Raw genomic sequence first — 230,686 nt, 5'->3', positions numbered from 1 at the left:
AACGCCCTCCGGACGGAGCTGCAAGGCCGGGGTGTCCAGGTAATCGGCCTTCTCGTAGGCATGGTCGACACTCCCATGTCGCAACGATGGGACGTGCCGAAGGTCAGCGCCAAGAGCGTGGTCGCCCAGGCCTACGAAGGCGTCACAAGTGGTGCGATCGAAGTGCTAGCCGATGAGTCGACAAGGGAGCTCAAATCTCGGCTCAGCAATCCGGCCGACCAGTTTTACCCCTGGCTCGACGAACTCCTTGGATCGTTCGTGGCCTGAGCCGACCGCAAGCGGTTTTCGCAGCATCCAGCCCAGCCTTCTTCTCTGACAGCATCTTGGCGGAGATCGAAGCGTTGTATCCCATCTTCGACAGTTGTCGGAACTCCTGAACCAGCTCCAGTTCCAGTTTCTCGATCTGCACGCTCATCGCCTTGATCTGCTCCATGCCGTCGACCCCACTGCCAACGCTGCTCGTCGCCACCACGTTCGCCAGCATCTCCGGGGTGGTGAGACTGTCGCGGACGGTCTTCCAGACGGCGGCCTCGATCTCAGCAGCAACGATGTTGGCGTCCACGCACTTCCGGTCAGCGGCCAGGACATTGCGGTTCGTCCGCTCCTGACACTCGTAGTGCGTCGTCCGGTCTTCGACCATGCCGTAGCGCCCACGGAACTTGACGCCGCAGGTCGGGTACAGCCGCCCGGCGAGGAGGTAGTCACCGGCAGGTCTTCTCTCGACTCGGGTTCTCTCGATGACGGCTCGCCACATCTCGAACTGGGCCTGGGTGAAGCGCCCCAGGTTTCCTGCCGCATCCTTGTGAGTTGTAGGGATGAGCAGCATGCCGAAGCAATTCGATCCGGAGCTGTGTGCTCGTGCGGTGCGTCTGGTGACAGAGCACCGAGGGCAGTACCCGTCGTTGACGGCCGCGTCAGCGGCCGTGGCGAAGCAGTTGGGCGTCGGGCAGGAATCCGTGCGCCGGTGGGTGATTCAGGCAGATGTCGATGCTGCTGGCCGCGAAGGTGTTACGACCCAGGAGTTGGAAGAGATCCGGAAGCTCAAGGCTGAGAACCGGCGGCTGCGCGAGGACGTGGCGATCCTGAAACAGGAACCCAGCCGGGGCGAGCCGGCGGTACCGACCATCAGTCAGTCGCCGGTAAGAACTACGTAAGCCGCCTGTTCTGTGATCGACGGTTCGTCGGTGCCACGGTTAATCGTGAAGAGCCACTGGATTTCCGGGCAGGACGGATCTTTTCGTCGTGTCGGCTCTACCGACATGACATCCGCCATCGCGGCGAATGTGTTTCCGCCCTGGACATGTCGATCCCTAGGGAAGGCAAACACCATGCGCAAATCTCAGTTGGCTGGCCGCGCCCGATCGCGGCTGATCACCCTGGCCGTCGCGGCTTCGGTCACCATGACAGGGGGGCTGCTGACCGCCTCACAGGCCACGGCGGGATCCGCCAGCGCTGGCGCCAGCGCGGGCGGCGACGCCGGGCTCGGCCAGCTCGACGGGCAGCTTCCGCGAGACCATCTCACCCTGGAAAGCGCTCTGCAGGTGGATCTGTCCCGGGAAACGGTGCGGCTACCGCTGTACAAGGGCAAGGCACACGGCAAGACTGCATGGTTCGTGCTGCTCGACGCATCGGACAGCGGGCTGGCAGCGGATCTCGGCATCAATTACGCGCCGAAGCTGGCCAACCTGGCCATCGGCTGCCATAGCTGCGTGCAGACCGTCAAGCTGGAATCCCCTACGCCGCAACAGAACCGGTTCGGGCAGGCCGTTGTCGACTTCCAGGATGCGCCGGACTTCTCGCCGACTCGGATGGCCGTTCCCGGCCCTACCGGTTTCCCACTGACCAGCTTCCAGCCCGGTGCCGTCGGTGGCCCGCACTACAGTCCGTTCATCAAGATCGCTGGGTCAGAAGTGGTGTACAGCGCACCGATCGTCGCCACCGGCGACGGCATGTTCGACGTCGACCACCACACCAACACCGCCGACCGGGTCCTCGGCGTACACATCGCGCCGCCGGCCCCGCCCGGAAAGTACTACGAGTCGTGGGTGGACATGCTGTTCATCAAGGGCTTCGACGCCGGCCAACCCATCATCTACCTGAGTACCGACGCCGGCCAACCGTTGACCGCGGTGCTCGAACGAGCCACCTATGCCCCGGCGCTGGACCGGGCCGCCTACAACGGCGGCGACGATTTCCTTGGCTCCGCGCGGGAACGGCTGTTCGGCTTCATCAACGGGCAAACCGGCCGCAACAATCCGCAGGCGCAGGGGTTTGGGCATCTGGCAACTGACGGGCTCATCGGGCGTGACGCATCGGCTCACGACATCCTGCTGATCCAAGCTCTGCGCAACGGTGGAGATCTGCTCAACGTGTTCGGGGACTTCCCGACCCTCACCGATGCCCGCCACTCCAAGGCCTACAGCCCGCTGTGGGACGCCCAACTAGGTCTGTGGACACCGAAGGCCGTCGAGCAGGGGCTGAACACCCGACAGATCGACGAGAACCAGGTATTCAACCTGGCGGCCAGCCGACCAGACCTGCTGACCGGAGTCGACCCGGCGACGGGCAAGCCCGCACCTTACGGTTCAGTGGGCGTCAACATCAATTGCGCCGTCATCGGTTTCACCGCGAAGGCACCGACGGCGAACCTCGCCCAACCGTTGCCGGACTCGCAGTTCCCCCCGCGCTGACCATCGGTCGGCCGGGCCGCCATCAACCGCGGTCCGGCCGACGGGCCGGCCTGCGATGACCATGGCCTGTCGCTCCAGCAGGTCGAGTTCGTCCAGTGCCCCGAAGCTGGACTGTTGGCCGCCGACGCCTTCCCCAACGGCGCGGGCGCCGGCGTCACCGGCGCGGAAGACGACCAGCACGGTGCCGATGGCTGCCGCCAGCGCCAGCATCGCGCCCCGGATCAACAGCTCGCGACGGCCACCTGCTGGTCCGGCCGGTGATCCGGATGCGGATTCGGCTTCTGATCCAGCCGCCGGTGCCGCGGACCGTGCGGCGCCGGGTGGCGATCCTGGTGGCCGCGGCGGTGGTGGCTGCCGCGGCGATCGTGGTGCCGATCGTGCTGACCAACCGCGACAGCCCGACCGTCAGCTCCGAGCTGACCCAGACCTCGGCGAACCCGTTGACGGCCGACGTCCAGTTGTACGGCGAGTCCTGGGGCACCCGGATCACCATGACCTGTGGCTTTTGTGCGGCAGGCACTACCGGATCGGTGACCTCGGACCGTCCTCGGGAGACGCCACGATCCCGCTCATCGAGGACTGAACCGGGCTTCGCGCGGGCGGGACACGTTTCCGGCCGAGGTGCTCGACGGGCACGCTCACGCACCGATCGTCATCGCCACGGACTTCGACTAGACTGGGGTGTCCCCCGATGTGCCCGTGTCCTGGTGCCGTTGCACCGGGGGCGGAAGAATCCCTGGCGACGCAGCGTTGTCATGGGTGCTCGATCACTGCTCCACAATCCGCGCCGATCCATCCGGCGCACAGAAGGGAAGACCATGGCTGACCGCGTCCTTCGAGGATCACGGCTCGGGGCAACGAGCTACGAGGCTGACCGCAACCACGATCTGGCCCCCCGTCGCACCGCGACCTATGCCTGCCCCCGCGACCACAAGTTCACCGTGCCGCTGGCCGACGACGCCGACCTGCCCGGTGTCTGGGACTGCCGCATGCATGGTCTGGAGTCCACCCTTGTGGACGGATCCGCGCCCGAGGGCAAGGCTGTCAAACCACCCCGCACGCACTGGGACATGTTGCTGGAGCGTCGTTCGGTCGAGGAACTCGACGAGATCCTCACCGAGAAGCTGGACGAGCTGAAGGCCCGTCGCACCCTGCAGTGACCCTGTTCCGGCGACGAGCCGGCGACACGTGATGACACGGGACCGGTCGATGCGACCGGTCTCGTTCTCATGCCCGTCAGCTGCTGCGGACCGACTCCGGATTCCTGGTTCCCGACCGGGATCCGAGGTGCCGCAACTGGTTCCAGCGGCGACCGATGCCCCACTTGGTGACGTTGACGTACGCCTCCTGCACGATGTCGCCGCTCATCTTCGACTCACCGATCTCGCGTTCGGTGAACGTGATCGGCACCTCGGCGACGGCGAACCCGGCATCGACCGTGCGCATCGTCATCTCGACCTGGAAGCAGTACCCGCGGGACGACACCGTAGGAAGATCCAACGTGCGCAGCACCTGCGACCGGTACGCGCGGTACCCGGCGGTGACGTCCTTGACGCCGAGCCCCAGGGCTGCCCGCACGTAGAGATTGCCGCCTCGGGAGATCAGATGCCGCGAGACCGGCCAGTTCATGATCTTGCCGCCGGGGACGTAGCGGGACCCGATCACCAGGTCGGCGTGCGCGGAGGCGGAGAGCAGGCGCGGCAAGTGCTCCGGTGGGTGCGAGCCGTCGGCATCCATCTCGACCAGGATGTCGTAGCCGCGATCGAGCCCCCAGCCGAATCCGGCGATGTAGGCGGCGCCGAGACCGTTCTTCTCGGTGCGGTGCATCACGGAGATGCGATCGTCGGCTGCTGCCCGCTGGTCGGCGATCTCGCCGGTACCGTCGGGTGAACCGTCGTCGACGACGAGCACGTCCGCGTCCGGCACGGCAACACGCAGCCTGTCCAGGACCAACGGCAGGTTCTCCCGCTCGTTGTAGGTCGGCACGATCACCAGTACCCGCTCGTCGGCCGGTTGCTGCGATGTCACGTTCGGGGTTCCTCCTGCTCGGTTGCTCTGTCGTCGGCCGGGGCGACGGCTGCGCCCACCGACGGTAGCGGACCGGTGGGCGACTCGTCGGCCGCCGGCGGATCGTGCCGGACGGAGTCACCCGTCGCGGTGGGCGCCCCCGGCGGTTGTCGATGCCGCCGGAGCCGCCACCAGGTCCAGCCGAGGGCCAGCAGCACCAGCACGGTGACGGTCCACTCGAAATACGGCCCCAGCACACCGCCGAGGGTCGTCCCGGAGAGCAGCGGGACGGTCGGGACGAGGAATCCGGGAGTGAACAGCGGCACCGTCGCCGCCACCGACCCGTCGGGTCGGATGACGGCAGAGACCCCGCTCGTCGCGGTGATGAGCACCTCACGGCCGTACTCGACAGCTCGGACCCGACTCATCGCCTGCTGCTGGTAGGTCTCGTCGGTGTAGCCGAAAGTTGCATTGTTGGTCTGTACCACCAGCACCCGGGCGCCGCCGCGGACGATGTCGGCAGTCAGATCGTTCTCCACGATCTCGAAACAGATCAGATCGCCGATCGGGATGCCGTTGATGACGAAATTCCCGGGTCGCTGACCCGGCAGGAACTCCGAGCGCAGCAGATCGACCTGGGCGGAGAAGGTCCGGAAGAACGACCGGTAGGGCATGTACTCGGCGAAGGGCACCGGATGCCGTTTGGTGTACGTCTCCCCCGTCGGTCCCGTCCCCGGGTTCCAGACGATGCCCATGTTGTAGTTGCGGCCGGGCTGGTCCGCCGCGACGACCGCTCCGACCAGGATCGGGACCCCGATGTCGTCGGCCGCCGACTGGATCACCTGGGCCGCGTCGGGATTGGCGAACGGATCGATGTCCGAGGAGTTCTCCGGCCAGAGCACCACCGACGGCCGCGGTTGGGCGCCGGCGCGTACCGCGGCCGCCAACTCGTGGGTCCGCGCCGCATGGTTGTCGAGCACCGCCCTGCGTTGGGCGTTGAACTCGAGCCCGGCCCTCGGCACGTTGCCCTGGATGACGGCGATCGGAGCGGTCGGGGCGGCATCGAGTACGTCGGAGTGCACGGTCGTGAGGTTCGAGCAGGCCACAACGACGACGACGCCGGCGATCACGCCGAGCGGGCGCCAGGAGAGTCGGCGCACTCCTCCCGGCTCCGGGTGCTGCGGTGTCGGTCCGGGTCGCTCGGCGCACGCCAGGGCGACTCTGGCCATCGCGGACCGCAGCAGCACGGTCAGCGAGAAGCCGATGGCAGCCACGGCGAAGCTGATCGCCGTCGACCCGAACAACGAGGCCAGTGGCAGCAGCGGGCCGTCCGGCTGACCGAAGGCCAGCGATCCCCAGCCGAACCCACCGAACGGCCAACGGGCGCGCAGCGCCTCCCCCGCCACCCAGGCCCCCGCGGCCCACAGCGGCCATGCAGGAAGCCTGCGCAGCCACACCAGAGCCAGCCCGACGGGCGCAGTCAGCAGGGACACGACGATCGCCAGGGCCAGCCAGGGCACGGCTCCGACGTAGACCCCGGTCCAGGACAGCAGTGGGACGTAGAACGAGGCGCCGGCCAGGCCGAACATCCAGAACGCGGATCGGCCGCGCAACCCCGTCACGGACAGACCCGCCAGCGCAATGCCGATGGGCGCCAGCCACCACAGGGTCGACGGGGCGAAGGAACCGTAGACCGCGAGGCCACCGGCGACCGCGCTGACCAGCCGCAGCAGCACCCTGATCGGACGGCTTCCCGGCAGGCCGGTCAGTACGGGGCGCGGCAGCGATCGGGACACCACACCAGTGAAGCATCCGTCGACGGAGACCTGTCGCCGTGCCGGTGGTGATCGGCCCGGGGGGCCGCGCTCTCCGAGTCCATGCAGCCACGGGTCGGCAGCCGGTCTGGGAGAATGTCCGGTGTGACGACTCAAGGGGCCGCCGAGCACGCGCCGACCACAGCTTCGTCGACCGCCGGCCCGATCAGCTCTGGTGCCGACACCCCCGACACCGGCCTGACTGCTGACCAGGTGGCCGAACGCACGGCCGCCGGACGGACCAACGCCGTCGACACCCGCTCCTCACGCAGCGTCTGGGAGATCATCAAGGCGAACGTCCTGACCCGCTTCAACGCGATCCTGGGCGCGCTGTTCGTGCTCATCCTCATCACCGGCTCGATCGCCGACGGTCTGTTCGGGCTGATCCTGGTGGCGAACTCACTGATCGGCATCGTCCAGGAGGTCCTGGCGAAGCGGAAACTCGATCGGCTCGCGCTGCTCAACGCGCCGATCACCCGGGTGGTGCGGGACGGCGTCGTCGTCGAGGTCCCCACCGCCGAGGTCGTGCAGGACGACCTGGTCGAGCTGCGCAGCGGCGACCAGGTACCCGCCGACGGCTTCGTCCGCTCCGGCGACGGGCTGGAACTCGACGAGTCGAACCTCACCGGAGAGTCGGATGCCGTCGGGAAACGTCCGGGCGACGAGGTGCGTTCCGGTACGTCGGTGGTGGCCGGGATCGGACGGTTCGAGGCAGCGCAGGTCGGACCGGACGCCTACGCCAACAAGATCGCCGCCGAGGCCAGGAAGTTCACCCGCGCCCACTCCGAGATCCAGTCGTCGGTCAACACCCTGCTCAAATACATCACCTGGGTGATCGTGATCGCCCTCCCGCTGCAGATCTTCTCCCAGGCCAGGGTGGTCGGTGACCAGGGCTGGCGACAGGTGGTGATCCGCTCCACCGGTGGACTCGTCGGGCTGGTCCCGGAGGGTCTGGTGCTGCTCACCTCGGTCGCCTTCCTGCTCGCCGCCGTCCAGCTGACCCGTAAACAGGTGCTGGTGCAAGAACTCCCGGCTGTCGAGGGGCTGGCCAGGGTCGACGTGGTGTGCCTGGACAAGACCGGCACCCTGACGGTCGGCGACATCGCCTTCGAGGACATCCACGTGATCGGCGATCCACGCGGCAACGACGACGGCGTCGGTGAGGACGAACTGCGCTGCGCCCTCGGTGCGCTCGCCGACGATGCCAACGCCAACGGCACGCTCAAGGCGGTCGCGGCGTCCATCGACCCGCCGGACGGCTGGGACCGGATCGCGACCATCGCCTTCAACTCGGCCCGCAAGTGGAGCGCCGCCTGCTTCACCGGCCGCGGGACCTGGATCCTCGGCGCTCCCGACGTGCTGCTGGTCGAGCACGACCCGCTGCGCGAACGGGTCAGCGAGCTGGCCAGGACCGGTCGGCGGGTCATCCTGCTGGCCAGTAGTGCGCGGGCCAGCCTGGACGGTCCGACCCTGCCGGAGGACCTCGTCCCCGAGGCGCTGGTGACGCTCACCGAACAAGTGCGACCCGACGCCGCCGAGACCCTCAAGTACTTCGCCGACCAGGGTGTGGCGATCAAGGTGATCTCCGGCGACAACCCCCAGACCGTTGCCGCGATCGCCCAACGGGTGGGCCTGCCGATCGACACCTCGACCCGCTCCGAGACGGGACTGCCGATCGGTGTGGTGGACGCCCGCACCCTCGGCACCGACCCGCAGGAGCTGCGGGAGGTGGCGAAGGAGACGATCGTCTTCGGCCGGGTCTCGCCGGAGCAGAAGCGCGCGCTGGTGCGGGCGCTGCAGGCGCAGGGCCACGTCGTCGCGATGACCGGTGACGGCGTCAACGACGCGCTGGCACTCAAGGACGCCGACATCGGTGTCGCCATGGGCAACGGCGCCCAGGCGACGAAGTCCGTCGCGCAGTTGGTGCTGCTGGACGGCAAGTTCTCCCACCTGCCCGACGTGCTCGCCGAGGGCCGCCGGGTGATCGGCAACGTCGAACGCGTCGCCAACCTGTTCCTGGCGAAGAACGTCATGAGCCTGATCGCGATCATCACCGCGGCCGCGTTCGCACTGCCGTTCCCGTTCCTGCCCCGCCACCTGACGCTGGTGTCGGCGGTCACCATCGGCATCCCGGCGTTCTTCCTCGCGCTTGGTCCCAACAAGCGCCGCTACATCCCCGGTTTCCTGCGTCGGGTGCTGCGTTTCGCCGTCCCGGCAGGCGTGATCGCCGGGGTGGTGGTGATCGTGTCGTACCTGCTGGCGAACCTGCACTACGGCGTCCCGAAGGGACAGTTCAGCTCCCGTTGCGCCGTCCCGGAGGGCCTGAAGACCGTGGCCGACCATGCTTGCTGGCAGCCCGGCGCCGGCGCCACCGTTGCCCTGCTGACGACGTTCTTCTGGATCCTGTTGGTCCTGGCCAGGCCTCTGCGACCGTGGAAGCTGGGCCTGATCGGCGCGATGATCCTGATCGCGGTGCTGGCCTTCGCCGTCCCGATCGGACGTGAGTTCTTCAACTTCGATCTGCCCAGCGGCCTGTTCTGGCAGTCGTTCGCGGTCGGGGTCGGTGGCGCGCTGCTGGTGGAGCTGGTCTATCGCACGTCCAAGGAGATCCGCGAGACCCACCACGTGGCGGACTGATCGTGGCTCGTCGCAAGAACGACTTCGACGAGGCGCCGGCCGGTTCAGAGATCCTGCTGGACCGGGCCACCGACCACGGTTGGCTGCGGATCGAGCAGGACCCCTCCGCGCCGTCCGGTCGGATCGTGTACCTGGACGGTGTCGCCTGCTCCTACATCGACCTGGACGATCCGCAGCACCTCGAGTTCACCTACATCCAACGCTTCGCCGGCATCATCGAGGCGTTCTGGCCGGCCCCGTTCCCGCTGCGGGTGACGCACGTGGGTGGGGGCGCCGTGAGCCTGCCGCGCTACCTGGCCGACACCCGCCCGCGGTCGGCGCAACTGGTCTACGAGTACGACGGCGCGTTGATCGAGCTGTCCCGGGAACACCTGGGGCTCACCACGTTCCAAGGGTTCAAGGTCAAGATCGGGGATGCGCGGCCGCGCATCGACCGCCGCTCCCCCGGCTCTGCCGACGTCGTGGTGGGCGACGCGTTCGTCGGCCGGACCGTTCCGCCACAACTTGCCTCCCAGGAATACCTCGAGGCCGTGCACGACGTCCTGGACGAGGGCGGCATCTACCTGCTGAACGTCATCGCCGGACCGGACCTGCACCTCGCGCGTCGGCACGCCGCAACGCTGCGGTCCGTCTTCAGCACGGTGCTGGTGTCGGCCGATCCGGATGTGTTGGCCGGCAAGGTGAGCGGGAACCTGGTCTACCTGGCCACGGATCGCCCCGTCCGTTCGTTGCCGATCGGCCCGATCCTGGCCGCGTGCACCTCCGGCAGCTATCCGGACCGGGTGATCCGTCCCGACGAGATCTCCCGCTTCGCGGCCGGCGCGCCGGTGCTCACCGACTGAGCGCGCGTCAAGGCTGCAGGCCGGTGTGGGCGGCGGCGAAGGCGAGCTGGTCGGCGTACTCGGCGGCGAGGGCCTTCACCGGCTTCCCGGCGCCGTGGCCGGCGCGGGTGTCCACCCGCAGCAGGATCGGTGCGGTGGATCCCTGGGCGCGCTGCAGTTCGGCGGCGAACTTGAGGGAGTGCGCCGGGACGACGCGGTCGTCGTGGTCGCCGGTGCAGATCAGGGTGGCCGGATAGCTGCGCCCCTGCTCGAGGTTGTGCAGCGGCGAATAGGCCAGCAGCACCGGGAAATCGGCCGGATCGTCCGGGTTCCCGTACTCGGTGGTCCAGGCGGCGCCGATGGTGAAGCGGTGGAACCGCAGCATGTCCAGCACGCCCACCGTCGGCAGCGCTGCAGCCCACAGTTCGGGTCGCTGGGTCAGCGCGGCGCCGGCGAGCAGGCCGCCGTTGGAGCGGCCGTGGACGACCAACTCACCGGACGTGGTGAGGCCGGCGGCGATCAGCTTCTCGGCGCAGGCGTACAGGTCGTCGAAGACCTGCTGTTTGTGGTGCAGCATGCCGGCCCGGTGCCAGTCCTGACCGAACTCACCGCCACCCCGCAGGTTCGCCACGGCCACTACCCCGCCGGCGGCGACCCAGGCCGCCAACATCGCGGAGAAGGACGGGTTCAGCGGGATGTCGAATCCGCCGTAGCCGTACAGCAGTGTCGGGCGTGGTCCGTCGTGGGCGAGGTCGGTACGCCGGATGACCGTCATCGGCACTGCCGCGCCGTCGGAGGACTCCGCCGTCAGGCGCTCCGTGCTGATCGGCGGCGCGGCGATGTCCTCGGTCGCTTCCTGCGGAAGGATCCGCACCCGGTCGGTCGCCACCGACAGATCGACGCGTCGCTGCGTCTCGCGGCTGGTGAAGGACGTGGTGCCGACGAAGAACTCCTGGGAGGAGAACCTGCCGTTCACTGCCGTCACGGTGGCTGGGTGTTCGATCTCGACGGAGAACACCGACTCTCCCCGCAGCGTCATCACCTGCAGTCGATGGGCGGTGTCGAGTGAGGACACCACGGCCCAGTGCCCGCCGACCGGGGTCACCGCTTCCAGTTGCACCACAGGATCTTCCGCCACCACTTCGATGAGGCCAGCAGCGGAGGTGTTGTCCTGCAGGGGGATCCGCACGATGCGGCGGCGTGGAGCGCCGTCGTCGGTGAGCAGATACAGCTCGTCGTCGACGACGTCGATCGGATGCCAGGCCGCTGCCAGTTCGCCGACGACGACCGTGGTGTGTCCGAAGCTGCCGTCCGCGCCCACCGGGCGCACTTCGACCCGGGTCCGCGAATCGGTACCGGGCGACGAGGTGAGGATCAGCCAGCTGTCGTCCGAGGAAAACTCCGGGTCGACCATCCACTGTGCCGTGTGGGATTCGGCGTCGTCGGCCTGCGCCCACACCTGCTCGTCCGCATCCTGCGGCGTACCCAGGCGGTGCAGCACCAGTTCGCCTGGCGGCATCTCGTCGCTGTGCGCCTGACCTGACGGTGCCGGATAGCGCCAGTAGAGCACTCCCCCGGCATCCGGCAGCCACGTCGGTCGGGAGAACTTGCTCCACTGCAGCTCGTCGTCCAGGAATGCTCCGGCGTCCGCACCCCGGGTGTGCAGGAACCGGATCGTCTGCCAATCGGATCCCGCCTCCGACAGACCGACGGCGAGCAGCGCACCATCGGGGCTGGTGGACAGCGTGTTGAGCGCGACTGTGCCGTCGGCGGCCAAGGCGTTCGGGTCCAGCAACACCCTGGGCACGTCCAGCAGTTGCTGCAGATCGTCGGCGGCGACCACCACGTCCTGGTCGAGGTCACCGGGATTCTGCAGGCGGAACCAGGTCCCGCCGCGCTCCCACGGCGTTCCGGCGCGCGGAGTGGTCAGCAGTCCCAGCACCGACTCGGTGAACCAGCGCTGCGCAGGCAGCGCGGCCAGGGCCGGCTCGCTCACCCGGTTCTGCTGCGCGATGAAGTCCGTCGTCCGCGGATCGTCCGGGTCCTCCAGGTAGCGATAGGGGTCGGCGACCCGTACCCCGTGCAGGTCGTCAACGACGTCCGTCCGCTCCGGGGCCGGGATGGTCGATGGTCTGGCCGTGGCATCGGTGCTCATCACCCGATCCCATCACAGCACCCCGGAGCGGTGCAGTTCAGCCTCGGTCGAGGAATCCCGGGTACTCGGCCAGTTGCAGGTCCTGCAGCATGAACTCGGTGCTGGTCGTCCCGGCGAGCGTGGTCACCACCGTCGGACCCAGCTGCCGGGTGACGGCGCCGGTGTACTTGCTGGTGCCCAACTCTGCCCAGACAGCGGTGAGGATCGAGGTGGCCGTCGCCGCTTCCTGGTCGGAACCGTAGAGCGTGACGAACACCGACGTACCGACGAGACGGTCGCCGGGAATCCAGCCGAAGCCACCGAACTCAGGTACCGGCGGCTGCCCGAAGCCGTTGCGCGCCACCACGGTGGCGAGAGCAGCGGACACCGCCGGCGGCGCGAGACCACGCGGAACCTGCACCATGTCGGTACCCAGCACCGTCACGGCGGCACCCGGCAGCTGGGACAGCACGGCGACCACATCGGGGTCCTGCCACAGCGACCCCTGCACTGCTGTGCCGCCGACGACCTGGCTGACGACGGCGCTCCGCGGTTCGCCGTCCCGGATGAGGGTGGCGCCGGCTGCGGTGTCGATGCCGACGAAGCTGTCCCCTCCGAGCAGACCTCCGACGCCGTCGACCGTGGTCGGCTCGCCGTCACCGCCGGCAAAGTTCTTGCGCAGCAACGACAGGTCCGCGGCGCCGGTACACCTGGAGACGGTGCCGTCCTTGCCGTCGGTGCGACTGCCGACGGTGATGGACGGTCCGGCGGCCGCGGTCCGCAGCGGGGCGGAGGACTCATCGAGGGTGCGGCACGGCTCCCGGACCGGGTTCAGATCCAGGTAGGCGTTCTCCGCTCGGGAGCGGCCCTCCGGTGTGCCACCGCTGTCGTCGTCCTGGGCGGGATAGCCCTGGCGCGCGGCGATCGCGTTGAGCACCGGTGTCTCAACGACCACGATCGACTGCTTCGTGTCCGCTGAGGCAGGGATTGCCTGCAGCACGAGGGTTGCCACCTGGGGCACTGCAGGAGTACCAGCGACCACCCCCGTGACGACTCCGCTGACACCGGCTCCTGGCACCGGATCGCTGCATCCCGCGAGCAGCAGAACCGCGGACAGCAGCCCGACCGGCAGGGCCGGTGATCGCGGAGTGGCCGGCGACCGCCGGATCGACGCGCGCATCACGGTGTACGCGGCGCCCGGTCCGCCGCGGTCCCCGGAACCCCGTCGAGGTAGTTGCGCTTCTCGAACGGCGTCGACAGCACGACAGTGGTGTGCGTGGAGACCCCGGCGCGCATCCTGATCTGGGCCAGCAGCGCCTCCAGCGCCGCCGGCGAGGTGACGCGTACCTGGATGATGTACGACTCGGTGCCCGCCACCGAGTAGCACGATTCGATGGCCGACAGATCGGCCAACCGCTGCGGATAGTCGTCGGGGGCGGCCGGGTCGATCGGCGTCAACGAGACGAAGGCGGTGAGCGGCAGACCCACGAGTTCCGGATCGAGTCTGGCACCGTACCCGAGGATCACACCCCGCTCCTCCAGCCGTCGAACCCGTTGGTGCACAGCGGAAACGGACAGCCCGATCCGCTCGGCGAGATCGGTGAAGGAGCACCGGCCGTCATCGGCGAGGATCCCGACGATCCTGGCATCCACTTCTTCCAACACTAGGCGTCCCCGAGCCGGAGGAGCTGGCGGGGAGAATTGTTCAGGCGCACGGGCCGGCCGTCGGCGCCGACGGCGACGATGTCCTCGATCCGGACGCCGAATCGGCCGGGCAGGTAGATGCCGGGCTCCACCGAGAACGTCATCCCCGGCTCCAGCCGGCGGTCGTTGCCACTGACCAGGTACGGGTGCTCGTGCACCTCGAGCCCGATCCCGTGCCCGGTCCTGGTGATGAAGTACTCGCCGTAGCCGGCCTCGACGATCACCGACCGGCTGGCCGCGTCGACGTCCGCACACGAAGCCCCGGCGACCGCGGCCTCGACCCCGGCGTGCTGGGCCCGCCGGACGATCTCGTGGACCTCTGCGAAGTCAGGATCTGACGGGGTTCCCACGACATACGTCCTGGTGGAGTCGGAGCAGTAGCCGGAGGCCGCCGGCCCGCCGATGTCGACGACCACCGCGTCGCCGTCCTGGATGACGGTGTCCGACCCGCGATGGTGCGGGCTGGCGCCGTGCGGTCCGGCAGCGACGATGACGAATTCGGCGGTGGTGTGCCCCTCCTGCACGATCGCGGCGCCGATGTCTGCGGCGACCTCGTCCTCGGTGCGCCCGACACGCAGCCATTCCGCCATCCGCAGGTGCACCCGGTCGATCGCGGCGCCGACCGCTGCCAGCGCCGCGAGCTCGGCGTCGTCCTTGCGCATCCGCAGCTCGGCGATCGCTTCGCCGGCCAGCCTGAGTTCGGAACCCGGCACCGCTGCCTGGATGCCGAGGGCGTGCATCGCCGGCAGGTAGTAGTCGACGGCCAGCACCCGGGCGGTTTCGGGGAGCAGCGCAGCCAGCGCAGCGTGCTGGTCCTCGCCGTCGGTCCAGGTGACGATCTGCAGGTCCAACTCCTGGGTGGGCGTGCCGTTCCAGCCGGGCCGCTCCAGGATCGGGACCAGCAGAGCAGCGGTGCCGTCCGCAGTGACCGCCAGGGCGGTGAGCCGCTCGTGGGAGGCGATCGAGTGTCCGACCAGGTACTGCAGGTCGGCGCCGGATCCGATCACCGCGGCGTCCAGACCGCTCCGTGCGAGTACGGCGGCGAAGCGGGCAATCCGGTCGTCGTGGACCGCCGCAGACGGCACCGCGCTCAGCGCCGGGTCGGCGGCCGAACCACGATCGGCGCCGCTGCCGTCGACATTGCCGTCGACGCGGTCGTGAAGTGTGGGTGTCTCGTTCGCCATGGGCGCAGCGTAGCCCGGTAGCGTCACGACCCATGCTGCAGCTGTTCGATCTCGCCGGGATCTACTTCCGCGCCTTCCATGCCGTGCCGACGTCGACCGTCGGGCCGCACGGCAAGCCCGTCAACTCCGTCCGCGGGACGCTCGACATCCTGGCCAGGGTGATCGCGGACGCCGGACCCACCCGCGCCGTCGCCTGCCTCGACCTGGACTGGCGGCCGGCCTGGCGGGTGGAGCTGATCCCGACCTACAAATCCCACCGGGTCGCCTCCGCGACCGCCGACCCGGACGTCCCCGACGTCGAGGAGGCGCCGGACGAGCTGTCGGAGCAGGTGCCGATCCTGCTGGACATCCTGGGCGCCATCGGCATCGCCACCGGAGGTGCGGAACACTGCGAGGCCGACGACGTGATCGGCGTGCTGGCTGCGACCGAGCGGACGGATCCGGTTGAGATCGTGAGCGGCGACCGTGATCTGTTCCAGCTGGTCGCGGACGGGCCACCACCCATCGTCGTGCGGTACATCGGTGCGGGGATGAGCAAGGCCATGGTCTACGACACCGCCGCCGTGCAGGCGAGGTTCGGCGTGCCGGCATCCGGCTACGTCGACTACGCGACCTTGCGCGGTGACGCCTCGGACGGGCTGCCCGGCGTTGCCGGGATCGGGGAGAAGACAGCGGCGTCGTTGATCTCCCGGTTCGGCAGCATCGACGGGATCCTGGCGGCCCTGGACGACCAGGATTCTCCGCTCGCGTCCGGACCTCGGGCCAAGCTCGCCCCCGCTCGGGCGTATCTGCAGGTGGCCCCCGCGGTGACCGCCGTGCGGCGGGACGGCGACATCACGATGTCCCGCTCGGACGTCCTTCCCAGCGAGCCGGACGACGGCGGCCGGTTGACCGCGCTCGCCGCAGAACACGGCGTCGGCAACTCCGTCCGCCGGCTGACCACGGTGCTCGGTTTCTCCGAGGACAGTTGGTGAGTGGCCCGGAGGACACCCAGTCCGGGTCCCCCGGCCCGACGGTCGGGCTGTGCGACCTGCGGGTGGTGGTCGACCGGATCGAGGGTCGCTCGGTGTGCGGTCTACGACCCGGGGACGCCTTCGTCGTCACCGGATCGAGCCGACTCTCCATCCAGGGCGGCGGCCACTTCTGCCTGTATGCGCTGGCCGCGGTGCTGCCGATGCTGCCGGCGAACCAGCGTCCGCTGCCGGCGGGTGACTGGATGCGCGGCGACGTCGAGGTCGCCTGCCCGGACCCGGAGGAACGGCTCATCATGCGGATCGAGCGCGGCGACGTGCGGGAGTTGGCGCGTGACGAGCTCACCTGAACCCCGTCGGGGGGTGCACCGACCGGAGGTGAGCATTGCGCTGCAGACCGACAAGACACCTGCCGCGTATGCGGAGCTCGCCGCCGCCGCGGAGCATGCCGGGTTCGATGGCGTCAGCGTCTTCGCCGACCTGGGCTTCCAGCCGCCCGGACCGGCGCTGACCACCATTGCGGCGCACACTCACGCCGTTCGACTGGGAGTGGCCTGTCACAGCCCCGCCTACACGCATCCGGTCGACATCGCCGCCCAGGTGGCCACCCTCGATCTGTTCTCCGGGGGTCGGGCGTACTGCGGCCTGGCGCGCGGCGCCTGGTTGGACGGTCTCGGCATCCCCGACGCCGGCGGGCTGGACCGGTTGGCCGAATCGGTCACCGTCATCCGGGCCCTGCTCGACGGCGACGACCGGGGATTCACCGGCCGACACCTGCAGCTGCCACGAGGTTTCCGGTTGAACGGCACCCTGCCGGAGCAGCGGCCACCGATGCTGATCGGCACCTGGGGTCGCCGTACCGCCCGGATGGCCGGCGAGCTCGGTGTCGAGGAGGTCAAGATCGGCGGCAGCGCGAACCCGGCGATGACCGCCCTGATGCGGAGCTGGTTGCCCCCCGAGGTCCGCCTGGTGGTCGGTGCCGTCACGGTCTGCGATTCCGACCCGGATGTCGCCAGAACCTTGGCGCGCCAGCAGGTCTGCTTGTATCTGGACGTCGTGGGCGCCCTCGACCCGACGGTCGGGATCGCGCCGCCGCTGCTGGCTGACCTGCGGTCGTTCGTGAAGTCCGGGGACACCGAAGCGGCCGCCGAGCTGGTGTCCGAGGAGTTGTTGGACGCGTTCACCTTCGCCGGCACCGCCGACCAGATCGCTGTGCACGCCCGAGCCTGTCTCGCCGCCGGGGCCGACCGCATCGAGTTCGGCACCCCGCACGGACCCGACCCGGTGCGCGGTGTCGAGCTGCTCGGATCAGTACTCCCGCAGATCCGCAGCGCCGCAGCAGCTGCGGGCACGGGTGCAGCTGCCACCCGGGCGGGATGAAGACGGTGACGTCGACGACCACCACGACGGACACCGCACCCCCTGGGGTGCGCTCCATCGCCGACCGGTTGTTGCTGGACCTCTCTCCCACCGATCCGGTGGCGGCGCGAGCCGCGCGGGCGGCCGGGCTATCGGTGGACGTCCCGCTGCTGAGCGCGTCCGGGCCCGCCGCGGTGGACGACAGGCTCGCAGCCCATCAGCGCGTGCTGAGCGCCCTGCGTTCCGCCGTCCCGAACGACGCCGCCGGTCTCGACCTGGCCGCGGCCCTCGCCGACCGCGCACAGGCCGAGCTGGCCCTGCACGCAGTGGGATTCGGCGCCGAACAGCTGGCCCCGCTGGCCTGTGTGCCGCAGCGGTTGCGGTCCGAGATCGGACAGGCCCTGGACAGTGCGGCCCTGTTGAGCATCGCCGGCAGCGGACCGGCAGCGGTGGATGCCGGCTGGAGCCGCGCCGCGGAATCGTTGCGTGAGCTCCCTTCCGCACTGCGGGGTCACCGGGACACCGTGCAGCGGGCGATCGCCGAGGGTCGGGTCCCGGCCCGGCGGCAGGTGCTCGCCGTCGCCGGCCAGTGCGGCGACTGGATCGATCCCGCGGGCAGCGACTGGTTCCGCGCCCAGCTCACCCGCGCACCGCAGGCGCAGCGAGCCCGTCTGGCACCGGCGATCGACTCAGCAGTCGGCGGCGTCCGGGAGTACCGCGCCTTCCTGCTGGACCTCGCACCGCACGCCCGGACGAGGGATGCGGTCGGACCGGAGATCTACACGGTCACTGCCGGCGCATATCTGGGCGACGACGTCGATCCCCACGAGCTGGCCGCCTGGGGTCAGCACGAGCTGCACCGCATCAGCGCCGAGATCGACGCCCTGGCCCGCACCATCCACCCCGACGGGCCGGCCGCCGCGGCCGCGCAGCTGGACGCCGACCCCGCACGGCTGTTGCACACCGGCCCGCAGGTCGAGCGGTGGCTCGAGCAGACCCTCCAGCGCACCTGTGCGGTGCTCGACAGTCGCTTCGTCACCCTGCCGGAGCACCCACTGCCGCGATGCCGGATCTCGGACTCCGGGGCCGGCGTCATGTACTACGAGCCGGCCGAGGTCGACGGAAGTGCACCCGGAACGGTCTGGTGGGCCAGGGAGCCCGGCGTGCCGGTCCACACCTGGCGGGAGCACAGCACCGCCCACCACGAGGGCGTTCCCGGACACCACCTGCAGATCGCCCTGGCTGCCGAGAACCCGGAACTGCATTCCTGGCAACGCTTCTGCTGCCATGTGCACGGTCACGCCGAGGGTTGGGCCCACCATGCGGAGTCGTGGGCCGGTGAGATCGGCCTGCTGGACGACCCTGCGGATCGGCTGGGGATGCTGATGGCGCAGGCCTGGCGGGCTGCGAGGATCGTCATCGACACCGGCCTGCACCTCGGGCTGCGGCCGCCGCGCGGTGTGGTCGACGGCGATCCCGAACACTGGACGATTCCCGCCGCCGAGCAGTCCTTGCGGCGGATCAGTGGTCTGGGCGCCGCCGCCGCCCACTTCGAGGTGGAGCGCTATCTGGGTTGGCCGGGCCAGGCCCTCGCGTTCCGGGTGGGGGCCCGGCTGTTCGACGAGATCCTCGCCGGCGCCCGGCGGCTTCCCGGATTCGGCGAACGGACCTACCGGACCTCGCTGCTGCGGCGCGGTCCGATGGGGCTGGGAGCGTTGCGGGATCGGGTGCTGTCGACCGGTCACTGACCCGAATTAGATCCGAACCTGTTGCGGTGTACCACTTCGGAGACTTCTCGACGCTTCCGCACCCTGGTACTGCCGCTGGGCACCGACTCCGCCGGCCAGCCGAGGGCGATCACCCCGACGAGCCGGCGATCCGTCGGGATGTCGAACGCGTCGAGCACGGCGGTGATCCGTTCGCCGGGTACGCCGAAGAACAGTGACCCCAGACCCACATCGGTCGCCGCCAACAACATGATCATCGCTGCCATGCCGGTGTCGACGTCCCAGTACGGCGTCGGCCAGTGCTCGTCGCTGCCGTCCTGCCAGGGTTTGTCGGGCTCGGCGTAGCGGTGCAGATAGCGCTGCTTGTCCGAGCAGCACAGGATCAGCACCGGCGCTGCTCCGACCCCGCGCAACCAGCTGTCCGGTTCGGTGTCGGCGTCACTGGTGGCGGCCCAGAACCGTTGCCGGGCAACAGCATCGTCCAGCACGACGAAGTCCCAGCCCTGGGAGAACCCGGCACTGGGGGCGCGTAGACCGAGCCGGACGATCCCCTCGACGAGATCCGTCGGGACCGGCCCCTCGGTGAACCGGCGGACCATCCGCCGCGAGCGGACCAGCGCCGTGAAGCCCGAGTCGGGCGGCGCCGCGTCGTCGGTCACGATCGAGTCGCCTCCGGCTCCTCGTGGTGGTGCAGGATCCGCCACCGGTCGGTGAACTGCAGCACCGAGCTGACCCTCAGCCGCTCGGGCGGCAGTGCGGCGGCAGCCGGGAAGCGCCCGGTGACGACATGCGTCAGCACCACCAGCCGGCCGTCACCCGGGAGCTCACGGACCCGCACGTCAGAGACGTCCAGCGCCTCCGGTCGCGCACCGCTCGGCGGATGGTCCCGGCGCAACTGGTGCAGTTCCGCCTTGGTGATCAGCCCGGGTTGGCCGGCATCCCACAACGTGCAGGTGTCGTCCAGATTGGCCTCCAGCCGGTCCCGGTCCCCCACCAGGTAGGCCGCGTACATGTCCTCGATGGCGCTCACCGGATCAGCTGTCTCGCTCATGGGACCCAGTGTCGTCCCTGGACGGACCCGTCAGGTCACCAGGTGCCCGCCGTTGATCACCAGGTGGACCCGCGCGAGGGCCGCCGCGTCGGCGGTCGGATCGGCGTCCAGCAGCACCAGGTCTGCCGCGTACCCCGGCTGGATCGCACCGATGCTGTCCTGCAAACCGACCAGTCGGGCGCCATTGGTCGTCGCCGCCTGCAGCACCTGCAACGGGCTCAGACCAGCGCTCTGCAGCAGCATCGCCTCGGTCGCAACGGCGCTGACGCCCTCCACTTGTTGGCCGGGCGGATAGTCGGTGCCGTGGGTGATGCAGACCCCGGCCGCCACCAGGCGGCGGATGCTCCGCAGGTGGGCCGGCGCTGCGCGTCGGGCGTTGTCGCGGGAGTGCTGCTCGAAGCCGAGAGCCCGCATGGTGGCCTGCGAACTGCTCACGATCAACGTCGGCGAGACGAAGATTCCCGGCTGCGCCAACAGGTCTGCTGTCTGCTCGTCGACCTCGTAGGCGTGCTCGAAGCTGGTGACCCCGGCATCGAGGGCCTCGCGGATCGCCGTGTGGTGCCCGGCGTGGGCCACCACGTAGGTGCCGTGCTCCGCCGCGGCCCGCACGACGGCGGCCATCTCGGCGCGGCTCATCTCCGGCTCGGCCGGACTCTCCCCCGCATGCGCCAGGCCGCCGGTGATGAAGATCTTGACGTGGTCCGCGCCGGCGTCGAGCTCGTCCATCGCCGCGGCGTAGAACTGCTCGGGCCCGGAGCAGTACACCGACCCGGTGCCCTGGCCGTGGCCACCGGGGACCGAGAGCGCGCGGCCGCCGGCAACGATCCGAGGAACGGTGCGATCCGCGGTCTCGGCGGCGAGCGCCCGCACCGTCAGGTCGACCCGGTGCTGCTCGTGGATGCAGCGCACGGTGGTGGCACCGACCCGCAACGCCTCCTGCGCGCGGGTGCGAGCCCTGGCCAGCGTCGTGTCCGGGTCCTCGTGCTCGTCGGTGTCCGAGAAGGGAAACACGATGGACAGGTGCGTGTGCACCGTGACCAGGCCGGGAATCACGTACTTCCCCGCAGCGTCCACGTGCTGCTCACCGGGCCGGGGAGCAACCGCCGGACCGACTTCCGCGATGCGGCCGTCCACGATGCGCACGGCACCGGGAGCGACGACCCCGGAACCGACATCGACGATGCGGGCCTGGGTCAGCACGAGCGAGCTCATGCTGCCAGCGTGCACCACGCGTTCCCGGTCGCGGTTCGCGGGACACAGGTCCTGACAGGGTCCGACTCAGCCGACGAGATAGGACCCACGATCGTCGCCCAACACGGTGATCGTGACGGTCTGCCTGCTCGTCGACAGCGTGCAGGTGAAGGTGTGCGCCTCGGTGGCGCTCTCACCGTCCGGACAACTGACCGTGCCGGGGTCGACGCCGACGATCCTGGCCACCTGCTGCTCGACGGCATCGGCGTCGAGCACGTAGCGGGCCAGCCAGCCGGGCCACCAGAACAGCGCGACGACGACGAGCACCAGCACCGCACCGACAGCGATGCCCACCCCGATCGCACGACGACCCCGCGGTGGCGGCGTATCGCCGTCCGCGGGGTCAGAAGTGAACTCGTACGGACTTCCGTACTGGGGTCCGTACTCGGAAGAGGTCAACCGACCTACTTGGGATCGGTGTTCTCGAACAGCGCGTTGCCGCTCGCATCCTTCTCGCCGGTCATCGTCACGTCGATCTTCCGGCCGTCCGCCAGCGTGCAGGTGAAGGTGTGCTTGCTGAACGCCTTCTCGCCGTCCGGGCACTTGATGTCCGAGGCCGGAACACCGGATTTGATCGCGAGCTGCTTCTGGATCGAATCCGCGGTCACCTTGGTCAGCGAGAAACCGGGCCACAGGAACAGCAGCACTGCGACGATCGCGAGGACCACGACCAGCCCGACGCCGCCGAAGATCAACGGCTTGTTGGACTTCTTCGCCGGGGTCTGTGAGCCGTACTGGTTGTACGGCTGCTGGCCGTACCCGGCTTGGCCGTATCCACCCTGCTGTCCGTACTGCGGTTGCTGGGGTTGGCCGTACTGCGGCTGGCCGTACTGCGGCTGCTGCGGCGGCTGACCGTACTGCGGCTGGCCGTACTGCGGCTGCTGCTGCGGCTGACCGTACTGCGGCTGCTGCTGCGGCTGGCCGTACTGCGGCTGCTGGGGCTGGCCGTACTGGTCGCCGCCCTGCTGCCCGTACTGGCCCTGGTCACCGGTGTATCCGGACCACTGCGGGGAACCTGAGTCCCCACCCTGTCCATACGGCGTGCTCATCGAGTGCCTCCTGAGATGCCCGGCCGCCGAGCCGGTTCGGTGTCTGGATGTCGGGTCCCACCCGATCCACTGCTGCGATCCAACCATGCTGGTGGACCGTCGTCGCCGAGCACCGCTCGTGTTCCGCCGATCGGTATCCGATCCATGGGCAGACGCTACGCGAGCACGCCGTCGTCAGTGGGCCGAAACGTCAAGAAATGACGCCGGCGGCGCCACGATCAGACGGGCCACGCATCAAGCGGCGCCACGGATCAGACCGAGCCGAGAGAGACGACTCCGCGCCGGATGGCGTCGACCGCGGCGCGTGCGGTGGCCGCGAGCTCCGGAGCGGCGACCACCCTGATCTGGTCGAGCAGATCGACCACCTGACGACACCAGCGGACGAAGTCGCCCGCCAGCAGCTCGATCCCCCGTGCGCCGGCGATCTCCAGTGCATCACTGAGGGTCTCGCCGCCTGCCCAGGCCTGCACCGCCTCGGCGAAGCCGGTGTCGAGATCCCTGGTCAGCGGTAGTCCGCGTTCCCGCTCGCCGGAGTTCAGCTCGCGGCGCAGCCGGCTGGTCTCCTTGACGGCGAAGCCGGCCGGTCCGGGGATGGGTGGGGGCGACCCCGACTGGTCGCGACGAGCCGAGTACACCAGGGCGGAGACTGCTGCAGCCAGCTGCGGAGGCGTCAGACCGTCCCAGACTCCGATGCGCAGACATTCTGCGACGAGCAGGTCCGATTCCGACCAGATCCGCGAGAGCATCCGTCCGGTGTCGGTCAGCTCGTCACCGCGGACGTAACCGAGATCCTCGAGCAGGGCCAGGATCCGGTCGAGGTGGTCGCCCAGCGAGTGCTTGGCGCCGTCCACCCTGCCCCGCATCGAGTCGGCCTCCTGCAACGTCTGCTGTCGCCGACGCCACCACTGCAGGTGGTCGTGCCGATCAGCGCAACCGTGCACCGGGTGCCGGCGGACAGCGGCACGCAGGCTCGTCATCTCGGCTTCGGACACCGGGTCGGCGGCCGCCCGCCGTGGCCGTTCGGGGACCGTGATGTCCGCCGACCGGATCGTCGCGGCCAGGTCCTTGCGGACCTGGGGGGACCGATGGTTGACCTGTTTGGCGAGCCTGATCCTGCCGAGCGCCGGCAGCGGTCCGCGGATGTCGGCCTGGCCCAGACGTCCCGACCACCGGTCGACCGTCACCACCAGCGGCCGCCCCTCCCCGTCGTCATCGAGGCCAGGATCGAGCACCACGGCCAGGCCGGCCCGACGACCGCTCGGGATCGCGATGACGTCCCCGCGCCGCAACTGGGCCAGGTCGGTGGCGATGTCCTCCCGCCGCCTGGCGGCACCGCTGCGGGCACCGTCCTTCTCCGCCGCCGACAGCTGCGCCAGCAGCGTCCCGTACTCCTGCACGTCGCCGAGGTGACACTGCATCTTCTTCGCCGCGTCGGCGGCCGCCTGGGCGCTGCGGTTGACCTGTCGTGCGAGTCCTGACACCCCGGCGTCCGACTGGAACTGGGCGAACGACTGCTGCAGCAACTCCTTCGCCGCCACCCGCCCCAGCCGGTCGGTCAGGTTCACCGCCATGTTGTAGGACGGCGCAAAGGAGGATCGCAGCGGATACGTCCGGCGGGAGGCGAGGCCACCCACCTGGCGCGGGTCGGTGCCAGGACCCCAGAGCACCACCGCATGGCCCTCGACGTCGATGCCCCGGCGTCCGGCTCGCCCGGTGAGCTGGGTGTACTCCCCCGGTGTCAGATCGACGTGGCCTTCGCCGTTGTACTTGACCAGCCGCTCCAGGACCACGGTCCTGGCCGGCATGTTGATGCCGAGCGCCAGCGTCTCGGTGGCGAAGACGGCCTTCACCAGACCCTCGACGAACAGTTCCTCGACCGTCTCCTTGAAGGCCGGCAGCATGCCGGCGTGGTGGGCCGCGATGCCCAGCTCGAGGGCCTCGCGCCATTCCCAGTAGCCCAGCACCGCGAGGTCGGCCTCCGGCAACGACGCGACCCGGCGGTCCACCACGGCGCGGATCCGCTGCCGCTCGGAGCTCGTCACCAACTGCAGCCGGGACCGGACACATTGCGCCACCGCAGCTTCGCAGCCCGCGCGGGAGAAGATGAAGGTGATCGCCGGCAGCAGGCCGGCCCCGTCGAGCTTCTCGATCACGTCGGCCCGGGACGGCGGCTTGTACCCTGAGAAGCGTTGCGGCCCACCGCGTCCGTTGTTGCCGCGACTGTTCCCGCCGTCGCGTGGCCCTCGGCCGAGGCGGGCCTCGGCGTCGGACACGGCGCGGGACAGGGCCGGGTCGATCCGGATCTGACCCCCCGAACCGGGCGGTGCACCGACGGCCAGCTCGGCGTCGTGGCCGGTGGCGAACAGGTCGAACATCCTGCGACCGACCAGCATGTGCTGCCACAGGGGCACCGGGCGGTGCTCGTCGACGATGACGGCCGTGTCGCCGCGCACCTGCTGCAGCCACGCGCCGAACTCCTCGGCGTTGGACACCGTCGCCGACAGCCCGACGATCTGGACGTCCTGCGCGAGATGCAGGATGACCTCTTCCCAGACCGGGCCGCGAAACTTGTCGGCGAGGTAGTGCACCTCGTCCATCACGACCGCGGAGAGCCCGACCAGGTCCTGGGAACCGGCGTAGAGCATGTTGCGCAGCACCTCGGTGGTCATCACGACGACCGGTGCGTGCGAGTTGATCGAAGTGTCGCCGGTGAGCAGCCCGACGGTCTCGGCGCCGTGTTCGGCGACCAGGTCGGCGTACTTCTGGTTGGACAGCGCCTTGATCGGGGTGGTGTAGAAACACTTCCCGCCGATCGCCAGAGCGCGCGCCACCGCGAACTCGCCGACGATCGTCTTGCCGGCCCCGGTCGGGGCACAGACCAGCACTCCCCTGCCCTCCTCGAGGGCCTTGCAGCCGGCGATCTGGAAGGGGTCGAGGCGGAACGCGCGGGTCTGCTCGAACTCCGTGAACAGCGGATACCGGTTCCGGTCCCCAGCCCGAGCGAACCGCTCCGAGGGTGAGAGTGCCTCGGACTCGTCGTCGTGCTGGACGCTCATCTCAGGTGGCGTCGTCGTCGAACCAGCTGCGGAGGCTGCTGCGCGGTCCGGACGCCGAGGGTTCCAGCTCCGACCGGGTGATCGGTTCGGGCGCAGGGATCGAGTCAGTGGGGCTAGCACTTGGGCTGTCGGAGGCGTTCAACGCACCGGCGGCCACGGGAGTCGGCGAGGCGGTGTCGTCGTCCAGGTCCGTGAAGCTCTCGGCCGCCAGTCGCTTGTCCTTGCGCTTGTCGTGGATCTTGCTGAACTGCACGGCGATCTCGTAGAGGAAGCACAGCGCGACCGCGAGCGCCAGCATCGTCAGTGGGTCGTTGCCCGGCACCACCAGGCCGGTGAACACCACCAGCCCGAAATAGGCGAATCGGCGGATCTCGGCGAGCTTCTTTCCCTTCACCACCCCGATCAGGTTCAGCATGATCAGCAGCAGCGGCAGCAGGAACGAGATGCCGAAGATCAGCAGCATGCCGATCAGGAAGCTGTAGTAGGCGTTGGGATCCAGCGCGGTGTCCGCGACACTACCGGCGAAGCCGAGCAGCACCTTCAACGCCTCGTGGATCACCCAGTACGCCAACACAGCGCCGGTGACCATCAGCACCGCGGCGGACCCGACGAAGATCCGCGTGTAGCGCTTCTCCTTCGAGTACAGCGCCGGGGTGACGAAGCCCCACAGCTGCAGCAGCCAGACCGGCGAGGAGATCACGGCACCCACCATCAGCGCCGACTTGAGGCGGATCTGCAGCCCTGAGAACACGGTGTTCTGCAGGAAGGTGCAAGGATCGCGGCCGGCCGCGGTGCTCAGGATGGCACGAGGGGGACTCGGGACCGCGCAGTACGGCGCCTTGAGGATCTCGCCGAGCGTGGGCAGACCGATCGAAGGAATCCCGTTTGCGAACCAGATGAAGCCGATGACGACGCCCACCAGCAGGCCGACCACCGCGATGAACAGCCGGCGGCGCAGCTCGTGCAGGTGGTCCATCAGGCTCATCGCGCCGTCAGCATTCTTCGGCAGCTTCTCGCCTGCCTTGGCGGTACGAGGCCACAACGCCATGGTCAGCTCCTCGTCATCCAGTCGTCATCGGAGCCCCGGGAGGAGTTCGATCACGAATCGGGCGGCTTCGGACCGGATACGGCCTTCATCCCGACATCGCCTGCAGTTCGATCCTACTGAGCGGACGGATGGGGCGTGCGCCGCCCGCCCACCGAGCTCCGCCTGTTCACGAACCGGTGTCGTCGGCCTCGAGGTCGCTCTGGTCGCGGTAGCGCTGCAAGGCCGCCGACGCCCGACGCGCGACCTCGGCCGTCAGGTCCGGCCGTCCCTGCAGCGTTGCGGTGCCGCCGAGTGAGATGACCAACCGCACCAGCCAGTCGTCGTTCGGCACCGGCAGCTCGACCAGCAGCTCACCGCTGCCACCGGCGACCAGTTCCGACCGGGTCACCAGGTAGTAGTCGGCGACCCAGCGGGCGGACGGCGCCAGCCGCAGCGAGACGATCGGCGTCTGGGTGTCGGGCTGGAACATCCGCTCGGGGACGGAGGTCTCGTTCCACAACGCCTGCTGGGCCGGTTCGGCCAGCACCCGCGCCTCGTCGATCCGATCGACCCGGAAGTTCCGAACACCGCCCGCGGTGTGACAGAACGCCTCGAGGTAGGAGTGTCCGTCGGTGATCAGCAGGCGGATCGGATCCACCACGCGTTCGCTGACGGCATCCCGGGAGGCGGTGTAGTACCGCATCCACAGTCGGCGTTGGGTCTGCAGCGCTGCTCGCACGATGCCCAGCGACGGGGAACTGTCACCGGCGTCGACCCGCACGCTGTCGGAGACGGCTCCGCCGCCGGCCTGTTCGATCTTCGCCAGTGCCGAGTCGACCGCGTCCGTCTCGACCAGGCCGGGCAGATCACGTAGAGCGCGCAGCGCAGCCACCAGAGCGACGGCCTCGTCGCCGGTCAGGCGGACCGGTCGGTCCAGGCCGGCCTGGAAGCCCATCGAGACGGTGCCGCCGTCCTCGTCGAGCACCACGTCGATCAGGTCGTCCGGGTAGTAGCCCGGGATGCCGCACACCATCAACAGGTAGAGGTCGGCCTGCACCTGCTCCGCGGTGATGCCGTACTCACTGGCCAGGGCGGTCATCGTCACGCCCGGCCGGTGCGCGATGTACGGCACCATCGACATCACCCGCGAGAGCTGCTGGGTCGCGGTCTCAGCCATGTCCGTTGACCTCCGCGAGCTCCGGATCGAGTCGGCTCGCCGCCGTCAGGATCCTGATCACCGCGTCGCGCAGATCGGCGGGTTCCAGCACCAGCACGTCGTCGCCCGCCCCGGCGATCCGGCGTGCGGTGTCCCACAGGCCGACGATCGGCACGAGCAGTTCGTCCGACGCATCGGGTACGCCGACCGGTGCGGCGGCGACCAGGGTCGCCTCCCGGCGCAGACCGACGGCGCGGCCCGGACGGATGAGCAGACGTCCCTGCCGCTCGTCGTTGGGTTCGGCGACCCGGCGCACCTGCTCCAACAGATCCATGTCGGCCGGAACCTCGTAGGCGCCCTGCCTGCCGGTCGCCGATACCGCGCCGACGATCCTGGACAACCGGAAGGTGCGCTGCCCACCGCGGTCCAGATCGTTGCCGATCACGTACCACTTGCCCCGGAAGGAGACCAGCCCCCATGGCTGCAACCGGCGCTTGACGGGGGGATCGTCCGGCTGTTTGCGGTAGTCGAATCCGACCTGCCGTCGCGAGACCGTCGCCGCCTGCAGCGGCGCGAATGCCGGGTCGGCGGTGCGGACCTGCGGCTGCAGCACCGAGTCGACGAACTGCCAGTCCCGGTCGCCGGCCGCCGGATCCTGTGATCCGTCGAGGGTTGCCTCACGCAGCTTGCGGACGGCCTGCTCCCCCGCCGACTGCAGCGTCGTCGTCGACCACAACCGGGCGGCGAGGCCGACGGCAGCGGTCTCCGCTGGGGTGAACGCCAGCGGTGGCAGCGAGAACTCGGTCGGCGGGATCCGGTACCCGTCGTTGCCGTCCGACTGCAGCGGGAGTCCGATCTCGCGGAGCTCGTTCTTGTCGCGCTCGAACATCCGGTTGAAGGCTTCATCGGACGGAGTGTCGAAGTAACCGGCCACGTTCCGCCGGATCCAGGCGGCGGAGCGGAACTGGGTGGTGTTGACCAGAGCGATCACCAGGTTGAGCAGCCGCTCGGCCTTGGCGGCCGTGGTGGTCGGAGGAGGCATGCATCGACTCTAGGGGGTCGGCCGCGCTGTTCGCGGTCGGCCACCCGGCCGCGCCGGGCCACTCACATGGTGGCGATCAGCCGTGCCACCCGCTCGTCCTGGCTGGCGAAGGGATCCTTCAGCAGGACCGTGCGCTGCGCCTGGTCGTTGAGCTTGAGGTGCACCCAGTCGACCGTGTAGTCGCGGCCGGCCTGCTGGGCGGCAGTGACGAACTCTCCGCGCAGCCGGGCCCTGGTGGTCTGCGGCGGGACGTTCTCGGCCTCGATGATCTGCTCGTCGGTGACGACCCGCGCCGCCATCCCCTTGCGCTGCAACAGACTGAACACCCCCCGTCCCGGACGGACGTCGTGGTAGGTCAGGTCGAGCTGGGCGATCCGCGGATGCGTCAGGTCCATCCCGTGCTTGCCGGCGTACGAGTCGATCAGCTTCTTCTTGATCACCCAGTCGATCTCGGTGTCGACCGCGGAGAAGTCGTCCGTCTCCACCGCGCGGAGCGTCCGACCCCACAGGTCCAGGATCCGATCGGTGATCGGATCGCTCCCGCGGGTCTCGACGAAGTCGACGGCGCGCTGGAAGTAGTCCAACTGGGCGTCCAGCGCGGACACCTGATCGCCGTTCGCCAGCCGGACGGGTCGACGGCCGGTGATGTCGTGCGAGATCTCCCGGATGGCCCGGATCGGGTTCTCGAAGGTGAAGTCCCGCAACGGGACGCCCGCCTCGATCATCTCCAGCACCAGGGCGGCGCTCCCCACCTTGAGCAGCGTCGTGGTCTCGCTCATGTTGGAATCGCCGACGATCACGTGCAGCCGCCGGAACCGTTCCGCGTCGGCGTGCGGTTCGTCGCGGGTGTTGATGATGGGCCGGGAGCGGGTGGTGGCGCTCGAGACGCCCTCCCAGATGTGATCGGCACGCTGGGACAGGCAGTAGGTGGCCCCGCGCGTCGACTGCAGCACCTTCCCGGCGCCGACGATCAGCTGCCGGGTCACCAGGAACGGGATCAGCCCGTCGGAGATCTTCGAGAATTCCCCGGCCCGGGAGATCAGGAAGTTCTCGTGGCAGCCGTAGGAGTTGCCGGCGGAGTCGGTGTTGTTCTTGAACAGGTAGATGTCGCCGCCGATTCCCTCCTCGGCGAGCCGGGCCTCGGCGTCGACGACGAGGTCCTGCAGGATCAGCTCCCCCGCCTTGTCGTGCGCGATCAGGGTCGGCAGGTCGTCGCACTCGGCGGTCGCGTACTCGGGGTGCGAGCCGACATCAAGGTACAGCCGGGATCCGTTGCGCAGGAACACGTTCGACGATCGTCCCCAGGCCACCACCCGCCGGAACAGGTACCTGGCCACCTCGTCCGGCGACAACCGTCGCTGGCCGTGGAAGGTACAGGTGATGCCGAACTCGGTCTCCAGACCCATGATCCGCCGCTGCATGGACTCGAACCTAGTCCGCGATCTCGGGGCGCCGTCGGGTGGCGTCGCCGATGTGGCCGATCAGCTGTTCGATGACGTCCTCCAACGCCACCAGACCACGACGACGGTCCGGCATCGGGACGGCGATCGCGCGGCCGGCCAGCCGGGTCGCCTGGGTCCCGCGCGGATCGACGGCCACCTGCGCCAGGTGGGCGCCGGCGCGCCGCATCCGGTCGAGCGCCGCCCGCAGCTCGGTGCTCTCCGAGAACGCCGGCAGCGGCCGGATCAGCTCCGGCGGCAACGGCTCGTCGCGCTGCTCCGCCGGGATCCCCACCACGTCCCTGATGTGCACGTACCCGGCATAGCGGCCCTGTTCGTCCAGCACCGGGAACCGGGAGAACCCGGTGCGGGCGCAGGTCCGCTCGACCTCGGCGGCGCTCGCACCGACCGGCAGTGGCACCACCTGTGCGTCGTCCAGCAGCACACTGCGCAAAGTGTCCGACTCGAAGTCCAACGCCGAGGTAATGAGCTGGTGCTCCTCGTCGTCGATGAGGCCCTCGGCGCGCGACTCGGCCACCAGCCCGGCGACCTCCTCGCGGGTGAAGGACGAGGCGACCTCGTCCTTCGGCTCGTGCCCGGTGATGCGCACGACCCAGTTCGCGAACCGGTTCAGGCCGCGGATCAGCGGCCCGAGGAACCTCGCGATCGTCATCAGGAACGGCGCCAACATGATCGCCGTCTTCTCCGGGCCGGCCAGCGCGATGTTCTTGGGCACCATCTCGCCGAGCGCGACGTGCGCCGAGACGACCAGCAGCAGCGCCACCACCAGAGCGACCGGGTGCAGCGCCTGTTCGGGGACGCCGAGCGAATTGAAGACCGGCTCCAGCAGCTTCGCCACGGCCGGTTCGCCGAGTGCTCCCAGCAGCACACCGCAGAGGGTGATGCCGAACTGGGCGGTCGCCATCATCAGCGACACGTCCTCCATCGCGCGCAGGGTGGTCCTGGCGCGGCGGCTGTGCACGGCCAACGGCTCGACGACGGTGCGTCGGGCGGATACCAGCGCGAACTCGGCACCGACGAAGAAGGCGCTGGCGATCAGCAGCAGGATCACCGCACACAGCAGCAGCCATTCGGTGGTCACAGGCGTCTCCCCGGGTCGACGCTGGACAGATGGGCCTGGGTGATCCGGCGCCGCTCTACCTCGAGCACGGTCAGCCGGACGGTCACCACCCGCGGCAGGTCCTCCTCGGTGTCGGCCTCCAACCGGATGCCGTCCTCCAGGGCACCGAGCACGGCATCCGCGGCAGCGATGGCCTCCAGCTCGACCGAATCGCCGGTCACCGGCATCCGGCCCAGACGCGAGATGACCAGGCCCGCAACGGTTTCGTACGGTCCGGCCTCGGGCAGCTCGACGCCGGAGAACTCCTCGATCTCGTCGGGTCGCAGCGTGCCGACGAAGGTCCAGGTGCCGTCCCGACGACGCTCGGCCCGACCGGCCACCGGATCGTGTTCGTCGGTGATCTCACCGACCAGCTCCTCGACCACGTCCTCGAGGGTGAGGATGCCGGCGGTGCCGCCGTACTCGTCGGCCACCACCGCCATCTGCAGGCCGACGGCGCGCAGCTGGTCGAGCAGGTCGTCCAGCGGGATGGTTTCCGGTACCACCGGCACGTCGACCATCAGCTGGCCCGCGGTGACACCCTCGCGCTCGTCCGGCGGGATCGCCACCGCTCGCTTCAGGTGGACCAGACCGACGATGTCGTCGTGGTCCTCGCCGAACACCGGGAAGCGGGAATGGCCGGTCTCGACCGCAGCCGCGATGATCTCGGTGGCCGGATCGCTGCGGCGGACGAACCGGACCGCCGTGCGCGGCGTCATCACGTCGTCGGCGGCCTTGTCGGAGAAGGAGATCGAGCGGGCCAGCAGGCCGGCCGTCGGCTGCTCCAGGGTGCCCTGCGCGCCGGACCTGCGGACCAGCGACTCGAGCTCCTCGGCGGAGCGGGCGCTGCGCAGCTCCTCCTGGGGTTCGATACCGATCATCCGGAGCACCCCGTTGGCCGTGCCGTTGAGCACATAGATGAGCGGCCGGAACAGCATGGTGGCCATCCGCATCGGCCCGATGACGGCCTTGGCCGTCGGCAGCGGCGAAGAGATCGCGATGTTCTTGGGCACCAACTCGCCGAACACCATCGACAGCAGGGTGGCCACCACCAGCGCGATCAGGACGCTGACCGTGCCGGCTGCCCCGTCGGACAGCCCGAGCGCGTCCAACGGTCCGGCCAGCAGTGAAGCGAGCGAAGGCTCCATCACGAACCCCAGGGCCAGCGTGGTCACGGTGATGCCGACCTGGGCGCCGGAGAGCTGGGTGGACAGCGACTTCAGACCGGCCTGCAGCGACCGCGCACCTGCATCGCCCGCCGCGGCCTGCCGGTTGACGGTCGCCCGGTCGACGGTGACCAGTGCGAATTCGGCGGCGACGAACAGGGCGGTACCGGCGATGAGCAGCAGACCGACGAACAGCAGGATCCATTCGATGATCATGTGGTGCCCGCGGGGGGCGTTTCCCCTTCCTGGGGTGCCTCGTGCTGGGCGTGTTCGACGGTCAGGTCGGGCGCGGGGTCCGGCGCGTTGTCGAGCACCGGGGCGCCGGGGTCGACCGGCTGCTCGATGACTGCGGTGTCTGCTGTGCCGGCCTGCTGCGGGTCGGCGAGCAGCGCGTCCAGTGCTGCACCGTGCACGCGCCGGAAGGTCCGTCCGCTCAACCGGCGGTCGAGGACGGCGACCTCGAGCAGGTCCGCCGGGATCTCCCGGCTGGAGCCGTCCGCGGCGCTGCCGAGTGCGGCGACACAGGCTCGGAGCGCCGTGGTCAGGTCCCAGCCCTGCGTCCAGGAGGCGGTGAGCGAGGTGGCCACCGGCTCGGTGACGCCGCCCATGACGGCGAACTTCGGTTCGTCGAAGATCGAGCCGTCGTAGGTGATGCGGTACAGCTGGTCGGCGCTGCCGTCCGCCGGGTCACCGGGTCGGCCGACCTCGGCAACGCAGAGCTCGACCTCCAGGGGCTTGGAGTGCTCGGAGAAGATCGATCCGAGGGTCTGTGCGTAGGCGTTCGCGAGCCATCGCGCGTTGACGTCCTTGCGGTCGTACGAGTACCCGCGGACGTCGGCCAGCCTGATCCCGGCGGTGCGGAGGTTCTCGAACTCGTTGTACCGACCGGTGGCGGCGAACCCGATCCGGTCGTAGATCTCCGAGACCTTGTGCAGGGTCGCCGACGGACTCTCCGCCACGAACAGCACCCCGCCGGAGAAGATCGTCACGACGACGCTGCGGCCCCGGGCGATCCCCTTGCGGGCGTAGTCCGAGCGGTCGCGCATGTACTGCTCGGGTGAGGCGTACATCGGCATCGTCACAGCAGGCGTGCTCCTCGGTTGCGGCCGCCCACCGGCGGGCCGGGTCTTCGTACCTTCATCGCTGCTCAGCCACCCGGCCGGAGCAGTCGGTCGGCGACGACCTGCTCGGCGATCGCGCCCACGGCGTCGTCCGTCCAGCGGATCGCCCCGTCCGTCCCGATCGCCACCACGACCGGGAAGATCCGGCGGGTCAGGTCGGGACCGGCGGTGGCACTGTCGTCGTCGGCCGCGTCGTAGAGCGCCTCGACGGCCAGGCGAACGGCCTCGTCGGTGGCGACGCCCGGTCGGAACCGCTTCTTGAGGGCGGACTTCGCGAACACCGAACCGGAACCGACGGCGTGGAAGTCGTGCTCGCAGTACCGTCCGCCGGTCACGTCGTACGAGTAGATCCGACCGGCACGTGACGGGTCGGCGATGTCGGTGTCGTAGCCGGCGAACAGTGGGACGACGGCCAGGCCCTGCAGCGCAGCGCCGAGGTTGCCGCGGACCATCGCGGCGAGGCGATTCGCCTTGCCGTCCAACGACAGTCGGACACTCTCGATCTTCTCGTAGTGTTCGAGCTCGAGCTGGAACATCCGGACGATCTCGACCGCCAGGCCGGCGGTACCGGCGATGCCGACGGCGGAGTACAGGTCGGTGACGAACACCTTCTCGATGTCGCGCTGGGCGATCATCGATCCCATGGTCGCGCGCCGGTCACCGGCGATCACCACTCCGTCGCGGGTGGCGAGGGCGACGATGGTGGTGCCGTGCGGCAGATCCGGCAGAGCAGCGGGGCGACCGTCGAAACGGCTACCGGGCAGCAGTTGCGGTTCGGTGCGCGCGACGAACTCGGTGAACGACCCGGCGCCGGGGGTCAGGTACGCAGCCGGAATGGCCTGGGCGGGCCAGGATCCGCTCATCGCGGCCGCACCGACCGTGGGGCCGACAGCTTCACTGTCCGCCCTTCTGGACGTAGGCGCGCACGAAGTCCTCGGCGTTGGTCTCCAGGACGTCGTCGATCTCACCCAGGATGTCGTCGGTGTCGGAGGCCAGCTTCTCGCGCCGCTCCTGACCGCCACCGGAACCGGCGTCGGGGGTGTCGTCCTCGCCCCCGCCGCCCTGACGGGTGGTCTGCTCCTGCGCCATCTGCGCTCCTTGCGTCCTCGTGACCGGCCGACGGGAACACGCCTTGCGTGTGGCCCCGCCCAGTGCGGCGGCCCTCCCGGCAGGGAATGACTCGCTACTACGAGCTTACCGAGGTCCACGGACAGCGCGCGGGTCGACCGGCCCGCCCGCTGGTTGCGATCGGATCACCGTCGCTCGGCCGGTGCGACGGGGCTGACGCCCGGCCGGGTCTCCGCGCCGGCTCAGCGGGCCAGCGAGTCGACCAGTTCTGCTGCGTCCTGCGCCTGGTCGAAGAGCTCACCGACGTGCGCCTTCGTGCCGCGGGAGGGTTCCATGGTGGGAATGCGCACCAGCGTCTCCCGGCCGACGTCGAAGATCACCGAGTCCCACGACGCAGCGGCCAGCGCCTCCGGGAACCGGGAGACGCACCGCCCGCGGAAGTAGGCCCTGGTGTCCTCCGGAGGCGCCAGGATCGCGGCCCGCACCTGCTCCTCGGTCAGCAGCCGCTTCATCGAGCCCCGGGAGACGAGCCGGTTGTAGAGCCCCTTGTCGAGCCGGACGTCGGAGTACTGCAAGTCGACCAGAGCGAGCCGCGGTGCGCCCCACGACAGGCCGTCACGCTGCCGGAACCCCTCGAGCAGCCGCAGTTTCGCGGGCCAGTCGAGCTCGTCGGCGAGGTCCATCGGGTCGTCGGCGAGGGTGTCGAGCACGCGCGCCCAGGTGTCCAGCACCTGGCGGGTCTGCGGGTCGACGTCAGTGCCCTGGGTGCGCTCGACGAATGCTGCAGCCCGCTCGTGGTACGCGCGTTGCAGGTCGATCCCCGTCATCCGCCTGCCGTCCGCCAGCGGCACGGTGACCTGCAGGGTCACATCGTGCGAGATGGTGTGCACGGCTTCGACCGGCCCTTCGAGCGCGAGGTCGCCCAACGGCACACCCGCCTCGATCATCGCCAGCACCAACGCCGTGCAGCCGACCTTGAGGAACGTGGTGGTCTCCGACAGGGTCGCGTCACCGATGATGACGTGCAGCCGCCGGTACTTCTCCGGGTCTGCGTGCGGTTCGTCGCGGGTGTTGATGATGCCGCGCTTCAGCGTGGTCTCCAGGCCGACCTCGACCTCGATGTAGTCGGCGCGCTGCGAGAGTTGGTAGCCCTCGGTCTGCCCGCTGCGGCCGATACCGACCCGGCCGGAGCCCACCACGACCTGGCGTGAGGCGAAGAAGGGCAGCAGCCCGGTGATGATGTCGGGGAACGCGACATCCCGCCTGCACAGGTAGTTCTCGTGGGTGCCGTAGCTGGCGCCCTTGCCGTCGACGTTGTTCTTGTACATCTGGATCGGCGGAGTCCCCGGCACGGACGAGGCCAGCCGGGCGGCCTCCTCCATCACCCGCTCGCCCGCCTTGTCGTACAGCACGGCGTCCAGTGGGTTGGTGACCTCGGGCGCGGAGAACTCGGGGTGTGCATGGTCGACGTACAGCCGGGCGCCGTTGCTGAGAATGACGTTGGCCGCTCCGAGATCGTCGACGTCCGGATCGACCATGGCCCCGAACATGGCAGACAGGTCGTAACCGCGAGCGTCGCGGAGTGGGGACTCGACCTCGTAGTCCCAGCGGGCTCGACGGGCCCGCGGCGCGGCGACCGACGCGGCGTAGGCCAGCACGACCTGGGTCGAGGTCATCACCGGGTTGGCCGTCACATCACCGGGGACCGAGATGCCGTACTCGACCTCGGTGCCCATGATTCGCTGCACGCTCATGGCGTCAACGCTAGCCGTAGCCGGGAACCGACCCGGCCGCTGCCGTGCGCTTCCCGGCCGGACCGATCTCGCAGGCGAAGCCGGTCACGCGCTGAGCCTCAGCTCCAGCGCTGGATCTGCAGCGCGGCGGAGCTCTGGGTGACCGGCATCAGCTCGATGGTGTTCACGTTGACGTGCCGCGGCAACGACGTCACCCAGGCGACACTCTCGGCGATGTCGTCCGCGGTGATCGGTTCGGCGCCGTCGTAGAGCGCTGCGACCTTCTCCTCGTCGCCGTCGAAGCGGACGGTGGAGAACTCGGTGCCACCGCACATTCCCGGCTCGATGCATGACACCCGGACGCGGCTGCCCTTGAGGTCGGAGCGCAGGTTCAGGCTGAACTGGTGGACGAAGGCCTTCGTCGCGCCGTACACGTTGCCACCCGGGTAGGGGTACGTACCGGCGATCGACCCCAGGTTGACGACGTGCCCGCGATCACGGTCCACCATGCCGGGCAGGAACGCGCGGGTCACGTGCACCAGACCGGAGACATTGGTGGCGATCATGGTGTCCCAGTCCGAGAGGGCAGCCGCGGCGGCCGGCGCGAGGCCCTTGGCCAGGCCGGCGTTGTTGACCAGGACGTCGATCTCCGCGAACGCCGCCGGGAGTCGATCGGGCAACGCGGCAACCGAAGCGGCGTCGGTGACGTCGAGTTCGATCGGCAGCAGCGCGTCACCGAGTTCGTCGTGCAGTTCCTGGAGTTTGGTTGCCCGACGCGCGGTGGCGACGACCCGATGCCCGTCGGCGACGAACCGGCGGGCGATGGCCGCACCGAATCCGGCGCTGGCACCGGTGATGAGGACGGTGTTGGTCACGATGTTCACCTTCAGTGGATACGCCGCACGATGCGACGGGTTCGGAGGGATCCGGTCAGTGCCACGGCAGCTGCGACCGCCGGTCCCAGTACACAGCAGGCTCGTCCGGGGTCGCGGTCAGGGAGGCCAGTTCGTCCGCCGTGAGTTCCAGGTCGACGGCCGTCAGGTTGCTGCGCAGCTGATCAACGGTGGACGCCCCGATCAGCACCCGGCTCACGAACGGCTGCGCCGCGACCGCGGCCAGAGCGACCGCGTCCGGGGTGCTCCCGTGTGCGGCGGCAACTCCGGCGAGCGCCGCTGGTGGATCGGTGGCCAGCAGGCCGTTGGCGAGCGCCTCCTTCACCAGCACGGTCATCCCGCTGTCGGCTGCTTCCTGCAGCGCTGGTCCGACCGAGGTCTCCCGTACGGTCCACGTGCTCTGCACGGCGGAGAACAGCGGCGTGCCGTCGACGCTGATCCGGCTCGCCGCCCTGACGGTTTCCGCCTGCTGCGGGCCGGACGTGGAGAACCCCACCGCCACTCCGACCTCACGTAGCGCAGCCAGCTCCGCCAGCAGGGCAGTGTCAGCCAACAACGGCGAGTCCGGAGTCAACGAATGCACCTGGTACAGCCCGATCCGCTCACCCAACAGCTCGCGCGAGTGCTGCCACTGCTGACGGAACCGTGGCAGGGTGTGCTCCTTCACCTCGTGCACGTCCGCGTCGGTGCGCCATCCGCCGACGTAGCGGTATCCCCATTTGCTGGAGACGGTGGGGGCCACGAAGCCCGGGCGGTGCGCGCGTAGTGCGAGCCAGTGCGCGAGGAAGGCCTCGGCGTCACCGTAGGAGCGAGCGGTGTCCACCCAGTCGACACCGGCCGAGGTGGCTGCATCGAGCACGGCGGACGTGTTGTCCTGCAATGCTTGCCGAGTGCGCTCCGCAGGAAGGCTGCTGCCGGTGTTGAGGTACGCAGGACGGCCGAGGACCGCGGTCCCGATGGCCCAACGTGCCGCGCTCATCCCAGATCTGCGCTGCGCCAGCGGACCGGACGCAATACGAACCGGCCCTCGATCGGCACGTTCGCGAGGAACTGCTCGATCTGGTCCTGCGGGAGGTAGCGCGAGGCCATCGCACGAGTGTGGGCAGGATCCGGTGGCAGCTCGTCGGCGAGCTCGCACTCCACCGAGACGTAGCGGATCCGCGGCACACTCTCCTCGACGAGGAGGGTTGCCCGCCCCGCGGCGCGCAACACCGTGGCCTTGAACGAATCCACCGGGGTGACGATCGACAGGTCGCCGCCGGGCGCGTACTCGTACCAGATGGGGATCGACAGCGGTGCCGTGCGCTGTTCGAGATCGACGCGCGCGATGGACAGCACCCCGATCCGCGGAGCGGCGAGGAACTCCTGTGCTTGGTCGTCGGTCATCGTCGGCATGGCGCCGACGCTACCGAACCGCTCCGACAGCGTCACCGGTCGGCGGCAGACCCACCGGGGCGGCGCCGCTCAGAGGTACTGCCCGGTGCTGGGAGCGGTGTCGATCGACCGTGACCCTTCCGACTGCTTGCCCGACACGAGCGTCCGGATGTAGACGATCCGTTCACCCTTCTTGCCGGAGATGCGCGCCCAGTCGTCCGGGTTGGTGGTGTTCGGCAGATCCTCGTTCTCGGCGAACTCATCGAGGATCGCCTCCTGCAGATGACTCACCCGCAGGCCGGGGACACCGAACTCGATCAGCGACTTGATGGCCGCCTTCTTGGCGCGGTCGACGATGTTCTGGATCATGGCGCCGGAGTTGAAGTCCTTGAAGTAGAGGACCTCCTTGTCGCCGTTGGCATAGGTCACCTCGAGGAAGCGGTTGTCATCCTCCTCGGAGTACATTCGCGCGACGGTCGACTGGATCATCGCGTCGATGGTCGCGGCCCGGTCGCCACCGAACTCGGCCAGATCCTCCTCGTTGATCGGCAAGTCGGTCGTCAGGTACTTCGCGAAGATGTCGCTCGCAGACTCGGCGTCCGGGCGTTCGATCTTGATCTTCACGTCCAGCCGACCCGGTCGCAGAATGGCCGGGTCGATCATGTCCTCACGATTGGAGGCGCCGATCACGATGACGTTCTCCAGACCTTCGACGCCGTCGATCTCGCTCAGCAGCTGCGGGACGATGGTCGTCTCGACGTCGGAGGACACCCCCGTCCCCCTGGTGCGGAACACCGAGTCCATCTCGTCGAAGAAGACGATCACCGGGGTGCCGTCGGACGCTTTCTCCCTGGCCCGTTGGAAGATCAGCCGGATGGTCCGCTCGGTCTCGCCGACGTACTTGTTGAGCAGCTCGGGACCCTTGATGTTGAGGAAGTAGCTGGTGACCTTCTCCTCGCCGCGCGCCTCGGCGACCTTCTTGGCCAACGAGTTCGCGACCGCTTTCGCGATCAGGGTCTTACCGCAGCCGGGCGGCCCGTACAACAGCACACCCTTCGGCGGGCGCAGCTTGTACTCGAGGAACAGCTCCTTGTGCAGGAACGGTAGCTCGACGGCGTCACGGATCTGTTCGATCTGACGGCCGAGGCCGCCGATGTCGTGGTAGCTGACGTCCGGGACCTCCTCCAGCACGAGATCTTCGACCTCGGACTTCGGGACCTTCTCGTACGCGTAGCCCGCCTTGGTGTCCACCAGCAGGGAATCGCCCGGTTTGAGCGGACCGTCCAGCAGCGGAGCGGCCAGGTGCACGACCCGTTCTTCGTCGGCATGACCGACGACCAACGCGCGGTCGCCGTCCAGCACCTCGCGGAGCGAGCAGACCTCGCCGACCGGGTCGAACCCGCCTGCCTCGACGACCGTGAGCGCTTCGTTCAATCGCAGCTGCTGGCCGCGGTGCAGGTCTTCGACGGTGACGTTGGGCGACACCGTGAGGCGCATCCGTCGGCCGGAGGTGAAGACCTCAACGGTCGACTCGGGGCCTGCACCCAGGAAGACGCCGTAGCCGCTGGGTGGCTGAGCCAGCCGGTCGACCTCCTCCTTGAGCTGCAGCAGCTGCGTCCGGGCGTCCCGCAGCGTGGTGATCAGCTTCTCGTTCCGCTCCGCCAACGCCGCGACCCTGGCGTCCGCCTCGATCACCTGGCGCTGCAGCGGACGGGAATCCGCGGGCGAAGCGGCCAGCCGACGACGGAGCACCGCAATGTCGTCGGTGAGCAACCGGATCTTGCTGTGCAGCTGGGCTTCCTGCGCACTCATCTCGGCGTGCGGCTGTCCAGCAGCTGTCTGGCGTGCATCGTCCGGCTCTGTCACCCTGTGCTCCCATCGCCGCGTGGATCGGCTGTCGATGACTTTACGCGGGGAGTCGGACAGTCCTGCGACGGCACGGGCCCGGCTGATCCGCCGGTTGCCGCTCCCCACTGCTGCCGGTTCGACATACTGATCGCCACCCACCCGCCCGCGGTCCGGGGTGCGCGATGCCGTCGTCCTCCGGCCCGTCCACCCCGGGGACCGCGGGACGGCAGCACCCCGCGGGCGAACGGAAGGCATGCGATGACCGACACCCCTGGCACTCCGCCGGCTGCGGATCGGCCCGTGCCCGAAGATGGTGCGCCGGCGCCGGCGCCGGCCCCGCCCTCGAACGCGGACAGCCCGACCGGCAGGCACCATGCCGCCGATCCCGCCGGCCGGCCACGACCCTCCGCGGGACAGATGGAGCGTCCGGCAGGACCGGTTCTCCCGACTCGGCCAAGCCTCGGCGGGCCGCCGCCGAACCATCCGATCCCACCCCAGCCGCCGGCCAGAGCCTGGTCGCAGCAACCGCCGACCGCGCTGCAGCCAGGCGTCGGGGGGCCGACACCCACTCGCTGGGGACCTCCGGTCGCCGGGCCCGCGTCCGGCCCGCCGTCCTACGGCCGACCGGCGGTCCCGCCGCCCGGATCGCCCTGGCCAGGCGGACCGGCACCCCGAGCGCCGTCGGGGTTCCCGCCCCGCGGGCCCCAGACACCCGCACCCGGCTACGGTCAACGCCCACCCCCATCCGGACCGGGCCCATATCCCGGGGCACGGCCGACGGGGCCGGCGTTCGGCGGGCAGGCAGCCGGCGGACCGCAGGGGCAGCCCACCTACGGCCCACCCCTGGTCGGGTCCTCCGGGCCGGCGTTCGGACAGCCGATCATGGCTTCGCCACTCGCCCCGTCCGCCCCGTCCCGGCGCGGGCCGTGGATCGCAGCCGTCCTCGCGGTGCTGGTGATCGCTGCGGTCACCGTCGGCATCATCGTGTTCACCGCGAAGGACGCCGCCCCACCACAGCAGAGCGTGCCCCCGCCGTCCTTCGCGCTGACCAGGACCTACCCGTCTCTGGTGGTCTCCACCGACCCGGCCAAGGCGCACGAGCAGGCTGCGGCGAAGGAGGTGGCCGACGACTGGGCGAAGGCGATCAACGACCGCGACGAGGACGGTCTCCGCTCGACGATGTGCTCGGCCAACGCGTCGATGAACCTGTCGGCGCTGGCGGAGCAGATCGACGCGGGGACCATGGAGGTCACCTCGGTGGCGGTGTCGGGCGCCGACGGACTGGCCAACATCGCCTTCGCCACCGACGGCAAGGACTCGGAAGGTGGCGTCCCGCTGGCCCAGGAGTCGGGCGACTGGAAGATCTGCCTCCAGACCTGACCGGGCGGCCTGCACCCGCCCGTGGTCAGCAGCTCGAGGTCAGCAGCTCGTGGTCAGCAGCTCGTGGCCAGCTGCTCGTGGCCAGCTGCTCGTGGTCAGCAGCTCGTCGCCAGCTGCTCGTGGTCAGCTGCTCGTGGTCACTTGCCGGTGGTCTCGCGTGCGGAGGCGTTGGGGCGGCGCTGCGGCCGCGGCGCGACCACTCCCGGGGCCAGTCGGCGTGCGCTGAGCAGGAACGCCGTATGGCCCTGCATCCGGTGTTCGGGCCGGACCGCCAGGCCGACCAGGTGCCACGGTCGGTGCAGCGTCTCCCAGGCGGCGGGTTCGGTCCAGCCGCCCTGCTCCCTGATCGCCTCGGCCACCTTGGAGAGCTGGGTGGTCGTCGCGACGTAGACGATCATCACGCCGCCGGGCACCAACGACCTGCTCACCATCGGCAGCATCTCCCACGGCTCGAGCATGTCGAGGATCACCCGGTCGACCTCACCCTCGTGGTCGGCCATGTCGCCGATCACCATGGTCCAGTTGTCCGGGGTGGAGGCGAAGAACTGGTCGACGTTGCGCTGGGCGTGCACCGCATGGTCGTCCCGGATCTCGTACGAGAGCACGGAACCGGTCGTGCCGACCGCCCGCAGCAGCGAGCAGGTGAGTGCACCCGATCCGGCACCACCCTCCATCACCCTGGCGCCCGGGAAGATGTCACCCCAGTGCACGATCTGGGCCGCGTCCTTGGGGTAGATCACCGCGGCGCCACGCGGCATCGACAGCACGTAGTCGCTGAGCAGCGGTCGCAGCGCCAGGTACGGCGTGCCGACGACGGACTGCACCACGCTCCCTTCGGGGGCACCGATCAGGTCGTCGTGGTTCAACCCGCCGCGATGGGTGTGGTACACCGCTCCTGCCTCCAGGATCACGGTGTACTTGCGGCCCTTGGAATCGGTCAGCTGGACCCGGTCCCCGACTTCGAATTCGCGGCTCATGCTGTCCTGTCGTCGTTGCTGGGTGGGTGTGCGGGCAGCGTGCGGACGGACGTGCGCCTGTCTGCACTGCGGTCGCCGAGTATCCGGGTCAACTCCTCCCGCGACCAAACCGAGACGACGTCACCTTCGTCGTCGATGAGTACCCAGCGTTGGGCGGGGTCCGTGGCCAGCGCCGCCGAGACAGCTCCGAACGAGTCGGTGGTCAGCACGATCGCAGGTCGGCCGGTACCGGACGCGCCGACCTCGTCCACCGCGCCGGTCGCCGGACGGCGGGGGGTGGGACCGGCGTCGTCCGCGACCGACGACCGCTCGTGTCGGGCGGCCGACAGCGCGATCGCACCGAGGTGGACCCCGATACCGACCAGCACGACGGCGGTCGGCAGATCCCCCCGCGATCCGACCAGCAGCGCCGCGGCGAGCAGGCCGGCCCCCACCAGCAACGAGCCGCCGAGCACCGCACGGGCCGCGACGGATCGCCGCACCCCGATCGCGAGCAACAGCGAACGCAGGATCTCGCCGCCGTCCAACGGCAGTGCGGGAAGCAGGTTGAACACCGCGAGCAGGCCGTTGATCAGCGCGATCGCCATCGACAACAACCACGGCAGGCTCTGCGGGGTGAATGCGGTCGCCACCGCGGCGGCCAGCGCGGCCAGCAGCACCGACACCAGCGGGCCCGCGGCGGCCACCAGCGCATCGCGACCGTGCCCGCGCGACTCGCCGACGATGTCCGTCCGGCCACCGAGGATGTCGAACCGGATGCCCAGCACCCGCTGACCGGCCCACCGCGCGGCGATCAAGTGCCCGAACTCGTGCAGCAGAACACCGACGATGAGCAGGGCGACCAGACCGACCGAGAACAGTGCGACCACCGGGCCCGAGCGATCCCGCAGCACCCGGCCGGCGACGAACGCCACCACGATGATCGCGATGGCAGCGGAGAGCGGCCAGCCACGACTGGGTCGGACGACCGCACCCAGCACCACCCACCGGGGTCCCCGGGCCGATCGGGGCCCGGTGCTGCCTGACGCATTCACTCCTGCAGCCTACGAACCCGATGGAACCGCCGGTCACCGACAGCTCCCCTCACGGCCCTGGACGAACCGTCCGAACAGATCGATACCCTGCTGGGCGTGAGTATCTCCTCCCCGGACGCCCCGTCGGGTTCTGGTCCGTCGCATGCCTCGGACGGTTCCGGTCCCGTCCCCGCCTTCTACTACGAACCACTCGGCGAGGGACGCTTCCGCGCCACCGAACACACCGAGGGGGCCTGGCAGAGCACCGAACAGCACATGGCGCCGGTGTCGGGTCTGCTCACCCACGCACTCGAGGCGGCGTCCGGACGGTCGGACCTGATCACCTCACGGATCGCGTTCGACATCCTCGGAATGATCCAACGCACCGAGGTGCAGGTGACGGCCGAGGTCATCCGTCCGGGCCGCACCATCGAGCTCGTCCAGGCGGAGATGAGCGCAGGCGGGCGCGCGATGGTGCGGGCGACCGGCTGGCGACTCACCGCCTCCGACACCAGCTCGGTCGCCGGCCACGAGTTCGAGTCGATGCCCGGTCCCGACGAGGCGGAGCCGTGGGCGGGCGATGACACGTGGGGTGGGCGGTTCATCGCCGGCCTCGAGTTCAGAGTGTTGCCAGGATGGCGCCCCGGCCGAGGGCGCTGCTGGATCCGTACGCCGGTCGGGCTCATCGACGGGGAACCGACGTCGCGACTGGCCGGCTGTCTGGGGTTGGTCGACAGCGCCAACGGCATCGCCGTTCGCCGGTCACCCAGCGAGATGCTGTTCCCCAACACCGATCTGACCGTCCATCTGCTGCGGGAGCCGCAGGGCGACTGGGTCGGGCTGGACACCTCGGTCAACTTCGGGTCCGGCGGGATCGGCATCACCTCCAGCGTGCTGCACGACGTGACCGGCCCGCTCGGGGTGGCCGCCCAGACCCTGACGCTCCGGGTCCGCTGAACCCGGCGGACTTCGACGATCGAGCGAACGAAGTGAGTCGAGATCACAGCCTGATCGACCGGTTGGACTTCGACGATCGAGCGAACGAAGTGAGTCGAGATCAGTGCGAGGAGATCACAGCCTGATCGAGCGGATGTCGGAGGCCAGGATCGCCCTGGCACCCAGCTCGGCCAGCTCGTCCATGATCGGGTTGGCCTTGCTGCGCAACACCATTGCGCGGACGGCCACCCAGTCGGGGTCGGCCATCGGCGCGACGGTCGGCGACTCCAGACCTGGGGTGATGGCGGTGGCCCGCTCCAGCAGCGAGCGCGGGCAGTCGTAGTCGAGCATCAGGTACTGCTGGGCGAAGACCACCCCCTGCAGCCGCTTGGACAGCTGGTTCATGGCCGGAGTGGTCTCGACGCCCTGCCGGGCGATCAGCACCGCCTCGGAGGCGAGGATGACGTCACCGAACACCGCAAGTCCGTTCTGCCGCAGGGTGCGACCTGAGTCGACGACGTCGGCGATCGCATCGGCGACACCGAGCTGCAGGGAGATCTCGACGGCGCCGTCCAGCTTGATCACCTCTGCCTGCACCCCGTGCCCCGCGAGGTCGGCGCGCACCAGGTTCGCGTAGGCGGTGGCGACCCGCTTGCCGGCGAGCGCGGCGACGCTCCAGTCGGTCCCGACGGGAGCGGCGTACCGGAACGAGGAGTGCCCGAACCCGAGCGGGATGAGCTCGGCCACCGGCGCCTGGGCGTCCCCGGCCAGGTCTCGGCCGGTGATGCCGAGGTCGAGTTCCCCCGAACCGACGTAGACGGCGATGTCCTTGGGGCGCAGGAAGTAGAACTCCACGTCGTTGGCGGTGTCGATGACGGTCAGGTCGCGGCTCTCGGTGCGACGGCGGTAACCGGCTTCGGCCAGCATCGCGCTGGCCGGCTCGGAGAGGGTGCCCTTGTTGGGGACGGCAACTTTCAGCATGGGGAATCAGGTCCTGGGGGTGGGAGGAAGGCGTGCATCGGGTCGGGTGACGACCTGGCCTGACCGCGTGGTCCGCCAGGTCTACAGATGCCGGTAGACCTGCTCCAGGCTGATCCCCCGGCCGAGCATGATCACCTGGGTGCGGTACAGCAACTGGGAGATCTCCAGCGCGAGCGCGTCGTCACCTTCGTGCTCGGCGGCGATCCACACCTCGCCCGCTTCCTCGATGAGCTTCTTGCCCTGGGCGTGCACGCCGGCATCGAGCGCTTCGACGGTGCCCGAACCCTCGGGACGGGACACCGCCTTCGCCGAGAGTTCGGCGAACAGGCCATCGAATGTCTTCACGATGGCCCATTGTCGCAGCTGCGGGCGATCCCGGGTACGCCGGGTTCCGGTCCGCCGGTGCTCAGCGGGCGGTGCGGCGGGTCTTCGTCGCCGATCCCCCGGCGGACCCGGAGAGCTTCTTCGCCGTTGCCGCCTTCGTGTTCGCGGGAACCGTCTTGCTCGGTGCGGCCGTCTTGCTCGGGGTGGCCGTCCTGGTCGGTGCCGCTGCCTTGGTCGGTGTGGCTGCCTTGGTCGGTGTGGCCGTCCTGCTCGGTGTGGCCGTCTTGCTCGGTGCGGCCGGCCTGGCTGGGGCGGCCTTGGTTGTCGTCGACTTCTTGGCCGCAGGCTTCTTCCCGGCGGCTTTCGCCGCGGACCCGTTCGTCGCCGGGCTGCCGGCCCGACCGGTGGTCCTGATGGCCGGCCGGGCGGCTCGCCCGTCGAGGATCTTGGCGAGGAACGCGCCGGTGTACGACTCCGGATTGGCGGCGACGTGCTCGGGGGTTCCTTCTGCGATCACCAGACCGCCTCCGGAACCACCCTCGGGGCCCATGTCGATGAGGTGGTCGGCGGTCTTGATCACGTCGAGGTTGTGCTCGATGACGATCACCGTGTTGCCCTTGTCCACCAGACCGTTGACCACCAGCAGCAGCTTCTCCACGTCGGCGAAGTGCAGACCGGTGGTCGGCTCGTCCAGCACGTAGACGGTGCGGCCCGTTGATCGCTTCTGCAGCTCGGCGGCCAACTTGACGCGTTGCGCCTCGCCGCCGGACAGCGTGGGCGCCGGCTGACCGAGCCGCACGTAGCCGAGCCCGACGTCGACCAAAGTCTTGAGATACCGGTGGATCGAGGTGATCGGCTCGAAGAACTCGGCAGCCTCCTCGATCGGGGTGTCCAGCACCTCGGCGATCGACTTGCCCTTGTAGTGCACCTCGAGGGTCTCGCGGTTGTACCGCGCACCCTTGCAGACCTCGCACGGCACGTAGATGTCCGGCAGGAAGTTCATCTCGATCTTGAGCGTGCCGTCGCCGGTGCACGCCTCGCAGCGCCCGCCCTTGACGTTGAAGGAGAACCGCCCCTGCTGGTAGCCGCGCACCTTCGCCTCGGTGGTCTGCGCGAACAACTTCCGGATGTTGTCGAAGACACCGGTGTAGGTGGCCGGGTTGGACCGCGGGGTGCGCCCGATCGGCGACTGGTCGACACCGACCACCTTGTCGATCTGGTCGACACCCGTCACCCGGGTGTGCCGCCCGGGGATCATCCGGGCACCGTTGATCCGGTTGGCCAGCACTGCATGCAGGATGTCGTTCACCAGCGTCGACTTGCCGGATCCGGACACTCCGGTGACGGCGATCAGCTGGCCGAGCGGGAAGTCGACCGTGACATCCCGCAGGTTGTTCTCCCGGGCGCCGACGACCGTCAGGATCCGGTCGGGGTCGATCGCTCGACGGGTGAGCGGGACCGGGATCTCCCGGCGACCCGACAGGAACGCGCCGGTGACCGACTCCTGCGAGGAGACGAGGTCGTCGACGGTGCCGCACACGACGACCTTGCCGCCGTGCTCCCCGGCACCCGGACCGATGTCGACCACCCAGTCGGCGGTCCGGATCGTGTCCTCGTCGTGCTCGACCACGATGAGCGTGTTGCCCAGGTCGCGGAGCCTGGTGAGGGTCTTGATCAGCCGGTGGTTGTCGCGCTGGTGCAGACCGATCGAGGGCTCGTCGAGCACGTAGAGCACGCCGACCAGGCCGGAGCCGATCTGGGTGGCGAGCCGGATCCGTTGGGCCTCCCCGCCGGACAGGGTGGCCGCCGGCCGGTCGAGCGAGAGGTAGTCGAGGCCCACGTCCAGCAGGAACCCGAGCCGGGCGTCGACCTCCTTGAGCACCCGCTCGGCGATCATCCGATCACGCTCGCTGAGGGTCAGGCCGGCGAAGAACGCTGCGGCGTCCTTGATCGCCATGCCCGCGAGCTGGGCGATGTTGACCGCACCGAACTCGGCATGCTGCACGGTGACGCTGAGGATCTCCGGCTTGAGCCTGGTGCCGTTGCACTCCGGGCACGGGACGTCCCGCATGTAACCCTCGTACCGCTCCTTGGCCCATTCCGAATCGGTCTGGGCTGCGCGTCGTTCGAGGAACGGGATCGCCCCCTCGAAGTCGGCGTAGTAGGAGCGTTGCCGTCCGTACCGGTTGCGGTAGGAGACATGCACCTGCTCGGTGGACCCGTACAGCACCGCCTTGCGCACCGCCGCCGGCAGCTCGCCCCAGGGCGTGTCGACGGAGAACCCCATCGCCGCACCGAGACCGGTCAGCAGGCGGACGAAGTACTCGCTGGTCTGGCCGCCGCTCCACGGATGGATGGCGCCCGCCGCGAGGGACGCATCGGGATCGGGGACGACCAGTTCGGCATCGACCTCCTTCTTGACGCCGAGGCCGGTACAGACCGGGCAGGCACCGAAGGGCGAGTTGAACGAGAACGAGCGCGGCTCCAGCTCGTCGATCGAGAGCGGGTGGTCGTTGGGGCAGGCCAGTCGTTCGGAGAAGCGACGCTCGCGATCCGGATCGTTCTCCTCCAGGTCGACGAACTCGAGGATGACGACCCCGTCGGCCAGCCGCAGGCCGGTCTCCACCGAGTCGGTGATCCGCTGTTTGGCGGTGTCGCGGGCGACCAGACGGTCGACGACGACCTCGATCGAGTGCTTCTCCTGCTTCTTGAGCTTGGGCGGATCGGTCAGCTGATGCACGACGCCGTCGATCCTGGCCCGGGCGAACCCCTTGGACTGCAGCTCTTCCAATAGGTCGACGTACTCCCCCTTGCGCTCCCGGATGACCGGCGCGAGCACCTGGAAACGGGTGCCCTCCGGCATGGTCAGCACCCGGTCGACGATCTGCTGCGGGGTCTGCTTGGCGATCGGCTCACCGCAGATCGGACAGTGCGGCCTGCCGATGCGGGCGAACAGCAACCGCAGGTAGTCGTAGATCTCGGTGATGGTGCCCACCGTCGACCGCGGGTTGCGCGAGGTGGACTTCTGGTCGATCGAGACGGCCGGGGACAGGCCCTCGATGAAGTCGACGTCCGGCTTGTCCATCTGACCCAGGAACTGACGAGCATAGGACGACAGCGACTCCACGTAGCGGCGCTGGCCCTCGGCGAAGATCGTGTCGAACGCGAGTGACGACTTCCCGGAACCGGACAGACCGGTGAACACCACGAGGGCATCCCGGGGCAGGGAGACGTCGACGTTGCGCAGGTTGTGTTCGCGGGCACCCCGCACGATGAGCTGATCTGTCACGGTGCCCAATGTTAGGCCTGACCTCCGACAGCGGTCCCCACCGGCGGTTTCGTCCCTCGTCATCCGATTCTCACGTCGCCCCGCCACCGCGTCCGCTGCCCGGATCTGGGAATCTGGACCGGAACACAGTTGCCCATCTCGGACGCACGCGCTGCATGCCCGGTCGTCCCGAACGGAAGAGGTGCCATGCCCGATCCCTCCCCCACCGATGGCCGGACCGCCTACACCGGGCACGTCGATGCCGGTGGCCCTGCGGCCCTGCGCACCCTGTCGGCGATCACCATCACCAAGTTGTCTGTCGGGCCGATGGACAACAACGCCTACCTGTTGGTCTGCCGGACCACCGGTGATGCGCTGCTGATCGATGCGGCTGCCGAGTCGGAGCGGATCCTGGAGCTGTTGGGGGTGGGGCCCGATCGACCGCGGCTGCGCAGCATCGTCACCACCCACCGACATGCCGACCACTGGGAAGCGCTGCCCGCCGTCGCAGGGGTGACGGGCGCCAACCTGTACGCCGGCGCCGAGGATGCCTCCGAGCTCCCCGTCCCGACCGACGTGGCACTCGAGCAGGGGATGACGGTGCCGCTGGGCGACAGCACCCTCGAGGTGATCGCGCTGCGCGGGCACACGCCGGGATCCATCGCCCTGCTCTACCGGGACCCGACGGGCAACGGCCACCTGTTCACCGGTGACTCGCTGTTCCCCGGCGGCCCGGGCCGGACGACCTCACCGGAGGACTTCGCTGCCCTGATCGCCGACCTGCAGGAGAGGGTCTTCGACATCCTGCCGGACGACACCTGGGTGTACCCGGGGCACGGCGACGACACCACGCTCGGCACGGAGCGGCCGCAGCTGCCGGAATGGCGCTCGCGCGGGTGGTGAGGGTCTCGACAACCGCACCAGGAACATCTCCGACGCGGCTGTCGAAATCCTTCGGCTTGCCGCGACGTATCACTGACAACCCAGTCGTGGGCATCGATGTCATGGCATCGGTGCCGCCGAGATCACCAGGAGAGCCGTCATGAAGTTCGTCATTCTGATCCACTCGAACCCCCAGCCGTGGGGGCACCCGACCGTCGACTTCCTGCCGGAGTACCAGGATCTCCCGGCCGATCAACGTCAGCAGATCAACACCGAGTTCGATGCCCTCCTGGAGCACATGTCCGCAGCCGGGGAGCTCGTGGGCGGAGAGGCGCTGGCCGACCCGTCGTCATCGACGCTCTATCGGCAGCACGAGGGCAAGCCGGTGGTCACGGACGGCCCCTACTCCGAGACCAAGGAGCATTTCGCAGGCTTCTTCCTGATCGACGTCGAGAGCAGGGAGCGGGCACAGGAGATCGCCGCGCAGTTCTCCGGTCCCGGCGAGACCGTCGAGCTGCGACCGGCGATGTGACGCCGATGACGGATCCGCTTGCCCGGCCCGGTCAGCGCGGGGATCCCGCGCTGACCGGGCCGTCCGACCTCGCGGAGCTGTTGCGTCCGTTGGTGCCGCGGGTGCTGTCCGCGTTGGCCCGTAGGCACTCCGACTTCGCTGCGTGTGAGGACGCAGTGCAGGAGGCGTTGCTGGCGGCCACGACGCAATGGCCGCAGACCGGCGTGCCGGTGGAGCCGGCGGCGTGGCTGATCACTGTGGCCCACCGCAGGTACCTCGACGGCATCCGCGCTGCCACGGCGCAGCTGCGACGCGAGGTGCGGCACCGTCAGGACCGCAGCATCTCCGTGGCCGGGGTGGTCGATCCGCCCGCGCTGCCGGCGCCGGCTGCCTCGCATCCACTCGGCGACGACCACGATGTCGGCGCGCTGCTGGTGCTCTGCTGTGACCCTGCGCTGCCGCGTCCCGCGCAGGTCGCCCTGACCCTGCGCGCGGTGTGCGGGTTGACCACCGACCAGATCGCCGCTCTGCACCTGGTACCCAGCGCCACCGTCGGCCAGCGGATCAGCCGGGCCAAGACGTTGCTGCGCACCCACCACGTGCACTTCGACGGCGTTCCGGCCGAGCTCCTCCCGCAGCGTCTCAACGCCGTCCTCGACGTGCTGTACCTGCTGTTCACCGAGGGCCACACCAGCAGCGCCGGCAGCGATCTGCACGACGTGTCGCTGACCCGTGAAGCCATCAGGGTCACCCGGATGCTGGCCGCGGCGGTCCCCGAGCACGACGAGGCCACCGGCCTGCTCGCGTTGATGCTGCTGACCGATGCCCGGGCGGGCGCCAGGGTCGACCCGGCCGGGGATCTCGTTCCCCTGGGCGAACAGGACCGCACCCGCTGGGACCGCCGGATGATCCGCGAAGGAACCGACATCGTCGAGCAACTGCTGCCCAGCGGTGAGGTAGGACGCTTCCAACTGCTCGCAGCCGTCGCCGCCGTGCACGCCGACGCCCCGTCGGCAGATCGGACAGACTGGCTGCAGATCGTGGTCCTGTACCGGATGCTGGATCGGATTGCCCCAGGCCCGATGACCACCCTCGCCCTCGCCGTCGCCGTCGGTGAAGCACACGGCGCTGAGGCAGGACTGGCGGTCGTGGCCGAACTGGGCGAGCCTTCGACCGCCCGCTTGCGGCACCGCCTGCATGCGGTGCGAGGTCACCTCCTCGAAGCCGCCGGCGACCACGACGGGGCGATCGCCGACTACCGCCTGGCCGCCGCCCTCACCTCCAGCGCACCCGAACAACGCCACTTGAACGCGCGGGCGGTGAGTGTCGAGCAGGGGGCCGGCGCAGCGGCCGCACCGCCTGACCCTGAACGGACCCTGAACAGACCCTGATCTTCTCCGCTTCCAGCAAATCTCACTTCCGTGCTCCACACGGGTCCCCTACTCTGGTGCCGCACCTGCCGGCCCCTACGTCTTGGCAGGTCAGCGACAGTGTCGGTGCCCGGATCCAGAATGACAGCAGTCCGCCGAGCAATGCGCTCTCCACGACGATGCCGTCGCCCTCGTTCATTTCGTCCGCCCAGAAAGTCGGTCCCCATGACCACAGATGCCTCGCCACCCGGCGTGAACACGACCAAGGATGGATCCGCCCCGGCCGCGGACAGCCAGAAACTCGACGCGGCGGTCCTGAAGATCGCCGGTGTGGTGGTGATCGGCTCGATCATGGCGATCCTCGACATCACCGTCGTCGGTGTCGCCCAGAACACCTTCCAGTCGCTGTGGAAGATCTCCCCTGCTTCGGCCGCGTGGACCATGACCGCCTACACGCTGGCGCTGGCCGCTGTCATCCCGGTCACCGGGTGGGCCGCAGACCGGTTCGGCACCAAGCGGTTGTACCTGACGTCCATCGCTCTGTTCGTCGGCGGATCGGTGCTCTGTGCCACCGCCTGGGACATCGTCCCACTGGTCGCGTTCCGCGCCATCCAGGGTCTGGGCGGCGGAATGTTGATGCCGCTGGGCATGACCATCCTGACCCGCGCCGCCGGCCCGGAGCGGATCGGCCGCGTGATGGCGGTCCTCGGTATCCCGATGCTGCTCGGTCCCATCGGCGGTCCGATCCTCGGCGGATGGCTGATCGACGCCGTCAGCTGGCACTGGATCTTCCTGATCAACCTGCCCATCGGCGTCATCGGATTCGTCTACGCCTTCATGGCCCTGCCGAAGGACAAGCCGAGCCCGTCCGAGTCGTTCGACCGGCTGGGTTTCGTCCTGCTGTCGCCCGGGCTGGCCGCGTTCCTCTACGGGATCTCCAGCATTCCGGGAGAAGGCAGGATCGGCTCCGCCAAGGTGCTCCTCCCGGCGCTGATCGGGCTCGTGCTGATCGTGGCATTCGTCAGGCACGCCCTCAAGAAGAAGAACGCGCTGATCGATCTGCACCTGTTCCAGAACCGCGACCTGACCTTCGCGATCCTGACCCTGGTGATCTTCTCGATCGCCTTCTTCGGCGCGATGCTGCTGTTCCCGCAGTACTTCATCGGGATCCGCGGCGAGACCCCGCTCAAGGCAGGTCTGCTCGGTGCACCGATGGGTATCGGCGCGATGCTCACCATGCCGATCGCCGGTGCCCTCACCGACAAGTACGGCCCCGGCAAGTTCGTGATGACCGGCTTGGTCCTGATCCTGCTCGGCCTCGTCCCGATGACGATGTTGGAGTCCGACACTTCGTACTGGGTGACTTCCGGTGCGTTCCTGGTGATGGGTCTCGGCATGGGCATGACGATGATGCCGACCATGACTGCGGCGTTGAAAACCCTGACAGCGCACCAGGTGGCCAGGGGTTCGACGATGACGAACATCACCCAGCAGGTCGCGGCGTCGATCGGCACCGCCGTCATCTCGGTGCTGCTGACCAACTTCCTGACGAAGGACAACGGGGGAATCGGTGGCGTCGCCTTCTCGCTGAACCCGGTCCTGAGCCACCCGGCAACGGCGAACCCGGAGATGTTCGCCGCGGTCCAGGGACAACTGGGCCAGATCGCCCAGTCCGCCGGTACGACTCCCGAGCAGTTCATGACTCTCGGCCTGAACGACGCTGCCGATTCGTTCACCAAGACGATTCTCATCGCGCTGATCATGGTGGCGTTCACTCTGATCCCGGCGCACTTCCTGCCGCGCAAGCCGGCCGCGAAGTCCGACACGGCCGCTCCGGCCGCCGCGATGATGCACTGACCTCGTGACACCCTGATCTGTGCCTGACGACGAAGGCCCCCGACCAGCTGGTCGGGGGCCTTCGTCGTGACGGCGCGGTTTCGCCGGCCGGCGTGATCAGCCGATCGGCAGGTACTGCTGCCACCACTGGAGGATGGCCTCGAAACGTTGCACCCGGTGCTGCGGCCGCCCCGAACGGGAGAGCTCATGGCCCTCACCCGGGAAGATCAGCATCTCGGCCTCGGCGCCGCGCAGCTTCAGGGCCGCGTACAGCCGCTGGCCCTGCTCGATCGGGCAGCGCCAGTCCTGTTCGGAATGGATGATCAACAGCGGGATCGAGATGTCGTCGGCATGCGCCAGCGGCGACGTCGCCCACTGGGTCTCTCGATCGGCCGCCACGTACGACTCCGAGAAGAAGTACCCGATGTCGCTGCTGCCGACGAAGGAATCCCAGGCGTTGACGGCCCGCTCGGAGATACCCGCGACGAACCGGTCACCGTGGTGCGACGCCAACCACGACGTCATGAAGCCACCGTAGGAGCCGCCCATCACCCCCACCCTTGCTGGATCGAGTGCTCCGCCGAACTCGGGGTGCGCGAGCGCCGTGTCGAGCAGCCCGATCACATCGTCGACGTCCACCGTGCCCATGGCCTTGACCACCGCGCGTCCGTGGTCCAACCCGTAGCTCGCCGATCCGCGCGGATTGCCCAGTAGAACGGCATAGCCGGCCGCGGCGTACACCTGCGCCTCGTCAAAAACGGCCGGGCCGTACGCCGAGTACGGCCCGCCGTGCACCACCAGGACCACCGGGTGCGGGCCCTCAGCGGCCGGCAGGAACGCCCAGCCGTGCACCGGGTAGCCGCCGGACGGGTTCCCGGTGAACTCGACCGGTTGAATCAGCCCACTGCCCTGCAGATCCGCTCCGAACTGTGTGCGGCACACCAGGTCCGAGCCGTCGAGCTGCGCGCGGAACAACTCGCCATGGGTGTCCGTACCACGCCTCGTCACGTGCACCTGCTCGCCCTGCACCTGCACGCCCGTCACGGAACCCGGGCTCGGTACGACGACCGGCAGCTCGTCCAGCGGCACGTCCCTGGCGTCCATGGACACGCTGCGGAGTTCATCCGACCCGCGGTTCTCCACTACCACCAGCAGACGATCGCCGGCGAGGACCAGCGGCAAGCCCCCGACTCCGACGGTGGACACGTCCGTCAACCTGACCGGATCACCGCCGGCCAGCGGAACCGCGAACACCCCGCCGGTGCGGCCGACCCCGTCCACCCCGGTGAACTGCACGCCCAGGAAGTACACCGTGTCGCCGACGACCAGCGGTTCGAAGGCTCCACCCAGCTCTGGAGCCAGCACGCGGTCCGGCGCCGGGAAGTCGTCGTCGGCGCCGTCTGCAGCCTTCGCCCGGTCTTTCTTCGCGGCATCGTCGGTCTTCTTCGCAGCCAGGAAACCGGTCGGGGTCTCAGGGATCGGCAGCACCACCAGTTCGCTGGAGAGCGCATCGATCGCGGTCTGACGCTCGTAGACCAGCTGGGTCCCGTCCGGGGTGAAGGCGGGTACCCCGGCCCCCAGTGCTTCATCGGTGAGCCGACGTACCTGCGGCAGCGCGTCAGCGGGAGCTCCCGGCCCCGGCACCCGCAGCGCGAACAACTGCTCCGCCTGGTCGAGCAGGAATCCGGCGCCATCGCGCCGGTAGGTGAGGGTGCTGATCCGTCGTGGGGCTTCGGCGTCCGCGCCGATCTTGTCGTCCGATCCGTATCGTCCCGGCTCGACGACCCGGACGCGATACGCCAACAGCGAACCGTCCGGCGAGAACACCGGTGACCCGGCGCCGCCCTGGTGGTCGGTGAGCTGACGGGCTTCACCTCCGTCGACCGGGATCGAGAACAGCTGCGCTGCGGACTTCTCACCGGCGCGGACGAACACCACACTGCCGCCGTCCGGCGACAGCACGGGTCCGGAATCCCGGGTGCCCGTGGTGAAAGGTCTTACGGTGCCGTCGTTCTCGACGATCACCAATGAGGAGACATTTCTGTTCTCGTCGAGATCGGGGCGGGACAGGCTCAGCAGCACCCGCCCGTCGGGCAGCGGTACCGGGCGACCCGGATTCTTCAGATGGACGATGTCTGTCGGTTTCACCCGCGTCAGCCTAATCTTCGGGCCGGTAGCGCGCGGGCGCACGTCACACCGAGTGGTGTCGGCCGTCTGGCAGGCTGGAACGATGCGTGCAGCCCTCAGGACCCCCGCCCGCCGCTGGGCCGCGCTGGCCGTGGTGGTCGCGATCGCTGTCACTCTCGTCGCGGTGTGGCCACGCTCCGCGGCAGCCCCGGTGGCGGAACGCGAGGTGTCTGTCCCCGGAGCACAGGCACCCTGGGACCCGGCGCCCGTGACCCTCGATGCGACCCTCTACCTGCCGGCCACAACCCCGGCGCCGGCAGTGATCCTGGCGCACGGTTTCGGCGGATCCAAGACCTCGGTCAGGGCCCAGGCACAGCAACTCGCCCGCTCGGGTTTCGTCGTGCTCGCCTACTCGGCGCGCGGCTTCGGCAACTCGACCGGCCAGATCGCCCTGGACTCACTCGATGCAGAGGTGCCGGATGCCCGCAAGGTGGTGGACTACCTCGCCACGCTGCCCGAGGTGGTCCAGGACGGCTCGGGGGATCCGCGGGTCGGCGTCACCGGCGGTTCCTACGGCGGGGCGCTGTCGCTGATGCTGGCGGGCACCGACCCCCGGGTCGACACCGCCGTCCCGGTCATCACCTGGAACAACCTCGAGCACGCGCTCTTTCCCAACTATGTCGTCGACCCGACGCAGGCCGAGCAGACCGCGAACACGCCGGCCGACGCCGGGGGCAGCTCCGACGGTGTCTTCAAGAAGTACTGGGCAGCCACCATGATCGCGTCGGTGGTGTCCGGAGCGGGACTGGGGGCCACCGGCCAGGTCGACACCGGACCCGCCGGCGGCGGAGTGGGTCGACAGAGCGACGAACAGTCCGGATCGACCGCTGCTCCGGCAAGCTCAGCAGCGCCGGCTGCCGGCGCCGGTGCAACCGGAGGCACCGATGGGGCCCCGGCCGATCCCGGTTGCGGTCGCCTGCGGCTCGAGATCTGCGCTGCCTACGCCGGTGCCGCCGGTACCGGCCGCATCACCCCCGAGCTGCAGACCCTGCTCGAGAAGTCCTCACCCTCGCAGGTGGTGGGCAAGATCAAGGCGCCCACCCTGCTGGTCCAGGGCGAGCAGGACACCCTCTTCCCCCTCGACCAGGCCGACGCGAACGCGCGGGCCATCGCCGCCAACGGCACCGAGGTCGCGCTCGACTGGTATCGCGGCGGACACGACGGCGGTAGCCCCGACCAGGTCACCGAAGACCGGATCACCGGCTGGTTGGTGACCCACCTGCGCGGCGGCACGATGCCCGCGAACGCCGTCACGGGCAACGGTTTCCGGTACTCCGTGGACGGTGGACTCACCGGCAGTGGACGCGCGCGCACCCGGATCCTGCTGGCCGACAGCTACCCGGGACTCACCGCCTCATCGACGACTCCCCGTCACGACATCCCGCTCACCGGGGCCGCCCAGATCGTGCTGAACCCGGCCGGCGGCATTCCCGCGGGGATCTCCTCGTTGCCCGGACTCGGAAGTCAGTCGTCGCTGTTGAGCACCTTCCTGGGTTCGGGGTTCCCCGGCCAGACCGCGACGTTCACCTCGGCCGCTGCCACCGAACTGCAGGTCATCACCGGCAGCAGCCGAGTGCAGGTGACGGTCACCGCCCTGGGATCAGTCACCAACGGAGCAGGCAGTGCCGGCGGCGCCGACACCGACTCGGTGCTGTTCGCCTCGATCGGCACCCGCAGTTCCGGCGGCGTCAGCACCCTCGCCGGGAGCGCGGTCGCCCCGCTCCGGCTTCCGCCGCTGAAGGCCGGCGAGTCGGCAACGCTGACGGTTGATCTGCCGGCCGCCGCCCTCCAGGTCTCCGCCGGAGACCAGCTGTTCGTCCGGTTCGCCACCACGGACCAGGCATACGCCACGCCCACTTCGGCTGCGGCATACCGAATCTCGGCCGTCGACTCGGCCTCCGTTCCGGTCGCCGGTGGCGTGCGGGTGTCTGCCGGCGAGGTGTCGACAGCTGCGCTGATCGGCCTGATCGTCCTGACACTGCTCGGGATCGGCGGCCTGATCGCCGCAGGCCGGGTCCGGCGTCGTCCTGAGGAGACCCAGCACGATGCGGCCGGCGAGCACCGTGCGGTCGGCACCGCCGCTGGGTCCGCCGGCCCGGACGCCTCCGGTACTGCCGAACCCGTTCTGCCGCTGGAGATCCGCGGCTTGAGCAAGAGCTATCCCGGCGGTGTGATGGCCGTCAAGGACGTCTCGTTCGTCGTCCGGCCGGGCCGCGTCGTCGGTCTGCTGGGGCCCAACGGTGCCGGCAAGACCACCACCCTGCGCATGGTGATGGGCCTCATCCAACCGACCGCAGGCGACATCCTCGTCTTCGGACGACCGGTGCGGTCGGGCGCCGAGATCCTTTCCCGAATCGGCAGTTTCGTCGAAGGGTCCGGCTTCCTGCCGCACCTGTCCGGCAAGGTCAACCTCGAGCTGTACTGGGGGGCAACCGGTCGGCCGCGAGAGGATGCCCATCTGGACGAGATCCTGGAGATCGCCGGGCTCGGCAAGGCCATCCATCGCCGGGTCAAGACCTACTCGCAGGGCATGCGGCAGCGGCTGGCGATCGCCCAGTCGATGCTGGGCCTGCCCGACCTGTTGATCCTCGACGAACCGACCAACGGTCTCGACCCGCCCCAGATCCACGCGATGCGGGAGGTACTGCGCGGGTACGCCGACACCGGCCGCACCGTGTTGGTCTCCTCGCATCTGCTGTCCGAGGTGGAGCAGACCTGCCAGGACGTCGTCGTGATCAACCACGGCACGTCGATCGCTGCCGGCCGGGTGGTCGATCTGGTCGCCTCGTCCGGCGAGATGACTTTCGTGGTCGACGATCCGGACGCTGCTGCGCGGTTGCTGCGCGAGCAGAGCGGAATCGGTGACGTACACGTCGACGACAGCGATCGCGCTGAGTCCGGCACCGTCGTCCAGGTCGATCTGGGGGACGTGCCGGCAGCTCAGGCCATCAGCATGCTGGTCGGGGCCGGGGTCGCGGTCACGTCGGCCGCTCCCCGCAACCGCCTGGAAGACGTCTTTCTCGACATGGTCGGCGCCACCGGCCCCGCAGCCGGAGGTACCTCGTGAGCCCCGTCCATCGCGACCAATCGGCGGACGTCGCCGTCCGGATCATGCGCGGGCTGCCCAGGGCAGGTTCCGCTGCGGGCCGTGGAAGCGCTGTGCCGCCGGGGTTCTCGGCCGGTCGAACGCTGCCGATCCGGGTGGAGTTGGCCCGTCAACTGCGCCGCCGCCGCACCCAGGTGGCGCTCGGGCTGATGGTGCTGCTGCCGATCATCCTGGCGGTCGCCTTCGCCTTCGACACCCCGTCCGGCGGCGGGACATCGTTCGTGGACCTGGCCCAGTCCAGCGCGGTGAACTTCGCGATCGTCGCCCTCTTCTTCTCCGCCACGTTCCTGCTGGTGGTGGTGATCTCGCTGTTCTTCGGCGACACGATCGCCAGCGAAGCGTCGTGGTCGTCGCTGCGCTACCTGCTCGCGATGCCGGTCCCCCGCCGTCGGTTGCTGCGGCAGAAGTTCGTCGTGGCGGGCCTGATGTCGCTGATGGCGCTGATTCTGCTGCCGCTCACTGCCTGGATCCTCGGTGCGGTGCTCTACGGCGCCGGACCGGTGTCGACGCCCGTCGGTGAGTCGTTCTCCGGCTGGACCTCGGTGGTCCGACTGGCGTTGGTGGTGGGATACATCGCCGTCTACCTGCTGTGGGTTGCCGGGCTTGCATTCCTGCTCAGCGTGTCGACCGATGCCCCGCTCGGCGCTGTCGGCGGCGCGGTGATGATCGCGATCCTGTCCCAGATCCTCGACCAGATCGAGGCTCTGGGCGGTTTCCGCGATTGGCTGCCAACGCACTACGCATTCTCCTGGACCGGGGCACTGGTGGACCCGATCCAGTGGGACGACATGGTGCGCGGCGCCTTCACCTCCGTGGCCTACGCGGTGGTGCTCGTCGGGTTCGCCTTCCTGCGCTTCCGCCGCAAGGACATCACCAGCTGACCCGCCTGCAGAACCGTTCCAGTGGTTCGCCACCTGCAGGACGGTGGCGCACCACTGGAACTGTTCTGTCCGTCGGGCGACGGCTCGGTCGCAGACCGTGGCCGGCGCGGTGCGCGATCAGCTGCGCGGGAAGTCGAACTCCGTCCAGGTCCGGCCACCGTCAACGGAGCGCAGCAGCGCCGAGCCCAACGACCAGGGCACCACCATCTCCTCACCCACCATCAACGCCGACGCCTGCACTCCGCGGGCCGCCGCCTCGGTGGTGGACAGCATGGGCGAGTCCCAGGTGCGTCCGCCGTCGGACGTGGTGATCCAGGCCTGCCCACCTCCGGCGATGGATTCGAATCCGCTGACCGCCACGGCGATCTCCCGGTCGCTCACGGCGCCGGCGAGGGAGTAGGAGATCTCCGCGCCCCGCTCGCCTGACAGAATGGGCGGGCGCAGGATCGTTCGCCAGGTCGTGCCACCGACGGGCAACACCTGCGCGACCGCGTCGCTGTCCGACACATCGGACACCAGCGACCCGTCCCCGGCGGCGAACGTGGTGAAGGCTCGCGGCAACGCCTTCGGCAGGTCGGACCACGTCATTCCGCTGGTGGTGGCCTGCACGCGTGGCGACTGTCCGCCCGCGTTCAGCCACCGGTACACGATCCCCGGACCCTGGATCAGCTCTGCGGGTCCGAACGCTGCTCCGCCGGATGCCGTGCTGGCGGTGAGCGCTGTCTCGCCGAGACCGACCTCCTTGAGCGTTGTCGACCCCCAGTCGAGGTTTCCCTGGGGCACGGCGCTGACGAAAGCTCGTCCCTGCACGGAGACGAGCTGCGCGATGTCGGTGGTGCCGACCTCCAGCTCCTGCCAGCTGGCTCCCCCGTCCGTGGTCCGATAGATCTGCTGCGGTCCCCACAGATACCCGGCGGCCACGTCCATAAAATTCAGTCGCGCGGTGCACTGTGAGGCGACGGTGTAGCTCGGACAGCCGCCCGTGCCAGGGACGTCTGCGCCGACCGGAAGCTCCAGCGAACTCCAGGACAGACCTCCGTCGGTGGTGGTCACCAGCACGCCGCAGCGCGTCGTGTCCGAGCTGTCGGTGGTGCAGCGAGCGGTGCCCAGCGCCATTCCTTGATCGGCGGTCCGGAAGGAGACCGAACCCAGAGTGAGGCCGGCCGGGGTCCCGGTGCTGGTGATCCGCGAGGTGATGAACGACTCCGCCGGGGCCTGGTTCCCGAGGGCGGACGGCGACGGTGCGCTCGAGGGCGCGGATGTCGGTGATCCCCCCGGGGAGCTGACCAGCGTCGGGCTCGGAGCAGGGGTCACCGGAGGGGTGATCGGATGCGGTCGCTGGGAGGCGAACCGGCTGCCGATCAGCACCCCGCCGATGACCATCACCGCAACCGCTGCAGCCATCAGCAGCGTGGTGGTCCGGCGCCGCGGCACGGGCAGCCGCCGGGGCGCGATCACGTCGTCCCGGACCGAGGTCAGCAGCCGATCGACCAACCCGTCGTCCGGTGCGTGCCGATCGGCGGCCTCGTTCAGTGCCCGGACGAGTGCGTACTCGAGCGTGTTCATCGTCCGAACTCCTGATCGGTGAGTGGGACAGCAGGATCGGTGCGCGGTTCCGCGTCGGATCCATCGGTTGTCAGGGTCGATCTCAGTGCTTCCAGTCCCCTACTGATGAGGCTCCGCGCCGTCCCGCGCCGGCAGTCCAGTGCGGCGGCGATCTCGACGTCGGTCCAGCCGTGGAAGTAGCGGAGCACCACGGCAGCGCGCTGGCGCGGCGGCAACTCACGCAGCATCGGCCACAGCGTCACGGACGACGCGACAGCGTCCGCGTGGTCCGGCATCGGATCGACCTCGGGAACCTCACCCAGCAGCAGCACCTGCGTATCGCGCCGGCGGTTCGCACTGATGAACTGGTTCGCCAGCGAACGCCGGACGTAGGCGACGGGTCGTTCCGCCTCCGCCACCCGATGCCATTTCGGCAGCAGCATGGTGAGCACGTCCTGCACGAGGTCCTCGGCCCGGTGCCGGTCACCCGTCAGCAGCAGCGCGGTCCGGAACAGCGATGCAGCGTGCTCGGTGACGAAGGCAGCGACCAGTCCGTCGCGCGCCGTCGCGGAGCCCGGCGGCGAGGTCGCACCACCGGTAGCTCCGGCCATCCTCGGGTTCCCCATGCCTTCCTGACGTCATCTCGAGGGCAAGTGTTGCGTGGAGCCATGGCATGGGTGTCGGGATCTCGACTCGTTCGTTCCTCTCTCGCTCGATCACCGTGCGGTAGCGGGTCGAGCATTCAGAGGACAATCGGGCCCGGGGAGGACGGCGGTGTGCCGGGTCAGGGAGTGGCTCGGGCATGGGCGGGACACCGCGGGTGAGCCTGCGAACCCGCGGAGCCCGCCGGGCGGGACCCGGCACACCGCCGGCCGTGGCAACCGGGATCTCTACTGGCGGGCTATTGCACGCAGAACTCGTTGCCTTCCGGGTCGAGCAGGGTGATCCAGTGGCCGCCCCAGTTGTCCCGGCGCTCCTCCACCTCGGTGGCGCCGGCCGCGAGCAGCGCGTCTGCGTGGGCGCGGGCCTTCGCGAAGCGCGCTTCGCCGTCGGCGATGCCCTTGCCGACGCTCACGTCGAGGTGCACCCGGTTCTTGGCGGTCTTGCCCTCGGGCACTTTCAGGAAGAACAGTCGTGGTCCGACCCCGTCGGGGTCGATCACCGCGTTGGCGTCGTTGCGATGTTCTTCCGGGACGCCGGCGAGTGCTTCGTCCCAGTCAGCAAAGCCGGGAGGCGGATCGTCGGACCGGTAACCGAGAGCCAGCTTCCAGAACTCTGCCTGGGCACCCGGATCGGCAGCGTCCATGGTCACCTGGAACGAGATGCTCATGTCGGTTCCCCTCTTCGTCACGCATCGGCCGGACGGGAGCCCGACCGCCCGGCATCAGACCTTGGCAGAGACCCCGGAGGCGTCCATGTCGCGGATCTCCCGCTTCAGTTCCTGGATCTCGTCCCGCAGTCGACCTGCGAGTTCGAACTGCAGATCCCGCGCGGCCGCCATCATCTGGTCCGTCAGCTGCTGGACGAGATCAGCCATCTCGGACCGCGCCATGCCGGCGGTCGAGTGTCCGGCGTACACCCCGGAGCTGCCACCGGGTTCGCCCTGCGCCCGGCGGCCACGTGAGGCGTTGCGACCGGACCCGCTCGGACGGACCTTGCCGTTGCTCGCAGCGTCCTCGACGGCGTCCTCGGCCTCGGCGTAGACGCGCTCCAGGATGTCGTTGATCTTCTTGCGCAACGGCTGTGGATCGACGCCCCGCTCCTTGTTGTAGGCGACCTGCTTCTCGCGGCGGCGGTCGGTCTCCTCGATGGCCAACGCCATCGACGGCGTCAACTTGTCGGCATACATGTGCACCTGGCCGTTGACGTTGCGCGCCGCGCGGCCGATGGTCTGGATCAGTGAGGTCCCGGATCTGAGGAACCCTTCCTTGTCCGCATCGAGGATCGCCACCAGCGACACCTCGGGGAGGTCGAGGCCCTCCCGCAGCAGGTTGATGCCGACCAGCACGTCGTAGTCGCCCGACCGCAACTCCCGCAGCAGCTCCACCCGGCGCAGGGTGTCGACCTCCGAGTGCAGGTACCGCACCCGGATCCCCTGCTCCAGCAGGTAGTCGGTGAGGTCCTCGGCCATCTTCTTGGTGAGGGTGGTGACCAGCACCCGTTCGTCCTTGTCGGCCCGTTCCCGGATCTCGCCGAGCAGGTCGTCGATCTGACCTTTCGTGGGCTTGATGATCACCTGCGGGTCGACCAGACCCGTCGGCCGGATCACCTGCTCGACGAACTCGCCTCCCGTGCGACCCAGCTCGTACTTGCCGGGTGTGGCCGAGAGGTAGACCGTCTGGCCGATCCGGGAGTCGAACTCCTCCCAGGTGAGGGGCCGGTTGTCCATCGCGGACGGCAGCCGGAACCCGTGTTCGACCAGGGTTCGCTTGCGGGACGCGTCACCCTCGTACATGGCGCCGATCTGCGGGACAGTCGCGTGGGACTCGTCCAGCACGATCATGAAGTCGTCGGGGAAGTAGTCGAGCAGGGTCGCCGGTGCCGTCCCGGCCCCACGGCCGTCGATGTGCCGGGAGTAGTTCTCGATGCCGTTGCAGAAGCCGACCTGCCGCATCATCTCCACGTCGTACTGGGTGCGCATGCGCAAACGCTGCGCCTCCAACAACTTTCCCTGCTTCTCGAACTCCGACAGCCGCATTTCGAGCTCCTGCTCGATGGCGGAGATCGCCTTCTCCATCCGTCCCGGCCCGGCAACGTAGTGGGTCGCCGGGAAGATCCGCAGACCCGGCACCTCCCGCACGATGTCGCCGGTGAGCGGATGCAGGTAGTAGAGCTTCTCGATCTCCTCGCCGAAGAACTCGATCCGGATGGCCAGCTCCTCGTAGGCCGGGATGATCTCCACGGTGTCGCCACGCACCCGGAAGCTGCCGCGGGTGAACGCGAGATCGTTGCGGCTGTACTGGATGTCGACCAGCGCGCGCAGCAAGGTGTCCCGGTCGACCTGGTCGCCGACCGCCATCGGGACCGACCGGTCCAGGTACGACTGCGGGGTGCCCAGGCCGTAGATGCAGGACACCGAGGCCACCACGATGACGTCCCGCCGGGACAGCAGCGACATGGTCGCCGAGTGCCGCAGCCGCTCGACGTCGGCGTTGACCGACGAGTCCTTCTCGATGTAGGTGTCCGTCTGCGGGACGTAGGCCTCCGGCTGGTAGTAGTCGTAGTACGAGACGAAGTACTCGACCGCATTGTTCGGGAACATCTCCCGCAGTTCGTTCGCCAACTGTGCTGCCAGCGTCTTGTTGTGCGCCATCACCAAAGTCGGTCGTTGCATCTTCTCGATCAGCCAGGCCGTGGTGGCCGACTTGCCGGTACCGGTGGCACCCAGCAGCACGACGTCCCGTTCCCCCTCGCGGAGGCGCTTCTCGAGTTCGGCGATCGCCTGCGGCTGGTCGCCCGACGGCTCGAAATCGCTGACCACCTCGAACCGCGCAGAGGCGCGCTCGATCTCGCTGACCGGTCGGTGCTCGGAGACGGCCAGGACGGGGTGCTCGGTTGCGAATGCCACGACTCCAATCTACGACCGACCACCGACAGACCTGGTGAGCAGGCACTTCCGTCTGCACGCCGGGACGATGGCCGGCGGGTGGCCGGTGCATGTTCACCCGTCCGGGATGTATCCGGCGGCAGCACACCACGACTCGCCCTGTCGACCGGTCATCCCCGTCCGAGCCCCGCAGAGGCACGCCACATGTCACCGCCTTCCACCGCGCACCGCCGCACCCACCCACTGCCCCGTTGGGCGCCCGCAGCCATTGGCTGGGTGCTGCTGTGCTCCGCCGGCTGTTCGACCGGAGGGCCTGCCGCCGACGCCCCCGCGACGGTCACGGTCGAGCGCACCGTCACCGTCACTATGACCGCCCCTGGCGCTGCCGCCGCGCGACGAGCTCCGCCGGTGCAGCCCCCTCGGACGGCATTCCCGAACACGCCGACGCCTGTGCGGTGCTGACGCGACCGGAGGCGCAGGCCGTCGTCGCCCGCCGCTTGATGGAGGCTGCACCAGCCGGTGTCGAGTTCGGCAAGGCGACCTACTGCACCTACGCCGGGTATCCGGAGGATCCCGGTGTCGGGCAGGTCGAGGTGTTCATCGGCGACGGTGCGAAGAAGGCGCTGGACATCGACAAGGACACGCTGAAGCACGAGTTCAGGCAGCTGGACGATCTGGGCGACGAGTGCTGGGCCGAGGACGGGCAGATCTATTTCAACAAGGGCTCCACCTGGGCGTCGATCCGGGTCGTGCTGCTCGACGAGGATCAGCAGAAGGCCGGCCGGCTCGAAGCCGCCGCCCGAATCGTGCTGGGCAGGTTGCCATGAGACGCCGCCGCCGGAGAACCGTGCTGCTCACGGTGGGCTGCGTGCTGGCGCTGACGAGCTGCACCACGGCCGGGTCGGCCGCGCCCGGTACGACAGGGACGACAGGGACGACACCGCGTACCCCGGCGCCGGCGACGCCGGGCATCACCGGCACGACCCCACCCGATCTGGTGGCCACGTACGGCTACCCGCCCGACCCGCATCGGGGCGGCTACCGGCCCGACGTCGTACTCATCGGAGGTGGGCCGGCAGCGATCCGGTCGGCCGGCGACGACGGGTTGTCGTTCACGCTCGATCACTCCGCGGCCGGCGTCGACGAACTCCGGGAGGGTTCGATCATGTTCGCCGCGGCCGAAGCGGTGGGCCGGGTCGTCCACATCACCCCCGCCGGCGCCGACCGCATCGTCACCATCGCCCCGGTGCTCCCGACCGAACTCGTGGATCAGCTCGATTTCGCCCAGACCGGTCCGCTCGATCTCGACACCGCGACCGCGGTCCTCCGACCGGGGATGTCCGGCGCGCTGGTGCAACAGAGCACCGCCCCGTCGACGCCCGGTCTCCGGGGCGGTTCACGGTTCCTCGCCCCCAGCGGCCCGAGCACCCCCAAAGACCCCCAGCCGGGACCCGTCGCCGGTGAACAATCGATCGGCGGGTGGCAGGTGAAGCTGCTGCGCACTCCCGGCACTCTGGGGGTGAACCTGATCCGCACCCAGGACGACCTGATCGGCGACATCTCCGTCTCCGTGCTGACGAACCATCCCCGGGTCCAGTTCAGCGGCAACCCAGGGACGAAGGCCTTCACCGCGAAGATCTCGGGAATCACCGGCGTCGCGCTCGACGCGAAGGCGGGATTCGGCCCCGGCGATCCGTCCAGGGCGAGCGCCAAGGTGGGCGGAGAACTGGAGCACGCGTTCACGTTCCCGATCCCGCCGTCACCCGCCACCGGGGGGCTGCCGATGGTGCTGACGGTGACCTTCGCGTTCAGCATCAGCCTGGGCTTCGGGGCCAAGAACTCCACCCTCTCGGCATCGGCCGAGTACGGGCTCGACGGTGACCTGGGGATCGACGGGACCACCTCCGTCGTCCCCACGCTGACGGTCAGACGGAGCCTGATGGACTCGATCGACGGGATCTCGCTGGCTCCGTCCGCGATGGTCGCGGCGGTCAAGGTCAAGTTCATGCTCGGAGTCGGGGTGCCCTTCGGCAACGCAGGCCCGTACGTCTCGATGTCCTTCGCCTCGGGGGTGGCGAAGGGCTCACCGTTGGCCATCAATCCCGGCTGCCACTACGGGAGTCTGGACATCACCGGAAAGGCAGGCCTCGGCTTCGACATCGACTCCGGCCTGGCGGCCCTGATCCTCGGCAAGCTGGGCAAGGCGCTGAAGTTCCCGGACTCGATCGAGACGAAGCTTGCGGTCGTCCACCGCGAGCAGACACTGCCCGACGTCGCAGCGTGCAAGATCGCCTGAGCCGAATGCCCCGGCCGAATGCCCCGGCCGAACGCCCCGGCCGAACGCCCCGGCCGAGCGCCTGGATCGAGGGCGGCCGCCGCTGCAGCAACGGGGACGGCGGGTGACCGCCCCGTACCGTTGGACCCAGGACCGGCCGAGGTTCGCGTGGAGGAGGACGACGGAGCATGTTCGACTGGCTGCACGATGCCGTCGAAGCGTTCGTCGACTCCCCGTGGTTGTTGCTGGTGGTGTTCGCGGTGCTGGTCGGTGGTGCGTTCCTGCCGGGTCTGCCGGGAGCCACCACCCTGCTCGCGGCGATCGCCGCAGTCGCCGACGATCCCGCTCGGGTCGCAGCGGTGGCTGGTTCGGCGCTCGCCGGCGCGATCATCGGCGATGCGGTGGGTCATCGGATCGGACGCCGTTGGGGGACGCGGGTGCTGGCGGCACGGTGGTTGCGCAGAACCCGTCGGCCGGTGCTGCGGGCTCGCAACGCCATGCGAGCGCACCCGATGGTGGTCCTGGTCGGCGGACGCTTCCTGCCGGCGGGCCGGCTCGCCGGGGTGCTGGCGGCCGGGATCAGCCTGGTCCCCCTCGCCCGAATGCTCAGGATCACCGTCCCCGTCGCGATCGGCTGGACCGGTTGGATGACGTTCCTCGGTGTGCTCGGCGGAAGGCTCGCCGGCGAGCATGCGCTGGCCGGACCGGCCGCCGCCTGGATCATCTCGTCGATCATCACGACGGTCGTGGTCTGCGGCACCGCCGTGATCGCCCGGCGGCGCCACCTGGTCGCCCGCTCGGCCGGGTCCGGGTCCGGGGTCGGGATCGCGGCCGGCAGATCGTGAGCCGTCAGCGCCTGCGGACCGCCGGCAGGCTGAACGGTCGACCGGGGTCACAGTTGCCGATCCGCTCACCCACTGCACCCCGGGAACCGCGGTCGTGCCAGGCGAATCCGTTGTCCTGCAGCGACTTCGCGAGCTGGTCAGCATCACCGGTAATCACCAGCCGTCCGTTCGCATCCAGTTCGCCACCGGGCGCCGCGGCCAGGATCCGGTGCCGCAGCGGTCCGTTCGGGACGGCGCTGCCGGAGTGCGGGTTCGGCACGGCCGTCCGCGCCGATCGATTCCGGGCGAAGGTGACCAGCCGCCTGTTGAGCTCGTCGATGCCGGTCTGCAGGGCCGCAGGCGTGCCCGAGTTGTCGATCCACACATCGCTCAGCGCGCGCCGGGCGTCGTCGTCGATCTGGGCCGCAATCCGGACCCTGGCATCGGTCTCGGTGTGCCCGCGGGCGACCAGGCGCCCGATCCGCGCGTCCTCGTCCGCCATCCCCACGGTGATCACCAGGTGGTAGCGGACCGCGTCCTGCATCGTCCTGAGCAGCGGGATGTCGTTGACCACCAACGTGTCCGGTCCGGCCTCTGCGACCCGTCGGGTGAACAGCGCCCGGACCAACGGATGGGTGATGGCTTCCAGTCGTCGACGCGCCTCCGGGTCACCGAAGACGATCGAGCCCAGCGTGGGGCGGTCGAGCGCCCCGTCGGCGTCGAGCACCTCGATGCCGAACGCCTCGACGACGGCAGCGAGGCCATCGGTCCCCGGCGCCACCACCTCGCGGGCCAGCCGGTCCGAATCGATGACCACCGCTCCGAGATCGCCGAGCCCGCGGGACACCGTCGACTTCCCCGCTCCGATCCCGCCGGTGACGGCAACGGTGAGCGGCCGCCGCTGCACCGCCGAAGAACTCACTCGTCACTCCCGTCCGTCGAGTCCCATCTGACACGCCGTCCAGGATCCCCGACGCACCCTGCGGCGTGCCATACCCTCCGCACCATACGGCCGTTCTCCCTTGTCGCCGTTCCGTTCCCGGACCACTCCCGGTCCGCATCGCCAGGAGGCACCGTGGTCACCACTGTCGTCGACAGCATCGCCACCTCGGGCCGTCACCGGTACGGCGCTGCCGGGCTGGTGCACGTCCGTCTCTTCGCCACCGTCACCGAGCGCTCGATCATCGCTCGCTTGTTGGGACTCGGCCGGAAGTGGGGACGTCATCACGAGCAGGCCGTCGCCGTCGCACCGTCCGGCCGCGAATCCGCTGTCCGCCTGGTGCCCGCCGGTCTCGTCTGAGACCCCGCGGCCGCCGTCAGGCGGTGGCGAGGATCCGCTTCAGCACCAGATCACCGAGCGCTGCCATCTGTGCTGCCTGGTCGCCGCTGAGCGTGCCGTCCGCAGCCGCCACCGCCAGCACCCAGGTGCCGTAGCGGACGTTCACCAGACCGCCGGCGCGCAGCATGACGTTGGCCTGCTGGCCGCCGACGGTGGCCGTGGAGACCTTGGCGCCGAGCCCGGTCTCGGATTCCAACGTCACCCTCACCTGGGCGTCAGCGGCCGCGACCGTCTTGTACTGGGTGACGCGCAGGCTCGCTTTCTGCTGACCCGACACGATCCCGTAAGCACATCGCACGGCGCCGCTGGAGCTGATGTTGGCCTGGGCGCCGAACTTGGTCCGCGCGGAGCTGTTGTTGATCGTCTTGTTCAGCACCCGCTTGACGTCGGCCGGCGTGAGGACGCGCGCGCAGTCGATGCCCAGCGGGTTGACCTTGACGACCGGCGCTGCACCGGTGCTGGATGGGCCGCTGGTGGTCGAGGGGGTGTCGGAGGACGACGAGGTGGGCGAGGACGAGGTGGGTGAGGACGACCTCGAGGAAGACGATGCGCTGGACGACGATGGGCTGGACGACGGCCCGGAGGAACCGGACGTGGTCGACGGCGCAGGTGCGCTGCTGGACGACCCGGACGTAAGGCTGCCGCCGCCACCCGGCACCGTCACGGCGGTACCGGGTGCACTGCTCGACCCCGTGCTCGCCGGCGGTGAACTGGCGGTCACCGTCTCGAGTACTGTTTTGCGCGCTTCGTTGCCGGAGCTGCAGCCGGTCGCCAACAGCGCCGCTGCTGCGGTCAGCGCGACGGGGGCGAGGAAGCGACGGACGGCGGGGCCGGGGGCGATGTGATGACGACGCATGGTCTCCACCGTACTGATTCCGCTGCGCCAGACCCGGCAACCCGCCGAGGATTCCCCGATCTGAGCTCACTCCTGCCGAAGCTGTTCCCGCACAACGACGACGACCACCACTCCCGCAGGAGTGGTGGTCGTCGTCGTGCTGGTCCGGGTCGTCGATCACGCCCCGGTCAGGAGCTGGATCAGGCCTCTTCGGTCCCGGACAGCTTCTCGCGCAGGGCGTTCAGCTGCTCGTCGTCGATGAGCGAACCCGACGTGTCCGAGGTGGACGAGCTGTAGTTCCCGGCATCACCGGAAGCCGCAGCCTCGGCATCCGCGGCGATGGCGGCCGCGATCTGCTTGAGGTGCTTCTCGTACACCGAGTGCGCATCGGAATACTGCTTCTCCCACGACTCACGCTGGGTGTCGTAGCCGTCGAGCCACTCGCCCGTCGTGACGTCGAAGCCTTCCGGCGGCACGAAGTTGCCGGCATCGTCGTAGTGGTCGACGACGCCGTACTGCGCGCGCACCTCGTCGAACTCGGTCTCCGGGGTGATGCCCTCGTTGGCCTGCTTCAGCGACAGCGAGATCCGGCGACGCTCGAGGTCGATGTCGATGACGCGGACGAAGATCTCCTCGTCGACCGTGACGACCTGCTCCGGGATCTCCACGTGGCGACCGGCCAGCTCGGAGATGTGCACCAGACCCTCGATGCCGTCGTAGACGCGGACGAACGCGCCGAACGGAACCAGCTTGGTGACCTTGCCGGGGACGACCTGCCCGATGGCGTGGGTCCGGGCGAAGTGCCGCCACGGATCTTCCTGGGTGGCCTTGAGCGACAGCGAGACACGCTCGCGGTCCATGTCGACGTCGAGAACCTCGACGGTGACCTCCTGGCCCACCTCGACGACCTCGGACGGGTGGTCGATGTGCTTCCAGGACAGTTCGGAGACGTGCACCAGACCGTCGACGCCGCCGAGATCGACGAACGCACCGAAGTTGACGATCGAGGAGACGACACCCTTGCGGACCTGGCCGCGGCCGAGCTGGTTGAGGAACTCGCTGCGGACCTCGGACTGGGTCTGCTCGAGCCACTGCCGACGCGACAGGACGACGTTGTTGCGGTTCTTGTCGAGCTCGATGATCTTGGCGTCCAGCTGACGGCCGACGTACGGCTGCAGGTCGCGGACGCGACGCATCTCGACGAGGGAGGCGGGCAGGAAGCCGCGGAGGCCGATGTCCAGGATGAGGCCGCCCTTGACGACCTCGATGACGGTGCCGGTGACGACGCCGTCCGCTTCCTTGATCTCCTCGATCGTGCCCCACGCGCGCTCGTACTGGGCGCGCTTCTTGGACAGGATCAGACGGCCTTCCTTGTCCTCCTTCTGGAGGACGAGGGCTTCGACCTGCTCGCCGATCTCGACGACCTCGTTGGGGTCGACGTCGTGCTTGATGGACAGCTCACGCGAGGGGATGACGCCCTCGGTCTTGTAGCCGATGTCCAGCAGGACCTCGTCGCGATCGACCTTGACGATCGTTCCGGACACGATGTCGCCATCGTTGAAGTACTTGATGGTGGCATCGATGGCGGCGAGGAAGTCCTCCGCCGAGCCGATGTCGTTGATCGCGACGACCGGTGCGGTGTGTCCTGCAGTGGGGACTGAAGTGACAGTCATGTGGTGGGTGACTCCGGGGTGGACAGTTGTCGTAGGGACAAGGTGTCGGTACTACCGATCTTGGCCTGCCGGGTGTCGGAAGCCCTGGTCGGAGTAGGTGACAGGTGGCCGGCGATCGAGCGATCGACGGGCGCGCGGGAACGGTTCGCTCGACAACCGATGAGGTCCCGCGGTCGCTGCCGCCACTGCCGCTCGAGATCCGAACGGGGTGCTGCGACAGGTCTCGCCCTGGACCCATGACCGACAAGCAAGTGCCACCTGCTCCATACCGAGGCAGCGCGCACCCACAACGCGTTGCTCAGAGTACTCCGCCGCAGAGGCCCGGGCCAATTCGGGGCCACCCGGCCGGCGGGGTCTCAGCCGGCTGCCGCGGGTGGCACGAGCAGGTCGGCGAACTCGGGGCGCGCAGCCACGAAATCCCGGCTGAACGGGCACTGCAGCACCACTGTCCCGGTCCCCCGATCTTCGCGGATCCGGCCCAGCGCGAACCGGGTCAACGCCGAGGCGATCCCGCGTCCGCCCATCGGTGGGTACGTCTGGGAGTGGGCGATGACGACATGCCCCGACACCTCCTCGACCCGGTAGTCGATGATCCCGACGGGTTCGTCGTTGAGATGGGCCTCGAACCGGGACCGAGCCGGATCGTCGAACACCAGGATCGTCGTCCCGTCCTCCGTCACCACGTGCGTCGATCCGACCTGCTGCTGCTCGTTGCCGTGGCTCATACGCTGAGCGTGCCACTCTGGGAGCCCGGATGGGGAGGCCCCCGGATGAGCAATTCATTACCAGCAGCCGTCATGAGCGGTTCGTCGTGAGCAACATCGAAGCGGATCCGGCGTTCCAGGTCTGCGAGCCCGACGTCCACGATCCAGCGGACGTGCTGGTGCTGCAGCCGCGCGAGGTGCCGCTGGGTGGCCCCCGGGCGATGACGGTGCGGCGCACCCTGCCCCACCGCGACCGCTCGTTCGTCGGCGCGTGGTGCTTCGTCGACCACTACGGCCCCGACGAGGTCGCCGCCTCCGGCGGGATGGACGTGCCGCCTCATCCGCACACCGGACTGCAGACTGTGAGCTGGCTGTTCACCGGCGAGATCGAGCATCGGGACACGGCGGGCAACCATGCGGTCGTTCGGCCGGGCGAACTCAACCTGATGACGGCCGGCCACGGCATCGCCCACGCCGAGGTCTCGACATCTGACACCTCGACACTGCACGGAGTGCAGCTGTGGGTGGTGCTGCCCGAGCGGGATGCGCACTGCGCCAGGGCTTTCGAGCACTTCGTCCCCGAACCGGTGAGCGCCGGATCGGCCACCGTGCGGGTCTTCCTCGGCTCCTTCGCCGGCGCTGACTCCCCTGTCGCCACGTCGACACCGCTGCTGGGCGCCGAGGTGCTGCTGCCGGGGAACACCACCTGGCACGTCCCCGTGGACGACACGTTCGAGCATGCCGTGCTCGTCGACGAGGGTGTCGTCCGGTTCTGCGGTCGGGTTGCCGGACGCGGGGCACTCGCCATCCGCGAACCCGGGGCGACGTCGTTGACCGTCCAGTCGGGCCCGCAGGACGTCCGCCTGCTCCTGCTGGGCGGAGAACCGTTCCCGGAGGAGGTCATCATGTGGTGGAACTTCATCGGACGCTCCACGAACGAGATCCGCGACCAGCGCGCCGAGTGGATGGCGCACAGCGATCGATTCGGCGCCGTCGCAGGGTACGAGCCCGCCTCCCCGGGCGGCGCCACCCGGCTGCCCGCCCCGGACCTGCCGGAGATCACCCTGCGGCCGCGTCGCCGATGAGCGCCCTGCGACCGGTCGGGAAGGGCCCGTTCCCGGCCGCGAGCCAGGAGTTCGTCCGGCACTGCCGTCGGCGCAGCTGGCAGCCGGGCATGCCGGAGACCGCCTTCCCGATGCGCGTGGTGCGCGACGACGAGCGCGGGCTGGTCAGCTGGGCGCGCCGAACAGTCGTTCCGAGACGCCGACTGGCCCTTCGACGACGAATGGACGCACTGGTCGCCGCCGGCAGAGTGGAGTGTTCCTGTTCTGCCGCAGCGGTTCTCGATCTGATTTCGGGAAGGGGCAGGCCCCGGGATTGACTTATTCGGTTGTGCTCATACAATCATTGTATGCGAACAACCAAATCGTCTCCGGTCGCTGTCTGGATGGGTCTGATGTCCCTGGTGATGGACAACAAGACCCTCGCCCAGGCCCTGTTGCAGGACGCCACCGGGATGCCGTGGAGCCGCTACCGAGCACTGCGCCGGTTGGAGGATCATCCATTCCCCCAACGCATGCTGGCCGAGCAACTGCACATCGATGCGCCCGCGGCGTCGGTGATCGTGGGCGATCTGGTGGCCAGGGGCTACGCGGACCGGATCGCCGCCCCCGATGACGGACGGGTCAAGCTGGTCCGGATCACCGACCGTGGCGCGGATCTGATGGAGCGGCTGCGAGACCTCCCCGGTGTGGTGCCACCCCCCGTCGCCGCCCTCACAGCTGGGGAGCGGCGTGAGCTCGCGCGGCTGATCGACAAGATGCGCGCCGGGATGCCGACATGATCGGAGACCGACAACCCGGACACCGCTACCTGGTGCTGGGGATCTGCTGCCTGAGCCTGTTCATCGTCGGCATCGACAGCACCGCGGTGAACCTGGCGCTGCCGTCCATCGCCGACGACCTGCACGCGAGCCCGCCCCAGTTGCAGTGGGTCATCGACGCCTACACGCTGGTGCTGGCGAGCCTGCTGATGCTCGCCGGATCGACAGGAGACCGGTTCGGCCGGCGCAAGGTGTTCCAGATCGGCCTCGTGCTGTTCGGCATCGGCTCGCTGCTGTGCTCGGCAGCACCGACACCGGAGCTGCTGATCGGCGCCCGCATGCTGCAGGCCATCGGTGGCTCCATGCTCAATCCGGTGGCCATGTCGATCATCACCAACACGTTCCGGGCTCCGCGCGAGCGTGCACAGGCGATCGGGGTGTGGGGCGGGGTGGTCGGCCTGAGCATGGCGCTCGGCCCGGTGATCGGTGGAGCGCTGGTGGACATTGTCGGCTGGCGATCGATCTTCTGGCTCAACATTCCCGTCGTCATCGCCGCCGTGGTGCTGACCACGCGGTACGTTCCCGAGTCCCGCGCCGAGCGGTCCCGCCGCCTGGACCCCCTCGCCCAGCTGCTGGTCATCCTGCTGCTCGCCTCGGTCATCTTCGCGATCATCGAGGGCCGGTCACTGGGGTGGACGTCAACGACGGTGATCGGCTGTTTCGCCGCCGCCGCGACGGCGACGGTCGTGCTGGTGATCCACGAGTCGCGACGGGACGAACCACTGCTGGATCCGCGGTTCTTCCGGAGTGTGCCGTTCACCAGCGCTGCGCTCAGTGCGATCCTCGGGTTCTCCGCCCTGGCCGGCTTCCTGTTCCTGAACACCCTGTACCTGCAGGACGTCCGCGGGCTGACGCCGCTGCACGCCGGCCTGATGACGCTCCCGATGGCAGTCGCCACCGCGGTCTTCGCGCCCCTGTCCGGACGCATCGTCGGCACCCGGGGCCCGCGGCTGCCGATGATGCTCGCCGGGGGCGGGATCGGACTCAGCGCTGCGCTGCTGATGCAGGTCGACACCGACACGTCGCTGGTGTACCTGGGCTTCGCCTACCTGGCGTTCGGTATCGGTTTCGGGCTGCTCAACGCGCCGATCACCAACGCTGCTGTCTCCGGAATGCCCCGGGAGCAGGCGGGCGTGGCGGCCGCCATCGCCTCCACGTCTCGTCAGGTGGGTTCGTCGTTGGGCGTCGCAGTGCTGCCGGCGATCGCACTGGCCAACCTGGACGGGCCGTTGGCCGCCGGTCTGCCGGCCGCCTCGCATGCCGCGTGGGCGGTGATGCTGGGCTGTGGGATCGGGCTGCTCGTGCTGGCAGTGGCGGCAACCAGCACTCCGGCCCTGCGATCCCGCGAGCGGGTGGCTGCGGAACTGGGCGCGGCGTGAACCGGCCCGCGGCCTCTGGTCGGCCGACGATCAGGTTGGGCGCTGTGCTCTGGCGTAGGCAGCCGGTGAGATCCCGAGTGTCGAGGTGAAGTCGCGGGTCAGGTGCGCCTGGTCCGCGTAGCCGAGCTCGGTGGAGACCGCCGACCACTCGACGTCCTGGCCGCCGGCCACCAGCTCGGCGGCATCGATCAACCGGAAGCGGCGGATCACCCAGGTCGGTGAGACACCGGCGCACGTGGCAAACATCCGTTGCAACGTGCGGATCGTCACCCCCGCGGTGGCCGCGAGTTGCTCGACCCGCCGGATCGTGTGATCGCCCTCCGCGGATCTCGCGACCGCAGCCGTTTCCCGGGCGAGCCGGATGCGTGCCTCGGGTCGCGAGTCGAGGACCCGCACCAGAGCCGAGCCCAGGACCGCCGCCCCTGCTTCCAGTGAGCCGGCCCCGAATGCCGCCTCGACCGCGCACTCGTCGACCGCGAACAGACCGGTGGGCGGGACAACTTGATCCGTCAGTGCACCGACGTCGTCGCACCAGGCACCGAAGCCACCGGTGGTCGACTTGGCTGCCAGATTCCAGCCGCGCCCGCTGAGCATCCGGGTACTCACCGCTGTCGACACCCCGGTCACGGTGCACAGCAACGGGAACGGACCCGGCGCGGGGTCCGGACCGGCCGCCGGCGCGACCCCGACGCTGACGTTCACCCCGGGCTGGGACACGACGTCCTGACGATGGCTGAAGCCCATCCGCAGGTTCCACCGCACGGACCAGAACCAGTCGACGAGCCCCTCGAGTTCGGGGGGTGGCGCGCACCGCTGCAGATCGACGTGCCGGAACATCTCTGCGGGCGACACGATGCCCCTGGTGTCCGCCGGCGGTGGTTGCACCTCTCCACGGTAGCCGCGGTGGCTCGACCGGTCTCACACTGTCGCAGATCTTCAAGCCGAGTCACCCGGTGCGCGTCTAGAGTCGAGCCATGACCAACCACGAGAGCGACACCACTGCAACGGATCTCGCCGCTGTACTGCAGCAGCTCGCCGAGGTGCTCGACGCCATCCCGGCCGACCAGGAGCATGCCCCGACACCGTGCACCGAGCACGACGTCAGCGAGCTGCGCAGCCATGTGCTCGGCTGGCTGACAGCGTTCACCGACGGCTTCGCCGATCCCGGTGGGCGGTGCTCCGATCCCGACAAGGTGACCGTGCACGACACCGGCGCCGACCAGGTGCGGGCACTCGCCGACCGACTGGAGACCGCACTGCAGGGCACCCGGCCGGAACAGCTGATGATCGGCGACTCCGGGATGCCCACCGGGATGGCCCTGGACATGATCCTCTGGGAATACCAGATGCACGGCTGGGATCTCGCCGCGGCGACCGGACACCCGTGGTCACCCGATGCGCGGGGACTGGATGCGTCCCTGGAGTTCGCTCCGACGATGCTCACCGACGACTACCAGGGCGAGGGCAAGACGTTCGGTCCGCGGGTCGACGTCGCCGCGGACGCCCCGCCGCTGGACCGCCTTCTGGGGCTCTCCGGTCGCGATCCCGCCTGGTCGGCGGGCTGAGGCGTCACCAGTTGCCCAGCACCCGATCGACCTCGATGACGATGACCACCCGCTCCGGGTTCGGACGGGGCTCGCGGTAGCGCTCGGCATACCGACGCACCGCATCCGCGACGGTCGCCGCATCGGTCGCCACGCGGCTCGGTCCTTCGAGGGTGATCCAGTGCCGGCCGTCCACCTGACTGACCGCGGCCCGACCTCCGCGCGCGGCGTTGCGCACCTTCTGCGAGGCCCGGTTCGTGATGACCCGGACGAGAAGCGCTTCGGGATCCCAGGAGAAACCGACGGGCACGACGTGCGGAGAGCCGTCCGACCTCAGGGTGGTCAGCGTTGCCAGGTGTCGAGCGCGCAACATGTCGAGCGCGGCAGGGGGCAGTGCCGCGGGGTCGGTGGCCATCCCTGGACGGTAGCGCCGGCCGGCTGCGGGGTGCGGCACACTGACACCTCGTGAGCGAGCATCCCCTGGGTGACACCCGACCGCGGATCATGCCGGCCGACCAACCGACCTCCCGCCGGGCCAACCTGCGGTGGTGGAACGCCGATGCCGACACCTACCACGAGGAGCACGGCAGCTTCCTGGGCGACGCGGAGTTCGTGTGGTGCCCGGAGAACCTCCACGAGGACGACGCTGCGCTGCTCGGACCCGCTGCGGAGCTGGCCGGGATGCACGTGCTGGAGGTCGGGTGCGGCTCGGCGCCGTGCGCGCGTTGGCTGGCGGCGCGCGGGGCCCTGGTGGTGGCGTTCGACCTGTCGGACGGGATGCTCCGGCACGGCCAGGCGGCTGCCGATCGCACCGGGATCACGGTCCCCCTCGTCCAGGCCGACGTCTGTGAAATGCCCTTCGCTGCAGCATCTTTCGACGTGGCGTTCTCGGCATTCGGTGGCATCCCGTTCGTCGCCGATTCGGCCGGGGCGATGCGTGAGGTGGCCCGCGTCCTCCGTCCGGGTGGTCGGTGGGTGTTCTCGGTGAACCACCCGATGCGATGGATCTTTCCGGACATCCCCGGCGAGGTGGGGATGACCGCGATCCAGTCGTACTTCGACCGCGCTCCCTACGTCGAGGTCGACGCCGACGGTGTCCCGGCGTACGCAGAGCATCACCGCACGATGGGCGATCGGATCCGCGAGCTGGTCGCCGCCGGGTTCGTACTGGAGGACGTCGTTGAGCCGCCCTGGCCGGAGGGCTTCGAGGGGACCTGGGGTCAGTGGAGTCCGGAGCGCGGCGAGATCTTCCCCGGGACGGCGATCTTCGTGGCGCACAAGGCCTGAGCGTTCCCAACCCGGCCCTTCCCGCTGGTGACGAGCGCGCCGCCGGCCTCCTCGCTGGTGACGAGCGCTGTTGCTGGTGTCCGGGACGCCCTTGTTGCAAGCAGCTGCCCGTTTCACCAGCGGAAGGTACTGAGCGGGTGCGGGTTCCTCGAGTTCACCGGCTGTTCGGCTGGGGGTCCTACACTCCGACGCATGTCAGCCAGGACGATCTCCGACGAGGTGATGATCGACCGTTCGAGCGCCGTCCCGCTGTACCAACAACTGGCAACGCAACTGACCGACGCGATCTCCGACGGGCGCCTGCAACCGGGGGACGCGATCGAGAACGAGATCGATCTCGCCGAGCGTCTCACCCTCTCCCGGCCGACGGTGCGGCAGGCGATCGCCGAACTGGTGCAGCAGGGTCTGCTGATCCGGCGACGGGGCATCGGGACGACGGTGGCCAACCGCGTCATCCATCGCAGGGCCGAGCTGACGAGCCTGCACGAGGACCTGGTGCGGGAGAACCGTGCTCCGACGACATCGGTCCTGACCCACCGCACCGTGACCGACCAGGACGCGGCCGCCGCACTGGGGCTGCCGCCGGACACGCCGCTGCTGCACCTGGTGCGGCTCCGGTTCGCCGAAGCCAGTCCGTTGGCGGTGCTGCAGAACTGGCTGCCGGCCGCGCTGGTCGCCGACCCGACACCGAGTTCCCGGGATCTGGAATCCGTCGGGCTGTACACGCTGCTGCGCGAGCGCGGCATCCGCCCGACTGTTGCCCGGCAGAGCATCGGCGCCCGGGTGCCGACGGTGCGGGAGCGCCGGCTGCTCGAGCTGCGCGGCAACGCACCGGTGCTCACCATGACCCGCTCCGCCTATGCCGCCGACGGCACGCCGGTCGAGTTCGGCTCACACTCCTACCGCGCAGACCAGTACACGATCGACGTCCTGGTGCACGAACGCTGACGCCCGACGGGCGTTCATCCCGACACGCCGGAGGCGTCCAGCCGCGCATGGTCATGTCAGGACAAAGTGTTGACAGCGGTACCGAGCGTCCGGTTCGGTGGACGACAGTGGGCCATCGTGGTCCCGCACGAGTGAAGAGGATCAGCATGCGCATCGGATTGGCCGGAGCCGGACGGATCGGCGCCTTCCACGCAGCCACCCTGCAGCACCTTCCCGCGGTCGAGCAGGTGCTCATCACCGATGCCGTGGCCGACCACGGTGCTCGGGTCGCCGCAGGTCTGGGCGCCGAGTACGTCGACAGCTTCGAGGCCCTGCTCGCTGCCGCACCCGACGCGCTGGTGATCACCACCCCCACGGCGACCCATGCCGACCTGATCATCGCCGCGGTGGACGCCGGCATTCCGACGTTCTGCGAGAAGCCGGTCGCCGCGTCCCTGGAGCGGACCGTCGAGGTGGTCCGGCACGTTGAGGCGGGCGGGGTCACCGTGCAGATCGGATTCCAGCGTCGCTTCGACGTCGGATTTCGGGCCGCCGCTGCCGCCGTGGCGTCGGGCGAGCTCGGGTTCGTCCACCACCTCCATGCGTTGACCGGGGACGCCGCTCCCCCGCCCGCCGCGTACATCCCGATGTCCGGTGGGTTCTTCCGGGACTGCAACGTGCACGACTTCGACGCCGTCCGCTTCGTCACCGGGCACGAGGTCATCAGCGTGCACGCCGTCGGAGCGAACCGCGGCGAGCAGTTCTTCCGCGACGCCGACGACATCGACTCAGCGGCGGCGATCCTCACCCTGGACGACGGCACGTTGGCCACGGTCATCGGAACCCGGTACAACGCCGCCGGGTACGACGTGCGGATGGAAGTACTGGGCAGCGCAGGGTCGGTCGCCGTCGGACTCGACCAGCACACCGCACTGCGCTCCGCCGAGCCCGGCACGGACTTCCCCGTCGGCCCCTCACACCCCACTTTCATGGAGCGCTTCCTGCCCGCCTACGTCAGTGAGCTGACCGCCTTCACCCGGGTCGTCGCGGGCCTGGAAGCCAACCCGTGCACCGCCCGCGACGGCCTGCAGGCCTTCCGGATCGCCGAAGCTGCCGACAGGTCCCGGCGCTCCGGCCGGACCGTCCTGCTGTCCGACGTCCCGGACGCCTGAGGCCCGTCATCCACCACACCACCCACCACACCGTCGCCCACCACGCTGCCTCCCACACCGAATCGAGCACCACATGACATCGAGCACCGCATGACATCGAGCACCGCATGACCCAGGCCGCTCCCGGCATTCTCGACCGGGCCGCCGCCGCGCCCATTTCCTGGGGCGTATGCGAGGTGCCGGACTGGGGGTGGCAGTACGAACCCGACGCCGTGCTGCGCCAGATGCGGGACGTGGGCGTCAAGGCGACCGAGTTCGGTCCGGACGGATTCCTGCCCACCGAACCCGCTGCCAAGGCAGAGGTGCTGCGCGCCAACGCTCTGGCAGCGGTCGGCGGCTTCGTGCCGGCGATCCTGCACGACCCGGACCACGATCCGCTCCCCCAGATCCGGCGTGAGCTCGAAGGGTTCCTCGCCGCAGGCGCCGGCACCATGGTGCTCGCCGCGGCCACCGGCCGGGAGGGGTACGACGAGCGACCGACGCTCGATGCCGCCGGATGGGTGCGACTGGTCACCTCGCTGGACGCGATCGCCGCTGTCACCGCCGAGGCGGGCGTGTTGTCGACACTGCACCCGCACGTCGGCACCATGGTCGAGACCCACGACGACGTGCAGCGGGTGCTCGACGGCGCCGCGATCGGTCTGTGCCTGGACACCGGGCACCTGATGATCGGTGGGACCGACCCCGCCGAACTGGTGCGCGAGCACGCCGATCGGATCGCGCACACCCACCTCAAGGACGTCGACGCCACCTGGGCCACGCGGGTCCGGGCAGGCGAGGTCAGCTACACGGACGCCGTTCGCAACGGCATGTACCGGCCGCTCGGTGACGGAGACGTCGGGATCGCCGGGATCGTCTCCGCGCTGGAGTCCCGCGGCTACACCGGCTGGTATGTGCTGGAGCAGGACACCATCCTGGCGGGCGATCCCGGGTCCGGCGGTCCGGTCGAGGACGTCCGCCGCAGCCTCGCGCACCTCGCGCAGATCGCCGACGACCTGACTGCCGCGAGCAGTCGATGACCGCTGTCGACAGTGCCGCACCACCTTTCGACGTCCTGACGATCGGGCGGGTCGGAGTGGACCTCTACCCGATGGACATCGGAGTTCCCCTGCCGCAGGTGCAGACGTTCGGGAAGTTCCTGGGCGGCAGCGCGACCAACGTCGCAGTCGCCGCCGCGCGACACGGGCTGCGGACCGCGGTCATCACCAGGACCGGCGCCGATCCGTTCGGTGAGTACGTCCACCAGGCGCTGCGGGGGTTCGGGGTCGACGACCGGTTCGTCAGTCCCGTCGAGGGTCTGCCGACCCCGGTGACGTTCTGCGAGATCTTCCCGCCGGACGATTTCCCGCTGTACTTCTACCGCAAGCCGACCGCGCCCGACCTGCAGATCCACCCGGACGAACTCGATGCGGCCGCGATCAGGCACGCCCGGATCTACTGGTCGACCGTCACCGGCTTGTCCGAGGAACCCAGTCGCGCAGCGCATTTCGCTGCCTGGGAGCACCGTGGTCGGCGGCCACTCACTGTGCTCGATCTGGACTACCGGCCGATGTTCTGGGCCGAGCCCGAGCAAGCCCGCGTCCAGGTGGCAGCAGCCCTGGGCCATGTCACCGTTGCGATCGGCAATCAGCAGGAGTGCGAGATCGCCGTCGGTGAGACCGATCCGGACCGGGCTGCCGACGCGCTGCTCGAGCGCGGGGTGGAGCTGGCCATCGTCAAACGCGGTCCGGACGGGGTGTTGGGCGCGACCGCCGACGGACGCGTCACGGTGCCGCCGTTCCCGGTCGAGGTGGTCAACGGCCTCGGGGCCGGCGACGCCTTCGGCGGTGCCATCTGTGCCGGGCTGCTGCAGGGCTGGGAGCTGGAGCCGATGCTCCGGTTCGCGAACGTGGCCGGCGCCATCGTCGCGGCTCGCCTCGAGTGTTCGTCCGCGATGCCCACCACCGACGAGGTCGAGCAATGTCTGACCGCGGGATCCATGGTGGTGAGCCGGTGAGTGCTCCGCGATCGATCCCGACACTGGACGTCACCGCGCTGACCCGCACCCGGCTGCGCACCCCGGGAGCGATCCGGGAGACCTGGGGGGCGCGCACCGCCGGCTCGCTACCGGCGGACGATCGGCTGCTGATCGTCGCCGCCGACCACGGTGCGCGCAACGCACTCGGCGTCGGCGGCGACCCGATGGCGATGGCCGACCGCGGAGATCTGTTGCAGCGCTTGATGATCGCCCTCACGCGACCTGGTGTCGACGGAGTGCTGGGTACCGCCGACATCCTGGACGATCTGCTGATGGCCGGTGCCCTCGACGGCAAGATCGTGCTCGGATCGATGAACCGCGGCGGCTTGCAGGGAGCGTCCTTCGAGCTGGACGACCGGATGACCGGGTACACCGCCGCCGCGATCGAGGCAGCCGGACTCGACGGCGGCAAGATGCTGCTGCGCATCGACCCCGCTGATGTCGGCACCCTGTCGACGCTGCAGAGCTGTGCGGTCGCGGTTGGTGACCTGGCAGCACGCGACAAGATGGCCATGCTGGAGCCGTTCTGGAGTACCCGCCGGGATGGCGCGGTGGTCAACCTGCTGGACGCCGACCACGTGATCCGCTCCGTGCAGATCGCCTCCGGGCTGGGCGACACCAGCGCGCACACCTGGCTGAAGTTGCCGGTGGTGCCGGAGCTGGAGCGGGTGATGGCGTCCACGACCCTGCCGACCCTGCTGCTCGGCGGCGATCCGACCACCTCCCCGGAGCAGACCTACGCCGCGTGGGGCGCCGCACTGGCGATCGATCCGGTCCGCGGCCTGATCGTCGGACGGGCACTGCTCTATCCACCAGACGGCGATGTCGGCGCAGCCGTCGACGTCGCCGCCGGGCTGGTCCACGGAACCACCAACGGGAGGACGGCATGACGACACAGAGCCAGGGCCGGTGGGTCCGACCGGCCGGCAGCACCGCGGGCGACGGCTGGCAGACCAGGATCGAGCCCGACGGCGCCGACTGGCACCACACGGGTCTGCTGGTGGCAGACCTGGCCGCCGGTGAATCCAGGGAACTCGACACCGACGATCGGGAGTACCTGGTGGTGCCGCTCAGCGGGGGCTGCACCGTCTCCGTCGACGCGTTGGAGTGGACCCTGCAGGGCCGCGCCGACGTGTTCGCCGGAGCGACCGACATCGTCTACGCCCCACCGGGATCCCGGGTCCGGATGACCGCCGACAAACCCGCCCGGATCGCTGTACCGTTCGCGGTCGTCCCGGCCGGCCGGGCCGTCCCCGAGCCGCATCGGATCGACGCCGACGACGTTCCGGTCGAGATGCGCGGCACCGGTGTCGCCTCCCGCGAGGTGCGCAACTTCGGCACGCCGGCGACCCTGCAGGCGGCGTCCATCATCGCCTGTGAGGTGCTCACCCCCGCCGGCAACTGGTCGTCCTGGCCACCGCACAAGCACGACGAACACCTCCCGGGTGTCGAGAGCGAGCTCGAGGAGATCTACTACTACGAACTCGCCGCCGTCGACGGAGCGCCGCAGAGCGCCGCAGCGATCGGCTACCAGCGGGTCTACGGCACAGACGACCGACCGTTCGACGTGCTCGCCGAGATCCGCACCGGCGACGTGGTGTTGATCCCGCACGGTTGGCACGGACCGTCGACCGCGCCCCCCGGGTACGACCTGTACTACCTGAACGTGATGGCCGGACCCGGACCGGAGCGCGCCTGGCTGATCACCGACGACCCGGCGCACGGCTGGGTACGCAGTCGCTGGGAGCACGAGACGGTCGATCCGCGACTGCCCTTCGGAGGGACCCGATGACCGCCACCCCGGCCGCTACCGCGACGGAGCGGCTGACCGTCGCGCAGGCCATCGTGAAGTTCCTCGGCGTCCAGTACTCCGAACGTGACGGTGAGCGGCAGCGGCTGATCACCTCGGTGTTCGGGATCTTCGGGCACGGCAACATCGCCGGTCTCGGTCAGGCGCTCTGGCAGGACGAGCAGCTGCACCCGGGAGTGCTGCCCTACCGCCAGTGCCGCAACGAGCAGTCGATGGTGCACACCGCGGTCGCCTACGCCCGCACCCGCCGGCGCACCCAGATGATGGCGTGCACCACGTCAGTCGGACCGGGGGCGACGAACCTGGTGACGGGAGCCGCCCTGGCCACCGTCAACCGGCTGCCGGTGCTGCTGCTGCCGGGTGATGTCTTCGCCACCCGCGCCTCGGGAACGGTGCTGCAACAGCTTGAATCCCAGCGTGGGCACGACATCTCGGTGAACGACTGTCTGCGCCCGGTGTCGGTCTTCTTCGACCGGGTCTGGCGTGCGGAGCAGCTGCCGTCCATCCTGCTCGGCGCGATGCGGGCGCTCACCGATCCGGCCGACACCGGGGCCGTGACCATCGCCCTGCCGCAGGACGTCCAGGCCGAGGCGCACGACTGGCCGGTGGAGCTGTTCGCCGAGCGCACCTGGCACCTCGACCGCCGACCGCCCGAACACCGGGCGATCGTCGCTGCGGCGCAGGCGATCCGCGCGGCGCGGCGGCCGTTGCTCGTCGCGGGCGGCGGGGTGCACCACTCCGCTGCCGAGGATGCTCTGCGAGCGTTCGCGGACGCCACCGGGATCCCCGTCGCGGAGACGCAGGCGGGCAAGGGCTCGCTGCCCTACGACCATCCGCGGGCGTTGGGAGCGCTCGGCGCCACCGGGACCACCGCAGCCAACTCCGTTGCTGCTGCCGCAGATCTGGTGATCGGCGTCGGCACCCGGTGGAGTGACTTCACCACAGCGTCGCAGACCGTGTTCGCCGCGGACGACGTCGCCTTCGTCAACATCAACACCTGCGTCCCGGATGCGCACAAGCTGTCCGGACTCGCGGTGACGGCCGATGCGCGCGAGGCGGTGCTCGCCCTGTCCGCTGCGCTGCAGGGGTTCTCGGTCGACGCAGCGCTCAGCGGCGAGGACCGGGCCCTGGCCGCGGACTGGGACGCGACGGTGGCCGCGGCCTACGCCGTCGCGGATCCGTCGGCCCCGCTCGGCCAGTCCCAGGTGATCGGGCTGGTCAACGAGCTCACCGGTCCGGCCGACGTGGTGGTGTGCGCTGCCGGCTCGATGCCGGGCGATCTGCACAAGATGTGGCGCACCCGGGACAGCCTGGGCTACCACGTGGAGTACGGCTTCTCGTGCATGGGATACGAGATCGCCGGCGGCCTCGGCGTCAAGATGGCCGAACCCGACCGTCAAGTGGTGGTGATGGTCGGCGACGGGTCGTACCTGATGCTGTCGACGGAGATCGTGACTGCCGTTCAGGAGGGCATCAAACTGGTGATCGTCCTGGTGCAGAACCATGGCTACGCCTCGATCGGGGCACTGTCGGAAACCGTTGGTGCGCCGCGGTTCGGCACGAACTACCGCTTCCGGGACGAGGCCACCGGAACGCTGTCGGGCGGGACCCTGCCGGTCGATCTGGCCGCCAATGCAGCCAGCCTCGGAGCCGACGTGCTGCGGGCCTCCACCGCGGCCGAGTTCGGCCCGGCGCTCCAGCAGGCGTTGGCCTCCGAACGGACCACCGTGGTGTACGTCGAGTGCGGGCTCGCCACCGGCAGCCCGTCCAGCGAAGCCTGGTGGGACGTCCCGGTGGCCGCGACATCAACCCTGCCGGAGACAGCAACTGCCCGACGTGACTACGATCACGCTCGGTGTGCACAGCGGCAGTTCGTTGCCCCCTTCGTCAGCGCTCCCTCGATCGACGACCGCTCTGACACCACGCCGTCCTGACCAGACCGTCACCCACCCATCCACCCCGTGCACCACCCCAGGAGGAACGATGAAGTTCCGTAGGTTCGGCATCCTCGCCGCAGCAGTCGCTGTCACCCTCGTCGCCGGCTGCAGCAACGGCGCGCCCGCGGCATCCAGCACCACCGCCCCCGCCGGGAGTTCCGGCTCGGGCAACCCCGCCCCTGCAGCCTCGGCCATCACCGTCGCCGTCATCACCCACGCCGCTCCCGGTGACAGTTTCTGGGACGTGGTGAAGTCCGGAGCCGAGGCGGCCGGCAAGCAGGAGAACGTCACCGTCACCTACGCCGGTGACCCCGACCCGGCCAAGCAGAGCCAGCTGATCGACAACGCGATCGCCCAGGGCGTGCAAGGGATCGCGGTGTCGATGGCCAACCCGGACGGCGTCAAGGACGCCATCGCGCGGGCCACGGCCAAGAACATTCCGGTGATCACCATCAACTCCGGTCTCGAGCAGTCCAAGGCATTCGGCGCCATCACCCACGTCGGGCAGAGCGAGGAGCTCGCCGGCGAGGGTGCCGGCAGCAAGTTCAAGGAACTCGGCGGGACGAAGATGCTCTGCGTGATCCACGAGGCCGGCAACGTCGGGCTCGAGCAGCGCTGCGCGGGCGCTGCCAAGACCTTCGGGTCGGTCGAGAACCTCCAGGTCGATGTCAGCAACGCCGCCGACGCGCAGAACACGATCAAGTCGAAGCTGCTGGCCGACAAGAGCATCGACGCCGTGCTGACGCTCAATCCGGTGATCGGCAAGGCCGCGGTCGCCGCCGTCGGCGAGGCCAAGAGCACCGCCAAGATCGCCACTTTCGACGTCTCCACCGACGTGCTGGACGCGGTGATCGGCGGCCAGATCCTGTTCGCTGTCGACCAGCAGCCCTATCTGCAGGGCTATCTGCCGGTGGTCTTCTTCGCGCTGAAGGTCCGCAACGGCAACGACGTCGGTGGCGGGCAGCCGGTCTACTCCGGGCCCGGCTTCGTGACCAAGGACAATGCCGCGCAGGTCAAGCAGTTCGCTGCAGCCGGAACCCGGTAGCAACCGTGCCTTCCTCACGCACCGATTCCGCTCTCGGCAGGTCGGATCCGCCGGCGACGGGCCGGACGGTCGATGACGACCGCACCGGCCGTGACGCCGTCGGAGTGCGGATGCTGCGCCGGCCTGAGGTGGGTGCGGCGGTCGCGGCCTTGATCATCTTCGGGTTCTTCAGCATCCGCACCGATGCGTTCCTGTCTCCCGCCGGGGCGTCGACCTGGCTGGAGTCGTCGGCTCAGTTCGGCATCATGGCGGTTGCCGTCTCACTGTTGATGATCGGCGGCGAGTTCGACCTGTCGGCGGGCACCATGGTCGGCACCTCCGGACTTGTCGTCGGTGTGTTGACCACCCAGTGGCAGCTCAACATCTGGCTGTCGGTGGTCGTCGCGCTGGTGATCGCGCTCGGTATCGGCGCCCTGAACGGATGGCTGGTGGTGCGCACCAAGCTGCCGAGCTTCATCGTGACCCTGGGGACGTTCTTCGTCCTGCAGGGGGTGAACCTGGCCGGCACGAAGGCGATCACCGGCCAGGTGTCCGTCCAGGGATTCGCCGACGTCCCAGGCTTCTACGACCTGCGGTGGCCCTTCGGCTCGTCGACCGCGTTCGGCGACTTCACCCTGCAGATCTCGGTGATCTGGTGGGTGGTGGTGACAGCGGTCGCCACCTGGGTGCTGTTGCGCACCCGGGCGGGCAACTGGATCTTCGCCGTCGGCGGCGATGAGAACTCCGCCCGGCAGGTCGGTGTCCCGGTGCTCCGGACGAAGGTCGGGTTGTTCATGACGACCGCGGCGGCGGGTTGGCTGGTCGGCATGCTGCAGCTGTTCAAGACCAGCACCGTGCAGGCATCCACCGGTGTCGGCCAGGAGTTCATCTACATCATCTGCGCGGTGGTCGGCGGCTGCCTGCTGACCGGCGGGTTCGGGTCGGCGATCGGCGCCGCGCTCGGTGCGCTGATCTATGGCATGACCTACCAGGGCATCGTGTTCGCGCAGTGGGACAACGACTGGCTCAAGGCCTTTCTCGGCGTGATGCTGCTGGGCGCAGTGCTGGTCAACAACTGGTTGCGACGACGGGTGGAGGCTCGAAAATGACCATCCCGGAAGGAGAACGTGAGCTGACCGAGGACGTCGGCGCGCCGGAGCTCGATCCGACCGTGACCGGTCCTGCGGCGAACGCCCCGGCCCTGCCGGCTGCGCATCAGGTGATCCTCGAGGCTGTTGGGCTCGGCAAGACCTACGGCACGGTGCTCGCGCTGCAGGACGTCTCGACCACCGTCAGGGCAGCCGAGGTCACCTGCGTGCTCGGCGACAACGGAGCCGGCAAGTCGACGCTGATCAAGATCTTCGCGGGCGTCCACCAGCACTCCCAGGGCACGTTGCGCATCGACGGCGACGTCCGCACACTGAGCAGTCCACGGGAGGCGCTGAGCGCCGGCATCGCCACGGTGTACCAGGATCTGGCGGTGGTCCCGCTGATGCCGATCTGGCGGAACTTCTTCCTCGGCTCCGAACCGCGCCGCGGGGTAGCGCCGATCCGGCGGCTCGACGTCGCGTTCATGAAGCACACCACCCGGTCCGAGCTGGCCAAGATGGGCATCGATCTGCGCAGCGTCGATCAGCCGATCGGCACGCTCTCCGGTGGTGAGCGGCAGTCGGTGGCCATCGCCAGGGCGGTCTACTTCGGGGCGAGGGTGTTGATCCTCGACGAGCCGACCGCCGCTCTCGGCGTGAAGCAGGCCGGAGTGGTGTTGCGCTACATCGCGCAGGCCAGGGACCGCGGCCTGGGCGTCGTGTTCATCACCCACAATCCGCACCACGCGTTCCCGATCGGCGATCGCTTCCTGCTGCTGTCCCGCGGCCGCAGCCTCGGCGAGTACGCCAAGCAGGACACCACCATCGACGAGCTGACCCGGCAGATGGCCGGCGGCGCCGAGCTCGACGCACTGGCCCACGAACTGCAGCGCCGCTGACAATCTCCAGCGCCGTCAGCCGAGCCGGTCAGACCTCAGGGGGTCGAGCACGGGAGGAACGACCGCGTCGAGACCCCGACAGATCCACAACGGGATCTCGACTCCCTCGTTCCTCGGTCGCTCGATCACCGTGAATCAGGTGGTCGAGCAAGGCAGGAACGACCGCGTCGAGACCCCTACATATCCCCGACGAACCGCGGCACCAGGGGATCTCGACAGCTCGTCAGTCGCTGTCCCGCAGTCGACGGCGCTTGGCCGTCGAACGCGAGAGGCGTTGGAGTTCATCAAAATCACCATTGATGAGTGCCTGCCGTTTTGCCCTGCTCCAGTTCTGTATGCGCTTCTCCATCGCGAACGCGTCGGCGACGTTCTCGTAGTCCTCCCGCCAGAGCAGGGTGACGGGTCGGCGGCTGCGCGTGTACACAGCACCCGTCCCGTCGTTGTGCTGGGCGAGCCGCAGGTCCATCGACGTCGTGCTGCCCACATAGAGGCTGCCGTCCGAGCACTGCAGGATGTAGACGCAAGGCATTGCAGGAGAGTGCCAGATCCGGTCGCTCCGGCGTCTTGGTCGTCCACAACGAGATCTGGACTCCCTCGTCCCTCGGTCGCACGATCAACAAGGTTTCCGCCGGTGGACCAAGTCAGACCTCAGGTGGTCGAGCAAGGGAGGAACGACCGCGTCGAGACCCCGACAGATCCACAACGAGATCTCGACACGCTCGTTCCTCGCTGCTCGATCACCTTCGGTCAGAACATCTGCGACACCACGAGATCTCGACTCCCTCGTCCCTCGGTTGCACGATCAACCAGGTTTCCGCCGGTGGACCCGGTCAGACCTCAGGTGGTCGAGCAAGGGAGGAACGACCGCGTCGAGACCCCGACAGATCCACAACGAGATCTCGACACGCTCGTTCCTCGCTGCTCGATCACCTTCGGTCAGAACATCTGCGACACCACGGGATCTCGACTCCCCCGTCCCTCGGTCGCACGATCAACCAGGTTTCCGCCGGTGGACCCGGTCAGACCTCAGGTGGTCGAGCAAGGGAGGAACGACTGCGTCGAGACCCCGACAGATCCACAACGAGATCTCGACACGCTCGTTCCTCGCTGCTCGATCACCTTCGGTGAGAACATCTGCGGCACAACGGGATCTCGTCACGCTCGTTCGTCGCTGCTCGATCACCGAGGGGTCGCTCGATCACCGTGGCTCAGGTGCGGCGGAGGTAGGACTCGCCGCGGGGCGAGAGTCGGTAGCCGACGGTCAGGCTCTCGGTCAGGCCGAGTGCTTTGAGCTTGCGGATGTCGGCCTTCATCGGCAGCAGCTCCCGCTGCAGCAGGGCGGCGAGCTCGGTCGACACCACGCCCGGGTTGTCCCGGATCCAGAGCAGGATCCGGTGCATCCACGGCCCGGTACGCTTCCCCGCGTCCAGGGACGCAACCGCCCGCTGCAGCTCGGCCAGCGCGGCACCACGCGGGATCTTCTGCCGCAGGGCGACTCTCGGATCCTCGCCCGCCAACGACAGGCCGATGCGGTAGACGTGGGCTCCGCCGGCGCTCCCCCGCGGGCTGCGAGGTGCGGCCCCGTCGCGTGGTTCCAGACGGCGCAGCAACTCAGCCAAATCCTTGATCCCGGCGGCCGTCGCGTCGTCCTCGGTGAGCACGGCCGGGTCGTCGACCCGATCAACGGTGTCGAACCGGACCAGCCCGACGGCTGTCAGCTGGGTGCCGCCGACCCGGACCCGCGGCAGGTCCCATCGCCGGAAAGCCAGACTGACCCGGCCGTCCCGCACACCCTCCTGGATCGCCTTCGGAATCTGCATCGCTCGCTCGCGTCAGTGGGCGGCGGCGTCCCAGTCGGCACCCACGCCGACCGAGACGTCCATCGCCACATCCAGGGCGTAGGCCCCGGCCATCTCCTCCCGGAGCACCGCGGTCACCGCGCCGATCTCCGCTGTCGGCACCTCGCAGACCAGTTCGTCGTGCACCTGCAGCAGCAACCGGGACTTCAGCCCCTCGTCGGCGAGCCGCCGCTGGACCCGGATCATGGCCACCTTGATGATGTCGGCGGCCGTGCCCTGGATCGGCGAGTTGAGCGCCACCCGCTCGGCCAGCTCACGGCGTTGACGGATGTCGCTGGTCAGATCGGGCAGATACCGGCGGCGGCCGAACAGCGTCTCGGTGTAACCGTCGATGCGGGCCTGGTCGACAGACCTGCGCAGGTAGTCGCGGACCCCACCGAATCGGGTGAAGTAGGCATCCATCTGCTCCTTCGCCTCCTCGACCGGGATCTTCAACTGCCCGGACAGACCGAACGCCGACAAGCCGTAGGCCAGACCGTACGTCATCGCCTTGATCCGGCGACGCATCTCCCCGGTGACCTCCTCGAGCGGCACACCGAGCGCGCGGGAGGCGACGAACGTGTGCAGATCCTCGCCCGAGCGGAACGCCTCGATCAGCCCGGCGTCGTGGGACAGGTGCGCCATGATGCGCATCTCGATCTGCGAGTAGTCGGCGGTGAGCAGCACGTCGAAACCCTGACCAGGCACGAACACCCGGCGGATCTGCCGGCCCTCGTCCGTACGGACCGGGATGTTCTGCAGGTTGGGTTCGGTGGACGACAGTCGACCGGTGGCGGCGATGTTCTGCAGGTAGGTGGTGTGGATCCGACCGTCGGCGGACACCGACTTCTGCAGCCCCTCGATCGTCGTCCGGAGCTTCATCACGTCCCGGTGCCGCAGCAGGTGCTCCAGGAACGGATGCCCGGTGCGTTCGTGCAGGGACTGCAGCGCATCGGCATCAGTGGTGTACCCGGTCTTGGTGCGCTTGGTCTTCGGCATCTCGAGCTCGTCGAAGAGGATCACCTGCAGTTGCTTCGGTGACCCGAGGTTGACCTCCTTGCCGATCACCTCGTAGGCCCGGAGTGCCGCGGCGTTGACCTCGGCGGAGAACTGGGAGTGCAACTCCGCCAACAGCTCTGCGTCCACGGCGATGCCGCTGCGCTCCATCTGCCCGAGGATCGTCATGACCGGCAGCTCGATGTCGTTCAGCAGCTCCAGCTGACTCCCGGCGGCCAGCTGTGAGGCCAGCACCTCGGCAAGGTCGAGCACCGCTCGGGCCTCGATCATCACCGCAAGATGCGAGGTGTCCTCCACCTCGACGTCCAGCATCAGCTGACCGGATTCGTCGCCCGACCCGGCCTGCAACGTCCGGTGCAGGTAGCGCTGGACCAGGTCACCGAGGTCGAACGAGCGCTGACCTGGCAGGGCCAGGTAGGCCGCGAGGGCCGTGTCGCAGGCGATCCCGTCGACGCTCCAGCCGCGGGCGAGGAGGGCGTTGATCGCCGGCTTGAGGTCGTGGCCGACCTTCGGCCGCTCCGGATCGGCCAGGAACTCGGCGATCGCCGCGTCGTCGTCCGGATCGATCTCGGTGACGTCGACAATGCAGGCCTCGCCGTCGGGCGCAGCGAAGGCGAGCAGGTGGACGTCGCCCGCACCGGCACCGAACGCGCCGCGGACAACCATCCCGATCCGCCCGGTGGCACCGTGGGTGTCCAACCAGGACCGGACCTCACCGGGGGCCAGCTTGCCGCCCTCGACGTCGAACCCGCCCTCGACCGAGGTCTCGTCGGCCTGCTCGAAGATGTCCAGCAGTCGTTCGCGGAGCACCCGGAACTGCAGGTTGTCGAAGATCGCGTGCACAGCCTCGCGGTCGTAGGGCTGTGCCACCAGGTCCTCGCGAGGATCGGCCTCGAGCGCGACGTCCTTGACGAGCTCGGTGAGCCTGCGGTTCTGCAGCACGCCGGCCAGGTTGTCCCGCAACGCATCCCCGACCTTGCCGCCCACCTGATCGACCCGGTCGACGAGGTCGGCCAGCGAGCCGAACTCCCGGATCCACTTGGCGGCGGTCTTCTCGCCGACGCCGGGGATTCCCGGCAGGTTGTCGGAGGGATCGCCGCGCAGCGCCGCGAAGTCGGGGTACTGGGCCGGGGTGAGGTCGTACTTCGCCTGGACCTCTTCCGGGGTGAACCGGGTGAGCTCGGAGACACCCTTCTTGGGGTAGAGCACGGTGACCTGGTCGTTGACCAACTGCAGGGCGTCGCGGTCGCCGGTACAGATGCGTACCGCCATGCCCTCCTCCACTGCCCGCACCGTCAGTGTGGCGATGACGTCGTCCGCCTCGTAGTTCTCGGCCTGCAGCGTCGGGATCCGCATCGCGGCCAGCACCTCACGGATCAGGTCGACCTGACCGCGGAAATCGTCCGGGGACGCCGACCGGTTCGCCTTGTAGGCGGCGAACTCCTCGCTGCGCCAGGTCTTCCGCGACAGATCGAACGCGACGGCCACATGGGTCGGTCGCTCATCCCGCAGCAGGTTGATCAACATGGAGGTGAAGCCGTACACCGCGTTGGTCGGCTGGCCGGTGGTGGTGGAGAAGTTCTGCACCGGCAGCGCGTAGAAGGCGCGGTAGGCCAGCGAGTGGCCGTCCATCAGCAGCAGGGTGGGCCGTTCTCCGTCCGCGGTGACTGGAGGGGTGGTGGGCGCGCTGGTCTGCTCGGTGCTTACGGTCACCCCGCGAGTCTAGATTCAGAGTCCGACAGCCCTGACCGACGAGAAGAGAGACCCGGACCATGAAGGACACCGCATGACCCGGCCTGGGACGACGGAACCGACAGGGTCGGCCGACCCCTGGAGCCTGGCGACCACGATCTCGGCGATGGCTCAGCTGCGGACCGCCCAGCAGGCAGGGGACACCGAGGCGGTGCTCGCGGCGGTCAACCGGATGGGCGGCGAACTGGCGACGTCGATGGGCATCCGCATCACCGAGTACACACCCGAGCGGGTCGTCGGCACGATGCCGGTCGTCGGGAACCGGCAACCGTTCGGGCTGCTGCACGGTGGGGCCAACGGTGCACTGGCGGAGTCCCTGGGGTCCTTCCACGCCGCGCTGCTGGTGCCTGACGACACGATCGCCGTCGGCACCGAACTGAGCTGCACGCACCATCGCTCGGCCACCGAGGGCGTGGTCACCGGGGTCAGTGTCCCGCTGCACGTGGGCCGGTCGATGGGCACTTTCGAGATCGTCATCAGCGACGAGCAGGGCAGACGGATCTGCACCGCTCGACTGACCGGGTTCTTCCGGCCTGCACCGGTGGCGCGTTGAGCATGCCGATTGCGCACGTCAGCGGGGTCACACCAGCGCTGCGCCGTTCGAGCGTGTGGGAGCTCCCGGACCGGGTACGGGCTCAGGTATGGACCCAGCGATGACGGAGCCGACGGGCGAGACCCGCGCCGTCCCGCGCCCGACCACCCGCCAGGTGACCATCGTGATCGCGACGCTGATCGTCGGGGCCGGCATCCTGGCCTGGTTGATCACGATCGAACCGGGCGACCGCACCTTCCTGCTCGCCACCGTGCTGCTCGCCGCGGTGTGGACGATCGGGGCGTTTCTGACGGGCCGCCCGAAGATGGGGCATCCAGCATCCCGGGTCCCCGGCCGGATCGCGCTGCCGGCGGTGCTGGGAGTGGTTGCAGGACTGTCGGTGATCGTCGTGTTCGTCGTCGGAGCACTGATCGTCACCACCATTCCGTCACTGCGCGAGCTGGTGCGCTCCGTGCTCGATCACCGCAATGCCGGTCTGTTCGGGGTGGTCACCCTGACCCTGGTGGCCGGCGCCAGCGAAGAGCTCTTCTTCCGCGGCGCGCTGTACGACGTCCTGCGAGGGCGGCACCCGATCGTCTTCAGCACGCTGATCTACACGCTGACGACGGTCGCCACCGGCAACTGGATGCTCGTCTTCGCGGCCCTGGTCCTGGGCGCGCTGACGGGCACGCTGCGGTACCTCACCGACGGCATCCTCGCCTCGGTGCTCACCCACTGCATCTGGTCCGCCGGGATGCTGCTGGCCCTCCCGGCCGTCCTCGGATGACCGGACCGACAGCGCCCACTCCTACAGAACGGAACCCCATGGACACACCATCACTCATGTTGGTGACCGGCGCGACCGGCTACATCGGTACCCGCCTGGTGCCCGAGCTGCTCGAGGCGGGCCACCGCGTCCGGGTGTTGAGCCGCTCGGCCGACAAGCTGAAGGACCGCCCGTGGCTGGCCGACGTCGAGGTCATCGAGGGTGACGCCACCGATCACGGAGACCTGCTCCGGGCACTCGACGGCGTGCGGGTGGCCTACTACCTGCTGCACTCGATGGACGGAAAGGGCGACTTCCAACAGCGGGATCGCGAACTGGCGCAACGCTTCTCCGATGCTGCGGCCGCGCAGGACGTCGCCCGAATCGTCTATCTCGGTGGGTTGCACCCTGCCGGGGAGAAGCTCTCGGACCATCTCGCCTCCCGCGTCGAGGTCGGCCAGATCCTGCTCGACGGCGCGGTCCCCGCGGCGGTCCTGCAGGCGGCAGTGATCGTCGGCACGGGGTCGGCGTCCTTCGAGATGCTGCGGCACCTCACCGAGCGCCTGCCGGCCATGGTCGCCCCGCGCTGGCTGCGCAACAGGATCCAGCCGATCGCCGTCCGCGACGTGCTGCACTACCTGGTCGGCGCGGCAGGTCTGCCGGCAGACCTCAACCGCACCCTGGACATCGGCGGCCCGGAGGTGCTCACCTACGACGAGATGATCCAACGTTTCGCGAAGCTCGCCGGACTGCGCCGCCGGCTGATCGTCACGGTGCCGGTGCTGACGCCGAAGCTGGCGGGACACTGGGTCGGCCTGGTCACTCCGGTACCGGCAGGTCTGGCGAAACCGTTGGTGGACAGCCTCGTCCACGAGGTCGTGTGCCGGGAGGACGACATCCGGGAGCTGGTTCCCGAAGTGGAGCCGCTGCTGGACTTCGAGCAGTCGGTGCAGGCCGCACTCGCCGATGTCGGCACCATGGACGACCCGGACTCCCCCTCCCCCGACCAGCTCGACCCGGCGCGTGCGGTGGCCGGCGATCCGGACTGGGTCGGTGAGCCGCACTACACCGACCGCCGGTCGTCGATCACCACCCGCAGCCCCGCAGATGTGTGGGGATCCGTCGCTGCCATCGGCGGCGACACCGGTTGGTACGGAACGGATGCGCTCTGGCAGATGCGCGGGGCGTTGGACAAGGTGATCGGCGGGCCAGGGATGGATCGCGGTCGGCCGAACCGTGAGCTGCAGGTCGGCGACGATGTCGACAACTGGGTGGTCGAGGCCGTGGATGCGCCGCACTCGCTCACCCTCCGCGCCCGCACCAAGCTGCCCGGCACTGCATGGCTGCGGTTCGAGGTCTCCACCGATGCACCCGACGCCGCCGATCCCGAGAACGCCGATGCGGCAGGCACCACTCGGCTGACCCAGATCTCCACGTTCCGGCCCAGCGGTCTCAGCGGCCACCTCTACTGGAACGTGATCGCGCCGGCCCACCGGGTGGTGTTCGGCCGGCTGCACCGCGGCATGCTCACGGACAGCACGGACCGCTGAGGGCCCCGCGCATCCGACTCCGAGCTCCGGCCGGAGGTTCGGAACCGAAGGCGAAGAACTGAGTACGACTGCGTCGCTCGGCCTGGTTACGCTCCCGGCATGACCACGCAGACCCGGGCGCGCCGCGGCCTGCTGCTCATCACCCTCGCCGGAGTGCTGTGGGGCACCACTGGGATCGTCGTGCACTGGGTCAACGCCGCCACCGGGATGGACGCGCTGACGATCGGCTTCTGGCGGTTGCTCGTCTCCGCGGTCGTGATGGTGCTGTTCTCCGTCCGCACCCTGCCGGTGCTGCTGGGCGCGGTGCGTCGGTTCCCGGTGAAGGTGCCGCTCGCCGGCGTAGGACTCGCCGCCTACCAGGGCCTGTACTTCCTGTCCGTGCTGTGGACCGGCGTCACCGTTGCCACCATGGTGAGCCTCGGCATCGCCCCCGTACTCACGGCGATCTGGGAGTCGGTCCGCGATCGACGCCGGCCAACCATCCGGAAATCGGTGGTCGTCGTGCTGGCACTGGCCGGTCTCGGGCTGATCGGCACCAGCGGAACGAGCGCCGTGGGGACGGCACCCGGTTGGGGACTGCTCGCCGCCATCGGATCCGGCACGGTCTACGCAGCGGTCACGCTGCTCTGCGAATCGATGGCGGACGCCGTCCCGGCCAGAGCCATGACGACCGCCATGTCGATCTCCGGGGCGATGACGTTGGCGCCCTGGGCCTTCAGCCACCACCTGTTCCCGGGAACATCGGCCGGTCTCAGTGGGATCTCCGTCGTCGGCCTGGTGTACATCGGGGTCATCACGACCGCCGCGGCCTATGCCGCATTCAACGCCGGGCTGCGAACGGTACCCAGCAGTACGGCAGCGGTGTTGACGCTGTGGGAACCCATCACTGCTGCGGCCCTGGCCGTTGCGCTGCTGCACGAGGCGGTCACCGCAGGCACGGCTGTCGGCAGCGGCCTGCTGATCCTCGCGGTGACGTTGCTCTATCTCCGCCCACCGCGTCGACGGTCGAGTAGCGTTGCACCGACATCGGCTGGGACACCGCCGCCGGAAGCCCAGCTCGGTCCCCTGCCGGGTCCGGCTCAGATCGGACCGGCGGCGGTCCGGTCCCGGGGCAGCAGCGGTGTCGACCGGGAGGGAGATCCGTCCTGAGTGCGTTGCTGACCACCGCGCCGCTCGCCCTCGGAGGGCTGCGCTTCCGCGCGGCCCTGTGGTTGCTGCTCGCCCTCGGGCTGGTTCCGGCCACCGCGCTCACCGTGTTGGCCGCGGGGATGCAGCTGGAGACCAGGATCGCCGGTGTGCAGCAAGCCGTGGACGGACTCGACACCGCCCAGCGGACCGCGCTCGCAGTCACCTCGGTCCCGATCGACACGGGTCACATCGCCGGCGCAGATGCAGTGGTGCGCGGCGGTTTCGAGGCCGCCGGATTCGAATCCGTCAAGCGCACTCTCACCTTCCGGCTGCTCTCGGTGTCCGGTACCGACGTCACCCTCGGCGCGGTGGAGCCGCTGCCGGACACCGTGCGGCTGCTGACCGGCCGGCTGCCGACGTCGTGCAGCTCGACCCGGTGTGAGGTGCTGGCCGTACAGGCTGCCGGCGGTGTCGCACTCGGTCCGGCGGAGATCGCCGCTGCGCCAAGGGCATTCGGCGTCGTCGTCACCGGGACCGCCGCGCTGACGGACCGCCGGCTCGTCGAGGGCGGCCTGGTGACGCCGTCGGTCCCGTTGCTGCTGGGTGCAGACCCGACCGCGATCACCGAGCTCGCCGCCCTGACCGGCTACGGCAGGACCGCCGGCTGGATCGCGACCGTCTCCGGAGCCGCGGTCGCGGACCGTGGCGCCTCGGCCACCCAGGACGCCCTCGACCGGATGGTCGGCGACTTCGGATCGGCGTACGGGCCGGTGGTCCTTCGCTGGCCGGCCGACGTCGCCGATGCTGCCGTCGCCCGCAGCGCGGGCGCCGGCGCGCGCTTCGCGGCCCTCGGCTCCGGAGTGGGCGCCCTGCAACTCGCGTTCTGCGCGGTGGTGGCGGTGGGGGTCCGGCGACGGACGAGGTGGGTGTGCGGGGTGCTGCGAGCGCGCGGTGCTCCGTCCTGGTGCTGCGTCGTTCTTGCTGTGCTGCAGCCGATCCCGGCGATCCTGCTGGGCGCCCTCGTCGGTGTCGCCAGCGGTGTCCTCGTCGTCGCCGGTCGGCTCCACGGAGTGCTCGGTGGCACCTTCGCCCCGGCGCTCGGGAGGGCTCTGGAGGTGACGGGACCGGCCCTCGGGACGGTGGCAGCACTGTCGCTCGCCGCGCTCGGGCTGACGGCGCTGGTCAGCGCGCTGCCCGACCGGGTGGCGCGCAGCAGTCAGCTGGTGATCGACACGGTGACGGTGCTGCTGCTCGGCATCGTGCTGGCAGATCTGACCGACGTCATCACGCTGACCGGCAGTACCCCGTTCCTGGCGGTCGTCCTGCTCGCCGGCCTGCTGGCATCCCGGGTCGTTCCGTTGCTCCCCAGGATCGCTTCCGGGCTGCACCGCCTCCGGCCCCGGCGAGCACGCCCCGTCGGGATCGCCGCCCTGTCCCGCAGGGCGAGCGCCAGGCGCCCGCTGATCCCGGCGGTCCTGGCCGGCTTCCTGGCCGCCGCCTGCGCTCTGGGCGTCTTCGCCGTGAGCTACCGCGCGAGCCTCGGGCAGTCGGCGGCCGACCGGGCCGCAGCCCAGGTGCCGCTCGACCTCCGGGTCAGCCCGAGCACCCAGATCAGCACCCCCGGTGACGTGATCGACGTCGGAGCCCTGCGCGCGGCCGCACCGGACGTGACCATCGGCCCCCTGACGAGCACGGCCATCTCGGTCGCGGCCGGCACCCCGCGGGCCCGTTCGACGAACCTGGTCGGGATCGACGCCGGCACCGTCCTGGCGATGAACGACTTCCCGGTCACGACCGGTACCGGACTGGGCGCCGCCGAGCTCGCCGGCCGGCTCCGGACCTCGACGACCACGGACCAGCGGCCGAGGCTCGCCGCCGGAACCGTGCGCTTCACGGCATCCGGGGTGAGCAGCGACGTTGACGTCGCCCTGTGGATCGAACTGGCAGGAGGCGCGCAGCGGGCGGTCCGACTCCAGCCCGCCAACGCCGCGTCGGTGACCGAACTGGTCGCCAGGATCCCCTCCCCTGCCACGGTCATCGCAGTCGAGGTCATCGAATCCGCCGCCCACCTGATGCACCGCCAGCACGGGATCGGCGAAGGCGACACCGACCGGGCGCAGGCCGCCGGCACCCTTGTCCTGAGTGCCACCGCCCCCGCGTCGGGCGGCGCCGCGGACACCGGTTGGACCTGGACCGGATGGACCGCAGCGCATGCCGAGATCACCGATACGGCAGACCGGATCTCCGTGCGCTACCGGATCGGCGACCAGCGGGTGGTCGTCGTCCCGCCGGCCGCGCCCGGCGAGTTTGTGGGCTCCGAACAGCAACCGCTGCCGATGGTGGTCGACCTCGGTACCGCCTCCGCCGCGGTCGACGGAACGCTGAGCGTCGCGGTCGGCGGCGCCAGGATCGTCGGCAGGATCGTTGCCGTCGCGCCGTTCTGGCCGGGTCTGAGCGGTCCGTTCGCCGTCGTCGACCGGGCCGCGATCAGCCGGATCGTCAGCAGCGAGGCGCCGGGAACCCAGCCGGTGACCCAGGTCTGGCTCGCTGCCCCGGCAGCTCAGCTCCCTGCCCTGCGCGCCGCGCTGGCCGACTCCGGCGCCTCGGCGGCGACCATCACCGCCCGATCGACCGTCGAGGACGCGCTGCGCGCCGACCCGGCGTCGGTCCGCACCATCCTGATGGTGGTGATCGCCGCGATCGTGGCGCTCCTGCTGGCCGCCGTCGCTGCAGCGATCGCGGTGCGCGCCGACCACGACGGCTCGGCCCCCGAGCAGCTGGTGCTCGAGCTGGACGGGCTGAGACCGAACCGGTTGCAGAGCCTGCTGCTCGGTCGATCCCTCGGTGCGGGAGTGCTGGGGATCGCGGTGGGCTGCGCTGCCGGACTCTGGGCGGCGCAGCTGGGCGTCCCGGCCCTCGCCGGCAGCGCGGCGACCGTTCCCCCGCTGCGCATCGTCGGCCAGGTGGGGGCGTCGTTCATCGCGGTGGTGGCGCTCACCGGAGCGGCGCTCGCAGCCGTGGTCGCGGCCAGGACCCTGTTCCGGGGAGATCGTCCCGCGCTGCTGGACGGGGACGTGCGATGACCGGGGTCGCTACCGGAGAGCCGACGCAGCGCGCGGTGGGAGCCGCGGGCGCCCAAGCAGTTCGGCTGACGGACGTCTTCGTCCTGCACCGGGGGGCGGGCGAGCCGGTGATGGCGCTCAGGGGTGTCGACCTGCGCGTCGAGCCCGGCGAGCGGCTGCTGGTCGAAGGTCCCAACGGGTCCGGCAAGTCGACCCTGCTCCGCACGCTCACCGGCGATCAGCAGGTCTCCGCCGGCCGGGTCGTCATCGGGGGCGTCGACATCACCGATCTGCCCCCACGCACCCGCGACCGCTGGCGAGCCGGGGCGATCGGCTACGTCGACCAGCACGCCGGACGAGCGTTGTTGCCGGAGCTGACCGTGCTGGACAACGTGGCCCTGCAACTGCGGGTGTCCGGAGGCTCGCTCATCTCGGCTCGGACACAGGCCATGACGACCCTGGAAGCCGTCGGCATGCAAGGGGTTGCTTCGCGTCGCATCCCGAGCCTGTCCGGTGGCGAGGCCCAACGGGTGGCCATCTGCGCCGCCGTCGCCCACCGACCGGCGCTGCTGCTGGCCGACGAGCCCACCGGCGAACTCGACGAGGACGCAGCCCGCGCGGTGATCGACCTGATCGGCACGGTGGCCGACCGGGGCAGCGCTGTGCTGCTGGTGACCCACGATCCACGATCGCGACGGTTCAGCCCCCGCCGGATCGTCATCCGGGACGGACGCATCGCCGAGGATCTGCACGCACCCGGCCAGTCCGACGCCGCTCGCGGAAGCACCCCGCGGGTCGGCACCGACGGAGCGCACCCGGTCGACAGTCGTGGCTGGATGCACATCCCGCCGTCCACCACCGGGCTCGACGTTCCCAGCCCGGATCGGACGCGGCCGCTCGACGACTCTCCACTGGTGGTGCTCGATGCCGTCAGCACCACTTTCCCAGGGCGCGCGCCCCTCCCTGCACTCACCCTGACCCTCACGAGAGGTCGTTGGTGGGCAGTGACCGGGCCATCCGGGAGTGGGAAAACGACGCTGCTGCACCAGATCTGCGGTCTGGCGGACCCGACCTCCGGGTCCGTGAGCGTCGACGGCACCGCCTGGTCCGGGCTCGACCGTCGACGGCGTGCGGACCATCGAAGGGTCGCCTGTGCCGTGTCCACCCAGCGCACCCTGTTGGTCGAAAGCCTCACTGCCACCGAGAACCTGATCCAGGAGTGCGCGATCCGCGGTGTCTCCCCCGCCGGTGTGGGGCGCCTGCTCGCCGACATCTCGCTCGCCGCCGTGGCCGACCGGGAGGCCGCGGTGCTGTCCGGTGGTGAGCGGCAACGGCTGGCACTGGCCAGGGCGCTGGTCTCCGCGGCTCCGGTCCTGGTGCTCGACGAGCCGACCTCCCAGCAGGACGAGCTGTCGGCCAGGCGGATCGCAGCATTGCTGCGCACTGCGGTGCGCGCCGGGCGGAGCGTGATCAGCTCCTCGCACGATCCCCTGCTGTTGGCCGCGGCCGACGAGGTCCTTGACATCACCTCGGGCACCGTCACGCACTGAGCCCACAGACAACGTCCACCCAAAACGTCCACCGAAAACATCCACAGACATCGGCGTCGCCGGACCCCTGGGGTTCCGACGACGCCGTCCGACGGCCTGCGGCGACCGGTCGCTCAGCCGCCGAGGTAGGCGGCTGCCACCGAATCGTCGTCGAGCAGGTCCGCGGCGAGCCCCTCGGTGGCCAGATGGCCGGACTCCAGCACGTACGCGTAGTCGGCGATCTCCAATGCTGCCAGCGCGTTCTGCTCGACGACCAGCACGGTGGTGCCCTGCTCACGGATCGTCTGGATCGTCTCGAAGATCAGATCCACCAGCACCGGCGCCAGACCCATCGACGGCTCGTCCAGCAGCAGCAGCTTGGGATTGCCCAACAGCGCCCGACCGACGGCCAGCATCTGCTGCTCGCCGCCGGACATCGTGCCGGCCTTCTGGTTGATGCGCTCCCGCAGGCGCGGGAACAGGTCGAGCACCCGCTCCCGGTCCTCGGCGATCTTCGCGGTGTCGTTGCGGGTGAAAGCCCCGAGTTCCAGGTTCTCCGAGACCGACATCCGCTGGAAGATCTTGCGACCCTCGGGCGACTGGCAGATCCCCAGCTTGACCACCTCGTGGCCGGGGATGCCGTTGATCTTGCGGCCGTTGAAGACCACCTCACCAGACTTCGGACGCAGCAGCCCGGAGATCGTCCGCAGCGTGGTGGACTTCCCGGCACCGTTGGAGCCGATCAGGGTGACGATCTCGCCGGGGTACACGGTGGCGCTCAGACCTTGGACCGCCGCGATGCTGCCGTAGCTGACGTGCAGATCCCTGAGTTCCAGGATCGGCTCCCTACCGGCGCCCCGCGCCGTCGGACTCTGCTTCTCGAGCGAGGTCATGCCTTCCGCCGTCCTTCCCGGGTTCCGGTCTTGCCGAGATAGGCCTCGATGACCCGTTCGTTGGAACGGATCTCGTCCGGTGTTCCCTCGGCGATGAGATTGCCGCCGTCGAGCACCGTGATCCGTTCGCTGATCTTCATGATGACGCTCATGTCGTGCTCGATCAGCAACACGGACAGACCCACCTCGTCCCTGACCCGGTGCACGAACTCGTTGAACCGACCGGATTCCTGCGGGTTCATCCCGGCCGTCGGCTCGTCGAGCAGCAACACCTTGGGCTGCAGTGCCATCGCCCTGGCGATCTCCAACCTGCGCTGGTCGCCATAGGAGAGGTTGCGGGCGAGTTCACCCTCCGCCTTGCCGATGCCGACGTACTCCAGCAGCGAGCGGGCGATGTCCCTGGCCTCCCGCTCCTCCTTGCGCTGGGCCGGCGTCCGCAGGATGGTGCTGACGATCCCGGCGCGCAGGTGCGGATGCATCGCGACGAGGACATTCTCCTCGGCCGTCATCAGACCGAACAGCCGGATGTTCTGGAACGTCCGCGCGAGCCCCATCGCCGCCCTGGCGTGCGGCTTGGCGCCGGTGATGTCCTTGCCCTGCAGGAACACCGTGCCTTCGGTCGGCTCGTAGAGACCGGTGATGACGTTGAAGAACGTGGTCTTCCCGGCACCGTTCGGACCGATCAACGAGATGATCGAACGTGGCGGGATCGCGAACGACACGTCGTTCACCGCCACCAGACCGCCGAACTTGATCGTGATGTGGTCGGCGTACAGCACGTTGTCGACAGCAGCGTCGCCGGTGGGCACCGGGGTAGCCGGGTCATCGAGAAGCGTCATCGGGCCATCTCCTCGTCCTGTGCGGGTGCTGTCTTCGAGGGTGCCGTCGCTGTCCTGATCATCCGTCCGGTGCGCATCCGCAACAGCACGGCAGCGGCGATGAACAGCAGCCCGATGACCAGCACGATGACGAAGCCGGGCACCTCATAGCTGAAGTACCCGATCAACGAGAACTTCAGCACCGCAACGAGAACCAGGATCAGACCGAATCCGCCGAGCACGTTGGACGCGGAGTTGCGACCGTTGAGGTCCGGCGGCAACGCCCGCTGGTCGACCTGTGGGTAACCCGTCCGCAGCGACGACACCGGTGCGTCGTCGGCAACCACCATCTGGGCCTCGAGCTCGGCCAGCGAGGGTGAGATGTCGGCAGCGCTGGCGGCGATCTTCGCATCCTCGCCGGCGGTGCTGGCCTCGTAGGTCTCCTCGATCGCCTCGGCCTCGGTGATGTCCGCGCCGACGGATTCCATCTCCGTCCGGCTGGGTTGAGTCATCAACGCCTTGGTGCGTTTCTCCGGGATCAGGCCCTCTCGTCTGAACAGCATCATCAGCACCAACAGCACGCCGAGGATGATGTAGTTGTAGCGCGGCAGCTCCTCCTGCAGACCGGTGTTGAACCAGGAGTCCAACTGCGTGCCGATCTGCGCGAGACCGTTGCTGTTGAGCCAGGACAACAGGAATGCGCCGACCGCCACACCCCACACGTTGCCCATACCGCCCAGCACGACCATCAGCAGCACCAGCACCGACTTGCCGAAGTCGAACCCGGAGGGCGACACCGCACCGGTGATGGCCGAAGCGTTGGCCACACCGCCGATGCCGCCGAAGAAGGCTCCGACCGCGTAGGCCGACAGCTTCGCCTTGACCAGCGGGACGCCCATCATGCTGGCCGCCAACTCGTCCTCACGGATCGCGAGCCAGGCCCGCCCGAGCCGACCCTCGCGGATGCGCAGGGAGATGAACAGGCACACACCCACCAGCAGGCCGAGGACGATGATCTTGTAGACGTTGTCCTCGGTGTTGTTGAGCAGCTTCTGTGGGACCCCGAGGGAGGTGAACGGCCCGGTACCGACCGGGTCGACGATCGAGATCCCACCGTCGCCGCCGGCGAGGTTGAAGCCGGCGATGTCGTTGGAGTTCTTGAAGAACTGGGTGATCATCTCGCCGAAGCCGAGGGTCACCAGCGCCAGGTAGTCACCCCGCAGCCGCAGGGTCGGGGCGCCGATGATCACACCGAGCAGTGCACACAGCACCCCGGCGATGATGATCACGAACCAGAAGTTGATGTGGGTGCCCTTGGTGGCCACCGCCGACATGATGTTGACGTCCCAGGTCCAGTTGAACGGAGCGGCCATCAACCAACCGGCGGTGTATCCGCCCAGGGCCCAGAACGCCACATATCCGAGGTCCAGCAGGCCGGCATAGCCGACCACCACGTTCAGGCCGAGGGCCATGATGACCCACATCAGTGACTCGTTGACCACCGAGACCGGCAGCCAGCTGGTGATCGAGCCGGCGGCACCGGCGCCCAGATTGGGCACCAGCGAGTGGTACAGCAGGAACAGCCCGAGGATGAACACCACATAGCCGATGGGCCAGCCGTGCCGGGACAGGGTCCGACGGACGTTGGGCAGGTGGGAGGAGACCTGGGGTGCGGTCTTGGACGTCGTCATCTCCGGCTACACCTTCTCTGTCGTGCGTTTACCGAAGATGCCTTCGGGTTTGAAGACCATCAGGACGATGAGGATGACGAAGATGACCACCTGGGTCCACTGCTGCCCGAGGCCGTACACGCCACCCTCGTTGATCGCCTGGACGACACCGATCAGCACCCCGCCGACGACGGCGCCGGTCAGATTGCCGATCCCGCCCAGCACCGCCGCGGTGAAGGCGATCAGGCCCAGCTGGGTCCCGGTGTCGTAATAGGTGTTGGTGCGCACCAAGAAGTAGAGGACGCCGGCAGCTCCGGCCAGCGCGCCACCGAGGGCAAAGGTGAAGGAGATGGTGCCGTTGACGTTGATCCCCATCAAGCGGGCGCCGTCCTGGTCCTGCGCGACGGCCCGCATCGCCTTGCCGCGGCGGGTCTTCGACACGATGTACGTCATCACCAGCAGCAGCAACACGGTGGTACCGATCACCATGAGCAGTTGGTACAGGTAGAGGTTGCCGACGACCGGACCACCCCACACGATGGTCGGCCAGTTCTTCGGAGCCGAGCCGTTGACGTAGTCGCTCTGGCCGATGCCGCGGAAGATGAAGCTCAGTCCGACCGCCGTCATCAGCGGCGCCAGCTTGGGCGCGGTCCGCAGCCTGCGGTAGGCGAAGAACTCGGCGCCGACGTTGACCACGGCGCCGAACGCCATGGTGATCACCAGGACGAGCAGGATCGGCAGGATGGCCGCGATGGTCAGGTTGCCGATGCCCAGTGCGTTGACTGCCAGGTTGGCCGCCACCACGGTCGAGAGCATGAACAGGTCGCCGTGGGCGAAGTTGATGAGCTCGATGATGCCGTACACCATCGTGTAGCCGAGGGCGATCAGCGCGTAGATGGCGCCGTTGTTCAGCCCGGTGATGAAGCTGTCCTTGAACCCGTCAGGATCCTCGATGAGGTTCATGACGACCCAGAACAGACCCAGCAGCAGGACCGCGATCCCGATGTACCGCTCGATGATCGGTCCGAGACGGACCTTGGCCTTCCGCGTGGTACCCGCTGTCGCGAGTGTTGTCATGGTGACGCCCTTCTCCGGGCGTGCCTACACCTGCCGGCCCGGAATGGAATTCGGTGTCAGGTGATCGTGCCGTACGGGGACGACCACCGGAAGAGCACGAGCTGCAGACGCACGGATGCCTGGGCCCGGGAAGGCAACGGGTGCCTCCCCGGGCCCAGGCATCATGGTCGTGCGGGACGATCAGCCTTCGACGGACTGTGCCTTGACGAATGTCTCCTTGCCGCCCTTGACCTCTTCGACGGTGATGTCGCGCGCGGTGGTGTCACCGGTCTTCGGGTCGATCTGGATCTCCTTGCCGGTGACCGACTCGGACTCCGGGATGGTGACGGGGTCGCCACCGAACACCGCGTCGGTGACGCCCTTGCGGGTGCCGTCCGACTTGGCGATCGCAGCCAGGATGACCTGGGTCGCGGCCACCCCGTAGAGCGGGTAGCTACCGGTCGGCGCGGAGCCGTACTTGGCGGTGTAGGCCTCGATCAGCTTCTTGCCGGGGCCGTCCTTGGCGATCAGCTGGTCGACCGACAGGCCGGCGAAGGTGAGGAACATGCCCTCGGCCTGCGGCAGCGCGAGCAGGTCGGGGTAGCCGGTGAACCCGTCGGGGCCCATCAGCTTGACGGTCTTGTTGTCGCCGAGCACTGCGACCTTGTCCTTGACCAGCTGGCCACCGTTGTTGTCGTAGATGCCGCCGAGGTACACGCAATCGGCGCCGGCGGTCTTGGCCTTCTGGAACAGCGAGGTGTAGCTGGTCTGCTTGGCATCCCAGGACGCCTCGCCGACGATCTCGATACCCTGCTTCTTTGCGGCATCGGTGAACGCCTTGGCAACGCCCAGACCGTAGGTCTGGTTGTCGTTGAGGACGTAGCACTTGGTGAGCTTGGCGTCGTTCTTGGCGTAGGCCGCGGCCGCGGTGCCCTGGTAGTCGTCGGTGGTGACGACACGGGCGTAGGTGCGCGCGCCGCCCGGGTAGTACTTGTCCGGCTCGCCGGTGTCCCAGGTCTTGGTCAGGCCCGGGTTGGTGTTGGCGTGCGAGACCATCAGCATGTCGGCCTGGTTGAGCGTGGGCAGTTCGACCTTGGCGCATCCGGAGTTGAAGGTGCCCATCACGGCGACCTCATCGGCGTTGGCCACGTGATCGGTGGCGTTCTTCGCGCAGGCGGCGTCGTCCCAGGCGCCCTTGGCGGCGGTCGAGTCGTCGTAGGGCTGCAGCTTGATGGTGTAATCGCCGGCCTTGCTGCCGATCTGGTCCAGGTAGAGCTGGATGAGCTTGTTGGTGGAGTCCGACTGGGTGGCCGAGCTGCCCTGCAACGGGAGGTCGGTCGAGATGATGAGGGTCTTGCCCGAGCCGCCGCCGGCGGAGCTGGTTCCTGCAGCGGGGCTGGAACCGCCTGCCGCGGGTGTGGAGCCGCCTGCCGCGGGTGTGGAGCCGCCTGCGGCCGGCGCCGAACTGGATCCGACGCCGTCCTTGCTCGCGCAGGCGGACAGTGCCAGTGCGGCGATCGCGCCGACGGCGACCATCCGGGTCATGGAACGAGTGCGCAAAGGGTCCTCCTCGTAAGTCCGGCGGATGCGAGAACCGCACCCCCGGGAGCTGCACACGGCGGTGAGCCGCTGTCGGCGATACCGACTCGCGGACACTAACCCCGATCCGCCCATATCCGAAGGAGGTGACGGGCTCCGTGACCAAACTGCGACCCAATCGGGTGTGACGAAACCTCGACGAAACGTCGAACGCCTGGTCATGACGTGGTTTACCTACGGAAAGACGCACCCGGATGGGTGGTTTCAGCCTTTCTTGGCCAGCCCGTCGACCACTGCCTGTGCAACGGCCTGCATCGAGGTCCGGCGATCCATGGCGGTGCGCTGGATCCAGCGGAAGGCCTCCGGCTCGCTCATCTTCTGGGCCGTCATCAACAGACCCTTGGCCCGGTCGATGATCTTGCGCGCCTCGAGCCGCTGGGTGACATCGGCGATCTCCTCGCGCAGCACCTTCATCTCCTGGTGACGGGCGACGGCCAGCTCGATCGCCGGGACCAGGTCGGACTGCGAGAACGGCTTCACCAGGTACGCCATCGCCCCGGCGTCGCGAGCCCGGTCGATCAACTCGCGCTGGGAGAACGCGGTGAGCATGACGACCGGCGCGATCTGCTCGCTGACGATCTCCGCGGCCGCCTCGATGCCGTCCTTGTTGGGCATCTTGACGTCCATGATGACCAGGTCCGGCTTGAGCTCGGTGGCCATGGCGACAGCCTGTTCTCCGTCAGCGGCTTCACCGACCACCTCGAAGCCCTCGTCGATCAGCATCTCCTTCAGATCGAGACGGATGAGCGCCTCGTCCTCGGCGATGAGGACACGCCTGGTGGTGGTCATCGCTGGCAACCCCTTCGGGTTCGGTCGAACACGCACGCATGATCGACTACAGATCGGAGCTTGCAGCTTAGTGCCCCCGTGGGCTCCGAGCCGATCGAGAAGGAGCGCGGACGACGTGAGGAGTGACTCACTCCGCCATGGGCACTTTCGATCCGCACAGCTCCCGATCCGTGCTGCCTCCGTGCGTCGCCGGCCCCGCCAGTGCCGGGAGCGACGACCCGGTAACATCGACGACGGTCCTGGAGCGCTGCGCGTCTTCATGATCAGGAGCCCCCGTAGCCCAACTGGCAGAGGCAACGGATTCAAAATCCGTCCAGTGTCGGTTCGAATCCGACCGGGGGCACCAACACCGTCGACCGCTCGCACGAGTCGCCCCTGAGCCAGCGGGATCTCGACTCCTTCGTCGCTCGATCAGCGGCACAGTCACTCCGGATCCGAACGGGGGCACCAACACCGTCGACCGCTCGCACGAGTCGCCCCTGAGCCAGCGGGATCTCGACTCCTTCGTCGCTCGATCAGCGGCACAGTCACTCCGGATCCGACCGGGGGCACCAGTGCCTTCAGCGTCCGCGCCGGTCGTGGTCGGATGCAGCGCGCAGGGCCGTGCCCGCCAGCCGAGCAACCACCCCGATCACCGCGAGCGCCAGGATTCGTTGCGCCAGACCGACTGTCGAGGTCGGCAGATCCTCGACCCGGGCGGAGGTGCTCGCGACGAAGCCGGCCAGGAACCAGGTACCGGATCCGGCCGCGCACACCAGCAGGACGGTCAGTACGGCATCGCCGTGCCCGATTCGGCGCTGCCGGGCGACGGCGAGCACTCCGGCGAGCAGCGGCGTGAGCAGCAGCAGCAGTGAACCTGTCCGATGGACCTCACCCACCCAGGTCGGCTGCAGCTGATCGGCCGGGAACAGGGCGGCAGCGCCGGCGCCGGCGCCGGCCAGGGCGAGCAGCGTCCCGATGGTCCGACCGACACGTCCGCCGCCGCCGACGGCGGTCGCCGCCGCGAGCGCTCCCACGCCGAACAGTGCGACGGCGATCGGGAACCACCAGCCCTCCCGCGTCCAGTACAGGGACGACAGCGGATCGACGACAGAGTCATACCCCGAGCCGGCCGTCACCTGCGCCGCGACCACGGCCGGCACGGCCGCAGTGACCATCAGCGTGGCGACCGTGGCCGCCCGGCGGGTGCGGAGGTCCGGGTCCGAGACCGGCAGGGACGGGAGCATGATCGCCATCCGCCCAGCCTGGTGCGACCACCGGGTACGGGATATCCGGCTGACCCCCCAACCGACCCTGACCTTTCCCCCCGAGCCGGGGGATGCAGGTCGGCTTCGCCGGCACGCGCCGCGGCATCCGAGAATTCGGCACCGCAACCAGTTGCAATGTGCAATCAGTAGCGCTACGGTCTCTCCGGAGACAGACGACATCAGTCCAGCAACGGGGAGTCGACGATGGAACAACAGGTTCGTGTGCACAACCTCGGCGTCACCGAGGACGGCTACGGCGCAGGGGTCGGCCAGAGCCTGGAACAGCCGTTCGGGCATCTGGACCCGGGAACGCTGTTCAGCTGGATCTTCCCCACCGCGCACTGGGTCGGTCGCAGCACTCCTGGCGGCAGTCGGGGTCTTGACGACCGGTTCAGTCGGGAGTTCACCCGCAACATCGGGGCGGAAATCATGGGGCGCAACAAGTTCGGCCCGCAGCGGGGGCCGTGGCAGGACGAGGACTGGCAGGGGTGGTGGGGTGACGAACCGCCGTTCCACACACCGGTCTTCGTCCTGACCCACCACCCACGGCCGTCGTTCGCGTTGTCCGACACGACGTTCCACTTCCGCGATGGTTCCCCTGCCGAAGTCCTGGCCGAGGCGAAGGCCGCGGCGGACGGTCAGGACGTCCGGATCGGCGGTGGGGTCGCCACCATCCGGGAGTTCCTGGACGCCAACCTGATCGACGAGCTGCACGTCGCCGTCTCCCCGATCACCGCCGGCAACGGCGAGAGGTTGTGGGAGCGCCCGGAGGAGCTCACCGATCGGTTCCATCTCGAGCGTGTGCCCAGCCCGAGCGGCGTGACCCACCTGCTGTTCTGGCGGCGCTGACCACCACCGACGTTCGCGGACCCCACGGTCGCCAGGACCCCAGGCCCGCGGACCCCACGGTCGCCAGGACCCCAGGCCCGCGGAACCCACGGTCGCCGAGACCCCAGGCCCGCGGAACCCACAGTCGGATGGTCAGCGGCGGAGCCGGACCAGCCCCTCCTGCACGACGGTGGCGAGCATCGGACCGTCCACCGAGAAGAAGGTCCCGATCGCCAAGCCTCGCGCGCCGGACGCGCTGGGGGAACCCGTGTCGTACAGCACCCAGTCATCCATCCGGATCGGGCGGTGGAACCAGACGGCATGGTCCAGCGACGCCATCTGCAGTCCGCGGGCCGATGAGTTGATGCCGTGCGCGGCGAGGGCCGAGTCGAGCAGGAACAGGTCGGACACATACGTCAGCAGGCACTGGTGCAGGACAGGGTCGTCAGGCATGGCGCCGTCTGCCTTGAACCACACCTGGTTCCGCGCGCCGCGCTGCGGCGAACCGGACCTGCGGGACCACGGCGGCGCAGTCACGTACCGGATGTCGACCGGGCGCGGCAGCGTGTCCCAAGGCGCGGCATCGGGGGCCCCGGCGACCAGCTCGGCAAACGTCGGCAGGCTGTCCGGATCGGGCACGTCCGGCATGTCGAGCTGGTGGTCCAGGCCGGGCTCGTCGATCTGGAAGGAGGCCGAGAGCGTGAAGATCACCTGATCCCCCTGCTGCGCAACCACTCTGCGGGTGGTGAAGGAACGTCCGTCACGCGTGCGATCGACCCGGAAGTCGATCGGCTGACGCGGATCCCCCGGCCGCACGAAGTAGGAGTGCAGCGAGTGCACTGTCCGATCGGCAGGGACCGTGCGGCAGGCTGCGACCATCGCCTGTGCGGCGACCTGTCCGCCGAAGACCCTGACCATCGCGTTCTTCGGCGAATATCCGCGGTAGAGGTCCACCTCCAGCTGGTGGACGTCCAACAGGCCGAGCGTGGCATCCAGCACCTTCTGGCCACGCGGAACCCCGTCGCTGTCCCGCTCGAGATCGCTACCCGGGCGGTCGGCGGGCGTTTCCGGATCGGAGTGGTTGCTCACCGCTCACACGCTAGCGGCGCGCCGTCGTCCTGAGCGACCCGGGCCGCGGAGCAGCCCTTCAGCTGAGGTCTTCCTCGCCGATCCGGTGGACCCGGATCAGGTTGGTGGAACCGGGGGTGTTGGGCGGCGATCCCGCCACGATCACGACGATGTCGCCGACGTGATAACCGGGAATCTTCAGCATGGCCTCGTCGACGAGCCGGACCATCGCGTCGGTGGTCTCGACGGTAGGGGTGAGGAACGTCTCCACCCCCCAGGTCAGCGCCAGCTCGTTGCGGGTGGACTCCAGTGGGGTGAAGGCCAGCAACGGCAGCGGGGTGTGCAGGCGGGAGAGCCTGCGGACGGTGTCGCCGGACTGGGTGAAGGCGACCAGCGCCTTGGCCTCGAGCCGCTCGCCGATGTCGCGAGCCGCGTACGACAGCACGCCGCGCTTGGTCCGCGGGGTGTGCGTCAGCGGCGGCGCGGCGACGGAGTCGTTCTCGACCGCACTGATGATCCTGGCCATCGTCCGGACCGTCACGATCGGATACTTGCCGACCGAGGTCTCGCCGGAGAGCATGACGGCGTCGGCACCGTCCAGCACGGCGTTGGCGACGTCGGAAGCCTCTGCGCGGGTGGGCCGCGAGTGCTCGATCATCGACTCCAGCATCTGCGTCGCGACGATGACGGGCTTCGCGTTCTCCCGGGCGATCTGCACGGCGCGCTTCTGAACCAGCGGGACCTGCTCGAGCGGCAGCTCGACGCCGAGGTCGCCGCGAGCGACCATCACCGCGTCGAAGGCCAGCACGATGGCCTCGAGGTTGGCGACGGCCTCCGGCTTCTCCAACTTGGCGATCACCGGGACGCGGGGGGCGCCGACCCTGTCCATCACCTGGTGGACCAGGTCGATGTCCGACGGTGAGCGGACGAAGGACAGTGCGATCAGGTCGACACCCAGCGACAGCGCGAACTCGAGGTCCGCGATGTCCTTCTCGCTCATCGCCGGCACGGACACGTTCATGCCCGGCAGCGAGATGCCCTTGTTGTTGGAGACCGGGCCACCCTCGGTGACCTTGCAGCGCACGTCGTTGCCACTGACCTCGGTGACGACCAGCCCGACCTTGCCGTCGTCGATCAGCAGCCGGTCGCCGGGACGTGCGTCGTTGGCCAGGCCTTTGTAGGTGGTGGAGACACGGGTCTCGGAACCGGTGATGTCGTCGATGGTGATGACGACATCCGAGCCGGTGGCCCAGTACGGGGAGAGCCCGTCCTCGAACCGACCGAGGCGGATCTTCGGGCCCTGCAGATCCGCGAGGATGCCGACCGCGCGACCGGTCCGCTTCGCAGCAGCGCGCACGTGGTGGTGGACCGAGGCGTGATCCTCGTGCCGTCCGTGCGAGAAGTTCATCCGGGCCACGTCCATCCCGGCATCGACGAGAGCGTCGATCTGTTCCTGGGAGGAAGTGGCGGGGCCAAGGGTGCAGACGATCTTCGCGCGGCGATCCATGACACCCAGCGTAGCGGTACGTGGTGGCCGTCTCTGAATCGGTTCACCTCCGCGTCGGTCTGGGCGGTTCCGTCGTGGGTTGCGGGGCTCGGTGTGGGTGGGGCGCATTCCGATGCGTCGCAAGAGAGCCCTCCGAGGGCCACAGCCGACACGCGAGCATGCGCCGCGCGATTGGGCATGCGCCGCACCGCTTGCGCATGCGCGGGGGGCCTCGACCGGCTCGTCCGCGACCACCCCAGCCGCTGCGCATTCCGGTGTGCCGCGAGAGAGCCTTCCGAGGGTCACAGAAGACACGCGAGCATGCGCCGCACCAATCCCGCATGCGCCGAGAACAGGCGAACCAGCTCAGCGCAGGGCTGCGGCAGACGGCTCGACGGGATCCGGTAGCGCGGTCCGGCCGGTCAGGTAGCGGTCGATCCCGGCCGCGGCCGAGCGCCCCTCGGCGATCGCCCAGACGATCAGCGACTGCCCGCGTCCGGCGTCGCCCGCGACGAACACGCCCGGCACGTTGGTGGAGTACTCCTCGTCCCGGTCGATGGCACCCCGCCCCGTGACGCCGAGCCCGAGTTCGGCGACGAAACCGTCCGTCTCCGGTCCGGTGAAGCCCAGCGCCAGCAGCACCAGATCGGTCTGCAGGTGCTTGTCGGTGCCGTCCGAGGTCAGGAACCCACCAGGAACCCGCTGTCCGGCAACGAGGTTCAGCCCGCTGACCCGTCCGTCGACACCCTCGAACGAGGTCGAGTTGACGCCGAACACCCGCTCGCCGCCCTCCTCGTGCGCCGCCGCCACCCGGAGCATCAGCGGGTACACCGGCCACGGGGTCGATTCGTGCCGGATCTCCGGCGGCCTGCCGTGGATGTCGAGCTGGGTCACCGACGCGGCGCCCTGGCGCAGCGCGGTGCCGTAGCAGTCGGCGCCGGTGTCGCCGCCGCCGATGATCACGACATTCCGGCCGGCCGCGTCGATCTGCAGCGAGTCGGCCGTCCCCTCGACGAACTTGTTGGCTCCCACCAGGTATTCCATCGCCAAATGGATGCCCTCCAGGTGGCGTCCTTCGATCTCCAGTTCGCGACCGACGGTTGCGCCGGTGGCGATCAGGACCGCGTCGTGCTGCTCGCGCAGCTCGTCGATGCTCGCGTCGATGCCGATCTTGCAGTTCGTCACGAACCGCACTCCTTCTGCGACCAGCTGCTCGAGCCGGGCGTCCAACACCGAGGAGTCCATCTTGAACTCGGGGATGCCGTACCGCATGAGCCCGCCGATCCGGCCGTCCCGCTCGTACACCGTGGCAGCGTGACCGGCGCGGACCAGCTGTTGCGCAGCGGCGAGACCGGCCGGGCCCGAGCCGATGACGGCCACCGAGAAGCCGGTGCTCCCGACCGCGGGATGCGGCGCCAGCCCGCCGCTGCGGACTGCATGGTCGGCGATCTGCTGTTCGACGACCTTGATGGACACCGGGTCGTCGCCGATGCCCAGCACGCACGAGCCCTCGCAGGGCGCCGGACAGAGCCGCCCGGTGAACTCGGGGAAGTTGTTGGTCGCGTGCAACCGGTCGGAGGCCTCGTCCCAGCGCCCGAGGCGGACCAGCTCGTTCCACTCCGGGATCAGGTTGCCGAGCGGACATCCGTTGTGGCAGAACGGGATCCCGCAGTCCATGCAGCGAGCCGCCTGCTGCTGGGTGTCTGTCTCACCGAACGGCTGGTAGACCTCGCGCCAGTCCTTCAGGCGCAGCGGGATCGGCCGCCGGGTGGGGGTCCGCCGGGGGTGCTTGAGGAAACCACTGGGATCAACCACGCACGTCCTCCATGATCAGCGCATCGGCATCGCGGCCGGACGAGGCCGCGTCGGCGGTGATCCGCAGGACGCGCTTGTAGTCCCGCGGCATCACCCGCAGGAAACGGTCAGCGGACGGTGGCCAGTCGGACAACAACCCGCGGGCGATCGGCGAACCGGTGCGCTCCGCGTAGGTGTGGATGACGTCGCCGAGCCACACCAACTCGTCCTCGGCCAGTGGCTCCAGCTCGACCAACTCGTTGTTGATCAGTGCGGGATCCGGGTCGAGCAGGTAGGAGATCCCGCCGCTCATCCCGGCGGCGACGTTGCGCCCGGTCGGACCGAGCACCACGACCCGTCCGCCCGTCATGTACTCGCAGGCGTGGTCGCCCGCGCCCTCGCAGATCAGCAGCGCTCCGGAGTTCCGGATCGCGAACCGCTCCCCCACGATCCCGCGCAGGAACAGCTCACCCGAGGTGGCTCCGTAGCCGATGGTGTTGCCTGCGATGACGGTCGGTTCGAGCCGCAGATCCGTCGGGCTACCCGGCGCGGGACGGACCGTGATCCGGCCGCCGGACAGACCCTTGCCGACGTAGTCGTTCGCATCGCCGCGCAGATCGAGCGAGATGCCGCGCGGCAGGAACGCGCCGAACGACTGACCGGCGGTGCCGGTCAACCGGACGTCGATGGTGCCGTCCGGCAACCCGTCCGGCCCGAACCGCCTCGTCACCTCGGAGCCGAGCATGGTGCCGACCGTCCGGTCGACGTTGCGCACACCGTGCTCGATGCGCGACGGGGTCGCGTGCTCGAGCGTGGCGCTCGCCTGCTCGATCAGCCAGTGGTCCAACGACTTCGAAAGATCGTGCGGTCGCGGCGTGAGGTTGTGCAGCGGCGAGTCGACGTCGGCGACCTCGAGCAACGGCGCGAGGTCGAGTCCGCCGGCCCGCGCATGGTCGAGCACCGGCGAGGTGCGCAGCAGCTCGGCGTGACCCACCGCCTCCTCGATGGTCCGCAGGCCCAGCTCCGCGAGGAACCGACGCACCTGCTCCGCCAGGTAGAGGAAGAACGTCTCGACGAACTCCGGCGTGCCGGTGTACCGCTCGCGCAGGACGGGATTCTGGGTGGCGATCCCGACCGGACAGGTGTCCAGGTGACAGACCCGCATCATCACGCAGCCGGCCACCACCAGCGGCGCGGTCGAGAAGCCGAACTCCTCGGCGCCGAGCAGCGCGGCCACGATCACGTCGCGGCCGGTCTTCAGACCGCCGTCCACCTGGACGCGCACCTGTTCGCGCAACCCGTTGAGCCGCAACGTCTGCTGGGTCTCCGCGAGACCCAGTTCCCACGGCTGACCGGTGTGTTTGATCGAGGTGAGTGCTGCCGCACCGGTGCCGCCGTCGTAGCCGGCGACGATCACCGTGTCGGCGTGCGCCTTCGCCACACCGGCCGCAACCGTACCGACACCCGGCTCGCTGACCAGCTTCACCGAGATCCGGGCGCGGGGGTTCGCGTTGCGCAGGTCGTGGATCAGCTGCTTGAGATCTTCGATGGAGTAGATGTCGTGGTGCGGCGGCGGGGAGATGAGGCCGACACCGGTGGTGGCGTGCCGGGTGGAGGCGATCCAGGGATACACCTTGTGGCCGGGAAGTTGGCCGCCCTCACCGGGTTTCGCTCCCTGGGCCATCTTGATCTGGATCTCGTCGGCGTTCACCAGGTACGCACTGGTGACGCCGAAGCGACCCGACGCGACCTGCTTGATCGCCGACCTCCTGGTCGGATCGAGCAGCCGCTCGACGTCCTCGCCGCCCTCACCGGTGTTCGACTTGCCGCCGAGCCTGTTCATCGCGATGGCCAGTGTCTGGTGCGCCTCGATCGAGATCGAGCCGTAGCTCATCGCGCCGGTGACGAACCGCTTGACGATCTCGGTGGCCGGCTCGACCTCGGCCAGTGGGATCGCCGTGACCTCGTCGGTCCGGAGCTCGAACAGACCGCGGAGGGTGGCGCCGTCCCTGGCCAGCCCGTCCACCGCGTCGGTGTAGCGCTGGAAGACGTCCTCCTGCTTGGACCGGGTGGCGTGTTGGAGCAGGTAGACCGTCTCCGGGTTGAACAGGTGGATCTCGCCCTCACGGCGCCACTGGTAGTTGCCACCGACCTCCAGCCCGCGGTGCTCCCTGGCGGTCTTGACCGGCAGGTGCGCCAGGGCGTGCCGGGCCGCGACGTCCGCGGCGATCACGTCGAGATCGGAGCCGCCGTCGAGCCTGGCGGTGCCGGAGAAGTACTCGCTGATCACGGATTCGGCCAGACCGAGCGAGGCGAACACCTGCGCGCCGGTGTACGAGGCGATGGTGGAGATGCCCATCTTGCTCATCACCTTGAGCACGCCCTTGCCGAGCGCGTAGACGATGTTGCCGATCGCGGTGCGCGCCGACGTGGTGCCCAACAGCCCGCTGTGGGCCATGTCCTCGACGGTCTCCAGCACCAGGTACGGGTTCACCGCGGCCGCGCCGAAACCGAGCAGCAACGCCACATGGTGGACCTCGCGGGCGTCACCGGACTCGATCACCAGCCCGACCTGGGTGCGGGTCTTGACCCGGACCAGGTGCTGGTGGATCGCAGAGGTGAGCAGCAGTGACGGGATCGGCGCCCGGGTCGCGTCGGAATCACGATCGGACAGGATCAGGATCCTGGCGCCGGCGGCGATGGCGGCGTCGGCATCGCGCCTGCACTGCTCGATCGCTTCACGCAGCCCCTCCCCGCCGCGGGCCACCTCGTAGAGGCCGGCGATCGTCGCGGAGGCGAACCCCGGCATGTCACCGTCGATGTTGATGCCGATCAGCTTCGCCAGGTCGTCGTTGTCGATCACCGGGAACGGCAGCGTGACGTGCCGACACGATGCAGGAGTCGGATCCAGCAGGTTCTTCTCCGGTCCGATGACGCCGCCGAGGGACGTGACGACCGCCTCCCGGATCGCGTCCAGCGGCGGGTTGGTGACCTGCGCGAACAGCTGGGTGAAGTAGTCGAACAGCAGTCGATCCCGGCCGGACAGCACGGGTTCGGGGGTGTCGGTCCCCATCGAACCGTTCGCCTCGGCGCCGGTGGTGGCCATCGGGGTCACCAGGACCCGCAGGTCCTCCTCCGTGTAGCCGAACACCTGCTGACGGCGCAGCACCGCATCGTGCGCGGCAACGACGTGCTCACGGGCAGGCAGGTCGGCCAGGTCGATCACGCCGGCGTGCACCCACTCGCCGTACGGCTGTTCGCCGGCGAGTCCGGCCTTGACCTCGTTGTCGTCCAGCACCCGTCCGGCTCGGGTGTCGACCAGGAACATCCGGCCCGGCTGCAGCCGACCCTTCTCGACCACCCTGCTCTCCGGGATCGGCAGCACGCCGGCCTCGGAGGCGAGCACGATGACGCCGTCGTCGGTCCGCCACCAGCGCCCCGGGCGCAGGCCGTTGCGATCCAGCACCGCTCCGAGCAGCCGGCCGTCGGTGAAGGTCACACAGGCCGGACCGTCCCACGGCTCCATCAGGGAGGAGTGGAACTCGGCGAAGGCCCGCACCTCGGGGTCCATCGTCGCGTTGTTCTCCCACGCCTGCGGGATCATCATCATCATCGCGTGCGGCAGCGACCGGCCGGTGAGGTGCAGCAGCTCGAGCACCTCGTCGAAGGACGCAGAATCAGACCCGCCGTCGGTGATCACGGGGTACAGCCTGGTCAGGTCGCCGGGGATCAGATCGGTGGCCAGCAGCGCTTCCCGGGCGCGCATCCAGTTGCGGTTGCCGCGAACGGTGTTGATCTCGCCGTTGTGGGCGATGAAGCGGTACGGATGGGCCAGTGGCCAGGCCGGGAAGGTGTTGGTCGAGAAGCGTGAGTGGACGATGGCGATCGCGCTGATGACCCGCTTGTCCCGGATGTCCGGGAAGAACGCGGGCAGCTGCTCGGTGGTCAGCATGCCCTTGTAGACGAGGGTGCGGCTGGACAGCGAAGGGAAGTAGACACCGACGCCCGCCTTCTCGGTCTCGTGCTCGATCCGCTTGCGGGCAGCGAACACCAGTCGGTCCAGGGCGATGCCGAACGGACGGCGACCGCGGTCGTCCGCGGGTGCGGCGACGAAGAGGTGCTCGAAGACCGGCATGACGTCCAGCGCCATCTGCCCGACGCCGGAGGAGATCGGCTCTGTCGGGACACCGCGCCAGCCCAGCAGCTCGATGCTCTCCTCGGCGAGGATGCGGGTGATGATCGTCTTCGCTTCGGCGCGGGCCGCGTCGTCGGTCGGCAGGAAGGCGATCCCGACGGCGAAGGACTCGCCATCGGGATCTGCGTCCGCGGCCGGATCAGGGTTCGCGGTCGGGAGTTCGAAGTCGCAGACGGCTCGCAGGAAGTCGACGGGGACCTGGATCAGGATGCCGGCGCCGTCACCGACTGCCGGGTCGGCGCCGGCAGCGCCGCGGTGGTCGAGGTTGATCAGCGCGGTGACGCCGTCGGCGACGATGCGGTGGCTCCGTCGTCCTGCAATGTCCACGACCGCTGCGACACCACAGGCGTCACGCTCGAAGCCGGGGTCGTACAGACCCTGGCGGCCGGGGAGAGCCGAATACTGCACGGCGGACCTCCGCATCATCTCGTCAGCTACCGGGCAGCACTGCCCGGGCTGTGACGTCGTCGCAACTGTCGGGCGCGACGACGAGTTCGGTGGTGACCGGCAGGCTGGCACCGCTGGGTGCGAAACGCCCGGACCGGCCTCAGGGGTACGGACGCGGTGCGGGTTCTCCGCTCCGCCCCTCGTCACCCGTGGGTCGACCAGGACGGCGATGACCTGATGTCCAGGAGATTACAGGAGAAGCACAGGCTGACCCGCCATGCCGGACTCAGCTGCCCACGATGTGGGAACTCAGTCCCTGCTGGGGCCACCGGGCGCTGCAGCTCCTGAATCGTCGCCGGCGCCGCGTTCGACCACATCCTTGCTGATCACGACGGTGGTACCGGCGTCCTGGCGAGGCGGTCCGGCGGTGTCGACAGTGGTTGCTGCGGGTTCCGGATCGACCTCGGATGCGTAGTCCACATCCTGGGAACCGGGCTCCGTCGGCAGGTCGCCGTCAGGATCCGGGAGGGCTCCCTGCTCACCGGCGTGCGGGGCACCGTCGGTGTTCGTTGCATCGATCTGGACGTCATCCGCACCCCCTGTCCCGGCCACCAGTACCGGGTCCTCGCGTTTCACGCCTCGCCGGGCAATCAGGAAGATGACGGCGAGTACGAACACCACGATCGAGACGACGATGTTCACCCGCAGACCGAAGACCATGGTCCGTGCCGGATCGATCCGGAGGGCCTCGATCCAGACCCGACCGGCGGTGTAGCCGGCGACGTACAGCGCGAACACCCGGCCCCCACCGAGTCGGAACCGCTTGTCCGCCCAGACGATCAGCGCGGCGACCAGCAGGTTCCACAGCAACTCGTAGAGGAATGTCGGCTGGTAGGTGCCACACAACACCTCGGGGGTGGCCTTGATGTAGGTGGTGCTGAACTCCGGGGCTCCCCCACCGGGAAAGATGCAGGCGTCGACCGCGGCAGGCACTCCATCCGGTGTGCGGGCGAAGACCTCCAGACCCCAGGGCAGGGTGGTCAGCGAACCGAACAGCTCCTGGTTGAAGTAGTTGCCGAGCCGGCCGATGGCCTGCGCCACGATCAGCGGTGCAGCGAGCGCGTCGGCGACCGGCGCCATCGGGATCTTGTAGTGCCTGCACCCCAGCCAGAGACCGACCGCGCCGAGGGCCACCGCGCCCCAGATGCCCAGCCCGCCCTCCCAGATGGCGAACGCCTTCCACGGGTTCCGACCGGCCCCGAAGTACAGCTCGTGATCGGTGATGACGTGGTACAGCCGGCCACCGACCAGTCCGAAGGGGACGCACCAGACCGCCAGGTCGCCGATCCGGCCGGGGGCTCCGCCGCGTGCCACGTAACGCTTGCCGCCCCAGATCACCGCGATCACGATCCCGGCGATGATGAACAAGGCGTAAGCACGCAGGGCGAGCGGCCCGACGTACCAGACACCTCGGGACGGTGACGGGAACGACGCCAGCAGCGGTGTGGTGACCAGGGAGCGGAGCTCGAGCACGCGGGAACATCCTCACGGGGCCCCGGTTCGGCCCCCTCGTCGAACAGGGTCAGCGTCAGGCGGACGGTGCGTGACGGCGCCGCACGCCGATGGCGAGCTCGCCGGCCAAGCCTGCCACAGCTTCGACCCCACCACGCTCCGCGGCACTGACGAATGCGGACCCGACGATCACGGCATCCGCGAACTCGGCGATCTCCGCCGCCTGTTCGGCAGTCCGGACACCCAGCCCGACGCCCACGGGGATGTCGGAGACCTGGCGGCAGCGGGCAACCAGGGCGGGTGCGTCGGAGGAGACGTGGTCGCGGGCACCGGTCACGCCCATCACCGATGCGGCGTAGAGGAAGCCCCGGCTTGCCGCGCTGGTCAGCGCGATCCGCTCCAGTCCCGACGACGGGGCGACGAGGAAGATCGGCGCGACACCGGCGCTCTCGCAGGCGGCCCGCCAGCCATCGGCCTCGTCGACGATGAGGTCGGGGGTGATGACGCCGGCGCCGCCCGCTGCGGCCAGACCGTCAGCGAATCGCTGGAGCCCGTAGGCCATGATCGGGTTGAAGTACGTCATCACGACGGCCCGGCCACCGACGGCGGTGACCGACTCGACGATGGAGAACAGGTCGGCGATCCTGGTGCCGTTCGCGAGCGCCTGCTGCTGGGCTGCCTGGATCACCGGGCCGTCCAGTACCGGGTCGGAGAAGGGCATGCCGACCTCGACCAGGTCGCACCCGCCCGCGATCATCCCACCCAACAGGGCCTTGGAGCCTGCGACGTCCGGATACCCGGCGGGCAGATAGCCGACGAGCGCCGCCCGGCCCTCCGAGCGGGTCTGCGAGAACAGCGCCTCCAGGGTGTCGACCCCCGAGATCGCGGCTGGTGCACTCACAACTGCTCCCCTACGCCGCTCCCCGGCTCGTCCGGGGTCGGCTCCGCCGGGTCGTGGTAAGGAACCGCGTCCGGTTCGCCGAGGTGGAACCACTCCATCGCGGTCTCCATGTCCTTGTCGCCGCGGCCGGACACGTTGATCAGCACGATCCCGCCCGGTCCGATCTCGCGTGCGACATCCAGCGCGCCGGCGACCGCGTGGGCCGACTCGATCGCCGGGATGATCCCCTCGGTGCGGGCCAGCAGCGCGAGCGCGTCCATCGCGCGGGTGTCGGTGATCGGGACGAACTCGGCCCGACCGATCGAGGCCAGGTGCGCGTGCTCGGGCCCGACGCCCGGATAGTCCAGACCAGCCGAGATCGAGTGCGACTCGATGATCTGACCCTCGTCGTCCTGCAGCAGGTAGCTGCGGGCGCCGTGCAGCACGCCGACCGAACCGCCGGAGATGGTCGCCGCGTGGCGACCGGTCTCGATGCCGTCACCGGCTGCTTCACAGCCGACCAGCCGGACTCCCGGGTCGTCGAGGAAGGCGTGGAAGGCGCCGATCGCGTTGGATCCGCCGCCGACGCAGGCGACCACAGCATCGGGCAGACGTCCGGTGAGCTTCTGCACCTGGACCCGCGCCTCGAGGCCGATGATCCGCTGCAGGTCGCGGACGATCATCGGGAACGGATGCGGGCCGGCTGCCGTGCCGAAGATGTAGGACGTGCCGGCGACGTTGGTGACCCAGTCGCGGAATGCCTCGTTGATCGCGTCCTTCAGGGTGGCCGAACCGGTGTCGACCGGGATCACCTTCGCCCCGAGCAACTTCATCCGGGCGACGTTGAGTGCCTGCCGCTCGGTGTCGACGCGGCCCATGTAGATCGTGCAGTCGAGGCCGAGCAGCGCCGCGGCGGTCGCGGTGGCGACACCGTGCTGACCGGCGCCGGTCTCGGCGATGACCCGCTTCTTTCCCATCCGACGGGTGAGCAGGGCCTGGCCGAGCACGTTGTTGATCTTGTGGCTGCCGGTGTGGTTCAGATCCTCGCGCTTGAGCAGGATCCGCGCACCGCCGACGTACTCCGTCAACCGCTGCGCGTCGGTGACCGGGGAGGGGCGTCCGGCGTAGGACTCGGCGAGGTTGTCGAGCTCGGCGAGGTACTCCGGATCGGCGCGGGCCTTGTCGTAGGCGTCGGCGACCTCGTCGAGTGCGGCGACCAGGGCCTCCGGCAGCCAGCGACCGCCCATCTCGCCGAAATAGCCACGGGCGTCGGGATCGTGCGGGGTCCCGGTCAGTGCCTCGGACATCCGCGGCAGACCGTCGGTCCGCGGAACTCGTCCGGTGATCGATGACGTCATGGTCAGCGGCCGGGCCGGGGGCAGGACGGATGGGACCCGGCTGTCACCAGGTCGGCGACGGCTGCTCGCGGATCTCCGCTGGTCACCAGACCTTCGCCGACGAGCACTGCGTCTGCGCCGGCGCCGGCATAGGTGAGCAGGTCGGCGGTATCGCGGACGCCGGATTCCGCGATCGTGATGACGTTGCTGGGCAGCCCTGGCGCGATCCTGGCGAAGACGTCGCGGTCGATCTCGAGCGTCTTGAGGTTGCGCGCGTTGACGCCGATCACGGTGGCTCCCGCTTCCAGCGCGCGATCGGCCTCCTCCTCGGTGTGCACCTCGACCAGAGCGGTCATCCCGAGGGATTCCACCCGCTCGAGCAGACCGTGCAGCACGGGCTGCTCCAGCGCGGCGACGATCAACAGTACGAGGTCGGCGCCGTGTGCCCGCGCCTCGTGGATCTGGTACGGCGTGACGATGAAGTCCTTGCGCAGGACAGGGATGTCGACGGCGGCGCGGACGGCGTCCAGGTCGGCGAGGGAGCCGCCGAACCGGCGTTGCTCGGTGAGCACCGAGATCGCCCTGGCCCCACCGTCCTCGTAGAGCGCGGCGAGCTTCGCGGGATTCTCGATCGTGGCCAGGGATCCCTTGCTGGGGCTGGCGCGCTTGACCTCGGCGATGACGCCGACGCCTGGTTCACGAAGGATCTGCAGGACCGGGAGCGGTGCGGGAGCGGACCGTGCCCGTTCCTTGATCCGGTCGAACGGAACGGCTGCCTCACGCTCGGCCAGGTCTTCGCGCACACCGGCGATCAGGGCGTCGAGAACGCTCACGAATCTCCTCCCGCCTGCTCTGGTGCGCTCGATCGACGAAAGGTCAGCTTGGCAGTCATCGGCTCGAGCACGGGCTCATCGGTGGGCTCAGCGTACCGGCCCGGTGAGGTGCGAAATGCCATCCGGTGGCCCCCGCCACGGTGCTCGCAGGCACGGCCGAAGGATCATCGCGTGGCACGCTCCGGGCCGTCGGGCCCGGTCGGATCGCGGCCTGCGTCGAGCCCCTTCCACAGCAGCGCCGCGTCGTCCTCCGGATGCGACTGCCGGGGGCGATCAGCGGCGTCGGAGCCGGTCGCGGTCGGAGCCGCCGACCCGGAGCCGGCCGACGCACCGGGTCGTTCGAACCGGGCGCCCATCCCGCCGGCTCCCCTGCGCAGCAGGATCACCACTCCGGCCGCCACCAGCAGAACACCGCCGAACACCGCCAGCGCAGGTCCCCACCCGATCAGTCCTGCCGCCTGAACCCCGGCGGCCTCCGGATGTCGCGCCAGGATCACCGACTGCGGGCCGTCGGCGGCCGTGGCAACGGCGACCCAGCCGATGGCCACGCCGATCACGCAGATCGACCCTCCGATCACCCGGCGCACGACCGTCGAGCGGGTTCCGGCGGCGGCCGCCCAGCCGGCGATGGCCGCCAGGGCGAACACCATCAGTGCCGGCGCAGCCGCCGACCCGGTGACGGTGTCGCGCTGCTCGCCCAACAGGGGTCGGGTCCAGGTCACCGACCACCAGCGCACCAGGGCGCCGGCAGCGACCAGCAGCACACCCAGCGGTAGCAGCAAGCCTCGGATCCGGCGCACGACCCTCACCCGGCCGGTGTGGGGCGGGCGGTCGCACTCGGTGTACTCGGCGAACCCTGCCTACTCGGCGGCCGGAACGTGCCGGCTGCAGCCACCGCGTTCAGGGCAGCAGCGGCCTTGTGGCGACACTCCGCGTCCTCCGATGCCGGGACGGAATCCGCCACGATCCCGGCGCCCGCCTGGACGTACGCCGTCCCGTCGGCGATCAACGCAGTGCGGATCGCGATCGCCGTGTCCGCGTCGCCCGCGAAGTCCAGGTAGCCGACGACCCCGCCGTACACCCCCCGCCGGGCAGGCTCCAGCGTCTCGATGATCTGCATCGCCCGCGGTTTGGGGGCACCGGACAACGTCCCTGCCGGGAAGCAGGCCGTCAGGGCGTCTACCGCGGTGTGCTGTTCGTCCAGGGTGCCGGTGACGGTCGAGACGATGTGCATCACGTGGCTGTAGCGCTGAAGAGTGAAGAACTCGGTGACGTTGACGGTCCCGGCGGCACACACCCGGCCGAGGTCGTTGCGTCCGAGGTCGACCAGCATCACGTGCTCACTGCGTTCCTTCTCGTCCGCGAGCAGATCCTTGGCCAGCAGGGCGTCGTCCTCGGCGTCGACACCGCGCGGCCGAGTGCCGGCGATCGGGTGCATGGTGACGTGCCTGTCCCGCACGGTCACCAACGCCTCCGGGGACGAGCCGACGATCGAGATCGCCTCGCCGCCCCGGGCGCCGTCCGCTGGGGTCGGCACGGTGAGCAGGTACATGTACGGACTCGGGTTCGTCGCGCGCAGGACCCGGTAGATGTCCAGCGGCGCGGCGTCGGTCGGGGTGTCGAAGCGCTGCGAGACGACGATCTGGAACGCGTCACCCGCGCGGATGTGTTCCTGCGCAGCGGAAACAGCCGCGTGGTAGTCCTCGGCCGAAGTGCGGCGGACGACTTCGGGGACCGCCGGCCGGAACGTGGCCGCCGGCAGGGATGCCGGCCGCTGGAGGGTCGCCGTCATCCGCTCGACCCTGGCCACCGCATCGGCATAGGCATCGTCCTCCCGATCGGTGGAGTCGTCCCAGTTGATCGCGTTGGCGATCAACGTGACGGTGCCCTCGTGGTGGTCGAGTGCCGCCAGGTCCGCGGTCAGCAGCATCACCAGTTCGGGGACGCGCAGTTCGTCCGGGTTGGGCACCGCGTCACCGGTGGTGATGCGCTCCAACCGCCGGACGATGTCGTATCCCAGATAGCCGACCAGGCCGCCGGTCAGCGGCGGGAGGCCGGCGAGCGGCTCGGTCTGCAGTCCGGCGAGCGTCTCCCGCAACACCTGGAGCGGGTCGCCCTCCAGCGGCACACCGGCCGGCGGATCACCGATCCAGCTGGCCGCACCGTCGACCTCGGACAGCGCTCCGGCACTGGCCACACCGACGAAGGAGAACCGCGACCAGGAGCGGCCGTGCTCGGCCGATTCGAACAGGAACGTCCCCGCTCTCCCCTGCGCCAGTGACGCGTACAGCCCGACCGGCGTGAGGGTGTCGGCCAGCAACCGGCGCGTCACCGGGATCACCCGCCGGCCCCCGGCGGCCAGCGCCGCGAACTCCTCGCGGGTCGGGTGGATCTCGCCGAGGGGTGCAGGTGCGCCGGACATGGTTCCCCATTCTGCCCGTGGTCGGAGGGTCCGGATGACGGCCCCGCCGGCGATCGAGCGCAGCGGGTGAGCCGAACGCACTGTCCGTCACTGCCGGCTCTACGGTGATCGGGTGCCTACCGAGCAGCTGACCGTTGACGTGCTGATCCTGGAGCGGATCTGCGCCAGGGGCTGGCCGGGCATCGAGCAGTGGTGGCACGGCGACTGGTTGCTGCGTGCCGGCCACGGCTTCACCGGTCGGGCGAATTCGGTGCTGGTGCTCGGGCATCCCGGGGCCGCGTTGCCGACGGCGATCCAGGCCGTCCGTGCCTGGTACGCAGCCCGGAAGCTGCCCCCGCGGTTCCAGCTGCCGACCGGAGCGGTCGGCCCCGCGCTGGAGGAGATCGATGCGGAACTGTTCGATCGCGGATGGCAGCAGTTCGACGACGTGGTGGTCCTGGTGGCGGACGTGCGCTCGGTACACGACCAGCTCCCCCCACCGGCGGCCGGCCTGCGGGTGACGATCGACGAGCTCCCCGACCCGACCTGGTTGTCGTTGTACGAGTACCGCGGGAAGTCGTTGCCACCCACCGCGATCGAGGTGTTGCGCGCCGGAACCTCGCCGTTCTTCGTCACCCTCCACGAGGGCGCCGACCCGGTGGCCGTCGCCAGAGGATGTGTCACCGACGGTTGGGTCGGGATCACCGCCGTTACCGTCCCCTCCCGGTTCCGGCGACGTGGCTTCGGCACCGAGGTGCTCCGGGCCGCGATCAACCGGTCGGAGGTGCTCGGAGCCCAGCGGGTCTACCTGCAGGTGTCCCGGGACAACTCGGGTGCGCTCGCCCTGTACGGCGGTCTCGGGTTCGTCGAGCACCACGGCTATCACTACCAGGACCTGCCGTGATCGCGACGGCTACGGTGAGCCGATGACCAACCCGCTCGACGCCTGGATGGCAGCACTGACCCCTGAGTCGTTGCGCGCCAGGGGATCCATGAAATGGACCACCGTCGAGCCTGGTGAGATCGGCGCGTTCATCGCCGAACTCGACACCCCGATGGCGACCTGTATCCGCGTAGCGCTCGCCGACGCGCTGGACAGTGCGCACACCGGGTACCTGGGACCGGCGCTGAGTTCCGGCGTGAGCTCGGCCTGTGCGCAGTTCCAGCACCGCCGATACGCCTGGGACGTCGATCCCGCTCACATCGTGGTCGTCCCGGACGTGCTGGGCGCGCTGCAGCTCACCATCCGCGAGCTCGTCGACGAGACCACGACGATCGTGGTGCCGACGCCCGCCTACATGCCGTTCCTGGATCCGGTGGTCACCGGACAGAACCTCGTCACGGTGCCCATGAGCCTCGTCGACGGTCGGTGGCGGATGGATCCCACCGAGCTGCAGCTCGCCCTCACCGGCGGCGGTCTGCTGGTCCTGGTGAATCTGCACAACCCGACCGGCCAGGTGGCCACTGCCGCCGAGCTGGCGGAAATCGCAGACATCGTCGAGCGAACCCGCTCGACCGTGTTCGTCGACGAGATCCACGCGCCGCTGGTCTACGAGGGCGCCGTCCACGTGCCCTATGCCTCGCTCTCCCCCGCCACGGCGCAGCACTCGGTCACCGCGGTGTCCGCCTCCAAGGGCTGGAACCTGCCCGGTCTGCCCTGTGCCCAACTGATCCTGACATCGGAACGTCATCGCGGAACCGCCTCATGGTGGACCCCGATCCAGCTGCACGGCGCCACCCCGCTGGGCGCGATCGCCACCACTGCGGCCTACACCGACGGCATCGAACACCTGGACGCGATCGTCGAGTATCTGGATCGCGGGCGCGCGCTGTTCGCCGCGGGCCTCGCCCACGCGCTTCCGCTGGTGCCCCACCATCCCCCGGAAGCGACCTACCTGCAGTGGCTCGACCTGCGGCCGATGGGCATCGAGCCGGCCGCGGTGCGCGAACGAACCGGAGTCTGGGGCACTCCCGGGCAGGAGTGCGGCACAGCGGGGTTCCTGCGGCTCAGCCTGGGCACCCCGCACCACATCATCGAGGACGTCCTCGCACGGCTGGCCCTCCTCGAGTACCAGACGTGACCGACCGACTCTGGCAACGCGAACCCGAAGTGGTGGATGCCCGCCGTTCCACGCTGGCCATCCTGGCGGCCTCGCAGATCTTCGGCGGGATCGGCTTCGGCGCCGGGCTGAGTGTCGGGATCCTGCTCGCCGAGGAGGTCACCAGTTCCGAAGGGTGGGCGGGCCTGGCGCGCACCAGCACCACCATCGGCGCTGCACTGCTGGCGATCCCGCTCGCCGCGGTGGCGATCCGCGCCGGACGTCGGGCCGCCCTCGGCGGCGGTTGGGTACTGGCGGCGCTCGGATCCGCTCTGCTGGTCCTTGCGGCACAACCGGTCGGCCACCAGGTCGCGACCGTCGCACTCGTGGCCGGGATGACGTTGGCCGGCGCAGGCAGCGCGGTCAGCCTGCAGAGTCGTTTTGCCGCAACGGATCTCGCCGAGCCGACGCGTCGCTCACGGGACCTGTCGCTGATCGTCTGGGCGACCACCGTCGGTTCGGTCCTCGGACCGAACCTCGGGACCCCGGGGGAGGCACTGTCCCGGGCGCTCGGGATCGCACCGTTCGCCGGCCCGTTCGTGATCGCGACCGTCATGCAGCTCGTCGCGGCCGGTCTGCTGTTCTCGCTCCGGGTCGACCCGCTCACGCTGGCCCGCCGGTTCACCACGATCGTCGGTGCGGTGCCGACCCGACCACGGTTGCGCCAGACGTTGCACACCGCCTGGTCGGTACCGTCGTCGCGGCTCGCGCTGATCGCGATCTGCGCGGCCCACACCGTGATGGTGAGCGTGATGACGATGACGCCGGTGCATCTGGAACACCACGGTTTCGGCGTCACCGTCGTCGGGGTCACGATCTCGCTGCACGTGCTCGGGATGTACGGACTTTCCCCGGTGTGGGGCGCTGCGGCCGATCGGTTCGGCCGGGCAACGTTGCTGACGACGGGGGCGGTCGTCCTGCTGTGCGCCGCTGCGGTCGCCGGCTGGTCCGGCGGGGCCGCCGTCCCGGTGACCATCGGCCTCGTGCTGATCGGCCTGGGCTGGTCGATCGTGATGATCGCGGCGTCGACGTTGCTGACCGAGGCTCATGCCGAGGCGGACCGGGCTCGGGTGCAAGGGCTTTCCGACGCGGCGATGAATGCCTGCGCAGCCATCGGGGCCGCAGGATCCGGGCCGCTGCTCGGGCTGATCGGCTTCGGCGGCCTGAACCTGATCGCCGCATTCGTGGTGGTGGCGGCGGTGGTCCTGGCAGCTTCGACCGGATCGCTGCGGGCTGTGCGTCGGGCGCCGCTGCTCGGGTGAGCGTGGCTCGGCCGAGGGTGCGTGCCATCGCGCTTCGGCGGGCGGTCGATACAGTGCCCGGCTGGCCGGGTTCAGGATTCGCGGTGCCCGCAGGCCCGAACCACCAACCCGGCTGCACTGATGAGTGACCGTGCGGGTGTGTCCTCCACGACCCGATGCACCAGAAGTGCGCGCATTCCGACTGTCCTGGCTCCCTCGACATCGACGTTGGGGTTGTCACCCACCATCCAGCTGTCGGGGGAGGCTGCACAGATGCGCTGGGCCAATCGGAAGATCTCCGGATCCGGCTTCTCGACCCCGAGTGCCGCGCTGGTGAGGGTCCGCCAGAGGTACGGCTCAAGGCCGAGATCGGCGACCAGTTGCGGAAGCTCGGGTGCGTGATTGCTCAGCACGACATTGTGCAGACCTGCTCGGACCGTTGCCCGCAGCGCTGCGACCGCGCCGGGCAGCACGGACCAACTCCGGGGCCGGTAGTAGATCTGTGGGACTGCATCCGCAGCGCGAGCCGCGGTCGAATCACTGATCCCGGCGTGCCGACATGCATCGCGAAGGACGGTCGACGTGGCGCTCCACCACGCTGATGCACTGGGGTAGAACCGAAGCCCGCTCGGACCGTGGTCGGGAAACCCCTTGTCGACAACGGCGGCCAACTCATCGACAGAGGTCCCACCGGTCGGGTCGACCTCGTGCACTGCTTCGAGAAGAATGCTCGCCCAGGTGCCCTCACGAGAGGCAAGGGTGCCGTCGAAGTCCCAGAACACCGTGCAACTGCTCATCTCCGGACCCTGATGCGTCGCAGAAGAACCTCGATGCCCTCCGGAGAGCCGAATGCCACCCGGATTGCATCCTCGTCAAGCTCCGGCGGCTCGAATCCGTCGAGGTGATCTCGCAGAACCCGGTCGGCAACATCAGGTCTCACCGGGTCCGACCGATTCACCGCGTGTCTGGCTGCGGACACCTCGATCGGAGTGTCCAGATACACCAGCGTCACCGGGACAGCCGCTTCGCGACCCACATCCCGCCACCGGTCACGCAAGAACCGCGGCGAGCTGGTGTCATCGACGACCACCGATCTGCCGGCCAGCAATTCGGTCCGGGTCCTGTCGTGCGCGATCTCGTGGGTGCGCCCCCATTCCGTCAGCGGGATCCCTGCCCCACTGCTCAGACCGCGCTCCGCATTGAGGTGGTCCAACGCGATCACCGTTGCCGGCAGGGCATCGGCCAACTGACGAGCGAGGGTGCTCTTTCCGGAGAGTGACCGTCCGCACAGCACCACGATTTCCTGGTCTCTGCTGTTGGACGGGCGCTGCTGTTGGACGGGCGCTGCTGTCGGACGGGCGCTGCTGCATGCGACGTAGTCTGCCGCAGAGCGATGTGTTGAGCATCGGCAATTCGAGCCGAGGCGCAGCTCGCCGGCATCCGACAGATGCCCGCCACCCTCCAGAGGCCCCAGCGGCATCATCGTGATGCTCGCGGAGGAGCTCCCAGCAAGTGACGGGTGTCGGCAACGATCACCCCGAACTCGGTACTCCTCGCCCCAACGCCAACGCAGATCCGTTCCACCGCAACAGATCACGAGCCTCAGAGAACCGCGTCGACCGCCCGCGCCAGCACGCGCCGCAGAGTGCCCGCGTCCAGCGGGACCGCGGAACTCACCTGCTGCAGCGCCAAGCCGTCGACGAGAGCCAGCAGCAGGGTCGCGCGCTCGACGGCCGCGCGTCCGCCCAACACGGCGGCCAACTCGGCGCGCAACTCGGACAGCAACGCGGACTGGACGGCCGCCAGCGTCGGGGTGCTGGCCGCTCGGGCCGCGAAGGCCAGATAGACCCTGGCTTCGCGGTCCCGCTGGTCGTCGAGCGGCAGCAGCTGACCCAGCACCCGCGCGATCCGCGCGGCCTGGGTACCGGCCGTCGACACCGCCGCCACCCGGTCACGGGTTGACTGCACCATCCGCTCGAACGCTGCGAGCAGCAATGCGTCCTTGGTGCCGAAATGGTGCTGAACCGTACCGATCGAGACCCCGGCAGCAGTTGCCACCTCACGTACCGAGACGGCGTCGAGGCCCCTCGCAGCCGTCAGATCCAGGACGACGTCGGCCAGTTCGTCCCGTCGATCCACGGCGCGCCGTGCGGGCCGAGGTGATGGCGCTGTAGCACTTGTCATGGTCGGCACAGTGTGTACCATACAGCCGTATGACGCAATCATACGATCGTATGGCTCGCCCACTGCGACGCAAGGCCATTCCACTCCTCGTTGCATCCCTGATCCTGCTCCTACCGGCCTGGATCGACTGGTTCGTGAACGGCGGCACGATCGCCGGAGCGCCCTATCCCGTCTGGTTCGCCCTGGTGCTGCTGGGCAACGTGGCACTCACCATGGCCGGCCCCCACTGGAAGCGGCGTCTCGTGCTGGTGGTGCAGCGAGCGCTGATCAACCCGCTGGTGCGATTGTCCCTGCACTGTCGGGTGCCCATGGGCTGGGCCTTGCTGCGCACCACAGGCCGGCGCACCGGGCGGGTCCGCTCCGTCCCGGTCGGGAACGGGCGGGTCGGTGATGTGCTGTGGGTGATCGCCGAGCATGGCAACCGGGCCGGCTACGTGCACAACATCCGGGCGGAACCGCGGGTCGAGGTGCTGATCCGTACCCGGGGCCTGCGGATGGAGTGGATCGCGGGTCACGCGACGGTGCTCGACGCCGACGATCCCCATGCGCGACAACGACTCTTCGCCGGCTGGCAGCACCCGGTCCGGCTGCTCAATGCGATGATCGTCCGGGTCCTGGGAACCGACCCGCTGACGGTCCGGGTCGACCTCGAGCCATCCGACACCGACACCGACACCGACACCGACACTCACGTTCTGGTGGGCGCGGACGGGTTCGAACCGCCGACCGCCCGGGTGTAAACCGGGTGCTCTTCCGCTGAGCTACGCGCCCCTGATGTCCTGCAGCCGGCAGTACCGGCGGTGTCGAACGGGCTACAGGGTAACGGCCCGGCGTCCGATCCCGCGAACGCCCGAACCGGTCCGGATCAGACGGGCAGGATCAGACAGGCAGGGCGTCGATCGCGCGCTTCCAAGCAGCCTGGTCCCGCGGTTCGCCGGGTCCGTTGACCTCGGCGAAGGCGATCCGGCCGTCGACACCGACCAGGAACGTGCCGCGGACCGCCATCCCGGCCTGCTCGTGGAAGCTGCCGTAGGCCTTCGACACGGCGCCGTGCGGCCAGAAGTCGCTCAGCAGCGGGAAGTCGAACCCCTGCGCCTCGGCCCAGGCCTTGAGGGCGTAGGTCGGATCGGTCGAGATGGCGAGCACCTGGACGCGGCCGTTCTGGAAGGTCTGCAGCTCGTCGCGCACTGCACACAGCTCGCCGGTGCAGATGCCGGAGAAGGCGAACGGGTAGAAGACCAGCAGCACCGCCTTCTCGCCGACGAACGACGAGAGGGTGACCGGCGTTTTGGCGGGATCGGGCAGGGTGAAATCGGGCGCGATGTCGCCCACGGAGAGGGTGATGACGGGCTCCTCGGTCGATGGACGCAACTCAGTGCGGCAGATCGGTACCCCAGATCAGTGAGGCAGCTCAGTGCCGCAGATCGGTACCGCAGCTCAGTGCCGCGGCCGAGTGCCGCAGCTCAGTGCCGCGGCTGACGCGGTGCGCGCGGGCGGGACAACCGGGTGATCATCCAGTCCTGGGTGCCGCCGACGCTGGTGGTCTGGGACATCCCAGCGGTCTGCGCCGCCTCCGAGATGTCGCTGGACTCGACGTAGCCGTCCCGACCGGTCTTCGGGCTGATCAACAGGATCGCCCCGTCGTCGGCCAGCAGCGTCAGGCTGTCCACCAGCGCGTCGGTGAGGTCTCCGTCGGCGTCGCGCCACCAGAGCAGCCCAGCATCCACGACCTGGTCGATCGACTGGTCATCGAGATCGATGAGTTCTTCGCCGGTGAAGTCGGCGACCGCGTCACGCAGATCGTGATCGACGTCCTCGTCGTATCCCATCTCCCCCACGATGTCGCCCTGGGTCAGTCCCAGTCGGCCGACGATCGCTTCCACCTCGGTGGAGCCTGCGCCCACGTCTATCCAGTCCCTTCGATCCCGCAACCCCGGACGGGCGGCGGACGGTTGACCGGGGCACGGCGCCCGGGGCTCCGCGGTTCCGGCTCTCGCACACCCTAAGCGTGCAGGGTGCCCCGACGGAAGTCGGCCCGGCGTCGCGGCGGTGCCGGGATGGGGGACAATGGACACCGAGAGCAGTTCGGCGCGAACGACCCCGTTGGTTACCCACCAGTAGGGCACCGCCGCCACGGGTTGCCTCTCGTACTGTCCGCCATCACGCCCGCCGCCACGATCGCAACCCTGATCGACGTGCCGGAGCCGACACAGTTCGGCTCCGACCTGGCAGCCGGGTCACGATCCAGGGGCCACCGGCGATCACCGGGTCCGGCCCCGGGGTGACGAGGAGATCCCTTGGCCGAGTCCGTGCCTTCCGTGTCCGTAGCTTCCATCTCGCAGAACGGCAGTCCCCGCGTCGGGGGAGCCACCGTCGGCGACGGCCCCGAGCTGCACACCAGCCTGATCGACGGCCTGGCCGCGCAGCTGCCCGATCTGGATCCGGAGGAGACCGAGGAATGGTTGGACTCCTTCGACTCCCTGGTGTCCACCGGTGGTCGGCAGCGCGCCAGGTACCTGATGCAGCGATTGCTGGCCAGAGCCCGTGAGCAGCACGTCGGCCTGCCTGCGCTGATCACCACCGACTACCTCAACACCATCCCGACCTCGGCGGAGCCGGTCTTCCCGGGCGACGAGGAGATCGAGCGGCGCTACCGGGCCTGGATCCGCTGGAACGCGGCCGTCATGGTGCACCGTGCGCAGCGGCCCGGGATCGGGGTCGGCGGGCACATCTCCACCTACGCCAGCTCCGCGAGCCTGTACGAGGTCGGCTTCAACCACTTCTTCCGCGGCAAGGACCATCCGGGAGGCGGCGACCACATCTTCTTCCAGGGTCATGCCTCCCCCGGCATGTACGCCCGCGCCTTCCTGGAAGGCCGACTGTCCGGCAATGATCTGGACGGTTTCCGTCAGGAGGCCAGCCATCCGGGCGGCGGCATCCCCAGCTACCCGCACCCGCGCCTGATGCCGGACTTCTGGGAGTTCCCCACCGTGTCGATGGGGCTCGGCCCGATGAACGCCATCGCCCAGGCCAGGGTCAACCGATACCTGCACCACCGCGGGATCAAGGACACCAGCCAGCAACACGTCTGGGCGTTCCTGGGTGACGGCGAGCTGGACGAACCGGAATCCCGCGGCCTGATCCACGTCGCCGCCGTCGACGGTCTGGACAACCTGACCTACGTCATCAACTGCAACCTGCAGCGGTTGGACGGTCCGGTGCGCGGAAACGGCAAGATCATCCAGGAGCTCGAGGCATTCTTCCGCGGTGCCGGCTGGAACGTCATCAAGGTCATCTGGGGCCGTGAATGGGACTCCCTGCTGCGCGCCGATCGTGACGGCGCCCTGGTGAACCTGATGAACTCCACCGCCGACGGTGACTACCAGACGTACAAGGCCAACGACGGTGCCTACGTCCGAGAGCACTTCTTCGGACGGGATCCCCGCACCAAGTCGATGGTGGCCCAGATGTCGGATGCCGACATCTGGAACCTCAAGCGCGGTGGTCACGACTACCGCAAGGTCTATGCCGCGTACCAGGCTGCCACCGAGCACGTCGGTCAGCCGACGGTCATCCTGGCCAAGACCATCAAGGGCTACCACCTGGGCTCCTCCTTCGAGGGTCGCAATGCGACCCATCAGATGAAGAAGCTGACCCTCGACAACCTGAAGTCCTTCCGCGACGAGCTGCACATCCCGGTGACGGACGCCCAGCTGGACGAAGATCCCTACCAGCCGCCCTACTACCACCCGGGTGATGCTGCCGCCGAGATCGCCTACCTCAAACAGCGTCGTTCCAAGCTGGGTGGCTTCATACCCTCGCGTCGGGTCACCGCACCCGCGCTGGCCGATCCGGACGCCAAGGCGTTCGAGGGTGTCCGCAGGGGCTCCGGCAAGCAGGAGGTCGCCACCACGATGGCGTTCGTCCGCCTGGTCCGCGACCTGTTCAAGGACAAGGCGATCGGCGACCGGATCGTGCCGATCATCCCGGACGAGGCCCGCACCTTCGGCATGGACGGGTTCTTCCCGACGCAGAAGATCTACAACCCCTCCGGCCAGCTCTACACCGCCGTCGACGCCAATCTCATGCTGGCGTACAAGGAATCCGAGCAGGGCGTCATCCTGCACGAGGGCATCAACGAGGCCGGTTCGGTGGCGACGTTCACCGCAGTGTCGACGGCGTACGCGACGCACGGCAAGCCGATGATCCCGATGTACATCTTCTACTCGATGTTCGGGTTCCAGCGGACCGGCGACGGCCTGTGGGCCGCGGGCGACCAGATGGGTCGCGGCTTCGTCCTCGGCGCGACGGCCGGCCGCACCACTCTCACCGGTGAGGGCCTGCAGCACGCCGACGGTCACTCGCACCTGCTGGCCGCGACCATGCCGCACGTGGTGGCATACGACCCGGCCTACGGCTACGAGATCGCCCACATCGTGAAGGACGGCCTGCGCCGGATGTACGGCGAGGGCGGGCGCGACGAGCAGCACCCGCACGGCGAGGACGTCTTCTACTACATCACCATGTACAACGAGCCCTACCAGCAGCCGGCGGAGCCCGAGGGTCTGGACACCGCCGGGCTTCTCAAGGGCATGTACCGGCTCGCTCCGGCCGCCGAGACCGACGGGCGGGCGCGGTCCCAGTTGCTCGCCTCCGGTGTCGGGGTGCGCTGGGCCCTGGAGGCCCAGGAACTTCTCGCGACGGACTGGAACGTCGCGGCCGACGTCTGGTCCGTCACCAGCTGGACCGAGCTGCGCCGGGACGCCGAGGTCATCGAACGGGCCCGGCTGCTGGATCCGGCCGGCGACCACGGCACCCCGTACGTGACCAGCGCGCTGCAGGACGCGCCCGGTCCGGTGGTCGCCTCGAGCGACTACCAGCGCGCGGTGCAGAACCAGATCGCACCCTGGGTGCCCGGCGACTACGTGGCATTGGGAGCGGACGGCTTCGGCTTCTCCGACACCAGGGCCGCAGCCCGCAGGCACTTCCTCATCGATGGGCCGTCGATGGTCGTGGCGACGCTGTCGGCGCTGGAACGACGCGGCGAATACCGCGCGGGGGCGGCGGCGGAGGCTGCCGAGAAGTACCAGCTGTCCGACGTGACCGCCGGTACCTCCGGCAATGCCGGCGGCGAGTCCTGAGCCGTCGGTGATCGCACCGCGGTGGACGTGGCGGGTGGCTCCCGAGAGGGAGCTGCCCACCACGACCCTTCTCCGGCCGGACGTGTGCCGTCCATCCATTGGTGACGATGTGGTCACGGTCTGCCTCCGGGAGGCCCCGAGACCTCCCCAAACGTCCTGCGCGAGTTGTACCTTCACGCGTGTTGTCCCCCCACGTCTCCGGTCTTCGTGCCGGTCGGGAGACAGCCGTCCGGATGGGCAGGTCATCAGGACGTTGATCGTTGCGGGGCCGTAGGCCCTGCACAGCACGCTCCGGGAGCACGCATGGCACAGGGTTCGGTCAAATGGTTCAACGCTGAAAAGGGCTACGGCTTCATCTCGCCCGAGGACGGATCGCCGGACGTCTTCGTCCACTACAGCTCCATCGACGGTGGCGGTTACCGGTCCCTCGAGGAGGGTCAGGCGGTCTCCTACGAGGTCGAGCAGTCCCCCAAGGGTCCGCAGGCGGCGAACGTCACGCTGTCCTGAGCCCCGAGCAGCGCTCACCACACGCCACGAGAGCCGGTCCCCCGCACGGGGACCGGCTCTCGTGCTGCGTGGCAGGCTGACGGGGTGGAACCCTCGTTCGTCGATGCGCCGGATGCCCCCGGCGTGAGCGCTGAGACGTTGCGCAAGGTCGACCGCGCAGCTTCGGCGCTGTCGACCCGGGCGGTGGCGCTGATGGACGACCGGCTGCCCTGGTTCCGGAGCCTGCCCGCCGACCAACGATCCTGGGTCACCCTGGTGGCGCAGGCCGGCATCTCCGGGTACGTGACCTGGGCCACCGGAGCCTCCACCAGCGCCCGGCTCACCGAGCAGGTGTTCGGCACCGCACCCCGCGACCTCACCAGGGCCGTCTCGCTGCGACGCACCGTCGAGCTCGTGCGGGTGGCGATCACCGTCGCCGACGAACAGCTCCCGGCCCTCGCCTCGACCCCGCAGGAACACCAGGCACTGTCGGTGTCGCTGCTGCGGTACAGCCGTGAGGTCGCGTTCGCGGCGGCCAGTGTGTACGCGGCCGCAGCCGAGACCCGGTCGTCCTGGGACGCGAGGGTCGAAGCCGCGGTCGTGGACGGCATCGTCCGGGGTCAGCGGCTGGACGAGCTCACCTCGCAGGCTGCGACCCTGGACTGGGACACGACGGCGCCGACGGCGGCCGTGGTCGGGTCGGTCCCGCCCGGCGACAACCGGGGGGCGGTGGAGGCAGCAGGCGACTGGGCGCGCCGACGACGACGTGCGCTGATGGCCGGCATCCACGGCACCCGGTTGGTCCTGTTGATGGCCGGTCAGCCGCACAGCTCCGACCACGCCGTGTCCGAGTTGTTCGGCGATGGCACCATCGTGCGCGGCCCGATCGGCCAGGGTCTGGCGGGGGCGGTGGATTCCGCCGCCGACGCGATCGCCGGGCACGACGTGGCCGCCGCCTGGCCCGATGCACCGAGGCTCGTGGACGCCACCGCACTGGTCTCCGAGCGGGTGATCAACGGGGATGCCCGGGCGGCGCAGTGGTTGCGCCGCACCGTTTTCGCCCCGCTGCATGGCTCCGCCTCGCCGTTGGTGGAGACACTGGATGCCTACCTCGGCCACGGCGGCTCCCTGGAGCCGGCAGCGCGGGCCCTGTTCGTCCATCCGAACACCGTGCGGTATCGCCTCCGCCGGGTCGCCGAACTCACCGGCCTGGATCCCTGGGTCGCCCGCGACCAGTTGGCGCTGCGCATCGCGTTGGTGCTCGGCCGCCTGGACAGCTGAGCCCCACCCTCGCGGACCCTACGGTCGCCAACGGCCGACGTTCGCGGACCCTACGGTCGCAATGATCCCGGCGGCCCGCCGACCAAACGACCGCCACTACCGCGAACCCCACGCCCTGGCGACCACCACTACCGCGATCACGTATGGACGATGCCGACCAAGTGACTTGTGGGGTTCCCACAGTGTCTTGGTAACGAAATGGTAGCGACCCGGACGCTCGACGCTGTCCGATTGCTGATTGACTGACGGAGTGCTCGCCATCGTCGCGCCCGGACAGGGCGCCCAGAAACCCGGAATGCTCGCGCCGTGGCTGGAACTCGACGGGGTCGATGCCCTGCTCGCAGAGTTCTCCCAGTCCACCGAGCTCAACCTGACCCAGCTGGGCACCGAGGCCGACGCCGAGGAGATCAAGGACACCGCGGTGACGCAACCGTTGGTCGTCGCCACCGCGCTGATCGCCGCCACCCAGCTGGAGATTCCCGCGTCCGCTGTCGCAGCCGGGCACTCGGTCGGCGAGCTCGCTGCCGCAGCGATCGCCGGCGTGTTGGACGCCGCGACCGCCACCGCGCTGGCCGCCCGGCGCGGACGCGCGATGGCTGCAGCCTGCATGCTGTCCCCCAGCTCGATGGCGGCCTGTATGAACCCCGACACGGAACGGGTGCTGGAGCTGCTCGCTGAGCGGGACCTGGTGGGGGCCAACGTCAACGGCGGTGGCCAGATCGTCGCGGCCGGCGCCGCCGACGCCATCGCACTGCTCGCCGCCGACCCTCCGGACGGCATCCGGGTCATCCAGCTGCCGGTCGCCGGCGCATTTCACACCCACTTCATGCAGCCGGCCCAGGCCGAGCTGACGCCCATCGTCGGACGCCTCGCCCCGGGTCGCCCGGTGCGCCCGCTGCTGACGAACTCCGACGGCAGCGTTGTCGACGACGGCGCCCGGTACGTCGAGCTGCTGCTGGCCCAGATCACCTCCCCGGTCCGCTGGGACCTGTGCATGAAGACCTTCGCCGAGCTCGGGGTCACCGGGGTGTTGGAGCTGCCGCCCGCCGGCACGCTGGTCGGCCTGGCCAAGCGGGAACTCAAGGGAGTGGCGACGTTGGCGTGCAAGACCCCCGACGATCTGGACGCGGCCGCCGCGTTCATCGCCCAGCACGGCGGCGCCGCATGAGCGCCGACACCGTCATCGGGCAGCTCACCGGTCCGCAGTTCACCCGGATCACCGGGCTGGGCAGCTACCGCCCGGAACGGGTGGTCACCAACGCCGATCTCGAGCAGATCCTGGACACCAACGACGAGTGGATCCGCTCCCGGGTCGGCATCGCCGAACGCCACTTCGCCGGCGATCACGAATCGGTCGCCATGATGGGCGCCGAAGCGGGACGTCTCGCCATCGCGGACGCCGGTCTGCAGCCCTCGGACATCGACACCGTGCTGGTGGCGACCTGCACGCTGCCATCACAGATGCCGCACGCCTCCACCCAGGTCGCCGCCCGCCTGGGCATCGTCGCGCCCGGATCCTTCGACATCAACGCTGCCTGCGCGGGCTTCTGTTACGGCCTGGCCGTCGCGTCGTCGCTGATCAGGGCAGGCGACGCGCAGCACGTGCTGCTGGTCGGCGCCGAGAAGCTCACCGACTGGATCGATCCGACGGACCGGGCCAACGCAATCATCTTCGGCGACGGGGCAGGCGCGGTCGTCGTCAGCGGGTCGGAGACCCCGGAGATCGGCCCGGTCTCCTGGGGTTGTTCGATCGACAACACCGAGACGATCCACATCAAGGACCGCAACTCCTTCGTCTACCAGGAGGGCCAGACGGTCTTCCGCTGGGCCACCAGCGCGATCGCTCCGGTCGCCATCGACGCCGCTGCGAAGGCCGGTGTCTCGCTGGCCGACATCGACGTGTTGGCGCCGCACCAGGCGAACTTGCGGATCGTGGATTCGATCGCCAAGAAGGTGATCGCCGCCGGGGCGCACCCGGACCTCGTCGTCATCCGGGACATCGTCACCACCGGCAACACGTCCTCGGGGTCCATCCCGATCGGGCTCGACCGGGCCCGCGCAGCCGGCGAGGTGAAGTCCGGCGATCTGGTGCTGGCCGTGGGCTACGGCGCCGGGCTGACGTACGGGTCGCAGGTCTTCCGCCTGCCCTGATCGCGGACGGGGCCAGCCGTCCCACCGCAGTGCACCACCGTCGGGCAGAATCGCGCCCGACACCCGCACCGGATCCACCGGTGCGGGACCACCCCGAGAGGACAAGCAACGTGAGCAGCTCAGAAGAGATCCTGGCCGGCCTGGGCGAGATCGTCGAAGAGGTCGCCGGCGTTCCGGCCGCCGATGTCAGTGCCGACAAGTCCTTCACCGACGACCTGGACATCGACTCGCTGTCCATGGTCGAGATCGCCGTCCAGGCCGAGGACAAGTTCGGCGTCAAGATCCCGGACGACGAGCTGGCCAACCTCAAGACCGTCCAGGACGCCGTCAGCTACATCGATCGCAACCAGGCCTGATCGGCCGGGGCTCCCCGTGAGTCCCCGCACCCGCTCCCGGGTGCATTCACCGCAGCAGATCCACACCCGCCGCCGGGTCGTCGTGAATCCCACGCACGACCCGGTGGATCCGGGTGAACCGAAGGAGCACAGCGCATGTCCGACACAGACGTCGTCGTCACCGGTATCGGGGCAACCACCCCGCTCGGCGGCACGGCACCCGAGACCTGGCAGGCGCTGCTCGACGGCGACATCGGAGTGACGGCGAACGACGCCGACTGGGTCGACAAGTACGAGCTGCCCTCCCGCATCAAGGCTGCCCTCAAGGTGGAGCCGACCGAGGTGCTCTCCCGGGTCGAGGCCCGGCGACTGGACCGCTGCCAGCAGGTGGCGCTGGTCGCCGCCCGCGAGGCGTGGGCCGACGCCGGCTCCCCCGAGGTCGACCTGGAGCGCCTGGGCGCCTTCGTCGGCACCGGGATCGGCGGCGCGATGACACTGCTCGGTCAGGACGATCTGCTGGAGACCGAGGGTTTGCGCAAGGTCGCGGTGATGACGGTCCCGATGCTGATGCCCAACGGACCGGCCGCGGCCGTCGGACTGTGGGTCAAGGCCCGCGGCGGCGTGCACGCCCCGGTTTCCGCCTGTGCGGCCGGCGCCGAGGGCATCGCCTGGGCACACCGGATGATCGTGGACGGCGACGTCGACATCGCGATCGCCGGTGGCGCCGAGGCCTGCATCACGGCCATCCCGGTCGCCGGGTTCTGCCAGATGCGCGCGATGAGCACCCGCAACGACGATCCGCGCACGGCTTCCCGACCGTTCGATCTCAATCGTGAGGGCTTCGTCCTCGGCGAGGGCGCCGGGATGATGGTGCTCGAGCGGCGCGACCACGCAGTCGCCCGCGGCGCGAAGATCTACGGTCGGTTGGCCGGCGTCGGGATGTCCAACGACGCCTACCACATCACCGCCCCCGAGCCCGACGGCGAAGGCTCCAGCCGGGCCATCGCCAAGGCGCTGCGCACCGCGGGACTCACCCGACAGGACGTCGTGCACGTCAATGCCCACGCGACCTCCACCCCGGTCGGCGACCTGGCGGAGTCCAAGACGATCCTGCGCTCGATCGGCGAGCATGCCGTCGTCACCGCGAACAAGTCGATGACCGGCCACCTGCTCGGTGCCTCCGGCGCCGTCGAGGGCATTGCGACCCTGCTGGCCGTCAAGAACGACATCATCCCCGGCACCCGCAACGTGTTCGACCTCGACCCGGCCATCGGCGTCGACGTGGCGACCGAGAACCGCTCGATGAAGGTCGACGCGGCCATCAACGATTCGTTCGGCTTCGGCGGTCACAACGTCGCCCTGCTGTTCACCAAGGACTGATCGTGACCGCCACCGAATCCCCCGCGTCCACCGCTGCTCTCGGGCCGCGTCAGCTCGACCCACGGGAGCCGGAGGTCCGGCTGGTCAAGCTGCTCGATCCCGACACCCTGATCGGCCTGCACCCGACCGACACCTCCGGTGTGTGGGCCGTCCGCGGCCGGATCGACGGGGCCAAGGTGATCGCCTACTGCACCGACGGCACGCGGATGGGCGGAGCGATGGGCTTCGAGGGATGCAAGCACATCGTGGACGCCATCGACATGGCCGTCCGTGAACGTATCCCCGTCATCGGGCTGTGGCACTCCGGCGGAGCCCGCCTGCCCGAGGGAGTGGCCTCGCTGGACGGCGTCGGCAGCGTGTTCGCCGCCATGGTGCGCGCCTCCGGCCGGGTCCCACAGATCTCCGTCGTGCTCGGAGCTGCCGCCGGCGGCGCCGCCTACGGCCCGGCACTGACGGACATCGTGATCATGGCCCCGGAGGGCCGGGTGTTCGTCACCGGCCCTGACGTGGTCAAGTCCGTGACCGGCGAGCAGGTCGACATGGAGGCGCTCGGCGGACCGTCTGCCCACGGCCGCAAGTCGGGTGTGGTGCACATCGTCGCCACCTCCGAGGACGACGCCTTCGCCCGCGCTCGCAAGGTCACCTCGCTGTTCTCCCGGCCGGGGATCTCCGGCGTCGCCGGCATCGCCGACGACCCCGACCTGGAGGCGGTGCTGCCCGAGCAGCGCAACCGCGCCTATGCCGTGCGGCCGTTGGTCGACAAGATCCTGGACGAGCCGATCGAGGAACTGCAGCCCAAGTGGGCGCCGAACATCCTGATCGGTCTCGGCCGGCTGGGTGGCCGAACGGTCGGGGTGGTCGCCAACAACCCGTTGCGACTCGGCGGCTGTCTCGACTCGATGTCGGCAGAGAAGGCGTCCAGGTTCGTCCGGATGTGCGACGCGTTCGGCATCCCACTGCTGGTGATCGTCGACGTCCCCGGCTACCTGCCGGGAGTCGGCCAGGAGTGGGACGGCGTGGTGCGCCGCGGCGCAAAGCTGTTGCACGCCTTCGCCGAAGCAGTGGTGCCGCGGGTGACCCTGGTGACCCGCAAGGCTTTCGGAGGTGCCTACATCGCGATGAACTCGAAGTCGTTGGGTGCCACCGCGGTCTTCGCCTGGCCCGGTGCCGAGATCGCCGTCATGGGGTCCAAGGCTGCCGTCGGCATCCTGCACCGCCGCAAGATCGCCGCCGCTCCGGAGGACGAGCGTGACGCGGTGATCGCGCAGCTCGCCGAGGAACACGACCGGCTCTCCGGCGGCGTCCAGCGCGCCATCGACATCGGCGTGGTCGACGAGGTCATCCAGCCTTCGGAGACCCGCCGCCGGGTGGCCGAGGCGCTCGCGTCGGCCCCTGCCGGCCGCGGAGCGCACGGCAACATCCCGCTGTAGCACCGCCGACTCGAGCAGGCGGACCCGAGCAGGCGGACCCGAGCAGGCGGACTCGAGCAGGCGGACTCGAGCAGGCGGACTCGAGCAGGCGGACCTGGCCGAACGACGTGATCAGACCTTTCGGGCGATCAAGGGATGGATCCCGCCGCTCGACCGGGATCGCTCCCCCGGGCGGCGAATATTCTGCGGCGCCGCACATTGTGCGGTATGGTCGGAGCATGTCCCGCGAAGACCGGTCCCCCTGGGACGCGATCCGATCCGATCTGGATGCCGCCCAGCGTCTCGAACCGCTGGTGGCTCTGCCACATCTGCGATCGGCCGCACAACAGCTGGCCGGTCTGATCGACGACACGATGGCGGCAGCCGTGCTGTCCGAGGGAGCCACCCTGCGATCCGCCGGGGCCTCCGCCGGACTCTCGGAGAATGCCGTCGGACCCCGACTGGCACGCACGCGCACACTCGGGGCGTATGCGAACGACGCCGGTCGGGTGACCGCCGACGGAGTCCGCCGCGCCCAGTACGACCGTGCGGCCGGGCAAGCCGAACCCGCTGCGACGCAACGAGAACCACTACGGTTCAAGCTGCGCCGCCCCACCTGAGGAGCCCCGCATGCCCGATGCGACCCTGACCCACCTGTATTTCCTGCTCGACCGCAGCGGCTCGATGCAGAGCATCAAGGCCGACACCGAAGGCGGGTTCGACGCCTTCATCGGAGAGCAGCGCGCCGCCGCGGGCGAGTGTCGGGTGACGCTCGCCCAGTTCGACAACACCTACGACATCGTCTATCGGGACATGCCGATCGCCGATGTTCCGCCGCTGGAGTTGGCACCTCGGGGTTCGACGGCGTTGCTGGACTCGATGGGCACGCTCATCACGACGGCGGGGGAAGCGCTGACTGCGTTGTCCGAGGACGATCGGCCCGGCACGGTGATCGTCGCGATCATGACGGACGGCCACGAGAACGCCAGCCACGAGTGGACGCATCCGGCGATCAAGAAGCTGGTCGAGCAGCAGACCAGTCAGTACGAGTGGCAGTTCCTCTATCTCGGTGCCGACCAGGATGCGATCGAGGTCGGCACTTCACTCGGAGTCGCTGCGGGACAGTCGATCTCCTACAGTCGCGGCAGGGTGGCCGAGACCTTGTCGGCCACTTCGGCGAACGTCCGGGACTACCGCGCCGCGCGTCTGGCGAGCAGCTCCGCCCCGATGCCGACGTTCAGCCAGGATCAACGCAACCGGTCCCGCTGACCGGGGCGGTGGGGGCCGGCGCCCGGTCCGGCGTGGGATCCTGCGGCAACGGCAGCGTCAGGACGAACTCGCTGCCCATGTCCGCGAGCTGCGGCACCTGCACCCGCACGTCCCCGCCCAGCCGCCGGCTGATTCGCCGGATGAGGGCCAGACCGATCCCGCGCTCACGGCCGCTGGGGTCGATCCTGGTGGAGAACCCGAACTCGAAGAGCTCCTCCGCCAGGTCCTCGGGCACTCCGGCGCCGGTGTCGCGGACCCGTATCTGCACCACGTCGTCGCTGAGGTCGAGTTGCATGTGCACCGTCCGCAGGCCGTCGGGAACGGCAAGCACCGCTTCGACGGCGTTGTCGACGAGGTTGCCGACCAGGGACACGAGGTCGTCGGGGGCGAAGGGCAGCAGGCCATCGCCCAGCGCGTCGAGCCGATCGGTGACGGTCACCCGCACGCCGATCTCGGCCGCTTGCGCGGCCTTGTCCGCGAGCAGTGCAGCCAACACGGGGTCGCGCACCTCGGCGGCGATCGCCATTTCCGGTCCGCGGGTCCGGTGCAGGGCGGCCCGTCCGGTGCGGATCGCCTCGGCCGAGTCGCCGAGGTGCACCAACGCCAGGACGGTCTGCATACGGTTGCCGAACTCGTGCGTGCGGATGGCCAGGGTGCGAGCCCGGTCGACGGCATCGTCGCGGGCCCGGATGGCCTCGGTCAGTTCGGTGCGGTCGCGGAAGGAGAAGATCCGCACCCCCGGACCTGCTTCACGCTCGGCAGCCCGGACGGTCACCAGCAGCACCCGCTCGCCCGACGGCACCGGCTCGTCGACCAGGTCGTCGGTCCGGCCGCGCTGCAGCACCGCGCGCACCGCCGGATCCAGTCCCGGCAGCTCGCTCACTGCCGGATCGAAGGCCCGGGCACCCTTGGCCTGGAACACCCGCCGGGAGCGATGAACCGGTTGTGGCGCAGAGTCGGGCAGGTCGAGCAATCGCCGCGCCTCCTCGTTCACCACCACGGCCCGACCCGCGCCGTCGAGCACCAGCAGACCCTCGCCGACGTCGTGCAGCACGGCATCGTGGTGCAGGTAGGCGGCGGCAATCTCCTCCGGCTCCAGACCCAGGGTCTGTCGGCGCAGCCACCGCGCCAGGCCGAGTGCGATCAGCCCGCCCAGCAGCATGCCGAGTGCGGCGGCAGCCAGGATGAGCGGCAGGTACCGCGCGGCGAGCTCACGGATGGTGGTCTGCAGCACGCCGACGGACACGAGCCCGACCACGGACCCGTCCCGTACCACCGGGACCACGGTGCGGACGGACGGGCCGAGCGTGCCGACGAACTCCTCCGTCAAGGTGCCGCCAGCTGCTGCGGCGGCGATCGAGCCCTGGTACGGCAGGCCTATCCTGCTCCGATCGGGGTGGCTGTAGCGGATGCCCAGGGGCGACATCACCACGATGAACGACGATCCGGTGGCGATCCTGATCCGCTCGGCCAGCGGCTGCAGCACTGCCGACCTCGACCGCACGTTCGTCGGCCCGGCGAAGGCCGTCACGACCTGCGGATCGACCGCCACGGACGAGGCGATCGACGCCGTCAACCTCCCGGCGGCGGCCAGCTCGAGCTGTGCGGCCCCCCAGGTGCCGAGCGCGGCCAGCCCGCCGACGGTGATCAGCACCGACAGCACCTGTACCAGCAGCAGCTGGCGTACGAGCGAGGACCGTCGACGGGCAGGTCTCCTGGGGGACTCCTGCTGCGTGCCGGTGACAGACCGGGTCACGGTGAGCCTCTGTCGCCGTCGAGCAGGGTCATGGTGAGACTGTGTCACCAGAAACTGTGTCACCAGAAACTGTCTCACCTGAAACTGTCGCCCCGAACACTGCGCTCCGCGGCGGGCTCGTGCCATTGACGGTCGGCCGCACGTCAGACCAGCGCCCGCTTGGCCTCCCGGTCGTCCTTGTCCAACGCCACCCGCGGCGCCGGCAGTGCTTCGGACTGCCCGATCTCCTCCTGCTGCGCACCGTGCTCGCGCTCCATCGCCTCGTCCACCAACGACGGATCATCCAGCACGGCGGCCAGTCGCGCACGGTCCAGTTCGCCGTTCCAACGGGCGATCACCAGGGTGGCGACGACGTTGCCGATGCAGTTGGTGAGCGCGCGTCCCTCGCTCATCACCCGGTCGATGCCGATGATCAGCGCGATCCCGACCGCGATCGCCTCGGCGCTGAAGAACTCGCCGCCGAAAGCCTGCAACGAGGCGGCCAGGGTGACCAGGCCGGCCCCCGTGACGCCTGCAGCGCCCTTGGAGGTCAGCAGCATCAGCAGGGCCAAGCCGATCTGGACGCCGATCGGCAGGCTCTCGTTGCCCGCCTGGATGATGAACAGCGCACCCAACGTCAGGTAGATGCAGGTGCCGTCGAGATTGAAGGAATACCCGGTGGGAATGACGAGACCCACCGTCTGGCGGGAGGCGCCGGCCGCGCGCAGCTTGGTCAGCAGCCGGGGCAGCACCGACTCCGACGAGCTGGTGCCCACGATGATGAACAGCTCGTCCTTGATGAGGCGGATGACCTTCAGGATGTTGAAGCCGGACAGAGCGCTGACGACGCCGAGCACCACGACCACGAACACCAGGCAGGTGCCCCAGAAGACGGCCATCAGCAGGCCGAGGTTCTTCAGTGACGCGGAGCCGAACTGAGCGACGGTGTAGGCCATCCCGCCGAATGCCGCGACCGGAGCGACCCACATGATCAGCTTGATGATGCCGAAGATCACCTTGGCGATAGCCTCGATACCGCCGACCAGCCTCGTGCGCAAGGGCGCGGCCAGTGCGCTGATGGCGCAAGCAGTGAGGATCGCCAGCACCAGGATCTGCAGCACCGAGTTCTCCACGAAGGGACCCAGGAAGCTCTTGGGCAGCAGGCTGTTCTGGATGAAGCCGATGAATCCGCCGGTGTCTGCCGCGGTTGCCGTCCCGATCGACTTCTCCGCAGACGCCATCGCCGCGGCCGAGGGTGTGCCCTCGAACCCGCTGCCGGGCTTGAAGAGGTTGGCGGCGAGCAGTCCGAGGCCGAGCGCAATCACCGTCATCAACAGGAAGTAGCTCAACGCCCGCAGGGCGAGACCACCCGCCCTGGCCAGGTTGCCGAGTGAGGCGATGCCGATGATCACCGTGCAGAAGATGACGGGGCCGACGATCACCTTGATCATCTGTACGAAGGAGTCCGCGATCCACTTGGATCCCTGGCCGACGCCCGGAGCCAACAGCCCGACCAGGATGCCTGCACCGATCCCGACCAGCACCCAGAACCACAGCTGGGTGAAGAAGCGGCGCCTGCGCGGTGCCGTGCCGCTGCTGCCGGCGTGGGTGCTCATCGTGGCCATGTCGTCCTCCTTGACGGTCACCGTCCGAGCGGACTGTGACCTCGGTGACAGTAGGGACGGGGCCCGGAGTGCGACAGCCCTGCGGATGGCTCCTTGAGCAAACCTTGAGCATCGGCGTCTACGTTGAGCGGATGCGGGTGCTGCTGGTCGAGGACGACGCGTCGCTCGGCGATGCGCTGCGTCGGGTGCTGGTCCGGGAGAACCATGTGGTCGTCTGGGTCCGCACGGGTACCGCTGCCCTGCAGGCGCTGGGGCTCGAGGGCGCGGTGGGGACCGCGGTCGCCGACCCGGCGGCGGTGGACATCGTGCTGCTGGACATGGGGTTGCCGGACCGTGACGGGCTGGCCGTCTGCGCGGCGATCCGCGCGCACTCCAGCGTTCCGGTGGTCGCGGTGACCGGTCGTGGAGCTGTCGCTTCCCGGGTCCAGGGTCTGCGCAGCGGGGCCGACGATTATCTCGTCAAACCCATCGACCCGGAGGAACTGCTGGCCCGGATCGACGCCGTGGTGCGGCGCAGTCAGGGGACGTCGCTGGCCCCCACCCTGGAGGTCGGCGGTGTCCGCATCGATCTGCGGACCCGGACGGTCACCGCGGACGGCGCCCCGATCCCGTTGACGCGCAAGGAGTTCGATCTGTTGGCAGCCGTGGCGCGGCGGGACGGGGCGGTCGTTCCCCGCGCCGATCTGTTGGTCGAGGTGTGGGGCGTCAGCGACGCGGCGGCAGCCAGGACACTGGAGGCGCACATGGCGTCCCTGCGCGGCAAACTCGGCGGCCGGGACGTGGTCACCACCGTCCGCGGGATCGGCTACCGCTCGACGCAGTGAGCGAGCGGTCGGCGCTGCCGCATCAGCCCCTCGCCGCTGCCGCGAGCGCCCGGTGCTCGGCCGAGTTGACCACCGACAGCGGCGGCACCACGACGTTGTCGGTCGCGGCCTGCAACGTCAGGATCCTGGTGGCAGCGTCGCGCAGTCGGTCGGCCGGGAGCTGACCGGAGTCGACGGCGTCGACGATCCCGGTCAAAGCCTTGTCCGGAGAGGCCGGCAACAGGATCAGATCCTGACCAGCGGCCAGGGCACGCCAGGCGGCCTCGCCGGGCGAGAACGCATCGGCCACCGGTGCCATCTGGAACGAGTCGCTGACCGAGATCCCGGTGAAGCCGAGTCCGCCGCACCCGCTGGATCCCTTGCCGCGCAACACATCATCGACCGCGGTGGGCGACAGACTCGCCGGCTCTTCGGAAACGCCGGCAGCGGGGAACAGGACGTGTCCCGTCATCACCAGGGCAGCACCCGCGTCGATCCCAGCGGCGAACGGCACCCGTGAAGAGCTGTTCCAGCTGGCGCACGACTGCTCGATCGTGGGGAGCACCTCGTGGGTGTCCGAGGACAACCCGCCGATGCCCGGGAAGTGCTTCAGGGTGGCCGCCACGCCCCCGCTCTGGTAGCCACGGACCGCTGCCGCGACGAAGGAGCCGACGGTCGCCGGATCGGTGCCGTAGGAACGGCCCCCGATGGCCGATCCGCCGTCGGTCGGCAACACGTCCGCGTCGGGCGCGAAGTCGATGGTGACGCCGACGGCGCGCATCTCCTGAGCGGCGGCCGTTGCGGCCCGTTCGGTGAGTTCCACGGCATCGTCCCGCCCACCGGAAGCGAGCACCGACGCACCCGGGAACTCGGTGAAGCCGTTCACCAACCTGGCGACGTCCCCGTACTCCTGGTCGACAGCGACCAACATCGGTCCCCACGCTGCCGGCCGCTGCGCCTGCAGTGCGCTGACGTAGCCCCGCACCTCGACCGGGGTACCGCGACCGGTGCCGTCGACCACCCCGTCGGAGCCCATCAGGATGACGCCGCCGTACCGCACCGACGACACCCTTGCGCTGACCTCCGACGCCGCGGGCATCAGCACCAGAGCAGCCTGCTCCCGCACCGACAGGGCGGCGACCTGCTGCTCGGCCCGTCGCTCGTCTGCCGCGGTGATCCTGAGTCCGGTCGTGGCTGGGCGCGCGGCGGCCACGGTCGCCGGCCCATCCGCGACGGCGCTCGGCGGTTTAGTCGGCGGGCTCGACGGAGGGCGGGAGTGGCTGTGCGCAGACGAGGTCGCCACCGGCCCGGACGACGCGGACGAGGATCGACGGGCGGGCGATCCGGGGGTGGACGGCGCGCTCGTGGATGCGGCGCTCGTGGAGGCAGCGGACATGGCGGACGAGGCGGGAGTGGCGGTGCCACCCGCCGGCGTCGGGGAACTCGCCGACCCCGAACACCCCGAGAGCACGAGCAACCCGATCGCCAACGGAAGTGCTCGACGCCATGACTTGTGGCCCGGATGCGGGGGCCGTACCGGGCCGATCACTCGCAACCGTGATAGCTGGACAGACCCTCGACCGATTTCGCCAGCCGCAGCTTGCCGTTCACGTCCACCACCGGACGGACGATCTTCCAGTTGAGACAGGTGGAGGGCTCGTCAGCGGGAGCCTTGTCGATCGCTTGGCTGGAGTTGAACGTGATGGTGATCCACCGGGTATCGGGTTCGATGGCCACGATCTCGATGCCGCGATCCTTGGAGGTCCGGTAGGCGTCCAGCCATTCCTGCGGACCGAAGGCGGCGGACTGCTCGGGGGTCACCGTGTCGGCCCACAACTGGTAGTCGAGGGTGTTGATGGACCTGAAGTTGAGGGACACCAGCTCCTGGATCGCGGTGGCATCCGGATGCTTGGCGGCTTGCGCGGAGAGCTCGACCGGCGGGTCCAATGCCGTGCCGGTCGGTTCCGCGGTCGTCGGTGCAGTGCTGGGAACCGGCGCAGAGCTGCTGGGGCTCGTGGACGTCGGTTCCGACGGCGACGCAGTGGTCACCGAGGTCGCGTCGGGCTCATCGGTGCCGGACGCCGCCGGAGCCGGATCGGGCTGATCGGACCCGGACACCGCTGGAGTCGGATCAGACTGACCGATGCGGGACGCGGTGGGTCGTGGACGTGCGGTCGACAGTGCAGGTCGATCGGTGGGGGGCACCGTTACAGCGGGAGTGACCGGCTCGGACGCCCGGGCAGCGACGGCTGCTTGACGACCCAGCAGCACGGCCGTGGCTGCGGCTGCGATCAGGCAGACGATCAGCAACGCGACCAGTGTTCCGGTCAGTCGACGCTCGGTGATGCTCACCAACTCCTCAAGGATCCGTCGGTCGGGGGGTCAGAAAACCACCCTACTGACGTGGTGACCGCGGGTCAGGTCCCTCGACGGAGTTCAGCACCGGAAACGGCGGGCCGCGATCAGCCGACCTGGTGCAGCCAGGTGATCGGAGATCCGTCGCCAGCGCGACGGTACGGCTCCAGTTCAGCATCCACGTCGGCACCGAGCAGTTGGTTCAGTTCGTGCGCGAGCTTCTCGGCGCCGTAGCCGTGGTCGAGCAGGCTGCGCAGGCGGTCTTCGGGGACGACGACGTCACCTGACGCCCCGGTGCTCGCGCGCCAGACACCCCGCCCGGGGAGATGACAGATGCGTTCACCGTCGCACCCCTCGCTCGGATCTTCGGTGACCTCGAACCGGAGCATCGGCCAGGTCTTGAGCGCGGCGGCGATCCGACTACCGGTTCCGGGCTCACCCGTCCACGACAGATCCGCCCGCAGCTGACCGGGGGCGGCCGGCTGCGGGGTCCACTGCAGGCTCGCCCGTCCACCCAGGACGGACGAGATGGCCCATTCGGCATGCGGGCAGATGGCTGCCGGCGCCGCATGGACGAACACCACACCACGTGTTGCACGTGTCACCAGGCACCTCCGCTGATCGGCTCCGACGTCTTCCCCAACGGGGAGCCTCATGCTGGGTGCGCTGGACCGGCCTGTTCACTGCGCGTGTGGTACGAGTGAAGTTGTGTTCACATTGTGCACCCTGTGACCTCTGGGCGCCACCAACTCGGACAAACAGACGCGGCCCGGGTCAGGAAGCCTTGTGTCCGGGAAGCAGTTCGGTGACCTTGGCCTGGACGAAGCCGGCCGCTCCCTGCACAGCGGGGTGGTCGGCGGTGCGCACCGCGGCCCGCTTGATCTGCTCGTACCGTTCCCGGCCGGCCCTGGATCCCAGGACGTATCCGAGCGCAGCACCCAGCAACAGTCGGAACATGGCTTCTCCTCGCCGGAGTGACGTCACCCGGAGTCGATGTCGAGCGGGTCCGGGCCGGACGGCCGGTCACCCACGTCGAGTATCGAGCCCAGGGTCCGCCGGTGGCAAACACCGCCCGGGCGCTCAGCGGACCCGACCGGTCAGACGACCGGGAATTCTCCGCCGTCGATGTTCAGATTCACCCCACTCACCCACTGAGCCCGATCCGATGCGAGGTAGGCGACCGCCTCGGCGATGTCGCGCGGGTCTCCGGGACGACCCAGCGGAACGCCGGCGGTGATCTCGGCGAGCTGGACGCCCGCTGCGTCGGCAAAGTCCTGGCGGATGGCGTCCGCGCCCGGGGTCAGCACGTTGCCGGGGGAAATCGTGTTGGCGCGGATCCCGGCGGGTGCGAGCTCGAGGGCCAGCGCTTTGCCGTAGGCGTTGAGCGCGGCCTTCGCGGCGCCGTAGTGGGCCATTGCCGGCGTCGGGGTGAACGCCGTCAACGACGAGATGTTGACGATCGCGCTGCCCGGCCCGGCCTCGTGCAGTGCAGGCAGAAGTGCGTTGACGACCCTCACGGCGGACAAGAAGTTCAGCGCGAGGGCGTCGAGCCATTCTTCGTCCGGGATGGACGTGATGCCACCGAGATGGGTGCGAGCCGCGCCCGCATTGTTGACCACGATGTCGGCGCCGCCGAGGTCGCGGAGTGCAGCCGCGGCGAAGCTCTGCACGCCCGCGGGCGTGCTGATGTCCCCTGGGATGAAGGTGGCAGCTCTCGGTGTCTCGTCAGTGACGGTTCGTGCCGTCGCTACGACGCTCGCGCCGCCGTCGAGCAGGCGCTGCACGACGGCGGCCCCGATCCCGCGAGAACCTCCCGTCACGATGGCACGCTTCCCGGCGAACTCGGTGGCATCTGGCGGAGCAAGGGTTCTGAACATACGGTCCACCATAACCGCATTCTGGACCGAACGTCCAGAAGTTTCGGACCGAAAGTTCAGAACCGGGTATGGTGACGACATGGCGCGACCACGCAAGTTCGACGAGAAGGACGTTCTCGTCGCCGCCCATCGGCGGTTCGACGAGACCGGCTTCCACGGCACCTCGGTCGGCGATCTGTCCCGTGCGACGGGGCTCAGCAAGGGCAGCCTGTACGGCGCATTCGGCGACAAGGAGACCCTGTTCCAGCGAGTGTTCGACGACTACTGCACGACAGCGGAGCAGAGCGGTGCCGCGCTGGTCGTAGGCCCCGAAGACCTGGCGCTCGAACGGGTCCGTACGTGGCTGCGGGCATCGGAGGACGACACCGAGCGACGCGGCTGCCTGCTGGCCAAGGCCACGGCCGAACTGGCCTGGGAGAACGACGCCGTTGCGGCCCGGTCGCTCGCCACCTTCGAAAGCCTGCTCGACAGCTGCCGGCGGGTCATCGAGCAGGCGCAGAGCGCGGGGCACATCGATCCAGCCGCCGACGCCGGGGTGCTCGGCGGTCTGATCGTCACCACCCATCGCGGGCTCGAGGCGCTCGCGGAAGCGGGGGTGGGCATCGAGACGAGGAACCGCATCGCCCAGGCAACGGTGGACACCCTCCCGCGGCCCGTCGCCTGACCTGATCAGTGCCCCCGTCGCTGATCACAGCTGCGCGGCGACGCGACCTGCTCCTGTGGTGGGGCGAGTGGGGCTCGAACCCACGACCTGACGGATTATGAGTCCGCTGCTCTGACCGACTGAGCTACCGCCCCGCCGGGGACGATACCGAACCCGGACCCTTGCGCTGGTCCCGGCCGACCCCGGCGCCGGCAGGCCGTCCCCGAACCCAACAAGCTGTGGGCGTTCCCCGTGGCGGATCGGTGTGCTGGGCGTGGCGGACCATCGAGGTATCGGGTCGTGGGCACTCCCGGCCGTGGGCTATCCTTTTCAGCGCAGGTACTGATCCTCCCGGGGGTCGGCCCGGCAGCCAGCATTCCCCTGTAGCTCAATTGGCAGAGCAGCCGACTGTTAATCGGCAGGTTATTGGTTCGAGTCCAATCGGGGGAGCCAGGAGCAGCACAGATGGACGAGAAACCCCCACTGACGTGGGGGTTTTCTTTTGCCCTCAGCAGCGCACGTCATCCCCGTTACGCTCAATCAGGGATGCAACGCCTCAATCGGCGGGATCTCAGGGGGATGAGACGCCCCCGCCTCCTCCCGAGGACCTGCAGGTCTACGGTCCGCCGGCACACGACAGGGACGCCCATCCCCGTCGTTGCCGGCCCGATCCCCCGAATGACGGCCGACGGCAGCCACAGCTTAGTCAAATCAGCACAAGCCGACCGTCGAAGCCCCGTCGCCAGTGCTGTCCAGCGCAGTCGGTGAAGTCGAGTAGCACACGCAACTCGCGCGGAGGTGCCAGTACAGTCAGGTCGTCGGTCGGGTTCGCGTGGCCCTCACTGTGCGGCGAATCAGCCCCACCCGCTCAGCTCGAACCAGGAGCAACATTTCGTCGGGCATCGGCTGGCCAACGGTGGCCTCGACATCGAAGATCGGGAGCCCTGATGTGTTGGCAATGATGGCCTGCCAACTACGAGGGCTGTTGTGCTTCCCAGCTCGGAATTCTCGAACCCAGGCAGCAACTAGCTGAGCCTGCTCTTGACGGTCGCGTTCGAGCTGCCTCGTGTCCCGCGCGTCTTCGTGGCGCTTTGCGCTCAGCGCCAGCCAGCCGGCCACACTCGCCAGTGCTACTGCCGCCCACGATGACCAAGATTCCCAGTCCATGTGGATCAAGCTACGGGGCGACCCGCTTGCGATGAGCTCGAAACTCAACCACCGCACCGATCAACATCACTGGGCCGATCACGGACATGAACACGACGTACCAGGTTGGGCCGGTGTCTATTGCGGTCAGCCCAAGAGTGAGCCAGGCTGCCCCGCTGATCTCATAAATCAGCCACGTCCAGCGCTGAAACCATGTCTCCGCGACCTGCCGTCGCGCGGTCACTGCTGGACTTCCTCGGCGTCACGCGCCAACCGCTGCCGGTGCACCCGAAACTCGGACGCGGCAAGCCCTAGGTTCCCGACTCCCAGTGCTGTCATGATCCACGCCCACCAGGCGGGAGCCGGACTGTTCAGGAGCAGCAAACCTCCCCCGGTGACCATGAGCCCGCTGATCCCCCAGATCAACCATGTCCAACGGTGGAATCGAGTTTCGGCGATCGGTGCGCCGTCGGGCACCGTCACCGTGCGGTCCTGCGTGCGGCGCGGCGTCTCTGCCACTCGGTGGCCATGAGCGATGAGCCGATCATGGCCGTCAGGAATATGATCCCGAACAGAGGGCGGCCTGTGAGTGTGCCAACAAGCAACCCGACCAGCGGCGCCATTGCAAGGGCTACAAGAACCCGCACCCAGCGGGGCCACGGTGGTGGGTTCAGCGGCATGCGGTCAGCCTGTCATGGTCTGAGTCTCGGCGAAGGGTGTTTCCTCTTGATTGAACGTCCTTCGACAGTCCGACAGCTTCAGTCGAAGAACAGTTGGTCCCCGCTGCTGAGCCTCAAGGCCAAGTCGCCGTTGGGATCTCGGCTGACCAAGGCACCGTCCGTGACCGCGGCCATCGTTCGGAAGACCCGCCTCCGCCAGTTGCGGGAGCTCCTATCTGCTAGACCGGATCGGGGCCGCGAAGTGTTGCAGCCCGCTGATCGAGCCCCGGCCGAAACCCGGCTAGCAGGAGGGATTGGTCGACCCGGCGCCAAGTGGATGACGTCCAGCTCGGTGGACACGCCATGTGCCCAGTTCGACAGATGCTCAGGTATCGGGCTCTGTGCACGTCAGGATGCTCTCGGACGGGTGACAGACGCGACTGGCCCGGGGTTTTCAGGAAGAGTGGTGACATGGTCGTGGGGAGACTGAACCGGTTGGCAATCGGATCGTCAGCAGTGAACATCGTGGCGATCGTCTTCCTGCTCACCGTGCTGACCGATCCGCCCCTCGTGATGTGGATCTTGGGAGTGATCGGCATTGGCGGCAGTTCGGTCGGGATCATCAGCGAGATCCGCCGAGCGAAGCGGGCAGCGGCAGACCCGTGGGGCATCAGCCCTCAGGCCGGCAATGCTCTACCGCCGGGCGGGGGCAGGGGATAACCGGCTCGCTTGCCGGATTGCGCTACTCGTCGACCCCGGTCGTCCCGGAGCCTGCTCCCCCGGCGCGCAGTTCGATCACCACGCGTTCGGCAGCGGCCAGGAAACCTGGCGTCTCCCGATCGGCGCCGGCGTCCAACCGGAGTTGGGGGAGCACACCGTCGACCCCGGCCACCCGGCGGATCGTCACCCAGCCGCCCGCATCGGGCCACGGCAGGTGCCGGGACGCGATCACCGACGATCGGACCCGGTGGTGGATCTGATCCGTGAGGCGATTCGCCCGTCCGATCCGCAACGACAGCGTGGGCGCATCGACCACCAAGTCCCCCGCGCCGTCGGCGAACGGCGCCACCCAGCGCAACGGCACGATCTCCAACACTCCGTCGTCCAGCCGCACCCTGGCGATCTCGAACCAGCTCAGCGAGGTCGGGACCGCCTCGCCCCGCGCAAGGAGCAGCCGCCGGCGGGTCACGGCCAGCTCGGCGCCCACATCGTCCCGCGCCAGACCCAGCACCACCTCGTCGCTCTCCAGTACCTGGGCGATCCGCGGCGGGGCGGTCACCGTGCGGCGGAACAGGCTCATGCCGCACCGCCGCGCGCAAGTTCCATCAGCGCTCGTCGGTACCGGATCACCGCACCCAGATCGGCCTGCAGCGCGTTGGCCCGCGCGCGGTCGCCGGCCGACTCTGCGCGGAGCAACGCAGACCGCAGCTTTTTCTCGTCCGCCGCGGCGGCACGTTCGCCCATCGCGGCGATCACCGCACCCGCGTAGCTGGAGTCCGGCTCCCCGGAGCCGTGCCGTGGCGGCTCCACCGCCAACTCGTGCACCAGCGACCGCAGACCTCCGGCCGGCATCTGCTCGGCAACCCGCGAGGTCCACACCACCCCGCTGGACGTACCTATTCCGGAGGTGGCCGAGATGGCTTCGTGGACCGCGCGGTAGGACGGGTGGGTGAAGCTGTCGCCGGCCACCTGCTCGGCGTAGTCGGCGGCCACCATCGCCGGGTACTGCAGCGCCATCTTGAGCACTTCCCGCTCGACGGAGCTGGTGCGGTCCTGGGGGTCGGGTCGACGGAACGTGGTGGCGGCAGCGCGCGCGTCGGTCGACGCCTGGTCACCCGCGGCACCTGCTCCTGGCCGACCGGACGTTCCGCGCTCGGCGCTCCCGCGTTCGGCACTCCCCCGTTCGGCACTCCCTCGCTCGGCAGCGCTGCGCTGGGCTGCGGCCTGACGGGCGATCTCCCGGCGCACCAGTCCCTGGATGTCGGTGGTCTCGGCGCCGAGCCGGCCGGCCAACTCGCGGGTGTAGTCGGCCCGCAATCGTTCCTGCTTGATCCCGGCGACCAGCGGCACGGTGGCGGCCGTCGCGGCCACCCGTCCCTCCGGCGTCTCCAGGTCGTAGTCGGCCAGCACGGTCTGGATGGCGAAGGCGAACAGGTTGGTCCGGCCGTCGACCAGGGCGCGCACCGCAGCATCACCCCCTTGCATCCGCAGTTCGCAGGGATCCATCCCGTCCGGCGCGATCGCCACGTAGGTGTTGGCGGCGAACCGCTGGTCGGAGTCGAACGCCTTGAGCGCTGCCTTCTGGCCGGCAGCGTCACCGTCGAAGGTGTAGATGACCTCGCCGCGGATCACGTCGTTGTCGAGCAGGTAGCGGCGCAGCACGCTGATGTGCTCGTCGCCGAAAGCCGTACCGCACGAGGCCACCGCCGTCGTCACCCCCGCGAGATGCATGGCCATCACGTCGGAGTACCCCTCGACGATCACCGCCTGGCGCTGCTTGGCGATCTCCCGCTTCGCCAGGTCGAGCCCGTAGAGCACCTGCGACTTCTTGTAGAGCGGCGTGTCCGAGGTGTTGACGTACTTCGCCTGGATCCGGTCGTCGTCGAAGAGCCGGCGGGCACCGAACCCGACGACGTCGCCCGCGGCATCCCTGATCGTCCACAACAGCCGTCGATGGAACTGGTCGATCGGGCCGCGCTGCCCCTCCCGCGCCAGGCCGGCCTTGTAGAGCTCCTGCAGCGAGAAGCCCTGTTTCACCAGCGCTTTCGTCAACCTGTCCCAGCCCGACGGCGCGTACCCGCAGCCGAACGATCTGGCCGCCTCCATGTCGAAGGCCCGCTCGGTGAGGAACTGGCGGGCCGGTGCGGCCTCCTCGGTCTCCAGCTGGCCCGAGTAGAACTCGGCGGCCGCCTTGTTCGCGGCGATGAGCCGCGCGCGGGTGCCGGGTTCGGAGCGGGTCGAGGTGCCACCCTCGACCCTGGCCAGGGTGATGCCGACCCGGTCGGCCAGCCTCTCGACGGCCTCCAGGAAACTCAGGTGCTCCAGCTGCGCGATGAAGGAGAACACGTCGCCGCCCTCACCGCAGCCGAAACAGTAGTACGAACTCTGGGCCGGGCGGACGTTGAACGACGGAGTCTTCTCGTCGTGGAAGGGGCACAGCCCCTTCAGGTTTCCGCCGCCGCTGGGACGCAGCGCCACGTACTCGCCGATCACCGACTCGATGCGATTGGCGTCGCGGACCCGCTCCTTGTCCTCATCGGTGATCCGTCCTGCCACCGCACGAGTCTATGTCGCCACCCGGACAGCCCGACCAGACGCTGACCGGTCGGTTCAGGATCCTGTCAGCCGGGCGTGCCAGCGATGGGCCTGGCTGTCCGTGAGCGAGGCGACCTGGTCCAGCACCGCGCGCAGCCGACCGGCATCGTCGGCAGCGGCGGCGAAGCGTGGTCCGTGCTGGGCGTCCATGGCTTCGCTCCCCCGTTCGGTCAGCGCCACCACCAGCGCCTGCAGGATCTGCTGCTGACGATCTTGCAGCGCACGCCTGGCCGGGTCGTCCATCACGTAGTGCACCGCGATCGCCTTCAGCATGGCGACCTCGGCGCGCAGCTGCGGCGAGACGACCAGATCCGCCGCGTACCGGGTGAGCGGCGCGTCGCCGTACTCCGCTCGGGTGGCCGCCACCGCACCCGTCACCAGTCGCCCGGTCAACTCACTGGTCGTGCTCTTGAGCGCGACCGCGCCCCGCACCCCCGGCCGGTAGCCGACGGCCGGCACGATCTCGGGTCGCTGCAACAGCTCGCCCAGTACCTCGGCCAGGTCTGCTTCGGACTCCCCGGAGTAGCCGCGCCGGGCGGCGATGGCGACCACCTGTCGTTCCTCGGGCGATCGGAGGCGCGCCAGGTCGATCCGGCCGGCGATGATGCCGTCCTCGACGTCGTGCACGGAGTAGGCCACGTCGTCGGCCCAGTCCATCACCTGCGCTTCGAGACACAGCCGGGTCCCCTGGTCGGGCCGGACCCAGTCCAGCACGTCGCGGTCCTCGGCATAGCAGCCGAACTTTCCGCGGGTGTCCGGCGTGGACCACGGGTACTTGATCACCGCATCGAGGGAGGCCAGGCACAGGTTGAGACCCGCCGACTCCCCGGTGGCGGTGAGCACCTTCGGTTCCAGCCGCGCGAGCAGACGCAGGTTCTGCGCGTTCGCCTCGAACCCGCCGACGGCCGCGCCGATCCGGTCGAGCGCATCCTCGCCGTTGTGGCCGAACGGCGGATGGCCGATGTCGTGCGCGAGCCCGGCCAGATCCACCACGTCGGCATCGCAACCGAGCTGGCTGCCGATACCCCGCGCGATCTGCGCCACCTCGAGGGAATGGGTGAGCCGTGTCCGCGGGACGTCGTCCTCGTCCGGCGCCACCACCTGCGTCTTTCCGGCCAACCGACGCAGCGATCCCGAATGCAGCACCCTGGCCCGGTCCCGCGCGAAGGGTGTGCGACCGGAATCCGGCCGCGGTTCGGCACCGGCGAAGGCGGCCGTCTTGGCAGGTTCCGCTACCCGCCGGGCGACGTCGTCGCCGGTGTACCCGGGTGGAATCCGGTTCACAGCACCGAATCCGTGGAGCCGGAGGAGCCCCCGAGTACGAGGTAGTACAGCAGCCCAGCGGTCTCCCGCACGTGGTAGCGCCACTGCACATCAGCTTCGACGGCCGGACCGTCGGTCACCGACGACACCCCGGCCGTGAGGCCGAGATCCTCGGCGATCCGCTGCGCCCGGTAGGCATGGGCCGGATCGGTGACGAGCACGACGTGGGTCCATCCGTGACCTGCGAGCACGCTCGTGGCCGCCCGCAGACTGGTGAGGGTGTCGTTGCCCGTTGGCACCGCGGTGAGTACGCCATCGGGCTGCGTGAGGCCGAGCTTGTCGGCGAGGTAGGCGGCCCCCGCGGCCCCCTCGGTGGTGCGGTCGCCGACCTTGTTGCCGCCGATGGTGACGATCCGCGGCGCCACCCCCGCTGCATAGAGCTCCCGGGCGTGATCCAGCCGAGCCTGCAGCACCGGTGACGGCCGGCCGTTGTACTGCGCGGCACCGAGCACGACGATCGCGTCGACCCGGCCCCGATCGTCGTGCCCGGCGACCTGGAAGCCCCGGACGAACACCCCACCGACGATCAGCGCGGCGAGCAGCGCAGCTCCGGCGACCCAGCGCCCCGCCGCTCGCAGCACAGCTGTGGTGCCCACGCGTCGCCTCCCGGTGTCTGTTTGCGCCGGCCCGGATCCGTGTGGACGACACGGGCCGGCGCGATGCCTTCGCCCGCGATCATGCCAGTCGGGCGTCGCAGACCCGTGTCGCAGTGCCGTGATGAGATGGCGCGATGGGGACCATCGACACGGTGCCGGAGCGCCACCTGCTGCGGGTGGAACGTCGACCGGACTCCCGGGTGGCCATGCCCGAGTGGCTCACGGACATCCCCGCGGTGCGTCAGGTGTTGGACGACGGCTGGGAGATCCCGCCCGGCGTCACGGTGCTGATCGGGGAGAACGGTGCCGGCAAGTCGACCCTGGTGGAGGCCCTGGCCCAGCGGTATCCGCGGCTGGACAACGACCGGGTAGGTCCGGTGGACTCCGGTGACGAGTCTCCGCTGGGCGGGCACCTCAGGCTGCGGTGCGCGCCGATGGCTTCGCAGTCCGGCTTCTTCCTGCGCGCCGAAACGATGCACTCCTACTTCCGCAACCGGGATCGGGCAGCGGGGTGTTCCGAACCGGCGTGGTCGCACACACCGTTGCTGTCTCGCAGCCACGGGGAGGGCTTCCTGTGGCTGTTCGAGGAGGCGTTCTGGCAGCCGGGGATGTACTTCCTGGACGAGCCGGAGGCCGCGCTCTCCTTCGCATCCACCCTCGCCCTGGTCAGCCTGCTGGCCCGGATGCCGCAGGAGGGCTCGCAGGTGATCGTGGCCACCCATTCACCACTCATCGCCGCAACGCCCGGCGCGACGGTGATCGAGGTCGGGGATGAGGGACTCGTCGAAACCCCCTGGCAGGACACCGATCTCGTACGGAACTGGAGCTCGTTCCTGCAGGCGCCGGAACGGTACCTGCGACACCTGCGCTGACCGCGTGAGCAGACCTCAGACGTGCTGCCACCGGACCTGGCGGTGGATGGCGAAGCCGGCCGCAACGAGGTTGCGGGCACTGACCGAATCGGGGGTCGCGGTGGCCACGGCCGACCCGACGCCCGCATCTGCGGCGATCCCGAGACGGTGCTGCAGCAACGCGGACTGCGCCCCGCGACCCCGGCGTGCCGGAAGCGTCGAGGCGCCGCCCAGGACAGCAACCCCGTCGTGGATCGTCAGTCCCGCAGCCGCGATGGAAGTCTGCTGCTCCAGGGCGAGGAACCGGTGGACCGCCGGATGACGGTGCTCGGCGTCGATGAACGCCGCGACCGGGCCGTGGACCTGGTAGCCGGCCAGCAGGACCGTCGTGAACGGATCCTGCGTGCCGGCGGTGACCGGGGGGGCCGGGACCACCGACAGTGACTCCGCTGTCCGGGACGCAGCACTGGTCATCCATGTCGGCCGCACCACAGCCGTCAGCCGCTCGGACGTGGGCCACAGATCCGCGGCCCAGAGCGACGGCTCGCAGGCAGCACTGACCTCGTCGGACAGGACCAGGAACGGCGAAACCTCCTGCCAGCACGGGTCTTCGGCCAGCGCGATCGCCGCCTCCACCGTGTCGACCGTCACGCCGCTGATGGTCGACAGGAAGTCCAGTCCGGGATCGCTGACCAGCACGGCCAGCACCCCGTCCTGCTCCCAGACCCGGAAGGTCCCCGGCAACCCCGCATCACCGGCGGCCGTGCAGGCCAGCGCCATCCGTCGGTGCAACGCGCATGCCGCGTTGTAAAGATCGTTCGACACGTCAGAGCCACCCGCGCTCGTCGGCCAGTCGCACCGCTTCCGCTCGGGTCGAAGCGCCGGTCTTGCCGATCGCCGCCGACAGGTGGTTGCGCACGGTCCCTTCGGAGAGGAACAGTCGTCGAGCGAGCTGCGCGACCGTTGCGCCACCGACGGCCGCGACCAACACGTCCCGCTCGCGGCCGCTCAGCGGTGAGGTCCCCAGGGTCAGCGATTCCGTCGCCAGTTCCGGATCGACCACCCGCAGGCCGGCGTGCACCCGCCGGATGGCCTCGGCCAGCGCCTCCGGCGCCGCATCCTTGATGAGGAACCCAGTCGCTCCGGCCTCCATCGCGCGACGGAGGTAACCGGGGCGGCCGAAGGTCGTCACGATGATCACCCGGCAGCTCGGCATCCGCTCCCGCAGTGCTGCCGCTGCTGCCAGGCCGTCCAGTCCTGGCATCTGGACGTCGAGCAGAGCCACGTCCGGACGATGCTCGAGAGCGGCCGGCACCACGGCGTCGCCCGAGCCGACCGCCGCCACCACCTCGAGGTCGTCGTTGAGATCCAGCAGGGCCTGCAGGGCACCGCGGATCAGGGCCTGGTCGTCAGCCACCAGCACCCGGATCGTCTCCATCGTCACACCGGAGCTAGCTCTGCGCGCACCGAGAACCCTTGCGGCGCAGCGGATCCGACGGTCAGCCTGCCACCCTGCGCTGCGACCCGCTCCGACAGACCGGCGAGTCCGCTGCTCCCGGATTCCGGTGACCTGCCCTGGACGAACCCCTTCCCGTCGTCCACGATCTCGACCCAGCGCGAGCCCAGGGTGACCGAACATCGCGAGGCTCCGGAGTGCCGCACCACGTTGGTGACCGCCTCCCGCACGACGAAGCCGAACAACCGGTGCCCCTGTTCGGTGACCTCGTCCACCGCGCGCGGGAGATCGGCGGCGATGCCCGCGGCCGCCAGGATCGACCGCGCCACCGCGAGCTCGCCGGCCAGCGATGCCTCCCGCATCCCCGATGCGGTGGCCCGGACGTCGGCCAGCGCTCCCCGGGCGATCTGACCCACCTCGTTCGATTCCTGCGCGGCTCGGACCGGGTCGATGCTCGACAACCGCTCCGCCAGTGCAGCTTTCACCGAGATCGCGGTCAACGAGTGGCCCAGGATGTCGTGCAGGTCGCGAGCGATGCGGCGGCGCTCCTGCGCCACGGCTGCCACCGCCAGCTCGTCCTGTGCGGCCCGCAGCTGGATCGTGAGCCGGATGTTGGAGAAGAACGCATGCATCCACAGGGCCATGGCCACCTCGGTAGCAGCCAGTTCCCAGCTGTCGGACCCGGCGATCAGCACCATGGCGGCGCCGATCGCGACGACGGTGATGATCGTCTGGCGCGTGGGCAGCAACGCGCCGGCGAGGATGCCGGGGAACATCAGCACCCCGACGAATCCTGGCCCGACGACGACGATCTGCGCCGCGGCCAGCGTGAGGATCACGATCAGGACCGCCCACCTGGTGCGCAGCGGCGCCGACATCGCCCCTGCGGGCAGGACGGCGTAGCCGGCCATCATGGCAACGAGCAAGACCACCGCCGTCCATCGGGCGCCGGCCTGGGCCGGCTGCGTGAGCAGACCGACCAGGAACACCCCTGCATACAGCAGGGCAACGCTGGAGCCCAGGACCCATTTCGTCGACCCCGGCTCCCACCGCCAGCCCCATCGGCGCAGCATCACGTTCTGCATGTCGGCATTGTGCCTCGACCCCGGACCCACCGGGTCGGAAACGGCAGACCCTGGGATCCAGGCGCGGGTCGAGCTGCTCACACCCGGTCGCCGCTGCGCCGGTAGGCGATGACGCCGATCGCACCCAGGACGATCGTCCAGCCCAGCAGTACCGCGACGCCCATCAGTCGGAGCCCCGAGCCGTCCACCGCGTCCCGCCCGATGCCGGCGATCCAGTAGGTGGGGACGAACCTGGCGAGGTGCTGCAGGAACGCGGAGAACTGGTCGATCGGCACCCACAGCCCACCCAGGATCGAGGTGCCCAGGTAGATCAGCATCGAGATCGGCTGGGTCGAGTCGGGGGTCGCGAGCGAGCCGATCACCAGGCCCAACAGGGCGAACGGGATCGTGCACAGCCAGATGGCCACCGCTGCGACCGCCCACGTCAGCGGGCTGAGCTGCACCTTGCCGACGATCGCACCGAGGGCGAAGACGAGCACGATCGGTGGGACGGCCACCAGCAGCGAGACGAACGCCTTGCCGATCAGGTACCCGGATCCAGGCAGGGCGGACAGCCGCAGCTGACGGTTCCAACCCGTCTGCCGCTCGATGGCGATCCGCGCACCGGAGTTCAGGGCGCCGCCGATCGCGCCGTAGCAGGCCATCGAGATCATCAGGTACGAACTCGCGGTGAGCGAGGATCCGTCACCCGCGTCCTGCTGGCCGTACAGGCCGTTGAACAGCAGGTACATCGCCACCGGCAGGGCGGCGGTGAACACCAGGAAGCGGCCGTTGCGGATGGTGCTCACCGCCGACAGCAGTGCGTAGCGGACCGTCATGGCCACCGGGGACCGCGGTGTGGCAGCCCGTCGGTCGGGGGCGGCTGCGGTGCGGCTGCTCATGACGCTGCTCCTTCGGTGGCGACGAGGCGCAGGAACGCCTCTTCGAGGTTGGCCTGGTGGATCTCGATCTCGTGGATCTGCGGGAACTGTGTCAGCACCGCCCGCAGGGCTGTGTCGGAATCGCTGCACTGCAACGACATCCGGCTACCGACCTGTTCTACGGTGGTCACCCCCGGCAGCGCCGTGAGCTGTTCGCCGGTCGCGTCGGGGATGACGGCTGTCAACCTGCGGCCGCTGACCCGCTCCTTGATCGAGGCGCCGGTACCGTCGGCCACCACCGATCCCTTGGCCATCACGACGATCCGATCGGCGAAGTCGTCCGCCTCCTGGAGGTAGTGGGTCGCGAACAGCACGGTCCGTCCGGACGCTGCGAACTGCCGGATGGAGGCCCAGAACGCCTGCCGCACCTCCACGTCCATCGCGACGGTGGGCTCGTCGAGGACCAGCAGGTCCGGATCTGCGACGACGGCGAGCGCGAATCGGACCCGTTGCGACTGACCACCGGACAGGTTCTGGGTCCGCTGGCCCGCGATGTCGGAGATCCCCGCCCGCTCCAGCGCCTCGTCCACCGCCAGCGGGTGCGGTTGCAGCGCCGCGAACAGGCTCACCAGCTCCCGGACGGAGAGGTCGGGCAGCAGCGCGCCGGACTGCAGCATCGCCCCGACCTGTCCGGTGCGCACCGCCAGGGTCGGCTCGGCGCCGAACAGCGTCACCGAGCCGCGGTCGGGCCTGGTGAGACCCAGGATCATGTCGATGGTGGTGGATTTCCCGGCGCCGTTGGGGCCGAGGAAGGCCACCACCTCGCCGGGGGCGATGCGCAGGTCGACCCCTCGAACGGCCCGCACCTCCCCGAACGACCGGTGCAGATCGCTGATGTCGACGGCGGCCCCGGCGCGCGCTTCCTGCGTGCCGGCAGCGCCCGGTGTGATCGGACTGGTTCTGGTCATGGGACCACTGTCGTGCCACCGCGGGCGTGGCACCCGGATCGGGTGTCACGATCCGACCGTGACATCTGTCAGGGGTCACTGATTCAGGGCGGCGGGTCAGCACTGATTGCTACCGTGCGAGGCATGCCCCGACGCTCTGGACGCCGCCGCCCCGACCGTCTGATCGGACCGCTGGCAGTCCTGCTGCTGATCACCGGGTGCTCGGTCGTCGACGGTGTCGCAGCCACCACCGGCGCCGCGCCGGCCAGGACAGGTGCTTCGTCGGGCCCGACCGCATCGGATCCGACTGCATCGGATCCGGGCGCTGCGGAGCCCACCGCACCGAGCACACCCGGTCCGACCTCGGTGACCCCGGTGGAGACAACGGCCCCGGCGACGAGCGACGGCGCGCCCGCTGAACCCGGGAACGACGATGTGGTGCCGGCACCCGCTGACGAACAAGCTCCCGACGGCATCGGCGCGGTCGGGATCGGAGACGACTACTACCCCGAGTCCGGCAACGGCGGCTACCAGGTCGAGGACTACCACCTCGGGATCTCCTACGTCCCGGAGACGAACCAGCTGCGCGGCACCGCCGACATCGCCCTGACCGTGACCGCCTCGAACGACCTGCGGCGCTTCGACTTCGACCTGCAGTCGCCGATGAAGGTGTCCTCCGTGACGGTGAACGGCATCGCGGCGCAGTTCCGTCAACAGGATGCGGAGCTCGAGATCACTCCCGGCACGGCCTTGAGCGCCCGCACGGGGACGAAGGTCAGGGTCGTCTACGCGGGGAAGCCGACCGCGGTGAACGGCGGCACGTCCGGACTGGGTGACGGCGGCTGGTACCGGACGCGCAGCGGCGGCGCACTCGCGGTCGGTGAGCCGGTGTCCGCGTCGTCGTGGTTCCCGGTCAACGAGCACCCGGCCGACCCGGCGAGCTACACGCTCACCGTGACGGTGCCGTCGAAGTGGAAGGTGATGGGTCCCGGGGTGCCGGTGACGAAGGATCTGCCGAAGGCCCCTGCTGGATCCAGCGTGTTCGGGTGGTACCAGCAGCAGCCGGTCGCCTCCTACCTGGTGCCGCTGTACATCGACACCTTCACGGCCGTCACCGACACCAGTGGACCGATCCCGATCTACTCCGCGATCGCCGCCGGCGACGCCACGGACACGCGGCTGGACGCCGGGACAGGTCGATACCTGCAGGTACTCCAGAAATACTTCGGCGCGTATCCGTTCGACTCGGCGGGCGGCATCTACACCGACGAGAGCATCCCGTTCGCGCTGGAGACGGCGTCCCGACCGGTCTACGCAGACTGGGTCGACGAAAAGACCGTCATCCACGAGCTGGCCCATCAGTGGTACGGCGACCACGTGCTGGTGCGGCGCTGGCAGGACATCTGCCTCAACGAGTGCTTCGCCTCGTACGCTCCGTGGCTGTACCGGGAGGACGTGGACGGCGCCGATCTGGACGCCGAGTGGCACGATCAGATGGCCTCATCCGGTGACGAGGTGTGGGGTATCCCGCTGATCGACATGGGGCCGGGAAGCGAGTTCACCACCGTCTACACCCGCGGACCGCTGGCCATCCACGCGCTGCGGGCGGAGATGGGCGAGACGGCCTTCCTCTCGCTGCTCAAGCGCTGGCCGGCCGAACACGCCGGCAACGCGACCTTCGGCGAGCTGCAGGAGTTCGCCGAGGAGCTGTCGGGCAAGGACCTCGAGCGGTTCTTCCAGGTCTGGTTCCGCGCCACCACGGCGCCGTCCGAGTCGGATTATCCGGCCTCGCTGCGCTGACCGGGGGTCTCGCCGGTGGTCGAGGAAGCAGGAGTCGAGATCTCGCCTGATCGATGACCTGACGGGGTCTCGACACGCTCGTTCCTCGCTGCTCGACCACCTCGAGTGGCGCTGATCGCGCGACGAAGGAGTCGAGATCGCGACCCGACGCTGATCGCGCGACGAAGGAGTCGAGATCCCGCCTTCAGCACCCAGCAGCTTGCTCACTGTCAGGGCAGCGTGACGGCGCCGAGCTCTGCACCTGAGCTGTCGTAGGCCGTGACGGTTGCCGGGCCCGAACTGACCGGGGCGAGGAAGATCCGCAGGCCCTCTGCCCCGGTGGGCACCGCGGCCGGACCGGTGCCGTTGTCGAGGCCGTACAGCCGAGCCTCGACGCCCTGCGGCCGGGCGGGGTCGCGGACCATCACGGTGACGACCTTGCCCGACACGATGCCGCGTACGCCCGCGCTGCGCGCCAGCTCGATGCGTTCAGCGTTGATGATCGCGTTGTCGTTGTGCACCACCAGGATTGCTGTGTTGCCGTTCGTCATCTGAACTGATTGATCCGCGAACTCGGTGAAGCACATCGACCCGCCCCGCTGCCCTCCCCAACGGCCGAAGCCACCCAGGATGGGCGGGTGGTTTGCTGCGGACGGCTCGACCTGACGAGTGGTACCGCTGTCGACGACGGCTGTCGCCTGGGTGGGGCATGCCGGGCTGCCGCCGGTGAACTGGCAGGTGTCCGGGGCGGGGGTCGCATCCGGCTCTCCCGGGGTGATCGCCGGCTGTTCGTATCCGCACGGCGGGACGGGTCCCCCGGCGTCTGACACTTCGGAGGGCGCCAACGGATCGGCCGGGCCGGGTTTCGACGGATGCGTCGAGGATGCCGTCGTCCTGGTGGTGCGCGGAACGACAGTCGGAGGCGTGTTCTGCGGTCCGCTGGACACGCTGACCGCGACCGGGTGTGGCGCAGTGGTCGGAGCCGCCGAGACGGTCTGCCTGGCCCCTGAAGAAGGGGTGGACGCAGCGGAGTCGACTGTCGAACCGGCTGCCCTCGAACCGGTCGAGGATGCGGTGCCGGTCTCGGCGCAGCCGCCGAGCAGCACAGCACTCACCAGGGCGGCGAGGAGAACCTGTGGACGGTGCATGGTCACTCCTTGTCAGAAGTCACCCTGAAGACGGATCGAGCGTACGACCCGGTTGCCTACCCCACACGATCCCGCGACGGCCCCCGGATCTCTCCTTCCTCCGTTCGCACGAGCAGCGACCGAATGCGACTGTCCGGAGCCGCGGAGGAGGCCGATGCGTAGCCCTCTGCAGCGCCAGACGCGCCGGTGAGCCTGCGAACCGGCGCGTCCGAGCGTGTCTCGTCTCGTTCCTCGCTCGACAACCGAGCGGAGCAGCGGCCTCCTCCGCGGAACCGGGATCTCGGTTCCGCGGAGGTCGATCGGCGCGGCATCAGCCCAGCAGGGCTGCCCAGTCGACGACACCGTCGGCGAAGTCGTTGAGCGTCGCGAGCAATCCCTGGCGCGCCGCGCGCAGTGCTGGGTCGTCTGCGTTAACCATCACGTTCTGGAAGAACTCGTCGACCGGCGCGGCCAGCGGTGCCGCGGCGGCAGCGAACTCCGCCACCGACCCACCGTGCCAGTGTTCGCGAACTCCGGTCAGCACCTCGTGCAGCCGGCGCTCGGCATCCTCGACCAGCACGGCCGGGTCGTAGGCCGGCGCGGTGTCCGGACCGACGATCCGCCGTGAACGCTGCAGCGCAGCGCCCAGGGCCAGGAACCCTGCGTCGCCGGCGAGCTGCTGCAGGTCCCGCACCGCCGCGTCGGCTACGGCCGGCGCATCGGCCAGCGGCAGTGCCGCCTGGACGAGCGGGTAGGCCACGGCGGCATCCAGCACCGCCTGCTCGTAGCGCTTGACAATGAACTCGTGGGCCTCGGACAGCGCACCGTCCTGCACCTGGACCCCTTGTGTCACCAGCGAATCGGCGGCTGTTCGCAGACCTACGGACAGGGTGATCGCCGACAGCGCCGGCTGGTCGCGAAGGATGGCCACCACACCGAGCGCGGCGCGGCGCAGACCGAACGGATCGGAGCTTCCGGTGGCCCGGGCGCCGGTGGCGAAGAGTCCGGCGAGCAGATCGAACCGGTCCGCCAGCGCCAACAGCGATCCCGGGGTGCTGCTCGGCAGCGCCGCCCCGGCCGAACGCGGCTGTTCCATCTCGGCGAGAGCTGTTGCCACGGCAGGTGTCTCACCCGCGAGCGACGCATACTCGCGGGCCATCGTCCCGGCCAGACTCGACAGCTCGATGACCATGTGCGTGGCGAGGTCGAACTTCGCCAGCTCGCCGGCCCGCTGGAGGGTTGCGTGATCGTCCCCGTCGACGCCGATCACGGCGCCCAGAGCGCTGGCTGTGACGGCGATCCGTCGCGCTCGATCGGCCATCGAGCCCAGTCCGTCGGCAAAGGTCAGCTTCTCCAGACCCGCACGGTGATCGACCAGCGAGATCTCCTGGTCGGCGCGCCAGAAGAAGGCGGCGTCCTCGTACCGGGCCCGCAGCACACCCTCGTTGCCGGATCGGACGAGATCCGCGTCGACGGTGCCGTTCGCGACCGCGACGAAGTGCGGCAGCAGCGCGCCGTCGGCCGCGGAGCGCACAGGCAGGTATCGCTGGTGCTTGCGCATCACGGTCGTGAGGATGGCCTCAGGAAGGTCCAGATAGCGCGCCTCGAACGAGCCGAGCAGCGGGCTCGGGAATTCCACGAGCGCCGAGATCTGGTCCAGCAGAACAGCTTCGCCGTCCGCGTCGACGATGCCGGAGACCGTGGCAGCCAGCTCGGTGGCGCCGGCGACGACGGCGGCGCGACGGTCGGCATCGGCCAGCACGATGCCGTGTCCGGCCAGGAACGCCGGATAGCCGTCCGCGGAGGTGACAGGCAGTTCCGGATCAGGAGCGCCGCGGTGCACCCGGGTCGTCGTCCCCGAGCTGATCGCCGAGGCGACCACCGGGATCGGCTGATCACCGAACAGTGCCAGCAACCAGCGCACCGGGCGGGCATAGGACAACTGCGGATCCCGCCACCGCATGTTCTTCTCGGCGCGCAGCTCGGTGACCACTGCGCCGAAGATCTCCGCCAACAGTTCGGCCGCTCCCCTGCCGGTGTCGGTGACGACAACACCGACGTGCTCGGCGCCGTCGATCAGCACGGTCTGCAGCTGGGCCACATCGATCTTCTGTCCACGGGCGAAGCCCTGCGCCGCCTTGGTCGGTGCGCCGTCAGCATCGTAAGCGGCCGCCAGCTTCGGGCCCTTCACCGTGCGCTCAGCGTCCGGCTCCCGAGGAGCAACGGCCTCGATCAGCACGACGATCCGGCGCGGCGTGGCCTCGACGGTGATCGCGCCGTGATCGAGTCGGGAGGCGCCGAGCTTGGCCGTGACAGCCGCCAGCACCAGGTCGCGACTCCGGGTGACCTCCGTCCACGGCAGCTCCTCGAGACCGATCTCGAACAGCACGGTCGCCGGCTCGGTGAATTCGGGCAGGGACGCGGGCAGCTCCGCTGCGGGCAATGGCTCGACCACTCCGAGCGGATGACCCAACTCGGCGCGTCGCTCCGCCCACAGCTGCGCGGAGCCGCGGGTCAGGGTTCGCATCCGGGCGAACGCCTTCGCACGTTCGGTGGTGCTGATCGCGCCGCGGGCGTCGAGCACATTGAAGGCATGACTGCACTTGAGCACCATGACGTAGGCCGGAACCGGCAGGCGGAGCTCGATCATCTTCTCGGCCTCGGCGGCGAACTGGTCGAACAGTGCCTGGTTGACGCCGATGTCAGCGTCGTCGAGGTAGTAGCGGCTCATCTCGTACTCCGACTGGCCGTACACCTCGCCGTAGGTGATGCCCGGCGCGTACGCGATGTCCTTGAAGTGCGAGACACCCTGCAGGGCCATCACAATGCGCTCGACGCCGTAGGTGATCTCCACGCTGACCGGGTCGAGGGTCAGCCCGCCGGCCTGCTGGAAGTAGGTGAACTGGGTGATCTCGAGTCCGTCGAGCCAGACCTCCCAGCCCAGGCCCCAGGAGCCCAGGGGCGGGGCCGCCCAGTTGTCCTCGACGAACCGGATGTCGTGCGCGTCGGTGTCGACCCCGATCGCCTGCAGGCTCTCGAGATAGATCTCCTGCGGATTGCCCGGATCTGGCTTCAGGATCACCTGGAACTGGGTGTGCATCTGCAGCCGATTGGGGTTCTCGCCGTACCGGGCGTCATCCGGGCGGACGCTGGGCTCCACGTAGCCGACCCGCCACGGTTCCGGCCCGAGCACCCGGAGCATGGTGGCGGGGTTGCCGGTGCCGGCGCCGACCTCTGTGTTGAACGGCTGCACCACCATGGCGCCCCGTTCGGTCCAGAACCGCTGCAGGGTGAGCAGGACGTCCTGCAACGTCAGCGCGGCCGGGTCGGCGGTGGGACGGGCGGAAGAAGTCGAGGAGGACACGCAGCAAGGTTAGTGCGCACACCTGTACCCCGGGCACCATGGGCCGCTCGGTGCTCGTGCGACTCACGGTCAGTGCTCGACCGTCGGCCGATGGCTGGTGACGACCCCCGTGTCTGCGGACAGCAGCGCCTCCCCCACTCCCGAGCCCGCGATCGCCGTCGACAGCCAGGGGATCACCGTCGTCCGCACGTCGAACGGCGACAGTGCAGCTCGATAGGCGGCCGCGCCGGCGAACTCGGCGATCAGCGTCCAGCTGTCGGCGACGTCGGTGGCGCGGACGTACCGCAATCGACGGCAGGTCGGTTGCGCCGCCAGCAGCTCCACCGCTCCCGGTGGTGCAGCCGCATCGAACCTGGCCACCAGCACGAACAGCTGCTCGTCGCCGTCTGTCGGCAGCGCGGGCCCGGTCACCCGCCCACCAGGTGCGGGCGCGGGCCGTCGGCGCCGCTGCGGATGTGCAACCTGGTCGGGATGCGGGTCTGCAGATCGTCCACGTGCGACACCAGCCCGACGATCCGGCCGCCGTCACGGAGTTCGTCAAGGGTGTTCATCACCAGCTCCAGCGCGTCGGCGTCGAGCGTTCCGAAGCCTTCGTCGATGAAGATCGTGTCGAGGACCCGGCCACCGGACTCCGCGGCGACGACGTCGGCGAGGCCTAGCGCCAACGCCAACGACGCCAGAAAGGATTCACCGCCGGAGAGCGTCTTGGCAGGTCGGGCGACCCCGGTGTGCGCATCCAGGATGTCCAGTCCGAGTCCGCCGCTACGACCGCGGCCCTCCTTGTCCGAAGACCGGACGAACGAGTACCGACCGGACGACATCTGCAGCAGGCGGGCGCCGGCCACGTCGGCGACCTGCCGCAGCCGGGTGGCGAGCACGAACGTGCGCAGCGAGATCCCCCGATGGTTCTGGCCGCGACCCGCCACGGTGTCGGCCAGCGCCGAGATCAACGAATCGTGGGCCAGCACGGGCGCGAGCGAGCGGTGCACCGTGGCCAGTGCCGCGGCGGCCGCGGTCGCGTGCTGCAGCACGGTGGCCGCCGCGCTCTGCTGGGCGGTCGCCGCGTCCGCATCGGCCGCTGCTGTCGCCGTCCGCTGCTGTTGACCGGCCAGGTCGAGCTGTTCGTCCGGATCGATCTGCTGCAGCTCGGGTTCCGCCGCCCGACTCCGGACCGACAGCACCTGGTCCTCGTGCACCCGGATCGACTGCTGGACGGCGTCCAGGTCGATCTCGGCGGCGCGCGTCGCCGCTTCGATGCTGCTGAATCCGGCCGCCTGGACTGCCTGGTCGAGGCGACCGGTGAGCTGACGGACGCGCATTTCGGCGTCGTCGAGTCGATGGATCGCACCCGCCCAGGTCTCCCGGGCTTCAGCGAGGCGCAGCAACCGGTCGCGGTGCTGTTCGATCGAGTCGAACCCGGCGCGGGCGATGCGCAGCCGATCGGCTCGGTGGTCCAGCTGGGTCCGCAACACCTCCATCTCACCGACGACGGCAGAGCGTCGGGCCACGAGTTCCCGCTGGCGCAGACCTGCCTGACCGACCCACTTCTCCAGCGCCCGGATCTCGTCGAGCAGCCGTCGTTCCTGGTCCTGTGCGGCAAGCGAGCTGGTGTGCCGGTCCCGCAGCAGCCGTACCTGCATCCGGAGGGCGTCGGGATCGGCGTCGCCGACGAGGGTGAGGATGCGCACATGGTTCTGGTCCGCGAGCTGCAGAGCCTGTTCCGCACGTCGCCGCCGGGTGTCCGCCTGCAGCTCTGCATTCTCCGCGGCCGCCAGGTCCAGCGCAGGTTCGCCGGCGTCGCCTGCGGTGGCCGGCACCGGATGTTCGACAGATCCACAGACCGGGCACGCGCAGCCGGGCGCCAGGGTGGCGGCGAGTTCGGCGGCCATCCCGGCGATGCGTCGCTCCCACAGGGCCAGCCGTACCTCGCGGCTGTGCTGGTGGTCGTCGATCGACCGCCGGGCGATGGCTCGCGCTCGGGCGAGCTCTTGGGCTGCGGGCGGCAGCGCGTCCACCTGGTCGAGCACCGCACCGACCGCCGCGAGTTCTGCGGCCAGCGGTCCGACCGTCGCGGCGGCAGTGACCGCCTCGTGCAGCTCTTGCCTGGCTCGTTCCAGGCGCCGCTCGTGGCGTGCGCTCTCGGTCTCGACCGCCGTCAGCTCGTCGAGCGCCGCGTCGCGCTCGGTGGTCAGGGCGGCATGTCGCTGCTCATCTCGGGCCTGGGTGCGCGCCTCAGTGACGAGCGCGGTCAACGATCCGGCCCTGTCCCGATCGCCGGCGGCGAGCATGGTCAGATCAGCTGCCGTCGGCTCCAGCACCGCAGGCTCCAGCACCGCAGGGTCGAGCACCGCAGGGTCGAGCACCGCGGGATCCGCTGTCGGATCGTCAGCGGCCCCCGTCGATCCGCTGCCGACCATCTTCTCGAGATGTGCGAGCTGTTGTTCGGCGGCGAGTCCGGCTTGCCGCTCCAGCTCTGCTCCGTCGGTGAGGTCGGTGCTGACCTCGCGCAGGCGAGTGCGCACGGACAGCACCGGGGCGGCCCGGTGCGCGTCGGCCACCCCGCGGCGGGCGGTCTCGATCTCCGCCTCGCGGCCGATCAGCAGGTGTTGTTCGGTGCGAAGCTTGCGGCGGCGCTCCACCAGCTCGGCCCGATGACGCAGGCGCTCCCACGTCGCGACCTCGATGGCACGGACCTGCCGGAGCCGGTCTGCCTCCCATGCCGACCGCCCGGCGGCGTCCCGGAGCTCGTCCAGAACCGGTTGCAGGGCCAGCGGTTCGGCGGGATCGATCGCCTCTTCGTCGTCCGGACGAGAAGCTGCTTGGGTCCACCTGGCCACCGCGGCCCGGTGGTCGGCCAACCGCTCCGTCAACAGGCGGTGCGAATCCCGTCGCATGTCGGCGAACAGCGCTTCGACCCTGGCGAAGCGTCGGGTGTCGAACAACCGCTCCAGCAGTCGTTCCCGCTCCGCGGTGTCGGACCGCAGGAACTGCGCGAACTCGCCCTGCGGGAGCAACACGACCTGGAAGAACTGGTCGGCGGACATGCCGACCAACTCGCCCACCACGTCGCCCACCTCGCGGTGACTGCTGAGGCCCGGCAGCTCGGGGGTGTCGAGGAAGACCAGCGACACTCGCGCCTTCTCCGTCGTCGTACCTGCCCCACGAGCCTTGGGGCGCTGGTATTCCGGACTGCGGGTGATGCGCAACCGGCGTCCGCCGACCGTCAGCTCCAGCGTCACCCAGGTCGGCGTGGCCGGGTCGGCAGCATCGCAGCGGAGCCGCTTCACCTGGCCTCGCGCCCCGGGCACCGTTCCGTAGAGGGCGAACGCGACGGCGTCCAGCAACGAGGTCTTACCGACCCCGGTGTCGCCGTGCAGCAGGAACAGACCGCCATCGGCGAGGGCGTCGAAGTCGACGTCCACCTCGTCCCGGTACGGACCGAAGGCACAGAGCTCGAGCCGGTGCAGCCTCACCGATCTGCGTCCTGCAGCGCCGCGGCCAGCGCCCGGTCGATGATCGCCGACTCCACCGGGTCGGCACCCGCACCACGACACACCAGGAGGAACTCCTCGACCAGTTCGTGATCATTCGCGCCGGGACGGGTCGGCGCAGCGTCGTCGTCGACGGATCCGACAGGTGGCTGCCAGCTCAACGTCACCGCGTGGGGGAAGCGGCTCCGGACCCGGCGCATCGATTCCAGTGGGCGGACAGGATCGGTCAGGGTGACGGAGAGGTAGTGCTCGGCCAGTTCGTCGTGGCCGGACAGCAACTGCTCGAGGGTCCCGCTGATCTCGGCGAGCGGCCGGGGCACCGGCAGGTCGACCGGGGTGACGTCGATGGAGCCTGCACCGTCGATGTCGACGATCAGCACTCCCTTGTGGTGCCCGGCCTCGCCGAAGGAGAACGGGAGCGGCGATCCGGAGTACCGGATGTGGTCGGCGATCCGTTGCCGGCCGTGCAGATGGCCGAGCGCGACGTAGCCGACGCCGTCGAAGATCTCGGCCGACACGGATTCGACACCGCCGACGGCGATCGATCGTTCCGAGCCGCCCGGGACGGCACCGGTGACGAAGGCGTGCGCCAGCACCACGGATCGACATCCCGGCCTGGCGTCGAGGTCGCCGCGGATCCGCTGCATCGCCGCGGTCAGGATCTCCTCGTGCCGAAGCCGCCCGGTGAGCTCCCACGGTCCCCTGACCATCTCCGGATCGAGGTACGGGATGGCGTGGAAGATGACCGGACCGTGCTCGTCGTGCAGCACGATCGGCGTCCCCACTGCACGCACATCCGTACGCAGGTGCAGTCCGCCGGCGTCCAAAAACTCCCGGAATGCTCCCAACCGGGGAGCGGAGTCGTGGTTGCCTGACGACGCGACGATGACGGCTCCCGCCGCCCGGATCGCGGCGAAAGCCCCGGTCAGGACCGAGATCGCCTCGGCCGAAGGGACCGCCCGGTCGTAGAGGTCGCCGGCGATGACGACGACGTCGACCCGGTGCTCCTGCACCAGAGCCGCGATGGCCTGCAGCACCGTCCGCTGATCGGACAACAGATCGACGCCGTGGAACGTGCGTCCCACGTGCCAGTCGGAGGTGTGCAGCACTCGCATCCCACAGACGCTAGGGGCGAGCACCGACAGCGCAGGGACCTGCGGCGCTGGCGTGTCGGCAGGTAGGGTTCACGCTCGTTCGACTGACCGGATGCGGTAGCCGTCCGCCGACCTGACGAGCTCGATGATCGAGGTCGCCGCGGCCCGCGGCGACGTCCGACCCACCGTGCCGCCGCCGCCGCCGTCGGTGACCGGGTAGGACGGCAGTTCATCCACCACCCTGACCCTGACGGTCTGCGCGCCGGAATCCGGCATCAACTGCACCTCGCGCACCCGGTGACGGGCGTCGCCCACCCGCCACCCCCGGTCCTGCAGACGGCGAATGGTCGCCCGATCCGCCGTCAGTGCCGATGAGTTCCCTGCATAGACCGTCCCGAGCAGCGCCGGATCCCTGGTGATCAGCGCCCGCGCACGGCGGCCGTCGAGTGCGGTGACGACTGACGCCCAGGACTCCTGCGACGCGATCGAGGGGTGCGGTTCGGTCGGGGGGCGCGGTGCGCTCGTCGGACGAGCCGTGCCAGGTGCGGACGAGGCACCACGATCGGTCGGCACCGCAGGCGTCGGCACCGTATCCGCGGGCGGCTTCACGGCCGGCGCCACGGAGCTCGACGGCGCTGCGGATGACGGCGTCGCGGATGACGGCGCGGTGGATGACGGCGCGGTGGAGCGCCCAGAGCTGCTCCTCGACCCGGTGGCCGTCGATGCCGGCTGCTCGGACGCCGGCGCCGCCGCCGAGGAGCGCCCCCAGGACAACCCGCCGTAGATCGCGGCGGCGCAGATCAGGGCTGCGGCCACCACTCCCGTCGCGGCCCGCCACCAGCGCGACCTGGACGAAGGGTCCCGCGGGCGGCCGTCCGACCGGACGGCGACCTCTTCGGCGGCCGGCCCGCCGGCCGCCAACAGCCGCCGAATTCGTTGCAGTGCAACGGGTGCATCCACGTCGTCGGCGTCCTCGGACATCGCTGGGGGGATCTCGGCGCGGCGCCGCACCGTGGCAGCGACGGGAGCCCTGTGCGCCCCGGCCTCCTCGCTGCCGTCGACCGATGGACGCGGAACGACGCCGTCGACAGCGCCGCCCAGGGCGAAGATCGGCAGCGGCTCCGGCTCGCCCGAGCGAGCGAGCTCGATCCGCAGTGCTGCCGCACCTGGCCGATGCGCCGGCAGGTCGGACAACGCTGCGCGCAGTGCAGCGAGGAACCGAGGTGGTCCGGCCGCATCGCCGGGATCGGGCCACTGTCCGACCGTCGACTGGACCACCACGTCCCGCAGGTCGGTGGCGTTCCAGGCTGGGCGACCGGTCACGCACCACAAACCGATCGCCGCAAGGGCGAAGACATCGGACGACGGCTGCGCGATCCCGCCTCTGGCCACTTCCGGTGCGACGCAGCCGGGCGTCCCGACGATCGGCCGGTCACCGTCCAGAACCAGACGTCCCGCGCCGAGGTCGGCCACCAGTGGACGCCCGTCGGCGGTCAGCAGGATGTTCGCCGGCGACAGGTCGCCGTGGACGACACCTCGTTCGTGAGCAACTGCGAGGACGTCCGCGACCGGTATGAGCACGGTGAGCGTCTCCGCAACGGTCAGCGTCGCTCTTCGCGCCAGGAGATCGGCCAACGAGCCGCCCGCGGCCCACGGCAGGACCAGAGCGACGCGATCACCCTCGCAGACCACCGATCGTGCGCCCAGCAGGTGGGGGTGATCGATCCTGGCCGCCAAGGCCAACTCGCGGCGCGCGGCATCCATCGCCTTGTCCGAGGGCAGAGCGAGGACCTTCAGCGCGACCCTGGCGCCATCGGGTGCGGCCGCCAGCCACACCTCACCGTGTGCACCGCCGCCGAGCCGACGGATACCGCGGAACGCTCCCATGTCCATGCCCGCGACGGTAGGACGAGCCGGGATCAGCCGTCCCGAGTTGTCCACAACGCACCGACGCGCATCCGGTCATCCACACTGTGGTCGATCCCGCCGGCAGGTCGGGCCCTGATCAGGCAGTGACCGGACGCGGGAACGGCAGGTGCGCCGGTAGCGGCCGATCGGCGGGCAGTGACGAGGCGGCCCGGTGTCCGACGAGCGAGAGGAACAGTTCCCACGTCGAGCCCGCCGTGCCCGCGGCCAGGGTCACCCCGCCGGCCCCGCTTCCCCGCTGCGATTCACCGCGATCGGTGAACTCGGCGACACACTCGTGTCCGATCCGGAGATCCATCGCGATCTGGGACTCGTCGAGAACCTCGGCCCTCGCCTGACGGAAGCGTCGCGTTTCCGCCTCGATGCCCTTGTCCCACATCAGGGCGATGGCGAGAGCGACCAACGGACCGTCCCAGGAGCCCATGTCCGGGAGGTTGGCCTCGGCCCGTCGGAGAGTCCACATCCGGATCGCCTGTCGTCCACGTCCGTCGATCACGGCTGCGGGCGCGGACTCGACCGAAGGGGCAGATCCGGGTACGGGTTGCTCCTGCGTCACTCGATTTCCTTCCCTGTAGACCTCGGGCGTCTGTTGTCCGACAACTACGCCGTTCGAACAGCTCTGACGCCGCACGATCTCGCTTTGGTAACTTTTTACGTCACTTGATCGCTGCCCGCAACAGCTTCACACCATCGGGGCCCCTTCTTTCACCCTTTGGAGTGACGGATCCCGGCCGGTGCCTGCGACTCGCTGTTGTCGAGGAGGAGGGCGGCGGAGGCGTACGAGATAGAGCGTGGTGAGGAATTCACCCGGTCGGCCGCTCCCGACCACGGTGGGACAGATCCGTGGCCACCTCGTCCAGGCTCAGACCGAGCGCCCGGGTGACGGCCGCGACCGCCGCGAACGACGGGGTGGCGATCCGGCCCGTCTCGATCTTGCGCAGGGTTTCCGGCGAGATGCCTGCGGCCACTGCGACCTCTGCCAGTGCCCGGGCACCCCGGGCCTCGCGGAGCGTCGAACCCAGCCGTCGGCCGTACTCGCGCTGTTCGGGAGTGAGGGGTTCGCGGACCATCCTGGTATTGTAATACCATCGACGTCGTCCGCTACCGACCTGCGCACTCCGGTCCGCCGAGCGTCGCGCGATCGCCGGACGAACGTCCAGCAGAACCCCGAGGAGAGAAGTCCATGCTGATGCGAGAACGCGTCGAACTGCGTACCCCGTCGGAGATCGATGCGATGGCGGCGGCGGGTTCGGTGGTGGCCGAGTGCCTGCGGCGCTGCCGAGAGGTTGCCGCTGCCGAGCTCGCCGGCGGTATCACCCCGCGTCTGCTGGATGACGTTGCTGCGCAGGTGATCTCGGACCGCGGAGCCGAGTCCTGCTACATCGGATATCACCCGCAGTGGGCCCCCTCCCCCTACCCTGCCGTCACCTGCATCAGCATCAACGACGTGGTCGTGCACGCGATCCCGAACGAGGTCCGGCTGGTGCCGGGAGACCTGGTTTCGGTGGACATCGCAGTGCTGGTCGACGGGTGGGCTGCGGACGCCGCGATCTCCTTCCACGTCGGTGACGGTGATCCGGCGGAGATCGAGATGATCGCCGCGGCCGGCCGGTCGCTCGACGCAGGCATCGAGAACATGCGCAGGGGTCTCAAGCTCGGCGATGTCTCGCACGCTATCGGCACCACTGCGAAGGCCGGTGGATACGGGCTGCTGGCCGACCACGGTGGCCACGGCATCGGGCGCTCCATGCATGCAGCTCCACACGTCGCCAACGAAGGTCGCCCGCACCGCGGGCTCCCGCTGAAGACCGGTCTGGTACTGGCCCTGGAGCCGATGCTGCAGCTGGGTGGCCGCGACGGCTACCGACACCTGGAGGACGGCTGGGGCATCGCCACCGCCGACGGCAGCCGCGCCTGCCACGTGGAGCACACGGTGGCCGTCACCGATGACGGTCCGCGGATCCTGACCGTCGAGTAGGGCGCAGCCGCCGCGGGCCGTGACGACAGGCCCCGCCCGGTGAGCGGTCACCGGGCGGGGCGTGTCGTTGTCGTTGCGCAGCAGGCGATCCGGATCAGCCGGTGACTGTGAGCGCCACGTCGTCGAGCAGGAAAGAGGTCGCGGCGCTGCGGTCCTCGGTCCCGGTGAACTTCACCGTCGTCGAGCCGGACAACCCGGTCAGGGAGAGGCTGCGCTGGACGTAGCCGGTCCCCTTGTTGACGTTCGACCAGGTGGCCTTCGTAGTGCCGTTGACGGCGACGGTCAGCGTGTCGTACGCGGTGCCGGTGCCCTCGTCGGAGTCGATCCACAGGTAGTACGTCAGCGTGGCCTTGCTGCAGCCGGCCGGGATGGTGACGGTCTGCGAGAGGGTGTCGGTGTGGCTGCTGCCGTAGCCGTCCAGCCAGGCCATCCAGCTGCCGCCATGCGCAGCGGCGCTGCTGTCGTTGGTGATCGCGCCGGTGCTGGCCGTCCAGGTGACGTTGCCGGACTCGAAGCCGGCATTGCCCAGCTTCTGCCCGGAGCAGCTACCGCCACCCCCCGAGGTGGACACCGTCCAGGAGAAGGTGGTGGTACCGGTGGTACCGCCGGCGTCCGTCGCCTTGGCCGTCACCGAGGAGGTGCCGCCCGACGTCGGCGTTCCGGTGATCTTGCCCGCCGCGTAAATGCTCAGGCCGGCCGGCAGCCCGGTCGCCGACCACGTGTACGGGCTGGTGCCACCGCCGGCGGCCAGCTGCACCGACACCGCAGCACCCACGGTGCTGCTCTGGCTGCCGGGCGAGGTCACCGTCACGGTGGTGCCGGAGCCGCACGTCGGCTCACCACTCTGCGCCGGAACGCTGACCGCGGTCCAGGCCGCCTTGACGGCGTTGAACTCGGTGCAGCTGCCCGGGTACAGGTTCTTGGCCGCCGTCAGCGTCCAGGCGCGGTACTTGAGATAGCTGGCCGACGAGGTCTTGGTCAGCATGGCGTTGTACATGATGGTGATGGCCTTCTGGATCCCGATGCCGCCCACCGTGCTGCCGTTGCAGGTGGGCGAAGTGGGCTGCCCGTCCGTCGGGTTGGTGCCCTCGGCGAGCAGGTAGAACCAGTGGTTGCCGGGGCCGGCAGCGGCGTGCACCTCGTCCGTCGGGGTGGAGCTGGAATAGCAGTCGTCGTCACCGACGGTCGACGGCTTGTACATCACCCGGATCGGTCCCTGGCCGACCAGGTTGACCTCCTCACCGACCGTGTAGTCGGGGGTGTCGTTGGGTGCCGCCTCGTTCGCATACCACTCGGTCGCGGCGCCGAACGTGTCGGCGACGAACTCCTGGGTGCCGTTGGAAGAGATGCCGCCCGGGGTGTTGTCGTCGATGGCGTGGCCGAACTCGTGCGCGACGACGTCGATCGAGCCGATCCAGTTGCCGGACTGGCTGTGACCGACCTGGACCTGGGTGCCGTCGTAGTAGGCGTTGATGTCGTTGAGCCCGACGCGGATCGGGTACCCGCCGCCGCTTCCGGTGAACCCGTTGCGTCCCAACCACGATCCGAGCATCTTCCACTCGGTCTGGGCGGCGAACAACGCGTCGACACAGCCCGTCTCACGATTGCTGGCGACGCCGTTGCCCCATGCATCGTCGGTGCCGGAGAAGACCGTGTTGTTCGCGGCGTCCTGGCACGACAGGTTGGTCCGCGAGGAGTCCTTCATCGTGAAGGTCGTTCCGGAATTGGTGGTGTCGATCTGGACGGGACCGTTGTAGGCACTGGATCCGCTGCCGTGCAACACCTTCTCCTGTTGGTGCAGCACCGCGCCGGTGGCCGCGTCGACGTAGACCGCGAGCTTGGACGGGCCCTCGGAGGTGGTCCCGACGACCTCGGACTCCCAGGCGAGCTTCGCCGTGGAGCCGGCGAGGACCACCAGCCTCGGGGCGGCCGCCTCGGCCGGTCGCGCGAGGGACTCGACCTTCATCCGGCCCTGTGACACGACCGAAGCCCGCGCAGCGGAGATCCGCGGCGACAGCGAGAGTGTGCCGATCGGCGCACTCTGCGCGACCTGCAGTCCGAGGACGACGCCGGCGGCATCGGTGGTGACGACGAAGTCGCCGCCGACGACCGGCAGCCCGCGGTGGGTGCGCTGGTACGGGTAGTAGTGCAACCCGTTGCCGCCGACGACTACTGCCTGCGGCACGAGCGCGTCGCCGGCGCTGCGGTGGTAGGCCGTCGGATGCGCCGCCAAGTAGGCATCCACCGCGGCATTCGACGCCGCAGACAGCGAACCTGACGTCGCGGCAGGTGCGGCGACACTCGAGGTACCGGCGGCGATCGCCGAGGGAGCTCCCACCAGCGAATTGCCGAGGGCGAGCGCGGAGACGGCCGCCACGGCGATCACGGTCCTGGGGACTGATCTCTTCATGCAGGTTTCCTTTCGGTCCACCCTCGCCTGGTGGGCGTGAGCAGAGGTCCCGGTGCCGCTGTTCGGCCGCGGTCGACGGGCGAAGCGTCGCTCTCGGAAGTTGCCAGAGTCAACAAAATGACAGAGCTCGGAGAAAGTTCGTGACTTACTGCCAAGTAACCACGGTCGACCTGCAACAACACTCGCCAAGACGGCACCTCGATCACCCAGGGCAACCGTTCCGGGCGGCCGCGTCATCCCCCGGAGTCGGTGCCGGCGACCATATGGGTGCACGATCCGTCCCGCGCGCGGCGACAGTCCGATCCCCTGGCACGCCGGATGCGGCAGACGGGTGGCAGGCGACCCGGTGACGGAGCAGCAGGAGCGGCCGGCATCTGCGCGAGATCGGACGACCGGCAACCTCGGCCTACGCTGGTGGCATGCGTCTGAACACCTTGTTCCCACCGGAATCCGCTGCTCCCGGCTCCGCTGCGACTGCCTCCGTCGGGGACGATCGGCAGCTCCGGGTCATCGAGGCCGGAACGGTCGATTACGAACAGGCCTGGGCGTGGCAGCAGCGGTTGTCCGCCGCGCGGCTGGACGGCACCGGAGGAGACACCGTGCTGCTGCTGCAGCACCCGCCCGTCTACACGGCCGGCAAACGGACCCGGCCTGCCGACCGTCCGACGGACGGCAGCCCGGTGATCGACGTCGACCGCGGGGGGCGGATCACCTGGCACGGGCCGGGCCAGCTGGTCGGCTATCCGATCGTGGCGCTGGCCCAGCCGATCGACGTGGTCGCCTACGTCCGCATCCTCGAGGAAGTGCTGATCGCAACCTGTGCATCGCTCGGCCTGACCACCGGACGGGTCGACGGGCGCAGCGGGGTCTGGGTCGCGGCCGACCCGCAGACCGGCCGGCCGGAGCGCAAGATCGCGGCGATCGGCGTCCGGATCGCCCGGGGCATCACCCAGCACGGCTTCGCCCTCAACTGCAACCCCGACCTGACCGCGTACGACCGGATCGTCCCGTGCGGCATCGAGGATGCCGGCGTGACCTCGTTGACGTCGGAACTGGGCCGGCAGCTGACGGTCGAGGAGACAACGCCGATCCTGACGCCGCTGCTACGAGCGGCGCTCGACGGAAAGCTCCCGATCGTGGATCACCACCTGCCGACCCCGTCACCCGCCTCGGGCGTCCAGTGGGACCTGCACCCGGCACTGGGCTGAACCGGTCGGTCTGCGTCCACCCGTCTGCGTCAGGCCGTGCGCACCAGATCGTCGTCGCTCGCCGCCAACCGGCCGATCTGTGTCACGCTCCACGGGCTGAAGGCGAACGGAGCGTTGGCGACGGCAGCGACGAGTCGACTCCACGGCACCCAGGTCCACTGCACGACCTCGGAATCGTCCGGCCGCGGGTCCTGCAGCGGCTCCGGGAGCATGCCGACGAACACCGGACAGATCTCGTTCTCCATGACTCCCCCGGCGTCCCTGGCCAGGTAGGCGAACTCCGGCAGGACGCAGCGCAGCTCGCCGATCTCCAGCCCCAGCTCGGCACGCGTTCGTCGGCGCACCCCGTCGGCCGGTGCCTCGCCCGGACGCTGGTGGCCGCAACAGCTGTTGGTCCACACCCCCGGCCAGGTCGCCTTCGACAGCGCCCGCCGGGTCATCAGCACGTTGCCGGCGCCGTCGAACAGGTACACCGAGAACGCCAGGTGCAGCGGCGTGTCAGCGGTGTGCACCCGAGACTTCCATTCGGTGCCGATCGTGGTTCCGGCCGGGTCGACCAGCACCACGACATCGTCGTCCTGGCCGTCGTGCATGGGTCTCCTCTGCCGCCGTCGGGCGCCCGGCGGCGGGGCCACTCCGTCCACGGTAGCCATCGAGGTCCCTGCCGATGATGTCATCGCGCCACCCCCGTCCGCTGCCGCTCATGCCCGCCGGGGAGGTGCCCGTGGCGGCGTGGAATGCTGGTGCGAGCGCTTGAACGTTGCGCCGTTCGGGTAGGGAACGGCGAACCGTCGCACCCGGCTGACTGCTGCGACGGCATGATTGACCCATGACCCCGGACCGGGGACCGAGAACGCAAGGAGTGGCCATGAGCAACGCGACCTGGACCCAGGATCTGAAGGACAAGGCCGAGGAGGCCGCGGAGAAGGTCGGGCACACCGCAAGCGCCGCCGCGTCCACGGCCGCCGAGAAGGTCAGCGAGCTCGCCGGGAGCGCCGTCTCCTCCGCCACTCCGCTGGTGGGACGGATCTCCGAGTCCCTGGGTGAGAAGGCCGAGAAGGTCGGCGGCGCGCTCAGCGAACGCGCCGAGGTGCTGGGGCGCGGGGCACGCAAGGCCGCCGCCAAGGCACGCAAGCGCGCGGAGAAGCAGGCTCGCTCGACCGGGAAGTCCGTTCGGAAGACGGCAGTCGCCCGATCGCACGAGCTCGAGAAGCGCGCCCACACCCTGGCCGGGGAGGTCGGCGCGAAGGCCACCGGCGTCGCCGCCGACGTCCGCGAGCGAGCCGGCCGTCAGGCCGCAAAACGGGCAGCCGCCCTGGCCGCGCAGGCCGCCGTCGCAGTCCGCCAGGCCGAGAAGTCCGGTTCCAGGGGTCTGTCCAAGGCTGCGGCGCGGACGGAGGAGGCCGCCAAGAAGGCCCAAAAGAAGGCGGAGAAGGCTGCCGGTGTGAAGCGTCACCCGATGCGCAAGCTCTTCCTGTTCGGTCTGCTCACCGCAGTCGGGGTCGCAATCGTCAAGTTCGTCCGCTCCCCCGGTCAGGCGACTCCGCCGGCCACCACATCAGCACCCACGTCGCCGGCGCCGAAGGCGCACCAGGCAGCGGAGACGGTTACGGACAAGGCCGAGGGGTTCGCCGACAAGGCCAAGGATGCGGCAGACAAGCTCGCCGACAAGGCCGAGGAACTCAAGGACAAACTCGCGGACGTCGCCGAGGACCTGAAGGACAAGGCACAGGACAAGGCTCGAGAATTCACGGACACCGCAGCCGACCTCACGGACAAGGCACAGGACAGCGCAGCCGACCTCGCCGACAAGGCGCAGGGCAAGGCGGCCGACCTCACGGACAAGGCCAAGGACGTCACCGGCGATGTCAGGTCGAAGTCCGGCGAGGAGACCGCGACCGGCGGCGACACCTTGGCTCAGAATGCCATCAAGTCCAACATCGCCGAAGTGGCCGGCAAGGACGACGCGGCCGCAGACGACTCCGCCCCGAAGGACATCACCGAGGACTACTTCTCCAGCGGCGAGCCGGTACGGGACTACGGACCCGACAGCCGGCGCGCGATCGAGGGCCAGGATGCTCCCGAGGGCTTCCCGGTCAAGGCCAGCGAGGACTCCAAGCTCTACCACGTGCCGGGATCGGCCTTCTACACCCGCTCGGTCGCCGAGGTCTGGTTCGCCGACGCGAAAGCCGCCGAGAAGGCCGGCTTCCAGCTGCCTCCGAGCCAGCGCAAGGGCGGCGCCAAATGAGCTGTGGTACCCCGCTTTCGTCCGGCGGGCCCGACGTCGTCGGTCCCTCCGGACGCAAGCTGCTGCGACTGGAGGTCCGCAACGCCTCGGTGCCGATCGAGAAGAAGCCCGAGTGGATCAAGACCAAGATGCGCACCGGACCTGAGTTCGTCGGTCTGCAGGCCCTGGTCAAGCGCGAAGGTCTGCACACCGTCTGCCAGGAGGCCGGCTGCCCCAACATCTACGAGTGCTGGGAAGACCGTGAGGCCACCTTCCTCATCGGTGGCGACCAGTGCACCCGGCGCTGCGACTTCTGCCTGATCGACACCGGCAAACCCGGCGAGCTCGACCGCGACGAGCCGCGCCGCGTCGCGGAGTCGATCGCGACGATGGATCTGCGGTACGCCACGATCACCGGCGTCACCCGCGACGATCTGGACGACGAGGGCGCTTGGTTGTACGCCGAGACCGTCCGCAAGGTGCACGAGCTCGCCGGCGGTACCGGGGTGGAGATCCTGACCCCAGACTTCTCCGGCAAACCCGAACTGCTGCAACAGGTCTTCGACGCACAGCCCGAGGTGTTCGCGCACAACCTGGAGACCGTGCCGCGGATCTTCAAGCGGATCCGACCGGCATTCGCCTACGACCGGAGCCTCGACGTGCTGAGCCAGTCGCGGGCCGCCGGGATGATCACCAAGTCCAATCTGATCCTCGGCATGGGCGAGACCCGCGAGGAGATCAGCCAGGCGCTACGCGACATGCACGACGCCGGTTGCGACCTGGTGACCATCACGCAGTACCTGCGTCCGACCCCGCGGCATCACCCGATCGAGCGCTGGGTCAAGCCGCAGGAGTTCGTCGAGCTGCACACCGAGGCCACCGAGATCGGCTTCGCCGGCGTCATGTCAGGTCCGTTGGTGCGGTCCTCGTACCGGGCGGGGACGCTCTACCGCCAGGGCATGGCTGCCCAGGGCCGCACGGTCCCTGAGACGCTGCACGTGTCGGACGCCCGTCAGCAGCAGTCCGTCGAGCAGGCCTCTGCCTGAGGTGGACAGAGCAGCGCTGATCGCCGAGTTCGAGGGCGATCCGTTCATCGAGTGTGAGATCCGTCCGGGCGCCGCCGTGCACTCTTCCGGCCGGTGGCGGTTGGCGCAGCGGGTCGGCCACCTGCGTGGTGCCGGCTGGGTGCTGCTCGACGCGGAGGGCACCCCGTTCGGCCCGACCACCGCGAGTCCGAGCGACCTCGCGCAGGCCGAGTCACTGATCCGCCGCCCCGATGTTCTCCGTGGTCCGGTGACGACCGACCGCGGAGTGTGGGACGCTCTCGCCCCGCGCTTCCCCGACACGGAGCGAGGCGGCGAGTGGGACTGGATGTGGACGGGGGACGCGCCCGTCGACCACCCGCAGGAAGCCCATCTCGTCGAGCTCGACGACTGTGACGACGCCGCCGAGTTGGAAGCGTTGAACCGGGCCGACAGCCCGACCGCCGAGAGCCAACCGGGGACCGGGCTCACCGAGCTCTGGATCGGCGCCAGGGTGCCCGGACCGTCAGGGCCGCGCATCGTCGCGGCCGGGGCGCTGCACCGAACACCCAGCGGTGCACCACATCTCGCCGGAATCGTCACCGCGAGCACCGCGCGTGGTCAGGGCTGGGGGACCGCAGTCGTGCGCGCACTGACCCGCCGCGCACTGGTTCGTCCCGGACCCGTCACCGGAATCTGCACGCTCGGGATGTACGCCGGCAACGACAGTGCCCGCAGGCTCTACCACGGGCTGGGCTTCATCACCTCCCGGACGTTCGCCAGTCATCGGCCCGCCTGAGGCTGCGGTCCCGGCGGCGCTGCCGTCCGGCGCATTCCCGATCGTCCGGCGCATTCCCGACTGTCCGGCGCATTCCCGACTGTCCGGCGCATCCCCGACTGTCCGGCGCATCCTTGATCGTCCGGCGCATCCCCGACTGTCTGGCGCATCCTTGATCGTCCGGCGCATTCCCGATTGTCGGCCGGCACCCTGTGAAACGTTTCGGACGACGAACCAGCATGCGCCCCGACAGGACAGCAGGCGCCGACGGGCGGACACTCCTCTGCCCGCGTGGACCCGACGGTCCTGCGGCTACCGTCGACCACATGCGCAGCATCTTCGAACCCCTGCGAACGAGTTGGGAATCACTCCTGGGCAGTGTGCACGTCTACGCGTTGCCCGGCTGGGACCGCACCGTCGTCGCACCGTGGCAGGACGCGATCGCGGCCACCGAGGTGTGCAAGGTCCAGCCCCTGGAGTTCCTGCACGCGACGATCGCCAGGACCCCGCTGTTCCTGCCGGCAGCACAGCGCATGCCGAAGTCATCACAGGACGGAACGCGGGCTGCCCTGCCGCAGGAGCTCGCGCACTTCTCCGCCGCGCTCGATCACATCGCCGGTGCGCGACCGGCGTTCGAGGTGCCGCTGGGTCGACCCGAGATCATGACGACCGCGGTCTGCGCCGCCGGCGAGCAGACCCAGCAGTGGCAGACCCTCGTGACCGAGGTCCGCGCAGCGATCAGCCAGGCCTTCCCGGACCGTCCCACGCCGCCGGGACCCTTCGGGCCGCACGTGTCGCTGGGGTACGCCCGGCTCGCGGCCGACGACGCACCGCTGTGTGCCGCCTACGGTGTGCTCGCTGCGACGCCCTGGTCGGCGACCCTGCGCGTCGGCGCCCTGCATCTGCTCTCGGTGGATGCGAATGAGGACGCGGGCACCTTCACCTGGTCGACGTTGTCCGTCCATCCCCTGAACTGAGCGCACCCGCCCGGCACATTCCGGTGCGCCGCGCATTCCTGGTCGGTGCCGCGCATGCCCGTGTGTCGGCTCCGAGCCGTTCGTGGGTCACAGACGGCAATCCAGCATGCGCCACGCACACCGGCATGCGCCGGGCCCGACCAGCAAGCGCCGCGGTGGTGACGGCGCCCGCACACCGACGGCGGCAGGCAGCAGTGGTGCGGGGCACTATCCTGATCGGTATGGCGAAGTCTGCTCCCGATGGCCCCGTGACCAAGGACGAGAAGAAGGCGCTGAAGGCTGCCCAGAAGGTGGCGAAGAAGGACCGTCGCAGTCAGATGTGGCAGGCCTTCAACATGCAGCGCAAGGAGGACAAGCGCCTCATCCCGTACATGCTGCTGGCCCTGCTGGGCACCGCCGCGGTCATCGTCGGGCTGGGACTGCTCGTCAGCATTCCCTGGTACTTCGCGCTGCCCTTCGGCCTGATCCTCGGCGTGATGATCGCCATGCTGTTGTTCGCGCGGCGGGTCCAGTCGAACGTGTACACCAAGGCTGAGGGACAGCCGGGTGCTGCTGCCTGGTCGCTGCAGAACAATCTGCGTGGCAAGTGGCGGATCACCCCGGCGGTGGCCGGGACGGCGCAGCTGGACGCCGTACACCGGGTGATCGGTCGGCCGGGCGTCGTGCTGATCGCCGAAGGCGCCCCGCACCGCGTGAAACCGCTGCTGGCGCAGGAGAAGAAGCGGATCGCCCGCATCATAGGCGACACCCCGATCTATGACTTCATCGTCGGTACCGAGGACGGTCAGTTGCCGTTGCGCAAGCTCAACTCGTCGCTGCTCAAGTTGCCCCGCAACATCTCCCCCAAGGCCGTCGAGGAACTCGACACCCGGCTCACGGCGCTCAAGGGCCGGTCCCCGCAGGCCGGGTTGCCGAAGGGCCCGCTGCCGGCCGGCGCGAAGATGCGCAACGTCCAACGCGCCACCCGCAAGCGCGGCTGACGCAGGCGGAGTTCGCCGCAGAGGCGATTTCTCAGCGCGACAGGATGACGATCGTGCGGCAGAGCCGATCGTGCAGACCGCGACCGTCGGCATCGACGATCACGGTCGGGATGAGCACGAACGTGAGTGCGGCCCGCGGGATCGCCCACAGACCGACCAGAGCCCTGCCGTCGACCCTCGCCACTCGGACACCGACGATCGCATGACCGGGCGTCGAGCCGATCACTCCGACGAAGACGACCGTCATGATCGCCCAGACGATGACCTCCAGCGTCTGTGACGGCAGCTGCGGGCGGGTGAACAGCAGCGCGATCAGGAACGTCACCAGCAGATCGAGCAGAAATCCGCTGACCCGACGGCCGGTGGAAGCGACGCTGCCCACCCCCGACTCCGGTAGCGCGAACCGCTCACCCGGGTAGCCGTCGGACTCAGCAGCTCCATGCGCGCGGGTGCTCACGTTGCCAGTCTACGAACCGGGGGTCGGGTCGATCGACGGCTGTTAACCCTTCGTCGCTCGTCGCAACGCTGCGCCCCGCGATCGGACGCGCGGCGAGCAGTGACGTCGGCGGCGTCCGGTGGCGTCGAGCGTGACCGCACCGTGCCCGGGTCACCCTGACGTGTGTGCGCGTAACGCTGCTGAAACACTGACGACGTCCATGGGCAACACCTCGTTCCTACCGTCGGTGGGGTCGGTGTCGCGCCCGCGATCCCCCTCGACCGGTACGCCCGCTGTGCCCGAGCCAACATTCCGCGATAGGAGCGATGCACTCGTGTTCTCCACGAACGAAGAAGTCGTGAAGTTCATCGCAGAGAACGATGTCGAGGTCTTCGACATCCGATTCTGCGATCTTCCCGGCGTCATGCAGCACCTGACGGTTCCAGCCAAGACCGTCAGTGTCGAATCGCTGGAGGCCGGGATGGCTTTCGACGGCTCCTCGGTCCGCGGCTTCCAGGCGATCAACGAGTCGGACATGCTGCTCCTGCCGGATGCAGCCACCGCCCGGATCGACCCGTTCCGTCGCCGCAAGACCATGACGATGAACTTCTTCGTCCACGACCCGCTGACCCTGCAGCCGTACTCGCGGGATCCCCGGAACATCGCGCGCAAGGCCGAGCAGTACCTGGCCACCACCGGGATCGCCGACACCTGCTTCTTCGGACCCGAGGCGGAGTTCTACGTCTTCGACGACGTCAAGTTCACCTCGTCCATGAACGAGACCAGCTACTCGGTCGACTCGGTGTCCGGCTGGTGGAACACCGGCCGCAGCGAGGAGGGCGGCAACCTCGGCTACAAGGTGCGGCCCAAGGGCGGGTACTTCCCGGTGCCGCCGTACGACCACTACGCCGATCTCCGCGAGGACATGACGGCGAACCTGCTCGGTGCCGGCTTCGAGGTCGAGCGCGGTCACCACGAGGTGGGCACCGGCGGTCAGCAGGAGATCAACTACAAGTTCAACACGCTGCTGCACGCGGCGGACGACCTGATGCTGTTCAAGTACATCATCAAGAACACCGCCTACGAGGCGGGCAAGTCGGCGACGTTCATGCCCAAGCCGCTGTTCGGTGACAACGGCTCCGGTATGCACGCCCACCAGTCGCTGTGGAAGGACGGCCAGCCGCTGTTCCACGACGAGGCCGGCTACGGCGGGCTGTCGGACATGGCGCGGCACTACATCGGCGGCATCCTGCACCATGCGCCGTCGCTGTTGGCCTTCACCAACCCGACGGTGAACTCCTACCACCGTCTGGTCCCTGGCTACGAGGCGCCGGTCAACCTGGTGTACTCCTCGCGCAATCGCTCGGCCTGCATCCGGATCCCGATCTCGGGTTCCAACCCCAAGGCCAAGCGGATCGAGTTCCGCTGCCCCGATGCATCAGCGAACCCGTACCTGGCATTCGCCGCGATGATGATGGCCGGTCTGGACGGCGTGAAGAACCGTATCGAGCCGCCGGCACCGGTCGACAAGGACCTCTACGAGCTGCCGCCGGACGAGGCCGCCAACATCCCGCAGGTCCCGGCCTCGCTGCCGGCCGTGATGGACCGCCTCGAGGTCGACCACGACTACCTGCTCGAGGGTGGCGTGTTCACCTCCGACCTGATCGAGACCTGGATCAAGATCAAGCGGGAACACGAGATCGACCCGATCCGGCTGCGTCCGCACCCCTACGAGTTCGCGCTGTACTACGACCTCTGATTCGAGGCGCGGCTGCTGTCACACCTGGACAGCAGCCGCACCCGGTCGTCACCGCAGCCCCGGATCCGTTGCTCGTCAACGGATCCGGGGCTGCTGTGCGTCCGGAGCCGCAATCGTGGCAGACGCCGTGCGGAGCTCTCCCCCGCAGCCACCGCTCGTGCACGGATGGGCGACAATGGACGGATGGCCACTTTCGCAGTGCTCTACGACTACTCCCCCGACAGCGCGGACGCCCGCGACGAGTACCGCCCCGCGCACCGGGAGTTCCTCGCCGGACTGCAGGAGCGGGGGTTGATCGTGCTCCGTGGTCCGTACTCCGACGACGCACCGGCGGGCGCCCTGCTCATCGGTCGGGCGGACACTGCCCAGGAGTTGGAGCGCGCTCTGGACGACGACCCGTTCTGGCTGCAGCACCTCATCGCACTGCGGACCGTTCGCGAGTGGGCGGTGCTGTCGCCGTCGGTGCTCGACTGATTGCTCCCACGGCGCCGATGATCCGAGACCTGGTCGATGCTCTTCCGGGGTCTCGACTCCTCGTCGCTCGACCACCGGAGACTGTGCTCCTCGTCGCCCCGGTCCTTCCCCATCCGGTGACGACACGCGGCCGGATCCCTGGTACGGACCGCTTCACCAGACCCTGGTGGATGCCATGGATTGACCTCAACCGCGGATGAGCGCCTAGCGTCGGCAGGTCACTTTCGAACAGGAGCCACCATGAGCATGCATGCCGCCGCGCAGAGCGCGATGTACTCCGCGATGCGTGACGCTCCGGATCGGCGGCCGTTCTCCCGGGAGACGCTCCGCCGGATCTTCTCCTTCGCCGCTCCGCACCGACGACGGCTGGTGATGTTCCTGATCGCGAGCGTCGCCACGGCGGCGGTGTCGGTGGCGACCCCGGTACTGGCCGGTCAGGTCGTCAACGCCATCACCAACTCCCGACCGGTCAGCACGGTGGTGTGGTTGGCAGTGCTGATCGCGGTGATCGCGGTGGCCGAGTCGGCGCTGGGTCTGTTCACCCGGTGGCTGTCGGCACGGATCGGTGAGGGGCTGATCTACCACCTGCGGACCGCGGTCTTCGACCACGTGCAGCGGATGCCGGTGGCGTTCTTCCTGCGCACCAGGACGGGCGCTCTGGTGAGCCGGTTGAACAACGACGTCATCGGCGCCCAGCGAGCGTTCAGCGGCACCCTGTCCGGGGTCGTCGCGAACCTGGTGACGTTGACCCTGACGCTGGTCGTGATGCTGCAGATCTCCTGGCAGATCACCCTTCTCAGCCTGGTGCTGCTGCCGGTGTTCGTCATCCCGGCCCGCCGTACCGGTGTCAGGTTGGCGCGCCTGTCGCGCGAGGCGGCCGACCACAACGCCGTGATGACGACCCGGATGACGGAACGCTTCTCCGCACCCGGGGCGACCCTGGTGAAGCTGTTCGGCCGCCCCGCAGAGGAATCCGCGGAGTTCGCCGGCCGGGCTGGGCGGGTCCGCGACATCGGCATCAGGACCGCGATGCTGCAAGCGGTGTTCCTGAACTCACTCACGCTGGTCTCGGCGCTGGCGCTCGCGCTGGTCTACGGGCTCGGCGGCGCGTTGGCGATCGGCGGCACTCTGGATGCTGGTGCGGTGGTCTCGCTGGCCCTGTTGCTGACCCGGCTCTACGCCCCGCTCACCGCACTGGCCGGAGCCAGGGTCGACGTGATGAGCGCTCTGGTGAGCTTCGAACGGGTCTTCGAGGTGCTCGACCTGAGGCCCCTGATCACCGACCGTCCGGATGCTCGGACGGTGCCGGCAGGTCCGCTCATCCTGGAGTTCGACAACGTGGCCTTCGGTTATCCCGCCGCCACCGATGTTTCGCTGGCCTCCCTCGAGGAGGTCGCCGTGCTGGACTCGCGCGGCGGTGTCGAGGTGCTGCACGGCATCTCGTTCCGGGCCGAGCCCGGCCGGATGATCGCGCTGGTCGGCACTTCCGGCGCGGGCAAGTCGACGATCGCCCAACTGACGGCCCGGCTGTATGACGTCAACTCCGGTGCCGTCAGCCTCGGCGGTGTCGACATCCGCGACCTCACCGCCGATTCGATCAGGGCCGCAGTCGGGATGGTGACCCAGGACGGCCACCTGTTCCACGAGACGATCGGCGAGAACCTGCGGCTGGCCGCTCCGGACGCGAGCGATGACGACCTCTGGGAAGCGTTGCGGCGAGCCAGGTTGGAGCCGCTGGTGCGGTCGCTCGACGACGGCCTGGACACGCTGGTCGGCGAACGCGGCTACCGACTCTCCGGGGGTGAGCGCCAGCGGCTGACGATCGCCCGATTGCTGCTGGCCCAGCCGCGGGTCGTCATCCTCGACGAGGCGACGGCGTCGCTCGACTCGACGTCGGAGGCCGCGGTCCAGGCCGCGCTGGCCGAGGCGCTGATCGGCCGGACGTCACTGGTGATCGCGCACCGCCTCTCCACCGTGCGCGCCGCCGACGAGATTCTGGTGCTGGAGGACGGCCGGATCGTCGAGCGCGGAACGCACCCGGAACTCCTGGCCGCCGGCGGACGCTACGCCGAGCTGTACCACACCCAGTTCGACGACGAGACCGCTGACGCCGCAACGGATCTCACGCCGACGGGCAGCTGACAGCTCGCGAACCTTGTCGCTGGTGACACGAGCATCCGCTGGCGAGAAGGACGTCCATCTAGCCAGCAACAGCGCGTATCGCCAGCGACAACCGGCTGCCTGCAACGAATCTCACGCTGATGGGTCGGTGACCACCCCGAGGAACAACGGTGCGCCGGTGGTGCTCTCGGAGATCCAGAACAGGAACGGCCGGTCGACGACGAGTTCGAGCTGCGGCATCGGGGCTGACGACTCGAGTATGGCCATTCCGGCGGCTGCGGCCGCCTCGGTGCCCTTCTCGTCGACCTTCACCACCGCCTGGTGCAGGAACTCGGAGGCAACCAGGTCTCCGGGACTGCCGGCGATCCCCGAGAGGTCGGCGCTGCCGAAGATGTCCTCGATCCCGAGCGAGATGGCAATCTCCTTCGCCGGCGCGATGGTCTTCAAGTCCAGTAGCGGCATGGTCAGCTGCACGGACGTTCTGGTCGCGGCGGCCTGTCGCATGAGCGTGCTGTCCAGAGCGGTGAGCACTGCATCGAAACGGCCCGCGTCGGGTACCAGCACCGTCATCGCCGCGCCGCCGCCGCGGTAGGGAATGGTGGCCGCCGTCCAGCCGTCGCCCGAGGCCCCGCGGACCGGTGAGGCGCTGCGCATCATCTCCGGTTGGATCCGGGCGCCCGCGTCGGTGACGAAGCTGATCTTCCCGACCCGCGAGAGTGGCTGCGGCCACGCGGCTTTCAGGTACAGGGCGTTCACCAGCACGACGACTGTCGAGGGATCGATCGAGCCCGGCGGGAACAGCTCGGGGATCAGGTCGTTCGTCCGCTGCGCCACCCACGCGTTCAGCGCCGTCCGCATGCCTTCCGGATCCCCGGCGAAGTCGGCGGCCACCGCCTCGACGCCGAACTGGACAGCCAGTGCGTCCAGGTACTCCTGGTGCACCGGATAGCCATTCTGCACCCAGGTCTGGTTGGCCGTGTTGATGACGATCGGGTCGTCGCCCTCCTGGGCCGACTTCTCGGCGGCGGCGATCGCAGCCGCCACGCCTGCGTCCACTGCACTGATCACCGCACCCTGGGCCTCGACGCCCGCGCTGTGCAGCGCTGCGTCGATCTGCCTGGCCGTCGCGCCCTTCGCCCCGGCCCGAGCCATCGCCAGGACTGTGAACAGCGAGTACGGGCTGATCGCGGTGTTCACTGCGGTCGGGTCCAGGCGGCGAGCTTCGCGCAGGAAATCGGCGCCGAAGTCTGCGAGCGCCTTCCTGGCGGCACCCGGCGTACCGGGAGCCCGGCGCGATCCGCTGCCGCGCAACGGTTGTGGGGCACCAACCGGGCCTGGGGACGGCGTCGAAGACGCGGGAGACGGCAATGGTCCGACAGCGGCTGTGGGTTCGGTCGGGGTACTGGTCGGCGACGTACCCGGATCGGATGCCGGACCCGAGGTACCGCACGCGGTGGCAAGGGTGCCCGTAGCGGCAGCGGTGGCGATGAGCAGGAACCGGCGGCGGGTCAGGGCGGCGGCGATGTCGCGGGTCGTCATACCGGCAGGACGGGTCGGCGCGGAATCCGGTTGCACCGGAGAGCCCGGGGGGTACGCCAGCGCCCCGCAGCCACCCATCGATTCGGCACGAATGCGTGCTGGATTGCACGATTCGGCGTAATAACGCCGAACCGATGGGTGGGTTCAGGGGGTCGTCGCAACACGGCTGCTGAGGGTGGCTTGTGAAGGCGATCGAGGAAGCGGTTCGGGTGCGGGCGTTGGCGTTGTTGGCCGAGGGTGTGTCGTGCATGGAGGCGGCGCGCCGGGTCGGTGTGGCTCGCACTTCGGTGCAGTTGTGGGCGAAGGTCGCGGGTATGACTTTCGTGCGAGGTCGGGTCGGCGGGCTGGTGTCGTGTCTGGTCACAGATCGGGATGAGGGGTTCCTGGACTGCAACGGCCGGTTGACGTACCAGGGCCGCATGTTGATCGCAGTGCGATGGCGGGACGGGTGTTCACAGGCGCGGATCGCCGCGGAGTTGAGGGTCCATCGCTCCACGGTGAAACGAGAGATCGATGCCCGCACCGTTGATGGCCGGTATTTGGCTGCGGCGGCGCAGGTGCACGCCGACAAGGCCCGCCGACGTCCCAAACCGGCGAAGTTGCGGCCCGGGACGTGGCTTCGAGACGTGGTGCGGGAGGGGCTGGATCGCAAGTTTTCCCCGCAGCAGATCAGTTGTCGGCTGCGGATGGACTTCCCCGAAGACCACGATGTGCACGTGAGCCACGAGACGATCTACCAGGCGCTGTACGTGCAGGGGGCCGGTGCGCTGCGGCATGAGTTGACGGTGGAGAAGGCGTTACGGCAGGGCCGCACCACCAGGTTGCCCCGCTCGAAGCTGCCGGCGCGGGGCAAGCGGACCTGGATCGGTGATGCGAAGATCACGGCCCGACCCGCCGAGGCCGCCGACCGAGCGGTACCCGGACACTGGGAAGGCGATCTGGTCATCGGCGGCAAGGACGGCCTGAGCTCGGCGCTGATCACCCTGGTGGAACGCACCACCCGGTATTTGCTGATCGAGCGGATCACCGTCCATGACAGCGCGACCGTCACCGATCGGCTCACCGCGATGATCGGCCGGCTCCCGACATCGATCTGGCGTTCCCTGACCTGGGATCAAGGCATCGAGATGCGCGAGCACGCGAAGTTCACGGTCGCGACGGGTTGCCCGGTGTACTTCTGTGATCCCCACTCGCCGTGGCAGCGACCGACCAACGAGAACAGCAACGGCCTGATCCGGGACTTCTTCCCCAAAGGCACCGACTTCAACGACGTCACCGACGCGCAGGTCGCCGAGGCAGAGCGACTGCTCAACATCCGCCCACGCAAAGTCCTTGGATACGCCACCCCGTCTGAGAAACTGCTCGAACTACTGGACGTTGCGACGACCGGTTGAATCCGCCATGCCGGGCAACCGGTTTCAGGTCGAGGTGGCTGCTCAGCCGGTGGGAACCGGCTTGACGGCAGCGCCCGCAGGCGGCCGGTCCTCGGCGGCACGGATCCGCTGGCTGATCACCTGGGTGATGCCGTCGCCGCGCATCGAGACGCCGTAGAGCGCGTCGGCCGCCTCCATGGTGAATTTCTGGTGGGTGATGATGATCAACTGCGAGGAGTCGCGGAGTTCGGCCAGCAGCGCGACGAGCCGGGTCAGGTTGGTCTCGTCCAGCGCCGCCTCGACCTCGTCCATGATGTAGAACGGGCTCGGTCTGGCGCGGAAGATGGCCACCAGCAGCGCCACCGCGGTCAGCGAACGCTCGCCGCCGGACAGCAACGAGAGCCGCTTGACCTTCTTGCCGGGAGGACGGGCGTGCACCTCGATGCCGGTGGCCAGCATGTCGTCCGGGGTGGTCAGCACCAGCTCACCCTCCCCGCCCGGGAACAGGGTCGCGAAGACGGTGACGAACTCGCGGGCGACGTCGTGGAAGGCGCTGGTGAACACCTCGAGAATCCGGTCGTCGACCTCCTTGACCACCGTCAGCAGGTCCTTGCGGGTGGCCTTCAGGTCCTCCAGCTGGGTCGACAGGAACGCGTGGCGCTCCTCGAGCGCCGCGAACTCCTCCAGCGCCAGCGGGTTGACCTTGCCGAGGGTGGCGAGGTCGCGCTCGGCGCGCCGGGCACGTCGCTCCTGGGTGGCGCGGTCGAACGGCGCGGGCTGCGGCCGGACGACGTCCTCGCCCCGCTCCTTGGCAGCCTCGTACTCGGTCATCTCGAGCGCGGTCGGCGGTACCTCGACGTCCGGACCGAACTCGGCGACCAGGTCGTCCGGGTTCATCGCGAACTCGCCGGCGATGCGGTCGGCCAGCTGCTCCAACCGCAGCGTCTGCTGGGCGCGCTGCACCTCGTCCCGGTGGACCGCGTCGGTCAAGGCGCTCCACTGGGTCTGCAGATCGGCGGCGACGGTGCGGGTGGTGCGGGAGCGCTCCTCGGCGGCGGCGCGGTGCTGCTGGGCCGATTCTCGCTCGGCGGCGGCCGCGGCGAGCGACGTCTCGAGACGGGCAGCGGTCCTGACGGCCAGTTCCAGCACGCCGGCGGCGACCGCGGCACCAGCGGCGCGGCGGCGGATCGCAGCTTCGGCACGGGCCACCGTCTCCCGCTCCTGACGAGCTGCCCGGCGAAGACCTTCAGCCGAGCCGGCGGACGCCCGGGCGCGTTCCTCGTCGGTGCGCAGCGCCAGCCGCGCCTCCATCTCCACCTGACGGGCGGCAGCGGCGGCGTCGGTCGCCCGGTCCCGCTCGGCCGGGTCGAGCTCCTCGGTGACGTCGGTCGAGGAGTCCGAGGCGTGGGTGAGCCGCTCCTCCAGTTCCGCCACCTCGGTGCGATGTTGTTCGCGGGCGGTCTCGACGGCAGTCCGCTGCCGTGTCAACCGCTCGGCCTCGGCGGCAGCGGATCGGGCCGTTTCCCCGAGTCGACCGAGCTGCTCGGTGACGGCGGCGAGCTTGGCGTCGGATTCGTGCAGCGCGGCCATCGCCCGGTCGGCGACGCCGGCCGAGGACTCCGCCTCGGCCCTGGCGCCGACCAGCGCCGCTTCCAGCCCGGTGATCCTCGACGTCACGGCGGCGAGTTCGGACTCCGCTTCGTCGACGGCAGCCTGGATCTCGATCACCGACTGCTTGCCGGCGCTGCCGCCGAAGGCCCAGTCGCTGCCGATCAGGTCGCCGGCTGCTGTGACGGCGCGCACCAGTGGCCGCAGCTCCACCAGCGCGAGCGCGGCGTCGAGGTCGGGAACGATCGCAACCCGGTGCAGCGCAACAGCAGTCGCGGAGCGCAACGCCTCAGGCGCTCGCACCACGTCGACGGCCCAGACCGCGCCGGCAGGTAGCTCATCACCGGTGACCTCGGGGTTCGGTGCGCCCCCGATCAGCAGACCGGAACGGCCGCCGTCCTCGGTGCGCAGATGCGTCAGAGCGGTCGCCGCAGCGGTCAGGTCGGCCACCGCCACCGCGTCGGCGATCCGGCCGAGAGCTGCGGCCACCGCTGCCTCGTGGCCGGGGCTGACGTCGAGCAGCGTCGCCACCGAACCCAGCACTCCTTGCAGACCAGCAGCCAGCAGCGTGCCGGCCCCGTCCCGTCGATCGAGACCGAGGGCGAGCGCATCGACCCTCGCCCGCAGCCCGGCCTGTGCAGTGCGCGCCTCCCGCAGTTGATCGGCCAGCTCGGTGACCCGCGCGGCTGCCGCGTCGGCGGCCTGCTCTGCGGCCAGGTTGTGCTCGTCGAGCCCCTCCTCCGACGAATCGAGTTCGCCGATCGAGTCCTGCAGGGTCTCGAACGCACGCCCGGCCCGGTCCGACCGCTCACGCGCCTCGGCCACCGCGACGCCCAGCCGCGCGACCTCCTCGTCCGCGGAGGTCAGCCGTGAGCGGGCCGCGTTGACCTGGCCGGACAGTCGGGCCAGCCCTTCACGGCGATCGGCGATCGCGCGGGAGGCCGCCACCAGCGCGGCCTCCGCCGCCTTGAGCGCCTCTTCGGCCTCGGTGCGCTCGGTGACGGCCTCGGCGAGCACCGCGCGCCCGGCGACGACCGCCCGCTCCCGTTCGATCTGTTCGGCCTCTGCCCGCTCGGCCTGCCGGTCCAACTCCTCGGGGTCGCGTCCGGCGCGCGGCGCCTCGGTGGGAGTTGCCAGATTGCGGGACCGTTCCTCGGCGAGCGACACCAAACCGCGGAACCTCTCGCTGAGCGCCGACAGCGAGAACCACAGATCCTGTGCCTGCTGCAGCTGCGGAGTGGCCTCGGCCAAGGCCTTCTGCGCGAGCTCGACCTCCTGCTGTGCTGCCGCGAGCTGCTGCTGGATGCGCGCCCGGTGATCCTGTGCGGCCTGCTCGTCAGCGGTCTCCTGGGCGATCTTCGCCGCCAGCACCCGGTGGTCGTCGGCCAGCAGCCGGAGCCGCGCGTCGCGGAGGTCCGACTGCACCCCGGCGGCGCGCCGAGCCACCTCTGCCTGTCGGCCCAACGGTTTGAGCTGCCTCCGCAGCTCGCCGGTCAGGTCGCCGAGCCGGGTCAGGTTGGCCTGCATCGCGTCGAGCTTGCGGAGCGCTTTCTCCTTGCGCTTGCGGTGCTTGAGGACGCCGGCTGCTTCCTCGATGAACGCACGACGGTCCTCCGGACGTGCCGACAGCACCGCATCGAGCTGGCCCTGCCCCACGATGACGTGCATCTCACGACCGATACCCGAGTCGCTGAGCAGTTCCTGGATGTCGAGCAGCCGGCAGGAGCTGCCGTTGATCTCGTACTCGCTGGCACCGTCTCGGAACATCCGTCGGGTGATCGACACCTCGGCGTAATCGATGGGCAGCGCACCGTCGGCGTTGTTGATCGTCAACGTCACCTCGGCCCGCCCCAGCGGTGGCCGGTCGGCGGTGCCGGCGAAGATGACGTCATCCATCTTGCCGCCGCGCAACGCCTTCGCGCCCTGCTCGCCGAGCACCCAGGCGATCGCATCGACCACGTTGGACTTGCCCGAGCCGTTCGGTCCGACGACGGCGGTGATGCCTGGTTCGAACTGCAGCGTGGTCGCCGAGGCGAACGACTTGAAGCCCTTGAGGGTGAGCGACTTCAAATACACCCGGCGCACACCTCTTCCTCGCTGCTCGGACTGGTCGACCTGGCGGTCGGGGACGACGCACCTCCGCCGCGGGAGAGATCCCGGCGGCAGCAGTGATCAACAGGCTAACCCGGACCGACGCGGATCAACGTTCGACGAACTCCGGCCCGACACCGCGCGGCGCCGCGAACTGCTCGATCGCGGACTCGACCAGGCCGGGCGCGTCGGGCCCGCGAAGCAGCACGAGCAGCTGCGCACAGTCGGCCCGAGGTCCTTCCGCGACCACCTCGACGCCGCCGTCGGCGCGGTTGGTGGCGCTGCCGACCAGACCCAGCTCCAACGCGCGGCTACGCGTCCACCACCGGAACCCGACGCCCTGCACCCGACCGCGCACGAAGACCGTCATCCGCACGAGCGTCTCCGCGTCGCCGCTCAGCGGATCGGTGCGGGCCCCGTCCGTCATCCGCGGTAGACGACCAGCCGCTGCGGCAGGATCTCCAGCTCGATCTTCTCGTGCGGGCTGGTGACCTCCCCGTCGTGCGCCGCCAGCACCGGACCCTCCTGCGAGGTGATGGTGACCGAGCGCCCGTCGACGGCACCGAACACCTTGGTCTGCCCGACCAGGCCGATCAGCGAGGCGACCACCGCGATGGTGCGGGAGAACTTCTTGTCCGCGCGCAGGTACTGCACGTCCAGCACGTCGTCGCTGAGCCGGTCGCGCCAGGCGGGCGCCAGACCACGTGGGGTGTAGACACCGTTGCCGACGAACACCGCCCACACCGGAACGGGCTTGCCGTTGATCACCAGGTGCAGCGGCGCGTGGCCACGCACGACCTTGCCCAGCGAGTACGCGGCGGCCGGCCACTTGCCCATCCGGTGGCTGAGCTTGTCCCGCAACCGGACCAGCTCGGGGTATCCACCGATACCCGCGGTGTTGAGGAACACGTTGCCGTTCAGTGCGGCGGCGGACACCGATCCGCCCGCTCCAGCGAGCACCGCGGTGGCGGTGTCCTGGTGGGTGGCCAGGCCGAGCGCGCCGGCGAAGTGGTTGAGGGTGCCGGCCGGGAAGACGGCCAGGGGCAGGTTCCGCTCGATCGCCAGCGCAGCCACCGAGGCGACGGTGCCGTCACCGCCGGCCACCCCGACCGCCGACGCAGAGCCGGGCACGAGATCGGCCAGATCCTCGTTCTCCGGATCCCATTGCACGATCTCGACCTGGGGCAGGACCTTCCTGATCGCCTCCTCGGCGCCGTCGGAGGAGCCGGAGAGCTCGTTGAGCACGACGAACAGCCCGGCGCCCTCGGCCAGCGCCGGAGCGTCCACCTTGTCCATCTCGGCCGGAGCGAACGGCTTGGCCGGCCACAGCTTCTGCACCAGCAGCGCCACCGCCACGCCGGACGCCGCCCCGACGACGACGTCGGACTTGTAGTGCACGCCGACGTGCACCCGGGAGTAGGCGACGGCTGCAGCGAGCGGGCCGAGAACCGTTGCACTCAACGGAAGTTCGAGGGCAGCGCCGGTGGCGAAGGCGGCTGCAGAGGCCGAGTGACCACTGGGGAAGGAGCTGGTCCAGGGGATCTTGCCGATGCGACGGGCGGTCTTCGTGCGCTGCGGATCGGGTCGCCGGCGACCCACCAGCGGCTTGATGACACTGTTCGCGACGAAGCTGGCCATCCCGAGGGAGGCGACCCCCCTGAGCGCCGCGCGCCGCGGACGCTTGCCCAGCATCGCCCCGACCGCGCCGACCCCGAACCACAACAGCCCGTGGTTGGCCGAGGTGGTCAATATGCGGAGCGCGCGGTCCACCGGTTCCGGCACCGCTGTCTGCGGGGGGGTGATCATCGGGTCGGGCAGCTCGTCAGTGGTGCGCATGGACAGGACTGTATGTCGTGCCGCGACCTTGCCGAGCTGGGACCGGGGCCAGCTGGGAACCGGGCCGAGCTGCGACTGGCTCGTCCATCCCGGTTGACACCGACCCGGACGCCGGATCAGGCTGGGCGGATGAGGAACGCGTTCGCACCCACGACGACGCCGGACCACTCCGGCCTCGCCCGTCCGAGCTGACCTCACCGTCACCACCCGAGCCCCGGAGATTCTCCGGGGCTCCTTGCATCTCCCCGGACTCTCCCTTCCCATCAGGAGTTCCGATGCCTGCACAGCACGATCCCTCGTCCGCAGCAGATCCCGCCCTGCCGATCTTGAGTGCGGATCCGTCGCGACCGTCGACCCTCGACCACCGGGTGATCGGTCGGGAGATGGGCATCTACACCACCCATCCGCTCGCCGGGGCCGGTCTCCCGCTCTGGCTACCGGCCGGAGCGGTGGTCCGGTACGAACTGGAGCAGTACGCCCGCGAGATCGCACTGGCCACCGGGTGTTCGCCGGTGTACTCCCCGGTGCTGGGGAAGCGGGCACTGTTCGAACGGTCGGGGCACTGGGCGAAGTTCGCCGACGACATGTTCCCGCCGATGCCGGTCGGCGGTGACGAATTGGTGCTGCGACCGGCAAACTGCCCGCACCACGCGATGATCTACGCCGCGGAGATCCGCAGCCACCGCGATCTGCCGATCCGGCTCAACGAGCTGGCACCGATGTTCCGGGCGGAGCGGTCCGGAGTGCTCAGCGGGTTGAGCCGGGTCCGGCAGATCGACCTGGACGACACCCACGTCTTCTGCCGACCGGACCAGGTCGCCCCCGAGGTGGCCGCGGCACTGCAGGCGTTGCTCGATGCCTATGAGGTGCTGGGGATCTCGGTGGATCACCTTCGGCTGTCGCGACGGGGATCCGGCGACGGATATCTGGGCGCCGCCGAGCACTGGGCCGCCGCTGAGGATCGGCTGCGCGCCGCGTTGGTCGCGATCGACCTTCCGCGACGCGGGCTGCACAGTCGGGAGGTAGCAGGGGAGGCGGCCTTCTACGGACCCAAGATCGACGTCCAGGTACGGGATGCGCGCGGTCAGGTCGAGACCCTCGGCACCGTCCAGCTGGATTTCAACCAGCCGGAACGGTTCGACCTGCGCTACACCGACTCAGGCGGTGCGCGTCCGCTGGTCTCGATGATCCACCGCGGCACCCTTGGCGCGATGGAGCGGATGGTGGCGCTGCTGCTGGAGGTGCACCGCGGGCGGCTGCCGCTCTGGCTCGCGCCGGTGCAGGTCTGCCTCCTGCCCGTCAGCGCCGCGCAACGCGCTGCCGCAGATCAGGCTGCGAACCTGTTGCGCTGCAACGGTGTCCGCCTCCGCCTGGAGGCTGAGGGAAGCCTCGGGTCCCGGATCCGCGCCGCCAGCGGACGTCGTGACTCACTGCTGGTGGTGGTGGGCGAGGACGAAGTGTCGACCGGTGCGATGTCCGTCCACGATCCGGCGACCGACGTCCGTGTCCGACTCCCGGCTGCCGTGCTCGCCGAGCGGATGTCGGCAGCGATCAGGCTGCGGGCGCTCCGGGTGGATCTCGGCTCGGCCTGAGCCACCGGGTTCGGGACGGGAACCGTGCCGATCGGCCGGGTGGGCGCACGGCCGCCGCCATCCGCCGCACGCGTCGGTGTACGAGCGTCATGCGGTGGACCGCAGCCGTCCACCTCTGCGCCATCGTGCAATCGATGTCATTCTCTACCTTCGAGAGGGCTCCCTACGTGAAGATTCCACGCGCGGGCGGGGTGCCGCAGTCCGCGCGACCCGACCTGGAGGCCCTGTGTCACTCCTTCACCGCCGCCGTGGCAGTTACGCCACGACCGCTGCAGTCATCGCCGCGCTCGGTGTCGCCACCGTGCTGGCACCACTCGCGCCCGGAACGGCGGTGGCGGCAGCATCGACTGCACCGGCGCCCACCGCTCCAGCCCGGACCGTCGCCCTTGCGACTGCACCCGCAGCGGACGCCTCCTACCCGCTGCGCAGCGTCACCGAGAAGCTCGGGCCGGGCATCACGCTCGACCGGCGGACCTCCCTCACCGGCGACGGCTGGTTCGACGACCAGGTACTCACCGTCGACCTCGCCCAGCCGGCGGTCAGCACCGACCTGATCACCGCAGGACCGGGAGTCTCCGACCGTGGGCCCATCTCCACCGCGGCCAACGCGCGCGGCGCGGTGGCCGCGACCAACGGCGACTTCTTCGACATCGACGGCTCCGGCGCACCCCTGGGTGCCGCCGTGCAGGGCGGCGACCTGCTCAAGAGCGCTCAGATCGGCGGACGTGTCCAGGTAGGCATCACCCGCGACCGCATCGCTTCCCTGGTCGACGCCGCTATCGAGGCCACCGCAACGCTCGGCGGCACGCCGTACCCGGTACTCGCACTGAACACCGTCAACGGCTCGTCGCCCGCAGATGCACTCATCGCCTTCACCCCCGGATGGGGGACGGCCAGCCGGAGTCGCGGTCTGGAGGGTGCGCCCGCAGTGGTCGAGGCGCTGGTCGTCGACGGGGCGATCCGCTCGGTCACCGACGCCGCCGGAACCGGCGCCATCCCGGCCGGCGCGTTCGTCCTGCAGGCCCGCGGCGCCTCGGCTGCCGCACTCCGCGCACTGCCGATCGGCACTCCCGCGGCCCTGGACTACCGACTCAAGGACGAGCTCGCCGGCCGGATGAACATGGTCATCGGCGCCAACGCGGTGCTGGTCCGCGACGGCGCGGTGGTCCAGCAGAGCGACACCTCGCTGGCTCCCCGGACGGCGCTGGGCATCAAGGACGACGGCCGGACGCTGGTGCTGTTCACCACCGACGGTCGGCAGACCCTGGTCCCCGGCCGGACGCTCACCTCCGTTGCACAGCAACTCATCTCGCTGGGCGTGCAGACCGCGGTGAACCTCGACGGCGGCGGCTCGACCACCCTGGTGGCCCGAGCGGCGGGCGACCGGCAGGCCGACGTCCGCAACCGTCCGTCCGATGGCGCAGAACGCATCGACCCCAACGGTGTCGGCGTGTTCGTGAGCCCGAGCAGTCGCGGCGCCGGGTCGCTCGTCGTGCGACCGCGGGCCGACCAGGCAGCCGTCCGCGCAGGCACCGTGCGCGCCGATGCCGTCTTCCCCGGACTGCGCCGCAGCCTGACCGTCAGTGCCGTCGATGCCAACCTCACTCCTCGTTCGCTCCCCGCAGCCATCGCCTGGTTCGCCGGTCGCGCCAGGATCATCCCGGGCGCCGGTGGCGCCACCGTCATCGCCCCGGCGGGTGACGGTTCGCTCGCGGTCCAGCGTCGGCTGGCCGTCTCCGCGTCGGCGGGCTCCATCCGCGGCGGGATCTCGTTGACCGTGCTCGGCCCGCTGCACAGCCTGGAGACCTCGCAACGTCGGCTCGCGCTCCCCGGGGCCGGCGATGCTGCGGCCGTCCACCTCGACGTCACCGGGCGGGACGCGCAGGGCTACGCGGCACCGGTCGAGCTCGGCGACCTGGGCCTGGACTACGACCGCAGCGTCCTGCGGATCACCGCCGACAACACCGGTCTGCGCATCACACCGCTGCGGCAGGGCGCCACCCTGATGACGCTGACGGCTGCGGGCGTCCGCACCACGCTGCCGGTGACCGTTGGCGTCACCACCACGCAATTGTATTCCTTCGACGCGGCGGACGAGGTGAGCCGGTGGACGACCAACGGCACCGTGCCCGCGGAGCAAAAGCTGTTGTTGCAGGACGGCAAGCTGCGGCTTGATTTCACGGCCCGCCGCAACCAGGGCATCACCTTCACCGGCACGCCCGCCCTGCTCACGCTGCCCGGTGCGCCCTTGCGAGTCCGGGTGTCGTTCACGTCCTCCCGCGCCATGCAGTTCTCCTCGCTGCGGTGGGTGGACGGCGCCGGGGTGAACGGCGGCTTCCTCGGCCCGGCGATCACCGCGGGCAAGCAGTCCATCGACTGGGTGTTCCCGTCCGGGACCCTCTTCCCCATCCGGTTGACGTACTTCCAGGCCGTCGAGACCGACGCTCTCAAGCAGGGCGCAGGCACCATCGTGTTCGACTCGATCGCCTACGACTCGGCGCCGGCGATCGACGTGCCCGCGCTCGGTGCGCCCCGGCCGGATCCGCTACTCAGCCCGGACGGAACGGCGCCCAGCTCCCCCGGCACCTGGAACTACGCGACGTTGTCGGATGTGCAGTTCACCGCGGCGCACCCCGAGCTCGCGAAGGTCGGCGTGGCCGCACTGAAGCGCATCGGCACGCAGCATCCGGACCTGGTCGTGCTGAACGGCGACATCACCGATCTAGGTGCACCGCAAGACATCTCATTGGCCCGCAAGACCCTCGAGGCCGGCGGGTGCGATCTCGTCACCGTCGACGCGCCGCTGCCGGCGAACTACACGCCGGACTCGGCGTCCGGCCGGTTCCCGTGCTATTACGTGCCGGGCAACCACGAGTCGTACCGGGTGAACGGTCAGGGTGACCTGGCTCCGTTCGTGGCCGAGTTCGGTCGGCCCTACCGGACCTTCGACCACAAGGGCACCCGGTTCATCCTGCTCAACAGCGCGTTGGGCACGCTGCGTGGATCGGACTTCGCCCAGTACGCGATGCTGCAGTCAGCCCTGCAGCAGGCCAGGAGCAATGCCTCGATCAAGAATGTCCTGGTCTTCGCCCACCACCCGGTCGACGATCCGGAGGAGGCTGCCACCAGTCAGCTCGGCGACCGGATGGAGGTCGCCCTGATCGAGAAGATGCTGTCCGACTTCCGCACCTCCACCGGCAAGGGCGCAGCGATGACCGGCTCGCACGCCCAGGTGCTGAACGTGCACCGCCTCGAGGGTGTGCCGTACACGGTGCTGCCGTCGTCCGGGAAGGCTCCGTACGGCACACCCGAGCGGGGCGGGTTCACCGGCTTCCTCAACTGGACGGTCGATCCGACCCAGCAGGCCGACGGCCGGTGGCTGACCGGCGACGTGCACGCCTTCGCCCAGTCGGTGCGGCTGACCGGCCCTGGTTCGCTGAAGGTCGGCGGGAAGACCACCGTCACCGGCACTCTCGTCCAGCCCGACGGCATCGCTCCCGGCACGAGAGTGGTCCCGCTGCGGTACCCGATGTCAGTGCACTGGATCCCCACGTCCGGCCTGGCGCTCGGCAGCGGGGCCGCAGCCCTGACCGCCGCGAAGAAGGCCGGGCGAACGGCGATCCTGGACCCGACAACTGGAGTGGTGACGGCGATCAAGGCCGGCACGATCTCCGTCCGGGTGAGCAGTGAGTCCATGCGCGAATACACCGGAGCTGCATCGCTCGCGCCGGTGATCGGTTCCACCGTCATCACCGTGAAGAGCTGACCAGAGGCCACACCGCGACCTGGGCCCCTGATGCCTCAGCCCAGGTCGCGGATGGCCAACTCCTCGCGCCCGAGGTCGATCGGTACGTCCGGGGGTGCGGTCTCGGCCGCCAGCCACAGCGCAGCCAACCCCGGCGGGGCGATGGTCTCCGTCGTACTGACGAGTTCCTCGTACGTCCACCACCGGTGCTGGGCCATCGTGAGCTTCTCGTCCTCGGTGTGGCCGCTGATGTCGATGTCGAAGGTCTCGACGCTCGCGACGAAATAGGTCTCGGCGTTCTCCACGGACCGGTCGCTGTAGTGGAACACCCCGATCCGGACGGCGATCGGCCCGGACAGGCCGGCAGGATCCGTGAGCAGCAGCCCGGTCTCCTCGGTCAGCTCCCGCAGCGCAGCGTCCCGGTCGGTCTCCCCCGGCTCGACACCGCCGCCGGGAGTGATCCACCAGCGGACCCCGGGGATCCCGGGGTCGGTGTCGGCGAACAGCAGGATCCGGGACTTCTCGTCGATCAGCAGGATCCGTGCGGTGCGGCGGAAGATCACCGCGTCACGATAACTGCCAGGGTGGACTCGGGTCGAGACGGCGACATCCACTCCGGTAGGCGCCGAAAAGGTCCTGGAACGCGGTTCGGCGGGGTTCGGGGGCCTGGCGGGATCAGGCGCTGGACACCTGGTCCTGCCAGTCGGCCCGCTTGCGGAGTTCGCGGCCACGGTGGTCCATCTCGCCGGCGGACTCGACCATCTTCGGCTTCAGGGTCGAGGCCCAGTGGTCGCAGAAGCGCTCGGCGTTCTGGCCCTGCCAGACGACGCCGTCGAGCTGGCCCTGGATGTTGCTCATCAGACCGCCCATCTGCTCGCCCTGACCGCGCATCTGCGACGACTTGCCGCGGCAGAAATCGGTGTCGAGACCCAGGAACTGCTGCTTGTTGTGTGTCATGGTGACCCCGTTCGGTGGTGGTGAAGAGACCTCGGTGCGACGAATGGTCCCGGATGGGCTGCTGTTGACGGATGGTGAGATCTGCCGTTCGGGACACCTCGACGCTAGGCCGGGCCGTAGGATTTCCCCAGGGTCACCGCCCCGGAAGGTTCCTTCTTCGCCCTCCCGGTGCCGGTGCCGTTCTGCACCGCGGACGGACGACGACCGGCACCGACACCGGCGCCGTCCTCAGGTCAGGAAATGGGGTGGAAGTGGACGGAGGGCCGAACCAGCTCGTGGCGACGACCGGCGCCCTGGAGCTGGAGGGCTTCGCCGACCTGCACGCCGTTGCCTCCGGCGGAGACTCCACGATCTACCGGGGCACCCAGACCGCCCTCGACCGCGACGTGGCCATCAAGGTGGTGAACCTGTCGGCGGCGCAGGAGGTACGGCGCTTCCAGCGGGAGATCGCCCTGACCGTCAAGCTCGGACGCGCTCATCCGAACATCGTCACCGTGTTGGACACCCGGACCCTCACCGACGGCCGCCCCTGCATCGTCATGGACTTCTTCGAGCTGGGCTCCACCCACGACCGGCTGCGCAGTGCCGGACCGTTCCCGTCCGAGGACGTCATCTCGATGGGCCGGGTGATCGCTGACGCGCTCGACTTCGCCCACGCCCAGCGGGTGGTGCACCGGGACGTCAAGCCGCAGAACATCCTGATCCTGCCCACCTCGTACGTGCTGGCGGACTTCGGCATCGCCCGCTCCGTCGATGCCGGCCACACCTCGTCGCTGGATCGGCTCAGCTACCGGCATGCCTCCCCCGAGGTGCTGGACGGCCGCTCCCCCGAACCGGTCGACGACCTGTGGTCGCTGTGCTCGACCATGGCCACCCTGCTCGAGGGTCGGGCCCCGTTCGCCGCCGACGACCCGGCCGACGACACCGCGCTGGCCTATCTGCGCCGGGTCAGGACGGGACAACGTCGGGGACTGCCGGCGGAGATCCCCGACGGCTTGCGCGCTCTGATCGAACGCGGGATGGATCCGGATCGCGTACGCCGCTTCGGATCCGCGGCGGAACTGATCGGGGGCCTGCGCGATCTGGAGCGGCGCACCACCGGCTGGGCGCCGGGTCCGGATGCCGGCTCGCCGGTCGTTCCGCCGGTCCCGTTCCACGCACCCCCCGCCGCCGTTGCGGCCGACCTGCCCGCGACGGCGGAATCCGATCGTGACGCCGGGTCCACCGCACCGCGGGCGTCCCGCCACCGCGCCCAGGACCCCGACTCCGAGCCGGTCGGGGAGTCCGGTCCGGCAGCGGTGACGGGTCCCGATCTCCCACCCGCTGACGCGGACCGGCACGACCCGGGTGGGGTCGGCGATCTTCCCGCTGGGTCCGACGATCTGATGTGGGCCCCAGGAACGGCCGCGACCTCGACGAGCGGCCCGGTCCGAACTCCTCCCACAGCGGTCACTGATTCCGAAATTGTTGCCGCCCAGGCTGTTTCCCGGGTGATCGCGACCGGTCGGCAGCCCGTCCCCGCCTCCGCCGTCGACCGCGATCAGGACGCCAGGATCAGTGCCGGTCATGCGCGGCCCGCAGCCGCAGAGCCCGGCAGTCCCGCTGTCTCGGTCGCCCAGCAACTCGCGCGGACAGCCGCTCCGGCCACCGGCAGTGGTGCGCCGGGACCTGGGGCAGCAGGATTGGGAGCGGACCAGGGCGATCGCACCCCAGATGCAGCGCCGACCGGCTGGCGCCCGTCCACCGCAGCCGGGGTCGGGGACGCCACCCACGACAGCGAGGACGACGAGCGACCGCAGGCCCGGGTCCGCGCGAGCATCATCGCGCTGGCCGTCGTGATGTTGGCGATCTCCGGTGTCGTCGCCTACTTCCTGGCCAAGCCCGCCGAGCGCACCGTCACGCCGGTCACCGACTCCCCGGTCAACGCCGGTGCGGGCAGCGTGTCCCCCAGCGAACTGGGCGCCGTCGTCGACCAGAACGACCCCGACTACACGCCGGACATCCTGTCGGTGAAGTTCGAAGGGGACGCACTGGTCCGCGTCACGGTGCGCGGACCGCAGGCTGAGGACGCCACCCTGGCACTGTTCGATGCGACGAACTTCAACCAGAAGACCCACACCGGGAACCTGGATCCGTTGATCCACGAACCCGTGCAACGAGCGCAGAAGGGCGACACCGTCATCCCGGCAGCTGTCAGCTACGGCCGCTGCCAGACGGTCGTGTTCGCCGTCGTCGCCGCCAACACCGGCACCGGGAAGGCGGGCGTGGACTACTACCCGATCGCCTCGCCGGAATGCGCCGACGCAGGCACCCGCAGTGCAGCGAGCGGCGGAGCATCCCGGTCGGCCGGCTGACGCCGAGACCTGCGGGATCGGCAATCAGCGCGACCGGCGCGGCCACCAGGCAGCCGGATGCAGGAACCACGCCGCCCGGCGGTGCCACGGAAGTGTCTGCCGCAGCGCCGATCTCACCCGCCGCACGTCACTCCACGACGCGGGCAGCGCGGATCCCTGCGGCCCGAACCGGGCACGTTGGGCGCCTGCCGCGAGCCCGGCGACCGGATGCGCCGCGCAGCTGTCCGTCCGGACGTCGATCGCGTCCGCGATCCGTTCCACGGTCCAGTCGGGAGCCGGCCGGATCCCGGCCGAGCGAGCGGCGCGTTCCACCAGCGACCAGGCGCCGGCCGGGCCGCGCCGACGGGCGCCGATGATCACTGCGATCGAGCCCAGCAGCGCGAGCACGGCAGCCACCACCAGCCCCAGCACGAGGCTGATGGCGCTGGTCCTGGCCACCGCACCCCAGTCCGTTCCGCGATCATCGGTACCGGCCCCCGGTCCGGGGTCGTCGCCGACGACCGGGATCTCCTCGTCGACCTCCGGATCATCGGTCTGCTGCGCCTTGACCTGTTCATGTCGTTGCTGCGCAGGCGTTTTCGTCGGCCCCGGCACCGGGTTGAAGGCCACCCAGCCGATGTCGGAGAAGTAGACCTCCGGCCAGACCGACATCTGCGCGCCACTGACGACCGACGTCGCCTCCACCACACCGGGGACCTGGGAAAGCCTGGCCCCGATCACGACCCTGGTCGGCAACCCGGCCGACCTGGCCAGGGCGGCGAAAGCCGACACGTAGTTCTCGGCCGGCGCTGCGCGCAGCGGGGCCTTTCCGCCGGCACCGACGAGCGCATCGACCGCATACCAGGAGGAGCTGCCACTGGACTTGGCGTCGACCGCGTGGTTCTCCCGCAGCGCGCTCTCCAGTGCTGCCGCCTGGTCGTAGCGACCCGGATACCGGGCGATGACGTTGTTGAGCCAGCGCTGCAACGATTCCGGGACCTCCGGCACCGCCAGGAACGGTGCGGCGGCACCGCGGTCCGGAACTCCTGCCGACACCAGCCCGGCGTCGTCCGCCACGTCGATGCTCCCCCGGACCGTGTACGGGATCGGCGTCTGCTGCTGCCCGATCCGGACCAGCGAGCCGCCGACGACGTCGATCACGGCATCCGGGGCGCTGATCCCGGTGACGGTGCCGGTGGCCGGCAGCCAGTCACCCGGGATCGTGCTCGTCACCACCTGCATCTCGTAGTCGGCGGTGATCGCGCCCGGCGGCAGCACCGATGGGCGTGGGCTGCCGTAGAGCGCGAAATCGGTGCCGGAGGACCAGGTGTTGCCGTCGAAGCCGCTGTAGACAGCGACCGCCACGCTGTCCGGGACGGCTCCGGAGACCGTGAACACGGGTGTGTCCCGCTCCACCGACCACACCGGCAGGTAGGGCAGCAGGTTCTGCTGGGCGACGACGATCCGCGGCGGCGTGACGTACTGGCGGACATCGAATCCCGGCCCGGTGCTCGTCAGGGCGACCAGCGTCGCGCAGACCGCACACACCGCCGCGGTGGCCGCCGTCGCCGGTGACCAGCGGGTCCATCCCAGGACGAGGGTGAGCAGCAGCGCACCCGCGACCACCCCGTTACGATCCGCCGTTCCCGCCGTGAGGACCAGGCCGGCGGCATACAGCAGCGGCGCGACCACCAGCGGGGCGATCCCCATCGCCCGCCCCGGTCCGCGCAGCTGTGCCCTGCCGACCAGGAAGATGCTCGCCAGTCCGACCACGACGAACGCCGGTGCGAGCAGATCCAGCCGCGCCGGAGTGCCCGCCGGGGTCGACAACAGCGCCGCGACCGTATCGAGCAGGATCCGCCAGGCGGGCCTGGCCACCTGCGAATCAGGCCCGACCCGCGGCGCACCCAGCACCAGCAGATAGCCGGTACCCACCACCAGGATCACCGTGACGAGGGTGACGAGCGGCATCGAGACCCGGAGAAGCAGCAGGCCCAGCACCAGAGAAGTCACCAGCAGCATCGTGCCGACCAGCAACAACGGCGGCCACCACCCGCCGAAGGTCGAGCCGAGGAAGGCGCTGCCGACGGTCAGCGCCACCAGTGAGCTGAGCAGGGCCCGGCCGGCGATCCGAGGACGTGGACGCCTGGCCGGGGCCTCCTCGGGGGGCGCTGACGGTGTCCCGGTGCGCGGGGCGGTCGCGGTGGCAGCGCTCATGCTCAGGCCGCCCCACTGCCGAGGTAGGCGAACCGGCGCAGCACGGTTTCCGCGGTCGGCGCCTGGATGAGGACCCCGCCCGCCCCGTCGGCCGCTGCTCCCCGATCGGTGTCGTCGTCGGTGGCGGCGATCAGGCCGGCCACCACGAACAACCCACCCCGGTCGGCCGCGGTGAGCGCCTCCAACAGGTGTCCCGGTCCGGAATCGGGTCCGCTGACGACGATCGTCAGATCGGTGGTGCCGATGCGCGGCACCGATTCCTGCGAGAGGGGAAGGCAGGCGATCGCCTGCTCGGTGATCCCGAGGCCGTCCAGGTCCACGTCGGAGGCGCCGTCCCGGCCGCGGGCGGTCCATCGGACCGGCAAACCCTGTCGGATCGCGGCACCCGCCAGCGACGTCGCCACGTCGAGCATCTCGGCAAAGCACTCCGGTGGGGTCCCGGCGGCGTTGTCCACGACAAGGGTGACCGCCGAGATCGACGGCTCGGAGTCCTGCCGGATCATCAGACGACCCATCCGTGCGGAGATCCGGGCATTCACCTTGCGGATGTCGTCGCCAGGGATGTACGGCCGCAGGCTCCGCAGTTCGGTGCCGCCGCCCTCGATCTCGTCACCGTTGATGATGTCGACCGGCAGGGCGCCGTTGTCCGGGATGCGCACCGGCAGCATCCTGGCCAGCACGAGCACCGACGCGATGCTGTTGTCCCGCAACCGCATCCGGGACAATCCGGCGAATCCGAAGTAGCGCAGTTCGGTGGGACCGAGAGCGACGGCGCCCGGCATCGTGGTCGGGATCGAGTACTCGAGTCGGGCCCCGCTCTGTCCGATGACCATTTTGGTGGCGGGCAGCGGCACGCCGTCGATCCGTTCGACGAGTTCGACCTCATCACCTCGACCCGCGCCCCGGCGAGCCGTCGGACTCACCGCGGCCACCACCGGATCGAGGCGCCGAACAGCGCCGGACGGCAACTCTCGTCGGAGCGCGACGCTGCGCTTGCTCACCAGTCCGATCACGGCGACGAGAACGGCGACGACGGCTGCGATCCCCAGACCGATGAGCCCCGGGTACCGCGCCAGTACGCCCAGCACGATGCAGCAGACGCCCAACGTCAGCAGCGCCACTCCACGCCGGGTCGGCCCGATCCTGCGTACCCGGCGGGCCGGGGCATCCGGCAGCGGGGCAGCTGGATCGTCCTGCGGAGCGCAGCCCCCGACGCCGACAGAGGATGTGCGCGGTGCGGTGTCGGTCCCGGACCGGGCGGTCGCCGACGTCACCGCAGCAGCCTCCCGCTCAGACCTGCGGACGCGGCGCGGCCACCGAGGCGACCACGTCGGCCAGGATCTCCTCGACCGGGGCGGGAGTGGACCGGAAGTCCTGTGCCGGAACGAGTCGGTGCGCGAGCAACGGCTCGGCCAGCCGCTGCACGTCGCTGGGAACCACGAAGTGACGACCCTGGGCGGCGGCGTAGACCTGACAGCAGCCGACCATCATCTTGAGCCCCCGGGTGCTGACCGCCACCCGCAGTCGCGGCTCCGCCCTGGTCGCCAGACCGATGTCGCGGATGTACGCGAGCACCGGCGGCGCCACGTGCAGCCGACGCAAACGCTTCGACCAGTTCGCGAGATCGGCGGGCGTCATCACCGGCGTGACCCGCGAGACATCGCCCGCGGAACCGAGCGGATCGATGGCCAGCAATTCGTAATCAGGATCGGGGACACCGAGGGATGTCTTGATCGCGAACCGATCGAGTTCGGCCAACGGCAGCCGGAAGGTGCCGTCGGCGTCGAGCGGGTTCTGCGTCGCGAGGGTGACGAACGGGTCGGGAACCCGATGGGTCACGCCGTCGACGGTGACGGTGCGCTCTGCCATCACCTCGAGCAGTGCCGACTGGGTCTTGGCAGCGGCGCGGTTGATCTCGTCCGCCAGCAGGATGTTGGTGAACACCGGTCCGCGCCGGAAGGCGAGTTCGCCACTGCCCGGCTCGTAGACCAGGCCGCCGGTGATGTCGGCCGGCAGCAGGTCGGGGGTGAACTGCACCCGGCTCGAGGACCCGCCGATGGCGGCGGCCAGGGCCCGCGCCAGGGTCGTCTTACCGGTGCCGGGCAGGTCCTCGATCAGGACGTGACCGTTGGCGGCCAGCGCGACCGCGACCAGTTCGACCACCCGCCGACGACCGACGACGACCGAGTCGACGGCCGAGCACAACCGGTCGAACACCATCCGGAACTCAGCGACATCGGACTCGGTGACGGGCTGCTCGGAGCGGTCTTCCACCCGCGGCACGTTACCGGGGAGCCCTGGTGCCGATACCGACCCCTGCAGCTCCTGGGGGGCGGCCGTCATCTGCGGGCTCCGGTCGCCACCGACAGGGCTGCGCGATCAGCGCGGCGGCTGCGGACGCGGGCCAGATGGATGCCACCGGCGAGCATCAGCAGGGTGACCGCCAGGGCGATCCGGCCGACGGAGCCCGACGTGGGCACCGCGGTGACGACGTCGGGCTGCAACCACGAGGTGTCACCACGCAACGGGATCTGGCAGGTCATGCCGTTCTGCGGGGTCGGGCAGCAGTTCTGCATCGGCAGACCATGCAGCCAGCTCGACCCGGCGCGCAGCGGGTTGCACTGGTCGACGGGCATGAGATCGACTGTCAGGGTGGAGGTCTCGGAGCTGAGGCCGTTCTGGGATGCGTAGATGCTCACGACGACCGAGCCCGTCATCCGGGAACCGTAGAACTGGGTGGCGCCGGATGCCGCCGGGGACTGGACGGTGGCAGTTGCCCCGTTCTTGCTGAAGGACACCGTGTAGCTGACCCCATCGACCGCGGTCCAGTCGGCCTGGACCGCGTTGGAGCTGCCCGGGTCCTGCAGGTAGGCGTTGAAGTTGGCGGGCGCGGCCGGCGGTGTCGCGGGCGGCGGGGTGGTCGGAGTCGTCGGAGTCGTCACCGGCGGCGGGGTGGTCGGAGTCGTCACCGGCGGCGGAGTGGTCGGAGTCGTCACCGGCGGCGGAGTCGTCGGAGTCGTCACCGGCAGCGGAGTCGTCGGAGTCGTCACCGGCAGCGGAGTCGTCGGAGTCGTCACCGGCAGCGGAGTTGTCGGCGTGGTCGGCCTGGTAGGAGTGGTCGGAGCCGTCGGACTGGTAGGCGTGGTCGGACTGGAAGGCGTGGTCGGACTGGAAGGCGTGGTCGGACTGGAAGGAGTCGTCGGCGTGGTCGGCGACTGACTCGACGGCTGGCCGTTGGTGCCGGACGTCGGAGTCGCCGGACGGGTACTCGATCCGCTCGACGTGCTCGGGCAGGATGCGAGCACGTTCGGCACAGCACCGTTCAGTCGCGGCCCGCGGCAGTCGGGACCCGGCCCCGGCCGCGTCGGTGTGGTGCGCGTGGTGCGCGTGGTCGGGATGGTCGGGGTGCTGCGCGTGGTCGGGGTGGTCGGGGTGCTGCGCGTGGTCGGGATGGTGGTCGAGGTCGTGGTGTTCTGCACCGTCCAGTTCACGACGTTGCTCGGCTGGGACTGGACGAGGCCGTCCGCACCGAAATCAGCGACCACCACGAACTGCGCAGACCCGCGGGCAGACACGGTGACGGAGGCGGACTCGGCGCCGCCGCTGATCTGGGTGCTGCCGGCGCCGTCGGTGGTGCGGACGAGGTAGTGGTCGGGTCGCCGCTGCGGCGCCGACCAGCGGACGGTGGCGACGCCGGGCCCGACGGCCTCTGCGTGCACGTTGCGAGGACCGTCCAGAGCGGTGCCGCCGGTGGTCTGCGCGGTCGTCCGCGGACCGGTGGGCTGCCCGATGCTCGGATCATTCGACGGCGGGACGGCGGTCGACAACACCTGCCCGCTGGTCGGATCGACGACCGGCGGCTGCGGATCCGGCTGGTCCGGCAGCTGCTGCTGGGACGTCGGCGGCTCCGGTTCACTGGTCGGCTCCGGTTCACTGGTCGGCTCCGGTTCACTGGTCGGATCCGGGGTGCTGGCGGGCGTGGGCTCGGCCGGCGGCGTCGGGGTCGGAGTCTGCGAGGCCGAGGCAGAACCACCGGCCTTCGACGGGTCAGCGCGCTTCGGCTTCACGACGGGGATCGACGGCGAGCGGATTTCGGAGCGGTGCTGGCGGCCCTGGGCATCGACCGTGACCGTGGTCCCGGCGGAGCCCGAAGTCACCACCAGCGAGTCGTCGTCCCCGACGATCTGCGGGGTGTCGTTGTCTCCGGTGACGATGGCGTCCCGCGCGGGTTGACCGGTGCGATCGAGCACCAGGGTGCGGCCCTGACCGGCGCACGGGACGAAGATGCGGTCGCCGAAGACGGCGGGTCGACCGGGCTCGTCGCAGCCGGCGGCCGACAGGTCTGCCTTCCAGACCCGCTCGCCGTCGAGGATCATCACGGCCTTGCGTCCCTGCAGGGTGGCGGCCACCAGGTCGCGCGGGGAGTTCTCGGCCGGCTGGATCTCGCCGTCCATGCCGTCGACGATGGTCTGCACGTCCGCGCCGGTACCGACCTGGACCAGCGCCTTGCGCGACGGCGACAGCACGGTGACTCCCCGTGGGTGCGGCACCATCCGCGAGGAGGCATCGACCCCCTCGAGGGACCGGGAGTCGTCCTTGATGAACCGGCGGGCATCGTCGGACCAGTGGACGGAGGTCAGGGTTCCGTCGGTGCCCAGCGCCCAGACCTCGGCGGTCTTGTCGACGACGACGTCGACGAACGGACCGGGACCCACGAAGGCTTCGCCGGTGTCGATCATGGTGGCGGAATCGACCACCCGGATGACGCCGGTGTCGAGCTCGGCGATGAGGGTGCGGCCGCCGGGCGCCAACAGCGCCTTGCGGGTGGCGGGGTCGACGTCGCGGGAACGGGAGGCGGTCACCTGGCCGACGTCGATCGACACGGCCTTCCCGGTGCCGGCACTCGTCACCAGCACGACGCCGTTGCCCTGTTGCACGGTCACCTGCCCGGCGAGCGGGATCTCGATGCGCGACACCGGTTGTCCGGTGACCGGGTTGATCTGCACGATGGTGCCGTCGGAGGCGCTGACCCAGGTCTGACCGTCCGAGGTCTGGGAGGTGGCCCTGGCCACGCCGGCGCCGAACACCACCCCGGATGCGACCGCAGCAGCGGTGACCAACAGGGCCGCCTCGGTGGCGCCGCGCTTCCACAACGAACCGAGCAGCCTGGACGGAGCGAACCGGCCGGGCCTGCGGCGCTCTGCCTTCGATGATGGCGTTCGGGTGCGGCTCACGTCTCGTCCCTCCGGATGGAACTACTGGCACCGATCCTGTGGACGGCCCGCCCGCAGGAACCTCACTTCACGTCGAGCGCACTGCCTGTCGCGCACACTGCATTTGATCAGCAATTCTCGCCCACCCGGCCATGATCTGTGGCGGAAACTTCCGCCTGGCGAACACCGTCACCCGGCCGGGTGAACTCCGCTCCCCATCTGCGGCGAGGAATCGGGTCGTCAGCTGGTGACGAACTGCAGCGTCCTGGTCTGCCCCGCCTCGACCAGCAGCCCCCGTCCGACCCCGGTCAGCGGCTCCAACGGGGCCCCCGGCACGTCGCAGCCGGCGAGCATGCCGTCGTTCTCACTCGGCATCAGCAGTACAGCGCGGCGGCTGCGGTACAGCGCATCCACCAGACCGGACTGCATCGTCGCCTCCCGGACCTGATCGGTGTGCACGGCGGCGACCAGTGCGACATCGGATCGCTCGCCGGTGGCCGCATCGGAAGCAACCCTGGCCAGCGCACCGAGTGCCTCACGGACGACGGGGTCGTGGTCCCACCGTTCCTCCCACCGATGCACGTCGTCGACCAGGATCGCGGCCCGCGGCCCGTCCTCTGCGTTGCGCCTGGGGCGCAGCACCTCCTCGAGTGCGGCCACCACCTGATCGGGCCGGGTGATCTCCAGTGCGCCCCACCGGTCGAAGACCCCGGTACCGCGCGGGTTGATGGCCAGCACCGGCATGGTCGCGTCGATGCGCCTGAGCACCTGGCCGATCGCGGAGAGCACACTGGTGCGGCCCGATCGGGTCCGACCGCACAGCAGCAGCGGGCGGCGGGTCAGCGGGATGCCGACCGCGGCAACCTGATCGGCGTCCACCCCGAGGTAGATCGTCTCCCCCACCGGCGCCGGAACCGAGTTCGGTCCCACCCGATCGGGCATCATCGGCACCCCACGGACGGTGGTCTGCTCGTGCCGCTGCGACCACCGGGTGCACCAGTCGACCAGGCGCTCCCCGGTCACCGAGTCCGGATCCGCCCACTGGGCCTCGAGTTTGCCCTCCAGCCCGCGGCCCGGAACGCTGTCGCCGTCCAGGATGTTCGTGGGCACCCCGAGCATCGAGTAGTCGTCCTCGGTCGTCATCCGCAGCACGAACCGGGACCCGAAGGAAGCCATCAGCTGCATGGCCAGCCCGCCGCGCTGGGGGCTGGTGGCGATCACGTGGACGCCGCACCGCCGGCCTTCCTGCAGCACTGTCTCGAACATCGCATAATGCTGACGCCGCATCATGTTCCCGGAATCGACGGTGTCGACCAGCGACGGCAGGTTGTCGATCAGCACCAGCATCCGCGGGACCGGGCGGCCGATCCTGGCCAGATCGTCCACATCCGCTGCACCGCTGCCGGCGAGCAGCGCGTTGCGCTCGTCCACCGTGCGCTTGAGCATCCGGATCAGCCGCAGGGTGCGCTCGAGACCGGCCAGCGGCACGATCGAGCCGACGTGCGGAAGTTCCTCCAGCGCAACGAGTCCGCCGCCGGCGGCATCGATGCCGTGGATCATGAAGGGCACGGCACCCGGATGTGCGAGGGCCGCGAGAGCACAGGTCCGCAGCGCGGCTGTCTTGCCGCTGCCGGAGGCGCCGTGCACCAGCACGTGGCCGGCCTTGGCCAGGTCGAACTCCAGCGGGATCTGCTGCTGGTTGGCCGGGTCGTCGACGGTACCGAGCACGAGCACCCCGGACCGCTCGTCGTCGGCAGGCTGTGGGGTCAGCACCAGATCTGCCGGCAGCGCCGGCAGCCACGGGCGCCGGGGATCGTCGTGTCCGCCGGCCAGGTGTGCTCGGTTGACAGTCTCCACCAGCCGGTCGAGGTCGGTGCGCGGATGGACGGCCGGTCCGGTGGCCCGGCCCGCGCCGCCGGGACCGAAGGCGTTGGCGGAGGGAGCATCGATCGCGGAGTGCGGTCGGATCCGTACCGGCGACAGCGACTCAGCGATCGGTTCCCGGCCACCGACGTACGCGACCTGGACGAGTTCGGTGGTGCCGTGACCGGTGCGCTTGATCCAGGCGCGGCCGGGGGTGCGGCGGGAGATCCGGCCGGCCTCGGGAGAGTCGATGACGTCATCGGAATCGTCCGGGGACGCGACGCGGAGCGCGATCCGGAGATCGGTGTTGGCCTTGATCTGATCGCTGATCACGCCGGAGGGCCGCTGGGTGGCCAGGATCATGTGCATGCCGAGCGACCGTCCACGTTGGGCGATCGAGACCATTCCGTCGATGAAGTCGGGCACCTCGGCGAGCAGGGCGGCGAACTCGTCGACGCAGATCAGCATCGACGGCGGGGCAGCTTCCGGGTGATCGCGCTCCAGCGCCGGTAAATCCTTGGCGCCGTACAGGTTGAGCTGATGCTCGCGCCAGGTCAGTTCGGCGTTCATCGACACCAGCGCGCGGTGTACGAGGGCGGGAGTGAGGTCGGTGATGTAACCGACGGTGTGCGGCAGGTCGGCGCACTCGCGGAACGCGGCACCGCCCTTGTAGTCGACGAGCAGGAAGGTCAATCGGTCCGGCGGGTTGTTGGCGGCCAGCGAGACGATCAGCGACTGCAGCAGCTCCGACTTGCCGGCCCCGGTGGTGCCGGCGACCAACCCGTGCGGACCGTCCTCACGCAGGTCCAGGCTCACCAGACCGTCGACGCCCACGCCGATCTGGGCCCGCAGACCGGTCGATCCGATCCACCGCCGCAGGATCGTTGACTCGTCGTCGAGATCCTCGAGATCGCTGCCCAGTTCGGTGATCCGCACTGCTCCCGGCAGTGCGGTGTCGGGCGGCACGGTGGCCGCGACGTCCCGGAACCCGGACAGCGCCCGGGCGTACCTCCAGGCTGTCCCCAGTTCGAGTTCGTCAACGGTGTCGAGAGCGTGGACGCCGCCGCGGTCCCGCATCAGCACGCTCGGACCGTCCGCGGGATCGCCGCCGATCAGGTCGAGCAGGATGCCGGTGGCCGCCGGGGCGTGGTGCCGACTGGTGCCCAGCCAGATGATGGTGCAGTGCGGCTGGGACGTGGCGACCGATTCCAGCACCCGACGCGGCACACCTGAGGCTTCGTCGACGACGCAGACGACATGGTGGTCGCCGCGCTCCTCGACCAGCGACTCCACCAGCCTGCGGCCCTCCTCGGCGCCCAACGAAACACTGGCCATGCCACCCGGGAGCGGGCCCGAGTGCGGCAGCCAGCGCAGCACACCCTCCAGATCACGGCGTCCGGGTGAGAGGGCTGCGCAGATCGAGACGTCGAACGGTGAGTGGTTGACGGCCAGCCGGACGAGCAGGTTGCGCACGGCACCGTCGACCTTCGCCGGATCGCCGACGATGCCGAACACTTTGGCGCTGCGCAGTTCCGGGGTGACGGGCATGTCCGGCAACGTCGCGGTCTCCGACACCAGAGCACGGATCTCGTCGCGCAGCTCCCCCGCGCCGCTGGAGTCCGGCGACTTGAAGCGGGTCTTCGCATCCACGGTGCCGATGCCGACCCGGGCAGCGAGGAAGTCGGAGTCCGCGGCGGTGCGTACCCACACCAATTGCCTGGTGTGCAGTCGACGGTCCAGATCCATCGCCTCCGGGTCGTCCTGGAAGGCCTGGATCCGTTGCGCCACAGCAAGTTCTTCGACGCCGACTCGCATCTCGCGGCATTCCTCGCGCCAGCCGACAATGTCCTCCTGGTGGTCCTTCAGCTCCTGCCGCCGCTGGATGTAGTGGCCACCGATCAGCGCGGCGGGCCAGGCAGTCAGGTAGATCATCGACCGGCCCAGACCCATGGACCCCATCAGCGAAGCACCGAGGACGAGCGGCATAGCGAGCATCGCCCACGGGAAATGGTGCTTGGACGGCTTGCCGGGGGCCGACGGCACCTCCAGCTCGGCGTCTGGGACCGGGATCCCGAACCGGGGTGTGCGGGTGATCGCGTCCGGTCCGAGCAGTCCACCGGTGTCCCCGCCCGGCCTGGTCCGATGCGGTGAGCGGACCACCAACAGCGTCTGACCCAGCCGGATCGAGGAGCCGAAGGTGATGGCAGTGGGGCGCCGGATGGAGCGTCCCTCGAGATGAGTGCCGCCGGCCGAGCCGTCGTCGACGATGCTCGGTTCGCCGTCGAGCTCGAGGTGGCAGTGCCGGCGGCTGACGTCCGGATCCGTCAGCACCACGGTGTTGTCGCTGCCGCGACCGATTCCGATCCTGGCCCCGGCGACCTCGAACGTGCGACCGGCGTCCGGGCCGGTCAGCACCTCGATCACGGCGGTGACCGTTGGCTCACCGCGGCGTGTTCCCGCTCGCAGCCAGGATTCCGGGACCGCCTCGACCGTGATGAGGGCACCGTTGCGCAGCGAGGTCTCGGCGATCAGCCGGTCGGCGGGCCAGGGGGTGCCCTCGGAGGTCGGGGCGAAAAGAGTGCGGCTCTGGGAACCCTGCAGGTGCTGACCGAGGGCCTCGGCCAGGTCGCCGATCGTCGCGTCGGCCTCCGCGCGGATCTCGACATCGACCGGCGGCAGGCCCGAGCGACTGCTCGGGACAATGCTCAGTGCCAGCATGCTCAGCTCCTGGGGTGCGATCGATCGGCCTGCGTGTTCCGTCACCCCACGCTAGGACGCCCGGACTCCGCACCGAGCAGGATCCGGGGCGGAAACTTCCACCTGGAATGCACGACAGCGCCGGTACGAACGCTCGGGGCGTCCGTACCGGCGCTGCCGGTGGAGCAGTGGTCAGGCGCCGGAGGCCTGGTCCTGGGCTGCGGCTTCCTTCTTCAGGTGGGCGCTCGCGCCTTCGAGAGCGGTGGCGACCTGCTTCAGCGCCTTGGTGTACTGGCTGGTCCAGCTGTTGCGGAAGGTGTCCGCGTCCTGGCCGTACCACTCGGTCTCCTGCAGCTGGCGGGTCAGGTCCTTGGTGATGGTCAGGATCTGCTGCGCGTCGGAGGTGCAGGAGGTGGCGAGCTTGCGACCCTGCTCGGTGTTCATTCCCTTGAGGCCAGTAGCCATGATCATTCTCCCTGGTGTGTGACGACATCGAGTCGTGGAGTGGTGGTCGACGGTCGTCGATCAGCGGGTGTGGAGCTGTGGATTGCTGCGGTACTCGGGTTCTGCGGTACTCAGGTGCTGCGTGGTGCTGGTGGTTCGGCTGCGGTGATCACGAGGAGGATCCGGCCGGGGCCGGCTCCGCGGCGAACACCTCCTCGGACTCGTTCTCGCTGCGGGCCCGGCGGGCGTAGACCCCACCGAGGACCGAGGCGGCCAGTGCGGCGCCGGTGAGCGGGATCGCAGCGGATCCGCCGCCGGACGGGGTGTCGGTGGTGCTGGCCACCAGTCGGGTCTGGACGGAGCCGTCCGCGGCCAACGGTGCGGCGGCGCTGCGGCCACCGACCTCCTCGGCGCGGTAGACGACCTCGATCCGGGCAGCGGGAGCGTGCTGGTCGGCGCCGGCGGCACTCTCACCGCCGGAGGGGCCACCCCCGCCGGAGGTGCCACCGCCACCGGAGGTGCCACCGCCGCCCGAGGTGCCACCGCCGCCCGAGCCACTGTCAGAGCCGCCACCGGATCCACTGGATTCGGCCGGGAAGCTCTGCGGGGCTTCGGACGCCGCGACCGGCATGGCCGCCGTCCGGGGGCTCTCGGCGGCGTAGTCACTGGTCGGGGTGAAGTATGAGCTGTCGGTGAGCGGGGTCCCGATGTCGGTGCCGTAGTCGCCGCCGGGGGCGAACCCCGGGTCGGAGGAATATCCGAGGCCCGAGTACCCGCTGCCCGAGGTGTCCGCCGCGGGTGACTCGATGCCCAGCGTGCTGCGCAGGTCGTCGAGGCTGCCCTGGATCGAATCGATCTGGGACGTCGCGGCTCCGATGTCGATACCCGAGCCGACACCCGAGCCGGTGCCGGCGGCCGCGCCGGCCCCGGAGCCGACGGTCCCGTCCGGACCGACGATGCCCAGCTCACGCAGGGCGCCGGTGACGGCCTGCCAGATCTGGCCCGCGGTGAAGGTCTGCGGGATGTCGGTGCCCGTGCCGTCGCCGGGGGTCGTTCCGGTGCCGTCACCCGGGGTGGTGCCGGTGCCGTCACCAGGCGTGGTTCCGTCGCCGGGCGTGGTGCCGTCACCAGGCGTGGTGCCGTCACCCGGAGTCGAACCGGCCCCGTCGCCGGGCGTGGTGCCCGCCCCTTCACCCGGAGTGGTGCCCGTGCTGTCGCCCGGAGTGGTGCCCGTGCCGTCGTCGGGGGTCGGGCCGGGGTCACCGCCGGCCGAATCGCCGCCGCTGATGATCTTCTCGATAGCGCCGACGAGCTCACCGAGCTTGCCGATCTGCTCCGAGAGGGTGCCGTCCCGGTCGCCGTCACCGTCGACCGACTCGGCGAATCCGAGGGCCTTCTTGATGATGTCGGACACCTGGTCGACGACGGTGCTGAGCTTGTCGGTGTCCAGACCCTTGCTCTCGACCGCGCCCTGCTGGGGAGTCTTGGTCGGATCGTCGACCGTCGGGTCCGTCGGGTCCGTCGGCGCCGTCGTGGTCTCGCCGCTGCCGCCGGTGATCGGGGTGGGGACGTAGCCGGTGTCGCCGGCGTCGATGACGTAGCGGTTGCTGCTGGTGTCCTTCTGGATGGAGGAAGCGGTGCCGACGACCTGGGCGAAGGCCTTCAGGTTGCGGGACACTGCCTGCAGCAGAGGGATGACGGTGCCCTTCAGGTACGCCGACAGTGCCGCCGCATATCCGGTCCAGCTCATCGCGTCGAGGGCGGCACACAGTGCCTTGAGCGCCATGACCATCTTGTCGGCGAATGCAGCGGCTTCCTTCATCTTGGACACGATCTTGTCGAGTCCGTCGGTGTCCGATCCCTGGAATCCCGCGGTCTGCGCCTGAGTCGGCATGTCTGCCACCTCCCCACTTCCGTTGTCCCATCGCGCTTTCGGCCGAAGGCTTCGGGTCCCGCTGCGATGTCCGTCTTCAGCAAAGCTAGGGCCAGCCGGTCACCACACCAACCGATCGGGGGGTGGAAAGTTCCGCCCTGTTGCGGCGGGCCCGTCGAGTGAGGTCCGTCGAGCACGAGTTCGGGGCCTTGTCAGCGGAACCCCGACACCGGAATCTCCGGGTCTCCGAGATGGCGGGGAATCCAGTCATACCTGTTGTCGGACGCCGCTTATCGCTCTCCGGCCCGCATCGCCGAGGGCCACCGCACTGACGTCAACGCCGCCTCCACCGACACCGCCCGTAGTGACCCCTCGACGGTCGACCTGGCAGACTCGCCGGATGGGCACTGCTGGTGAAGGACCCGAAGAAATTGACCGCGAGCGTCTCGTCGCTCTGCTCGAGCCCTGGCAGCTGCCCTCGATCAGGGTGGGCGGGGAGCTCACCGTCCTTGGGGACCGCGAGCCAACCGTGACCGCGGCCCCAGATCCGGCACATCCCGCCCCGCGGCATCCCCAGGTGGGTACTCAGGAACGTCGAGGTCCTCCTGGAAGGTGTCTCCTTCCGGACCGATCCGTTCAAAGTACCTGTCGGCCGCGTTGTCCCAGGCTGTCATGTCGTTCTCACTGCTCACCACGTCGTTCCACTTGACGTACCGCCTCGCCTGCGAATGCGCAGCCGACGTGGGTGGACTCGGCTACCGGGCTCGGTGCAGCCACGACGAGCCTGGCGGCCGCGGCGTCATTCCCCCGCTGGTGATCTCCATGCTCAGATCTGGCCCTATCGCGGTGAAGGTACCCAGCCGATGATGGAGACCGCCGCGTTCCGGGACCGCGATCACCGCGCGGTTTCGCTCGCTCGCCCACGACAGCGGGGAGGTGACGTTCCCGTCATGATGCGGCAGCACCGAGTAGCTGGGTATCAGCGCGAGCGCGCCGAGATCGACCAGCCCCACGTCGTTCGGATCACGGGAGGCTGCGATCTCGATGTCCGCGCAGGCGATGACGGCGCCCGCGCTACCGCCGTAGTAGTCGCCACCCCGGCGCACGAAGTCCCGCACGGGGGTGAAGAACTCGTGTCTGCGAATGTGGTCGAGGAGCCGAAAGGTGTTGCCGCCGCCGACATGCAGCAGGTCGAACTCGTCCAGCTCGTCGCTGCGACGGCCCTGCAAGGTCGTCCAGGTGACCACCTCCGGGTGGAGATCGATCGAGGCGAGTGAGCCGCGAAACCACTCGTCAGCCGTGGCCAGGATGTTGCCTGCCAGCGCGAATGGCCAATACAGCACACGTTCGACGCCGGTGTGGGCCCAGGTCCAGACATCCCGTTCGTCATCGGGGCTACCACCGCCGCCGAGGAATACGGAACCCTCACCCCGGCCGTGCTCGGCCGGTTCTGTGAAGCTCGACCCTTCCGGCCGGATCGCCATCATGCGGCGTTCACACCCCGCCATGCCGTCTGCTGTGCCCAGATCTCCGCGAGATCCATCAGGAGCCGCCAAGCGGGCAGTTTGATCTGTCCGTACGAGGCGAGATCATCGGTGTGCTGGGCGACACGCGTCTTGAACTCCGACCAATCGACGATCCGCTGTGGACTCGCTCGTAGATGGTCGCGAAAGAGCAGTGCCAGGCGCGCGCTGGCACTGTTGGTCGGGCGCAGGTGGATGTTGCTGCGTCGCTCCCCGCCGGCGGCGCGAACACCCGTTTCGGCCACACCTGTCCAGCGGCGCTCTCGGTCAGGTTCCAAGGTTCAGGTCGCAGCCGGTACCCCATCGCCACCAAGCCTTCGGAGACAGCCACCGATTCGGGGTCGGGGACCAGGACCATCATGTCCAGGCAGTCCTTGGCGGCCATGCCAGGTATCGACGTCGATCCGATGTGTTCCACGGCCGAGGCGCTCGGCACCAGTCGGCGGAGTTTGTTCGCCAGCTCAGCTCCTTCCGCATGCCAATTGGCCTGGTACGGGACGACGACGACACCACCGGAAGACAGCTCGTCGGCGAAGGGCACCCGGCCATCCTTTCCTGACGCTCTGCGGGACTCAACTCGCCCGTCCGATCTGCGAACGGTGGATTTGAG

187 protein-coding genes, 4 tRNA genes and 3 pseudogenes (1 of these 194 running past the window's edge) are annotated in these 230,686 nt (G+C 69.4%); 80 read left to right on the top strand and 114 right to left on the bottom strand.

The window, feature by feature from the left end:
- Positions 1–267 carry the 3' portion of an SDR family oxidoreductase gene (locus tag ABLG96_RS10255; RefSeq protein ID WP_353651225.1) on the top strand. 459 nt of this gene lie to the left of the window's left edge, so 267 of the gene's 726 nt are visible here — the last part of the coding sequence; its start codon lies beyond the left edge, outside the window; it ends in the stop codon at positions 265–267.
- Here ABLG96_RS10255 and ABLG96_RS10250 read toward each other — a convergent pair.
- Positions 203–826 carry a hypothetical protein gene (locus tag ABLG96_RS10250; protein WP_353651224.1) on the bottom strand — a complete coding sequence of 208 codons (624 nt, stop codon included), beginning with the start codon at positions 824–826 and terminating at the stop codon, positions 203–205. The two genes, ABLG96_RS10255 and ABLG96_RS10250, sit on opposite strands and share 65 nt — an antisense overlap.
- On the opposite strand from ABLG96_RS10250, the pseudogene ABLG96_RS10245 reads away from it, so the two are divergent.
- Together ABLG96_RS10245 and ABLG96_RS10240 are read left to right on the top strand one after the other, a co-directional pair.
- A pseudogene (locus ABLG96_RS10245) lies at positions 825–1,088 on the top strand (transposase); the annotation flags it as partial. The gene ABLG96_RS10250 and the pseudogene ABLG96_RS10245 sit on opposite strands and share 2 nt — an antisense overlap.
- Before the next feature lie 111 nt (positions 1,089–1,199).
- The gene (locus ABLG96_RS10240; protein ID WP_353651223.1) at positions 1,200–2,690 is read left to right on the top strand and encodes a hypothetical protein; all 1,491 of its coding nucleotides are present in this window, start codon (positions 1,200–1,202) and stop codon (positions 2,688–2,690) included.
- Positions 2,691–2,844: 154 nt separating this feature from the next.
- Here the strand turns inward: ABLG96_RS10240 and ABLG96_RS10235 are convergent, their stop codons facing one another.
- Positions 2,845–3,171: a hypothetical protein gene (locus ABLG96_RS10235; protein WP_353651222.1), complete on the bottom strand. Its 327-nt coding sequence runs from the start codon at positions 3,169–3,171 to the stop codon at positions 2,845–2,847.
- A 337-nt stretch (positions 3,172–3,508) separates the two neighbouring features.
- Between ABLG96_RS10235 and ABLG96_RS10230 the strand changes: the two genes are divergently transcribed.
- Positions 3,509–3,850: an RNA polymerase-binding protein RbpA gene (locus ABLG96_RS10230; protein WP_353651221.1), complete on the top strand. Its 342-nt coding sequence runs from the start codon at positions 3,509–3,511 to the stop codon at positions 3,848–3,850.
- A gap of 76 nt (positions 3,851–3,926) precedes the next feature.
- On the opposite strand, the gene ABLG96_RS10225 is transcribed toward ABLG96_RS10230, so the two are convergent.
- Both ABLG96_RS10225 and lnt read right to left on the bottom strand, forming a co-directional pair.
- Positions 3,927–4,718, bottom strand: coding sequence for a polyprenol monophosphomannose synthase (locus tag ABLG96_RS10225; protein ID WP_353651220.1), 792 nt, complete (start codon positions 4,716–4,718; stop codon positions 3,927–3,929).
- A complete protein-coding gene (gene lnt, locus ABLG96_RS10220; protein ID WP_353651219.1) occupies positions 4,715–6,493 on the bottom strand; it encodes an apolipoprotein N-acyltransferase in 1,779 nt (592 codons plus the stop codon). Before lnt ends, ABLG96_RS10225 begins: the two co-directional genes overlap by 4 nt.
- A 123-nt stretch (positions 6,494–6,616) precedes the next feature.
- Between lnt and ABLG96_RS10215 the strand changes: the two genes are divergently transcribed.
- Positions 6,617–9,148 (top strand): HAD-IC family P-type ATPase, encoded by a 2,532-nt coding sequence (locus ABLG96_RS10215; protein ID WP_353651218.1) that lies wholly within the window; start codon positions 6,617–6,619, stop codon positions 9,146–9,148.
- Between the two features lie 2 nt (positions 9,149–9,150).
- Positions 9,151–9,990, top strand: coding sequence for a fused MFS/spermidine synthase (locus ABLG96_RS10210; RefSeq protein ID WP_353651217.1), 840 nt, complete (start codon positions 9,151–9,153; stop codon positions 9,988–9,990).
- 7 nt (positions 9,991–9,997) lie between these two features.
- Here ABLG96_RS10210 and ABLG96_RS10205 read toward each other — a convergent pair whose 3' ends face one another.
- From ABLG96_RS10205 to ABLG96_RS10190, 4 genes are all read right to left on the bottom strand, one after another.
- Entirely contained in the window at positions 9,998–12,124 is a 2,127-nt protein-coding gene (locus ABLG96_RS10205; RefSeq protein WP_353651216.1) for a prolyl oligopeptidase family serine peptidase, read from the bottom strand.
- 37 nt (positions 12,125–12,161) lie between these two features.
- Positions 12,162–13,115 (bottom strand): hypothetical protein, encoded by a 954-nt coding sequence (locus ABLG96_RS10200; protein ID WP_353651215.1) that lies wholly within the window; start codon positions 13,113–13,115, stop codon positions 12,162–12,164.
- Between the two features lie 167 nt (positions 13,116–13,282).
- Positions 13,283–13,768 carry an Lrp/AsnC family transcriptional regulator gene (locus tag ABLG96_RS10195; protein ID WP_353651214.1) on the bottom strand — a complete coding sequence of 162 codons (486 nt, stop codon included), beginning with the start codon at positions 13,766–13,768 and terminating at the stop codon, positions 13,283–13,285.
- Positions 13,768–14,991: a Xaa-Pro peptidase family protein gene (locus ABLG96_RS10190; RefSeq protein ID WP_353651213.1), complete on the bottom strand. Its 1,224-nt coding sequence runs from the start codon at positions 14,989–14,991 to the stop codon at positions 13,768–13,770. The genes ABLG96_RS10195 and ABLG96_RS10190 overlap by 1 nt, the downstream gene beginning before the upstream one ends.
- A gap of 32 nt (positions 14,992–15,023) precedes the next feature.
- Here ABLG96_RS10190 and ABLG96_RS10185 point away from each other — a divergent pair, with 32 nt between their 5' ends.
- From ABLG96_RS10185 to ABLG96_RS10170, 4 genes are read left to right on the top strand one after another with little or no spacing between them, the layout of a single operon-like run.
- A complete protein-coding gene (locus ABLG96_RS10185; RefSeq protein WP_353651212.1) occupies positions 15,024–15,965 on the top strand; it encodes a 5'-3' exonuclease in 942 nt (313 codons plus the stop codon).
- Positions 15,962–16,312, top strand: coding sequence for a TIGR04076 family protein (locus ABLG96_RS10180; RefSeq protein WP_353651211.1), 351 nt, complete (start codon positions 15,962–15,964; stop codon positions 16,310–16,312). Before ABLG96_RS10185 ends, ABLG96_RS10180 begins: the two co-directional genes overlap by 4 nt.
- Positions 16,313–16,340: 28 nt before the next feature.
- Positions 16,341–17,342, top strand: a complete 1,002-nt coding sequence (locus ABLG96_RS10175; RefSeq protein ID WP_353651210.1) for an LLM class flavin-dependent oxidoreductase — start codon at positions 16,341–16,343, stop codon at positions 17,340–17,342.
- Entirely contained in the window at positions 17,339–19,069 is a 1,731-nt protein-coding gene (locus ABLG96_RS10170; protein ID WP_353651209.1) for a DUF885 domain-containing protein, read from the top strand. Before ABLG96_RS10175 ends, ABLG96_RS10170 begins: the two co-directional genes overlap by 4 nt.
- Here the strand turns inward: ABLG96_RS10170 and ABLG96_RS10165 are convergent.
- From ABLG96_RS10165 to arc, 20 genes are all read right to left on the bottom strand, one after another.
- On the bottom strand, positions 19,063–19,707 hold the full coding sequence (locus ABLG96_RS10165; protein ID WP_353651208.1) for a nitroreductase family protein: 645 nt from the start codon (positions 19,705–19,707) through the stop codon (positions 19,063–19,065). The genes ABLG96_RS10170 and ABLG96_RS10165 overlap by 7 nt on opposite strands.
- Positions 19,704–20,099 carry a DUF4440 domain-containing protein gene (locus ABLG96_RS10160; RefSeq protein WP_353651207.1) on the bottom strand — a complete coding sequence of 132 codons (396 nt, stop codon included), beginning with the start codon at positions 20,097–20,099 and terminating at the stop codon, positions 19,704–19,706. The genes ABLG96_RS10165 and ABLG96_RS10160 overlap by 4 nt, the downstream gene beginning before the upstream one ends.
- A 30-nt stretch (positions 20,100–20,129) precedes the next feature.
- Positions 20,130–21,311: an amidohydrolase family protein gene (locus ABLG96_RS10155; RefSeq protein WP_353651206.1), complete on the bottom strand. Its 1,182-nt coding sequence runs from the start codon at positions 21,309–21,311 to the stop codon at positions 20,130–20,132.
- Between the two features lie 66 nt (positions 21,312–21,377).
- Complete coding sequence (locus ABLG96_RS10150; protein ID WP_353651205.1) at positions 21,378–21,749, bottom strand: DUF4333 domain-containing protein; 372 nt, start codon at positions 21,747–21,749, stop codon at positions 21,378–21,380.
- Between the two features lie 5 nt (positions 21,750–21,754).
- Positions 21,755–22,399: a DUF4333 domain-containing protein gene (locus ABLG96_RS10145; RefSeq protein ID WP_353651204.1), complete on the bottom strand. Its 645-nt coding sequence runs from the start codon at positions 22,397–22,399 to the stop codon at positions 21,755–21,757.
- Positions 22,400–22,650: 251 nt separating this feature from the next.
- Positions 22,651–25,455 carry a DEAD/DEAH box helicase gene (locus tag ABLG96_RS10140; RefSeq protein WP_353651203.1) on the bottom strand — a complete coding sequence of 935 codons (2,805 nt, stop codon included), beginning with the start codon at positions 25,453–25,455 and terminating at the stop codon, positions 22,651–22,653.
- Position 25,456: 1 nt separating this feature from the next.
- Entirely contained in the window at positions 25,457–26,503 is a 1,047-nt protein-coding gene (tatC, locus tag ABLG96_RS10135; protein ID WP_353651202.1) for a twin-arginine translocase subunit TatC, read from the bottom strand.
- A 166-nt stretch (positions 26,504–26,669) separates the two neighbouring features.
- A complete protein-coding gene (locus ABLG96_RS10130) occupies positions 26,670–27,659 on the bottom strand; it encodes a WYL domain-containing protein (protein WP_353651201.1) in 990 nt (329 codons plus the stop codon).
- The gene (locus ABLG96_RS10125) at positions 27,652–28,680 is read right to left on the bottom strand and encodes a WYL domain-containing protein (protein ID WP_353651200.1); all 1,029 of its coding nucleotides are present in this window, start codon (positions 28,678–28,680) and stop codon (positions 27,652–27,654) included. The genes ABLG96_RS10130 and ABLG96_RS10125 overlap by 8 nt, the downstream gene beginning before the upstream one ends.
- Before the next feature lie 62 nt (positions 28,681–28,742).
- On the bottom strand, positions 28,743–30,101 hold the full coding sequence (pafA, locus tag ABLG96_RS10120; protein ID WP_353651199.1) for a Pup--protein ligase: 1,359 nt from the start codon (positions 30,099–30,101) through the stop codon (positions 28,743–28,745).
- Positions 30,102–30,111: 10 nt separating this feature from the next.
- On the bottom strand, positions 30,112–31,221 hold the full coding sequence (locus ABLG96_RS10115; RefSeq protein WP_353651198.1) for a hemolysin family protein: 1,110 nt from the start codon (positions 31,219–31,221) through the stop codon (positions 30,112–30,114).
- Positions 31,218–32,621, bottom strand: coding sequence for a hemolysin family protein (locus ABLG96_RS10110; RefSeq protein WP_353651197.1), 1,404 nt, complete (start codon positions 32,619–32,621; stop codon positions 31,218–31,220). Before ABLG96_RS10110 ends, ABLG96_RS10115 begins: the two co-directional genes overlap by 4 nt.
- Positions 32,618–33,487, bottom strand: coding sequence for a proteasome subunit alpha (prcA, locus tag ABLG96_RS10105; protein ID WP_353651196.1), 870 nt, complete (start codon positions 33,485–33,487; stop codon positions 32,618–32,620). Before prcA ends, ABLG96_RS10110 begins: the two co-directional genes overlap by 4 nt.
- A 65-nt stretch (positions 33,488–33,552) precedes the next feature.
- The gene (gene prcB / locus ABLG96_RS10100) at positions 33,553–34,389 is read right to left on the bottom strand and encodes a proteasome subunit beta (protein WP_353651195.1); all 837 of its coding nucleotides are present in this window, start codon (positions 34,387–34,389) and stop codon (positions 33,553–33,555) included.
- A 31-nt stretch (positions 34,390–34,420) separates the two neighbouring features.
- Positions 34,421–34,615 carry a ubiquitin-like protein Pup gene (locus ABLG96_RS10095; RefSeq protein WP_353651194.1) on the bottom strand — a complete coding sequence of 65 codons (195 nt, stop codon included), beginning with the start codon at positions 34,613–34,615 and terminating at the stop codon, positions 34,421–34,423.
- Between the two features lie 221 nt (positions 34,616–34,836).
- Positions 34,837–36,342: a depupylase/deamidase Dop gene (dop, locus tag ABLG96_RS10090; protein ID WP_353651461.1), complete on the bottom strand. Its 1,506-nt coding sequence runs from the start codon at positions 36,340–36,342 to the stop codon at positions 34,837–34,839.
- Positions 36,343–36,446: 104 nt separating this feature from the next.
- Positions 36,447–37,205 carry an SDR family NAD(P)-dependent oxidoreductase gene (locus ABLG96_RS10085; RefSeq protein ID WP_353651460.1) on the bottom strand — a complete coding sequence of 253 codons (759 nt, stop codon included), beginning with the start codon at positions 37,203–37,205 and terminating at the stop codon, positions 36,447–36,449.
- 52 nt (positions 37,206–37,257) lie between these two features.
- Positions 37,258–38,199: an aldo/keto reductase gene (locus ABLG96_RS10080; RefSeq protein WP_353651193.1), complete on the bottom strand. Its 942-nt coding sequence runs from the start codon at positions 38,197–38,199 to the stop codon at positions 37,258–37,260.
- Positions 38,196–38,615 (bottom strand): pyridoxamine 5'-phosphate oxidase family protein, encoded by a 420-nt coding sequence (locus tag ABLG96_RS10075; RefSeq protein ID WP_353651192.1) that lies wholly within the window; start codon positions 38,613–38,615, stop codon positions 38,196–38,198. Before ABLG96_RS10075 ends, ABLG96_RS10080 begins: the two co-directional genes overlap by 4 nt.
- Before the next feature lie 69 nt (positions 38,616–38,684).
- Positions 38,685–40,406, bottom strand: a complete 1,722-nt coding sequence (gene arc / locus ABLG96_RS10070; protein WP_353651191.1) for a proteasome ATPase — start codon at positions 40,404–40,406, stop codon at positions 38,685–38,687.
- 918 nt (positions 40,407–41,324) lie between these two features.
- Here arc and ABLG96_RS10065 point away from each other — a divergent pair.
- Positions 41,325–41,822 carry a hypothetical protein gene (locus ABLG96_RS10065; protein ID WP_353651190.1) on the top strand — a complete coding sequence of 166 codons (498 nt, stop codon included), beginning with the start codon at positions 41,325–41,327 and terminating at the stop codon, positions 41,820–41,822.
- Between the two features lie 137 nt (positions 41,823–41,959).
- Here the strand turns inward: ABLG96_RS10065 and ABLG96_RS10060 are convergent, their stop codons facing one another.
- Positions 41,960–42,799, bottom strand: coding sequence for a tRNA (adenine-N1)-methyltransferase (locus ABLG96_RS10060; protein WP_353651189.1), 840 nt, complete (start codon positions 42,797–42,799; stop codon positions 41,960–41,962).
- Complete coding sequence (locus tag ABLG96_RS10055; protein ID WP_353651188.1) at positions 42,796–43,833, bottom strand: M50 family metallopeptidase; 1,038 nt, start codon at positions 43,831–43,833, stop codon at positions 42,796–42,798. Before ABLG96_RS10055 ends, ABLG96_RS10060 begins: the two co-directional genes overlap by 4 nt.
- A gap of 96 nt (positions 43,834–43,929) precedes the next feature.
- Between ABLG96_RS10055 and ABLG96_RS10050 the strand changes: the two genes are divergently transcribed.
- A complete protein-coding gene (locus ABLG96_RS10050) occupies positions 43,930–44,769 on the top strand; it encodes a thioesterase family protein (protein ID WP_353651187.1) in 840 nt (279 codons plus the stop codon).
- Between the two features lie 114 nt (positions 44,770–44,883).
- Here the strand turns inward: ABLG96_RS10050 and hisG are convergent, their stop codons facing one another.
- The 3 genes and pseudogenes from hisG to uvrA form a co-directional block, all read right to left on the bottom strand.
- Positions 44,884–45,729: an ATP phosphoribosyltransferase gene (gene hisG / locus ABLG96_RS10045; RefSeq protein WP_353651186.1), complete on the bottom strand. Its 846-nt coding sequence runs from the start codon at positions 45,727–45,729 to the stop codon at positions 44,884–44,886.
- Between the two features lie 81 nt (positions 45,730–45,810).
- The gene (locus tag ABLG96_RS10040) at positions 45,811–46,074 is read right to left on the bottom strand and encodes a phosphoribosyl-ATP diphosphatase (RefSeq protein ID WP_353651185.1); all 264 of its coding nucleotides are present in this window, start codon (positions 46,072–46,074) and stop codon (positions 45,811–45,813) included.
- Between the two features lie 427 nt (positions 46,075–46,501).
- Positions 46,502–49,342 (bottom strand): annotated as a pseudogene (uvrA, locus tag ABLG96_RS10035) (excinuclease ABC subunit UvrA); the annotation flags it as partial.
- Between the two features lie 186 nt (positions 49,343–49,528).
- Between uvrA and ABLG96_RS10030 the strand changes: the two are divergent.
- The 4 genes from ABLG96_RS10030 (at position 49,529) to ABLG96_RS10015 (ending at position 53,941) form a co-directional block, all read left to right on the top strand.
- Positions 49,529–50,224, top strand: a complete 696-nt coding sequence (locus ABLG96_RS10030; RefSeq protein ID WP_353651184.1) for an MBL fold metallo-hydrolase — start codon at positions 49,529–49,531, stop codon at positions 50,222–50,224.
- Between the two features lie 139 nt (positions 50,225–50,363).
- On the top strand, positions 50,364–50,735 hold the full coding sequence (locus tag ABLG96_RS10025) for a YciI family protein (protein ID WP_353651183.1): 372 nt from the start codon (positions 50,364–50,366) through the stop codon (positions 50,733–50,735).
- A 5-nt stretch (positions 50,736–50,740) separates the two neighbouring features.
- Complete coding sequence (locus ABLG96_RS10020; RefSeq protein ID WP_353651182.1) at positions 50,741–52,105, top strand: DUF6596 domain-containing protein; 1,365 nt, start codon at positions 50,741–50,743, stop codon at positions 52,103–52,105.
- A gap of 204 nt (positions 52,106–52,309) precedes the next feature.
- On the top strand, positions 52,310–53,941 hold the full coding sequence (locus tag ABLG96_RS10015) for a DHA2 family efflux MFS transporter permease subunit (protein ID WP_353651181.1): 1,632 nt from the start codon (positions 52,310–52,312) through the stop codon (positions 53,939–53,941).
- A gap of 96 nt (positions 53,942–54,037) precedes the next feature.
- On the opposite strand, the gene ABLG96_RS10010 is transcribed toward ABLG96_RS10015, so the two are convergent.
- The gene (locus ABLG96_RS10010) at positions 54,038–56,068 is read right to left on the bottom strand and encodes a S9 family peptidase (RefSeq protein WP_353651180.1); all 2,031 of its coding nucleotides are present in this window, start codon (positions 56,066–56,068) and stop codon (positions 54,038–54,040) included.
- Positions 56,069–56,150: 82 nt separating this feature from the next.
- Between ABLG96_RS10010 and ABLG96_RS10005 the strand changes: the two genes are divergently transcribed.
- Entirely contained in the window at positions 56,151–59,174 is a 3,024-nt protein-coding gene (locus ABLG96_RS10005; RefSeq protein WP_353651179.1) for an alpha/beta fold hydrolase, read from the top strand.
- A complete protein-coding gene (locus tag ABLG96_RS10000; RefSeq protein WP_353651178.1) occupies positions 59,171–60,094 on the top strand; it encodes an ABC transporter permease in 924 nt (307 codons plus the stop codon). Before ABLG96_RS10005 ends, ABLG96_RS10000 begins: the two co-directional genes overlap by 4 nt.
- Positions 60,095–60,211: 117 nt before the next feature.
- Here ABLG96_RS10000 and ABLG96_RS09995 read toward each other — a convergent pair whose 3' ends face one another.
- The 4 genes from ABLG96_RS09995 to uvrB form a co-directional block, all read right to left on the bottom strand.
- A complete protein-coding gene (locus ABLG96_RS09995) occupies positions 60,212–61,660 on the bottom strand; it encodes a hypothetical protein (RefSeq protein WP_353651177.1) in 1,449 nt (482 codons plus the stop codon).
- Complete coding sequence (locus tag ABLG96_RS09990; RefSeq protein WP_353651176.1) at positions 61,657–62,265, bottom strand: SigE family RNA polymerase sigma factor; 609 nt, start codon at positions 62,263–62,265, stop codon at positions 61,657–61,659. The genes ABLG96_RS09995 and ABLG96_RS09990 overlap by 4 nt, the downstream gene beginning before the upstream one ends.
- Before the next feature lie 275 nt (positions 62,266–62,540).
- On the bottom strand, positions 62,541–62,969 hold the full coding sequence (locus ABLG96_RS09985) for a VOC family protein (RefSeq protein ID WP_353651175.1): 429 nt from the start codon (positions 62,967–62,969) through the stop codon (positions 62,541–62,543).
- Between the two features lie 54 nt (positions 62,970–63,023).
- Positions 63,024–65,207, bottom strand: coding sequence for an excinuclease ABC subunit UvrB (uvrB, locus tag ABLG96_RS09980; protein WP_353651174.1), 2,184 nt, complete (start codon positions 65,205–65,207; stop codon positions 63,024–63,026).
- 434 nt (positions 65,208–65,641) lie between these two features.
- Here uvrB and ABLG96_RS09975 point away from each other — a divergent pair, with 434 nt between their 5' ends.
- From ABLG96_RS09975 to ABLG96_RS09965, 3 genes are all read left to right on the top strand, one after another.
- A complete protein-coding gene (locus ABLG96_RS09975) occupies positions 65,642–66,013 on the top strand; it encodes a hypothetical protein (protein WP_353651173.1) in 372 nt (123 codons plus the stop codon).
- Positions 66,010–67,482 (top strand): hypothetical protein, encoded by a 1,473-nt coding sequence (locus tag ABLG96_RS09970; RefSeq protein ID WP_353651172.1) that lies wholly within the window; start codon positions 66,010–66,012, stop codon positions 67,480–67,482. The genes ABLG96_RS09975 and ABLG96_RS09970 overlap by 4 nt, the downstream gene beginning before the upstream one ends.
- 167 nt (positions 67,483–67,649) lie before the next feature.
- On the top strand, positions 67,650–68,306 hold the full coding sequence (locus tag ABLG96_RS09965; protein ID WP_353651171.1) for a hypothetical protein: 657 nt from the start codon (positions 67,650–67,652) through the stop codon (positions 68,304–68,306).
- A gap of 4 nt (positions 68,307–68,310) precedes the next feature.
- On the opposite strand, the gene coaE is transcribed toward ABLG96_RS09965, so the two are convergent.
- Positions 68,311–69,207, bottom strand: coding sequence for a dephospho-CoA kinase (coaE, locus tag ABLG96_RS09960; RefSeq protein ID WP_353651170.1), 897 nt, complete (start codon positions 69,205–69,207; stop codon positions 68,311–68,313).
- Positions 69,208–69,360: 153 nt separating this feature from the next.
- Here coaE and ABLG96_RS09955 point away from each other — a divergent pair, with 153 nt between their 5' ends.
- Positions 69,361–69,585 (top strand): hypothetical protein, encoded by a 225-nt coding sequence (locus ABLG96_RS09955; RefSeq protein WP_353651169.1) that lies wholly within the window; start codon positions 69,361–69,363, stop codon positions 69,583–69,585.
- Positions 69,586–69,601: 16 nt separating this feature from the next.
- Here ABLG96_RS09955 and ABLG96_RS09950 read toward each other — a convergent pair whose 3' ends face one another.
- Positions 69,602–70,000: a hypothetical protein gene (locus ABLG96_RS09950; RefSeq protein ID WP_353651168.1), complete on the bottom strand. Its 399-nt coding sequence runs from the start codon at positions 69,998–70,000 to the stop codon at positions 69,602–69,604.
- Positions 70,001–70,040: 40 nt separating this feature from the next.
- Between ABLG96_RS09950 and ABLG96_RS09945 the strand changes: the two genes are divergently transcribed.
- Positions 70,041–70,469, top strand: coding sequence for a hypothetical protein (locus ABLG96_RS09945; RefSeq protein ID WP_353651167.1), 429 nt, complete (start codon positions 70,041–70,043; stop codon positions 70,467–70,469).
- Between the two features lie 190 nt (positions 70,470–70,659).
- Here the strand turns inward: ABLG96_RS09945 and rpsA are convergent, their stop codons facing one another.
- Positions 70,660–72,132, bottom strand: coding sequence for a 30S ribosomal protein S1 (gene rpsA / locus ABLG96_RS09940; RefSeq protein WP_353651166.1), 1,473 nt, complete (start codon positions 72,130–72,132; stop codon positions 70,660–70,662).
- 356 nt (positions 72,133–72,488) lie between these two features.
- Complete coding sequence (locus ABLG96_RS09935; RefSeq protein ID WP_353651165.1) at positions 72,489–72,857, bottom strand: GNAT family N-acetyltransferase; 369 nt, start codon at positions 72,855–72,857, stop codon at positions 72,489–72,491.
- A gap of 86 nt (positions 72,858–72,943) precedes the next feature.
- Between ABLG96_RS09935 and ABLG96_RS09930 the strand changes: the two genes are divergently transcribed.
- From ABLG96_RS09930 to ABLG96_RS09920, 3 genes are all read left to right on the top strand, one after another.
- On the top strand, positions 72,944–73,921 hold the full coding sequence (locus tag ABLG96_RS09930) for a pirin family protein (RefSeq protein ID WP_353651164.1): 978 nt from the start codon (positions 72,944–72,946) through the stop codon (positions 73,919–73,921).
- 326 nt (positions 73,922–74,247) lie between these two features.
- Positions 74,248–74,679 carry a MarR family transcriptional regulator gene (locus ABLG96_RS09925; protein ID WP_353651163.1) on the top strand — a complete coding sequence of 144 codons (432 nt, stop codon included), beginning with the start codon at positions 74,248–74,250 and terminating at the stop codon, positions 74,677–74,679.
- On the top strand, positions 74,676–76,097 hold the full coding sequence (locus ABLG96_RS09920) for an MFS transporter (protein WP_353651162.1): 1,422 nt from the start codon (positions 74,676–74,678) through the stop codon (positions 76,095–76,097). Before ABLG96_RS09925 ends, ABLG96_RS09920 begins: the two co-directional genes overlap by 4 nt.
- A 30-nt stretch (positions 76,098–76,127) precedes the next feature.
- On the opposite strand, the gene ABLG96_RS09915 is transcribed toward ABLG96_RS09920, so the two are convergent.
- Positions 76,128–76,982 (bottom strand): helix-turn-helix domain-containing protein, encoded by an 855-nt coding sequence (locus tag ABLG96_RS09915; RefSeq protein WP_353651161.1) that lies wholly within the window; start codon positions 76,980–76,982, stop codon positions 76,128–76,130.
- 89 nt (positions 76,983–77,071) lie between these two features.
- Between ABLG96_RS09915 and ABLG96_RS09910 the strand changes: the two genes are divergently transcribed.
- Complete coding sequence (locus ABLG96_RS09910; protein WP_353651160.1) at positions 77,072–77,662, top strand: TIGR03086 family metal-binding protein; 591 nt, start codon at positions 77,072–77,074, stop codon at positions 77,660–77,662.
- Between the two features lie 4 nt (positions 77,663–77,666).
- On the opposite strand, the gene ABLG96_RS09905 is transcribed toward ABLG96_RS09910, so the two are convergent.
- On the bottom strand, positions 77,667–78,056 hold the full coding sequence (locus ABLG96_RS09905) for a TIGR03618 family F420-dependent PPOX class oxidoreductase (RefSeq protein ID WP_353651159.1): 390 nt from the start codon (positions 78,054–78,056) through the stop codon (positions 77,667–77,669).
- Between the two features lie 89 nt (positions 78,057–78,145).
- Between ABLG96_RS09905 and ABLG96_RS09900 the strand changes: the two genes are divergently transcribed.
- The 11 genes from ABLG96_RS09900 (at position 78,146) to ABLG96_RS09850 (ending at position 89,802) form a co-directional block, all read left to right on the top strand.
- Positions 78,146–78,928, top strand: a complete 783-nt coding sequence (locus ABLG96_RS09900) for a class I SAM-dependent methyltransferase (protein ID WP_353651459.1) — start codon at positions 78,146–78,148, stop codon at positions 78,926–78,928.
- Between the two features lie 192 nt (positions 78,929–79,120).
- Positions 79,121–79,876 (top strand): GntR family transcriptional regulator, encoded by a 756-nt coding sequence (locus ABLG96_RS09895; RefSeq protein ID WP_353651158.1) that lies wholly within the window; start codon positions 79,121–79,123, stop codon positions 79,874–79,876.
- Between the two features lie 146 nt (positions 79,877–80,022).
- Positions 80,023–81,027 carry a Gfo/Idh/MocA family oxidoreductase gene (locus ABLG96_RS09890; protein WP_353651157.1) on the top strand — a complete coding sequence of 335 codons (1,005 nt, stop codon included), beginning with the start codon at positions 80,023–80,025 and terminating at the stop codon, positions 81,025–81,027.
- A gap of 107 nt (positions 81,028–81,134) precedes the next feature.
- Positions 81,135–82,046, top strand: coding sequence for a sugar phosphate isomerase/epimerase (locus ABLG96_RS09885; RefSeq protein WP_353651156.1), 912 nt, complete (start codon positions 81,135–81,137; stop codon positions 82,044–82,046).
- Entirely contained in the window at positions 82,043–83,023 is a 981-nt protein-coding gene (iolC, locus tag ABLG96_RS09880; RefSeq protein WP_353651155.1) for a 5-dehydro-2-deoxygluconokinase, read from the top strand. Before ABLG96_RS09885 ends, iolC begins: the two co-directional genes overlap by 4 nt.
- Positions 83,020–83,934: a deoxyribose-phosphate aldolase gene (locus ABLG96_RS09875; RefSeq protein WP_353651154.1), complete on the top strand. Its 915-nt coding sequence runs from the start codon at positions 83,020–83,022 to the stop codon at positions 83,932–83,934. The genes iolC and ABLG96_RS09875 overlap by 4 nt, the downstream gene beginning before the upstream one ends.
- Complete coding sequence (gene iolB / locus ABLG96_RS09870) at positions 83,931–84,836, top strand: 5-deoxy-glucuronate isomerase (protein WP_353651153.1); 906 nt, start codon at positions 83,931–83,933, stop codon at positions 84,834–84,836. The genes ABLG96_RS09875 and iolB overlap by 4 nt, the downstream gene beginning before the upstream one ends.
- A complete protein-coding gene (gene iolD / locus ABLG96_RS09865; RefSeq protein ID WP_353651152.1) occupies positions 84,833–86,788 on the top strand; it encodes a 3D-(3,5/4)-trihydroxycyclohexane-1,2-dione acylhydrolase (decyclizing) in 1,956 nt (651 codons plus the stop codon). The genes iolB and iolD overlap by 4 nt, the downstream gene beginning before the upstream one ends.
- Before the next feature lie 49 nt (positions 86,789–86,837).
- Complete coding sequence (locus ABLG96_RS09860; RefSeq protein WP_353651151.1) at positions 86,838–87,836, top strand: sugar ABC transporter substrate-binding protein; 999 nt, start codon at positions 86,838–86,840, stop codon at positions 87,834–87,836.
- A 110-nt stretch (positions 87,837–87,946) separates the two neighbouring features.
- Entirely contained in the window at positions 87,947–88,924 is a 978-nt protein-coding gene (locus ABLG96_RS09855) for an ABC transporter permease (RefSeq protein ID WP_353651458.1), read from the top strand.
- Positions 88,921–89,802: an ATP-binding cassette domain-containing protein gene (locus ABLG96_RS09850; protein ID WP_353651150.1), complete on the top strand. Its 882-nt coding sequence runs from the start codon at positions 88,921–88,923 to the stop codon at positions 89,800–89,802. Before ABLG96_RS09855 ends, ABLG96_RS09850 begins: the two co-directional genes overlap by 4 nt.
- A 223-nt stretch (positions 89,803–90,025) precedes the next feature.
- Here the strand turns inward: ABLG96_RS09850 and ABLG96_RS09845 are convergent, their stop codons facing one another.
- The 3 genes from ABLG96_RS09845 to polA all read right to left on the bottom strand — a co-directional run bounded on the left by ABLG96_RS09845 (position 90,026) and on the right by polA (position 94,289).
- On the bottom strand, positions 90,026–90,331 hold the full coding sequence (locus ABLG96_RS09845; protein ID WP_353651149.1) for a GIY-YIG nuclease family protein: 306 nt from the start codon (positions 90,329–90,331) through the stop codon (positions 90,026–90,028).
- A 679-nt stretch (positions 90,332–91,010) separates the two neighbouring features.
- The gene (locus ABLG96_RS09840; RefSeq protein ID WP_353651148.1) at positions 91,011–91,622 is read right to left on the bottom strand and encodes an ASCH domain-containing protein; all 612 of its coding nucleotides are present in this window, start codon (positions 91,620–91,622) and stop codon (positions 91,011–91,013) included.
- Between the two features lie 12 nt (positions 91,623–91,634).
- Positions 91,635–94,289, bottom strand: a complete 2,655-nt coding sequence (gene polA / locus ABLG96_RS09835) for a DNA polymerase I (protein ID WP_353651457.1) — start codon at positions 94,287–94,289, stop codon at positions 91,635–91,637.
- A gap of 292 nt (positions 94,290–94,581) precedes the next feature.
- On the opposite strand from polA, the gene ABLG96_RS09830 reads away from it, so the two are divergent.
- The 6 genes from ABLG96_RS09830 (at position 94,582) to ABLG96_RS09805 (ending at position 102,997) form a co-directional block, all read left to right on the top strand.
- A complete protein-coding gene (locus ABLG96_RS09830; protein WP_353651456.1) occupies positions 94,582–94,962 on the top strand; it encodes a hotdog fold thioesterase in 381 nt (126 codons plus the stop codon).
- A gap of 100 nt (positions 94,963–95,062) precedes the next feature.
- The gene (locus ABLG96_RS09825; protein ID WP_353651147.1) at positions 95,063–95,728 is read left to right on the top strand and encodes a type II CAAX endopeptidase family protein; all 666 of its coding nucleotides are present in this window, start codon (positions 95,063–95,065) and stop codon (positions 95,726–95,728) included.
- A 38-nt stretch (positions 95,729–95,766) separates the two neighbouring features.
- Positions 95,767–97,257, top strand: a complete 1,491-nt coding sequence (locus ABLG96_RS09820; RefSeq protein WP_353651146.1) for an SDR family oxidoreductase — start codon at positions 95,767–95,769, stop codon at positions 97,255–97,257.
- Positions 97,258–97,356: 99 nt separating this feature from the next.
- On the top strand, positions 97,357–98,406 hold the full coding sequence (locus tag ABLG96_RS09815; RefSeq protein WP_353651145.1) for a DMT family transporter: 1,050 nt from the start codon (positions 97,357–97,359) through the stop codon (positions 98,404–98,406).
- Positions 98,407–98,411: 5 nt separating this feature from the next.
- A complete protein-coding gene (locus tag ABLG96_RS09810; RefSeq protein ID WP_353651144.1) occupies positions 98,412–101,468 on the top strand; it encodes a hypothetical protein in 3,057 nt (1,018 codons plus the stop codon).
- A complete protein-coding gene (locus ABLG96_RS09805) occupies positions 101,465–102,997 on the top strand; it encodes an ATP-binding cassette domain-containing protein (protein WP_353651143.1) in 1,533 nt (510 codons plus the stop codon). Before ABLG96_RS09810 ends, ABLG96_RS09805 begins: the two co-directional genes overlap by 4 nt.
- Before the next feature lie 113 nt (positions 102,998–103,110).
- Here ABLG96_RS09805 and ABLG96_RS09800 read toward each other — a convergent pair whose 3' ends face one another.
- The 6 genes from ABLG96_RS09800 to ABLG96_RS09775 form a co-directional block, all read right to left on the bottom strand.
- Entirely contained in the window at positions 103,111–103,869 is a 759-nt protein-coding gene (locus ABLG96_RS09800; RefSeq protein ID WP_353651142.1) for an ABC transporter ATP-binding protein, read from the bottom strand.
- Entirely contained in the window at positions 103,866–104,708 is an 843-nt protein-coding gene (locus ABLG96_RS09795) for an ABC transporter ATP-binding protein (protein WP_353651141.1), read from the bottom strand. Before ABLG96_RS09795 ends, ABLG96_RS09800 begins: the two co-directional genes overlap by 4 nt.
- Entirely contained in the window at positions 104,705–106,378 is a 1,674-nt protein-coding gene (locus ABLG96_RS09790) for a branched-chain amino acid ABC transporter permease (RefSeq protein ID WP_353651140.1), read from the bottom strand. The genes ABLG96_RS09795 and ABLG96_RS09790 overlap by 4 nt, the downstream gene beginning before the upstream one ends.
- Before the next feature lie 6 nt (positions 106,379–106,384).
- Positions 106,385–107,434 carry a branched-chain amino acid ABC transporter permease gene (locus tag ABLG96_RS09785; RefSeq protein ID WP_353651139.1) on the bottom strand — a complete coding sequence of 350 codons (1,050 nt, stop codon included), beginning with the start codon at positions 107,432–107,434 and terminating at the stop codon, positions 106,385–106,387.
- A 180-nt stretch (positions 107,435–107,614) separates the two neighbouring features.
- Positions 107,615–108,973, bottom strand: a complete 1,359-nt coding sequence (locus tag ABLG96_RS09780; RefSeq protein WP_353651138.1) for a branched-chain amino acid ABC transporter substrate-binding protein — start codon at positions 108,971–108,973, stop codon at positions 107,615–107,617.
- A 243-nt stretch (positions 108,974–109,216) separates the two neighbouring features.
- The gene (locus ABLG96_RS09775) at positions 109,217–109,801 is read right to left on the bottom strand and encodes a response regulator (protein ID WP_353651137.1); all 585 of its coding nucleotides are present in this window, start codon (positions 109,799–109,801) and stop codon (positions 109,217–109,219) included.
- 269 nt (positions 109,802–110,070) lie between these two features.
- Between ABLG96_RS09775 and ABLG96_RS09770 the strand changes: the two genes are divergently transcribed.
- Positions 110,071–110,147, top strand: a tRNA-Leu gene (locus ABLG96_RS09770).
- A 214-nt stretch (positions 110,148–110,361) separates the two neighbouring features.
- Here the strand turns inward: ABLG96_RS09770 and ABLG96_RS09765 are convergent.
- Positions 110,362–111,036: a DUF998 domain-containing protein gene (locus tag ABLG96_RS09765; protein ID WP_353651136.1), complete on the bottom strand. Its 675-nt coding sequence runs from the start codon at positions 111,034–111,036 to the stop codon at positions 110,362–110,364.
- A 216-nt stretch (positions 111,037–111,252) separates the two neighbouring features.
- Between ABLG96_RS09765 and ABLG96_RS09760 the strand changes: the two genes are divergently transcribed.
- Positions 111,253–111,897, top strand: coding sequence for a dihydrofolate reductase family protein (locus ABLG96_RS09760; RefSeq protein WP_353651135.1), 645 nt, complete (start codon positions 111,253–111,255; stop codon positions 111,895–111,897).
- Positions 111,898–112,029: 132 nt separating this feature from the next.
- Here ABLG96_RS09760 and ABLG96_RS09755 read toward each other — a convergent pair whose 3' ends face one another.
- The 10 genes from ABLG96_RS09755 to ABLG96_RS09710 form a co-directional block, all read right to left on the bottom strand.
- Positions 112,030–112,965: an acyl-CoA thioesterase II gene (locus ABLG96_RS09755; RefSeq protein WP_353651134.1), complete on the bottom strand. Its 936-nt coding sequence runs from the start codon at positions 112,963–112,965 to the stop codon at positions 112,030–112,032.
- Positions 112,966–113,023: 58 nt separating this feature from the next.
- Complete coding sequence (gene pyk, locus ABLG96_RS09750; RefSeq protein ID WP_353651133.1) at positions 113,024–114,451, bottom strand: pyruvate kinase; 1,428 nt, start codon at positions 114,449–114,451, stop codon at positions 113,024–113,026.
- A gap of 345 nt (positions 114,452–114,796) precedes the next feature.
- Positions 114,797–116,245 carry a glutamate synthase subunit beta gene (locus ABLG96_RS09745; protein ID WP_353651132.1) on the bottom strand — a complete coding sequence of 483 codons (1,449 nt, stop codon included), beginning with the start codon at positions 116,243–116,245 and terminating at the stop codon, positions 114,797–114,799.
- Positions 116,238–120,827, bottom strand: a complete 4,590-nt coding sequence (gene gltB, locus ABLG96_RS09740) for a glutamate synthase large subunit (RefSeq protein WP_353651131.1) — start codon at positions 120,825–120,827, stop codon at positions 116,238–116,240. The genes ABLG96_RS09745 and gltB overlap by 8 nt, the downstream gene beginning before the upstream one ends.
- Positions 120,828–121,115: 288 nt before the next feature.
- Positions 121,116–122,339 (bottom strand): prolipoprotein diacylglyceryl transferase, encoded by a 1,224-nt coding sequence (gene lgt, locus ABLG96_RS09735; RefSeq protein ID WP_353651130.1) that lies wholly within the window; start codon positions 122,337–122,339, stop codon positions 121,116–121,118.
- Positions 122,340–122,394: 55 nt separating this feature from the next.
- Complete coding sequence (gene trpA / locus ABLG96_RS09730; protein ID WP_353651455.1) at positions 122,395–123,201, bottom strand: tryptophan synthase subunit alpha; 807 nt, start codon at positions 123,199–123,201, stop codon at positions 122,395–122,397.
- Between the two features lie 14 nt (positions 123,202–123,215).
- Entirely contained in the window at positions 123,216–124,505 is a 1,290-nt protein-coding gene (trpB, locus tag ABLG96_RS09725; RefSeq protein ID WP_353651129.1) for a tryptophan synthase subunit beta, read from the bottom strand.
- A gap of 53 nt (positions 124,506–124,558) precedes the next feature.
- Positions 124,559–125,368: an indole-3-glycerol phosphate synthase TrpC gene (trpC, locus tag ABLG96_RS09720; RefSeq protein WP_353651128.1), complete on the bottom strand. Its 810-nt coding sequence runs from the start codon at positions 125,366–125,368 to the stop codon at positions 124,559–124,561.
- Between the two features lie 164 nt (positions 125,369–125,532).
- Positions 125,533–126,168, bottom strand: coding sequence for a Trp biosynthesis-associated membrane protein (locus tag ABLG96_RS09715; protein WP_353651127.1), 636 nt, complete (start codon positions 126,166–126,168; stop codon positions 125,533–125,535).
- A gap of 5 nt (positions 126,169–126,173) precedes the next feature.
- Positions 126,174–127,790, bottom strand: a complete 1,617-nt coding sequence (locus ABLG96_RS09710; protein WP_353651126.1) for an anthranilate synthase component I — start codon at positions 127,788–127,790, stop codon at positions 126,174–126,176.
- Between the two features lie 112 nt (positions 127,791–127,902).
- Between ABLG96_RS09710 and ABLG96_RS09705 the strand changes: the two genes are divergently transcribed.
- From ABLG96_RS09705 to ABLG96_RS09695, 3 genes are read left to right on the top strand one after another with little or no spacing between them, the layout of a single operon-like run.
- Positions 127,903–128,673 carry a GNAT family N-acetyltransferase gene (locus tag ABLG96_RS09705; RefSeq protein ID WP_353651125.1) on the top strand — a complete coding sequence of 257 codons (771 nt, stop codon included), beginning with the start codon at positions 127,903–127,905 and terminating at the stop codon, positions 128,671–128,673.
- A 22-nt stretch (positions 128,674–128,695) separates the two neighbouring features.
- Positions 128,696–129,850, top strand: a complete 1,155-nt coding sequence (locus tag ABLG96_RS09700) for an aminotransferase class I/II-fold pyridoxal phosphate-dependent enzyme (protein ID WP_353651124.1) — start codon at positions 128,696–128,698, stop codon at positions 129,848–129,850.
- Positions 129,847–131,130 (top strand): MFS transporter, encoded by a 1,284-nt coding sequence (locus ABLG96_RS09695; protein ID WP_353651123.1) that lies wholly within the window; start codon positions 129,847–129,849, stop codon positions 131,128–131,130. The genes ABLG96_RS09700 and ABLG96_RS09695 overlap by 4 nt, the downstream gene beginning before the upstream one ends.
- 71 nt (positions 131,131–131,201) lie before the next feature.
- Here the strand turns inward: ABLG96_RS09695 and ABLG96_RS09690 are convergent, their stop codons facing one another.
- The 3 genes from ABLG96_RS09690 to ABLG96_RS09680 form a co-directional block, all read right to left on the bottom strand.
- The gene (locus ABLG96_RS09690) at positions 131,202–131,906 is read right to left on the bottom strand and encodes an HAD family hydrolase (RefSeq protein WP_353651122.1); all 705 of its coding nucleotides are present in this window, start codon (positions 131,904–131,906) and stop codon (positions 131,202–131,204) included.
- Positions 131,903–132,403: an ATP-binding protein gene (locus ABLG96_RS09685; RefSeq protein WP_353651121.1), complete on the bottom strand. Its 501-nt coding sequence runs from the start codon at positions 132,401–132,403 to the stop codon at positions 131,903–131,905. The genes ABLG96_RS09690 and ABLG96_RS09685 overlap by 4 nt, the downstream gene beginning before the upstream one ends.
- A gap of 308 nt (positions 132,404–132,711) precedes the next feature.
- The gene (locus tag ABLG96_RS09680) at positions 132,712–133,293 is read right to left on the bottom strand and encodes a TetR family transcriptional regulator C-terminal domain-containing protein (RefSeq protein WP_353651120.1); all 582 of its coding nucleotides are present in this window, start codon (positions 133,291–133,293) and stop codon (positions 132,712–132,714) included.
- 29 nt (positions 133,294–133,322) lie between these two features.
- Between ABLG96_RS09680 and ABLG96_RS09675 the strand changes: the two genes are divergently transcribed.
- Positions 133,323–134,033 carry a nitroreductase/quinone reductase family protein gene (locus tag ABLG96_RS09675; protein ID WP_353651454.1) on the top strand — a complete coding sequence of 237 codons (711 nt, stop codon included), beginning with the start codon at positions 133,323–133,325 and terminating at the stop codon, positions 134,031–134,033.
- Here ABLG96_RS09675 and ABLG96_RS09670 read toward each other — a convergent pair.
- The 3 genes from ABLG96_RS09670 to ABLG96_RS09660 form a co-directional block, all read right to left on the bottom strand.
- Positions 133,990–134,064, bottom strand: a tRNA-Val gene (locus ABLG96_RS09670). The two genes, ABLG96_RS09675 and ABLG96_RS09670, sit on opposite strands and share 44 nt — an antisense overlap.
- A 108-nt stretch (positions 134,065–134,172) precedes the next feature.
- Complete coding sequence (locus ABLG96_RS09665; RefSeq protein ID WP_353651453.1) at positions 134,173–134,637, bottom strand: peroxiredoxin; 465 nt, start codon at positions 134,635–134,637, stop codon at positions 134,173–134,175.
- A gap of 119 nt (positions 134,638–134,756) precedes the next feature.
- Complete coding sequence (locus ABLG96_RS09660) at positions 134,757–135,197, bottom strand: DUF3052 domain-containing protein (protein ID WP_353651119.1); 441 nt, start codon at positions 135,195–135,197, stop codon at positions 134,757–134,759.
- A gap of 486 nt (positions 135,198–135,683) precedes the next feature.
- Between ABLG96_RS09660 and aceE the strand changes: the two genes are divergently transcribed.
- The 10 genes from aceE (at position 135,684) to ABLG96_RS09610 (ending at position 146,745) form a co-directional block, all read left to right on the top strand.
- Positions 135,684–138,434, top strand: a complete 2,751-nt coding sequence (aceE, locus tag ABLG96_RS09655; RefSeq protein ID WP_353651452.1) for a pyruvate dehydrogenase (acetyl-transferring), homodimeric type — start codon at positions 135,684–135,686, stop codon at positions 138,432–138,434.
- A gap of 303 nt (positions 138,435–138,737) precedes the next feature.
- A complete protein-coding gene (locus tag ABLG96_RS09650) occupies positions 138,738–138,941 on the top strand; it encodes a cold-shock protein (RefSeq protein ID WP_353651118.1) in 204 nt (67 codons plus the stop codon).
- A gap of 84 nt (positions 138,942–139,025) precedes the next feature.
- A complete protein-coding gene (locus ABLG96_RS09645; RefSeq protein ID WP_353651117.1) occupies positions 139,026–140,201 on the top strand; it encodes a helix-turn-helix domain-containing protein in 1,176 nt (391 codons plus the stop codon).
- Positions 140,202–140,439: 238 nt separating this feature from the next.
- Positions 140,440–141,369 carry an ACP S-malonyltransferase gene (locus ABLG96_RS09640; RefSeq protein ID WP_353651116.1) on the top strand — a complete coding sequence of 310 codons (930 nt, stop codon included), beginning with the start codon at positions 140,440–140,442 and terminating at the stop codon, positions 141,367–141,369.
- Positions 141,366–142,352: a beta-ketoacyl-ACP synthase III gene (locus tag ABLG96_RS09635; RefSeq protein WP_353651115.1), complete on the top strand. Its 987-nt coding sequence runs from the start codon at positions 141,366–141,368 to the stop codon at positions 142,350–142,352. Before ABLG96_RS09640 ends, ABLG96_RS09635 begins: the two co-directional genes overlap by 4 nt.
- A 110-nt stretch (positions 142,353–142,462) precedes the next feature.
- Complete coding sequence (locus ABLG96_RS09630; RefSeq protein WP_353651114.1) at positions 142,463–142,708, top strand: acyl carrier protein; 246 nt, start codon at positions 142,463–142,465, stop codon at positions 142,706–142,708.
- A gap of 135 nt (positions 142,709–142,843) precedes the next feature.
- Positions 142,844–144,067, top strand: a complete 1,224-nt coding sequence (locus ABLG96_RS09625; protein WP_353651113.1) for a beta-ketoacyl-[acyl-carrier-protein] synthase family protein — start codon at positions 142,844–142,846, stop codon at positions 144,065–144,067.
- Between the two features lie 2 nt (positions 144,068–144,069).
- On the top strand, positions 144,070–145,497 hold the full coding sequence (locus ABLG96_RS09620; RefSeq protein WP_353651112.1) for a carboxyl transferase domain-containing protein: 1,428 nt from the start codon (positions 144,070–144,072) through the stop codon (positions 145,495–145,497).
- Between the two features lie 218 nt (positions 145,498–145,715).
- Positions 145,716–146,096, top strand: a complete 381-nt coding sequence (locus tag ABLG96_RS09615; RefSeq protein WP_353651111.1) for a hypothetical protein — start codon at positions 145,716–145,718, stop codon at positions 146,094–146,096.
- Between the two features lie 10 nt (positions 146,097–146,106).
- A complete protein-coding gene (locus tag ABLG96_RS09610) occupies positions 146,107–146,745 on the top strand; it encodes a VWA domain-containing protein (RefSeq protein ID WP_353651110.1) in 639 nt (212 codons plus the stop codon).
- On the opposite strand, the gene ABLG96_RS09605 is transcribed toward ABLG96_RS09610, so the two are convergent.
- Together ABLG96_RS09605 and ABLG96_RS09600 are read right to left on the bottom strand one after the other, a co-directional pair.
- Positions 146,714–148,501, bottom strand: coding sequence for an ATP-binding protein (locus tag ABLG96_RS09605; RefSeq protein ID WP_353651109.1), 1,788 nt, complete (start codon positions 148,499–148,501; stop codon positions 146,714–146,716). The genes ABLG96_RS09610 and ABLG96_RS09605 overlap by 32 nt on opposite strands.
- A 143-nt stretch (positions 148,502–148,644) precedes the next feature.
- Positions 148,645–150,126 carry a cation:dicarboxylase symporter family transporter gene (locus tag ABLG96_RS09600; protein ID WP_353651108.1) on the bottom strand — a complete coding sequence of 494 codons (1,482 nt, stop codon included), beginning with the start codon at positions 150,124–150,126 and terminating at the stop codon, positions 148,645–148,647.
- A 110-nt stretch (positions 150,127–150,236) separates the two neighbouring features.
- Here ABLG96_RS09600 and ABLG96_RS09595 point away from each other — a divergent pair, with 110 nt between their 5' ends.
- On the top strand, positions 150,237–150,929 hold the full coding sequence (locus ABLG96_RS09595) for a response regulator transcription factor (protein WP_353651107.1): 693 nt from the start codon (positions 150,237–150,239) through the stop codon (positions 150,927–150,929).
- A gap of 22 nt (positions 150,930–150,951) precedes the next feature.
- Here the strand turns inward: ABLG96_RS09595 and ABLG96_RS09590 are convergent, their stop codons facing one another.
- From ABLG96_RS09590 to ABLG96_RS09570, 5 genes are all read right to left on the bottom strand, one after another.
- Entirely contained in the window at positions 150,952–152,121 is a 1,170-nt protein-coding gene (locus ABLG96_RS09590) for a glycoside hydrolase family 3 N-terminal domain-containing protein (RefSeq protein WP_353651106.1), read from the bottom strand.
- Between the two features lie 332 nt (positions 152,122–152,453).
- Positions 152,454–153,260 (bottom strand): hypothetical protein, encoded by an 807-nt coding sequence (locus ABLG96_RS09585; RefSeq protein WP_353651105.1) that lies wholly within the window; start codon positions 153,258–153,260, stop codon positions 152,454–152,456.
- Positions 153,261–153,370: 110 nt separating this feature from the next.
- Entirely contained in the window at positions 153,371–153,871 is a 501-nt protein-coding gene (locus tag ABLG96_RS09580; RefSeq protein ID WP_353651451.1) for a DUF3145 domain-containing protein, read from the bottom strand.
- 166 nt (positions 153,872–154,037) lie between these two features.
- Positions 154,038–154,220, bottom strand: a complete 183-nt coding sequence (locus ABLG96_RS09575) for a hypothetical protein (protein ID WP_353651104.1) — start codon at positions 154,218–154,220, stop codon at positions 154,038–154,040.
- A 140-nt stretch (positions 154,221–154,360) separates the two neighbouring features.
- A complete protein-coding gene (locus ABLG96_RS09570; protein WP_353651103.1) occupies positions 154,361–155,140 on the bottom strand; it encodes an SDR family oxidoreductase in 780 nt (259 codons plus the stop codon).
- Between the two features lie 79 nt (positions 155,141–155,219).
- Between ABLG96_RS09570 and ABLG96_RS09565 the strand changes: the two genes are divergently transcribed.
- Positions 155,220–155,804, top strand: coding sequence for a TetR/AcrR family transcriptional regulator (locus ABLG96_RS09565; protein ID WP_353651102.1), 585 nt, complete (start codon positions 155,220–155,222; stop codon positions 155,802–155,804).
- A gap of 56 nt (positions 155,805–155,860) precedes the next feature.
- Here ABLG96_RS09565 and ABLG96_RS09560 read toward each other — a convergent pair.
- Positions 155,861–155,938 (bottom strand) — tRNA-Ile (locus ABLG96_RS09560).
- A 222-nt stretch (positions 155,939–156,160) separates the two neighbouring features.
- Here ABLG96_RS09560 and ABLG96_RS09555 point away from each other — a divergent pair.
- Together ABLG96_RS09555 and ABLG96_RS09550 are read left to right on the top strand one after the other, a co-directional pair.
- Positions 156,161–156,236: transfer RNA gene (locus ABLG96_RS09555), tRNA-Asn, on the top strand.
- Between the two features lie 1,868 nt (positions 156,237–158,104).
- Positions 158,105–158,308 carry a hypothetical protein gene (locus ABLG96_RS09550; RefSeq protein ID WP_353651101.1) on the top strand — a complete coding sequence of 68 codons (204 nt, stop codon included), beginning with the start codon at positions 158,105–158,107 and terminating at the stop codon, positions 158,306–158,308.
- Between the two features lie 22 nt (positions 158,309–158,330).
- Here ABLG96_RS09550 and ABLG96_RS09545 read toward each other — a convergent pair whose 3' ends face one another.
- From ABLG96_RS09545 to ABLG96_RS09530, 4 genes are read right to left on the bottom strand one after another with little or no spacing between them, the layout of a single operon-like run.
- A complete protein-coding gene (locus ABLG96_RS09545; RefSeq protein ID WP_353651100.1) occupies positions 158,331–158,888 on the bottom strand; it encodes a hypothetical protein in 558 nt (185 codons plus the stop codon).
- Complete coding sequence (gene dnaG / locus ABLG96_RS09540) at positions 158,885–160,864, bottom strand: DNA primase (RefSeq protein WP_353651099.1); 1,980 nt, start codon at positions 160,862–160,864, stop codon at positions 158,885–158,887. Before dnaG ends, ABLG96_RS09545 begins: the two co-directional genes overlap by 4 nt.
- Positions 160,865–160,918: 54 nt before the next feature.
- Positions 160,919–162,178: a deoxyguanosinetriphosphate triphosphohydrolase gene (locus ABLG96_RS09535; RefSeq protein ID WP_353651450.1), complete on the bottom strand. Its 1,260-nt coding sequence runs from the start codon at positions 162,176–162,178 to the stop codon at positions 160,919–160,921.
- A 5-nt stretch (positions 162,179–162,183) separates the two neighbouring features.
- On the bottom strand, positions 162,184–162,822 hold the full coding sequence (locus tag ABLG96_RS09530) for a YdcF family protein (protein WP_353651098.1): 639 nt from the start codon (positions 162,820–162,822) through the stop codon (positions 162,184–162,186).
- 134 nt (positions 162,823–162,956) lie between these two features.
- Here ABLG96_RS09530 and ABLG96_RS09525 point away from each other — a divergent pair, with 134 nt between their 5' ends.
- Complete coding sequence (locus ABLG96_RS09525; RefSeq protein WP_353651097.1) at positions 162,957–163,694, top strand: AAA family ATPase; 738 nt, start codon at positions 162,957–162,959, stop codon at positions 163,692–163,694.
- 15 nt (positions 163,695–163,709) lie between these two features.
- Here ABLG96_RS09525 and ABLG96_RS09520 read toward each other — a convergent pair whose 3' ends face one another.
- The 5 genes from ABLG96_RS09520 to ABLG96_RS09500 form a co-directional block, all read right to left on the bottom strand.
- Positions 163,710–164,498 carry a GNAT family N-acetyltransferase gene (locus ABLG96_RS09520; protein WP_353651096.1) on the bottom strand — a complete coding sequence of 263 codons (789 nt, stop codon included), beginning with the start codon at positions 164,496–164,498 and terminating at the stop codon, positions 163,710–163,712.
- Position 164,499: 1 nt separating this feature from the next.
- Positions 164,500–165,111: a response regulator transcription factor gene (locus ABLG96_RS09515; protein WP_353651095.1), complete on the bottom strand. Its 612-nt coding sequence runs from the start codon at positions 165,109–165,111 to the stop codon at positions 164,500–164,502.
- 2 nt (positions 165,112–165,113) lie between these two features.
- Positions 165,114–166,214 (bottom strand): sensor histidine kinase, encoded by a 1,101-nt coding sequence (locus tag ABLG96_RS09510; protein WP_353651094.1) that lies wholly within the window; start codon positions 166,212–166,214, stop codon positions 165,114–165,116.
- Positions 166,215–166,291: 77 nt separating this feature from the next.
- The gene (locus tag ABLG96_RS09505; protein ID WP_353651093.1) at positions 166,292–167,095 is read right to left on the bottom strand and encodes an ABC transporter permease; all 804 of its coding nucleotides are present in this window, start codon (positions 167,093–167,095) and stop codon (positions 166,292–166,294) included.
- Positions 167,092–168,042 (bottom strand): ABC transporter ATP-binding protein, encoded by a 951-nt coding sequence (locus ABLG96_RS09500; RefSeq protein WP_353651092.1) that lies wholly within the window; start codon positions 168,040–168,042, stop codon positions 167,092–167,094. Before ABLG96_RS09500 ends, ABLG96_RS09505 begins: the two co-directional genes overlap by 4 nt.
- A gap of 123 nt (positions 168,043–168,165) precedes the next feature.
- Here ABLG96_RS09500 and ABLG96_RS09495 point away from each other — a divergent pair, with 123 nt between their 5' ends.
- The gene (locus ABLG96_RS09495) at positions 168,166–169,821 is read left to right on the top strand and encodes a M1 family aminopeptidase (protein ID WP_353651091.1); all 1,656 of its coding nucleotides are present in this window, start codon (positions 168,166–168,168) and stop codon (positions 169,819–169,821) included.
- 209 nt (positions 169,822–170,030) lie between these two features.
- Here the strand turns inward: ABLG96_RS09495 and ABLG96_RS09490 are convergent, their stop codons facing one another.
- The 8 genes from ABLG96_RS09490 to ABLG96_RS09455 form a co-directional block, all read right to left on the bottom strand.
- Positions 170,031–170,948, bottom strand: a complete 918-nt coding sequence (locus ABLG96_RS09490) for a hypothetical protein (protein WP_353651090.1) — start codon at positions 170,946–170,948, stop codon at positions 170,031–170,033.
- Between the two features lie 310 nt (positions 170,949–171,258).
- The gene (locus ABLG96_RS09485; protein WP_353651089.1) at positions 171,259–174,291 is read right to left on the bottom strand and encodes a glycine--tRNA ligase; all 3,033 of its coding nucleotides are present in this window, start codon (positions 174,289–174,291) and stop codon (positions 171,259–171,261) included.
- A 69-nt stretch (positions 174,292–174,360) separates the two neighbouring features.
- On the bottom strand, positions 174,361–174,702 hold the full coding sequence (locus tag ABLG96_RS09480) for an antibiotic biosynthesis monooxygenase (protein WP_353651088.1): 342 nt from the start codon (positions 174,700–174,702) through the stop codon (positions 174,361–174,363).
- A complete protein-coding gene (locus tag ABLG96_RS09475; protein ID WP_353651087.1) occupies positions 174,699–177,764 on the bottom strand; it encodes an SMC family ATPase in 3,066 nt (1,021 codons plus the stop codon). Before ABLG96_RS09475 ends, ABLG96_RS09480 begins: the two co-directional genes overlap by 4 nt.
- Entirely contained in the window at positions 177,761–178,897 is a 1,137-nt protein-coding gene (locus tag ABLG96_RS09470) for an exonuclease SbcCD subunit D (RefSeq protein WP_353651086.1), read from the bottom strand. Before ABLG96_RS09470 ends, ABLG96_RS09475 begins: the two co-directional genes overlap by 4 nt.
- A gap of 69 nt (positions 178,898–178,966) precedes the next feature.
- The gene (locus tag ABLG96_RS09465; protein ID WP_353651085.1) at positions 178,967–180,769 is read right to left on the bottom strand and encodes a protein kinase; all 1,803 of its coding nucleotides are present in this window, start codon (positions 180,767–180,769) and stop codon (positions 178,967–178,969) included.
- 112 nt (positions 180,770–180,881) lie between these two features.
- The gene (locus tag ABLG96_RS09460; RefSeq protein ID WP_353651084.1) at positions 180,882–181,358 is read right to left on the bottom strand and encodes a hypothetical protein; all 477 of its coding nucleotides are present in this window, start codon (positions 181,356–181,358) and stop codon (positions 180,882–180,884) included.
- A 247-nt stretch (positions 181,359–181,605) separates the two neighbouring features.
- Complete coding sequence (locus ABLG96_RS09455; protein WP_353651083.1) at positions 181,606–181,872, bottom strand: helix-turn-helix transcriptional regulator; 267 nt, start codon at positions 181,870–181,872, stop codon at positions 181,606–181,608.
- Positions 181,873–181,985: 113 nt separating this feature from the next.
- Here ABLG96_RS09455 and map point away from each other — a divergent pair, with 113 nt between their 5' ends.
- Positions 181,986–182,780 carry a type I methionyl aminopeptidase gene (map, locus tag ABLG96_RS09450; RefSeq protein ID WP_353651082.1) on the top strand — a complete coding sequence of 265 codons (795 nt, stop codon included), beginning with the start codon at positions 181,986–181,988 and terminating at the stop codon, positions 182,778–182,780.
- Positions 182,781–182,874: 94 nt separating this feature from the next.
- Here the strand turns inward: map and ABLG96_RS09445 are convergent, their stop codons facing one another.
- A complete protein-coding gene (locus ABLG96_RS09445; RefSeq protein ID WP_353651081.1) occupies positions 182,875–185,190 on the bottom strand; it encodes a M4 family metallopeptidase in 2,316 nt (771 codons plus the stop codon).
- A gap of 419 nt (positions 185,191–185,609) precedes the next feature.
- Here ABLG96_RS09445 and lipB point away from each other — a divergent pair, with 419 nt between their 5' ends.
- Positions 185,610–186,398 carry a lipoyl(octanoyl) transferase LipB gene (gene lipB, locus ABLG96_RS09440; protein ID WP_353651080.1) on the top strand — a complete coding sequence of 263 codons (789 nt, stop codon included), beginning with the start codon at positions 185,610–185,612 and terminating at the stop codon, positions 186,396–186,398.
- A gap of 29 nt (positions 186,399–186,427) precedes the next feature.
- On the opposite strand, the gene idi is transcribed toward lipB, so the two are convergent.
- Entirely contained in the window at positions 186,428–186,991 is a 564-nt protein-coding gene (gene idi, locus ABLG96_RS09435; RefSeq protein ID WP_353651079.1) for an isopentenyl-diphosphate Delta-isomerase, read from the bottom strand.
- A 275-nt stretch (positions 186,992–187,266) separates the two neighbouring features.
- Between idi and ABLG96_RS09430 the strand changes: the two genes are divergently transcribed.
- The 5 genes from ABLG96_RS09430 to ABLG96_RS09410 all read left to right on the top strand — a co-directional run bounded on the left by ABLG96_RS09430 (position 187,267) and on the right by ABLG96_RS09410 (position 192,382).
- Positions 187,267–188,646 carry a hypothetical protein gene (locus ABLG96_RS09430; protein WP_353651078.1) on the top strand — a complete coding sequence of 460 codons (1,380 nt, stop codon included), beginning with the start codon at positions 187,267–187,269 and terminating at the stop codon, positions 188,644–188,646.
- Positions 188,643–189,671, top strand: a complete 1,029-nt coding sequence (gene lipA / locus ABLG96_RS09425) for a lipoyl synthase (protein WP_353651077.1) — start codon at positions 188,643–188,645, stop codon at positions 189,669–189,671. The genes ABLG96_RS09430 and lipA overlap by 4 nt, the downstream gene beginning before the upstream one ends.
- Position 189,672: 1 nt before the next feature.
- Entirely contained in the window at positions 189,673–190,446 is a 774-nt protein-coding gene (locus tag ABLG96_RS09420) for a GNAT family N-acetyltransferase (RefSeq protein WP_353651076.1), read from the top strand.
- Between the two features lie 305 nt (positions 190,447–190,751).
- Positions 190,752–191,402 carry a 2'-5' RNA ligase family protein gene (locus ABLG96_RS09415; protein ID WP_353651075.1) on the top strand — a complete coding sequence of 217 codons (651 nt, stop codon included), beginning with the start codon at positions 190,752–190,754 and terminating at the stop codon, positions 191,400–191,402.
- A gap of 221 nt (positions 191,403–191,623) precedes the next feature.
- The gene (locus ABLG96_RS09410; protein WP_353651074.1) at positions 191,624–192,382 is read left to right on the top strand and encodes a DUF4191 domain-containing protein; all 759 of its coding nucleotides are present in this window, start codon (positions 191,624–191,626) and stop codon (positions 192,380–192,382) included.
- A gap of 31 nt (positions 192,383–192,413) precedes the next feature.
- Here ABLG96_RS09410 and ABLG96_RS09405 read toward each other — a convergent pair whose 3' ends face one another.
- Positions 192,414–192,839, bottom strand: coding sequence for an RDD family protein (locus ABLG96_RS09405; protein WP_353651073.1), 426 nt, complete (start codon positions 192,837–192,839; stop codon positions 192,414–192,416).
- A 313-nt stretch (positions 192,840–193,152) separates the two neighbouring features.
- On the opposite strand from ABLG96_RS09405, the gene glnA reads away from it, so the two are divergent.
- The 3 genes from glnA to ABLG96_RS09390 all read left to right on the top strand — a co-directional run bounded on the left by glnA (position 193,153) and on the right by ABLG96_RS09390 (position 197,193).
- On the top strand, positions 193,153–194,577 hold the full coding sequence (gene glnA, locus ABLG96_RS09400; RefSeq protein WP_353651072.1) for a type I glutamate--ammonia ligase: 1,425 nt from the start codon (positions 193,153–193,155) through the stop codon (positions 194,575–194,577).
- Between the two features lie 183 nt (positions 194,578–194,760).
- Positions 194,761–195,051 carry a YciI family protein gene (locus ABLG96_RS09395; RefSeq protein ID WP_353651071.1) on the top strand — a complete coding sequence of 97 codons (291 nt, stop codon included), beginning with the start codon at positions 194,761–194,763 and terminating at the stop codon, positions 195,049–195,051.
- Positions 195,052–195,291: 240 nt separating this feature from the next.
- The gene (locus ABLG96_RS09390; protein ID WP_353651070.1) at positions 195,292–197,193 is read left to right on the top strand and encodes an ABC transporter ATP-binding protein; all 1,902 of its coding nucleotides are present in this window, start codon (positions 195,292–195,294) and stop codon (positions 197,191–197,193) included.
- 111 nt (positions 197,194–197,304) lie between these two features.
- Here ABLG96_RS09390 and ABLG96_RS09385 read toward each other — a convergent pair whose 3' ends face one another.
- Complete coding sequence (locus ABLG96_RS09385; protein WP_353651069.1) at positions 197,305–198,711, bottom strand: serpin family protein; 1,407 nt, start codon at positions 198,709–198,711, stop codon at positions 197,305–197,307.
- Positions 198,712–198,893: 182 nt separating this feature from the next.
- Here ABLG96_RS09385 and ABLG96_RS09380 point away from each other — a divergent pair, with 182 nt between their 5' ends.
- Positions 198,894–200,105, top strand: coding sequence for an IS30 family transposase (locus ABLG96_RS09380; protein ID WP_353651068.1), 1,212 nt, complete (start codon positions 198,894–198,896; stop codon positions 200,103–200,105).
- 42 nt (positions 200,106–200,147) lie between these two features.
- On the opposite strand, the gene smc is transcribed toward ABLG96_RS09380, so the two are convergent.
- The 3 genes from smc to ABLG96_RS09365 all read right to left on the bottom strand — a co-directional run bounded on the left by smc (position 200,148) and on the right by ABLG96_RS09365 (position 205,619).
- The gene (smc, locus tag ABLG96_RS09375; protein WP_353651067.1) at positions 200,148–203,768 is read right to left on the bottom strand and encodes a chromosome segregation protein SMC; all 3,621 of its coding nucleotides are present in this window, start codon (positions 203,766–203,768) and stop codon (positions 200,148–200,150) included.
- Between the two features lie 124 nt (positions 203,769–203,892).
- The gene (locus ABLG96_RS09370; RefSeq protein ID WP_353651066.1) at positions 203,893–204,210 is read right to left on the bottom strand and encodes an acylphosphatase; all 318 of its coding nucleotides are present in this window, start codon (positions 204,208–204,210) and stop codon (positions 203,893–203,895) included.
- On the bottom strand, positions 204,207–205,619 hold the full coding sequence (locus ABLG96_RS09365; RefSeq protein ID WP_353651065.1) for a phosphatase PAP2 family protein: 1,413 nt from the start codon (positions 205,617–205,619) through the stop codon (positions 204,207–204,209). The genes ABLG96_RS09370 and ABLG96_RS09365 overlap by 4 nt, the downstream gene beginning before the upstream one ends.
- A 275-nt stretch (positions 205,620–205,894) precedes the next feature.
- Between ABLG96_RS09365 and ABLG96_RS09360 the strand changes: the two genes are divergently transcribed.
- Together ABLG96_RS09360 and ABLG96_RS09355 are read left to right on the top strand one after the other, a co-directional pair.
- Positions 205,895–207,211 (top strand): threonine--tRNA ligase, encoded by a 1,317-nt coding sequence (locus ABLG96_RS09360; RefSeq protein ID WP_353651064.1) that lies wholly within the window; start codon positions 205,895–205,897, stop codon positions 207,209–207,211.
- 226 nt (positions 207,212–207,437) lie between these two features.
- Positions 207,438–210,977: a phosphodiester glycosidase family protein gene (locus ABLG96_RS09355; RefSeq protein ID WP_353651063.1), complete on the top strand. Its 3,540-nt coding sequence runs from the start codon at positions 207,438–207,440 to the stop codon at positions 210,975–210,977.
- A 35-nt stretch (positions 210,978–211,012) separates the two neighbouring features.
- Here ABLG96_RS09355 and ABLG96_RS09350 read toward each other — a convergent pair whose 3' ends face one another.
- Positions 211,013–211,519 (bottom strand): NUDIX domain-containing protein, encoded by a 507-nt coding sequence (locus tag ABLG96_RS09350; protein WP_353651062.1) that lies wholly within the window; start codon positions 211,517–211,519, stop codon positions 211,013–211,015.
- A 112-nt stretch (positions 211,520–211,631) separates the two neighbouring features.
- A complete protein-coding gene (locus tag ABLG96_RS09345) occupies positions 211,632–211,913 on the bottom strand; it encodes a hypothetical protein (protein ID WP_353651061.1) in 282 nt (93 codons plus the stop codon).
- A 245-nt stretch (positions 211,914–212,158) separates the two neighbouring features.
- On the opposite strand from ABLG96_RS09345, the gene ABLG96_RS09340 reads away from it, so the two are divergent.
- The gene (locus tag ABLG96_RS09340) at positions 212,159–214,267 is read left to right on the top strand and encodes a protein kinase (protein ID WP_353651060.1); all 2,109 of its coding nucleotides are present in this window, start codon (positions 212,159–212,161) and stop codon (positions 214,265–214,267) included.
- 24 nt (positions 214,268–214,291) lie between these two features.
- Here the strand turns inward: ABLG96_RS09340 and ABLG96_RS09335 are convergent, their stop codons facing one another.
- From ABLG96_RS09335 to ABLG96_RS09290, 10 genes and pseudogenes are all read right to left on the bottom strand, one after another.
- On the bottom strand, positions 214,292–216,463 hold the full coding sequence (locus ABLG96_RS09335) for a transglutaminase domain-containing protein (protein ID WP_353651059.1): 2,172 nt from the start codon (positions 216,461–216,463) through the stop codon (positions 214,292–214,294).
- A 2-nt stretch (positions 216,464–216,465) separates the two neighbouring features.
- Positions 216,466–217,737, bottom strand: coding sequence for a DUF58 domain-containing protein (locus ABLG96_RS09330; RefSeq protein WP_353651058.1), 1,272 nt, complete (start codon positions 217,735–217,737; stop codon positions 216,466–216,468).
- Positions 217,738–217,753: 16 nt separating this feature from the next.
- Positions 217,754–218,806 (bottom strand): AAA family ATPase, encoded by a 1,053-nt coding sequence (locus tag ABLG96_RS09325; protein ID WP_353651057.1) that lies wholly within the window; start codon positions 218,804–218,806, stop codon positions 217,754–217,756.
- On the bottom strand, positions 218,803–221,697 hold the full coding sequence (locus tag ABLG96_RS09320; RefSeq protein WP_353651056.1) for a hypothetical protein: 2,895 nt from the start codon (positions 221,695–221,697) through the stop codon (positions 218,803–218,805). Before ABLG96_RS09320 ends, ABLG96_RS09325 begins: the two co-directional genes overlap by 4 nt.
- Positions 221,698–221,916: 219 nt before the next feature.
- Complete coding sequence (locus ABLG96_RS09315) at positions 221,917–226,257, bottom strand: FtsK/SpoIIIE domain-containing protein (protein ID WP_353651055.1); 4,341 nt, start codon at positions 226,255–226,257, stop codon at positions 221,917–221,919.
- 171 nt (positions 226,258–226,428) lie between these two features.
- Positions 226,429–226,701: a hypothetical protein gene (locus ABLG96_RS09310; protein WP_353651054.1), complete on the bottom strand. Its 273-nt coding sequence runs from the start codon at positions 226,699–226,701 to the stop codon at positions 226,429–226,431.
- Between the two features lie 148 nt (positions 226,702–226,849).
- Positions 226,850–228,574, bottom strand: coding sequence for a hypothetical protein (locus ABLG96_RS09305; protein ID WP_353651053.1), 1,725 nt, complete (start codon positions 228,572–228,574; stop codon positions 226,850–226,852).
- Between the two features lie 734 nt (positions 228,575–229,308).
- Positions 229,309–230,040, bottom strand: a complete 732-nt coding sequence (locus ABLG96_RS09300) for a Type 1 glutamine amidotransferase-like domain-containing protein (protein ID WP_353651052.1) — start codon at positions 230,038–230,040, stop codon at positions 229,309–229,311.
- Positions 230,037–230,321: a GrpB family protein gene (locus ABLG96_RS09295; protein WP_353651449.1), complete on the bottom strand. Its 285-nt coding sequence runs from the start codon at positions 230,319–230,321 to the stop codon at positions 230,037–230,039. The genes ABLG96_RS09300 and ABLG96_RS09295 overlap by 4 nt, the downstream gene beginning before the upstream one ends.
- Positions 230,322–230,356: 35 nt before the next feature.
- A pseudogene (locus ABLG96_RS09290) lies at positions 230,357–230,617 on the bottom strand (GrpB family protein); the annotation flags it as partial.
- Between the last annotated feature and the right edge of the window lie 69 nt (positions 230,618–230,686).

The organism is Nakamurella sp. A5-74, assembly GCF_040438885.1.
GTDB lineage: Bacteria > Actinomycetota > Actinomycetes > Mycobacteriales > Nakamurellaceae > Nakamurella.
This window is presented reverse-complemented; position numbering and strand designations above follow the sequence as displayed.

What these genes read in the sequence shown, in the direction of transcription:
- ABLG96_RS10250 (WP_353651224.1), bottom strand. Translation starts at nt 826, where the DNA reads ATGCTGCTCATCCCTACAACTCACAAGGATGCGGCAGGAAACCTGGGG.
- ABLG96_RS10230 (WP_353651221.1), top strand. Translation starts at nt 3,509, where the DNA reads ATGGCTGACCGCGTCCTTCGAGGATCACGGCTCGGGGCAACGAGCTAC.
- ABLG96_RS10205 (WP_353651216.1), bottom strand. Translation starts at nt 12,124, where the DNA reads ATGAGCACCGATGCCACGGCCAGACCATCGACCATCCCGGCCCCGGAG.
- ABLG96_RS10190 (WP_353651213.1), bottom strand. Translation starts at nt 14,991, where the DNA reads ATGGCGAACGAGACACCCACACTTCACGACCGCGTCGACGGCAATGTC.
- ABLG96_RS10185 (WP_353651212.1), top strand. Translation starts at nt 15,024, where the DNA reads ATGCTGCAGCTGTTCGATCTCGCCGGGATCTACTTCCGCGCCTTCCAT.
- ABLG96_RS10170 (WP_353651209.1), top strand. Translation starts at nt 17,339, where the DNA reads ATGAAGACGGTGACGTCGACGACCACCACGACGGACACCGCACCCCCT.
- ABLG96_RS10160 (WP_353651207.1), bottom strand. Translation starts at nt 20,099, where the DNA reads ATGAGCGAGACAGCTGATCCGGTGAGCGCCATCGAGGACATGTACGCG.
- ABLG96_RS10155 (WP_353651206.1), bottom strand. Translation starts at nt 21,311, where the DNA reads ATGAGCTCGCTCGTGCTGACCCAGGCCCGCATCGTCGATGTCGGTTCC.
- ABLG96_RS10145 (WP_353651204.1), bottom strand. Translation starts at nt 22,399, where the DNA reads ATGAGCACGCCGTATGGACAGGGTGGGGACTCAGGTTCCCCGCAGTGG.
- ABLG96_RS10140 (WP_353651203.1), bottom strand. Translation starts at nt 25,455, where the DNA reads ATGAGCGTCCAGCACGACGACGAGTCCGAGGCACTCTCACCCTCGGAG.
- tatC (WP_353651202.1), bottom strand. Translation starts at nt 26,503, where the DNA reads ATGGCGTTGTGGCCTCGTACCGCCAAGGCAGGCGAGAAGCTGCCGAAG.
- ABLG96_RS10130 (WP_353651201.1), bottom strand. Translation starts at nt 27,659, where the DNA reads ATGGCTGAGACCGCGACCCAGCAGCTCTCGCGGGTGATGTCGATGGTG.
- ABLG96_RS10125 (WP_353651200.1), bottom strand. Translation starts at nt 28,680, where the DNA reads ATGCCTCCTCCGACCACCACGGCCGCCAAGGCCGAGCGGCTGCTCAAC.
- pafA (WP_353651199.1), bottom strand. Translation starts at nt 30,101, where the DNA reads ATGCAGCGGCGGATCATGGGTCTGGAGACCGAGTTCGGCATCACCTGT.
- ABLG96_RS10110 (WP_353651197.1), bottom strand. Translation starts at nt 32,621, where the DNA reads ATGATCATCGAATGGATCCTGCTGTTCGTCGGTCTGCTGCTCATCGCC.
- prcB (WP_353651195.1), bottom strand. Translation starts at nt 34,389, where the DNA reads ATGAGCGGATCCTGGCCCGCCCAGGCCATTCCGGCTGCGTACCTGACC.
- ABLG96_RS10095 (WP_353651194.1), bottom strand. Translation starts at nt 34,615, where the DNA reads ATGGCGCAGGAGCAGACCACCCGTCAGGGCGGCGGGGGCGAGGACGAC.
- ABLG96_RS10080 (WP_353651193.1), bottom strand. Translation starts at nt 38,199, where the DNA reads ATGAGCGCGGCACGTTGGGCCATCGGGACCGCGGTCCTCGGCCGTCCT.
- ABLG96_RS10075 (WP_353651192.1), bottom strand. Translation starts at nt 38,615, where the DNA reads ATGCCGACGATGACCGACGACCAAGCACAGGAGTTCCTCGCCGCTCCG.
- arc (WP_353651191.1), bottom strand. Translation starts at nt 40,406, where the DNA reads ATGAGTGCGCAGGAAGCCCAGCTGCACAGCAAGATCCGGTTGCTCACC.
- ABLG96_RS10065 (WP_353651190.1), top strand. Translation starts at nt 41,325, where the DNA reads ATGGCTTCGCCACTCGCCCCGTCCGCCCCGTCCCGGCGCGGGCCGTGG.
- ABLG96_RS10060 (WP_353651189.1), bottom strand. Translation starts at nt 42,799, where the DNA reads ATGAGCCGCGAATTCGAAGTCGGGGACCGGGTCCAGCTGACCGATTCC.
- hisG (WP_353651186.1), bottom strand. Translation starts at nt 45,729, where the DNA reads ATGCTGAAAGTTGCCGTCCCCAACAAGGGCACCCTCTCCGAGCCGGCC.
- ABLG96_RS10030 (WP_353651184.1), top strand. Translation starts at nt 49,529, where the DNA reads ATGCCCGATCCCTCCCCCACCGATGGCCGGACCGCCTACACCGGGCAC.
- ABLG96_RS10025 (WP_353651183.1), top strand. Translation starts at nt 50,364, where the DNA reads ATGAAGTTCGTCATTCTGATCCACTCGAACCCCCAGCCGTGGGGGCAC.
- ABLG96_RS10020 (WP_353651182.1), top strand. Translation starts at nt 50,741, where the DNA reads ATGACGGATCCGCTTGCCCGGCCCGGTCAGCGCGGGGATCCCGCGCTG.
- ABLG96_RS10015 (WP_353651181.1), top strand. Translation starts at nt 52,310, where the DNA reads ATGACCACAGATGCCTCGCCACCCGGCGTGAACACGACCAAGGATGGA.
- ABLG96_RS10005 (WP_353651179.1), top strand. Translation starts at nt 56,151, where the DNA reads ATGCGTGCAGCCCTCAGGACCCCCGCCCGCCGCTGGGCCGCGCTGGCC.
- ABLG96_RS09995 (WP_353651177.1), bottom strand. Translation starts at nt 61,660, where the DNA reads ATGAACACGCTCGAGTACGCACTCGTCCGGGCACTGAACGAGGCCGCC.
- ABLG96_RS09990 (WP_353651176.1), bottom strand. Translation starts at nt 62,265, where the DNA reads ATGGGGAACCCGAGGATGGCCGGAGCTACCGGTGGTGCGACCTCGCCG.
- ABLG96_RS09985 (WP_353651175.1), bottom strand. Translation starts at nt 62,969, where the DNA reads ATGAGCATCTCGTTCCAGGTGACCATGGACGCTGCCGATCCGGGTGCC.
- ABLG96_RS09970 (WP_353651172.1), top strand. Translation starts at nt 66,010, where the DNA reads ATGAGACGCCGCCGCCGGAGAACCGTGCTGCTCACGGTGGGCTGCGTG.
- ABLG96_RS09965 (WP_353651171.1), top strand. Translation starts at nt 67,650, where the DNA reads ATGTTCGACTGGCTGCACGATGCCGTCGAAGCGTTCGTCGACTCCCCG.
- ABLG96_RS09945 (WP_353651167.1), top strand. Translation starts at nt 70,041, where the DNA reads ATGCCCAGCGGGTTGACCTTGACGACCGGCGCTGCACCGGTGCTGGAT.
- rpsA (WP_353651166.1), bottom strand. Translation starts at nt 72,132, where the DNA reads ATGACTGTCACTTCAGTCCCCACTGCAGGACACACCGCACCGGTCGTC.
- ABLG96_RS09935 (WP_353651165.1), bottom strand. Translation starts at nt 72,857, where the DNA reads ATGAGCCACGGCAACGAGCAGCAGCAGGTCGGATCGACGCACGTGGTG.
- ABLG96_RS09925 (WP_353651163.1), top strand. Translation starts at nt 74,248, where the DNA reads ATGCGAACAACCAAATCGTCTCCGGTCGCTGTCTGGATGGGTCTGATG.
- ABLG96_RS09920 (WP_353651162.1), top strand. Translation starts at nt 74,676, where the DNA reads ATGATCGGAGACCGACAACCCGGACACCGCTACCTGGTGCTGGGGATC.
- ABLG96_RS09910 (WP_353651160.1), top strand. Translation starts at nt 77,072, where the DNA reads ATGACCAACCACGAGAGCGACACCACTGCAACGGATCTCGCCGCTGTA.
- ABLG96_RS09905 (WP_353651159.1), bottom strand. Translation starts at nt 78,056, where the DNA reads ATGGCCACCGACCCCGCGGCACTGCCCCCTGCCGCGCTCGACATGTTG.
- ABLG96_RS09900 (WP_353651459.1), top strand. Translation starts at nt 78,146, where the DNA reads ATGCCGGCCGACCAACCGACCTCCCGCCGGGCCAACCTGCGGTGGTGG.
- ABLG96_RS09895 (WP_353651158.1), top strand. Translation starts at nt 79,121, where the DNA reads ATGTCAGCCAGGACGATCTCCGACGAGGTGATGATCGACCGTTCGAGC.
- ABLG96_RS09890 (WP_353651157.1), top strand. Translation starts at nt 80,023, where the DNA reads ATGCGCATCGGATTGGCCGGAGCCGGACGGATCGGCGCCTTCCACGCA.
- ABLG96_RS09885 (WP_353651156.1), top strand. Translation starts at nt 81,135, where the DNA reads ATGACCCAGGCCGCTCCCGGCATTCTCGACCGGGCCGCCGCCGCGCCC.
- iolC (WP_353651155.1), top strand. Translation starts at nt 82,043, where the DNA reads ATGACCGCTGTCGACAGTGCCGCACCACCTTTCGACGTCCTGACGATC.
- iolB (WP_353651153.1), top strand. Translation starts at nt 83,931, where the DNA reads ATGACGACACAGAGCCAGGGCCGGTGGGTCCGACCGGCCGGCAGCACC.
- iolD (WP_353651152.1), top strand. Translation starts at nt 84,833, where the DNA reads ATGACCGCCACCCCGGCCGCTACCGCGACGGAGCGGCTGACCGTCGCG.
- ABLG96_RS09860 (WP_353651151.1), top strand. Translation starts at nt 86,838, where the DNA reads ATGAAGTTCCGTAGGTTCGGCATCCTCGCCGCAGCAGTCGCTGTCACC.
- ABLG96_RS09855 (WP_353651458.1), top strand. Translation starts at nt 87,947, where the DNA reads ATGCTGCGCCGGCCTGAGGTGGGTGCGGCGGTCGCGGCCTTGATCATC.
- ABLG96_RS09850 (WP_353651150.1), top strand. Translation starts at nt 88,921, where the DNA reads ATGACCATCCCGGAAGGAGAACGTGAGCTGACCGAGGACGTCGGCGCG.
- ABLG96_RS09845 (WP_353651149.1), bottom strand. Translation starts at nt 90,331, where the DNA reads ATGCCTTGCGTCTACATCCTGCAGTGCTCGGACGGCAGCCTCTATGTG.
- ABLG96_RS09840 (WP_353651148.1), bottom strand. Translation starts at nt 91,622, where the DNA reads ATGCAGATTCCGAAGGCGATCCAGGAGGGTGTGCGGGACGGCCGGGTC.
- polA (WP_353651457.1), bottom strand. Translation starts at nt 94,289, where the DNA reads ATGGACGGCCACTCGCTGGCCTACCGCGCCTTCTACGCGCTGCCGGTG.
- ABLG96_RS09830 (WP_353651456.1), top strand. Translation starts at nt 94,582, where the DNA reads ATGGGCGGCGAACTGGCGACGTCGATGGGCATCCGCATCACCGAGTAC.
- ABLG96_RS09825 (WP_353651147.1), top strand. Translation starts at nt 95,063, where the DNA reads ATGACGGAGCCGACGGGCGAGACCCGCGCCGTCCCGCGCCCGACCACC.
- ABLG96_RS09820 (WP_353651146.1), top strand. Translation starts at nt 95,767, where the DNA reads ATGGACACACCATCACTCATGTTGGTGACCGGCGCGACCGGCTACATC.
- ABLG96_RS09815 (WP_353651145.1), top strand. Translation starts at nt 97,357, where the DNA reads ATGACCACGCAGACCCGGGCGCGCCGCGGCCTGCTGCTCATCACCCTC.
- ABLG96_RS09805 (WP_353651143.1), top strand. Translation starts at nt 101,465, where the DNA reads ATGACCGGGGTCGCTACCGGAGAGCCGACGCAGCGCGCGGTGGGAGCC.
- ABLG96_RS09800 (WP_353651142.1), bottom strand. Translation starts at nt 103,869, where the DNA reads ATGACCTCGCTCGAGAAGCAGAGTCCGACGGCGCGGGGCGCCGGTAGG.
- ABLG96_RS09795 (WP_353651141.1), bottom strand. Translation starts at nt 104,708, where the DNA reads ATGACGCTTCTCGATGACCCGGCTACCCCGGTGCCCACCGGCGACGCT.
- ABLG96_RS09790 (WP_353651140.1), bottom strand. Translation starts at nt 106,378, where the DNA reads ATGACGACGTCCAAGACCGCACCCCAGGTCTCCTCCCACCTGCCCAAC.
- ABLG96_RS09785 (WP_353651139.1), bottom strand. Translation starts at nt 107,434, where the DNA reads ATGACAACACTCGCGACAGCGGGTACCACGCGGAAGGCCAAGGTCCGT.
- ABLG96_RS09775 (WP_353651137.1), bottom strand. Translation starts at nt 109,801, where the DNA reads ATGACCACCACCAGGCGTGTCCTCATCGCCGAGGACGAGGCGCTCATC.
- ABLG96_RS09765 (WP_353651136.1), bottom strand. Translation starts at nt 111,036, where the DNA reads ATGGCGATCATGCTCCCGTCCCTGCCGGTCTCGGACCCGGACCTCCGC.
- ABLG96_RS09760 (WP_353651135.1), top strand. Translation starts at nt 111,253, where the DNA reads ATGGAACAACAGGTTCGTGTGCACAACCTCGGCGTCACCGAGGACGGC.
- pyk (WP_353651133.1), bottom strand. Translation starts at nt 114,451, where the DNA reads ATGGATCGCCGCGCGAAGATCGTCTGCACCCTTGGCCCCGCCACTTCC.
- trpB (WP_353651129.1), bottom strand. Translation starts at nt 124,505, where the DNA reads ATGTCCGAGGCACTGACCGGGACCCCGCACGATCCCGACGCCCGTGGC.
- ABLG96_RS09710 (WP_353651126.1), bottom strand. Translation starts at nt 127,790, where the DNA reads ATGTCCGGCGCACCTGCACCCCTCGGCGAGATCCACCCGACCCGCGAG.
- ABLG96_RS09700 (WP_353651124.1), top strand. Translation starts at nt 128,696, where the DNA reads ATGACCAACCCGCTCGACGCCTGGATGGCAGCACTGACCCCTGAGTCG.
- ABLG96_RS09690 (WP_353651122.1), bottom strand. Translation starts at nt 131,906, where the DNA reads ATGAGCAGTTGCACGGTGTTCTGGGACTTCGACGGCACCCTTGCCTCT.
- ABLG96_RS09680 (WP_353651120.1), bottom strand. Translation starts at nt 133,293, where the DNA reads ATGACAAGTGCTACAGCGCCATCACCTCGGCCCGCACGGCGCGCCGTG.
- ABLG96_RS09675 (WP_353651454.1), top strand. Translation starts at nt 133,323, where the DNA reads ATGACGCAATCATACGATCGTATGGCTCGCCCACTGCGACGCAAGGCC.
- ABLG96_RS09650 (WP_353651118.1), top strand. Translation starts at nt 138,738, where the DNA reads ATGGCACAGGGTTCGGTCAAATGGTTCAACGCTGAAAAGGGCTACGGC.
- ABLG96_RS09635 (WP_353651115.1), top strand. Translation starts at nt 141,366, where the DNA reads ATGAGCGCCGACACCGTCATCGGGCAGCTCACCGGTCCGCAGTTCACC.
- ABLG96_RS09625 (WP_353651113.1), top strand. Translation starts at nt 142,844, where the DNA reads ATGTCCGACACAGACGTCGTCGTCACCGGTATCGGGGCAACCACCCCG.
- ABLG96_RS09615 (WP_353651111.1), top strand. Translation starts at nt 145,716, where the DNA reads ATGTCCCGCGAAGACCGGTCCCCCTGGGACGCGATCCGATCCGATCTG.
- ABLG96_RS09610 (WP_353651110.1), top strand. Translation starts at nt 146,107, where the DNA reads ATGCCCGATGCGACCCTGACCCACCTGTATTTCCTGCTCGACCGCAGC.
- ABLG96_RS09595 (WP_353651107.1), top strand. Translation starts at nt 150,237, where the DNA reads ATGCGGGTGCTGCTGGTCGAGGACGACGCGTCGCTCGGCGATGCGCTG.
- ABLG96_RS09575 (WP_353651104.1), bottom strand. Translation starts at nt 154,220, where the DNA reads ATGTTCCGACTGTTGCTGGGTGCTGCGCTCGGATACGTCCTGGGATCC.
- ABLG96_RS09570 (WP_353651103.1), bottom strand. Translation starts at nt 155,140, where the DNA reads ATGTTCAGAACCCTTGCTCCGCCAGATGCCACCGAGTTCGCCGGGAAG.
- ABLG96_RS09565 (WP_353651102.1), top strand. Translation starts at nt 155,220, where the DNA reads ATGGCGCGACCACGCAAGTTCGACGAGAAGGACGTTCTCGTCGCCGCC.
- ABLG96_RS09545 (WP_353651100.1), bottom strand. Translation starts at nt 158,888, where the DNA reads ATGAGCCTGTTCCGCCGCACGGTGACCGCCCCGCCGCGGATCGCCCAG.
- ABLG96_RS09525 (WP_353651097.1), top strand. Translation starts at nt 162,957, where the DNA reads ATGGGGACCATCGACACGGTGCCGGAGCGCCACCTGCTGCGGGTGGAA.
- ABLG96_RS09515 (WP_353651095.1), bottom strand. Translation starts at nt 165,111, where the DNA reads ATGGAGACGATCCGGGTGCTGGTGGCTGACGACCAGGCCCTGATCCGC.
- ABLG96_RS09510 (WP_353651094.1), bottom strand. Translation starts at nt 166,214, where the DNA reads ATGCAGAACGTGATGCTGCGCCGATGGGGCTGGCGGTGGGAGCCGGGG.
- ABLG96_RS09505 (WP_353651093.1), bottom strand. Translation starts at nt 167,095, where the DNA reads ATGAGCAGCCGCACCGCAGCCGCCCCCGACCGACGGGCTGCCACACCG.
- ABLG96_RS09500 (WP_353651092.1), bottom strand. Translation starts at nt 168,042, where the DNA reads ATGACCAGAACCAGTCCGATCACACCGGGCGCTGCCGGCACGCAGGAA.
- ABLG96_RS09495 (WP_353651091.1), top strand. Translation starts at nt 168,166, where the DNA reads ATGCCCCGACGCTCTGGACGCCGCCGCCCCGACCGTCTGATCGGACCG.
- ABLG96_RS09490 (WP_353651090.1), bottom strand. Translation starts at nt 170,948, where the DNA reads ATGCACCGTCCACAGGTTCTCCTCGCCGCCCTGGTGAGTGCTGTGCTG.
- ABLG96_RS09470 (WP_353651086.1), bottom strand. Translation starts at nt 178,897, where the DNA reads ATGCGAGTGCTGCACACCTCCGACTGGCACGTGGGACGCACGTTCCAC.
- ABLG96_RS09465 (WP_353651085.1), bottom strand. Translation starts at nt 180,769, where the DNA reads ATGGACATGGGAGCGTTCCGCGGTATCCGTCGGCTCGGCGGCGGTGCA.
- ABLG96_RS09455 (WP_353651083.1), bottom strand. Translation starts at nt 181,872, where the DNA reads ATGGTCCGCGAACCCCTCACTCCCGAACAGCGCGAGTACGGCCGACGG.
- map (WP_353651082.1), top strand. Translation starts at nt 181,986, where the DNA reads ATGCTGATGCGAGAACGCGTCGAACTGCGTACCCCGTCGGAGATCGAT.
- ABLG96_RS09445 (WP_353651081.1), bottom strand. Translation starts at nt 185,190, where the DNA reads ATGAAGAGATCAGTCCCCAGGACCGTGATCGCCGTGGCGGCCGTCTCC.
- lipB (WP_353651080.1), top strand. Translation starts at nt 185,610, where the DNA reads ATGCGTCTGAACACCTTGTTCCCACCGGAATCCGCTGCTCCCGGCTCC.
- idi (WP_353651079.1), bottom strand. Translation starts at nt 186,991, where the DNA reads ATGCACGACGGCCAGGACGACGATGTCGTGGTGCTGGTCGACCCGGCC.
- ABLG96_RS09430 (WP_353651078.1), top strand. Translation starts at nt 187,267, where the DNA reads ATGAGCAACGCGACCTGGACCCAGGATCTGAAGGACAAGGCCGAGGAG.
- lipA (WP_353651077.1), top strand. Translation starts at nt 188,643, where the DNA reads ATGAGCTGTGGTACCCCGCTTTCGTCCGGCGGGCCCGACGTCGTCGGT.
- ABLG96_RS09415 (WP_353651075.1), top strand. Translation starts at nt 190,752, where the DNA reads ATGCGCAGCATCTTCGAACCCCTGCGAACGAGTTGGGAATCACTCCTG.
- ABLG96_RS09410 (WP_353651074.1), top strand. Translation starts at nt 191,624, where the DNA reads ATGGCGAAGTCTGCTCCCGATGGCCCCGTGACCAAGGACGAGAAGAAG.
- ABLG96_RS09395 (WP_353651071.1), top strand. Translation starts at nt 194,761, where the DNA reads ATGGCCACTTTCGCAGTGCTCTACGACTACTCCCCCGACAGCGCGGAC.
- ABLG96_RS09390 (WP_353651070.1), top strand. Translation starts at nt 195,292, where the DNA reads ATGAGCATGCATGCCGCCGCGCAGAGCGCGATGTACTCCGCGATGCGT.
- ABLG96_RS09385 (WP_353651069.1), bottom strand. Translation starts at nt 198,711, where the DNA reads ATGACGACCCGCGACATCGCCGCCGCCCTGACCCGCCGCCGGTTCCTG.
- ABLG96_RS09370 (WP_353651066.1), bottom strand. Translation starts at nt 204,210, where the DNA reads ATGACGGACGGGGCCCGCACCGATCCGCTGAGCGGCGACGCGGAGACG.
- ABLG96_RS09365 (WP_353651065.1), bottom strand. Translation starts at nt 205,619, where the DNA reads ATGCGCACCACTGACGAGCTGCCCGACCCGATGATCACCCCCCCGCAG.
- ABLG96_RS09360 (WP_353651064.1), top strand. Translation starts at nt 205,895, where the DNA reads ATGCCTGCACAGCACGATCCCTCGTCCGCAGCAGATCCCGCCCTGCCG.
- ABLG96_RS09345 (WP_353651061.1), bottom strand. Translation starts at nt 211,913, where the DNA reads ATGACACACAACAAGCAGCAGTTCCTGGGTCTCGACACCGATTTCTGC.
- ABLG96_RS09335 (WP_353651059.1), bottom strand. Translation starts at nt 216,463, where the DNA reads ATGAGCGCTGCCACCGCGACCGCCCCGCGCACCGGGACACCGTCAGCG.
- ABLG96_RS09325 (WP_353651057.1), bottom strand. Translation starts at nt 218,806, where the DNA reads ATGACGGCCGCCCCCCAGGAGCTGCAGGGGTCGGTATCGGCACCAGGG.
- ABLG96_RS09315 (WP_353651055.1), bottom strand. Translation starts at nt 226,257, where the DNA reads ATGCTGGCACTGAGCATTGTCCCGAGCAGTCGCTCGGGCCTGCCGCCG.
- ABLG96_RS09310 (WP_353651054.1), bottom strand. Translation starts at nt 226,701, where the DNA reads ATGGCTACTGGCCTCAAGGGAATGAACACCGAGCAGGGTCGCAAGCTC.
- ABLG96_RS09305 (WP_353651053.1), bottom strand. Translation starts at nt 228,574, where the DNA reads ATGCCGACTCAGGCGCAGACCGCGGGATTCCAGGGATCGGACACCGAC.
- ABLG96_RS09300 (WP_353651052.1), bottom strand. Translation starts at nt 230,040, where the DNA reads ATGATGGCGATCCGGCCGGAAGGGTCGAGCTTCACAGAACCGGCCGAG.